This window comes from Micromonospora sp. WMMD729 (genome assembly GCF_049315225.1).
In the GTDB taxonomy this organism is placed as follows: domain Bacteria; phylum Actinomycetota; class Actinomycetes; order Mycobacteriales; family Micromonosporaceae; genus Micromonospora.
Map to the genome: position 1 here is coordinate 5,553,273 of NZ_CP186059.1, position 226,902 is coordinate 5,780,174.

Below are 226,902 nucleotides of genomic sequence, written 5' to 3' on the forward strand. Positions count from 1 at the left end.
GGCGACTGGCGGACGTGATCCTGACCGACCAGATCGACGCGTTGACCGCGCTCGCGGGCAAGCACCCGGACCTGGACCTCGGCCGGGTGGCCGTCCGCGGCTGGTCGTTCGGCGGGTGGCTGGCCGGACTGGCCGTGCTGCGCCATCCGGAACTCTTCAAGTGCGGCATCGCGGGTGCCCCGGTCACCGACTGGGCGCTGTACGACACCGCGTACACCGAGCGGTATCTCGGCCTGCCGGAGGACGGCATGGACGTGTACGCGCACCACTCGCTCATCGAGTTGGCCGCCGAGCCGGTCACCGGCCCGGACCAGGCCCGTCCGCTGCTGCTGGTACACGGCCTGGCCGACGACAACGTGGTGGCCGCGCACACGCTGCGGCTGTCGGCGGCGCTGTTGTCGACCGGCCGGCCGCACGCCGTGCTGCCGCTGACCGGCGCCACCCACATGGCCGCGAACGGCACCGCCGAGCGGCTGCTCCCGTTGGAACTGGAATTCCTACGTACGCACCTGGGCTGAAACGGAGGCGTCCCCCGTTCCAGCGGCGCTGCCGGAACGGGGGTTTTCAGGGGTGCGGACAGGTCAGTGCTTGGGGCTGGGACCGAACCGGTTCGCCCCGGGCGTGCCGTCCTGGACGAAGAACACGATCAGGACAATGGCCCCCACGATCGGCACGAGGCCGATCAGCAGCCACCACCCCGTCTTGTCGGTGTCGTGCAGGCGTCGCACCGCGACAGCCAGCGTCGGCAGCAGCAGCGCCAGGGAGACGACAAGACCGATGAAACCGTTTGACGAATCGTCGGCAAAGGTCAGTCCCAGTGCGTTGTCCAGGACGGAGGCGACGATACTGACAAGGACGGTGAACAGAAAGAACCACCAGTACTCAGAGCGGCGGGCTCGACCTGTGAAGCCGACGTACTGACTGAGGACCGATTTCACGGCGGTACCGAAGGACATGGCTGTCTCCCGCTCTTGAGGGGGGTCTCAAGCGCGAGGGTAGCCAAGCGAATCAATGTCAAACGGTCAAGCGCCTGACCATCGGCGGTGATCGGCGATTACAGGCTCCCCGACTCCGGCCAGTGGGACCAGTGTGTGTTCGGCTTCGCTTCGGGCGCGTAGAGCGCGAGATCGCCGGTCGCCAGGACATCGGCGATCTGGCGAAACGTCTCGGACTGACTTGGACGGGCGCCGCCGGCCAGGTCAGGGTGGTGCCATTCGTCCAGCCGCAGGACCTCGGGCAGGTCGACGGGGATTCGGCGGCGCAGTTCCCGTTCGTCCGCCAGGAGAAGCTCGCGATGACGCGGGACAAGCCGACGCAGCACGTCGACCAGATCCTCACCTGACTCGCCGGCAACGCCGATGTCCCGACCGCGAAGCACCACGGGGCCTCCCCGGTACGTCTCCGGCTCGTCCGGGTCCTCCATCTCGTCCCAGTTGTCGACCCGGTCGAGGAAGTCGCCGTTGTCGGTGCCAGGTTCGCCGCTGTTCAGGCAGTTGCCGAACACGTGGAGCACGTCGGTGAGGTTGCCGGCCCGTGGCGAGTAGCCGATTGTCTCGACGACGAGCGCCCATCGCCCGGCATCCCGATATCCGTGCAGTCGGGCGTCAACGGCGTAGGAGTAGCCGTTGTCGAGGTCCGGGAAGCGGAAGTCCTCGACTGCGGCGTCGAGTTGATCGAGGATGTCGGCCGGGCGCACAGCCGAGCACTGTAGTGCGTCAAGCGGCAACGGGAGCGGTCACCAGTACGCCAGCCCGCTGGAGCCCGACCCCATCCGGGGTGGACCGCCATGCTTACAGCCCCCCGAGGTGGATGGCGAGCTGGGTGATCGTGGGTGGGGCGTCCGGGTGGCGGGCGGCCTGGGCGACGACGTTCCTGCCCACGGGCGGTGGCGGATCTCGGCGGGCGCGATGCTGTCGGCCCGCACCAGAAGCCGGGCCGCATTGCCAGGGTCGTTGATATGGAGGTAGCCACGCGCCGCGTCGATGAGGTGTGCGGCGCGATGTTCCACCGGCAACCACCGCCAGCCGTCCCGCTCGATCGCCTTTCGATGCCGAGCGACCGCCTGCGGCCCGTCGCCCAACTCCACCGCTGCGATGACCCGCGCCAGCTCGACAGCCGTCGGCCCGAACGCCGTCCGGTGATGGTCGCGTCCATCACCTACCCGAGCGGCCAGCTCGGCGGCCTCGGCCAGCAGGTCAGTGCTCGCCCGGTCATCACCCGCCACGGCCGCCGTCAGGGCAGCTTGTACGAGCAGCGATCCGCACAGCGACAATTCCTGGGGCGTTTCCGGGGTGATCTGGGCGGCGGCAGCCAGCAACACCATTCTGGTGCCCGCCGATGGTCGCAGCACCTGACCAAGCTGCACCGCCGCGCAGGCCAGCAACACCTTGTCACCGGCAGCGGCGGACATCGCCCGATCAGCGGCCAACCACGCCAGATTCTCCTCGCCCAGCTTGACCAACAGCGCCGCTGTCACCCGGTAGACCTCCACCACTGCTTCCCGTCCAGCCGCCGGCTCCTGCGTGTCAACGCGATGAACCTCGGTGACCAACGCGGGCAGCAGTTCGACCAGACGCGGGTACCGGGCGTACTGGTAGGTCATCCACGCCTGCCATACCTCCCGCGCCAACCGCTCCGGCGACATCACCGGCTGGTCGGTCGGGCGACGGACGGCCATGGGGTACGCGGACAGCGCTGCCCGGATCCGCGCAACGCCCTCGCGGCACTCGGCCACCCCAGCGGGCTGCGCATCCCGCCCGAGCAGCGCGGCGGGATCGACCCGCAGCACCGCCGCGACCTCCCGGATGGTCGACACCCGCTCCAGCGAGCGAACCCCTCGCTCAACCTTGTCCACCCAGCTCTTCGACTTACCTAACCGATCGGCGAACGACTGCTGCGACAACCTCCGCCGAACCCGCAGGTACGCGACCCGCCGACCGATGGAAACCGGATCACCGCCCACGACGCCACCGCCGATCCGGCACCACCCGAGTCGTCTCTTCCACCGGTATCCGCTCCGACTCGGCCTGCTCGAGCAACCGACGCTTGGCCGCCTCTCGTTCGGCGGCGTCGATCTGCTCGCCCGTGTTGGGCATCTGGTCGTCGCGCTTGGACATCATCACCTCGCTGCTGGCGCATCGGCATACCTGCCGTCGTCAATGACCACGATGACGCCGATTAGTCGCCGGATGCGACGGCACAGGAAATGACATAAGGGATACATGAGGGGCGACATTTAGGCGACCTAGAGTTATCGTGGCGAACATGAACGCCCCGAACACCGCCTTGCGCTCGGTCCGCATCGGGATGCGCATGAGCCAGGACGACTTCGCCCGCGCGCTCCAAGCCGCTGGCCTCCGCATCGGCGAGCCCAACGACGCCAACAAGAGGCTCGTCCAACGCTGGGAGGCCGGCGTGATCGCCGCACCCCGGCCCGTGTACGCCCGCGCGTTGGAGGTCGTTACCGGCCTACCGGTCTCCCTACTGGGCTTCGCTGCGATCCCCGACGGCCATGCCGCGAGCGACCAACAGGGTGGCCACGACCTGACCTCTCCCATGTCCACCCTGGCCACCCCGACGCCCAAGCCACGCATGGTCCACAAGTCCTACGAGGGGGTGTGGCTCAGTCGCTACCAGTACCACTCCAGCGGCCGCAGCGAATCATTCGCCGGCCAGCATTTCGTTGTCGTACTCCAGCACGGCGACCGCCTGACCGTGCGCAGTCTGCCTGGCTCGGCGGCATCGTCACTGTCGCTGGACCTCACCGTGGACGGTGCCGTGGTCACCGGGACGTGGGTGGAGCAGACGGATCCCGCCGGCTACTACCGTGGAGCCCGCTACCACGGCGCGATTCAGCTTCTGGTAGAGCCGACAGGCCGGCGGATGGCCGGAAAATGGGTCGGGTTCGGCAAAGACATGGACGTCAACACCGGTCCATGGGAGCTGACATTCCGCGATGCCTCCACGTCCAAGGCGACGCTCGACCGCTACAACACGTCACCCGAATAGGGCTTGTCCCTTGGGTCGGGCTCGGTGGTCGGCAAGAGCTCTGGTGAACAGGGCGAGGTAGCTGTCGTGGGCCAGGGACAGGCCGCCAAGCTCGTCTTCGGTGAACCAGCCGATGGCATCGTGTTCGTCCGGGGCGGCGTTGACCGGGGACCCCGTCCACGCTTCGATCAGCCAGATCTGCATGTCGAACGTGTCGGTATGCACCTCGTGCACGGGCGGCCTCGAGGGCGCCGTGATGTCGACGCCCACCTCCTCCCGCAACTCCCGGGCAAGCGCCTCGCCCGGTAGTTCCCCGGCCTCCACATGTCCACCGGGCATGTCCCAGACGTCGGGGTACCACCGACGCTGCGGGGATCGGTGACACAGCAGCACCCGGTCGCCGTCGCGCAGCAGACCGGTGACGATGCGGGCCTTGGCAGAGCTTTCGACGGTGTTCGACACGGCCGCATCGTGCCACCTGTGGCGGCTCAGTGGTGGGCACGACCGCTCAAGATCGTCACAACATCAGGGTTGTTGCTGCCTCAGAGGCTCGGCACGCAGCACCATCAGGGTTGTTGCTGCCTGCGGGGCGCAGCACGCAGCACCGCGGCGATCAGGGGAGGTCGCGGCGGGTTGGCGGCCAGCGCTCGGCGCGCCAGTCGTTCCAGGTCACGAAACCGGCCGGCGGGTCGTCGACGGGTTCGGAGCCGTCGAGCTCGCCTGGCGTCGGGACGTCCATGCGGGCGGCCCACTCGGCGAGTTCCTCGTCGGACATCGGCCACGTCGTGTGGGGCGCGTCCGCCTGGCGCTGGTCGAGCCGTTCGCGCTGCTCGGCCGGGGCGAGTTCGAAGTAGCACAGTTCCACCCGCGCGCCGAGGTCGGCCGCGGCCTGCCGCAGAGCGGAACGCTCGTCCCGACTCCAGAGGCCAAAGTCGATCACCACATTGTTGCCGAGGTCGAGGGCGCGCAGCCCGATCGCGATGAGCCGCCCCTCGATCACGTCCGAGGCCGCAGGCGGATTCTCGGCACCGTAGAGGGCCTTCATCCACTCGTCCTTGGTCAGACGAAGCGCCTTCTGCTCGACCTCGATCCGCCGCGCGGCAGTGGTCTTTCCGGTACACGGGAGCCCCACCGTCAGGAACAGTGTCGGTCGCGTCATCACGGCTCCCATTCGGTCAGCGTGCCCGGGTCTCCCAGACCGGCTTCTGCGGCTCGTCATTGTGCACGACGAAGTCGACGTGATCGGTCGGGCGCACGGTGTCGAAGTAGAGTTGCTGGGCGGGGACGTAACGGTCCCGCCAGCGCCGTTCGACATCGGCCCGGGACGACACCGTCCGCTCGCGGATCACGGCACGGTCCACCGTCGTCTCGATCGCGGTGGCCACGAGAATGCGCAGCTCCCACTGATCGACCACTTCCGGGCGCATGAGGAAGACGCCGTCGAACACCAGCACGGCGTCGGCGGGTGCCGTCATGGCCGGCGGAGACAGCACGGCATCCGTGGCGCGGTCGTACACCGCGGGTTGGAAGCCCCGACCGCCGCCCGGTCCGAGAGGATCGAGCAGCACCCGGTTCAGCGCGGCCCAGTCGTGGGAGTCGAAATAGCAGCCTTCGGCCGAGTACTCGCCGCGCGGATAGCGACGCGTCCGAGGAAAGAGGAAATCGTCGACCGTCGCGCGGATGACGTAACGGCCCTGACGTCGCAGAACGACGGCGAGTTCGTCGGCGAGGGTGGTCTTGCCGCTCGCTGGTGGACCGTCAACGGCGACCCGTACCGGGTGTGCGACATCAACGGCGCCGACCGCCTCGGCGAGACGGCCGAGCAGCTCCGCGCGACGCGGCCCCGGCCTCATGTCAGTCGTCCTCGATGCGCCCGGTGGTCGGATCGACCATGGCCAGGAAGTCCCGGATGTTCTCCTTGTGCTCGTCCAGCGACAGGCCGGCAGTCGGGCCGACGCCGAATCCGTAGCCGGGGTTCGGCCCGCTGAGCCAGGTGTAGTCGGTGCCGTCGCACTCGTTCGGGCGCAGGGCGAACGTCTCTCCGTCGACGTCGACGGTGACCGACGTGGCGTCGTCCGTGGGTACCGGGCGCAGGCCGGGTACGGCGTCCGGGTCGACGCCGCCGTCATCCGGGTAGATCGGCTTCACCTGGCCATCTTCCCGCGAAACGACCCAAACCGCAGTGCCCCCGACGACGCTGTCGAAAGGGGCCCTGCCTGCGGTACGACGGCGCCACACAACCTCCGCCGCGAAGGGCTCGTCACGAACTGCGACATCGGTTACGGTCTCTGCAACAAACGCATGTGACAACGCGGGGGCCGCCCTGATCGTTGAACCGGCACCTGCCCGAGCCGGCCGTCACCGCACGGGAGGACAACGTGTCGGATTACCCGAAGATGATCGTCCCGGTCGACCACATTGAGCCGGTGCCTCGCCGGATCCGAGCCTTCCTCGGCGGCGAGCAGGTACTGGACACCACGCGGGCGTTGTACGTGTGGGAATGGCCGTTCTTCCCGCAGTACTACATCCCCGTTGACGACCTGGATCGCAACCTGTTGATCGAGGGCCAGGGCACCGAGGCTTCCCGGCGCGGGACCGCGCGGCTGCACGGGCTGCAGGTTGGCGAGACGATCCGTCCTTCGTGCGGGCGGTTGTACGGAGACGATGCGCTGGCTGGGTTGGCGAACACGATCCGGTTCGACTGGGCAGCCATGGATGCCTGGTTCGAGGAGGACGAAGAGGTCTTCGTGCACCCCCGCAACCCGTTCGCGCGGGTGGACGCGGTGCGTTCCACCCGCAGCGTCAGGGTGGAACTGGAAGGGGTCGTCCTGGCCGAGTCGACATCGCCCGTTGTGGTCTTCGAGACCGGTCTACCGCCCCGCTACTACCTCAACCGGACCGACGTGAACTTCAGACACCTCGTGGCGTCGGAGACGAGGACCGGCTGCCCGTACAAGGGGCGGACCAGCGACTACTGGTCCATCCGTCTCGATGACCAGACCCACCCGGACCTGGCCTGGTCGTACAACTTCCCGACCGCCGCACTCCTGCCGATCGCCGGCCTGATCGCCTTCTACAACGAAAAAGTCGATCTCTTCGTCGACGGCGAGCAACTGAGCCGGCCGAAAACGCCCTTCCACTGAACCAACCGCACGCCCGCGCCTTGGAGGTCGTTACCGGCCTACCGGTTCTCCTCCTCGGCTTCGCCGCGATCCCCGACGGTCCTGCCGGACACCATCCAGCTTCTGGTGGAACCCACAGGCCGGCGGATGGCCTGGACGTCAATACGGTTCGTGGGAGTCGAGCTTCCGCGATGCCTCCACCGCTACGACAGGACTCGTGGATGCTCAACTCGGGTTTCAGGAAGGTGGGCTGTCGGGGCGGCCGCGACACCCCGGTCTTCTGAGAATTGAGTCGATCAAGGCGGCGAGACGGCAGAGGGCCCCTCCCGACGACGCTGTCGAGAGGGGCCCTGCCTGCGGTACGACGACCTACGGCTTGACGTACGCGTTGACGAACGCCGGGTAGCCGAAGACGCTGGAGACGAAGACGCCGCCGGCCTTGGAGCCGTGCACGTGGTAGGCCACGTCGACGTACATCGGCACCACGGGCGCGTGCTCCTTCATGATCCGCTCGTCCAGCTTGGCCCACTCCGGGCCCTGCTCGGACGGGGCGAGCGCCAGGATCCGGTCCATCTCGGCGTTGATCGTCGGGTCGTTGAAGTAGGACTGGTTGCTGTTCCCCTCGGCCTTGATGCTGCGGCCGTCGTACAGCACCGGCAGGATCGCCGCGCCGCTCGGCCAGTCCGCCGCCCAGTTACCGATGTACAGGTCCCACGGGTTGTCCTTCTTCTTGATCTCGTCGAGCTTCGCGTCGTCCGAGATGTTCCGCAGCGTGATCTTGAAGCCGGCACGCTCCAGGTTGGCCTTGAGCTGAGCGCCCTGCTGCTGCTCGGTCGAGTTGTCGGCGACACCGAGGACCAGCTCCGGCGTCTGCCCGCCGAGCAGCTCCTTGGCCTTGGCGACGTCGCCGTTGGGGCCCGCCGGGTACGCCTCGTACGCCTTGTAGCCGATCGTGGCCGGCGGCATCAGCGTGGTCAGCGGGGCGGCGACGTTCTGGCCGCCGAGCGCCTTGACCATGCCCTCGCGGTCGATGGCGTAGTTGAGCGCCTGGCGGATCTTGAGGTCCTTGACCCGCTGGTTGTTGATGACGAGTTGGTTGGCGCTCGGCGTCGGCGAGAGGATGCTGCGCGACTTCAGCGCCGCGTCCCCGGCCACCTTGGCGACCAGCGAGGCGGGTACGGCGTTGAAGGCGAGCGCGCTCTGGTCGGCGCCGTTGTCCGCGATCACCCGGTTGTTGGCGGCGTCCGCGGTCGGGCCGAAGCTCCAGACGAACTGGTCCGGGTACTGGTGCCGGACCGGGTCGGTGTTCGGGTCCCAGTTCGGGTTGCGGTCGAGCGTGATCTGCACGCCGACCTGGTTCTTGGCGACCTTGTAGGGGCCGGACGAGAACGGCTGCTTGTCCAGGTCGATGCCGGTGTCCTTGTCCGGGGGCAGCGGCGCGGTGGTCGGCAGCGACGCGGCGAACGGCAGGTCACAGCGCGGCTTGGCGAACTCGAACCGCAGCGTCTTCGCGTCCGGCGCGGTCAGGCCGGGCGGCAGGGACGTCTTGTTCTTCTTGAAGTCCCACTTGGTGTCGAACTGCGGGGTGTCGGCCAGCCACTCCTGGATGTAGGTCGGGCCACCGGAGAGGTCGGGGTCGAAGGAGCGGGCGATGCCGTACGCGATCTCCTTGGCGGTGATCGGCCGGCCGTCCTCGAACTTCACCCCGTCCTTGATGGTGAATTCCCAGACCTTGCAGTCGTTGTTGACGTTCTTGCCGGGCGTCTCGGCGAGGTCACCGACGAGGACCAGCCCGCCCTTGCCGTCGTCCTTCCAGGTGGTCAGGTATCGGGCGAAGAGCGGGTTCGTCATGAGGCCCGCGAACGAGTACGTCCGCTGCGGGTCGAGGTGGGAGATCGGCGACTCCCGGATGATGGTGAAGGTGCCACCCTTCGTGGCGCCGCTCACCTCGGCCGCCGGCCCCTGCGAGTCCTTGGGGTCGGTCGCGATGACCCCGGTCTGCTGCCGGTTGTTGTCCACCGTGGTGCCCTCGCCGGTGTTCTTCGAGCACGCACCCAACGCCACAACCAGAGCGATCGCGCCGCCTGCGGCAACCGCCACGCGTGGTCGCATGAAGTACCTCCTTCACCCATCTGCCGAGCGGTTCCGTCGGGGCGGGAACCGCCGACGTCCCGAGGATCGTAAGGAAGAAAACCTACAAGTTGTGTAACAGTTGTCGATAAATTTCGCCAGCAGCCACGCGCGGCACGGCGGTACGGGTCAGCGCAGCCGGACCCGCGGGTCGATGGCCGCGTACAGCAGGTCCACCAGCATGTTCGCCAGCACCACGAAGACGGCGGCGATCAGCACGGTGGCCATGATGGTGGGCAGGTCTCCGGACTTCACCGCGTCCACCGCCGTACGCCCCAACCCCTGGATGCCGAACGTCGTCTCGGTGATCACCGTGCCGCCCAGCGCCCCACCCACGTCCAGCCCCGCGATGGTCACCACCGGAGTGATCGCCGCGCGCAGCGCGTGTCGCCCGTACACCTTGGGTTTGGACAGGCCCTTGGCCCGTGCGGTGCGGACGAAGTCCTCGGAGAGCGTCTCCAGCATCTGCGCCCGTGACAGCCGGGCGTAGATCGCCGAGAACAGGAAGGCCAACGCCACCCAGGCGAGCACCAGCCCACTGGCCCACTTCGCCGGATTGTCGAACAGGGACGTGTAGCTCGGCACCGGCAGCCAGCGCAGGTTGTAGACGAACACCAGCAACAGCACCGCGCCCACGAAGTAGAGCTGCAACGACGCGCCGGTCAGCGAGAAGCCGATGGCGGCCCGGTCCAGCCAGGTGCCCCGGCGCAACGCCGAGACCATGCCCAGCCCCACGCCGAGCAGCAGCCAGAGGATGGCCGCCGGGATCACGATGCTCAGCGTCACCGGCAGTACCCGGGCGATGGTGTCCGAGACCGCCTCGTTGGTGACGTACGACCAGCCCAGGCAGGGCGCGTCGCACCGGCCACCCTGGGCGCTGCCCAGGTCCCGACCGGTGACGATGCCCTTCATGTAGCCGGCGTACTGGCTGACCAACGGGTCGTTGAGGCCCAGGTCGTCACGGACCCGCTCCAGCCGCTCCGGGTTGCAGTTCTTGGAGCAGATGCTGCTCACCGGGTCGCGCGGCAGGGCGAAGAACATCAGGAACGTCAACACGCTCACCGCGAAGAGGGTCAGCACCGCCGAGAAGAGCCGCTTGATCAGAAATCGCGTCATGGGGACCCCTACCGGGACGACTTCGGGTCGAGCGCGTCCCGCAACGCGTCGCCGAAGAGGTTGAAGGCGAACACCAGCGCGAAGATCGTGATGCCCGGGAAGAACACGTACGCCGGGTCGGTCTGGAGGTAGTCCAGACTGTCGTAGATCATCCGGCCGAAGCTCGGCGTCTCGTCGCTCAGCCCGACGCCGATGAAGGACAGCGCGGCCTCGCTGGTGATGAACTGCGGCACCGCCAGGGAGAACGACACCAGGATCGGCGCCCAGATGTTCGGCAGGAGCTGCCGGAAGATGATGTGCCCCAGCCCGGCGCCGCTGGCCTTGGCGGCCTCCACGAACTCCCGTTCGCGCAGCGCGATCACCTGCCCGCGTACCAGCCGGGCCGTGCTGGTCCAGCCGAAGATCGCGAACACGGCGATCAGCACACCCACCCCGAACGCGGACGACACCTGCCCCCGCTCGCCGTAGAAGCGCAGCGTGATGGCGGGGGTGAGGGCCAACGCGATGATCAGGAACGGCATGGCCAGGGTCAGGTCGGTGATCCAGTTGATCACCGCGTCGAGCCAGCCGCCGAGGTAACCCGCCAGCGCGCCGAGCGCGATGCCGATCGCGGCGGTGATCAGGGCGGCGGCGATCGCGATGAACAGGGACGTGCGCAGCCCGTAGATCAACCGGACGAAGATGTCCCGGCCCAGCGCCGGCTCCAGCCCGAACCAGTGGTCGCCGCTGACGCCGCCGACGTAGCCGAGCGGCATGCCGTTGCCGTCGAGCAGGTTCTGGAACTGCTCGCGCGGCCCGACGCCGTAGACCATCTCGATCAGCGGGGCGGACAACCCCAGAACCATGAAGAACACCAGGAGTACGCCGCTGACAACGGCTGTACGGTCGCGGCGCAGCCGCAGCCAGGCGAGCTGCCCGGGCGAGCGGCCGACGACGCCCTTCGCGGCGGGCGTGCTCGCGTCCGGGTCGGACTCGATCTCGGCCAGCGCGACACCCTCCACCGGGGACAGGCTCACGACGACACCTCCTCGTCGACCTGCGCGACCGCCCCGGCCGCCTGCGGGCTCGGGCTGGCCGCTTCCCCTTCAGGACTCGGGCTGGCCGCTTCCCCTTCGGGACTCGGGCTGACCGCTTCCCCTTCGGGACTCGGGCTAGCCTTTTCCCCTTCGGGGCTCGGGCTGACCGCTTCCCCTTCGGGGAAGTGACACGCGGTCGCCTGCCGGCCGCCGTCGCGCGGCACCAGCGAGGGCTCCTCGGTGGCGCAGACGTCCTGCGCCTTCCAGCAGCGGGTCCGGAACCGGCAGCCCGACGGCGGGTCGAGCGGGGTGGGCACGTCGCCGGTCAGTCGGATCCGGCCCGCCGGGCCGAGCTGCGTGACGTCCGGGATCGCCGAGAGCAGCGCCCGGGTGTACGGGTGCTGCGGGCGCTCGTAGATGTCCTCCCGGTCGCCGATCTCCACGATCCGGCCCAGATACATGACCGCGACCCGCTGGCAGAAGTGCCGGACCACGGCCAGGTCGTGCGCGATGAACACGAACGCCAGCCCGAGTTCTCGTTGCAGGTCGCGCAGCAGGTTGACCACCTGCGCCTGGATCGAGACGTCCAGTGCGCTCACCGGCTCGTCGGCGACGATCAGCTTCGGCCGTAGCGCCAGCGCGCGGGCGATGCCGATGCGCTGGCGCTGCCCGCCGGAGAACTCGTGCGGGTACCGGTTGTAGTGCTCCGGGTTCAACCCGACCAGCTCCAGCAGCTCCTGCACCCGCGCCTTGATCCCGCCGGGCGGCTTGATGCCGTTGACCTGCAACGGCATCGCCACGATCCGACCGACCGTGTGCCGGGGGTTCAACGACGCGTACGGGTCCTGGAAGATGATCTGGAGTTCCTGCCGCAGTGGGCGCAGCTCCCGCCGGCTCGCGTGGGTGATGTCCCGCCCGCCGAACTCGATGCTGCCGCTCGTCGCCTCCAGCAGCCGCACCAGCATCCGGCCGGTGGTCGTCTTGCCACAGCCCGACTCCCCCACCAGGCCCAGCGTCTCGCCGGGGCGCACGTCGAAGTCGAGCCCGTCGACCGCCCGCACGACGCCGGTGGCGCGCAGTCCCTGCCGTACCGGAAAGTGTTTGGTCAGGCCGCGGACCCGCAGCAGTGGTTCGTCGCTCATCGGGCCACCCCCACGGATCGCACGCTCTCGGCGTAGATCGCCGCACGCTCCTCGGCGCTCAGATGGCAGGCGACCAGGTGGCCGTCGCCGCCCGCCGGTCGCAGCTCGGGCACCTCGGTGCGGGAGCGGTCGCCGGCCCGGTCGTCGTAGCGGCAGCGCGGGTGGAACGCGCACCCGGACGGCAGGTTGATCAGGCTGGGCGGGTTGCCGGGGATGGGAACCAGGTCCGCGTCCGCGTCGCCGTGCAGCGACGGCACGCTGGAGAGCAACCCCCAGGTGTACGGATGCTGCGGCGAGCGGAGCACCTGCTCGACGCTGCCGTGCTCCACGGCCCGCCCGCCGTACATGACCAGCACCTCGTCGGCGACCTGGCCGACGACGCCGAGATCGTGGGTGATCAGGATGATCGCGGAGTGGAACTCGGCCTGCAGGTCGGCGAGCAGGTCGAGGATCTGCGCCTGCACGGTGACGTCCAGCGCGGTGGTCGGCTCGTCGGCGATCAGCAACGCCGGGTCGTTGACCAGCGCCATGGCGATCATCGCCCGTTGGCGCATGCCGCCGGAGAACTCGTGCGGGTACTGATCGAAGCGGCGGGCGGGCTGCGGGATGCCGACCCGGTCCAACATGTCCACCGCCCGCTGCCGGGCCGCACGCCGATCGACCTCCGGATGGTGCACCCGGTACGCCTCGGCGATCTGCCGACCGACCGTGTAGTACGGGTGCAGCGCGGAGAGCGGGTCCTGGAAGATCATCGCCATGTCCCGGCCGCGCAGCCGGCGTACCTCCTCGTCGGGCAGGCCGACGAGCTGCCGGCCGCCGACCGAGATCTCCCCGGTGATCGTGGCCCGCTTGGGATCGTGCAGACCGAGGATGGCAAGCGAGGTGACGCTCTTGCCGGAGCCGGACTCGCCGACGATGCCGAGCGTGCGCCCCCGCTCGACGGCGAAGGACACCCCGTCGACCGCGCGCACCACGCCATCCGAGGTGTCGAACCGGACCCGCAGGTCACGCACCCGCAGGTAGGCATCCGAGCTGTCCACGGCCACCTCCCTCAGTGACGAAGAGAACTTACAACAATGTCGAGAGGGTGAAAATAAGCTACAAGTTCGGCACGTGTCAGCGGGCCCGAGCGTAACGAGTCCGCATCAGCCCCGCACGCCCCGCGCCCCGGCGCCGGGCGCCCAAGATCCTCACAACATCCCCGAAGTTGCTGCCTCAGCCGCACCGGAAACAGCAACATCCCCGATACTGAGCAGATCTTGGACGGCCGGAAGAACTTCTTTCCTGACGGGTGTCGGTCGGCTGCCCTAGGGTCGTCGCATGACCGAGTTCGACGCGGCCACCACCGCCGTCCAAGCCGCTCTCGACGCGGGCGCCCGGTACGCCGACGCGCGGGTGATGCACCGCCGCTACGAGTCGATGACCGCGCGCAACGGCGACGTGGAGGAGTTGACCCAGGACGAGAGCATCGGGCTCGGCGTACGGGCGCTGGTCGGCGCGAGTTGGGGCTTCCACGCCGTACCCGATCTGTCGGACGCTGCCGCCCGCGAGGCCGGCCGGCGGGCGACCCGGACCGCGATGGCCAGCGCGCGGGTGCCCGGGCCCGCGGTCGACCTGGTCGCGGTCGAGGCCGTGACGGCGAGCTGGTCCTCGGACTGCCGCGTCGACCCGCTCGGGGTTCCGTTGTCCGAGAAGGGCGACCTGCTGGTCGGCGCGACCCGCGCCATGACCGAGCACGGCGCGGACCTGGCCGAGGGGCTGTACCAGATCTGGGACACCGCGAAGTGGTTCGTCTCCAGCGAGGGGCACCGCATCGACCAGCGCATCCGCGAGTGCGGCGGCGGCATCTCGGCCACCTCGATCGGCGACGGCGAGACGCAACGGCGGTCCTGGCCCAGTTACCGGGGGCAGTACGGCACCACCGGCTGGGAACTTGTCGAATCGCTCGATCTGGCCGCGCACGCCGCGCAGATCGCCGAGGAGTCGCGGGCGCTGCTGACCGCGCCACAGTGTCCGGCCGGTGAGACGGATCTGATCCTCGGCAGCGAGCAGTTGGCCCTACAGATCCACGAGTCGGTGGGCCACGCCATCGAACTGGACCGGATCCTCGGCTGGGAGGCGGCGTTCGCCGGCACGTCCTGGCTGGACCTGGCCCAGCTCGGCTCGCTGCGCTACGGCTCCGAGCTGATGAACATCACCATCGACCCGACGATCCCGGGCGCGCTGGGCAGCTTCGGCTTCGACGACGAGGGCTCACCCGCGGTCAAGCGGGACGCGGTGCGCGAGGGCCGGTGGGTGGGCGTGCTCGCCGGCCGCGACTCGGCGGCCATGGCGGGCCTCGACTACGGCGGCAGCGTACGCGCCGACGGGTGGGCCCGGCTGCCGATGGTGCGGATGACGAACGTGGGCCTGGAGCCCGGGCCGCACACCCTGGAGGAGATCATCTCGGCCACCGACGACGGCGTGCTGATGGATCTCAACCGGTCCTGGTCGATCGACGACAAGCGGCTCAACTTCCAGTTCGGGTGCGAGATCGGCTGGGAGATCAAGAAGGGTCGGCGGGGGCGGATGCTGCGCAACCCGACGTACACCGGGATCGGGCCGCTGTTCTGGCGGTCGATGGACATGCTCTCCGGCGAGACGGTGCCCTGGGGGACACCCAACTGCGGCAAGGGCCAGCCGGGTCAGATCGGGCACACCGGCCATCCGGCCGCACCGGCCCGCTTCAAGAACGTCCGGGTGGGGGTGTCAGCGTGAGCGCGAGGAGTGAGCCGGTTTTGCGAGCCCCGCAGTCGCGAACGAAAGGAGGCCCTGCGTGAGTGAGTTGGAGCTGGCGGGGCAGGTCGTCGAGTTGGTCCGGCGGCTCGGTGGCCCGGACACGCAGGCCGAGGTGGTGGCGACCCGGGCGGACCTGGCGCTCACCCGCTTCGCCAACTCGGCCATCCACCAGAACGTCTCCGAGTCGACCGTCGGGGTCCGGCTGCGGGTGCACGCCGACGGACGGACCGCTGCCGGCAGCGGCAGCGTGGTCACCGCCGACGGGTTGCGGGCGCTCGTCGAACGCACCCTGGCCGCCTCCCGGCTCGCCCCGCCCGATCCGGGTTGGCCGGGACTGACGCCGCCCACGCCCGCGCCGGTCGCGCCGCCGGTCGACGAGGCGACCGCCCACGCCGAGCCGGACCAGCGGGCCGACCGGGTGGGCGCGTTCGTGGCCGCGGCCGGGCCCCTCAGCACGGCGGGATACTGCCGTACCGCGTACCGCTCGTCGGCGTTCGCCAACTCGGCGGGGCACAGCGCGCACGGCCGCTCGGCGGAGGCGGCGATGGACGGCATCGCCCGGCGCGACGGTGCGGACGGCGTCGCGCGGCGCAGCGCGGACCGGCTGTCCGATCTCGACGGGGCTGAGCTGGGCGCGCACGCCGCCGCGAAGGCGCAGGCGGCAGCCGATCCGGTCGAGTTGCCGCCGGGGCGCTACGAGGTGGTGTTCGAGCCGGCCGCCGTGGCGGACCTGTTGCAGAACCTGGCGTGGTACGGCTTCAACGGCAAGCGGTACGCCGAGCGGCAGTCCTTCGCCGAGCCGGGGGTCGCCCAGTTCGACCCGCTGGTGACCCTGGTGGACGATCCGCTCGGCGCGTCCGGCCTGCCGTTCGACGCCGAGGGCACCGGCCGGCGGGCGGTGACCCTGGTCGAGGCGGGCACCACGCGGGCCGTCGCGCACGACCGACGGACCGCCGTCGAAGCGGGCGCGGAGTCCACCGGGCACGCGATCGCGGGCGGCGCCACCTGGGGCCCGATGGCTCGCAACCTGCGACTCTCGCCCGCCGTGGCCGGCCCGGCCAGCGCGGTGGGCCGGAACACCACGGGCGCGGCGGCCGGCGCGGTGGTCGACGCGGACACCGCGGCGCTGGTCGCCGGGGTACGACGGGGACTGCTGGTCACCGACCTCTGGTACACCCGGGTACTCGACCCGAAGAGCCTGGTCGTCACCGGGTTGACCCGCAACGGGGTGTGGCTGATCGAGGACGGCACGGTCGTCCGGGCGGTCCGTGACCTGCGGTTCACCGAGTCGTACCCCCGGGCGCTGGGGCCGGGCGCGGTGCTCGGGCTGGGCTCGCGGACGGTGCGTCAACCGGATCGGGTGGACGGTGCCTGGTGGGCGGCGCCCTCGGTGCGGCTGGCGTCCTGGCACTTCACCGGCGGCGCGTCCGGCTGACGCTCGCCGCGACGCGCCGCGAACCGGCGGAATCGGCGGCGTTTCCGCAGGCCAGACACACGGGACGGTCCCTTGCGCGGACGGCTCGCAGAGATCGGCGTAACGTGTGTCACTTAGCTGCGTCGGTCGATCCGGCGTGGTCGTTGGTGTGCGCATGACGTGGCAGCGGGTGCGGGTTCGCCGGACCGCGTGCCGACCGGACAGAGCAGCCCGCCCGTACGGGCCCGTCGAGGAGACGACTCGAATGACTTCAACGGCAACGAGGCCGCGGGGGGCGCGGGCGCGCGCCGCCATCGCGGCGAAGACGTTGCGTACCGACCGATGGTGGTTCGCCCCGCTGATCACGGTGATCGGGCTCGGCGCCTGGGTGGCGTACGCGACGGTCCGGGTGTTCATGCACGACCACTACTGGGTCGATGCCTACCACTACCTGACGCCGTTCTACTCCCCGTGTGTGACCGACCGGTGTGTCGAGCAGGCCGCGCACTTCGGCCGGTTCCTGCCCGGCTGGTGGATCATCCCGGACGCCGCGCTGACCCTGCCGTTCCTGCTGCTGTTCCGGCTCACCTGCTACTACTACCGCAAGGCGTACTACCGGTCGTTCTGGCTGTCGCCGCCGGCCTGCGCCGTCCCGGACGGGCACAAGGAGTACGGCGGGGAGACCCGTTTCCCGCTGCTCGGGCAGAACCTGCACCGCTACTTCTTCTACGCCGCCGCGATCATCTCGCTGATCAACACCTGGGACGCGATCCTCGCCTTCCACTCGCCCAAGGGCTTCGGCTTCGGGCTGGGCAACGTCATCCTGCTGCTCAACGTGGTGATGCTCTGGGCGTACACGATCTCCTGCCACTCCTGCCGGCACATCATCGGCGGCCGCCTCAAGCACTTCTCCAAGCACCCGGTGCGCTACCGGGCGTGGACCTTCGTCTCGGCGCTGAACGTCCGGCACATGCAGCTCGCCTGGATCACCCTCGGCACCCTCGCGCTGACCGACTTCTACGTGATGGCGCTGTCGATCGGCTGGTTCAACGACCTGCGGTTCATCAACTAAAGGGCCCCTGACATGACCACTACCACTCGCATCGAACGACACCACTACGACGTCGTCGTCATCGGGGCCGGCGGCGCCGGTCTGCGCGCGGCCATCGAGGCCCGCCTCGCCGGGAAGAAGACGGCGATCATCTCGAAGTCGCTGTTCGGCAAGGCGCACACGGTGATGGCCGAGGGCGGCGCCGCCGCCGCGATGGGGAACGTGAACAGCCGGGACAACTGGCAGGTGCACTTCCGCGACACGATGCGCGGCGGCAAGTTCCTCAACAACTTCCGGATGGCCGAGCTGCACGCGAAGGAGTCGCCGCAGCGCATCTGGGAGCTGGAGACGTACGGCGCGCTGTTCGACCGGACCAAGGACGGCAAGATCTCCCAGCGCAACTTCGGTGGGCACGAGTACCCCCGACTGGCGCACGTGGGCGACCGGACCGGTCTGGAGCTGATCCGCACCCTCCAGCAGAAGATCGTCTCGCTGCAGCAGGAGGACAAGCGCGAGTTCGGCTCGTACGACGCCCGGATCCGGGTCTTCTCCGAGACGACCATCACCGAGCTGCTGCTCGACGGCGACCGGGTCGCGGGCGCGTTCGGCTACTACCGCGAGTCCGGCGAGTTCATCCTCTTCGAGGCGCCGGCCGTGGTGCTTGCCACCGGCGGTGTCGGACGCTCCTACAAGGTCACCTCGAACTCCTGGGAGTACACCGGGGACGGCCACGCGCTGGCGCTGCGCGCCGGGGCGACGCTGATCAACATGGAGTTCCTCCAGTTCCACCCGACCGGCATGGTCTGGCCGCCCTCGGTGAAGGGCATCCTGGTCACCGAGTCGGTCCGGGGCGACGGTGGTGTCCTCAAGAACTCCGAGGGCAAGCGGTTCATGTTCGACTACGTCCCCGACGTCTTCCGCAAGCAGTACGCGGAGACGGAGGAGGAGGCGGACCGCTGGTACACCGACCCGGACAACAACCGGCGTCCGCCGGAGCTGCTGCCCCGCGACGAGGTGGCCCGCGCGATCAACAGCGAGGTGAAGGCCGGTCGGGGCTCCCCCGCCGGCGGTGTCTTCCTGGACATCGCGAGCCGGCGCTCGGCCGACGAGATCCGCCGCCGGCTGCCGTCGATGTACCACCAGTTCAAGGAGTTGGCCGACGTCGACATCACCGCCGAGCCGATGGAGGTCGGGCCGACCTGCCACTACGTGATGGGCGGCGTGGAGGTGGACCCGGACTCGGGCGCCGCTTTCGGCCACGTCCGTGGCCTGTTCGCCGCCGGTGAGGTGTCCGGTGGCATGCACGGCTCCAACCGCCTCGGCGGCAACTCCCTGTCCGACCTGCTGGTGTTCGGCAAGCGGGCGGGCGGACACGCGGCTAGCTACGCCGACGGGCTGTCCGCCCGGCCGAAGGTGGCCGTGGACGCGGTCGAGGCCGCCGTGGAGACCGCCCTCGCTCCGCTGCAGCGGGACACCGGCGAGAGCCCGTACACCCTGCAGCAGGACCTCCAGGCGGTCATGGGAGATCTGGTCGGCATCATCCGCCGGGAGGGCGAGCTGGCCGACGCCCTGGTCCGGCTCGCCGAGCTGCGCGAGCGGGTGGCCAAGGTGAGCGCGGCCGGTGGCCGGCGCTACAACCCGGGCTGGCACCTCGCCCTGGACCTGCGCAACATGCTTGTCGTCTCGGAGTGCACCGCGAAGGCAGCGCTGGAGCGGCAGGAGTCGCGCGGCGGGCACACCCGCGAGGACTATCCGACGATGGACCCGGCCTGGCGGCGGGTGAACCTCGTCTGCTCCCTGGACGGCGACGCCGTACGGCTCACCCGCAAGCCGCTGCCGAAGATGCGACCGGAGCTGATCGGCCTCTTCGACCGGGCGGAGCTGGCCAAGTACCTCACCGACGAGGAGCTCGCCGACTTCGACGCTCTCGTCGCCGACGCTGGAGAGGCGGACAACCGATGAGCGCGAAGCGTCAGTTCCGGATCTGGCGGGGCGACGAGACCGGCGGCGACCTGCAGGACTACATGGTCGAGGTGAACGAGGGCGAGGTCGTCCTCGACGTCATCCACCGCCTCCAGGCGACCGACGCGCCCGACCTGGCGTGCCGGTGGAACTGCAAGGCCGGCAAGTGCGGCTCCTGCTCCATGGAGATCAACGGCAAGCCCCGGCTGGGTTGCATGACCCGGATGTCGACCTTCGGCGACGACGAGACGGTGACGGTCACGCCGCTGCGGACGTTCCCGGTCATCCGGGACCTGGTCACCGACGTCTCGTTCAACTACGAGAAGGCGCGGGAGACCCCCGCGTTCGCCCCGCCAGCGGACGTGGCGCCGGGCGACTACCGGATGCAGCAGGTCGACGTCGAGCGCTCGCAGGAGTTCCGCAAGTGCATCGAGTGCTTCCTGTGCCAGAACGTCTGCCACGTGATCCGTGACCACGAGGAGAACAAGCAGGCGTTCTCCGGGCCGCGGTACTTCATCCGGGCGGCCGAGCTGGACATGCACCCGCTGGACGCCCGGACCGACCGCAAGGAGTACGCACAGGCGGAACAGGGCCTCGGCTTCTGCAACATCACCAAGTGCTGCACCGAGGTCTGCCCCGAGCACATCAAGATCACCGACAACGGGATCATCCCCATGAAGGAACGCGTCGTCGACCGCAGGTACGATCCCCTTGTGTGGCTTGGTAGCAAGATCTTCCGTCGGGGCGAGACGCCCCAGACCAGCGTGACCACCGCCCGTCAGGGCTCGGCGGCGTCAGGCGCGACCCGCGGCGGGTTCCACTCGCACGCGGGCGGCTCGCACGACCCGCAGGCCGAGGCGCAGGCGCAGAGCGGTGTCAACTGGCACCGCGAGGTCCCCCACCCGACCGCTCCGGCGGTCGACGACCGGGGCAAGCTGCCGCTGACCGAGCTCACCTTCGACCGGCCGGCCGCGCCGTCGCCCTTCGGTGACGACGTGACCTTCCCGCTGCCTCCGGAGCACCTCAACTTCGCCCACCCGGAGCAGGACGACAAGCACTGAACCAGACCAGCAAAGACGGGGGCTGTCGGCATAGCCGACAGCCCCCGTCCCATTCCCACCCCGACCCCCGACCCCCCACCCCGCCCCCGACCCCGTTGATCATGAGGTTATTGCCACTGCGCCCGGCGTGTCGTGACAACAACTACATGATCAACCGCGTCTCGACGGACCCCGCGCGGGTTCAGGGGGTTTTCAGGTGGGGGCGCAGGGCTGCCACGATCGGGGCGTCCGCCGGCAGCCAGGTGACCGAGTCCAGTTCGTCGGCGGTCAGCCAGCGCAGGGCCCGGTGTTCCAGCGCCTGCGGCTCGTCGCCGTGGAGCAGGCGGGCGGCGTACACCTTGAGCACCGAACGGCCGTGGGCCATCCGGACGTTGCGGCCGACCCGGGCACCAATCTCGACGCGTACGGCCAACTCCTCGGCGCACTCCCGGATCAGCGCCTCGGTCTCGCCCTCACCCGGCTCGACCTTGCCGCCAGGGAACTCCCACATGCCGGCCACCTCCGGCGGGGCGGAGCGCGCACAGGCGAGCACTCGTCCGTCCCGGATGATCGCCGCTCCCACGATCACCTTCAGGTCCCGTCGCTGGGCCTGCCCGCCACCATTAGCCCGTTCGGTCTGCACGGGCGTCCAGGGTGCCAGATCAATCGGCGGTTTGGGTACCGACACCGTCCGCTAGGCCAATAGAACACGGAAGTGTGGGCGTGGACACCCCCACCGAGCGACGACAGACTAGAGGGCACCGACAAGACACGGGATGGCGACGATTTGGCCACAAGCCGGCAACGGCGCTTGGGGGGTGCGGTGATGCGCGTGCTGTTCAGCAGCCGAGCCAAACACGACTACCTTTCCGACGCGTTGACCTTGCTATCTGGTTGGACGCGCGACGGTGAACAGATCCGGCGCACGCTGGTGATCGACGATACCCAACACGCGGCGCTGACTGAACGGGTCAAGGTCGTCGCGGACGCCCTGCACCTACGTCCCGAGATCAGCCGCCGGTCCGACAGCACGCTGATCCGCGTCGGGCACGGCAACGGTGAGCCGCTGACCGAGGGCGAGGTCCTGTTGGCCGCCCGCATCGAGGACGCCTACCGGGCGGTCACCGAGTCCTGACCGCCGCTTCCGGACCTTCCTCCGCGTCCTGCGGATACCACCGCAACTCCACCACGTTGCCGTCCGGGTCCCGCACGTAGATCGAGGTCGCCGACCCACGCGCGCCGAACCGGTCGACCGGCCCGGTCAGCACGGTGAAGACTCCGGACTCGACCACCTGCGCCCAGTCCAACGGTGCCACCACCAGGCAAAAGTGGTCGACGTTCGTACCCGCCGCCTCGCCTCGGACGAGGTCGATGATGCTGTCGGGGCTGATCCGCACCGACGGGAACGGTGCGGAGCCGGCGCGCCACTCGTCGACCCGTACCGGCGCCAGGCCGAGCCGGCCGCAGTAGAAGTCCAGGGACCGTTCCACGTCGGCGACGGTCAGCACCAGGTGGTCGAAGCCGGTCACCCGCACCGCGTTCACGCCTCCTCCAGCGCGGCCGCCGCGCCCAGCCAACCCGCGAACAGGGCCGGGTCGATGTCGGCGACGTCGCGCAGCTTCACGGTCGCCATCGCCCGTGCGGCGGGCACCAGCCGGCCGGACGGGTCCGCGATCTCCTGGCCCCGCCACAGCCCGAAGGTGACGTACGACCCGTAGGCCTTGATCAGGCAGATCGGGCGCTGGCCGGGCCGGTCGCCCAGACCCCAGACCGGGTGTCCGTGCCACATCGCCCCCGTCGCCGCGGGCAGGGCGTCCGCGATGACGGGCGTCAGCTTCTCCCCGATCTCGCGCATTGGGTCGGCCAGGCCGGCCAGGTAACCGTCGATGCTCATCTCGGTGCCTCTCGGTCGAGCGGTGTTCGTGTGAACCCCACGATTCCCTGGCCGAAGAACCGGACCAAGACGTGATCTCGCTACGATCGTTGCCTGTCGGTCAACGATGGGGGCGGGGTGCTGGAGCGGTACGAGGTCGAGACGTTCCTGACCCTGGCCGAGGAGTTGCACTTCGGCCGCACCGCCGAGCGGCTGAGGGTCAGCACCGGCCGGGTCAGCCACGTGATCAAGAAGTTGGAACGCCAGGTCGGGGCGCCGCTGTTCGCGCGGACCAGTCGGGTCGTCCGGCTCACCCCGATCGGCCGGCAACTCGCCGACGACCTGGCCCCGCTGGTCGCCGGCATGAACGACGCTCTCCGGCGCGCTGTCGACGCCGGCCGGGGCGTCACCGGGACGCTACGGGTGGCGTTCCTCGGCGAGTGGACCGCGCCGGTGCTGCTCCGGGCGGTGGCCCTGTTCACCGAGCGGCACCCGGACTGCCGGGTGGAGGTGCACGAGGCACAGTTGTCCAACAGTCGCGCCGGGCTGCTCGACGGCTCCACGGACGTGCTCATCGCCTCGTACCCCTTTGACGGAATGGCCACCGGCCCGGCGCTGCTCTCCGAAGGCCGGGCACTGGCGGTGGCCGCGGGTCACCCGCTCACCCGGGAACCGTCGGTGTCGCTGGAGGTGCTCGCCGACCACCCGGTGGTGCAGTACCCGACGGTCACGTCGGCGGAGTTCAAGCGGGACCGCACGCCGGACCGCACCCCGTCCGGCCGACCGGTTCCGAAGGGGCCCACCGGGAACACCTTCTCCGAGATGTTGTCCCTGGTGGCACTGGGCCGGGGCGTACTGCCGGTGGGGGAACACACGCGGCGTTACTACCCGCGCGCCGACGTGTCCTACGTGCCCATCCACGACGCGCCACCCATCGAGCGCGGGCCGGTCTGGCTGCCCAGTAACACCACGAACCGGGTACGCGAGTTCGTCCGCGCCGCCGCCGACGCCGGCGCGGTGGCACCGGTTTCCTAGCCTGGATCGTATGGCGAACATCGCGTACGACCGCAAAGAGCAGGTCCAGCAGATCGAGAGCGGGCTACTCGACGGCGAGCAGATCATCGCCGTCTACGACGCCGTCGGCACCGGCACCGGGTTCATCGGGCTGACCGACCGGCGCGTGATCATCCAGGACCGCTCCTTCGTCGGTAAGCGGTACGCGATCACCAGCATCCCGTACTCGAAGATCACCAGCGTGAGCGTGGTCAGCAACAAGTCCTGGGGTGGGTCGTTCTTCTCCACCGGCGCGATCGCGATCCACGTCGGCACGCACACCTACGAGGTGGAGTTCCGCGGCGCGCAGAAGAGCCACCACGTCCACAACGTGATCCTGCACCACATCTCCTGACCCTCCGCGTGACCGGGAGCCCGGCGGGCGTAAATGCCTTGCCGGGCTTCCGGCGTCTCTGGTGTCCTCGGTGCACAGCCACGCGAAGGGAGCAGCGCCATGCCCGAAACGACGAAGTCCCCCCGATCGAACGTCATCAGACTCGACGAAACGAGGCTTCGTGAGCAGAAAGTCATGCGCCACTGACACCCACCCCGGAGGCCGCTGATGTCGGTCTTCGACGATCCCGGCCTCTTCGGCCGGCTCTGGGCCGCCGACTACGACGGCCCCGGCAACCCCGACCCGGCTCCCGCCGTGGACTTCCTGGCGGGCCTGGCCGACGGTGGCCCGGTCCTGGAACTGGCGATCGGCACCGGCCGGGTCGCGCTGCCCCTGGCCGAGCGCGGCCTCAGCGTGCACGGCATCGAAGGGTCCGAGGAGATGGTCGCGCAGATGCGGGCCAAGCCCGGTGGCGACCAGATTCCCACGGTCGTCGGTGACATGGCGGACGTGGCCGTGTCGGGCCCGTTCCGCCTGGCGTACCTGGTCTTCAACACGCTGTTCAACCTGGTGGACGCCGAGCGGCAGGCGGACCTGTTCCGCAACGTCGCCCGGGTGCTGTCGCCCGGCGGGGCGTTCGTCATCGAGACGTTCGTCCCCGACCCGCGCAGTTTCGACGCGGACGAGCGGGTGCAGGTCCGCGAGGTGACCGAGGACTCCGCGACGATCCGGCTGCACCGGTACGACCGGCCGGCGCAGCGCTTCATCCGGCAGACCATCACCTTCGACGGCAACGGCGTGCACCTGAAGCCGTTCGCCATGCGCTACGCCTGGCCGCACCAGATCGACGAGATGGCACAGCAGGCGGGCCTTGCCCTCACCGAGCGGTACGCCGACTGGGACCGGCAGCCGTTCACGGCGGAGAGTCCGGCACACATCTCCGTCTACCGGGCGCAGTAGCGGTTTGGTCGACTCGGGTTTCGGAAAGTTGGACAGTCATCCACGACGAAACCCGGGTCGACCTCCCTACGCCGCCGCATCGAAACGCCGCCGGAATGAGACGCCGCCATGAGCAGACGAGCCGTCCACGCAGTCCTGGCCCTGTCGGTCGTCCTGATGGTCGGCGGCATCATCCTCAAGGTGGTCGGACACGGCCACGCCGATACGGTCGGCACGGTGGCGGTGGCGCTCGCCTCGGTGGGTTCGATCGTGGCCAGCATCGGCTCGTCCTTCGGCGCTACCCGCCGGAACGACAGCCCGGACCGGTGAGCTGAGCGTCGGGGTGTCCGGCCGGCCGGACACCCCGACACCCCGAAAGCGGAGACGCAGGTCTGCCGTCAGCAGCAGCGCGAGCCGACTCCGCTGGCTGCTGGCTCCTGCGTCTCGACATCAGTCGGTTCGCCGCAGCGACACTCTTCGTCGGGCGCCTTGGTGAGCGTGTCGGCGTCGGCCTTGACGGTGTAGACCTCCCAGCGCTCGTCACCCGGGCCCCGTACCCAGACCTTGTCCTGCAGGGCGTAGCAGCACTCGGTGTCGTTCTCCTCCAGCGTGATCAGGCCGGAGTCGGTCAGGCGCTTGGTGGCGGCGGTGACGTCGTCGGTGCTGAACACCTCGACGCCCAGGTGGTCCAGCGCGGTGGGCTGGTCGGCCTCACCTTCGAGAAGGACAAGCTTCAGCGGCGGGTTCTCGACGGCGAAGTTCGCGTAACCGGGCCGGCGCTTGGCCGGGTCGACGCCGAACAGCTTCGAGTAGAACGCGACCGAGCCGTCGAGGTCGGCGACGCGCAGAGCGAGTTGGACACGGGACATGGGACACCTCCTGTTGGGGCGTACTGCTGTCTAGACAGATTTCGAAGCAACCCCACCGTTGCACCCTGATTCGACATCTGTCAAGCTAGACGGGTGTCGAAACAGAATCTGCCGATCGCCGACCTGCAAGCGGTAACCTGCTGCGCGCCGCTGGCGGTCCGCCCGATGGACGCCGAGCAGGCGGCGGTGGTCGCGCCGATGTTCAAGGCCCTCGGTGACCCGGTCCGGCTGCGGTTGATGTCGATGATCGCCTCGGTGCCGGAGATCTGCGTGTGCGATCTGACGCCGGCGTTCGACCTGTCCGGGCCGACCATCTCCCACCACCTCAAGGTGCTGCGGGAAGCCGGTCTCGTCGACTCCGAACGACGTGGCACCTGGGTGTGGTACACGGTCAGGCCCGAGGCGTTCCGCCAGCTCGGCGTACTGCTCGACCTGCCGGCCGCGACGACTCCTACCAGCGAATGAGCCGCAAGCTAGCCCGCCGCGCCTCCGCCGAGTTCGCCGGTGCGGCACTCCTGGTCGCGGCCGTCGTCGGCTCCGGGATCGCCGCGGCTCGCCTCTCCCCCGGTGACGTCGGGCTCCAGTTGCTGGAGAACGCGATCGCCACCGCGCTCGCACTCGGCGCGCTCATCCTCATGTTCGGTCCGGTGTCCGGCGCGCACCTCAACCCCGTGGTCTCCGCCGCCGACTGGTGGCTCGGCCGCCGAGCCGGCACCGGCCTGACCGCCGCCGAGCTTGCCGCCTACACCGCCGCGCAGGTCACCGGCGCGATCGCCGGCGCCGTACTGGCGAACCTGATGTACGACCTGCCGGCGATCACCTGGTCACACACCGAACGCACCGGCGGGCACCTGTGGCTCGCCGAGATCGTCGCCACCGCCGGCCTGGTCGTCCTGGTCTTCGCCCTGGCCCGAACCGGCCGCACCGCGACAGCGCCCGCCGCCGTCGGCGCCTACATCGGCGCGGCCTACTGGTTCACCTCGTCCACGTCGTTCGCGAACCCCGCCGTCACCATCGGCCGGGCCTTCACCGACACCTTCGCCGGCATCGCACCCACCTCGGTGCCCGGCTTCGTGGTCGCCCAGCTCGTCGGCGGCCTGGTCGGCATCGCCGCGCTCGCGGCCTGGTACCCCCACGCCGCAGAGGCCGCCGACGATGTCCTCGTACCCCACCTCACCCAGGAGCCCGAAGCCCGATGAGCGACAAGCCCACAGTCCTGTTCGTCTGCGTACACAACGCCGGACGCTCGCAGATGGCCGCCGGCTGGCTCCGCCACCTCGCCGGTGACACCGTCGAGGTGCGCAGCGCCGGCAGCGAACCCGCCGAGACGATCAACCCGGTCGCCGTCGACGCGATGCGCGAGGTCGGTATCGACATCACCGACCAGACCCCGGTCCGGCTCACCTGGGACGCCGCGGAGGCCAGCGACGTCATCGTCACCATGGGCTGCGGCGACGCCTGCCCCGTCTTCCCCGGCAAACGCTACGAGGACTGGAAACTCACCGACCCGGCCGGGCAGCCCATCGACGTCGTCCGCGAGGTGCGCGACGACATCAAGGATCGCGTCACCGCGCTGCTGCGGGAGCTACGCCCGTGACGCGGATGCGGTGAGCAGCCGCGCCGGTCGTATCGGAATGGCGCAGCGCCCATCACTACCCGGTCGAGGTGCTGGCCTCAGCGTGCCGGATCGCACCGTCCCCCGATGCTACGGTGACGTCATGTCTGCGGTGCCCGAGTGGATGCGGCCGCCTCGCCCTGAGGGGTGGTTCGCCGATGACCTCGACCATCTTCCCGAGGCTCCCCGGCACACCGAACTGATCGATGGAGCACTCGTCTTCATGATGTCTCCACAGCGGGCCTGGCACAGCCGAGTTGTCTCGGCCCTGTTGTTCGCTCTCGCGGAGCAGGCGCCAACGGGTGTCGAGGTCGAGCGGGAGATGACCATCCGGCTGGACCCACGCAACCGCCCTGAACCCGATCTCCTCGCCACGAATGCGCCCTACTACGACCCCGACCGCACCTTCTACACGCCTGACCAGGTGCTGTTGGTCGTCGAGGTGGTCTCGCCGGAATCGGCTCACCGTGATCGGATGATCAAGCTGCGAAAATACGCGGAGGCGGGCATCGGGAACTACTGGCGCGTCGAGGAAGAGGAATCGCCGGTGATCCACACCTACGAGCTCGACGGCCCGACCCAGTTGTATGCGCCGACGGGCATCCATCGCCATGAGCTACGCGTCACGACACCATTCGCGATCAAAATCGACCTCGATAGGCTGGTGCCCGGCCGCAAGAGCTGATCCGGGCACCGCTCGGCCAGGGCGCGAACCGCACTACACGTTGAAGCGGAACTCCACGACGTCGCCGTCCTGCATGACGTACTCCTTGCCCTCGATGCGGACCTTGCCCGCCGCCTTCGCCGCCGCCATCGATCCGGCCGCGACCAGGTCGCCGTAGGAGACCACCTCGGCCTTGATGAAGCCGCGCTGGAAGTCGCTGTGGATGACACCCGCGGCCTCCGGCGCGGTCGCGCCGATCGGGACGGTCCAGGCCCGTGCCTCCTTGGGGCCGGCCGTGAGGTACGTCTGGAGCCCGAGCGTACGGAAGCCGACGCGGACGAGCTGGTTGAGGCCGGGCTCGTTCTGGCCGATCGACTCCAGCAGCTCGCGGGCCTCCTCCTCGGGCAGGTCCACCAGCTCGGATTCGATCTTCGCGTCCATGAAGACGGCCTCGGCGGGGGCGACCAGGGCACGCAGTTCGTCGAGGAACGCCTCGTTGGCCAGCTCGGCCTCGTCGACGTTGAAGACGTACAGGAAGGGCTTGGTGGTGAGCAGGTGCAGCTCGCGCAGGTGCTCAAGCTCGATCTTCGCGGCGGCGGCACCGGAGTAGAGGGTGGTGCCACCGTCCAGCACCTCGATCGCGGCCTTCGCGGCGGCGACCGCGGCGGCCCGGTCCTTGCGGAGCTTGGCCTCCTTCTCCAACCGGGGCAGCGCCTTGTCCAGGGTCTGCAGGTCGGCGAGGATCAGCTCGGTGTTGATCGTCTCGATGTCGTCGGCCGGCGACACCTTGCCGTCGACGTGCACCACGTTCGGGTCGGAGAAGGCCCGGACCACCTGGCAGATCGCGGAGGCGTCGCGGATGTTGGCCAGGAAGGCGTTGCCCCGTCCCTGCCCCTTCGACGCGCCGCGTACCAGGCCGGCGATGTCGACGAACGACACCGGAGCGGGCAGCACCTTCTGCGAGGAGAAGATCTCGGCCAGCTTGTCCAGCCGGTCGTCGGGCAGCCCGACCACGCCGACGTTGGGCTCGATGGTGGCGAACGGGTAGTTCGCCGCCAGCACGTCGTTCTTGGTCAACGCGTTGAACAGCGTGCTCTTGCCGACGTTGGGCAGGCCGACGATGCCGATGGTGAGACTCACGACGGGCCAGCTTACGCGGTTGCCGGCCAGGCCGGTCCAGCCGGCTCCGATTCGGCCGGGCCGGACGCTGTCCCCGGTCGCGCCTCGGCGGGTCCCGACGTTGGAATCCCGTTGCTACCCTCTCGATGTCGCGTGCGACGTGAGGGGGCGTTGTGGATCAGGTGACGGAATTCGACCGACTGTTCCAGCAGACGCGGCGGGCGTTGGCGTCGATGCGGTCGACCGGTCCGGCCCCTGACGACGAGCTGGGCGTCGAGCCGGCGCGGGGCACCGGATCCGCTGCCGGCGGGCAGGTGGAGGTCGTGGCGGTCGGCCAGCGCGTCGAGTCGGTGACGGTGGACCCGCGCGCTCTGCGGATGGGCGCCGAGATGCTCGGCGAGCAGATCACCCTGGCGGTCAACGCGGCACTTGACGACCTGCGACTCCAGGCCGGCACGGCGGCCGAGGCGCCCGACGTGGATCCGGCGGCCCTGGGCCAGCAGCTCGACGAGTTGCAGAACGAGTCGGTGCGCAGCATGGCGGTGATGACCGATGCGCTCACCGACGCGGTGCGGCGCATCCAGCAGGCAGCGAGGTGACGGCATGCACGACGACCTCCAGGTGCACCCACCCGCACTACGTCAGGGTGGTGGCCACCTGAGCGAGGTGGCCGACCAGATCGCCGCGCAGTGGGAGGCGCTGCGCGCGCAGGCGGCCGCGATGGGTGACATCTTCGGCGACGACGACGTGGGTGGCCTGATCGGCATGTCGTACCAGGTGGCCGAGGAGATCGCGGCGGAGTGCCTCGGGTCGGTCATCGACGGGCTGCGCGGCTTCGGCGACGGGTTGACGCTGATGGCCGACCAGTACGACGTGGTCGAGCAGGACAACGACGCCCAGTTCACGACGATGAGCTGGTAGGCGGATCGATGGGCATCATGCTTCCCGGCGAACTCGCCGGCCTGCTCAACGAGCTGGGCTACACCTGGCCCAAGTCGGACGAGACGAAGTTGTTCGAGCTGGGCCAGATGTGGATGCAGATGGCCGACTCGTTGCACAACGCGGCGGCCGAGTGCACGGCGGCCGCGCAGCGGGTGCTGGCCGGCAACCAGGGCGACGCGTTGACCGCGTTCCAGGAACGCTGGGAGGCCGGCGGCTCGGCGATGTCGGTGCTGCGTGACGGCGGCACCGGCGCACAGATGGTGGCGGCGACGCTCTTCGTGTGCGCGCTGATCGTCCTCGCCCTGAAGATCAACGTGATCGTGCAGCTGGTCATCCTGCTGGTGCAGATCATCCAGGCGCTCGCGACGGCCGCACCGACGTTCGGCGCCTCCCTGTTGGAGATCCCCGTCTTCAAGAAGCTCACCGACATCGTGCTCAACATGCTCATCGACCAGGCGATCGGCGTGGTGCTGGGATGAGCGCTCCCCTGCCCGAGCTGTACATCGGCGTCGACGTCGAGGCGGACGGGCCGATCCCCGGGCCGTACAGCATGATCTCGCTGGGCATGGCCGTGGCCGGTCGCCCCGATCTGACGTTCTACACCGAACTGCGGCCCATCTCCGACGAGTTCGTTCCGGCGGCGCTCGCCGTGTCGGGTCTGGATCGGGAGCGCCTGCTCCGTGAGGCGCCCAGCGCGGCGGACGCGATGTCGGCGGCGGCCGCCTGGGTGAACGGGCTACGTCGGATCGGCCGGCCGGTCTTCCTCGCCGCCCCCGCGGTGTGGGACGGCATGTTCGTGCACTGGTACTTCGTCCGGTTCGTTGGCCACAGCCCGTTCGGCGCCACCGGCTCCGGCGTCGACCTGCGCAGCTACTGGATGGGACTCACCGGCAGCGAGTGGGTCCAGACCCGCAAGGGCAAGATCAAGCACGAGCTGGGTCTGCACGACGTACCGCACACCCACCACGCCGGCGAGGACGCCGCCGAGTTGGCGCAGGTCTTCGACGCCGTACTGCGCCGCCGGCAGTCGGGCGATCCGACGTGACCGGGCGGCGGCGGGACCTGCCCGACGGTGCCACCACGGCGGCCCGGGGCATCGTGGCGCAGGCCGCCCGCAGCATGATGCGGCGGGCCGACGACGTGGCGGGCGAGACTGCCGAGGCGGCGGCCACCCGGGCCGCCCGGCAGATCCCGCAGGGCTTCACCGAGCGGCAGTGGACCCGGTTCGCCCGGGGCGCCCGGCAGACCCAGCGGCAGGCGGGCCTCCCGGACGGCGACCTGGTGGCCCACGGCAGTCGGGTACGCGGCACGGCCCGCCCGGACTCCGACATCGACGTGGCGCTCATCGTCGACGACAAGACCTTCTTCGACCTGGCCGAGCGTTCCCTGTCCCGGGCACCGGACGGCACCCGACTGCGCAAGACCATGCTGCGCCGGATCAACGAGAACGGTCAGCTCGCCAGCTTCGACCTGGGCACCGACTTCACCCACCTGCGCCGGGAACTGATGGACACCCACGTACCGCACAAGGTGCAGTTCTCGGTGCTACGCCGGGGCGGCAAGTTCGACAACGGCCCGTTCCTCCCGCTCGATTGAGCGGTTCCGCATCTGGCAAGGTGGCAGACGTGCAGACGACGTTGCAGTTCCTCATCATGGTCGACGGCCCGCTGACGGCGGCGGAGCTGCTGGACCTGATCCGCACCCGGCTGCCCGACGCGGTGCCCTACCGCCGCGACTCGGTCGACGTCCGCGGCAACCTGCTGGAGATCAACGCCAACGAGGACGCCGACCCACGGTTGGCCGCCACCGACGAGGACGACTACCTCTACTTCCGGTGGCGGGTGGAGCTGACCCCGATGGACAAGACGATCGACGAGAGCCACCAGATCGCCCTCGCCCGGGAGCTGCTGCACGCCATCGAAGGACCGCAGGTCCGGGCGACCGTGTGCGCCGCGTTCGAGGACCGGGTCTGATCCGCGCTCAGCCGAGCAGGCGGGGCGCGATGACCGTCTCCCGAACGGTGCCGTCGGCGCCGCGACTCACCTCGTACGCCGAGACTCCCTCGCGGTCGGCGACCGCCTCGACCAGCCGGGTCCCCCGGTAGACCAGGCCGACGCCGTCGTCGGTGCAGTGGCTGGTCGGCAGCGTCCCGTCGCCGACCAGCTCGTGCATCAGCGGCCGGCGCTGGCCCTCGCTGTCGTAGTGCACGCCATTGCCGTACGGCAGCCAACCCAACGCCTCGGTGTAGCCCCGCAGCCGGGGTCCGAAGCTGTCGGTGGCGCCGCCCAGGTGCCAGCAGATCGATCCCGCGGAAACGCCGGCCAACACCACGCCGGCCTGCCAGCACTCGTGCAGGATCTCGTCCAGCCCGTGTACCCGCCAGACCGCGACGAGGTTGGCGACGCTGCCGCCGCCGACCCAGATCACGTCCTGTGCGAGCAGGTGGGCTCGGATGTCGTCCACGTTCGGCATCGGGAACAGCGCCAGGTGCGACAGGCGGAACCGCGTGTCGGCGAACGCACCGTAGACGGCGGTGAACGAGGTCGGCTGGTCACCGACGGCCTGCCCGAGATAGCAGATCCGTGGCTGCGGGCCGGCCTCGACCAGCTCGGCGGCCAACTCGAAGATCGGGCCGGGGCGCAGGTCGGACGGTCCTCGGTCGCCACGGAAGAAGCCCATGCTGGTGGCGAGGATGGTCGGGTCGCTGGCGGCCATGGGAGATCCTTCCGTCGGTATGTCTGGTGTCCATCCTGCCGTAGTCGATCATTGTCCAGCCGGCGCAGTGCCGCTGAACTCGCTCAGCCGGCGCGGCGTTGGCGGGGAACGAGGCCGGGCCGCGCGCCGGCCGGGTCGGTGGTGGCGCTCGACGCGCCCGAAGGAGTCGCCTGCGGATCGGGCCGGCGGCGCGCAGCCGAGCCCTCGGCGGGCGGCTCGGCGTCGGCGGGCAGGTCGTCGAACGGCCGCTCCGTCGCGGGCAGTTGCGCGGAGGCGGCACGCGGCAGGGTGAAGCGGTCCGCCGCCGCCGGGCCGGCGAAGATCGATTCGCGCAGCATCCAGCGCACCTCGTCGGCCGTCCAGCCGAGGCCGGGCCGGGCCGCGATCTCCCCGATCAGCCGCCGGCCGACGGTCGTGTCGTCGTCGTAGAAGCGCATGCACCAGTGGTGCGTCCACATGCCGAGCGCCCGCAGACCCGCGTCGTCGAGCGACCGGACCAGCCGGCCGCAGGCGGTGCCGGCGAACGGCTCCGTCTCGTCGGCGGACCGGTCCCGCTCGATGGCGCCGACAGCGGCCGGCGCCACCGCCCGCATCCGGCGGTAGAAGGCCTGCACCACGGCGCGGGGCAGCGGCGGAATCGTGCCTTGTGTCGACGCCGCCACCCAACCCGCAACGCTCGCCATCGCCGCCCCCCTTCTTGAGTTGGTGGCGAGACGTTACCCGGGACGACCGACACTTCCGGGCGGAAAACCCCCACCCCTGCGCCCTCCCCCGGTGATCAAGAGGTTCGCGTCACGAAGCACGGCGTGTCGTGACGCCAATCTCTTGATCACCGGGGAGCCCTCGGCGGGAGCGCGGGGGGGGCAGAGTCAGGTCTGATTTCCGCCAGCCGGCGGCGTGAGCAGCGGGGCATCATCGGTGGCGTGGAGATGGACTTCGAGCGGTGCTACCGGGCGGTGGACAGTCGCGACCAGCGGTTCGACGGCTGGTTCTACACCGGCGTGACGTCGACCGGGATCTACTGCCGGCCGTCCTGCCCGGCGGTCACCCCGAAGCGGCAGAACGTCAGGTTCTTCCCGTCGGCCGCCGCCGCGCAGGGCGCCGGGCTGCGCGCCTGCCGCCGCTGCCGGCCGGACGCCGCGCCCGGCTCGCCGCAGTGGGACGTACGCGCCGACGTGGTGGGCCGGGCGATGCGGCTGATCGCCGACGGGGTGGTCGACCGGGACGGCGTACCGGGGCTGGCCGCCCGGCTGGGCTACACCGAACGGCACCTGCACCGGATGCTGCGCGCCGAGATGGGGGCCGGGCCGCTCGCGCTGGCCCGGGCGCAGCGGGCGCAGACCGCCCGGATCCTGATCGAGACCACCGGCCTGGGGATGGCCGAGATCGCGTTCGCCGCCGGCTTCGGCAGCGTGCGGCAGTTCAACGACACGGTCCGCGAGGTGTACGCGAGCGCCCCCTCGGAGCTGCGGACCGCTCGCAGCCGACAGCCGGCGACGGTCGGGGCGGGGACGATCACGCTCCGGCTGGCGTACCGTCCGCCGCTGCACGCCCACGCGTTGCTGGACTTCCTCGCGGTGCGCGCGCTGCCCGGGGTGGAGGAGGTACGCGACGGGACGTACCGCCGGGGGTTGCGGTTGCCGCACGGCCCCGGCCAGGTGGCCCTGACCCCGACGGACGGGTACGTGGCGGCGGCGCTGCGCCTGACCGACCTGCGTGACCTGGCGCCGGCGGTGGCCCGCTGCCGACGCCTGCTCGACCTCGACGCGGACCCGGAGGCGGTCGACGCGACGCTGGCGGCGGACCCGGCCCTGGCCCCCGCGGTGGCCACCGAGCCCGGCATCCGCGTCCCCCGCGCGGTCGACGGTTTCGAGATGGCCGTCCGCGCGATCGTGGGCCAACAGGTCTCGGTCCGCTCCGCGAGAACCACCCTGACCCGCCTCCTGGCCACCCGCGTCGATCATGAAGTTGTTGCCACCGACGACGGCGTGTCGGGACAACAACTTCATGATCAACGGGATGACCTGCGGGGGTTCCTGACCGCGGAGGAGGTTTTGGGGATTCCGGATACCGGGTTCGGGATGCCGGTGCGGCGGCGGGAGACCATTCGCGGGCTGGCCCGTGCCGTGGTGGACGGCACCGTGGACCTCGCGCCGGGGGGTGACCGTCAGGAGACCAGGCGGCGGCTGCTCGCGCTGCCCGGGATCGGTCCGTGGACCGCCGACTACCTCGCCCTGCGCGCCCTCGGCGACCCGGACGTCCTGCTCGACACCGACCTCGCGATCCGCCGGGGAGCGGCGGCGCTCGGTCTACCCGACACGACCCTCGACGCGCACGCCGAACGGTGGCGCCCCTGGCGGTCCTACGCCACGATCAGACTCTGGAGAGCGGCATGAGCATCAACAGCACCGTCCTGAGCACCCCGACCGGTCCGCTGAGCATCCTCGCCGACCACGACGGTCAGGTCCTGGCGGCCGGCTTCACCCCCGACCCGGAGGCACTGCCGGCACTGATCCACCCCAGTCTGCGAGCCCCGGTACGGCAACGCGCCGACCTCGGGCCGACCACCGACGCCGTCCGGTCCTACCTGGACGGGGACCTCGCCGCCATCGACTCGGTGCCGGTACGGCAGCACACCGGCGGCGAGTTCATGGCGCACGCCTGGCAGGTGCTACGGGACGTGCCGCCGGGCGCGCCGGTCACCTACACCGGGTACGCGGCGCTGGCCGGTCGGCCACCCGCGGTACGGGCCGCGGCCGCCGCCTGCGCGCGGAACGCCGCGGCGCTCTTCGTGCCCTGCCACCGGGTGCTGCGTACCGACGGGAGCCTCGGCGGCTACCGCTGGGGGCTGGACGTGAAGAAGTGGCTTCTCGGTCATGAGCGGCGGTTGACGGCAAGCTGACAACTACACGGGCACCCAATGACGCTACCGTCGGGTAGTGCCTGTGGAGAGCGACGGCGACCGGGCCGCCCCGGTCGCCGCGGGCCGCCACCCCGTGCACAACCTCTGGCGGTTGCGCCGCTACCTGCGCCCGTACGCCGCCGAATTCGCCTGGCTGCTGGTCGCGGGGCTGGCCGGCACGGCCGCCGGGATCGCCGTACCCCTGGTGGTGCAGCGCGTGGTGGACGGGCCGGTGGCCCGCCACGAGCCCGCCGGCCTGCTCCAGCTCGGGGCTCTGGCGCTGCTGCTCGGCGTGGTCGAGGCGGTGCTCATCTTCATCCGCCGGTGGGTGCAGTCGTCCTCGGCGGTGGGCATGGAGGCGGCGCTGCGCGCCGACATCTACGCGCACCTGCAACGGCTGCCGGCCAGCTTCCACGACCGCTGGCAGTCCGGCCAACTGCTCTCCCGGATCACCAGCGATCTGTCGGTGATCCGCCGGTTCCTGTCCTTCGGCGTCTTCTTCCTGGTGCTCAACCTGACCACCTACGTGGTGGTGGTGCTGCTGCTGATCCACCTGCACGTGGCGCTCGGCCTGCTGGTCGCGGCCAGCGCCGTACCGCTGCTGCTGATCGCCCGCCGGTTCGGTCGGCACTACCACACCGCGTCCCGGCGGATGCAGGACCAGCAGGGCGACGTGGCGACGCTGGTCGAGGAGACCGCGCAGGGCCTGCGCACCATGAAGGCGTACGGGCGGGGGCCGGAGTTGGCCGCCCGCTTCGCCGACGGGGCCCGGACGCTGCACGACACCGGCGTGGGCAAGGGCCGCCTGCTGGCGAACACGGCGGCGCTGCTCGACCTGGTGCCCAACCTGACCCTGGGCGTGGTGCTGGTGGCCGGGGCGGCCGCCGCCGCGCGGGGCGTACTCACCCTCGGCGAGCTGGTGGCGTTCGCCAGCCTCCAACTGATGCTCATCTGGCCGGTGCAGTCGCTGGGCTGGATCATCGCCAACGGTCAGGAGGCGGCCACCGCCGCCGACCGGATCCAGGAGGTGCTGGACACTCCCCCGCAGATCGTGGACGCTCCCGACGCGCTCACCCTGAGCCGCGACGCGGTCCAGGGTCGACTCCGCTTCGAGCGGGTCGCCTTCCGCTACCCGGGCGCGGCCACCGGCGTCCTGCACGAGATCGACCTGACCATCGAGCCGGGCGAGACGCTGGCCCTGGTCGGCGCCACCGGCTGCGGCAAGAGCACCCTGCTCTCGCTGGTGCCCCGACTGCACGAGGTGACCGGCGGCCGGATCACCCTCGACGGGCACGATCTGCGTGACCTGCGGTTGGCCTCACTACGGCGGCTGGTCGGGGTGGCGTTCGAGGAGCCCACCCTCTTCTCCATGTCGGTGTGGGAGAACCTCACCCTGGGCCGCCCGGACGCCGACGACGACGAGGTCCGCGCGGCCCTCGCGCTGGCGCAGGCCGATTTCGCGTACGACCTTCCGTGGGGCCTGGCCACCCGGGTGGGTGAGCAGGGGTTGTCGCTCTCCGGCGGCCAGCGGCAGCGGTTGGCGCTGGCGCGGGCGGTGCTCGGTCGTCCGGCGCTGCTGGTCCTCGACGACCCGCTGTCCGCCCTCGACGTGCACACCGAGGCGCTGGTGGAGGCGGCGCTGCGACAGGTGCTGCGGGCCAGCACCGCGCTCCTGGTGGTGCACCGGCCGTCGACGATCGCGCTGGCCGACCGCGTCGCCCTGCTCGACGGTGGACGGATCGCCGCGGTCGGCCGGCACTCGGAACTGCTCGCCACGGTGCCCGCCTACCGGGCGTTGCTCGCCGCCGAACCATCCGCGCGACCGGACCTGGTCGGAGCCGCCGACCTGCCCACGCGACCGGGCCCGGGCGGAACCGCCGACCCGCCCACGCGACCGGGCTCCGCCGGACCACCACCGCAGCCGGTCGCCACCGAACCGCCCGCACGGCCGGCCGCCGTCCGCGCGGGCGGGACAGAGCCGGGGCGGGTCGGGCCGGCCGGTCCGGGCGCGTCCACCTCGGACGGCTGGGGGCTGGTGCGCTCGTGACGTCCCCGCAGCAGGGCGATCCGCCTCCCGACGGGGAGCCGGAGCTGGCCCGCTGGCGGGGCACGGCCACCGACCCGGAGGCCGACCGGAGCCGGGCCGAGGAGAACACCCCGGAGGCCGTCGCCCGGCTACGCCGGCACAGTCGGGCCCTGCTGGCCGATCTGCTGCGCCCGCACCGGGGGCGACTCGCCGCCGCCGTCGGGCTGCTGCTCGCGCAGAACGCCGCCGCGATGGCCGGCCCGTACCTGGTCATGATCGGCATCGACCGGGCCATCGCCCCGCTGCGCGCCGGGAACGCCACCCCGCTGGTCGCGGTGGCCGGCGCGTTCGCCGTCGCCGCCGGGACGGAGTACGCGGCCCGGCGTGGCTTCCTCACCCTCTCCGCCCGCATCGGCCAGGCCGTCCTGCTGGACCTGCGGCAGCGGGTGTTCGGGCACTTCCTGCGCCTGTCGGTGGGCTTCCACGAGCGGTACACGTCGGGCCGGATGGTGTCCCGCCTCACCAGCGACCTGGACAGCATCGCCGAACTGGTCGACGGGGGGATCGACAGCCTGGTGCTGGCCGCGCTGTCGATCCTGTCGGTGGCCGCCATCCTGCTCTGGCTGGACCTGCCGCTGGCCGCGGTGACGCTGTTCGCGTTCCCGTTGCTGTTCTGGCTCTCCCGCTGGTTCGCCCGGGCGTCGGCCACCGCCTACCGGCGGACCAGGGAGGCCGTCGCGCTGGTGATCGTGCACTTCGTCGAGTCGATGCGGGGCATCCGGGCGGTGCAGACGTTCCGTCGGGAACCCCGCAACCAACGGATCTTCGTGACGCTCGGGGACGACTACCGGCGGGCGAGCCTGCACGCGTTCCGGCTGATCGCCACGTACTCGCCGGCGATCAAGTTGATCGGCAACCTCACGGTCGCGATCGTGCTCTGCTACGGCGGGTGGCGGGTGCTCGGCGGGCGGACCGAGGTCGGTGTGCTCGCCGCGTTCCTGCTCTACCTGCGGCGCTTCTTCGAGCCGATGCAGGAGCTGAGCCAGTTCTACAACTCGTTGCAGTCGGCGACGGCGGCGCTGGAGAAGCTGGCCGGGGTGCTCGACGAGCGGCCCGGCGTCGCCGAGCCGACCCGGCCGGTGCCGCTGCCCCGCGGCCCCGGTCGCGGCGAGCTGACCTTCCGGGGCGTCTCGTTCGGCTACCGCGCGAACACCCCCATCCTCGCCCGGCTGGACCTGGAGGTGCCGGCCGGGCAGACGGTCGCGCTGATCGGACCGACCGGCGCGGGGAAGTCGACGATCGCCAAGCTGGTGGCCCGGTTCCACGACCCGGACGCCGGCACGGTGCTGCTTGACGGCATCGACCTGCGCACGGTGTCCGACGCCGACCTGCGCCGCGCCGTGGTGCTGGTGACGCAGGAGAACCACCTGTTCAGCGGCACGGTGGCGGAGAACATCCGGTTCGGCCGGCCGGGCGCCGACGACGCCGAGGTGCGGGCCGCCGCCCAGGCGATCGGCGCGCACGAGTTCATCGCCGCGCTGCCCGACGGGTACGCCACGCAGGTGCACCGGCGCGGCGGCCGACTCTCCGCCGGCCAGCGACAACTGGTCGCGTTCGCCCGGGCGTTCCTCGCCGACCCGACCGTGCTGATCCTCGACGAGGCGACGTCGTCACTGGACGTGCCGACGGAACGGCTGGTGCAGCGCGCGCTCGGCACCATCCTGCGGGACCGGACGGCACTGGTGATCGCCCACCGTCTCTCCACCGTGGAGACGGCCGACCGGGTGCTGGTCCTCGACGGCGGCCGGGTCGTCGAGGACGGCCCGCCGGACGTGCTCGCCGCGTCCGGCGGCCGGTACGCGGTCCTGCACCAGCAGTGGCGCGACTCGCTCGTCTAGGGCCGGCGATACGCAACTCCGTGGCCCGGCATCCTGCTGATGCCTACGATCGGCAGATGACCGATACGGCGAGGACGGCCCGTGCCGGCGTTCCCGAGCGCCCCAGTCTGGACGGGCTCGAGGAGCGCTGGGCGCAGCGCTGGCAGGAGGAGGGCACGTACGCGTTCGACCGCGGAAAGCAGCGGAACGACGTGTACGCCATCGACACCCCACCGCCCACCGTATCGGGCGAGCTGCACATGGGGCACGTCTTCTCGTACACGCACACCGACACCGTCGCCCGCTACCAGCGGATGCGCGGCAAGGCGGTCTTCTACCCGATGGGCTGGGACGACAACGGGCTGCCCACCGAGCGTCGGGTGCAGAACGTGTACGGGGTGCGCTGCGACCCGGCGTTGGCGTACGACCCGGTGTGGCGGCCCCCGGCCACCCCGGTCGACGACGCCGCCCGCCGCGACCCGACGCCGATCTCGCGGCGCAACTTCATCGAGCTGTGCGAGCGGCTGACGGTCGCCGACGAGCAGGTCTTCGAGGCCCTCTGGCGGCGGCTCGGGCTGTCGGTGGACTGGTCCCTGACGTACACCACCATCGGCCGGGTGGCCCGCGCCACCAGCCAGCGGGCGTTCGTGCGCAACCTGCGCCGGGGTGAGGCGTACCAGGCGGAGGCGCCGACGCTGTGGGATATCGGCTTCGCCACCGCGGTCGCCCAGGCCGAGTTGGAGGACCGGGAACGCCCCGGCGCGTACCACCGGCTGCGGTTCGCCGGGCCCGGTGGGCGCGAGGTGCTCATCGACACCACCCGGCCGGAGCTGCTGCCGGCCTGCGTCGCGTTGGTCTGCCACCCCGACGACGAGCGGTACGCCGACCTGGTCGACGCCACCGTGCGCAGCCCGCTGTTCGACGTCGAGGTGCCGGTGCGCGCGCACCCGCTGGCCGACCCCGCGAAGGGCACCGGCATCGCGATGGTCTGCACGTTCGGCGACCTCGCCGACGTGACCTGGTGGCGGGAGCTGCGGCTGGACACCCGCGTGGTGATCGGCCGGGACGGTCGTCTGCTGCCGGAGCCGCCGGCCGGGGTGCCCGCCGGGCCGTACGCGGCGCTGGCCGGGCAGACCGTCAACGGCGCGCGCCGGGAGATCGTCGGGATGCTGGCCGACGCGGGTGACCTGATCGGCGAGCCGCGTCCGGTCACCCACCCGGTGAAGTTCTACGAACGTGGCGACCGGCCACTGGAGATCGTCTCGACCCGCCAGTGGTACCTGCGCAACGGCGGACGGGACGCCGACCTGCGGGCAACGCTGCTGGCCCGGGGCGCGGAGCTGCGCTGGGTGCCGACGCACATGAAGCACCGCTACGACAACTGGGTGGGCGGCCTGACCGGGGACTGGCTGGTCAGTCGCCAGCGCTTCTTCGGGGTGCCGGTGCCGGTGTGGTACCGGCTCGACGACACTGGCGAGCCGGACTGGTCCCACCCTCTCACGCCGGACGAGTCGGCGCTGCCGGTCGACCCGTCAAGTGACCCGGCGCCCGGTTTCGACGAGTCGCAGCGCGGCCGGCCGGGCGGCTTCGTCGGCGACCCGGACGTGCTGGACACCTGGGCGACGTCGTCGTTGACCCCGCAGATCGTCGGTGGCTGGGAGACCGACCCGGAGTTGTTCGCGCGGGTCTTCCCGATGGACCTGCGCCCGCAGGGGCAGGAGATCATCCGGACCTGGCTGTTCGACACGGTGATCCGCTCGCACTTCGAGCACGGGGTGCTGCCCTGGCGGGACACCGTGCTGTCGGGCTGGATCCTCGACCCGGACCACAAGAAGATGGCCAAGTCCAAGGGGAACGTGGTCACCCCGCTCGCGCTGCTGGAACAGCACGGTTCGGACGCGGTGCGCTACTGGGCGGCCAGCGGCAAGCCCGGCATGGACCTGGCCTTCGACCCGGCGCAGATCAAGGTCGGCCGTCGGCTGGCCACCAAACTGCTCAACGCGTCGAAGTTCGCGCTCGGCCTGGGCGCGGCGGACGCGCTGCGCGCGTCGGCGACCACCCCGCTGGACCGGGCCATGCTCGCCGAACTGGGCACAGTGGTCAGCGCCGCGAGCAGGGCCTTCGACGGGTACGACCACACGGCCGCCCTACAGGTGACCGAGGCGTTCTTCTGGCGGTTCTGCGACGACTACATCGAGTTGGTGAAGGAACGGGCGTACGGCACCGGAGCGGCCGCCGACTCGGCCCGGGCCGCGTTGGCCTCGGCGCTGTCGGTGCAGTTGCGGCTCTTCGCCCCCGTGCTGCCGTACGTCACCGAGGAGATCTGGTCGTGGTGGCGGTACGGGTCGGTGCACCGCGCGCCCTGGCCCACCACGTACGAGGTGGACCGGACGATCGAGGGCACCGGTGACCCCGCGCTGCTGCGGCTGGCCGGGGACGCGTTGGGTCAGGTGCGGCGGGCCAAGTCGGAGCGGAAGCTGTCGATGAGGGCGGAGGTGCCGCTGGCCGAGGCGCTGGGTCCGGCGGCGCTGCTGGAGCAGCTCACCCTGGTCGCCGACGACCTGCGGGCGGCCGGTCGGATCGGCAAGCTCGACCTCCTGCCGGACCGCACCCCGGAGCTCGTCATCGCCTGCGCCTTCTGACCGGGGTCCGCCGCCGCCCACCCCCCGGGGGCGGCGGCGGACCGGCCGTCACCAGCCGCGCAGGAAGCGCAGGCCGAGCAGGATGGCCACCACGGACGGCCCGACCAGCAGGGTGATCGCCTGGAGCCGGTACGGCATCCGGTACCGGGCCAGCTCAGCCGCGTTGCCCAGCACGATGACCCCGGCCAGGATCATGAATCCGCCCCACCAGCCCGTCTCCAGGTGGATCACCCGGGCGTGCAGCAGTTGCAGGGTCACCCCGACCAGCGCGCCGGTCAACGCGAGCAGCGCCACCGCGCGGTGCAGACCACGGGCCAGCGGGTGGAGCGCCCGCCAGCGGTACGTACCGGCGACCGCCAGGCAGGGCAGTACCACCAGCAGGGGCCAGCCCTTGCCCATCGCCCCGAACATCAGCAGCGCGCCCACCACGAATGCCAGCGCGCCGACGCAGGCGACGACGTAGCCGGCGAAGGCGCGACCACCGCCACGGGCCAGCAGCGGCCCGCCGCTGGCCGCGATCAGCGCGGCCGGGATCAGGATGAAGCCGGCCCACCAGTGGAACCGGCCGCTGCCCTGGGCGGCCGTCGCGACCGTCGCGGACGCCAGGCCGGCAGCGGCCAGGCTGATCAGCCACGGCCGGCTGCTGCGGGAGTACGGGTCGGCCAAGGGTCTGCGCTCCGCTTCGACAGTCACGTCCACCAGCCTCGCGGGTGGCACTGGTCCGGTCCATCCGGCCAGCCCTACCCGTCGCCGGAGGGCTGGCCGGACCCGTACGCGTCAGCTCGTCTCGCCGGCCACGCTGAACGAGCGCAGGCGGTCGATCGCCAGCACGGTGAAGCCGACACTCACCAGCGCGGTCATCACGGCGGCGACCGGTACCGAGACGCTGGTCTCCAGCAGCCCGCTGGGGGCGAGCCGGTCGGCGAGGGCGATCACGTACTGCTGGATGGAGAGCACCTTCGTACCGCTGACGAAGTTGCCCAGCAGCCCCTCCCAGATCAGCACGTAGACGAGGCCGAGCAGCACCGGACGGCGGGTGAGGAGGCTGAGCGCGAGGAACAGCGCCGAGTACGCCAGCGCGCCGAGCGCGGACGCGGCGGCGAGCGCCAGTCCGAGGCGTACCGAATCGGCGAGCACGCCCGCGACGTAGAGCGGCACCGCGACGGTGGCCGCGGTGACCGCGGTGGCGACCGCGAGTTTCGGCAGCACGATCTGCCAGCGCGGCAGCGGCTTGGTCAGGATGTGCACGACCGTGCCGTCGTCGATCTCCGCACCCAGCACGCCGGTGCCGATGATCAGCGCCACCACCGGCAGCACCACCGCCAGACCGAGGCCGACCAGCACCGGCGGGCCCCACTCGCCCGGGTCGACACCGAGCGACCGGCAGAGGACGGCCAGGCCGAGCAGTACCAGCGGCAGTGGGAGCAGCAGCAGGAAACGCCGCCGGCCGAACAGCCCACGCGCGGTGATCCAGGTAATCGTGGACATGTTCTCAGCCTCTCTCGTTCGTGACTGCGGGGCTCACCCGCTGCGCTCGTTTACTCCTCGCACTCACGTCAGGCCTCCACCAGGTAGGAGAAGACGCTCTCCAGGGACTCGTCGGACGGCACGAGCTGACGCACCCGGATGCCCTGGCGCAGGGCGATCCGGGGCAGCGCCCGGGTGAACGCGCCGTAATCGCCGGCGCGCACGGTCAGGCCGGCGCGGTCCAGCTCGACGCCGCTCACCGAGGGCTCGGCGATCAGGGCGACGGCCAGCGCCCGGTCGTCGGTGGAGCGCACCGCGAAGACGTGCGGTCGGTTCGTCATCAGCCGGCGGATGGTCCGGAAGTCACCGGAGGCGGCGAGCCGGCCCGCCACCATCACCTGCACCGTGCCGGAGACCTGCTCGACCTCCTCGAGGATGTGCGAGCTGAACAGGATTGTCCGACCGGAGTCGCCCAGGGAGTGCAGCAGCTCCATCATGTGCAGCCGCTGGCGCGGGTCCATCCCGTTGAACGGCTCGTCGAGCAGCAGCACCTGCGGGTCGTGCACCAGCGCCGCGGCCACCCGCGCGCGCTGGCGCATGCCCTTGGAGTACGTGCCGATCCGGCGGTCCTGCGCCGACTCCAACTCCACCAGGTCGATGGCCCGTCGGGCCGCCGCCGCCGGATCGGCCAGCCGGTGCAGTTTGGCGCTGGCGAGCACGAACTCGTACGCGGTGAGGAAGCTCTGTACCGCCTCGCGCTCGCTGACCAGACCCAGCCGGCGGTAGACGTCGGGGTTGCGCCAGGTCGGCTCGTCGTCGAGGGTCACCGTGCCCCGCGACGGGGCGAGGAACCCGGCCATCATGTGCAGCAGCGTGGTCTTGCCGGCGCCGTTCGGGCCGAGCAGACCGGTCACCCCGGGGCCGAGGTTCATGCTGATGTCGTTGACGGCCACCACGTTGCCGTACCACCGGGACACCCCGGTCAGGCTCAGCGTGCTGCTCATCAGGAGGCGACCTTCCGGTAGCGGGCCAGCAGGAGAGTGGTCGCGCCGGCGACCAGCAGCACCGCGACCAGGGCGTAGACCGGACCGAACCCACCGATCGACGGTCCGCCGCCCTGGTTCTCGGGGACCAGCAGGTCACCGAGCGACCAGATGCCCACCCCCTGGACCAGGGTGGAGGGCGAGGCCAGCCCCGCCAGCTCGTTGGCCGCACGCGACGGCAGGATGCTCAGCACGCCCACGATCGGCGTGGTCATCAGGAAGACGGCGACCACCCCACCGGCGGCGAACGCGCGCTTGCCGGTCAGCGACGCGACGAGCAGCCCCACCGAGGCGAAGACCACCGCCCACAGCCCGGCGTAGAGCAGCCCGGGGAGCAGGTCGAGCAGCTCGTTCCAGACACCCTTGAGCCCGTCCTTGGTGGTGAACGCGGCGCCCAGGAACATGATCAGTTGCGGCCCGCCGAGCAGCAGCCAGAGGCCGGTGACCAGCGCCAGCAGCTTGGCGATCGCGTAGTCGGCGCGGGGCAGCGGGCGCGAGAAGTACAGCGGCAGCACACCGCTGCGCAGGTCACGGGAGACCAGCTCCGGCGCGGCCACCGCGACGAAGAACAGGACCAGCCAGCTCATCGCGTCGGCGAACTGGGCGTACGTGGCGACCGGTTCACCGAGTTGGCTGCGTACGGCGGCCAGAGCCACCGCGACCAGGGTGACGATGCCGATCACCAGCCACGGGAAGATCTTGGCCTTGGCGCTGCGGCCGAGCCCGAAGATGGTGCGCACCCCGTGCAGGTAGAGCGCACCGAAGACGTGCCGGCGGCCCAGGCGGGGGCCCTCGTAGCGCTGGTAGCCGATGTCGTGGATGACGCCGGCCGGCGCGGACCGCACGGCGGAAGACGGCTCAGGCATGGGTGAGCTCCCTCGTGGCGAAGAGTTCGGCCACCCGGTGCCGACGCTGGTCCAGCCGGTGCAGCGGCAGGTCCAGCTCGGCGACCGCGCCGAGGATCAGGTCGTAGGTGCTGTCGTCGGCGAGCGGTACGAGCAGCAGCCGGCCGTCGCGCGCCACCGGCAGGTCGAGCGCGGCGAGTCGGGCGGCCAACTCCTCGGTGCCCTCGCTGACCTCCACGGCGAGCACGTCGGTGGCCGAGGTCATCGCGGAGATGTGGTCCGCGCGCAGCAGCCGGCCACCGTCGATGGCGATCAGCGTGTCGCAGATCCGCTCCACCTCGCCCAGCAGGTGCGAGCACACCAGGACGGAGATGCCGAACTCGGTGCCGATGCGGTGCACGAGCGCCAGCATGGCGTCCCGTCCGGCCGGGTCCAGACCGTTCGTCGGCTCGTCCAGCAACAGCAGGTCGGGGTCGTGCACCAGCGCCTGGGCCAGCTTGACCCGCTGCTTCATGCCGGTGGAGTAGCCGCCCACCGGCCGGTAACGCTCCTCGTAGAGCCCGACGTGACGCAGCGCCTCGGAGGCGCGCTCGCGGGCCACCGTGCGCGGCAAACCGCTGATCCGACCGAGGTGGGTGACCAACTCGGCGGCGGACAGGTCGGGTGGGAGGCAGTCGTGCTCGGGCATGTAGCCGACGCGGGCGCGGACCGCCGCCGGTTCGGTGGTCGGGTCGATGCCGAGCACCGAGACCTGGCCGCTGGTCGGGGCGAGCAGGCCGAGCAGGATCTTGATCAAGGTGGATTTGCCGGCGCCGTTCGCGCCCACCAGGCCGATGATCCCGGGCTCGACGGCGACGGTGAGGTCGGTGAGCGCGGTGACCCGACCTCCGTACGTCTTGGTGAGCGACTGGGTCGCGATCAGTGTCACCAGGCCAGCGTAGGGAGTCGATGCCTGCCACCGACACCGGCGCGCCCCCGGCGCTCCCCTGATCCTCGTCGCGCCGCACCCCTAAGGTCCGGCCGACGTTTGCGCCGGTCCCGCGCTCGGTCCGACCCCGCCGCCGGAAAGTCCACTCCGGGGTGGCACGATTCACTTCCCGTTCACCGGGCAGTGTTCCGGGGGATATTCGACCGCCGACGCGGGAAGGATCGTGATGGTCGAGGTTGGCGTCCCCAAGGTGAGTGTCGTGGTGCCCGCGTACAACACCGGCCCGCACATCGAGAAGCTGGTGGCGTCGCTGCTGCGCCAGTCCTTACCGGCCGACGAGTTCGAGGCGATCTTCGTCGACGACGGCTCCACCGACGAGACGGGCGCGCGGCTGGACCGGTTGGCCGCCGAGCACCCGCACATCCAGGTGGTGCACATCGAGAACTCGGGCTGGCCGTCGCGCCCGCGCAACATCGGCATCGAGCGGGCCCGGGGCGAGTACGTCTTCTTCGCCGACGACGACGACTGGTTCGCCGACCAGGCACTGGAACGGCTCTACGACTGCGCGAAGAAGTACGACGCGGACCTGGTGATCGGGAAGATGGCCGGGCACGGGCGCGGCGTGCCCCGGGAGTTGTTCCGCAAGAACCGCTTCGACGCCACGCTGGAGAACGCGCCGCTGATCGACAGCCTGACCTGCCACAAGCTGTTCCGCCGTGCCTTCCTCAACGAGCAGAAGCTGCGGTTCCCGGAGGGCGGCAAGCGGCGGCTCGAGGACCACTCGTTCGTGGTGCGCGCCTACTTCGCGTCCCGCCGCACCTGCGTGCTGTCCGACTACACCTGCTACCACCACATCCAACGGGCCGATGCCAAGAACGTCACCGCGAGCCGGCTGGAGCCGGTGGGCTACTTCGCGAGCGTGCGCGACGCGCTGGACGTGGTCGACGCGCACACCGAACCGGGGCCGCTGCGCGACCGGTTGCACCGGCGGTGGCTCCGCAACGAGATGATCAACCGGTTGCGCGGCAAGCGGCTGTTGGACGCCCCCGAGGACTGGGTGGAGCAGGTCGCCGCCGAGGTCCAGAAGATCATCCAGGAGCGGTTCGCCCCCGGTGTCGCGGCGGGCCTGCCACCGCTGCAACGGGCCGTGGCGTACCTCGTCGAGCGGGGGCGGGTCGCCGACCTGCGGCGGCTGGCCCGGTGGGAGGCGGGCATCGCCGGGCACGGCCAGATCGACGCCCTGCGGCCGGACGAGCACGCCGTGACGGTCAGCGTGGCCGCCGAACTGCGCTCCGCGGACCAGCGGATCGGCTTCCGGGCCGACGGCGAGCGCGACGTGCTGGTGCTCCCGGTCGACGAGATCTCCCCCGAGGTGCTCGACTCCACCGCGCAGGTCCGCAAGGCCCGCCTGGACGTCGTCGCCCGCCGCCGGGAGACCGGTGACGAGATCTTCCTGCCGGTGACGTTCCAGATCGAGCGGGTCGCCGCTCCCGACGCCGACACCGTCCACCTGGTGCACCGCGCCACCACCACGATCGACTTCCGGGCCCTCAACGGTGGTCGTACGCGGGGTAGCTGGCTCCTCAAGGCGCGGATCACCAGCGCTGGGTGGACCGAGGACGCGCGGCTGCCGCTGCTCTTCATCTGCCCGGCCGACGGCGCGAAGCCGAGGATCCGTGACGAGCGGAAGGTCTGGAACCGGCTGCGGTCGGCGGTGGGGCGGCGGGTCCGCCGCTGACGTCGTGGAGTGGCGGCCTCGACCGAACGGCGGTCGGCTGCGAAACTGTGTGCCGTCAGCGAGTGGGGGGTGTGGATGAACAACGGCTGGGTGCTGCCCGACGAGGTGCTCCGGGACGCGCCGGCGTACACGCCGCGTCCCGGTGAGCTCGCGGATCTCGAACTGCTGCTGACCGGTGCGTACGCCCCCCTGACCGGCTTCATGACCCGCGCCGACCTGGTGTCGGTGAGTCGACGCGGCCGGCTGGCCGACGGCACCCCGTGGCAGGTGCCGGTGACCCTGCAGGTGCCGGCCGCGCTGGCGCAGGGCTTCGACCCGCGCGACGAGGCCCGCCGGGCCCTGGTGCTGACCGACGCCGAGGGCGCGCCGGCCGCCGCCCTGGACGTGGCGGACGTCTGGCCGGTACGCGAGGGCGTCGCGGGACTGGGCGGCCCGCTGCGGCGGCTGGGCGACGGCGCCCACGGCCCGTTCCAGCGGTTGCGGCGCAGCCCCGAGGAGGTCCGGGCGCTGCTGCCTCCGGGTCGGGTCCTCGGGGTCATCGCCGACCGGCCGCTGCACCGGCCGCAGCTCGCCCAGATCGCGCACGCCGCCCGTACCCTGGCCGCCCACCTGCTGGTGATGATCCCGGTCGGCGAGGGCGGTGTCGGTGGGCTCGCACCGGAGGCGCTGGTGCGTACGATCTTCGCGGCCCGGGACCGGATGCCCCCGGCCACCCTGGTGGCCGTACCGCTGTCGCACCGCCGGGACGAGATCAGCGACGCGCTGCTGCGGGCCCGCGTCTCCGCCTCGTACGGGGTCACCCACCTGCTCTCCACCGGGGAGATGCTCTCCGGCGCGGGCCTGCGGGTGCTGGTGCCGCGCGAGCTGGCGTACGACAACCGGGACGGGCAGTGGCGCTGGCGGGAGGACATCCCGCCGCGTAACCGCCGCCTCGCGCTCACCCAGGACGAGATCGACGACCTGCTCGACCGTGGCTTCCCCCTGCCCGAGTGGCACACCCCTCCGGCGGTGGCGAAGGAGCTGGCCCGGGCTCGGCCGCCGCGTCGGCACCGGGGGCTCGTGGTGTTCCTGACCGGCCTCTCCGGCTCCGGCAAGTCCACCATCGCCCGAGGGCTGGCCGACGCCCTGCGGGAGCACGGCGACCGGACGGTGACCCTCCTCGACGGCGACGTCGTACGACGGGAACTCTCCGCCGGGCTGGGCTTCAGCAAGACCGACCGGGATCTCAACGTCCGCCGGATCGGGTGGGTGGCGGCCGAGATCGCCCGACACCACGGGATGGGCATCTGTTGCCCGATCGCCCCGTACGCCGCGGCCCGCGCGACGGCCCGGGAGATGGCCCTGGCCGCCGGGGCGGGCTTCGTGCTGGTCCACGTCGCGACCCCGCTGGAGGTCTGCGAGCAGCGGGACCGCAAGGGCCTGTACGCGCGGGCCCGAGCCGGTCTGCTGACCGGGATGACCGGCATCGACGACCCGTACGAGGAGCCGACGGACGCGGACCTGGTGCTGGACACCAGCACCATGAGCGTCGCGGAGGCGGTGCAGGCCGTACTCGATCACCTGACCGAGACCGGCTGGGTGGAGTTGAAGATCCAGTCCGCCTGAGCCGCCGTCCACCCCTTTCCTTCCGCCGCTTCCGGGCACGCGCTAGTGTTCATCTTTGTTGGAACACGTTCGACCGCGTGAGAGTACGTGGACCCCTGGGAGGCACGGCGGATGCTCGCACGGCAGCGGCAGTCGGCCATCCTGGATCGGGTCCGTGCCACCGGCGGCGTCCGGGTGACCGACCTGGCGACCGAGTTCGGCGTCTCCGACATGACCATCCGGCGCGATCTGGAGGCGCTGCACGAGCGGGGCCTGCTGGCCAAGGTGCACGGCGGGGCGACCACAGCCGGCCCCAGCTCGACCGACGAGCCGGGCTTTCACGCCAAGTCCGTCCGGCAGCCGGCGGAGAAGGCCGCCATCGCGGACCGGGCGGCGCTGCTGGTCGGACCCGGGGCGGCGGTCGCCCTCAGCGCCGGCACCACCACCGCCGAGCTGGCCCGCAGGCTGGTTGACATTCCCGGCCTGACCGTGGTGACCAACTCGCTGCCGGTGGCCGAGATCCTGCACGCCGGGGGCCGGTCCGATCAGACCGTGGTGCTCACCGGCGGCGTCCGGACCCCGTCGGACGCGCTGGTCGGCCCACTCGCGGTCGGCGCCGTCCGCCGGCTGCACCTCGATCTGCTCTTCCTGGGCGTCCATGGCATCACCGAGCGGGCCGGTTTCACCACCCCGAACCTGATGGAGGCCGAGATCGACCGGGCGCTGGTCGCCGCGGCGGACCGGCTGGTGGTGCTCGCCGACCACACGAAGTGGGGCACGGTCGGTATCTCCTCGATCGTCGACCTGGCGGCAGCCCACGTACTGGTCAGCGACGAGGCGTTGCCTCCGACCGCGCGACGGGTACTCGGCGAACAGGTAGGCGAACTGATCATGGTTAAGGCGACGAGGGCGGGCCGCGCGACGCGCACGCCGACGAGTGAGGGGACGGCGCCGTGAAGCGCACCGCGATCAACCTGGCCGACGGCCGGGAACTGATCTACTTCGACGAGAACGACGACGCCGTCCGCGACCAGCCGGACCGCCGTGACCTGCCGCCGCCGCCACCCGCGTCGCAGCTGCGGTACGACCCGCTGACCGACGAGTGGGTGGCGGTGGCCGTGCACCGGCAGACCCGCACGTTCCTGCCGCCCGCGAACGAGTGCCCGCTCGACCCGTCCGAGGGCGACCGGCTGACCGAGATCCCCGCTGGCGACTACGACGTGGTGGTCTTCGAGAACCGGTTCCCCTCGTTGAGCGGTCGGGTCGCCGACGAGCCCGGCGAGATCACCCCGTTCACGCCGGTCCGACCGGGCGTCGGGCGGTGCGAGGTGGTCTGCTTCACCTCCGACCACAACGCCTCCTTCACCAGCCTCCCGCCGCGCCGCGTCCGTACCGTCCTGGACGCGCTCGCCGACCGGACCGAGGTGCTCGGCGAACTGCCCGGCGTGGAGCAGGTCTTCTGCTTCGAGAACCGGGGTGTGGAGATCGGTGTCACGCTGCACCACCCGCACGGGCAGATCTACGCGTACCCCTTCGTGACGCCGCGCACCCGGGCGTTGCTGGCCGCGGCCCGCCGGCACGCCGAGCGCACCGGCGGGGGCAACCTGTACGCGGACGTGCTGGCCGCCGAACGCGCGGCCGGCGACCGGGTGGTCACCGAGAACGAGCACTGGACGGCGTTCGTGCCGGCGGCGGCCCGCTGGCCGTTCGAGGTGCACGTCGCGCCGCGGCGCGTGGTGCCGGACATCCCGGCGCTCGACGACAGCGAGCGGGACGCCTTCGGGCCGCTCTACCTGGATCTCCTGCGCCGCTTCGACGGGCTGTTCGACATGCCGATGCCCTACATCGCGGCCTGGCACCAGGCACCGGTACGGATCGACCGCGAGCTGGGCCACCTGCACCTTCAGCTCTTCAGCATCCGGCGGGCCAAGGACAAGCTGAAGTACCTGGCCGGTTCCGAGTCGGGGATGGGCGTCTTCATCAACGACATCTCCCCCGAGCGGGCCGCCGAACTGCTGCGCGCCGCCTGAGCCCGGCGGACGGGGCAGGACCAGCGGCCGGGGCTTGACGGGGAACAGGGCGCGGGGGGCCCGGGACAGGGCCCCCCGCAGGGAAGGGACGGCTGGCTGTGCTCGACACAGCCGGGAAGGCTGGCTGATCGGCACGCACACCGCGGTCGACCTCGGTCAACCTTCTCGGACGCGACTGGCATCTCGTCCACCCTGGTCAACGAGGCGCGCCAGGCCGGGTGACGCCACGTACGTGTCACCCGCCGGACACAGCGGAGCCCGCCGGCAGGTGCCGACGGGCTCCGGTGGTGACGCTGTCGGATCAGGCGGCGAGTCGGCGGGCCAGGTTCTCGTCGAGCGCGTTCATGAACTCGTCGGTGGTCAGCCACGGGGCGTCGCGCGAGATGAGCAGCGCGAGGTCCTTGGTCATCTGGCCGCCCTCGACGGTGTCGACGATGACCTGCTCCAGGGTGTTGGCGAACTCGGTGACCGCCGGGGTGCCGTCCAGCTTGCCCCGGTGGGCCAGGCCCCGGGTCCAGGCGTAGATCGACGCGATCGGGTTGGTCGAGGTCTTCTCGCCCTTCTGGTACTGCCGGTAGTGCCGGGTGACCGTGCCGTGCGCCGCCTCGGCCTCGACGGTACGACCGTCCGGGGAGAGCAGCACCGAGGTCATCAGGCCCAGCGAGCCGAAGCCCTGCGCGACGGTGTCGGACTGCACGTCACCGTCGTAGTTCTTGCAGGCCCAGACGTACCCGCCCTCCCACTTGAGCGCGGCGGCGACCATGTCGTCGATGAGCCGGTGCTCGTAGGTCAGGCCGGCGGCGTCGAACTCGGCCTTGAACTCGCTCTCGAACACCTCGGCGAAGATGTCCTTGAACCGGCCGTCGTACGCCTTGAGGATGGTGTTCTTGGTCGACATGTAGACCGGGTAGTTGCGGTCCAGGCCGTACCGGAACGAGGCCCGGGCGAAGTCCCGGATCGACTCGTCGTAGTTGTACATGCCCATGGCGATGCCGCCGCCGGGGAAGTTGGCGACCTCCATCTCCATCGGCTCGCCGCCGTCGGCCGGCGTGTAGGTGATGGTCACCGTGCCCGGGCCGGGGACGACGAAGTCGGTGGCCTTGTACTGGTCACCGTGGGCGTGCCGGCCAATGATGATCGGCTTGGTCCAGCCGGGGACCAGGCGCGGCACGTTGGACATGATGATCGGCTCACGGAAGACGACGCCGCCGAGGATGTTGCGGATGGTGCCGTTGGGCGACCGCCACATCTTCTTCAGGCCGAACTCCTCGACCCGGGCCTCGTCCGGGGTGATGGTGGCGCACTTGACGCCGACGCCGTGCTCCTTGATGGCGTTGGCGGCGTCAATGGTGACCTGGTCGTCGGTCTCGTCGCGGTACTGGATCGACAGGTCGTAGTAGTGCAGGTCGACGTCGAGGTAGGGCAGGATCAGCTGCTCCCGGATCTGCTTCCAGATGATCCGGGTCATCTCGTCGCCGTCGAGCTCCACGACCGGGTTGTTTACCTTGATCTTCGCCATCGGCCGGCGCTCCTCTCGGGGGACACGTGCTCAAGCAGTACGAGCGTACTGCAATTGGGCCGGCAGCCCTCAGCCGGCCTCCGCCGGCCGGTGAAACCGGGCTGCACGGCACAGCAGTTCCCTGCCACGATCGCGCGATGCCACTGAGCCGCACCTTCGGGTCTATCACGATCACCGCGCTCACCGACGGCGAGGGCGCGTTCTTGCAGCCCCGCGACGAGGCGTTTCCGCAGGCCACGCCCGAGCACTGGGCGGAGGCCGACCGCCGCGACCCCGCGTCGGTCACCGCCGACGGGCAGTGGTGGCTGCCGTTCCGCAGCTTCGCCATCCGCTCCGGCGACGGACCGGTGGCCCTTGTCGACGCCGGAATCGGCCCGACCGACGCGCCCGCCGCGAGCTGGGCGCCGGTGCCCGGTCGGCTACCCGCCGAACTGGCCGCCGCCGGCATCGACCCCGCCGACGTCGCCACGGTCGTACTCACCCACCTGCACAGCGACCACATCGGCTGGGCGGTCACCGGCACACCCGGCCGGCCCTACTTCCCGAACGCGAGTTACCTGCTACAGCGCGCCGAGGTGGCCGCCGCCGCGGCGCTCAACCCGGGCCTGCCGGCCGGCCTGATCGCGCCGTTGCGCGCCGCCGGCCAGCTCCGGGTGATCGACGGCGACGCGGACCTCACCCCAGCGGTACGACTGCTGTCCACCCCCGGACACACCCCCGGCCATCAGTCGGTGCTCGTGACGGTGGCCGACGAGCGCCTGCTGCTCACCGGCGACCTGCTGGTCCACGCGGTGCAACTGGTCGACCCCACCCTGGCGTACGCCCACGAGGAGAACCCGGACCAAGCCCGCGCCTCCCGCGTAACCACCCTGCGCGCCCACTCCCCCACCCTGCTGGCCACCCCCCACCTAACCGCCCCCTTCACCCCCCCTTCCCCCGCCCCCGCCCTCCCCTCCCCGTCCACCCCGCCTGACCCCCGCCTGACCCCCGTCGATCATGAAGTTATTGCCCTCCGGCGCGGCGTGTCGGGGCAATAACTTCATGATCACCGCGCGGATCGGGGCGCGGCCCGGCGGCGACCCCGGTGATCAAGAGGTTGGCGTCAGGAATCGGGGTTTCGGTGACGCGAACCTCTTGATCACCGGGGTGGGTGGGCGCGGGGGTGCACGAAAGGGCGCGTCGGCGGAGCCGGCGCGCCCTTTCGCGTTCGTGGGTCTTACATGCTGGAGATGTCGCTCTGCTTGGCGCGGACGGCCTCGGCGGCCTCCAGGAGGCTGGTGCGCTCGTCGGCGTCCAGGTCGGTCTCGACGACCCGACGGACACCCTCGGCGCCGATCTCGGCCTCAACGCCCAGGTAGACGCCGGAGATGCCGTACTCGCCGTCGACCCAGGCGCAGACCGGCATGACGTCGCCGGAGTCCTCGGCCACGGCCTTCGCCATCCGGGCGGCGGCGGCGGACGGGGCGTAGTACGCCGAGCCGGTCTTGAGCAGCGCGACGACCTCGGCACCGCCGTTGCGGGTCTTGACGACCAGCTCCTCGATCTGCTCGGCCGGCATGGCGTCGCGCAGCGGCTTGCCGTTGACGGTGCTCTGCGACGGCACCGGGACCATGGTGTCGCCGTGCGAGCCGAGGGTCAGGGTGCGTACGGACGCCACGGGCACGTTCAGCGCCTCGGCGACGAAGTTGCTGAACCGCGCGGTGTCGAGCATGCCGGCCTGGCCGAGGACCCGGTTCTTGGGGAACTGGGTGGCGATCTGCGCCAGGGCGGTCATCTCGTCCAGCGGGTTGGAGACGACGATGACGACGGCGCTCGGGGCGTACTTGGCGACATTCTCGGCGACCTGGCGGACGATCTTGGCGTTGGTCTCCAGGAGGTCCATCCGGCTCATGCCCGGCTTGCGGGGCAGACCGGCGGTGATGACGACGACGTCGGAGCCCTCGATGGCCTCGTAGCCCTCACCGTTCGGGCCGGTGGTCACGCCGACGACCTTGGTCTCGAAGCCCTCGATGGCCCGCGACTGGTTGAGGTCGAGCGCGAGACCCGCGGGCTTGCCCTCCACGATGTCGGTGATCACTACGGTGTCGAAGACGTCGTACTCGGCCAGGCGCTGTGCGGTGGTGGAGCCGTAGAAGCCAGCCCCGACGACAGTGACCTTCTTACCCATGGTCGTCCCACTCCCTGATACCAGTCGGTTTTCCGGACCGTATCAGCCATCCTGGCACCGATCGGGCCAGGGGCGGCGGCCTTCGGCGGGATGGGGCGAACGTCACCCAGCGTCCCCCGGGCACGGATCAGCCGCGCTCGGCGCGCTCCACCACGTTCGTCAGCAGCATGGCGCGGGTCATCGGGCCGACGCCGCCGGGCATCGGGACGAGCGCGCCGGCCGTCTCGGCGACCTCCGGGTCGACGTCCCCGGTGTAGCGGCCCTTGCCGTCGGGACCGATCACCCGGGTGATGCCGACGTCCACGACCACCGCACCGGGGTTGATCATGTCGGCGGTCAGCAGCCCGGGTACGCCGGCCGCGACGATGACGATGTCGGCGGCCCTGGTGTGCGAGGCGAGGTCGAGGGTGCCGGTGTGGCAGAGGGTCACGGTGGCGTTCTCGCTGCGGCGCGTGAGCAGCAGGCCGAGCGGACGACCCACGGTGTTGCCCCGGCCGACGACCGCCACGGTGGCGCCCCGCAGCGCCACGTCGTGGCGGCGGAGCAGCTCGACGATGCCGCGCGGCGTGCAGGGCAGCGGACCGTCGTAGCCGAGGACGAGGCGACCCAGGTTGACCGGGTGCAGGCCGTCGGCGTCCTTGTCCGGGTCGATCAGCTCCAGCACCCGCTGGGTGTCCAGGTAGGCGGGGAGCGGCAGCTGGACGATGTAGCCGTGGCACGCCGGGTCGGCGTTCAGCTCGGCGATCACGTCGTCCACCTGCTGTTGGGTGGCGTCGGCCGGCAGTTCCCGGCGGATCGAGGCGATGCCCACCTCGGCGCAGTCACGGTGCTTGCCGTTGACGTACGCCTGGCTACCCGGGTCGGAACCGACCAGGACCGTGCCGAGCCCGGGGGTGATGCCACGCTCCGCGAGAGCCTTCACCCGTGTCCGCAGCTCGTCCTTGATCTCCGCTGCGGTCGCCTTGCCGTCCAGAAGCGTCGCCGTCACGAGCAGATCGTCTCATGTCCGGCACCTGCCGTTCCCGGGACCTCGCTCCGGCGGGCCGTCGAGGCTCCGGTCACACCCGATTTGGTAACGAAGAGTTACGTGCCCTTCATCACTCTCAGTGACGTCGTGTGGACCCCCTCACTGCGGAAACGGTCGGACTCCGCGTGGCCGGCCGATAGCGGACGACGCACCGAGCAACGCCGAATCCACCCCGACAGGGGACGGACATGTCGACGATCGCGCAGCCCAGCGCCGTACATCCGGTTTGGGCTAGCACGCGGCACGGCGCCCCGCAAGGAAGGTGTCCTCGGACCGTTACGCGCCCGCAACCGGGCCGTTGTCGACGGCCGGTAACCGACCTACCGTTACCGCTTGTTGCGCAGCGTAAACCCAGCGTCGGGCCTGACTGCGCAGCGTGAGGAGATGAGGAGGCTCAATGCGAGTTCGTAGACTCGCCGCCTGGACCGCCCTCCCGCTCGCGGTGACGCTGGGCCTCGCGGCCTGCGGCAGCGGCGGAGACGGTGGATCCGGCGGCAGCGGCAGTTCGGCCGTCAGCATCCAGATCGGCGAGCCGAAGCACCTGGTTCCCACCAACACCACCGAGACGTCCGGCGCGCAGGTCCTCACCGGCCTGTTCAGCCCGCTCGTCGACTACGACGCCCAGAACAAGCCGTACGAGGTCGCCGCGCAGTCGATCACCTCGTCCGACAACAAGGTCTGGACGATCAAGCTGAAGGACGGCTACACCTTCCACAACGGTGAGAAGGTCACGTCCGAGGACTACATCAACGCGTGGAACTACGGCGCGTACGCCCCCAACGGCCAGGACAGCAACTTCTTCTTCGAGAAGATCGCTGGTTACGCGGACCTGCAGGGCAAGACGCCGAAGGCCAAGGAGATGTCCGGCCTGAAGAAGGTCGACGACCTGACCTTCACCGTGACGCTCTCCGACCCGTACATCGACTTCCGGACGATGCTCGGTTACACCGCGTTCTACCCGATGCCGGACGCCGCGTTCTCGGCGCCGGGCGTGCTCAAGGACTCCTACGAGCAGGCGCCGATCGGGCAGGGCCCCTTCAAGATGAAGGGCACCTGGCAGCACGACAGCAAGATCGACGTCGAGCGCTACGACGCGTACCCGGGCGAGAAGCCCAAGGTCAAGGAGATCGAGTTCCGGATCTACCAGCAGCTCACCGCGGCCTACGCGGACGTCCTGGCGGACAACCTGGACGTGCTGCCGACGATCCCGACTGAGAGCCTGAGCACCGCGCCGACCGACCTGGGCGACCGGTACCAGACCAGCCCGATGTCGTCGTTCCAGTTCCTCGCGTTCCCGACGTTCGACAAGGACTACGCCAACCCGGACGTCCGCAAGGCGATCTCGATGGCGATCGACCGTGACGAGATCACCAAGTCGGTCTTCAAGGGCTCGCAGACCCCGGCGCGCTCCTTCGTCTCGCCGGTCCTGCCGGGCTACCGGGAGGACACCACCGGCAAGGTGGGCGAGTTCAACCCGACCGAGGCCAAGAAGCTCTACCAGGCCGCCGGCGGTCCGTCGAAGATCGTCATCTCGTACAACGGCGACGGCGGTCACAAGGACTGGGTCGACGCCACGGTCAACCAGCTCAAGGCCAACCTGGGTGTCGACGCCGTCGGTGTCGCCGAGCCGAAGTTCGCCGACCTGCTGACCAAGGTCGAGAAGAAGACGCCGGTGGGTGCCTTCCGGATGGGTTGGGTCATGGACTACCCCTCCATGGAGGACTACCTCGGCCCGCTGTACAGCACCAACGGCTCGTCGAACTACTACGGCTACAGCAACCCGGAGTTCGACAAGCTCGTCAAGGAGGGTTCCGCCGCCAAGACGCAGGACGAGGCGATCGCCAAGTACCAGCAGGCGGAGGACATCCTGGCCAAGGACATGCCGGTGATCCCGCTGCGCTTCGGCCAGAACGTCTTCGGCCACTCGTCCAAGGTCAAGAACGTGCAGATGGACCTGTTCCAGCGGGTCAACCTGGTCAAGATCGAAGCGGCCAGCTGAGCTGACCAAGGGATCCGGGCCACCCGGGCGACGACGCCCGGGTGGCCCGGACCGCGCTGTCCCGGCCGGGCCCGCCACGGGCCCGGAACACCGGTGGCGCCGGCCTCCCCCGGGCCGGACGGCACGTCTCGGATATTTCGGGTACGACCAGAGATGCCGTCCTGCGACCCTTTCGCACATTTCCGGAGAGACTGCTAAGCATGTTCCGCTACATCCTGCGGCGCCTACTCCAGATGGTCCTGGCGTTCTTCGGGACCACCCTGATCGTCTACGCGCTGATGTTCGCCGGCCAGGGCGACCCCATCCAGGCCCTCGCGGGCGAACGCCCGGTGACCGAGGCCCAGCGGGCCTACCTGACGGAGAAGTACCACCTCGACGCGACCGGCGTCGGTGGTTTCTTCTACCGCTACTTCGACTACGTCAAGAGCCTGCTCCAGGGTGACCTCGGCCAGTCGCTGACCGGGCGCAGTATCGGCGACATCCTCCAGGCGGCCTGGCCGGTCACCCTCAAGCTCGCGCTCATCGCGCTCGCCGTGGCGATCATCTTCGGGGTCACCGCCGGCGTGGTCGCCGGCATCCGGCGGGCCAGCATCTTCGACAACTCGACCCTGGTGCTGACCCTGCTGGTGCTGGGCATCCCGACCATCGTGCTGGCGCCGCTCGCCCAGTACCTGCTGGGCGTCAAATGGCAGCTCTTCCCGCCCACCGCCGGTTCCCAGCCGACGTTGTACGCGCTGCTGTTGCCGGGCATCGTGCTCGGCTCGCTGTCGCTGGCCACCGCGCTGCGGCTGACCCGTACCTCGGTGGCCGAGAACCTGCGCGCCGACTACGTCCGGACCGCCCGGTCCAAGGGCCTGGTCAAGCGCCGCATCGTCACCGTTCACGTGCTGCGCAACTCGCTCATCCCGGTGGTCACCTTCCTCGGTGTGGAGCTGGGCAACCTGATGAGCGGCGCGATCATCACCGAGGGCGTCTTCAACATTCCCGGCGTGGGCTTCAACCTCTTCCGCGGCATCCGCACCGAGGACGGCCCCCTGGTGGTGGGCATCGTCAGCGTGCTCGTCGTGGTCTACCTGATCTCGAACCTGGTGGTGGACGTCCTGTACGCCGTACTCGACCCGAGGATCCGCTATGAGTGATTTTGAAACTGTGGCGGCCACCGAGAACCAGGCCGCGCGGCGTGGCCCCTCGGGCGAGCCGGGCACCCCCAACCAGGTCGGTGCCCCGCAGAAGCCGCGCAGCCTGGCCGGGGACGCGTGGCGCGACCTGCGCCGCAACCCGATCTTCTGGATCTCGCTGGCGCTCGTCGTCGTCTTCACCCTGATGGCGATCGCCCCGGGGGTGTTCACCGCCAACAGCCCGAACGACTGTCTGCTCTCCCGCCAGCACGCCGGGCCGTCCGGCGGGGCGATCTTCGGGTACGACTTCCAGGGCTGCGACACGTACGCCCGGGCGGTCTACGGCACCCGGGCCTCGCTGCTGGTCGGCGCGCTCGCCGCACTCGGCACCGGCATCATCGCGCTGATCGTCGGCATGCTGGCCGGCTACTTCGGGCGCTGGGTCGACGCCGTGCTCTCGCGGGTGATCGACGTGGTGCTCGGCATTCCGCTGCTGCTGGCCGCGATCGTGCTGCTCAAGCGGGTGTCCAGCGACAGCGAGAACGCCCGGATCGCGGCGGTGATCTTCGTGCTGGCCATCCTGGGCTGGACCACCGCCGCCCGGGTGGTGCGCTCCTCGGTGATCACCGCCAAGGAGCAGGACTACGTCGCCGCGGCCCGGATGCTGGGCGCCGGCAACGGCCGGATCATGTGGCGGCACATCCTGCCGAACTCGCTGGCCCCGGCCATCGTCGTGCTGACCATCGCGCTCGGGTCGTTCATCGCCGCCGAGGCCACGCTCTCCTTCCTGGGCATCGGGCTTAAGGCGCCGACCATCTCGTGGGGGCAGGACATCGACACCGGCCGGATCCACATGCGGGAGGCGGCGACGCCGCTGATCGTTCCGTCGGCCTTCCTCGCGCTGACCGTGCTGGCGTTCATCATGCTCGGCGACGCCATCCGTGACGCCTTCGACCCGAAGCTGCGGTGACACCTCATGCGAGCGCGAGGAGTGAGCGAAGCGAGCCCCGCAGTCGCGAGCGAAAGGCAGGCACAGTCATGACCGTCGAACCCACGCCCGCCTCCCCCACGCCCGAGGGCGGCCACCTGCTGGAACTGCGGGACCTGCACGTCGAGTTCCGGACCAACGAGGGTGTGGCCCGGGTGATCAATGGCGTGTCGTACCACCTGGACGCAGGGGAGACCCTCGCCGTGCTCGGCGAGTCCGGCTCCGGCAAGTCGGTCACCGCCCAGGCGATCATGGGCATCCTGGACACCCCGCCCGCGTTCGTCCGTTCCGGCCAGATCCTCTACCAGGGTCAGGACCTGCTCAGCGCCTCCGAGGAGCAGCGCCGGCAGGTCCGCGGCAAGGAGATCGCGATGATCTTCCAGGACGCGCTGTCCGCCCTCAACCCGGTGTTCCCGGTCGGCTGGCAGATCGGCGAGACGTTGCGCCAGCGTTCCGGCATGTCCCGGGGGGACGCCCGCCGGCGCGCCATCGAACTGATGGACCTGGTGAAGATCCCCGGCGCCGCCAAGCGGATCGGTGACTACCCGCACCAGTTCTCCGGCGGTATGCGGCAGCGCGTCATGATCGCGATGGCGCTGGCGCTCGACCCGAAGGTGTTGATCGCCGACGAGCCCACCACCGCGCTCGACGTCACCGTGCAGGCCCAGATCATGGACCTGCTCGCCGACCTGCGCCGGGACCTCAACATGGCGATGATCCTGATCACCCACGACCTCGGGGTGGTCGCCGGTGTCGCGGACCGGATCGCGGTCATGTACGCGGGCCGCATCGTCGAGCACGCCGACGTCCGCTCGCTGTACAAGGCGCCGGCCCACCCGTACACCAAGGGGTTGCTGGAATCGATCCCCCGCCTGGACGTCCGCGGTCAGGAACTGTCGACGATCAAGGGGTTGCCCCCGAACCTGATGCGCATCCCCTCCGGCTGCCCCTTCCACCCCCGGTGCCCGTACGCGCAGCAGGTCTGCGTGGACGTGGTGCCGCACGACCTGGTCCTCGGCGACGGCCGGACCAGCGCTTGCCACTTCGCGCAGGAGGTCCGTGATGACAGCGCCCGCTAGCTCCGGCAAGGTCCGGGGCGAGACCATCCTCTCGGTCGACAACCTGGTGAAGCACTTCCCGATCAGTCAGGGTGTGCTGTTCCAGCGGCAGATCGGCGCGGTCAAGGCCGTCGACGGCGTGAGCTTCGAGCTGCGCCGGGGCGAGACGCTGGGCGTGGTCGGCGAGTCCGGCTGCGGCAAGTCCACCCTCGCCCGGCTGCTCATGCGGCTGGAGACGCCGACCTCCGGGAGCGCCACCCTGGAGGGCCGGGACCTGTTCAAGGCCTCCGGGTCGGAGCTGCGCCGGCTGCGCCGGAACATGCAGATGGTCATGCAGGACCCGTACACGTCGTTGAACCCGCGGATGACCGTCGGCGACATCATCGGCGAGCCGTTCGAGATCCACCCGGACGCCGCCCCGAAGGGCAGCAAGGCCAAGCGGGTCCAGGAGCTGCTGGACGTCGTCGGGCTGAACCCGGAGCACATCAACCGGTACCCGCACCAGTTCTCCGGCGGTCAGCGCCAGCGCATCGGCATCGCCCGGGCGCTCGCGCTGCGACCCGAGGTGATCGTCTGCGACGAGCCCGTCTCGGCGCTCGACGTCTCCATCCAGGCCCAGGTGATCAACCTGCTGGAGCAACTCCAGGACGAGTTCGGGCTCTCGTACATCTTCATCGCCCACGACCTGTCCGTGGTGCGGCACATCGCCGACCGGGTCGCGGTCATGTACCTCGGGCGGATCGTCGAGATCGGCACCGAGGACGAGATCTACGAGCGGGCCACCCACCCGTACACCCAGGCCCTGCTGTCGGCCGTGCCGGTGCCGGACCCGGAGGTACGCGACCAGCGCACCATGATCCGGCTGGTCGGCGACGTGCCCAGCCCGGCCGACCCGCCGAGCGGCTGCCACTTCCGGACCCGCTGCTGGAAGGCCCAGGAGATCTGCGCCGTCGAGGACCCGGCAACGGTCCCGAGAGCAGCGGACCCGCACCCCTCCGCCTGCCACTTCGCCGAACTCCGCTCCCCCACCACGGCCTGACTCCCCCCGGGTTGATCATGAAGTTGTTGCCCTGCACATCGGCGTGTCAGGGCAACAACTTCATGATCGACGGAGGCCGGGTCAGTGGAAGAAGTGGCGGGTTCCCGTTAGGTACATCGTTACGTTGGCCTTTTTCGCCGCTTCGATGACCTCTTCGTCGCGGATGGAACCGCCGGGCTGGACGATGGCGCGGACGCCCGCGTCGATGAGGATCTGCGGGCCGTCGGCGAACGGGAAGAACGCGTCCGAGGCGGCCACCGAGCCACGGGCCCGGTCGGCGCCGGCACGGCTCACCGCGAGCTGCGCCGAGTCGACCCGGTTGACCTGACCCATGCCCACCCCGACGGTCGCGCCGTCCTTGGCGAGCAGGATCGCGTTGCTCTTCACCGCGCGCACCGCCCGCCAGGCGAACGCCAGGTCGCGCAGCAACTCCTCGTCGGCGGCCTCGCCGGTCGCCAACTGCCAGTTCGCCGGGTCGTCGCCGGGGGCGTCCACCCGGTCGGCGACCTGGGTCAGCACGCCACCGGTCACCGGCCGCCACTCGATCCTCGCCGGGGTCCAGGCGGGCGCGCGCAGCAGCCGGATGTTCTTCTTGCCCTGCAACACCTCGACCGCGCCCTCGTCGAAGCCGGGGGCGACCACCACCTCGGTGAAGATCTCCGCGACCTGCCGGGCCATCTCGACCGAGACCGAACGGTTGACCGCGATCACGCCACCGAACGCCGACACCGGGTCGCAGGCGTGCGCCCGGCGGTGCGCCTCGGCCACGTCGACGCCGACCGCGATGCCGCACGGGTTGGCGTGCTTGATGATCGCCACGGCCGGCTGGTCGGCGAAGTCGTTGGCGGCCCGCCAGGCGGCGTCCGCGTCGACGTAGTTGTTGTACGACATCTCCTTGCCGTGCAACTGCTCGGCCTGGGCCAGCCCCGCCGGGGCGTCCGGGTCGGTGTAGAGCGCGGCGGGCTGGTGCGGGTTCTCGCCGTACCGCAGCACGGTCGACTTGCGCAGCGCCGAACCGGCGAACGCCGGCCAGGTGTCGTCGGCCGGGGCCAGCTCACGGGCACACCACTGGGCGACCGCCACGTCGTACTCGGCGATGTCGGCGAACGCGCGAGCCGCCAGCGCGCGACGCTGGGCCAGCGTGAAGCCACCCTCGTCGAGCGCGCCGAGCAGCGCCGGGTAGCCGGCCGGGTCGGTGAGCACGGCGACCGAGGCGTGGTTCTTGGCGGCGGCGCGCACCATGGCCGGGCCGCCGATGTCGATCTGCTCCACGCACTCCTCGACGCCGGCCCCGGAGGCGACGGTCGCCTGGAACGGGTAGAGGTTGGAGACCAGCAGGTCGAACGCGGCCACCCCCAGCTCGTCGAGTTGCGCGACGTGGGTGTCCTTGCGCAGGTCGGCGAGGAGACCCGCGTGCACCTTCGGGTGCAGCGTCTTCACCCGCCCGTCGAGCACCTCGGGAAAACCGGTCACCGTCTCCACCGGCGTCACCGGCACCCCGGCGGCGGCGATGGTGCCCGCCGTGCTGCCGGTGGACACGATCTCGACGCCGGCCGCGTGCAGGGCCTGGGCCAGCTCGACCAGACCGGTCTTGTCGTAGACGCTGACCAGCGCCCGCCGAATCGGGCGACGCCCGTCCTGAGTGGGACTCACGGAACCGTGACCTTCCTTCCGGTGATGGTCCAGCCTTCGCGGACCAGCCGACCGACCTGCTCGACGAGCTGGCGGCGCTCGGCTTCCTTGATGCGTTCGGTGAGGGTGTCCACGTCGTCGTCGTCGAGCACCGGCACCGCGACCTGCGCCACGATCGGCCCGGTGTCCATGCCGGCGTCGACGAAGAACAGGGTGGCCCCGGTGAGCTTCACGCCGTAGGCGAGGGCGTCGCGTGGGCCGTGGATGCCGGGAAACGCCGGCAGCAGGGTGTTGTGCGTGTTCAGGTAACGGTCGCCGAAGGCGGCGAGGAAGTGCGGGCCGACCAGTTTGAGGAACCCTGCGGAGATGACCAGGTCGGGCTGGTGCTTGGCGACGTGCGCGGTGAGCGCCCGGTCCCAGTCCTCCCGGCTGTCGTGATCCCGGACCCGCTCGACGAACGTCGGCACCCCGGCGGCCTCGGCCCGGTCCAGGCCGGCGATGCCGTCGCGGTCCGCGCCGACCGCCACCACCTGGGCGCCGTAGGCGGGGTCGACGGCGGCGTCCAGCAGGGCCTGGAGGTTGCTCCCGGAGCCGGAGACGAGGACGACGATGCGGGCGACGGACGCGGGCTCGGTCACCGCAACACCCTATCGGGCAGGTCACGAACGCCCTTCGACCGGGCGGCGCGCCGAATCTGGGCCGGTGCGGACGGGCATCGACCCGGTACGCTGCCGGTCGCCCGGGCTGGACACCGTGCCGGCCCGCACCCCTGTCAGTGAACCGGCACGGCGAGCGTGCCGATTGAATGAGGAGCACCCCCGATGCATCCCGGCGCACACCCCCAGCAGCAGCCGCCGATCAACAACAACATGACGATGTCGATCGTCGCCATCTTCCTGTTCTGGCCGCTGGCCATCCCGGCGATCATCAACGCGTCGAAGGTCAACCCGCTGCTCCAGCAGGGTGACTACGCCGGCGCCCAGGCCGCCGCGACGGAGTCGCGGAAGTGGTCCAAGTGGGCCCTCATCGTGGGCATCGCGTGGCTTGTCATCGTGCTGCTGTGCTGTGCATTGGGTGGCCTGGGCGCGATCATGAGTGGGGACAGCAGCACCAACTGACGGAACCAACCAAGGAGTTCTCTCGAATGCAGCCCGGTAATCCCGGTCAGGACCCGTACGGCCAGCAGCCGAACGACCCGACCGCACCCCAGCCGCCGCACGACCCGTACGCACCGCCGCCGGCCGCCCCGTACGGCCAGCAGCCCACGTCGGGTCAGCCGTACGGCCAGCCCACCTCGGGTCAGCCCTACGGCCAGCCGCCGCAGGACCCGTACGGCGCGCCGCAGGCTCCGTACGGGCAGCAGCCGCAGGCGCCGTACGGGCAGCAGCAGCCGCCCTACGGCGCTCCGACGTACCCGAACGCCGGGTACCCGCAGGCCCAGGGGCAGAACAACACCCTCGGCCTGGTGTCGATGATCCTCGGCATCGCCTCGATCCCGCTGGTCTGCTGCGTCTTCCTGGGCATCCCGGTGGGCATCGCGGCCGTGGTGACCGGCTACCTCGCCAAGCAGAAGGTCGCCCAGGGCCAGGCCAGCAACGCGGGCCAGGCCAAGGCCGGTCTGATCTGCGGCGCGGTCGGCGTCGGCCTGGGCATCCTGCTGCTCCTTCTGAACATCGTCGGGACCTTCAGCCTGCCGACCGAGCCCTGATCGGCTCGGCTCGTATCGGGGCGCTCCGGACCTCCTCCGGGGCGCCCCGCGCCCTTTTGATCCAAGAGGTCAGGCGGTGGGGCGCGGTGGTGGGGTGGGACGGGGGGCGCGGGCGAGCACCCGGGTGGCGGCGGCGCCGAGCAACGCGCCGACCGCGACGACGCCGGTCGCCACGGCACCGACCTGCCAGGCCACCGGCCCGAGCTGCGCCAGCCGCCCCGCCCCGAGCGGTCCGCCGGAGGCCGCGGCGACGACGCCGAGCAGCACGCCGGCCACCGGGCCGGCCAGCGCCGCCGGCACCAGCAACTCCGACCAGCGCCGCAGGGCACGCTCCGGCCCGGCGACGCGGGCCAGCCGGCGGGCGAGCAGCCAGCCGGCGACCATCCCGGCCAGCACCGGCACCGCCAGCAGCAGGCCGCCGAGGCCGTCCACCGGGCCGCGGGGCAGGCCGGCGAGCAGGGGTACGGCCGGCAGCGCGCCGACGGAGACCTCACTGGTACGCACGGCCGTGTCGACACCGACCGCGAAGCCCGGCCCGAGCAGATAGCTCGTCGACCAGATCGCCGCGTTCGGCGCGTACGCCGTGCTGACCAGCGTGATCCCGGCCTGCCCGGCCACCCCGGTCCGGTACGCGCCGATCATGTCCGCCGCGTCGCCACCGCCGGTGGCCACGGCCAGGCCGGCCGCGCCCGCGCCCGCGCCGAGGAGCAGGAGCGCCGCCACCAGACCGGTGCGGACGCCGTCGCGCAGCGGGCCGGGTATCCGGCTGACGAGCAGCCGGGTCACGGCGGTGACGCGGATCGCGCCGACCAACGCGCCGAGCGTGCCGACCACCGCGAAGGTGACCGCCGCCCGCACCGGCGACACCTGTGGGCCGTGCGCGCCGATCAGCACCGCGGCGAGGGCGCCGAGCAGCGCGTACGCCAGACCGACCGCTGCGGCCGCGATCAGCGCCCGGCGCGGTGATCGGCTGTCGCGGGCGCCGATCGCGCGGCTCACGTGCACCCCGGCCCGGGTGAGTCGCCAGAGCGCGAGCACGGTCAGCGCCAGCGGGGCGAGCCCGAACGGGCCCGCCTCGGTGTGCAGCGGAACGCCGTGCCCCACCAGCCAACCGGCCAACGCGGTGCGCAGCGTGCCGCCCAGGGTGGTGGAGTCCGCCCCGAGCTGGACCAGGCCGAGCACGATGGCCACCGGCAGGTACGAGGTGAGTGCGGCCCCACCGGCGGCCACCCCGGCGGCGACGGGCAGCGGCGCCCGACCGCGCGGCGACCCGCCGGCGCGGGGCGCGGGCACCCGTCGGCGCGGCGCGGCGCGGTCGACCGGCCGGTCGTCGGCGCGTACGCCGCCCGCACGGCTGGGACGGTCAGGGGTGACGGGGGACATCCGCTCTACTCTGGCACGTCGCGCGGGCTGTGGCAGTCCGATAACCCGCCCCGGAGGGCGGCGAGTTGGGCGAACCCGGGTCCGGGCGACCCGGACGGGTCTAGCGTCGGCCCTGAGGGGGTGGCCGTCGCCGCCGTCGGGGCCCACCCGCCGGTCGCGACCCGGGTCGGTCGGCCGCCCACGACCCACCGGAGGTAGTCGTGACGACCGCATACCCGCCGCCACCGCCGGCCAGGGGCCGGGACCGCACGACGCTCTGGGGCGTGCTGGGCATCGTCCTCGGCCTGATCTGTTGCGGCATCCTCGGCATCATCTTCGGCTACCTGTCGTTGCGCGACGCGCGGCGCAACGGCCAGTCACCGGTGCTCGGCTACCTCGCCATCGTCTTCGGCGTGATCAACATCATCGGTGGGTCGATCCTGCGGCTCACCGGCAACTACCCGTTCTGGAACAACGACTGACCGGGCGGTACGACGAAGGGGTCGACCGGTTCCGGTCGACCCCTTCGCTGGTGCCCTGCCGGCTCAGCTGCCGGACATGATCTCCCGCATCAGCTTCGCGGTCTCGGTCGGCGTCTTGCCGACCTTCACCCCGACGGCCTCGAGCGCCGCCTGCTTCGCCTCGGCGGTGCCGGCCGAGCCGGAGATGATCGCGCCGGCGTGGCCCATGGTCTTGCCGGGGGGAGCGGTGAAGCCGGCGATGTAGCCCACCACCGGCTTGGTGACGTTGGCCTTGATGAACTCGGCGGCCCGCTCCTCGGCGTCGCCGCCGATCTCACCGATCATCACGATGGCGTCGGTCTCCGGGTCGGCCTCGAACGCCTTGAGAGCGTCGATGTGCGTGGTGCCGATGATCGGGTCACCACCGATGCCGACGCAGGTGGAGAAGCCGATGTCGCGCAGCTCGTACATCATCTGGTAGGTCAGCGTCCCGCTCTTGCTGACCAGGCCGATCCGGCCCGAGCCGGTGATGTCGGCCGGGATGATGCCGGCGTTGGACGCGCCCGGCGAGGCGATGCCCGGGCAGTTCGGCCCGATGATCCGGGTCCGCTCGCCCTGCGCCAGGTTGTACGCCCAGAACGCGGCGGTGTCGTGCACCGGCACGCCCTCGGTGATCACGACGGCCAGGCCGATCGCGGCGTCGATCGCCTCGACCACGGCGGCCTTGGTGAACTGCGGCGGCACGAAGATGACGGTGACGTCGGCGCCGGTCTCGGCCATGGCGTCCGCCACGGACGCGAAGACCGGCAGTTCGGTGCCGTCGAAGTCGACCTTCTGGCCCGCCTTGCGCGGGTTGACGCCGCCCACCACGTTGGTGCCGGCGGCGAGCATCCGCCGGGTGTGCTTGGAACCCTCGGAACCGGTCATCCCCTGCACGATGACCTTGGAGTCCTTGGTCAGCCAGATAGCCATTGTCAGACCCCCGCAGCTGCCAGCTCGGCGGCCCGCTCGGCCGCGCCGTCCATGGTGTCGACCCGCTGGATCAGCGGGTTGTTCGCGCCGTCGAGGATCGCCCGACCGGCCTCCGCGTTGTTGCCGTCGAGCCGGACGACGAGCGGCTTGGTGACCTCCTCGCCCCGCTGCTTCAGCAGGTCGAGCGCCTGCACGATGCCGTTGGCGACGGCGTCGCAGGCGGTGATGCCACCGAAGACGTTGACGAAGACGCTCTTCACGGCCGGGTCGGAGAGCACGATCTCCAGGCCGTTCGCCATCACCGCGGCGCTCGCGCCGCCGCCGATGTCGAGGAAGTTGGCCGGCTTGACGTTGCCGTGCCGCTCGCCGGCGTACGCGACCACGTCGAGGGTCGACATGACCAGACCCGCGCCGTTGCCGATGATGCCGACCTCACCGTCGAGCTTGACGTAGTTGAGGTCCTTCTCCTTGGCCGCCTGCTCGAGCGGGTCCACGCTGGCCTGGTCGACCAGGGCCTCGTGGTCCGGGTGCCGGAACGCGGCGTTCTCGTCCAGCGTGATCTTGGCGTCGAGCAGCAGCAGCCGCCCGTCACCGTTCTTGGCGAGCGGGTTCACCTCGACCAGGGTGGCGTCCTCGGCGACGAACGCCTGCCACAGACCGACGGCCACCTCGACGACCTGGTCGGCGACCTCGGCCGGGAAGCCGGCCGCGGTGACGATCTCCCGCGCCTTGGCCTCGTCCACGCCGGTGTTGGCGTCGATCGGCGCCTTCACCACGCGGTCCGGGGTCTCGGCGGCGACCTGCTCGATGTCCATACCGCCGGCGACGCTGGCGATGCAGAGGAAGGTGCGGTTCGCCCGGTCGAGCAGGTACGAGAAGTAGTACTCCTCGGCCACGTCCGCCGTCACGGTGATCATGACCTTGTGGACGGTGTGACCCTTGATGTCCATGCCGAGGATGTCGGTGGCCCGCGCCACCGCCTCATCCGGGCCCTCGGCGAGCTTGACGCCACCGGCCTTGCCTCGGCCGCCGACCTTCACCTGCGCCTTGACGACCACTCGACCGCCGAGGCGTTCGGCGATCGCGCGGGCCTCTTCCGGGGTCGTGGCGACGCCGCCGGCCAGCACGGGCAAGCCGTGCCGCTCGAACAGGTCCCGCCCCTGGTACTCGTACAGGTCCACGATTGCGCGTCCCGTCCCGTCTCCGCGGCGCGCCGTCGCGCCGCCACCAGCGTTCAGAAAACAGTTTGACGCCTGTCATCAGTTGAAACAGGCCATTGGCGGCAGCCTAGCGAGGTGGGCACCGCCGGCAACCGAGCGGGTGCGCGGTGTGCGGTAATGCACAACTCCCTGTCGAGTGGTGCGGATTCCGGCCGCGTCGTGCGCGGCGTCAATCGTCCGGAGGATGTTGCCGAGGGTCCGTAACCCGCCCGTCGGGGCGTCGTTGAGTCAGGTGTCGGCGCGCTGAGCAGCGCAAAGACGGGATACGGCCGATGCCCTGTCGGTCGAGGGGTGGCGGCGGGGCATCGTGCATAGAGGGGCCGGACGTGTGAGGGGTGCGTCCGGCCCCTCCCCCGTGCCCGGATCCCCGTGCCGCTCAGGAGACCGGCTGCGCCACGTTCTCGCGGACCCACTCGACGATCGCCTGGGTGGTGGCGCCCGGCGTGAAGATCTTCGCGACGCCCAGCTTCTCCAGCTCCGGGATGTCGTCGTTCGGAATGATGCCGCCACCGAAGACGACGATGTCCCGGGAGTCGCGCTCGGTGAGCAACTCCAGCACCCGACGGAAGAGCGTCATGTGCGCGCCGGACAGCACGGAGAGTCCGACCGCGTCGGCGTCCTCCTGGATGGCCGTCTCCACGATCTGCTCCGGCGTCTGGTGCAGGCCGGTGTAGACGACCTCCATGCCGGCGTCCCGCAGCGCCCGGGCGACGACCTTCGCGCCGCGGTCGTGGCCGTCCAGACCTGGCTTGGCGACGACGACCCGAATTCGAGAGCTCATCAGCGCACACCTTTCACCGGCTCCACGGCCTTCACCTGAACGAACGGTAACCCGCCCGACCGGGGTCGGGAAATCCGGGCCGGAAACACGCCCGACATGCCGGCGACCCGGGACGTGCCCGGCATCACCCGCCCCCGCCCGACCCCGGCGTCAAGCCGGACTACTCCGCCGGATCGGTCACGCTCGGCGACGAACGGGTGGTTACGGGGGCACCGTTCGACGACGCGATGCATGACAATCACGGACGGAAAGGGACAGATTGACACGCCAATTCGGCGCTCTGGCTTGTGACTCGCCTGGTGGTTGGCTAACGTGTCCACGGTTGTCATCAGGTCCATGGACGGGTGACGACGCGGTCGGCAGACGTTCACCCGAGCTTCACGAACGTCCACCGGTCGCTTCGGAACCCCGACAACGGAGGGTGTGCGTGCGCCAGCGCCTGTCGTCTGAGCCCGATAGATATCGCGGCCGCCGCCGCGTACCCACCCCCCCGCGTAGCCGTTACGCGGCCGTCGTCACCACCGCGTTCGTCGGCGCGGGCATCGTCGCGCTGGGCGCGTCGGCCATGCCGGATGCCAAGGACGTCAGCCCCTCGGTCCTCGACGAGCTCAAGCAGGCGTCGATCACCAGCCAGGACGCCGCGGCCCGGGCGGACAACGCCGACCGCGCCTCCCGGGACAGCCGCGGCAAGGAAGCGGCCGAGCCCGATGTCTGGATGCTGCCGCTGCAGGGCTACGACTTCAACTCCCCGTACGGCATGCGGTGGGGCAAGCTGCACACCGGCGTCGACCTGGTTGTCCCGGAGGGCACGCCCTACGTGGCTGTCCACGACGGGCTGGTCACCAAGGCCGGCTGGTTCGGTGGCTACGGCTACACGGTGATCGTGCAGCACGCCGACGGCAGCGAGGCCATCTACGGCCACTCCTCCGCGGTGAGCGTCAAGGAGGGGCAGCAGGTCAAGGCGGGCGACCAGCTCGGCCTGGTGGGCCAGACCGGTCACGCCTACGGCACTCACCTGCACCTCGAGCTTCATGTCAAGGGCGCGCCGATCGACCCCGTTCCGTACCTGCAGGAGCGCGGAGTGGACATCAAGCTGCAAGTCGAGGCAATCTACAGCGAGGTAGCCGCGTCCTGACGCTGCGCACTGACCGTTGACCGCCCGGATCTTTCGATCCGGGCGGTTTCGCGTCCGGCCATGTTTCCTCTGTCACAACGACGACTGTGACCCAGCCCACGGACGACATGATCACTTTTACCGACACAACGCCCCAGAAATCTGCATAACGGACCGCTTCCGTACCGGCCTGCGGGTGGGGCGTCCGGTCCCGGCGGTCGCCCCGTTCCGCCCGGCACCAGTATTTCGAGGTCAAGTGCCCCTCGACTGTGAAGGTCCGCCGTGCAGGAAGACAGCCCCGTCCAGAACGAGAACACCCCCGACACCACCGGTGAGCAGCCTCGGCGTGCCCGCCGGCGGAACCGCCTCATCGTGCTCGGCGCGGCCGGCCTGGTCGCCCTCGGCCTGGGCGGGGTCGCCGTCGCCACCACCGGACCCGACCGCCCGGCGCCCACCGCCGTCTCGCTCGACGCGCAGTCCCGGGCCGACGCCGCCAGCCGGGCCGACCGTTCGGTCCGCGAGTCGAGCGCGCCCGCCTCACCGTCGACCAGCCCGACCGTGAGCCCGTCGCCGGTCACCGCCAGCCCGTCCCCGACGAGGACGGCCTCCGCCAAGCCGAAGCCGAAGCCGAAGAAGACCACCAAGCCGACGGCCGCCTGGGTCGACCCGATGCCCGGCGCCTCGGTCACCTCCTGCTACGGCCAGCGTTGGGGCACCCTGCACGCCGGGATCGACCTGGCGCTGCCCTCGGGCACCCCCATCCGCGCCGCGGCGGCCGGCACGGTCACCCAGGCCGGTGACGCCGCCGACGGGTACGGCAACTCCGTCTTCATCGACCACGGCAACGGCTACCTGACCCACTACGCCCACCAGAGCCGCATCGCCGTCACCGTCGGCCAGGCGGTCAAAGCGGGCCAGGTGATCGGCTACGAGGGCGCCACCGGCGACGCCACCGGCCCACACCTGCACTTCGAGGTGCACCAGGGCATGTGGAACCAGGTCGACCCGGCCCCCTTCATGCGCGCCCGCGGCGTCAACCTGGGCTGCTGACCCCCGTCCCCACCTGCGCCGATCTTGCACTTTCTGCGGGGACATAAAGGGCACGAGCCCTCATGTCGACAACCGAAAGTGCAAGATCGGCGCGGTGGTGGGCGGGGTTAGAGCTTGTCTACCGGGGCGTGGCGGAGGACCAGCCACATGGTCTGGTCGCCGAAGTCGATCTGCGCGCGGGCGCCTGGGCCGTGTCCCTCGACGGCGAGCACCCGCCCCAGGCCGTAGCGCTGGTGGTTGACCCGGTCGCCAGCCGCCACCTTCGGCCCCTGTGGCAGCTCGCTGGCCGTGGTCAGGCGACTGCCGTCCACGCCGAGCCGCTGGGCGAGCTGGGCCGCCTTGGGCGTACCCCCGGTGAAGGTGCCGCGCCCGCCGGGCGCGCGGTCCGCGCGGCCACCGACGCCGCCGCCCCCGCCGGCCCACGAGGTGTACGACCCCTCGGTGCGCTCCCAACGCACCAACTCCGGCGGCAGCTCCTCCAGGAACCGTGACGGCGGGTTGTAGGACGGCTGCCCCCACGCCGAGCGGGTGACCGCCCGGGAGAGGTAGAGCCGCTGCCGGGCACGGGTGATCCCGACGTACGCCAGGCGGCGCTCCTCCTCCAGCTCACGGCTGTCGCCCAGGGAACGCAGGTGCGGGAAGACGCCGTCCTCGAGACCGGTCAGGAAGACCACCGGGAATTCCAGGCCCTTGGCGGTGTGCAACGTCATCAGCGTGACAACCCCCTGGTGGTCGGGGTCGTCGGAGGGGATCTGGTCGGCGTCGGCCACCAGCGCGACCTGCTCCAGGAAACCGGCCAGGGTGGCCCGCTCCCCGTCGGCGCCCAGTGACTCGATCCGCTCGGTGTACTCCCGGGCGACGCTGACCAGCTCCTGGAGGTTGTCCACCCGACCGGCGTCCTGCGGGTCGAGGCTCTCCTCCAGCTCGGTGAGGTAGCCCGAACGGGTCAGCAGGGCCTCCAGCACCTCCTCCGGGGTGCCGGTCTCGGCCAGCTCCCGCGCGCCGTCGAGCAGCGCCACGAAGTCGGCGATGCCGTTGGCCGCCCGGGTGGAGATGCCCGGGGCGTCCTTGGCCCGCCGCAGCGCCGCGCCGAAGGAGATCCGGTCGCGGCTGGACAACGCCTCGACGCACGCCTCCGCGCGGTCGCCGATCCCCCGGCGCGGGGTGTTCAGCACCCGCCGCAGGCTCACCGTGTCGTCGTCGTTGACCACCGAACGCAGGTACGCCAGCGCGTCGCGGACCTCCTTGCGCTCGTAGAAGCGCACCCCGCCGACGACCTTGTAGGGCAGGCCGGCCCGGATGAACACCTCCTCGAAGACGCGGGACTGGGCGTTGGTGCGGTAGAAGACCGCGACGTCACCGGGGCGGGTCTCGTCGGCGTCGACCAGCCGGTCGATCTCCCGGCCCACCCAGTCGGCCTCGGCGTGCTCGGTGTCCGCCACGTACCCGACGATCCGCTCGCCGTCGCCGGCCTCGCTCCACAGCCGCTTGGGCTTGCGGGAGGTGTTCCGGTCGATCACGGCGTTGGCCGCGTTGAGGATGGTCTGCGTGGAGCGGTAGTTCTGTTCCAGCAGGATCGTCCGCGCGTCGGTGAAGTCCCGCTCGAACTCCAGGATGTTGCGGATCGTCGCACCCCGGAACGCGTAGATCGACTGGTCGGCGTCACCGACCACGCACAGCTCGGCCGGGGCCAGCCCGTCGGTGCCGGAGACCAACTCCTTGATCAGGACGTACTGGGCGTGGTTGGTGTCCTGGTACTCGTCGACGAGCACGTGCCGGAACCGCCGCCGGTAGCTCTCCGCCACATGCGGGTGGGACTGGAGCAGGTGCACCGTCGTCATGATCAGGTCGTCGAAGTCCAGCGCGTGCGCCTCGCGCAGCCGGCGCTGGTAGAGCGTGTACGCCTCGGCGAGCGCCCGCTCGTTGGGCCCGTTGGCCCGCGCGGCGAACTGCTCGGGGTCGACCAACTCGTTCTTGAGGTTGGAGACCTGGGCGGCCAGCCCACGCGCCGGGTAACGCTTCGGGTCGAGATCCAGTTCGCGGGTGACCAACTGCATGAGCCGACGGGAGTCGTCCGCGTCGTAGATCGAGAACGTCGACTTGAGGCCGGCGTGCTCGTGCTCGGCACGCAGGATGCGGACGCACGCGGAGTGGAACGTCGACACCCACATCAGCCGGGCCCGGGGACCGACAAGCGCGGCGACGCGCTCCTTCATCTCGCCCGCCGCCTTGTTGGTGAAGGTGATGGCGATGATCTCCCCGGGATGCACGTCCCGGGCGGCGAGCAGGTAGGCGATCCGGTGGGTGAGCACCCGGGTCTTGCCGGACCCCGCGCCGGCCACGATCAGCAACGGGGAGCCGGCGTGGCTGACCGCGTCGCGCTGCGGCCCGTTCAACCCGTCGAGGAGTTGCCGCGGATCGAGGTGGGCGGAGGCCGACCCGGGCCGGTACGGGCGGGCCGGCGCGGACTCCGGCGCGGGCGGGGACGCGGGGATGTCGAAGAGAGGATGCATCGCGCGACAAGTCTATGCCGCCAGCCGGACACTTCCCGACCGGTGCGGGCCGACCCGTCGACGCCGGCTGCTTGCGTACCGGGGACCGGGGTGGGCATACTCGACGGCGTGATCGCTGCGCGCTACTACTTTTACTACGGCACCGGGAGTCCGGCTGCCGTAGGTCGCGCCTGATCGATCAGACCTGCGAAAAGCCCCGGGCTCCTGGAGTCCGGGGCTTTTTCGTCCCGGGTTGCGGGCACGGGGCACCAGAGCGCGAGAGGTACCCGATGATGACAGACGTGGTGGAGCAGAACGGCACCCCGGCGCGGCCGGACCCGGCACAGGCCGTGGCGGACGGGAGCGTGCCGACGGCGGGCCCTCCGGTGGAATCCGGCGACCCGGCCGACGCGCGGACCGGCACGGTGGAGCCGACCGCTGCCGCGCGGATCGTGCAGATCAGGGAGCGGATCGACGAGATCGACCATGCCCTGATCACGCTCTGGCAGGAGCGGGCCGCACTGTCGCGGGAGGTGGGCGCGACCCGGATGGCCTCCGGCGGCACCCGGCTGGTGCTCTCCCGGGAACGGGACATCCTGGAACGCTTCCGGCTCGCGCTCGGCGCCGACGGCACGCAACTGGCGCTGTTGCTGCTGCGCGCCGGCCGCGGCCCGCTCTGACGGGGAGCCGGACAGAGCGCGCCGCCTGCGGCCGGCGCTGACAGGCGAGCCCGGACAGACCGTGCCGGCCGCAGCCGGCGCTGACGGGTGAGCCCGGACAGACGAAACCGCCTGCCGTCGTCGTGGTGACGTCGGCAGGCGGTTCCGGTGAATCACGCCTCGTGGGTGGCGACGATCTCGCGTCGCTCCGCGAAGTGGCAGGCGCTCGGGTGGTCCGAGTCGCGGCGGATCTCCAGCAGCGGGACCTGCTCGGCGCAGACATCCTGCGCCTTCCAGCAGCGGGTCCGGAACCGGCAGCCCGAGGGCGGGCTGATCGGCGAGGGCACGTCACCCGTGAGCCGGATGATCGTCTTGTTGTTCCGCTGGGTGGGGTCCGGCACCGGCACCGCCGAGAGCAGCGCCTGGGTGTACGGGTGGGTCGGCCGCTCGTAGATCTCGTCCTCGGTGCCGATCTCAACGATCTTGCCGAGGTACATCACCGCCACCCGGTCCGACAGGTGGCGGACCACCGACAGGTCGTGGGCGATGAAGATGTACGAGAGCCCCAGCTCACCCTGCAGCTTCTCCAGCAGGTTCATCACCTGGGCCTGGATGGAGACGTCAAGCGCCGAGACGGGCTCGTCGCAGACGATCACCTCGGGCCGCAGCGCGAGCGCCCGGGCGATGCCGATGCGCTGACGCTGACCGCCGGAGAACTGGTGCGGGTACCGGTTGATGTGCTCCGGGTTCAACCCGACCAGGTCGAGCAGCTCGCGGACCTTGGCCCGACGGCTGCCCTTCGGCGCCGCCTCCGGGTGGATCTCGAACGGCTCACCGATCAGGTCGCCGACCGTCATCCGTGGGTTCAGCGAGGTGTACGGGTCCTGCATGACCAGCTGGATCTGCCGACGCAGCCGACGCAGCGCGCCGCCGGAGAGCTTGGAGATGTCCTGGCCCTTGTAGATCACCCCACCGGCGGTCGGCTTCTCCAGGTTCATCAGAACCCGGGCGAGGGTCGACTTGCCGCAGCCGGACTCGCCGACGACACCGAGCGTCTCGCCGGCCCCCAGACCGAACGAGACCCCGTCGACGGCCTTGACGTGACCGACGGTCTTCTTGAACACCACACCCTGGGTGACGGGGTAGTGCTTGACCAGGTCACGGACCTCGAGGATGTTCTCAGACACGGTTCACCAGCTCCTCGGCGAAGTGGCAGGCGCTGGCCCGGGCGTGGCCCACCTGAAGCAGCGGGGGGACCTTCTCCCGGCATACCGGCTGAGCCATGGGGCAGCGCGGGTTGAACGGGCAGCCCGGCGGGATGTTCATCAGGTTCGGCGGGAGACCCTTGATCGTCCGGAGCTGCTGCCCCTTCTCGTCGAGCCGCGGAATCGAGTCGATCAGACCCATCGTGTACGGGTGCGCCGGCTTGGCGTACAGGTCGTACACGTCGGCTTCCTCGACGATGCGGCCCGCGTACATGACGGCGATCCGGTCCGCGACGTCGGCGACCACGCCGAGGTCGTGGGTGATCAGGATCATGCCCATCTGCCGCTCACGTTGGAGCTCCGCGAGCAGGTCCATGATCTGGGCCTGCACGGTCACGTCGAGCGCGGTGGTCGGCTCGTCCGCGATCAGCACCTCGGGGTCGAGCGCCAGCGACATCGCGATCATCGCGCGCTGCCGCATACCACCCGAGAACTGGTGCGGGTAGTTGTTGAACCGGCCCTTGGCGTTCGGGATCTTGACCTGGTCGAGCATCTCGATCGCGCGCTTCTTGGCCTCGGCGCGACCCATGCCCCGCCGGATCCGGAACTGCTCGGCGATCTGGAACCCGACGGTGAAGACCGGGTTCAGGGCGGAGAGCGCGTCCTGGAAGATCATCGCGATGCCCTCACCGCGGATGCGGCGGCGCTCCTCGGCCGACATGCCGAGCATGTCCTTGCCGTGGAAGCGGACCTGCCCGCCGGTGACGAACCCGGGGGGCGTGTCGAGGATGCCCATGATGGTCTGCGCCGTGACGCTCTTGCCGGAGCCGGACTCGCCGAGCACGGCGAGGGTCTCCCCCGCGTCGACGTGGTACGTGACCCCGTTGATGACCTTTGCGACGCCGTCCCGGGTACGGAACTCCACCCGCAGGTCGTCGACCTCGAGCAGCCGGCCGGAGGGACGTCCGGACCCGCCGGATCCCGGCGCGGACTGCTCGGACACGAGAATGTCGGACACTGGATCTCCCCTAGCGGAGTTTCGGATCGAGGGCCTCGCGGACCGCCTCGCCGAGCATCACGAAGCTCAGCACTGCGGCGACGAGGAAGGCTGCGGGGAAGAACACCAGCCCCGGCGCGACCCGGATGAAATCCTTGCCCTCGCTGATCATGATGCCCCAGGACACCACCGGCGACTTCAGGCCGACACCCAGGAACGACAGGGTGGCCTCGGCGCCGATGAACGAGCCGACCATGATCGTGCCGTAGACCAGCAGCGGGGCCAGACAGTTCGGCAGCAGGTGCTTGAGGATGATCCGACCGCTGCCGGCGCCCAGCGCGCGGGCCGCGACGATGTAGTCGGCCTCCCGGGTGGCGAGCACCGAGGAGCGCATCAACCGCATCACGACCGGCCAACTCAGCACGATCAGCGAGATGATCACCAGGCCCATGATCTCGGCCTTGCTGTTGGTGCTGCCCGAGCCGTTGAACGTGGTCAGGATGACGATCGCGCCGAGCACGAACGGAATCCCGAAGAACACGTCGGCGATCCGGCTGAGCAGCGTGTCGACCCAGCCGCCGAGGTAGCCGGCGATGATGCCCATGGTGCCGCCGACCAGCAGCGTGCCGACCACGGAGAGCACGGCGACCACGACGGAGGCACGGGCGCCGTAGATGACCCGGGCGTAGACGTCCCGACCCTGCAGGTCGTACCCGAACCAGGCGTTCCCGGACGCCTTCTCGAGGCTGCGCGAGAGCGAGCCGTTGACCGCGTCGCCCGGGGCGAACAGCGACGGGAAGGCCGCCATCAACAGGAAGATGACGATGAACGTCGCCGAGATCCAGAACAGCGGCTTGCGGCGCAGGTCGCGCCAGGCGTCGCCGAGCAGACCGCGCGGCTTCTCGTTGCCCTGCGGCCCGGGAGTCGTCGGGGTGTCCGTCGCCTGAGCGGGAGGGGTGCTGACGATCGATGCGGTGCTTGGGTCACTCATAACGGATCCTCGGGTCCAGGGCGGCGTAGAGCAGGTCGACCAACAGGTTCATCACCAGATAGACGACCACCAGTACGACCACGATGCCAACCACGGTAGCGCTTTCCTTGGTGACGATCGCCCGGTAGACCTCGCGGCCGATGCCGTTGATGCCGAAGATGCCCTCGGTGACGATCGCGCCGCCCATCAGGGCGCCGAGGTCGGTGCCGAGCAGGGTGACCACCGGGATGAGCGAGTTGCGCAGCAGGTGCACACCCACGACCCGGCGCATCGGCAGGCCCTTGGCGATGGCGGTACGCACGTAGTCGGCGCGGCGGTTCTCCGCGATGCTCGTGCGGGCCACCCGGGCGATGTACGCGACCGACGCGCTACCGAGCACGAAGCCCGGGACGATCAGTTCGGACAACCGCATCTCGGACGAGACGGTCGGCTTGACGATGCCCCACTGCACACCCAGCAGCCACTGCAGCACGAAGCCGACGACGAACACCGGCAGCGCGAGCAGGAACAGGGTCGAGACCAGGACCAGGTTGTCCAGGAAACCGTTGCGACGCAGACCGGTCAGGATGCCGGCGCCGAGGCCGATGACGGCCTCGATGGCGAGCGCGACCAGAGCCAGCTTCAGCGTGTTCGGGTACGCGTTCGCGATGATGTCGCCGATGTCGCGCTGCGAGAACGTCTGTCCGAAGTCGCCCTGGAGGAGGTTCTTCATGTAGTTGCCGTACTGCACGAAGACGTTCTGGTCCAGGTGGTACTTCTCGGTCATGTACGCGACGTACTGATCCGGACAGCGCCGCTCGCCGCACTTGCCGGCGAACGGGTCGCCCGGAACGGCCCAGACGAGGGCGTAGATCAGGAAGGTCGAGCCGATGAAGACCGGCACGAGTTGGAGCAGCCGTCTCAACAGATAACGGCCCATGGGGTGGTCCTCCAGACAGGGGGCGCGTCGGACGGCCGACACGGTGGTGACAACGTGGCGAGTGGCATGTTGTAGCACCCACTCGCGGAACGGCCCCGGGTCGGGCTCACCGGATGTGGCGAGCCCGACCCGGGGTCAGACCGTACGGATCAGAGCTCGACCGAGGTGATGTCGAGTTCGCCGACGTTGTTCAGCTCGAGCTTCTTGATCTTCTCCGAGTGGCCGGACTGCTGGCCGTAGAAGTAGATCGGGATGCTCGGGACGTCCTGGTCGACAACCTCGACGGCCTTGGCGAACGCCTCGTGCGAGGCCTCCAGGCTCGGCGCGGCGCTGGCCTGCTTGGCCAGGGTGTCGACCTGCGGGTTGCTGTAGAGACCGTCGTTCGAGGAGCCACCCTTGACGTAGAGCGGGTTGACCCAGTTCTCCACGTCCGGGTAGTCCTGCTGCCACGCGGCACGGTACGGGCCGGTCATCTTGTGGGCGTTGATGTTCTGCCGGAAGACCGCGAAGGTCGGGATGCCCTCGGCGCGAGCCTCGATGCCCAGGTTGGTCTTGACCTGCTGCGCAACGGCGTCCATCCAGTCCTTGTGGCTGGAGTCGGCGTTGTAGTAGAAGACCATCTCACCGGTGAAGCCGCCGGCCTCGGTCAGCAGCTGCTTGGCCGTGGTCGGGTCGAACTTGCAGGCGGTGCAGTTGCCCGGCTTGGCGCCCGGGGTAAGCGGGTTCGCCCAGCTGTCGGCCGGCTTGCGGGTACCGAAGAAGATCTTGTCGGAGATCTCCTGCCGGTTGATCGACAGCGAGACCGCGCGACGCAGCTTCGGGTTCTGGAAGCGCTTGTCGTAGATCGGGAACGCGATGAACGCGGTCGACGGGGTGACGGTGTTGATGCCCCGCTCGCCGAGGTCGGCCTTCCACTTGTCACCGGCGAGCGCCGAGGTGGGGACAACCTCCATGAAGTCGAGGTTGTTGGCCAGCAGGTCGGCGTAGGCGGCAGTCTCGTCCTGGTACAGCTTGACGTCGACGTCCTTGATCTTCATCTTGTCGCGCAGGTTGTAGTCGTCGAAGCGCGTGAGCTTGATGAGGACGTTGTCCTGCCACGAGACGAACTTCACCGGGCCGTTACCGATGGGGTTCTTACCGAACTCCTCGGGCTTCATGGTGAAGAACTTGTCCGGCAGCGGCATGAAGGCGCTGTAGCCGAGCTTGGTCGGGAAGACCGCGGTCGGGGCGGCGAGGGTGACCTCGAAGGTCTGCTCGTCGATGACCTTCAGGCCGGAGAGCGTCTTGGCCGACGGCTCCGGGGCCTTCTGCGGGCCGTCCGCGCCGTCCGGGTCCTCGGTGTAGGTCTTGTCGAAGCCCTCGATGTCCGAGAAGAAGGAGCCGTTCTGCGCGCCGTTCGGCGAGTACGCGGCCCAGTTCCAGGCGTCGACGAAGTTCTTCGCCTTCACCTCGGTACCGTCGTGGAACTTGGTACCCTTCTTGATCTTGATCGTGAAGACCTTGGAGTCCTTGGTGTCGATGGACTCGGCCAGCGCGTTGCGCGGGGCCCCACCGTCGTTCGGGTACTCGACCAGGCCGGTCCACATCCAGTCGATGATCTTGCCACCGCCGGTCTCCGTGGTGTTCGACGGAACCAGCGGGTTCTCCGGCTGGACGCCGTGGATGACGATGGCGCCATCCTTGGTGGCGGCGGCGTCGCCGTCGCTGTCACCGCTCGAGCAACCGCTCGCGACAAGCGCGGCGGCCGCGCTGAGCGCGATCGCGCTCGTCGCCCGCTTCGAGACTCTCATTCCGAGGGGCCTCCTCTTTCTAACCTGGTTCCGTCGTGGGTTTCACGCACGTTTGGGGGTGACACCGCCCGGCTACCTCGGGGCGGAGGTCGCCGGGACCACAGGGAAGTTTGGGGACACCCCTGATGTTCCGATCCGCCGGGCTCCCCACCCGACGGGACACGACCCTACGCAGGCGTTGCGACCACGAACCCGCCGGTAGCAGCGAGAACATGGTCGTGGGCCGTACGGAGTGCCACACACCGAGGGTGGGGTGCTGCCACTGTGACACCCACCGGCCTCTTCCGTGAAGGTGCCGTTATCAAGCCGTTAGTTGCCCGCCACGTTGCCGATACTTGAAAAATGATCATAAAACGGTCGCGGCGCAGGTCCTCCACCTCGACGCAGATGGCCTGCTAGGAGACCCGAGCGGCGCTCAGGTCCGGCCTCGGCGGATCGCCCGAAGGCCGCCGCCGCCGATCCGTAACCAGTCCGACACGCACCGTTCTTTACCCGTCCGGACGATGCCCTCGTCCGCTACCCGGGCACCAGCACCGGCTGGGTGGACGAGTGCGTCCCGGACGACCTTCTGCGCACCGACGACACCGCCGGGACGACATCGGCCCCGGCGCCGCTTGCGCGGTGCCGGGGCCGATGTCGCGGCGAGGTGGATCAGGCGGTGAAGCGGACCTTGCGGCGACGCACCATCAGGACGGCCACCGCGCCCGCGGCGAGCAGCAGCAGACCAGCGGTCGCCGCCGCCGCGATCGGCGAACCGGTCAGCGGCAGGCCGCCCCCGTTGCTCGCCGGCGAGGTGGACGGGGCCGGGCTGGCCGGCTGCGCCGAGTCCGACGGCGTGGCCGACGGGGTGGTCGGGGAGGCCGACGCGCTCGGGGTCGCCGACGGGGTGGCCGGCGGGGTGGTGGGTACGGCGGTGAAGGTGGCCGCCGCCCGGGCGGTGACGGTCGCGCCGGTGCTGCCACCGAGGATCAGCTTCTGCGCCTTCTTCGGGCCGGTGAAGAGGAACACCCGGCCGAAGGAGACCGAGTCCTGCGCGGTCAGGGTCACGTTGACCGCGCCGGCGGCCTCGGCGGCCAGCCAGAACTGCCCGCCGTTGGTGGTCGTGGTGACCGGCTTGCCCTCGGCGTCGACGGCGGTGCCGCCGGTGGCCGCGACGGTGATGGCGCCCGCCGGGCCCTTCACCGTGAACGGACCGGCCTTGCCGCCGACCGTCGCGGTGGCGCTGGCCGGGTCGACGGACAGCTCGGCACGCGGCTCCGGCTGGTCGGTGGCGTTGTTGACCAGGTAGTCACGGACCGCCTGGATCACCTCGTACTGCTTCTTCTCGAGCAGACCCTTCTCCCACGGGCCCAGCTCGATGCCGTCGCTGAAGTGCCAGACGGCGGTCTGGGTGCCGAAGTAGAGCAGGTTGTCGAGCTGCTTCTTGCCGATCTTGGTGTCCACGCCGGCGGCGGCGAGGAGCTTGGTGGCGTCGGCGTTCGGGTAGCCGTGGGTGAGCACCCACTGCACCTTGCCGAGGTTCTTCACCTGGGACTCGTCCCAGGTGCCCTCCTCGTACTTGCCGTCGAGCTTGACGCTGGTGTGGTAGTCGATGCAGAACGCCGGCACCAGCTTGCCGTCGATCTTCAGGGCGAGCGCAGACGTGGTGCGCGTCTTGCCGTCGAGCTTGAGGGTGACCTGGCTGCCGTCGACCGCCTTGGCCACACCGGTGGCCGGAGCGGCAGCGGCAGCGCCCGCCGCGCCGAACGCCAGGGCGCTGCCGGCGACAGCCGCCAGGGCGACCCGCGCCCAGCGTCGTCCTCGTTGTCCGAACATCAGAAGTGGTACCTCTCCCCCAGGGGTGACCCGCCGTCGCGGGCACGCTCGTGAGCCGCCGTTTCCGCGGGATGCGAGACCCACGCGCGGAAACGGGACCGGGGCAGTATGGAGCCACGATTGATCTTTTGTCAGCCCCGCCCCGTAACATCCGTGGCATCTGCCCGAAATGCCAGGGCGGAGGAATTGGTCACACGAGCCGGCGGTCCGCCGCCCAGCGGGAAAGCTCGTACCGGTTGGACATCTGGAGCTTGCGCAGCACGTTCGACACGTGCGTCTCCACCGTCTTGATGGAGATGAACAACTCCTTGGCGATCTCCTTGTACGCGTATCCCCGGGCGAGCAGGCGCAGCACCTCCCGCTCACGGTTGGTGAGCTGGTCCAGCTCCGGGTCGGCGACCGGCGCGTCCGGCCGGGCCGCGAACGCGTCCAGCACGAAGCCGGCCAGTCGAGGACTGAACACGGCGTCACCGTCGGCCACCCGACGGATCGCGGCGGCCAACTCGTCCGGCGAGATGGTCTTGGTGACGTACCCCCGGGCACCGGCCCGGATCAGCCCGATCACGTCCTCGGCCGCGTCGGAGACGCTCAGGGCCAGGAACTTGACCTGCGGGTGACTGCGCCGCATCGCCTCCAGCACCGCGCGGCCACCGCCGTCGGGCATGTGGACGTCGAGCAGCACCACGTCGGGCAGCGTGACGGCGATCCGGGCGACCGCCTCGGCCACCGTGCTCGCCTCGCCCACCACCTCGACGTGCGCGCCCAACTCGGCGCGTACCCCGGCCCGGAACATCGCGTGGTCGTCCACGAGGAAGACCCGCAGGCGTTCGGGGCGGCTCGGGCCCGGCTGTTCCGTCGGCTGCTCGGCCATGGTCATCTGTTCCTCTCCGCCGCGGACGAGTCCCGGGAGATCGGCAGGATCAACCGGACCTCGGTCCCCTCCCCCGGGCCGGACCGGATCTCGGCCCGTCCGCCGTGCCGCTTCATCCGTCCGATGATCGAACCGCGTACGCCGTGCCGGTGGTCCTCCACCGTATCCGGATCGAAGCCCTTACCCCGGTCCCGGACGAACACGCTGACCTGATCGGGCTCCACCTCGGCGTAGAGCGAGACGGTCTGCACGCCGGCGTGCCGCGCCGCGTTCACCAGCGCCTCCCGCGCGGCGGCGACCAGCGCGCCGACCTTCTCGTCGGTCTCGCGGTCCCCCACCACCACCGCCTCCACGGTGATCGCGAAAGTGTCCTCCACCTCGGCGGCGGCCTGCTCCAGCGCGGCGGCGAAGCGTTCGTTCGGCGAGGCCGTGGGCTTGTAGAGCCAGTTGCGCAGCGAGCGCTCCTGCCCCCGGGCCAACCGCTGCACCGTCTTGACGTCGCCGGCGTTGCGCTGGATCAGCGCCAGGGTGTGCAACACCTGGTCGTGCACCATCGCGGCCAACTCGGCCCGCTCCTGCTCCCGGATCCGGCCCTCGCGCTCCGCGCGGAGCTGGTTGTACGTCCGCCAGAGCACCGGTGCCGCGACCACGCCGACCCCGGCCAACCCGACCAGCGCGAAGATCACGCCGTTGATCACCGCGTCGAAGTTCTGCGCCGGCGAGTAGACCGCCGCGACACCGATGATGCCGACCGCGACCAGCACCCCACCGCCGATGAACCGGAGCACGAAGGCCCGCCGGTCGCTCTCCTCGACGACCGCGCCGAGCCACGGGACCGGCATCGTCTCGCCCCAACGACGCCGCCGCTCGGGCGCCGACTGGTGCCAGATCACGCCCGCGCCGACCGCGATGATGGCCACCAGCCAGCCGGCGGTGCCCGCCGCGCCGACCGAGTCGAAGACCATCACCTGGATCAACAGGACACCGAGCCCGATCCCGACGAACGGCAGGAGCTGGCCCACGTCCCGCCGGGGCGGCACGGCGGTGTCACCGGGGCGCAGCGGCACCACCGCCCAGAACGCCGCGTACAGCAGCAGCCCGAGCCCACTGAGCCCGAGCAGCACCATGAACGCGACGCGCACGCGCAGCACCGAGATGCCGAGGTGGTCGGCGATGCCGGCGGCGACGCCGGCGGCCATCCGATGCTCGGGGGCTCGGTAGAGGCGCGGCGGCGGGGTCACGGTGCTGATCACAGGCTCCCTGGTCAGGGTGGTGGGCTGGGCGTGGTTCGGTGAGTCCGATCGTCACACGCTGCGGCGTCCGCCGACCACGGGGACGCCCCCGACATTCCGACCCCTCGGATCTCAGGGTGGCGTCAGGGTCGGGTCCTGAGGTCGTTCGGGCGAGGTCGGCAGCAGGATCGAGGCATGACCGAGGAAGCTGCCCCGCCGCCCCGCCCCGGGCCGGCACAGCCGGGCGGTTCAGTACCGCCCGCACCGCCCACGACACCCACCGGCTGGACCGAGCCGACCACCTTCGGCCCGCCCGCCGGCCCGACGGCCCACGAGCCGTCGAGCGCCGGCTACGCGCCGGGCGCCGGCTTCGCAGCCGGCACCGGCTACGGCCCCGGGGGTACGACCGGCACGGGCTACGGGCCCGGCGGCGCCGCGGGTACGCCTGGCGGGCCCGGTGCGCCCGGACCGTCCGTGGGCCCGCTGGGCGGCACCGGCTTCACCTCGCGGTACGGGCTGGTGCGACCCCGCGACGGCCGGTACCTCGCCGGCGTCTGCGCTGCGATCGGACGGGCCACCAACACCGACCCGGTGCTGTGGCGGGTGCTCCTCGCGGTGCTCGGGTTCTTCGGCGGTATCGGCATCCTGGTGTACGTCGCCGCCTGGCTGATCATCCCCAACGAGGGCGACACGGCCTCCCCGGTGGAGTCCATGCTGGGGCGGGGCCGGTCCAGCATGTCCCCGGTGACCGTGATCATCCTGGGCATCCTGGTGGCCGCGAGCTTCGGCTACATCGTCACCGACGCCTTCCGCGCGGTGCTGCTCGGCGCGGCCATCCTGATCGGCGGCGCGTTGCTGCTCAACCGGGACAACCGTGGGCCACAGCCCTCCGGTGGGCCGGTGCCGCCCTCCCCGGCGGGCACGCCACCCGGACCGGTCCCGCCGGTCGCCTGGCCCGCTCCCGCGTACGGCACGGTACCGCCCAGCGGTCCGCCGGCGACCGCGCCACTGGCCGGCGACGCCCCGCCGTACGCCCCCGCGCCGCAGGGCGGGTACCCGACCGTCCCGGGTGGTCAGCCGCCCGCCACCGGGCAGCCGACCGTCGGCGCGCAGCCGATGTCCCCGATGGCGACGGGGTCCGTGGCCGCTCAGGTGTCCGCACAGCCGGCCACCCCGCAGGGCACCGGCTGGCCGGCCAGCGGCACGCCCACCGTCGCCATGCCCACCAGCGGCTGGCCGGCCGCGCCGGTGACCGCCGTACCCGCCGCCGGCCCGGCCACTCAGCCGGGGGCGACGACGCCGGGCGGGTACCGTCCGCCGTTCGCGCCACACGGTCCGTACGCCGCACCGGCGCCGGTCGCCTACCCCCCGCCCAAGCCACCGAAGCCGCCCAAGCGGCCCCGGGAGCGGTCACCGCTCGGTCCGGTGACCTTCTCGCTGATCTTCCTGGCGCTCGGCGTGGTCGCCCTGCTCGACCTCCTGGACGTCTTCGATGTCGGCGCCTCGGCGTACTTCGCCGCCGCGTTGGCCACCATCGGGCTGGGGCTGCTGGTCGGCACCTGGTTCGGCCGGGCGCGCTGGTTGATCGCGCTGGGCCTGGTGACGGCAGCCGCGTTGGGCACGGCGACCGTAGCCGAGTCCTACGACCGGATCCGGGGCGTGGACGGCGCGGTCACCTGGGCGCCCACCGACTACCGCGACCTCGCCGACCGGTACGAGAACAGCTTCGGTGACGCCGTCCTCGACCTGCGCGGCATCGACTTCACGAAGCGGGACACCCAGGTGACCGTGGCGATCAACTTTGGTCAGGCGACCGTGGTCGTACCGCCCAACGTGGACGTCACCACGGTGGCCGACGTCAACGCCGGCGACGCCACCGTCTTCGGCAACCGATCCGGCGGCATCGACGGCCGGCTGCGCGAGTCCACCGACCTGGGCGCGGACGGCCCGGGCGGCGGGAAGCTGCGGCTGTACATCCACGTCAACGCCGGCAACCTGGAGGTGACCCGGTGAAGGCGCACCGTACGGATCTGCTCTCGTTCGCCTTCGGGCTGGTGTTCCTGGGGCTGTCGGCCTGGTGGCTGCTGGCCCAACTGCTCGGGCTCGCGCTGCCGCCGGTCGGCTGGTTCCTGGCCGGCGCGCTGATCCTGATCGGGATCTTCGGTCTGGTCGGCGCGCTGCGCTCCGGCAGTTCCAGCCGCCCGGAGCCGAACGACTCCACCGGGCCGGGGGCGACGGCCTCCGCCACCACGGTCGCGCCCGGGGCCGTCGCCACCGAGCAGGGCCCGCCGCCGACGGTGGCGTACGAACCGCCGACGTACGAGCAGCCCACGTACGAGCCCATGCCCGACGCCGCGCCCACCGCCGAGCTGCGCACGCCGGAGCCGCCCACGGCCGAGCTGCGCACGCCCGACGCGCCGGCGGCCGGCATGGTCCATCCCGCCTGGCTGGCCCACGCCCCGGCGGAGCCGGAGTCCACGCCGGCCACCGAGGCGACCCGGGTCAACCATCCGGTCACCCCGGACGGCGAGAACCGGCTGGGCGATCCACCGCGGGAGGAGTCGGCAGCCGACAAGAATCCGGTGGTCCACGACGACCACCCGGCCGCCGACGATCCGGCGGGCACGGACGAGCGACCGGGGCGGCGGCAGGATTCCTGAGCGGCCCTCCGGTCCGGGCCGGAGGGCTCGCCGGTGCGGCGGGCGTGGACAGGCGCATATGCTGGCCGGTGGAGATCTCGCCTCCGCCGGCCGGCCCGTCCCGCCATGGCGCCCCCGCCGCGATTCCCGTCTCTACCCCGTCAGGAGCCCGCCCGTCATGACGCAGTCCCCCGCCGTGCGTACCACCGGCCGGTCCGGTCCGGTCCGCATCGGCGAGCGAGCCGCCCGTACGCTCGTCTCCGAACTGGCCCGGATGAACGACCCGAAGGTCGCCCTGCTGGTCGGCGCGAGCCCGGAGTCCGCGGTGCTGGCCGCGGCGATCGAGGCGTTGCTCCCCGGCGACCGGCTCACCGTGGTGCCCGCCGAGTCGTCCACCGCCGCCGCGCTCCGCGAGCACGTCACCGCGCAGGGCCGGTGGGTCGCCGACCGGGTACGCGTGGTCGACTCGCTCGACGACGCCGAGGCCGGGGCGGTGGTCATCGCCGGTGAGGCGTTCACCGGCACCGCCGAGGAGGCCCGTACCGGCATCCAGGGGTTGTCGAAGTACCTCGTCGACGGCGCCGTGCTGAGCATCGCCACCACCGCGACTCCGGGCCGGACCGCCGGCGCGGCCGGCGAACTGGGCCGGCAGGACGCCCTGTACGGCGTCGGCAACGACCTGGTGCTGCGCAACTCGCCGCCGCTCAGGGTCCACCGGCTGCGATTCACGCCGGCCAGCCCGGCGGCGGCCGACCGGCTGGCCCCGGCGTACCGGCCGTCCAGCGTGCCGCTGACCAGGGGCATGCACATCGACTCCAACGGAGTGGCGGCGGCGGGCATCACGCTGGGTCTGGCGGCGCTGGCCCGGGTGGCGCGTCCGTCGTCCAAGCTGTGGCTGCTGCCGGCGCTGGCGGCCGGCCCGGTCGCCGCGTTCTTCCGGGACCCTGAGCGGGACGTGCCGGAGGACCCGAATGCCGTGGTGGCCAGCGCGGACGGCAAGGTCCTGTCGGTGCAGCGGCTGCACGACGAGCGATTCGGTGACGGCGAGTGGCTGCGCGTCGCGGTCTTCCTGTCCGTGCTGGACGTGCACGTCAACCGCGCTCCGGTCGCCGGCAAGGTGGTGGACTACTTCGTCGCCGACGGCGGGTTCGTCAACGCGATGAAGCCGGACGCCGAGCACAACGTCGCCGCGTACACCGTGCTGGACACCAGCCGAGGCACGGTGGTGGTCGCGCAGCGGACCGGCCTGATCGCCCGCCGCATCGTGCAGCGCGCGCCGATCGGCGCGCTGCTGGCCAAGGGCGAGCGGTTCGGGCTCATCCGGTTCGGCTCGCGGACCGACGTCTACCTGCCGGCCGACGCCGCGGAGCCGCTGGTGGGGCCGGGCGACAAGGTGGTCGGCGGCGCGACGGTCATCGCCCGCTGGCGCTGAGACCAGGATGCGAAGAACGGGGCGCCGCTGTCCGCGGCACCCCGTTCTTTCTACGTCGGATCAGGCGGTACGACGCTGGCGCAGCCAGAGCACCGGCCCGCTGACCAGGTAGCCGACCACGATCAGGGCGAACGTGAGCCGGACGTCGACGAGCGCGCCGAGCACCGGGGCGAGCCAGAGCCACGGCGGCAGCTTCACCAGGCGTGCGAGCTTGGCGTACGGGAAGCTGGACACCATCGCGAAGGCGAGCAGCGCCACGCCGGCCACGAGCACGAGGCCCGGCACCGGCAGACCGATCGCCACGGTCACGGCGAGCACGGCGGCGGCCATGGTGGTGGGGACACCGCAGAAGAAGCGGCCGTCCTTCGGCGAGACGTTGAAGCGGGCGAGTCGGATCGCCGCACACGCCGCGACCAGCGCACAGGCGACCGCAGCCGCGGCCGTCGACACGGAGCCGGCGAGCGAGGCGTAGACCACCACGGGCGCGGCGAGGCCGAACGAGCACATGTCGGCGAGCGAGTCCATCTGCGCGCCGAACGGGCTGGCGACGCCGAGCCGACGCGCCAACGCGCCGTCCAGGCCGTCGAAGACGACGCAGGCGATCAGGCAGAGGGCGGCGATGCGCACCTCACCCTGCATGGCCAGGAAGATCGCCAGCATGCCGAGCATCAGGCTGGACAGGGTGCAGGCGTTGACCACGGCGAACTTCATCCGGCGGGCCATCGTGCGCTCGCCGGGGAGCAGGGGGATCGATCCGGCGGTGGCCTCGTCGGTGTGCGTCATCGGCAGCGCCGGGCTGACCGGCATGACCGCCTCGATGTCGGCGCGGGTGACGCCGGCCGGGCGGCTGAGCCGGTCCAGACCGTAGCGACGGCGCTGGCGGTTGGCGTACCGGTGCTCCGGGAGTGTCAGGTCGGTGGTCCGCAGGTCACCGTCGCGGCGGCCCACGCGGACCAGCAACACCTGGCGGGCGAACGTGCTGCTGCGGCGCAACCGGCCCGCCCAGCGACGCCCTGCGGGGCGCGGACTGTCAGTCGTACGACGCCGGCGCCAAAGGGCTCTCGGCACGTTTCCTCCATCACCGGATCGGCTTGCCGCCCTCGGGGGGCGGGTGTCCGGCTGTCTCGTGCCGGACCTTGCGTGGCCCGGCAGCCGTTTTGGCGGAGTACACCATCGCACAGGGGAACGGGGCTTGGCGATAGCTGCCGGCGGTACTTATCTGGTGTAAACCGCGCGAACCGCCTTCTAATTCCCATCCCGGGCTTCATCGCCCGTTTCCTCCACCATTCCCATCCCCGACTCTACCGGAGGGTAGCCAAATCGGCTCGCCGAGCCGAGTGCTATCCGCCCAGCTGTCCGATTGCCGAGGCAGCGATACCGGTCAGCGGCAGGTCAGCGGTCTCGGCGGCGGTGAACCAGCCCGCCCGCGCGGTCGAGCCGCCGGCGGACTCGGTGACCACGGCGTCGGTGGGTGCGTCCACCAGCACCCGGTAGACCACCCGGACGCCGTGCCAGTCCAGCGGCCGGCCCTCCGGGCCGAGCGCGGCCGGGTTGTGCAGGTTGTCCACGCCGAGCAACTCCACCACGCGGCCCACCTGACCGCCCTCCTCCACCAGTTCCCGGAGCAGCCCGGTGGTCGGCTGCTCACCGTGGTCGGTGCCGCCGCCGGGCAGGTGCCACTTGCCGGCCCCCGGGTAGCCGTCGGCGATCTGGGTCAGCAGGATCCGTCCGGCCGGATCGGTGACCAGCCCGTACGCCCCGAAGCGCAGCCGGCGGTCCGGATGCGACGGCGGGGGCGGGGCGGTCGGGTACGCGTCGGCCGGCAGCGGGACGGCGGGCAGACCGAGCAGTTCGGCGCTGAACGGCGTCAACGGCAGCTCGCTCGCCGCCTCGGGACCGACCCAGCGGGTTTCGATGCCACCGTCGGTGACCTCCGGCACACCGTCCCGTCCGGCCAGATCGAACAGCAACCGGTCGGTGTGCACCGAGACGCCGCCCGTGTCACCGCTCACGTCCGCGACGACCGCCCGCAACCGCTGCACGGACGCGGTCAACCCGGTCTGCGCGGCCAACGCGCGCAGCACGGCCCGCTCCGGATGCTCGGCGTGCGCCACAACCCCGCCCGGCAGCGACCAGGCCCGCTCACCGTCGCCCCGAACAACCAGAAACCGCCCCAAGTCGCCGAGAAGACCATAAGCAGCCACCCGCCGCACCAAAACCACCCCACCAACCCCCAGATCCCCCACGTCCCACTCCCCCGTCCCCCGCCACCGACCCGGTGATCATGAAGTTATCGCCGTCCATCTCGGCGTGTCCTGACAATAACTTCATGATCACCGCGACGCGGGGGGGACGCCGGGGGGGGACGCGGGGGGGGTTAGGTGAGGCGGGCGGCTTGGACTGCTTCGGCGGTTACCTCGGTCAGGCGGTCGGTGGGGAGGGCGCCCAGTTCTTCGCGGGCGAACCAGCGCGCCTCGCAGGTGGAGCCGCCGACGTCGCCGATGATCAGCGGGTTGGGCTGGTCGACCACGACCCGGTAGAAGGCGCGTACGCCGTGCCAGTCGATCGGGTAACCCTCCGGACCGAGCGAGGCGGCGTCGCGGTGGCTCGCCACACCGAGCAACTCGACGAGGCGGCCGGCCTGACCGGTCTCCTCGACCAGTTCCCGGATGAGCGCCGCGCCGGGCTGCTCGCCGTAGTCGGTGCCGCCGCCGGGCAGGTGCCAGCAGCCGGCACCCGGGTAGCCGTCGGAGATGCGGGTGAGCAGCACCCGACCGGCCGGGTCGGTGCACACCGCGTACGCCGCGAAGCGCTGCGCGCGGTGCAGCCCGTCCGGGCCGGGGACCGCGTAGAAGGAGGGGAACTCGGGGGCCTCCTCGGGCACCACGTCGGCCGAGGAGGCGGGGAGGCCGAGGGTGCGGGCGGTGAAGGAGCGCAGTGGCAACTGCCGCGCCTCGTCCAGCGTGTACCACCGGGCCAGGTCGGTGGGGCGCTCGCCGGTGCGGTCGGCCAGGGTGCCGCCGCGCACCGCCACCCGGTAGATCAGGCGATCGGTGTGGATCGTGATGCCGCGCTCGGGCAGTGCCCGCATGTCGGCCAGCACGTCGGCCAGGCCCGAGACGGCGACCGAGAGGCCCGTCTCGGCGGCGGTCTCGCGGACCACCGTGTGGTTGGGGTCCTCGCCGTGGTCGACCGCCCCGCCGGGCAGGGACCAGGTGCCGGGTGTGCCGGAGCGCTCCGATGCGCGGACCAGCAACACTCGGCCGTCTGAATCAGCACAAACTGCGTATGCCGCGATCCTGCGAAGCGGCTCCAGCATGGTGGTCACGGAACCAAATTCTCCCCGGACCGCGTTACCGGAACGGAAAAGAGTCGGATTCCTGACTCCTCGCTCGCGCTCAGGGATCGATCAGGGTAGGGATCCGGGCGGTCACCGAGGGCAGGCCGGTCGTCGGCGCGGACCGTGGAGACATGGCACCTACCGCCGCTCCCCAGGCCCCGTACAAGCAGCTCCGGCGACCCACCACCGACCGCATGGTGGCGGGGGTCGCCAGTGGCCTCGGCCGCTACTTCGACGTCGACCCCACACTGGTCCGGGTGGCCTTCGCGGTCACCGGACTGCTCACCGGCGGGCTCGCGCTGCTCGCGTACCCGATCATGTGGTTCCTGATGCCCGAGGAGCCCACCGGCGCGCCCGCCTGGCCGCACCCGGCGGGCGTCGCGCCGACCGCCGGGTCCGCGCCCGGCGGTCCACAGCCGGGGTACGCCCCGACGCCGCCCTACCCGCCGACGACCCCGCCGGCCGCGTGAGGCCGGCTCACTCCCACTCGATGGTGCCCGGCGGCTTGCTGGTCACGTCCAGCACCACCCGGTTCACCTCGGCGACCTCGTTGGTGATCCGGGTGGAGATCCGGGCGATGACCTCGTAGGGCAGCCGGGACCAGTCGGCGGTCATCGCGTCCTCGCTGGAGACCGGGCGCAGCACCACGGGATGCCCGTAGCTGCGCCCGTCACCCTGCACCCCGACGCTGCGCACATCGGCGAGCAGCACCACCGGGAACTGCCAGACGCCCCGGTCCAGGCCGGCGGCGGTCAGCTCCTCGCGGGCGATCAGGTCGGCCTGGCGCAGCAGGTCGAGGCGCTCCCGGTCGACGGCGCCGATGATCCGGATGGCCAGACCGGGGCCGGGGAACGGGTGCCGCCAGACCATCGCCTCGGGCAGGCCGAGCTGGAGGCCGAGCGCCCGGACCTCGTCCTTGAAGAGCGTGCGCAGCGGCTCGACGAGCGCGAACTTCAGGTCCTCCGGCAGGCCGCCGACGTTGTGGTGACTCTTGATGTTGGCGGTGCCGGTGCCGCCACCGGATTCGACCACGTCCGGGTAGAGGGTGCCCTGGACGAGGAACTCCACGTCACCGTGCGAGGCGATCTCACGGGCGGCGGCCTCGAAGACCCGGATGAACTCCCGGCCGATGATCTTGCGCTTCTGCTCGGGGTCGGTCACCCCGGCGAGCGCGCCGAGGAACCGGTCCGCCGCGTCGACCACCTTGAGCTTGATGCCGGTGGCCGCGACGTAGTCCTTCTCGACCTGCTCGGCCTCGCCGGCGCGCAGCAGGCCGTGGTCGACGAAGACGCAGGTGAGCTGGTCGCCGACCGCCCGGTGCACCAGCGCGGCGGCGACCGCCGAGTCCACCCCGCCGGAGAGGCCGCAGATGACCTCCTTGTCGCCGACCTGCGCCCGGATGCGGGCGACCTGCTCGTCGATGATGTTCTCGGGCGTCCAGGTCGGCTCGATGCCGGCGATGTCGTAGAGGAAGCGGGTCAGCATCTCCTGACCGTGCGCGGTGTGCCCGACCTCCGGGTGGAACTGCACGCCGGCCCGGCGACCGGCGACGTCCTCGAAGGCCGCCACGGGCGCGCCCGCCGACTCGGCGGTCACCGTGAAGCCCTCGGGGGCCTCGGTGACGCAGTCGCCGTGACTCATCCACACCGGCAGGTCCGCCGGCAGGTCGCGGAGCAGCACGCCCGGCTCGGTGAGGCGCGGACGCAGCGGGGTGCCGCCGTACTCGCGGTTGCCGGTGTGGGCCACCGTGCCGCCGAGCGCCTGGGCCATCGCCTGGAAGCCGTAGCAGATGCCGAAGACCGGCACGTCGGCCGTGAACAGGCCGGCGTCGACCTGCGGGGCACCCGGCGCGTACACGCTGGAAGGACCGCCGGAGAGGATGATCGCGGCCGGGTTCTTCGCCAGCATCTCGGCGACCGGCATGGAGTGCGGCACGATCTCGGAGTAGACCTTCGCCTCCCGGACCCGGCGCGCGATGAGCTGGGCGTACTGGGCTCCGAAGTCCACCACGAGGACGGGGCGAGGCAGGCTCATGTGCACAAAGCCTACCGAGTGTCACCCCCACCCCCAGCACCGCCTCACCCCCACCCCCACCCCCACCCTCCCCGCCCCCTCCCGTCCCTCCCCCCGCGATCTTGCACTTACTGTCCCGGCGAAAGTCACAAATCACCCCGAAACAGCAACACAAACCGCAAGATCGCGCGAGCCATGAAGTCAGCCCGGGTCGATCATGGAGCCGTGGTGGGCGGATAGAGGTGAAGTGCGCCTTTTGCGGTGCACCACAACTCCATGATCGACGAGGGAGTCGGGCGGGGGCAGCGGTCAGGGGCGGGGGGCGGGGGCGGGGGCGGTGGCGGGGGGGTCAGGGGTGTAGGGCGGCGGGGGCGTTTGCGGGGACTGCCGGGGTGTGTGGGGGGACCGGCGGCAGTCGTCGGTACGGGGCGCCCAGCGGGGGTCGGGGGTCTTCTTCGCCCTTGTTGGGCCAGAAGGACATCGCGCGTTCCGCCTGCGCGGTGATCGTCAGCGACGGGTTCACGCCCAGGTTCGCCGACACGGCCGCGCCGTCGACGACGTGCAGCCCCGGATGGCCGTACACCCGGTGCCAGGGGTCGACCACGCCGTCGGCCGGGGTCGCGCCGATGACCGCCCCGCCCAGGATGTGCGCGGTGACCGGGATGTCGAACGGTTCGGTGAGCGAGCCGCCGGGCGTACCGCCGATCTCCTCGGCGAGCAGTCGGGTGGCGGTGTTGCCGGCCGGGATCCAGGTCGGGCTCGGGGTGCCGTGACCCGGCCCGGCGACCAGGCGGCGGCCCCACGGCCCGCGCCGCCAACGGGTGGTCAACGAGTTGTCCACCGACTGCATCACCAGGGCGATGACGGTCCGCTCCGACCAGCCGCGCACGGTCAGCATCCGGGCGGCCAGGACCGGCTGCCGGATGATGCTGCCCAGCCAACGCCGGACCCGGTGCGGTCCGCCGTCGACAAGCAGCGACTGGAGCAGACCCATGGCGTTGGAGCCGCGGCCGTAGCGGACCGGCTCGATGTGGGTCTGCGGATCGGGGTGGAACGAGCTGGTGATCGCGACCCCCTCGGTGAAGTCGGTCCGCTGCTGCCGGGCCCGTTGCCGGGGGATCGACGCGCCGAGGATCGCCTCGGAGTTGGTCCGGGTCAGCGCGCCCAGCTGGTCGGAGAGGCGGGGCAGCGCCCCGGTGGCCTTCATCTCGTGCAGCAGCCGCTGGGTGCCGAGCGCGCCGGCCGCGAAGACCACCTGGTCCGCGTGGATCACCTGCCGCCGCCGGCGCAACCACGCCCCGGTTCGTTCGGTGTGCACCTCGTACCCGCCGCCGGCGGCCGGCCGGACGGCCGTCACCGTGGTCAGCGGGTGCACGGTGGCGCCCAGCCGCTCGGCGAGCCAGAGGTAGTTCTTGGCCAGGGTGTTCTTGGCACCGTGCCGGCAGCCGGTCATGCACGAGCCGCAGTGCAGGCAGCCGGTGCGCTCCGGGCCGACGCCACCGAAGTAGGGGTCGGCGACGCGTTCACCGGGTCGGCCGATGTGCACGCCGACCGGGGTGGCGTGGAAGGTGTGGCCCGCCCCCATCCGGTCGGCCACCGCCCGCATGGCGCGGTCCGCGCCCGTCTGGATGGGGTACGTGGTGACGCCGAGCATCCGTTTCGCCTGGTCGTAGTGGCGGGCCAGCTCGTCGCGCCAGTCGGTGACGTCGCGCCACTGCGGATCGGTGTAGAAGGCGTCAAGCGGTTCGTAGAGCGTGTTCGCGTAGACCAGCGACCCGCCGCCCACGCCCGCCCCGGAGAGCACCAGCACGCCGCCGCCGGACCTGCCGGTGGCCGAGCGGAGCAGGGTGAGCCGCTGGATGCCGTAGCAGCCCAGCTTCGGTGCCCAGAGGAAGCGGCGCAGACGCCACGACGTCTGCGGGAACTCGTCGTCGGCGAAGCGTCGACCGGCCTCGACGACACCGACGGAATAGCCCTTCTCGGCCAGCCGGAGCGCGGTGACGCCGCCGCCGAAGCCGGACCCGATGACGACCACGTCGTACCGCATGGACGCATCATTACTCGCCAGTAGCGCTCGCGCCAGGGCCCGTTTTCGCGCGATCATGCACCGGCCGACCGACCCGGCGCCTCCCGGCCGCAACCCGGAGCACCCGTCGGAGCGTTGTTCCGGATACGGGTGGAGGGAAGCACAGGATGATTCTGGGGTCGATGGAGCCGCGCCGACGCTGGCTGCTGCTCGGGCTGGCGGCATTCGCCGTCGTCGCGCTGATCGTGGGCGGAACAGCGGTGATCACGCGGCTGAGCGGCGACGACACGCCCGCCGGTACCCCGGTGGCCGGCTCGCCGAGCCCGTCAGCGGCCGCCACGCCGAGTCCGAGTCCGACCGGACCACCGCCGGGCGCGAACATCACCGGCCCGCTGACGCTGCTGCTGGTCGGCGTGGACACCCGGGTCAGCGTGCCGGGCTGGGAGCCGCACTCCGACGCCGTTCTGGTGCTGCACGTACCGAAGGGCCTGGGCCGGGCGTACCTCTTCTCCCTCCCCCGCGACCTGCTGGTGGACATCCCGCCGTTCCCCAAGGCCGGCTACAAGGGCGGCAAGACCAAGCTCACCCACGCGATGAGCTTCGGCAGCCGGGTGCCGGGCAAGCCCAAGCAGCCGAGCACGGCCCAGGGGTACGAGCTGCTGCGCAGCACGGTGAGCGGCTACACCGGGCTGCGGATCGACGCGGGCGCGGTGCTCACCTTCGGCGGGTTCGACAAGCTGGTGAACGCGCTCGGTGGGGTCGACATCTACGTCGACCAGCGGGTCGCGTCCCTGCACCGCAAGCCGGACGGCAAGTACCGGGACAGCGCGCCCGGTGGCTACACCGGACCGCAGAAGGTCTACGAGAAGGGCGAGCAGCACCTCAACGGCTGGCAGGCGCTGGACTATGCCCGGCAGCGCTACATCACCGGCGGTGACTACGCCCGCCAGCGTCACCAGCAGCAGCTGATCAAGGCCCTGACCCGCAAGATCCTCGACGAGGGCCTGGCCCGGCAGCCCGAGCGCGTCGACCAGGTGGTCGCCGCCCTGGGCAACACCCTGGTGTACGTCGGCGGCAACCGCATCGTCGACCTGGCGTACGCCCTCAGCGGGGTGCCGGAGAACCAGTTCACCCTGGTCGGCCTGCCCGGCTCGGGCGTCGGCAAGGGCAGCGCCTACCGGGGTGAACAGCTCACCAGCGAGGGCCGGAAGTTCATCACCGAACTCCGCGCCGGTCGCGCCGACGCGTACCTGAAAACCCACCCCAACCTGGTGGTCAAGAACTGACCCCGCCCCCTGAACCCCCGCGATCTTGCACTTTCGGTTGCCGATTGGGCCGCACTCGCCCCTTTTGCCGGCGCAGAAAGTGCAAGATCGCGGGGAGTGGGGGTCAGAGCTTCTTGGGCTGGGCGGGCTTCTTGGTGCCGTACAGCCACGCGTCGAAGAGGGCGTCGAGCTGCTTGCCGGAGATCCGCTCGGCGAGGGCCACGAACTCGGCGGTGGTGGCGGTGCCGTTGCGCTTCTCCGCCGCCCACGCCTTGACGATCTCGAAGAACGCCTTGTCGCCGACGGCCACCCGCAACGCGTGCAGGGTCATCCCGCCGCGCTGGTAGACCGACTCGCTGAACAGGTCCTTCACACCCGGCTTGCCCGGCGGGGTCTTCCACACCGTGGCAGGCACCCGCTGGTACCGGATGTCGAACGCCTGCTTGGCGGTGTACTCCTTGGTGTGCTCCGCCCAGAGCCACTCCGCGTACGTCGCGAAGCCCTCGTTCAGCCAGATGTCCTCCCACCTGGCCAGCGCCACGCTGTCGCCGAACCACTGGTGGGCCAGCTCGTGGGCGACCACCTCGGTGTTCTCGCCCCGCTTGAAGAAACCGGCCGAGTAGACCGGGCGGCTCTGCGTCTCCAGCGCGTACCCGATCCGGCTGTCCGAGACCACCACCCCGCCGTACGCGTCGAACGGGTACGGCCCGAAGACGGTCTCCAGGTAGTCGGCCACCTTGACGGTCTGCGCGATCGACGCGTCGGAGGCGCCCTTGGCCACCTTTGTGGTGACCGCGCTGTAGACCGGCTTCCCCTTGTGCTGGCCCGTGGTGATCCGGAACTTGCCGATCACCACGTTGCTCAGGTAGCTGGCCATCGGCGACTTCTCCGACCACTTCCAGGTGGTCCAGCCGTCCGCGGTGGTGCTGCCGCCCGGCACCCCGTTGCTGACGGCGGTCAGCCCCTGCGGGACGGTGATCTCGAAGTCGTACGCGGCCTTGTCCGACGGGTGGTCGTTGACCGGGAACCAGGTGCTCGCCGACTCGGGCTGGCCCAGCGCGATCGCGCCGTCGGCGGTGTGCAGGAACCCGCCCTCGCCGAGCAGCTCGTTCTTCAGCGGCTTCGGCACCCCCTCGTACGCGATCTCCACCACGAACCCGTTGCCGGTGATGAGGCCGGCCGCCGGCGTGATCACCAGCTCGTTCTTGTTCCGGGTGTGGGTGGCCGGCGCGGCGTCCACGGTGACCGTCTTGACGGTCAGGCCGGCCAGGTCGAGGTTGAAGGACGACAGGTCCGCCGTCGCGGTGGCCTGCACGGTGGTCGTACCGGTCAGCCGGTCCTTCGCCGGGTCGTACCGCACCTTGACGGTGTACTTCCCGACGTCGTACCCGCCGTTGCCGTAGCTGGGGAAGTACGTGTCGCCGACGCCGGCGGCGCCGGCCGTGAAGGCCCGCGACGGGGTCGGGGACGCGCTCGGCGACGGTGCCGCCGCCTCCGGTGTGGACGAGTCGCACCCGGACACCACAAGCGCCCCGGTCACCAGTAGACCGACGCCCGCCCGCAGTCTGTGCCGCGTACCCCGCATCACGAAACCTCCCCGTACGCCCCGTGCGGATGGCATGGCCACCTCGCGCGACCGGCGCTCCTGCCCGATCGCAGGCGGCAGCCTATCGACCGATGATCACGGCGTCGTCACGGCAGGTTCGGGGCGGCTCCGCCGACCAGCCAGGCGTCGAGCAGGGGCCGCAACGGTCGGCCGGCCACCCGTTCGGCCAGCGCCACGAAGTCGGCGGTGGTGGCGTTCGCGGTGGCACGCTCGGACGTCCAGGTGCGCAGGATGCGGAAGAAGGTGTCGTCGCCGACCGTCCGGCGCAGCGCGTGCACGGCGAGCGCGCCGCGTTTGTAGACGGCGGTGCCGAACATCTCCTCCCGGCCCGGCTCGACCGACGGCTGTGACCAGTCGGTCGACGCGTACTGCAGCTCGAAGTTGCGCTGCGCGGTCCGGCCGCCGTCGTGCTCCTCCCACAGCCACTCGGCGTAGCTGGCGAAGCCCTCGTTGAGCCAGATGTCGCTCCACCGGCGCAGGGACACGCTGTCGCCGAACCACTGGTGGGCCAGCTCGTGCGCCACCACGCCCGGGTTGGGGCGGTCCCCGGTGAAGAAGGCGGGCCCGTAGACCGGTCGGGACTGCGTCTCCAACGCGTACCCGATCCGCTCGTCGGCGACCACGATCCCGCCGTACGAGTCGAAGGGGTACGGGCCGAAACGGCTGGCCAGGAAGTCGACGATCTCGCCGGTGCGAGCCACCGAACCGGCCGCGCCACCGGTCTCCGGCAGGCTCGCGGCGACCGCGGTGACGATCGGCCGTCCGGCGTGGGTGCCGGTGACCACCCGGTAGTTCCCGATCACCAGGGTGCTCAGGTAGCTGGCCATCGGGGTGCGCTCGGACCAGCGCCAGGTCGCCCAGCCGTCGGCGCTGCTGCGCGGGCCGGGCACCCCGTTGCTCAGCGCGGACAGTCCGTCCGGGACGGTCACCGCGATGTCGTAGCCGGCCTTGTCGGACGGGTGGTCGTTGACCGGGAACCAGGTGGCCGCCGAGTCGGGTTGGCCGAGCGCGATGGCCCCGTCGGCGGTGTGCAGGAAACCGCCGCTGCCCAACGCGCCGTCGTCGACGGGGGTGGGCACGCCCGCGTAGTCGACGGTCACCGTGAACGACCGGCCGCGGGCGAGCCCGTCGTGCGGGGTGATGACCAGTTCACCGTCGTCGCGGCGGTGCCCGGCGCGCCGGTCGGCGACGGTGACCTCGTCGACGGTGAGGCCGACCAGGTCCAGGTTGAACCGGGACAGGTCCTGGGTGGCGGTCGCCGTGATGGTGGCCCGACCGGTGAGCCGGTCGGTCTTCGGGTCGTAGCGGACGTCCAGCCCGTAGTGCGTGACGTCGTAGCCGCCGTTGCCGCGCCCCGGCACGTACGGGTCACCGGCGTCCGCCGCACCGGGCCGGAAGCCGTCGTCGTCGCCCGTGCAGCCGGCCGTGGCCAGCGCTACGGCGCAGCTCAGTGCCGCCACCGCGGCGGTCAGCCGATGGCGGTACGGTCTCCGTCCGCTCCGGACCATGCACGACTCCCCCGTTGCCGACTCCCGGTCACGAGCGTAGCCAGCGACGTCGGGCCGGACGCCGGTATTGACGATCATCAGTAACTTTCGTTGATACAAGCAAAAGTTCGAGAGAATCGATGCTTTCTTTCGGCTTCGACCGACGTTAGTGTCTGACCCCAAGATGTAACGCGTTCGGAACATCACCGTCCCTGGCCTCGCCGGGAATGCCGAACAGGCGCTCGGCGGCGCCCGCGATCCGACCCCTCGTCGCACCTCTGCTGATCGTCACCGACGGCAACCGCCGTCGCGAAAGGTGGAACGATGCCAGAAAACACCGCCCCCCACGCCTCCCCCGCCGGCCGGCTCAGCCGCCGCTCCCTGCTCGCCGCCTCGGCCGGCGCCGCCGCCGCGCTCGGCGCCGCCGGCCTGCCGGTCCTCGCCACCGGAACCCCCGCGCTCGCCCACCCGAAGGACAAGGGCAGGAGCAAGCTGCGGGTCGAACCGCTGATCCCGGCGAAGAACCGCGGCATCATCCTCTACAGCGTCCGGGACCGGATCACCGCCGCGCCCGACGACAGCGGCGTGCCGTACGGCTTCGAGCGCGTCCTCGCCCGTCTCGCCGAGATCGGTTACAAGGAGATCGAGTTCGCCGGCTACACCCAGAGCACGGAGATCCTCGGCCGGCAGATCACCCCCCGCGAGATCCGCAAGATTCTCGATGACAACGGCCTCGTCGCCAACGGCACGCACGCCTCGATCCAGGCGGCCACCTTCCAGCAGCAGCTGGACATCGCCGAGGAACTTGGCATGAAGAACATCGGCACCGGAAGCGACCCGACCAACAGCGCGTACCGGGCCGACTGGGACGCCGCCGCCGACACCTGGAACGAACTCGGCCGGCAGGCGCACGCCCGCGGCATGCGGCTCTACACGCACAACCATGACGTCGCGTACAGCTTCCTGCTCGACTCCGGGCCGCTGGACGCGCAGGGCCGGCCCACCCGCTCGTCGGGCATCCGGCGGCTGGAGTACTTCTTCGGCCGGACCGATCCCCGGTACGTCTTCTTCGAGTTCGACATCTACTGGGGTTACGTGGCCCGGTACAAGCACCAGAGGTACGTCGACCCGACCGGTCGGGAGCAGACCGACCTGTTCGACCCGATCCTCAACGTGGCGGACCGGACCAACCGGTTCCCGCTCTTCCACGCCAAGGACGGCGACCGGGACACCAGCGTGCCCAACGGCCACCAGATGGTCCCGCTCGGCGAGGGCGACATCAACTTCCAGCAGTTCTTCCAGACCATCGGCGAGCGGGACTTCCACCACGCCAACTGGGAGATGGACACCGCCCCCGGCGGCACCACGAACCGGGGCCAGTCACTGGACTTCGCGGCGCTCAGCTACCGCAACATGTCCGACCTGACCATCTACCTGAAGAAGTAGCGCGAAGGCCGGCCCGCGACGTCGCGGGCCGGCCTTTCTCGCGTACGGGATGAGCGTCAGCGGTCGAGGACCAGACCGACCTTCTGGAACTCCTTGAGGTCGCGGTAGCCGCACTTGGCCATCGCCCGGCGCAGCCCGCCGAACAGGTTGAGCTGGCCGTCCGCCTCGTCCGCCGGACCGAAGAGCAACTGCTCCATCGAGCCGAGCGGCTCACCGGACACCTCGAAGGCACCCCGGGGCAGCGACGGGTGGCTGGCCGCCGAGTGCCACCACGCGCCACCGGCCGGCGCCTCGTCGCAGAGCGACAGCGGCTCGCCGAGCATCACCGCGTCCGCGCCGCAGCCGAGGGCCTTCGCGATGTCACCGGAGGTCTGGATGTCGCCGTCGGCGATCAGGTGCACGTACCGGCCACCGGTCTCGTCGAGGTAGTCCCGGCGGGCCGCGGCAGCGTCCGCGATGGCGGTGGCCATCGGCACCCGGATGCCCAGCACCGACTCGGTCGTCGACCACTCGTCGCCGCCGATGCCCACGATGACGCCGGCCGCGCCGGTCCGCATCAGGTGCAGCGCCGTCTTGTAGTCGGTGCAGCCGCCCACGATCACCGGCAGGTCGAGGTCGGCGATGAACTCCTTGAGGTTCAGCGGCTCGTCGGTCGTCGACACGTGCTCGGCCGAGACGATGGTGCCCTGGATGACCAGGATGTCCACCCCGGCGTCCAGGATCACCGGCGCCAGCGCGAGCGTGTGCTGCGGGGAGACCCGCACCGCCACCGTGCCGCCGCCGGCACGCAGCTCGCGCACCCGCTCGGCGATCAGGTCGGGACGGATCGGCTCCGCGTACACCTCCTGGAGCCGCTTGGTGGCACGGGCGTCCTCGTCGAGGCCGGCCAGCTCGTCCAGCACCTTCGTCGGGTTCTCGTAGCGGGTCCACAGCCCTTCGACGTTGAGCACGCCGAGACCGCCGAGCTGGCCGAGCCGGACCGCCGACGACGGGCTCATCGTGGCGTCCGAGGGGTGCCCGACGCAGGGGATGCCGAACGGGTACGCGTCGAGCTGCCACGCGGTCGAGACGTCGTCGACGTCCCGGGTCCGGCGGCTCGGCACGATGGCGATGTCGTCCAGGTGGTAGCCGCGCTGCGCGGTCTTGCCCAGCCCGATCTCGACCACGTCACGCATGGGGGACTCCAGATTGTTGGGGGATGGTCAGCGGGAGTGGTAGTTCGGCGCCTCGACGGTCATCTGGATGTCGTGCGGGTGGCTCTCCTTGAGCCCGGCCGCGGTGATCCGGATCAGCTGGCCACGCCGGTGCAGCTCGGGGATGCTCTCCGCGCCGACGTACCCCATGGCGGCCCGCAGTCCGCCGATGAGCTGGTGGGCGACCGCGGACAGCGGGCCCCGGTAGGGCACCTGGCCCTCGACGCCCTCGGGGACCAACTTGTCCTCGGCGAGCACGTCCTGCTGGAAGTACCGGTCCTTGGAGTACGACTTGGCCTGCCCCCGGGACTGCATCGCGCCGAGCGAGCCCATCCCGCGGTACGCCTTGTACTGCTTGCCGTTGATGAAGATCAGCTCGCCGGGGCTCTCCTCGCAGCCGGCCAGCAGGCTGCCGAGCATCACGGTGTCGGCGCCGGCGACCAGGGCCTTGGCGATGTCGCCCGAGTACTGGATGCCACCGTCGCCGATCACCGGCACGCCGGCCGGGCGGGCGGCCCGGGCCGCTTCCATGATCGCGGTGATCTGCGGGACGCCGACACCGGCGACGATCCGGGTCGTGCAGATCGCGCCCGGGCCGACACCCACCTTGATGCCGTCGGCACCGGCGTCGACCAGCGCCTTCGCACCGGCGTACGTGGCCACGTTGCCGCCCACGATGTCGATCGTGACGTCCTTCTTGAGCCGGCGGACCATGTCCAGCACGGCCCGCTGGTGCCCGTGCGCCGTGTCCACGATCAGCACGTCGACGCCCGCGTCGACGAGCGTGCGGGCCCGCTTGTACGCGTCCTCGCCGACCCCGACGGCGGCGGCCACCCGCAGCCGGCCCGCGTCGTCCTTGGTGGCGTTCGGGTACTGCTCGCTCTTGGTGAAGTCCTTCACGGTGATCAGCCCGCGCAGCCGGCCGGAGTCGTCCACGATCGGCAGCTTCTCGACCTTGTGCCGGCGCAGCAGCGTGAGCGCCTCGTCCTTGCTCACCCCGACCTGGGCGGTGACCAGCGGGGTCCGGGTCATGATCTCGCGGACCGGGGTGTCCGGCTCGGAGACGAAGCGCATGTCGCGGTTGGTGACGATGCCGACCAGCTGGCCGTTGCCGTCCACCACCGGGACGCCCGAGATGCGGTACCGCCCGCACAGCTCGTCCACCTCGCGCAGCGTGTCGTCCGGGCTGGCGGTCACCGGGTTGGTGATCATGCCGGACTCGGAGCGCTTCACCAGGTCGACCTGGAGCGCCTGGTCCTCGAGGGAGAGGTTGCGGTGCAGCACGCCGATGCCACCCTGGCGGGCCATGGCGATCGCCATCCGCGCCTCGGTGACCGTGTCCATGGCGCTGGACAGCAGCGGAACGGTCAGTTCGACGTTGCGGGTGAGCTTCGTCCGGGTGTTGACCCGGCTGGGCACGACGTCCGACTCGCCCGGCTGGAGCAGCACGTCATCGAAGGTGAGGCCGAGCGGAACGACCCGGGCCGAGCCCGCGGGCAGCTCGGGCAGGTGGCCGCCCAGGTCGGCGTGCTCGCCGCCGGCCGGAAGATCAGTGCTGGGCGAATTTTCCACGATTGCTCCCCTGAGCTGCTCGAATGGGCTTCAGCGAGGTGGCGCGGGCGGGCACCGGAACACGCCACGGTGCCGGCACGTCGTCCCATCGTACCCAGTGACCTGCGCGAGCTGGATCGGCGGCGGCTGCCTCGGCGCGGTGCCCGGGGGCGGACGGCCGCGCCGCGTTGGGTCTACGGTGAGGGGGTGCACGACGAGCCCATCGACCCGTTCAACGGCGACCCGGCCGACCCGACCGCCGGGCTGGACGATCCGGGCGACGACGCGACGTCGGATCCGCTGACCGACGTCGAGCGGCAGGACGTGCTGGAGGACCTCGCCGACCTGGAGATCTACCAGGCCCTGCTGGCCCCCATCGGGGTGCGCGGGCTGGTCATCGAGTGCGAGGACTGCCGGGAACCGCACTACTTCGACTGGGACCTGCTACGGGGCAACCTGCGGCACCTGCTCAACTCGGGGCGGCCCCGGGTGCACGAGCCGGCGTACGACCCGGATCCGGACCACTATGTGACCTGGGACTACGCCCGTGGCTACGCCGACGGGGTGCACGACACCCTGACCGAGGGCACCGAGGACGAACCGGGCACCGCCACCGCCGACTGACGTCGCGCCGTCCGGGGCGCCTCCGGACCGCTCGCTCAAGATCGTGCAGGAACAGGGAAGTAGTGGCCTCGCCGCGCGGGGAGACCACTACTTCCGGGTTCGAGCACGATCAAGGGCGGGGTGCGGCTCGGGCGTTCAGGAGACCAGGCCGGCTCGGAAGCCGGCGGCGACCGCGTGGGCGCGGTCCCGGGCACCGAGCTTGCGGAACAGCCGGCGCGCGTGTGTCTTGACGGTGTCCTCCGAGACGAACAGTTCCCGGCCGATCTCCGCGTTGCTCTTGCCCTCGGCCATGCCCAGCAGCACCTGGAGTTCCCGTTCGGTGAGCCCGATCGAGGACCGGCCGGCACGGGTACCCGAACCGGGCCGGACGGTGTCGGACTGCCCGGTGGCGGTCCCGTCGGTCGCCGACTCGACCTCGTCGTCGCCCCGCTGCACCGGTACCGATGCCACGCCCGCCGGGCCGTCGCCGGTCGCGGCGGTCCAGCCGGGCTCGGTGGCGCCGCGTACCGACGGCGCGGAGCGGCCCGAGCCGCCGACCGCCGCCGCGTCCCGCGCCGGGTCGGTGACCCGCTGCCGGGAGGCCCGGCCGGGCGCGGTCAGCAGGAGCAGCGCCTTGGCGACCGCGCTGGTGAGGTCGTGGTCGGCGTTCTGGATCAACCCACGCGCGCCGGCGCTGATGGTGGCGGCCGCCGCCTCGGACTCCTCGGCGCCGAGCAGCACGACCGCGGCCTGCGGCGCGCGGGCCAGCACCCGGCGGACGAAGCCCGCGCTGTCCGGCCGTGTCAGGGCCGTGTCGGCCAGAACCACGTCGGCCGGTCGTTCGGCGAGTCGCAGCATCACCTCGGGGTCGGAGACGGCGGTACGAACGATCGCGGACAAACCCAGCCGTGCGGCAGCAGAAGTGAGGTGCTGAGCCGCGAGCGGTGTCCGAACGCACACAAGAACGGTACGCACTGTGATGGTCTCCTCTCCGCACACGAGCAGACCATGACGGCGTCGGCTGGGGAGGAGGTTCCCGGCAATCATCTGAACTTTTCCGACAGATGGGGCAAAAGCCGCAAGTTGCCAGGCGTTTTGGATCACAGACGTGTGAGCCGGCAACGACCCGGGTACCGGGGGGTCCAGGCCGGGAACGGTGCGCCTGCGCGGCCCGCCGCCCGGAAGCCGGCCACAAGCATTCTCGCGGTGCCGCGCGGGAGGAGGGGTGCTGATGTCGAACGTACGTAGACTGCCCGGACCCATCGTCGACCTCTGGGACTGGCAGCGGCTCGGTGCCTGCCGAGGCCGGGACAGCGCGCAGTTCTTCCACCCGGACGGAGAGCGCGGGTCGTCGCGGCTGCGGCGGGAGTCCCAGGCCAAGTCGGTCTGCCGCGCCTGCCCGGTCCGCGCCGAGTGCGCCGCGCACGCGCTGTCGGTCCGCGAGCCGTACGGCGTGTGGGGCGGCTTCAGCGAGTCGGAGCGGCTGCGCCTGCTCGCCGTCGGCTGGGAGGACCTGGCGGACCGCCGGCAGATCCGGGTCGACGTGGCCCGTCTGGAGGCCCGCCTGGGCCGCCCGCACAAGTCGACGGTCCCGGCCCAGCGCAACGTGGCCTGACCCGACACACCACCCCGACATCACGAACCGCGCTCCCGCCCAGCGGGAGCGCGGTTCAGCCGTACCCACCCACCCCCGGTCCGACCCCACCCCACCTCGGTGATCATGAAGTTATTGCCACGCGCACGGCGTGTCGCGGGCAATAACTTCATGATCACCGGGGCTGAGCCGGGGGGTGGGCGGGGTGGGTGGGGTGGTTAGCGGACGTTCACCGGGACCGTGTGGTAGCCGGTGGCGCCGTCCGGGGCGACGCTCTGGGTGCGCTCGGTCTGGGTCTCGCCGGTCGCGTCCGTCGCCCGGACCTGGAGCCGGTGCTCGCCCGGCGTGGCGTCCCAGCGCCAGGACCACTGGACCCAGGTGTCCACCGACACCGTCGGGGCCACCTCCGCCTCCTGCCAGGGGCCGTCGTCGACGCGTACCTCGACCCGGCTGATCCCCCGGTGCTGCGCCCAGGCCACGCCGGCCACCGTCACCGGACCCACGGTCAGCCGGTTGCGCCGCCGTGGCGCGTCGATCCGCGACTGGGTCTTGATCGGCCCCTGGGCGGACCACCCGCGCGGCACCCAGTACGCGTCGAAGTCGGCGAAGCGGGTCAGTTCCAGCTCGGTCAGCCACTTGCAGGCCGACACGTAGCCGTAGAGACCGGGCACCACCATCCGGACCGGGAAGCCGTGCTGGACCGGCAGCGGCTCACCGTTCATGCCGATCGCCAGCAGCGCGTCCCGCCCGTCGCGTAGCGCGGCGGTGGGGGTGCCACAGGTCCAGCCGTCGACCGACCGGCCGACGACCTGGTCGGCGTCCTCGTCCGGCTGGACCTCGTCCAGCAGTTCCCGCAGCGGTACGCCGAGCCAGCGCGCGTTGCCGATCAGGTCCCCGCCGACCTCGTTGGAGACACAGGCCAGCGTGACGTACCGCTCGACCAACGGTCGGGCCAGGAGATCCGCGTAGCTGTAGGTGCGCTCGGTGCCCACCCGGCCGTGGATGCGCAGCCGCCAGGTGTCCGGGTTCACCTGCGGCACCACCAGGGCGGTGTCGATCCGGTAGAACCCGGAGTTCGGGGTGACGTACGGCGCGAGCTGGGCCAGGGACAGGTCCGCGCCCGCCGGCACGGCCGGTGCGGGTACGGCCGGCGCGGGCAGCCGGATCGCGTCCCGGGCGGCCGAGACGCCCCGCCGGCCGGCCAGCCAACGCCCGCCGAGACCGGCCACGGCCGCCGTACCGAGCAGCACTCCGGTGCCGGTGAGGAACCGCCGGCGCGACTCCGGGTCGACCCCCTCGACCGGCGCGGCCGGTGTCACCGGGACCGGCGGCCCGGCCGGCGACACCGGCGACCCGACCGGTCCGGCCGAGGAGCGATCAGCACCGGCCGGCGAGCCACCAGGCCCGGCCGGCGAGCCAGGAGCGGCCGGCGACAGCGGCGCGGGTGAGTCCCAGGGCCAGGGGTCCAGCTCGAACGGGCCGGCGATGAACAGCCAGAGCACCAGGGCGCCGAGCGCGCCGCCGACCAGCGACGGCAGCGCGTCGAAGACGTCCGCGCCAGGGCGGGTCAGAGCGGCGGCCACACCGACCACGCCGAACGCCGCGATACCGGCCTGGCCCACGGCCAGCCAGCGGACCGCCAGCATGCCGAGCAGGGCGGCGAACCCGGCCAGCAGCAGGGCCGTTCCGGTCAACAGGGCAATCTTGTCGGCGGTCCCGAAAACGTCGATGGCGAACTGCTTGAGCGGCTCGGGAACGGCGTCCACGACCACCCCACCGACCGCGACCAACGGTGCCGACCGGGGTCCGGTCAGCACCGCCACCGGCTCCGCGCTGCCGATCGCGACGGCGGCGGCGGTGACTCCGGCCAACGCGGCGTACCGCCGTGACGTGGTGCTCATCGGCCCAGTGTGCGCGATCATCTCGGCCGGTCGCCAACGACGTCAGCGGTTGGTAATGATCGCCCAGACGAAACCGGGGCACACCGCCGTACGGCGGTGTGCCCCTTGAACGGTGTCGCTACCGGGTCAGAAACCCGGGCCGTGCTGGTGGCCGTGGCCGTGGCCGTGCCCACCACCGGCGGCGGCCGGCTCGGGCTGCTCCGGCTTGTCCACCACGAGGCTCTCCGTGGTGAGCAGCAGGCCGGCGATCGACGCGGCGTTGGTGACGGCGTTGCGGGTCACCTTCACCGGGTCGATGATGCCGGACTTGACCAGGTCGCCGTACTCGCCGGTGGCCGCGTCGAGACCGCTGCCCCACGACATGCCGGCGACCTTCTGGGTCACCACGTAGCCGTCGTGGCCGGCGTTCTGCGCGATCCAGCGCAGCGGCTCGACCAGCGCCTTGCGCACGATCGAGACGCCGACCTTCTCGTCGCCGGTGAAGCCCAGGTCGTCGTCGAGCACCGGGAGGATCTGCACCAGGGCGGCGCCGCCGCCGGGCACGGTGCCCTCCTCGACCGCGGCCTTGGTCGCCGCGATGGCGTCCTCGATGCGGTGCTTGCGCTCCTTCATCTCGACCTCGGTCGCCGCACCCGCCTTGATCACGGCGATGCCGCCGGAGAGCTTCGCCAGCCGCTCGGCCAGCTTCTCCCGGTCCCAGTCGGAGTCGGAGGCCTCGATCTCCTTGCGGATCTGGGCAACCCGGTCGTCGACCTCGGCCTTCTGGCCGCCGCCGTCGACGATCGTGGTGTTCTCCTTGTCGACCACGACGCGCCGGGCGGTGCCGAGCACCTCCAGGCCGACCTGGTCGAGCTTGTAGCCCAGCTCCGGCGCGACCAGCTCGGCGCCGGTGGAGATCGCGATGTCCTGGAGCATGGCCTTGCGCCGGTCACCGAAGCCCGGGGCCTTGACCGCGCAGACCTTGAGGGTCTTGCGCAGCGAGTTGACCACCAGGGTGGAGAGCGCCTGACCGTCCACGTCCTCGGCGATGATCAGCAGGGGCTTGCTGTTCTGCAGGACCTTCTCCAGCAGCGGCAGCAGCTCCTCGATCGCCGAGATCTTCTGGGTGGTGACCAGGATGTACGCGTCCTCCAGGACGGACTCCTGGCTCTCCAGGTCGGTGACGAAGTTCGGCGAGATGAAGCCCTTGTCGAACTGGAGACCCTCGGTCACCTCCAGCTCGGTGGTGAGCATCGAGCCCTCCTCGACGGTGATGACACCGTCGCGGCCGACCCGCTCCATCGCCTCGGCGATCAGCTCGCCGATGGTGGCGTCCTGCGCGGAGATCGTCGCCACGTTCGCGATCGACTCCTTGCCGGCGACCTCGACGGCCCGGCCGAGCAGCGCCTCGGAGACCTTGGCGGCCGCCGCGTCGATGCCCCGCTTGAGGCCGGCCGGGTTGGTTCCGGCGGTCACGTTGCGCAGGCCCTCGCGGACCATCGCCTGCGCCAGCACGGTCGCGGTGGTGGTCCCGTCGCCGGCGACGTCGTTGGTCTTGGTCGCCACCTCCTTGACCAGCTGCGCGCCGAGGTTCTCGTAGGGGTTGGTGAGCTCGATCTCCTTCGCGATGGTCACGCCATCGTTGGTGATCGTCGGCGCACCGAACTTCTTGTCCAGGACGACGTTGCGCCCGCGCGGCCCGAGGGTGACCTTGACCGCGTCAGCGAGGGCGTTGACACCGTGCTCCAGCAGGTGTCGGGCGTCGTCCGAGAAGCTGAGGATCTTCGCCATGAATGTCCCTTCGAAGCGCCGCTGCCCCGGCCCGGCGAGCCGGACCGGGGCAGCGACACTGATCGGTTGCTTACTTCTCGATGACCGCGAGGACGTCGCGGGCGGAGAGCACCAGGTACTCCTCGCCGGCGTACTTGACCTCGGTGCCGCCGTACTTCGAGTAGAGGACGGTGTCGCCGACCTGCACGTCAACCGGGACCCGGTTGCCGTTGTCGTCGACGCGCCCCGGACCGACAGCGAGGACGGTGCCCTCCTGCGGCTTCTCCTTGGCGGTGTCGGGGATCACGATGCCCGACGCCGTGGTGGTCTCAGCCTCGTTCGCCTGGACCACGATGCGGTCCTCGAGCGGCTTGATCGCAACCTTGGTCGCGGTAGTCACGGGCATACCCTCCTGGGGTACTGGTTTCGTTGCCGGCCAGCGGGGCTGACCAGCGTCAATCTGCCTCATGCCACCGGGCGGGGCCGTCGTCGCGGGTGCCGGTCCGCCTGGCGTGCGCACCCGGGTCGCGAGACCCGGAAGCTGGCACCCTCAGGGTGAGAGTGCTAATCGCAGGTTATTCCGTGGCTAGCACTCCGTCAAGGAGAGTGCCAGCGCGTCGCGCCCCGCCAGCGGGATTTTCCCCTCGGCCGGGAGAATGGGCCGGTGGATCTCGATCAGTTGGCGGCACTGCGTACCCCCGAGGGGTCGGCCGCCCTCACCGCGGCCGCCGAGCTGGCCGGCGGCGATCCACTGGCCGCGGCGTCGGCGCTACGCGCGGCCGGGGTGCCCCCGACGCTGGCGGCGGCGGCCCTCACCCAGGCCGAGCTGCGGCACCGGGCGGTGGGCAAGTTCGGCCCGGCCGCCGCCGGGATGTTCCTCACCCGACCCGGCCTGGAACAGGCGACCCGCCGGGTGGTCGCCGACCGGCGGGCCGCCCGGCTGCGCGCGGCCGGCGTGCGCACCCTGGCCGATCTCGGGTGCGGCCTCGGCGCGGACGCGCTGGCCGCCGCCCGTGCCGGCATCCGGGTGTACGGGGTGGAGGCCGACCCGGTGACCGCGGCGATGGCCGCCGCCAACGCGGCCGCCGCCGGGCTGGCCGACCTGTTCACGGTCGAGTGCGGCGACGCGACCGCGTTCGACGTCTCCCGGGTGGACGCCGTCTTCTGCGACCCGGCCCGGCGGGCCACCGGCACCGGCCGACGGATCTTCGACCCGCGTGCCTACTCGCCGCCCTGGGACTTCGTGACCGGCCTGGCCGAGCGGGTGCCGCGCACGGTGGTGAAGGTGGCCCCGGGCCTGGACCACGCGCTCATCCCGGCCGGCGCGGAGGCGGAGTGGGTCTCCGTGGACGGCGACCTGGTCGAGGCCGCGCTCTGGTGCGGCGAGCTGGCCGAGGTGCCCCGCCGCGCCAGCGTGTACCGGCCGGAGATCCACCAGCTCACCGGCTCGGGGGACACCGAGGCGCCGGTCGGGCCCCCGCGCCGCTACCTGTACGACCCGGACCCGGCGGTGGTCCGCGCGCACCTCGTCGCCGAGCTGGCCACGGAGCTGGATGCCACCCTGGCCGACCCGAGCATCGCGTACCTCTACGCCGACCACCCGACCCGCACCCCGTACGCGCGCTGCCTGGAGATCACCGACGTGCTGCCGTTCTCGCTCAAGCGCCTGCGGGCGTTGCTGCGCGAGCGTCGGGTGGGCCGGGTGGAGATCCTCAAGCGGGGTTCGGCGTTGACGCCGGAGCAGTTGCGGCGGGACCTACGCCTGGCCGGGGACCAGGCGGCGAGCCTGGTGCTGACCCGGGTGGCCGGAGCGCCGACCGTGCTGATCGGCCGGCCCGTGGTCTAGGTTCGGGGGCGTGGCGGGACAGGGCACTCCGGCAACGGCACTACTGGTCAAGCGCGGGATCGCGCACCGTACCCACCCGTACCGGGTCGCACCGGACGCGCCGAACTACGGCGCCCTGGTGGCGGCGGCGCTCGGCGTGGCGCCGGAGCGGGTCTTCAAATCGCTGGTGACCGAGGTGGATGGCGTCCTCACCGTGGCGGTCGTACCGGTGACCGGCGAGCTGGACCTGAAGGCGCTCGCGGCGGCGGTCGGCGGCAAGCGGGCGGCGCTCGCCGAGCGGACGGTCGCCGAGCGGGCCACCGGCTACGTGCGGGGTGGGATCAGCCCGCTCGGGCAGCGTCGACGGCTGCCCACCGTGCTCGACGACTCCGCGCTGGACCTGCCCACGATCTACGTCTCCGCCGGTCGGCGCGGGCTGCAACTCGAACTGACGGCAGCGGACCTGGTGGCGCTCACCGAGGCCCGTACCGCGCCGTTGCAGGCCCGCTGACCTGTCGTTACATCGCCCTTTTCGTGGGATGTTCGGCTAGTAACAGTTGCGTTGCTGAATTGTTATCGCTTCCAACAAACTTGGGACCTGCGCGGTCTTGTGGTGCTGGTGTGACGCGGAATACGTTGCCGGACACAACAAAACAACACCTCCCCCACCTCCGAAAGGACCCTGCACATGCGTAAGGGGATCCTCACCATCGCCGCCGTGGGCCTGCTCGCGACCGGCGGTTTGACCGCGTGCGGCGACGACGACTCCGGCTCCGGCAGCTCCGCCAAGACCCCGAAGATCGGCGTGATCCTCCCGGACAGCAAGTCGTCCGTCCGCTGGGAGACCGCGGACCGTCGCTTCCTGGATGAGGCGTTCAAGGCCGCCGGCGTCCAGTCCGTCATCCAGAACGCCCAGAACGACAAGACCGCCTTCCAGACCATCGCGGACCAGATGATCACCAGCGGCGTCACCGTTCTGATGATCGTCAACCTGGACTCCGGCACTGGCAAGGCCGTGCTCGACAAGGCCAAGTCGCAGGGCGTCGCGACCATCGACTACGACCGGCTCACCCTGGGCGGCTCCGCCCAGTACTACGTCAGCTTCGACAACGAGGTCGTCGGCAAGCTCCAGGGTGAGGGCCTGTCGAAGTGCCTGACCGAGAAGGGCGCCAAGAACCCGGTCGTGTCGTACCTGAACGGCTCCCCCACCGACAACAACGCCACCTTGTTCAAGGCCGGCTACGACTCGGTGCTCAAGCCGAAGTTCGACTCCAAGGAGTACGTCAAGGGCCCCGAGGACGCCGTACCGGCGTGGGACAACGCCCAGGCCGCGACGATCTTCGAGCAGCAGCTCACCAAGGCCAACGGCAAGATCGACGGTGTGCTCGCCGCGAACGACGGCCTCGGCAACGCCGCCATCTCGATCCTCAAGAAGAACAAGCTCAACGGCAAGGTGCCGGTGACCGGCCAGGACGCCAGCACCGAGGGCCTGCAGAACATCCTCGCCGGTGACCAGTGCATGACCGTCTACAAGGCCGTCCGCGAAGAGGCGAAGGCCGCGTCCGACCTGGCCATCGCGCTCGCCAAGGGCGAGCGGAAGGACACCGGCCAGACGGTCAAGGACCCGGAGGGCAACCGCGACGTCCCGTCGGTGCTGCTCACCCCGAAGGCCATCTACAAGGACAACGTCAAGGACGTCATCGCCGACGGCTACGTGACCAAGGAAGAGGTCTGCACCGCGGCGTACGCGAAGGCCTGCGCCGACGCCGGCATCAGCTGACCGACGCCGCAGTACCCGCCGGGACGACCACCGCCGCCCGGCACGGGAGCACCCCTCCCGTGCCGGGCGGCGCCCGCCGGACGGGCCCCGACCCTCCCTTAAGAAGGAGACCCCCGTGTCCGCGACCCCCCTGCTGGAGCTCCGCGGGATCGACAAGAGCTTCGGTCCCGTCCAGGTGCTCCGCGACGTCGCCCTGACCGTCCACCCGGGTGAAGTGACCGCGCTGGTCGGCGACAACGGCGCCGGCAAGTCGACCCTGGTGAAGTGCATCAGCGGCATCCACCCCACCGACGCCGGCGAATTCCTGTTCAACGGCGAGCCGGTGCACATCGGCAGCCCCCGCGACGCCGCCGCCCTCGGCATCGAGGTCGTCTACCAGGACCTGGCGCTCTGCGACAACCTGGACATCGTGCAGAACATGTTCCTCGGCCGGGAGAAGCGCAGCGGGATCGTGCTGGACGAGCCGACCATGGAACAGCTCGCCGCCGAGACGCTGGCCGGGCTCTCCGTCCGTACCGTCACCTCGCTGCGCCAACACGTGTCCAGCCTCTCCGGTGGTCAACGCCAGACGGTGGCCATCGCCAAGGCCGTGCTGTGGAACAGCAAGCTGGTCATCCTGGACGAGCCGACCGCCGCGCTCGGTGTGGCGCAGACCGCCCAGGTGCTCGAACTCGTCCGCCGCCTCGCCGACAACGGCCTGGCCGTGGTGCTCATCTCGCACAACATGAACGACGTCTTCGCCGTCGCCGACCGGATCGCCGCGCTGTACCTCGGCCAGATGGTCGCCCAGGTGAAGACCACCGACATCACCCACGCCCAGATCGTCGAGCTGATCACCGCCGGGCGTTCGGGTGCACTCGGTCTCGCCACCGAGCCGGGCAGCAACGGCGACGGCCCGCAGCCGGCCGAATCGATTCCAGGAGGCGACCGATGACCACCACCGCCGTGCGCAAGGACGGCCCGGCGGCCGTCACACCGCCGCCGACCGTCGGCGGGCACGCCCGCAACTACCTGAGTCGGGTACGCGGTGGCGACGTCGGCGCGTTGCCGGCCGTACTCGGCCTCATCGTGCTCTGCACCGTATTCGCGGTCATGCGGCCCTCGTCGTTCCTGTCGGCGGGCAACTTCGCCAACCTCTTCACCCAGGGCGCGGCGGTCACGTTGATCGCCATGGGCCTGGTCTTCGTGCTGCTGCTCGGCGAGATCGACCTCTCCGCCGGCTTCGCAAGCGGCGTCTGCGCGGCGGTGCTGGCCAACGTGGTCACCGTGCTCGGCTACCCCTGGTGGGTCGCCGTGCTCGCCGCGATCGCCACCGGCCTGGTCATCGGCACCAGCCTCGGCATGCTCGTCGCGAAGGTCGGCATTCCGTCCTTCGTGGTCACCCTCGCCGGCTTCCTCGCCTTCCAGGGCATCGTGCTGCTGCTGGTGAAGGAGGGCACCAACATCTCCGTCCGCGACAACACACTTGTCGCCATCGCCAACCGCAACCTCAGCCCGGCCCTGGGCTGGGCGCTGACCATCCTCGCGGTCGTCGGCTACGCGGCGGTGCAACTACTGCGGCACCGCAACCGGGTGGCCCGCGGCCTGATCAGCGACCCGATCGCCGTGGTGGCGCTGCGGATCGCCGGGCTCGCCGTCATCCTCGGCACGGCGGTGTACGTGCTCAACCTGGAGCGCAGCCGCAACGTCCTGATCAGCTCGCTCAAGGGCGTGCCGATCGTGGTGCCGATCATCGCGGTGCTGCTGGTCATCTGGACGTTCGTCCTGCAACGCACCAGCTACGGCCGGCACATCTACGCCGTGGGCGGCAACCGGGAAGCGGCCCGCCGGGCCGGCATCGGCGTAGACCGGATCCGGATCTCGGTGTTCATGATCTGCTCGTCGATGGCCGCCGTCGGGGGCATCGTGGCCGCCAGCCGGGCCAACTCGGTCGACCCGAACACGGGGGGCAGTAACGTACTGCTCTACGCCGTGGGCGCGGCCGTCATCGGTGGCACCAGCCTCTTCGGCGGCAAGGGCCGAGTCCTGGACGCCGTACTCGGCGGCGCGGTGGTCGCGGTCATCGAGAACGGAATGGGCCTGATGGGGTACAGCGCGGGAGTCAAGTACGTGGTCACCGGCGTCGTGCTCCTGCTCGCCGCGAGCGTCGACGCGCTCTCCCGCCGTCGCGCGGCAGCCACCGGCACCCGCTGACCGCGCGGGAGGTAGCACCAGCATGCGCCCGGCACCCAGCCAGGAGGAGGTCCGCCGGCAGAACCTCGGGGCCCTGCTGCGGTACGTGCACGTCCACGGGGCGACCACCCGCGCCGAACTCACCACGGCCCTGGGGTTGAACCGGAGCACGATCGGCGCGCTCACCGCCGACCTGGCCGGCGTCGGGCTGGTCAGCGAGGGAACGCCGAAGGAGACCGGCCGGGCCGGACGACCGTCAATCGTCGTCCGGCCCGAGTCGGCCCGGGTGTACGCGTACGCGTACTCCGTCGAGGTGGACCGGCTGCGGGCCGCGCGGGTCGGTCTGGGCGGCGCGGTGCTGGACCGCCGGGAGCTGGACCGCCCACGCGGCCTGCTCGCCGCGGAGGCCGCGCCGTTGCTGGCCGGTGCGGTCAAGGAGATGCAGCAGGCGGTCCCGGGCGGCGCGATCTGCGTCGGCACCGGCGTCGCGGTCTGCGGCATGGTCCGCCGGGAGGACGGCCTGGTGCGGCTCGGCCCCACCACCGGCTGGGTGGACGAGCCGATCGGCGCGGCGCTCGGAGCCGAGCTGGGCCTGGACGTGCCGGTCACGGTCGGCAACGTGGCCGACGTGGCGGCCTTCGCCGAACACACCAGGGGCGTCGCGGCCGGCTGCGACAACGTCATCTACCTGTACGGCGACGTCGGCGTCGGCGCGGGCATCATCGCGGGCGGGCGTCGACTCACCGGACACGGCGGGTACAGCGGCGAGGTCGGACACATGAAGGTGGTCCGCGACGGCATGCCCTGCGAGTGCGGCGCCCGGGGCTGCTGGGAGACCGAGATCGGCGAACACGGCCTGCTGCGCGCGGCCGGACGCTCCGACGCACGGGGACGCGACGCCCTGCTGGCCGTCTTCGACGCCGCCGACCGAGGGGACGCCCGCGCCCAGACGGCGGTACGGCAGGCGGGTGACTGGCTCGGCTTCGGGGTCGCCAACCTGGTGAACGTCTTCAACCCCGAGATGGTCATCTTCGGCGGCACCATGCGCGACCTCTACCTCGCGGCGGCGGCCCAGATCCGCAGCCGGCTCAACTCCAACGCCCTCGGCGCGTGTCTGGAGCACGTCCGGCTGCGCACCCCGCAACTCGGTGCGGACGCGCCCCTGATCGGGGCCGCCGAGCTGGCCTTCGAACGACTGCTCGCCGACCCCCTCGACGTGGGCTGATCCGCGTACGCTGTCCGGCGTGGACGTCGAGCTGCGCGCCTCCGACGACGACCGTCACCGGGTGGTCGCCGAGCTGCACCGGCACACCACCGCGGGCCGCCTCACCCTGGACGAGTTCTCCGAGCGGGTCGGCGCGGTGTGGACCTCCCGCACCCTCGGCGATCTCGCCGCACTGACCCGGGACCTGCCGGCCCTGCCCGATCCCACGGCCGCGGCCAGGGCTGACGACGGGATCGGGCACGGTCGCCGGGAGTTGCTGGTCCTCTTCGCCGTCGCCGCGCTCACCCTGCTGCTGCTCGGCGGCTTTCTCGCCGTCACGCGCTGACCCGCGTCCGCTATTGGGCGCGGCGCCGGTGAACTGATCGGACGATCAGTCCGTACCAGTGGGCGGACGGGCGGCCGGCAGAAGTGCGGCTGCCCGGTCCAGACGCGTTTCGGTCCGGACCGAGGAGGCACCGCAGACATGGCACCGCTCAGAACCGTCCGTCGCCGGCCGGGACGCCGGATGCACCGCGCGGCGATGTTGCTCATCGCGATCATCGCGGGGGTCGGTGTCCTGCCGGGCGTGGCCATCGCCGCCCCCGCCGGCGGGCGACAGCTCAACGCCGCCGACATGACACTGCTCAACGGCGTGCGGTTGGCCGGGCTGTGGGAGATGCCGGCCGGCCAGATGGCCGCCGAGAAGGGACAGTCGGCAAAGGTACGGGAGATCGGCGCCGGCATCGCCGGCGAGCACCAGCGGCTCGACGAACTCGTCGTGGAAGCGGCCAACAAGCTGGGCGCGACCATTCCTTCCGAGCCGACGGCCCAACAGAAGGGCTGGCTGCAGGAGATGAAGGACGCCTCCGGCGCCCGGTTCGACCAGATTTTCGTAACCCGTCTCCGGGTCGCCCACGGCAGCATTCTCCCGGTGATCAGCGCGGTACGGGCCAGCACCCGGGACGCCACCGTCCGCAAGCTCTGCGAGGACGCCACCGACTTCGTGACGCATCACATGCAGATGCTGGAGTCCACCGGACTGGTCCGGTGGCCCGAGCTGCCGCCGGCCGCGCTGCCCGCCCCCGGCAAGGACGGCCTGCTCGCCGCCGCCGGGGCGAACGCGGGACCGCAGGTCGGGGTGAGCAGCACCGTCGTCTGGTTGGTCTTCCTCGCCGCCCTCGGTACCGGCGGGATCGCCACCTACCGGATGCTGCGCCGTAGCTGACCGACCGGCGAGGTGGCCCGGAGTCAGCGGTCGACCTGGGTGAAGTCCCAGGAGTGCGGGGCGCGGGCCACCAGCAGGGCGGGCGGGTCGGGCAGCGGTCGGGGGTTGCTGCGCCACTTGGAGATGACCACGACCCGATGGTCGGTGGACGAGAAGACCTCGCTGGACACGTGCAGCGGGTCGTGCTCCAACTCGGGCAGGGCGGTGTCGCACACCCAGGTGATCAGGTCGGCGACACCGTACGCCTCCGCACGCGCCTCCCACATCCGCACGATCATCTCCGGCGTCCCCGTCACACGCTGACCGTGGTCAGCGGCAGCGCCGAGTCGGCCGGCAGGTCCAGCCGGCTCGGCGCGACCCCGGCGGCGACCAGGTGCGATCCGAGCGCGGCCACCATCGCCCCGTTGTCGGTGCAGAGCTTCGGCCTCGGCACCCGGACCCGGATGCCGTACTTCTCGGCCCGCTCCTCGGCCAACGCCCGCAGCCGGGAGTTGGCTGCCACTCCCCCACCGATCACCAGCGTCTCGATCCCCTGCGCCCGGCAGGCGGCGATCGCCTTGTTGGTCAGCACGTCACAGACCGCCTCCTGGAAGGACGCGGCCACGTCGGCGACCGGCACCGCCTCGCCGGCGCGCTGCCGTGCCTCCACCCAACGGGCCACCGCCGTCTTCAGCCCGGAGAACGAGAAGTCGTACCGGTGGGCGGCCAGGTCCTTCGCGGCGGTGAGGCCGCGCGGGAAGGCGATCGAGGCCGCGTCACCCGAGCGGGCCTCCCGGTCGATCGGCGGACCGCCCGGGAACGGCAACCCGAGCAGCCGGGCGACCTTGTCGAACGCCTCACCGGCCGCGTCGTCGATGGTGGCGCCGAGCGGGGTGACGCCCCGGGCCAGGTCGTCGACCAGCAGCAGGGACGAGTGCCCGCCGGAGACCAGCAAGGCGATGGCCGGCTCGGGGAGCGGACCGTGTTCCAGGGTGTCCACCGCCACGTGCGCGGCGAGGTGGTTGACGCCGTACACCGGCTTCTCCGCGGCGAGGGCGTACCCCTTGGCGGCGGCGACGCCGACGAGCAGCGCGCCGGCCAGACCGGGCCCGGAGGTGACCGCGATGGCGTCGATGTCGGCGAGGGTGACGCCGGCGTCGGTCAGCGCTCGCTGCATGGTCGGCACGATGGCCTCCAGGTGGGCCCGGCTGGCCACCTCCGGCACCACGCCCCCGAAACGGGCGTGCTCCTCGACGCTGGACGCGAGCGCGTCGGCCAGCAGGGTGTGCCCGCGTACGATGCCGACGCCGGTCTCGTCGCACGAGGTCTCGATGCCCAGGATCAGCGGTTCATCAGCCATGGTCGTGTGGTCCGTCCCCGGTCGGCTCGGCGTCGCGCCGCATGACCAGCGCGTCGGTGTTGCTCGGTTGGTAGTAGCCGCGACGCACCCCGATCGGCTCGAACCCGTACGTCGCGTAGAGACGCTGGGCGGCAGCGTTGTCCACGGCCACCTCCAGCAGGGTGCTGCGGGCGCCCCGACGGTTCGCCTCGGCGAGCAGTTCCTCCAGCAGGACGCGGCCGATGCCACGCCGCTGGACGTCCCGCCGGACGGCGATGACCTGCACCCACACCTCGTCGGGTGGGGCGCCGGCGAGCCCGGCGTAGCCCAGCACCGCCCCGTCGGTGTCGACGGCGACCCGGTAGTGGTGCCCGTTGGCCAACTCGTTCCAGAACATGGCCGGCGACCACTGCCCGGCGCCGAACAGGTCCGCCTCGAGCGGCATCGCCTCTTCGACGTGCCACCAGCGGAACCGTTCCAGCCGGACCGATGTCACGGGAGGACCGGTTTGCGACCGGTGGCCGCCACGGCGTCGGGACGGCGCAAATAGAGTGGAGTGAGTCGCTCGCCGGGCGCGCCGGCCCGGATCCGCTCGGCGGCCAGCAGCGCCAGCACGCTCGCCTCCGGGTAGCGCGGCTCGACCCGCACCGGCAGGTCCAGAGCTTCGGCGTACCGGTGCGCGCCGTCGCCGACCGCGACCATCGCACCCAGCTCCCGGGCGCGGGCGGCGGCCACCGCCGGCGCGGACACCTCGGGGCCGACGATCCGCTGGCCGGCGCCGTCGTAGACGGCCCAGTACAGCTCCTTGCGGCGGGCGTCGCTGGCCGCCAGCACCGGCTCGCCGGCGGCCGCCGGGTAGCCGATGGCGTCCAGGGAACAGACACCGTACGTGGGTACGCCGAGCACCTGCCCCATGGTGGCGGCGGTGACCAGGCCGACCCGCAGGCCGGTGAACGGCCCTGGGCCGAGCCCGGCGACGATCGCGCCCAGGTCACGCGGGCGCGCGTCGGCGTCGGCGAGGACCGCGTCGACCTGCGGCGCGAGCAGTTCACCGTGCGCGCGGGCATCGACGGTGCACCGGTGCGCCCGGGACGTCACGCCGTCCGCCGAGATCTCCACCAACGCCGCGGTCACCGCGGGGGTCGAGCTGTCCACCACGAGTACGAGCACGGTTAGCCAGCCTAGCGGCCCCGCCGCCGCCCCCGGTCACGCCCCGCCCCGTGACGGCATGCTGTGCCGGCGGACCGCCGCTGAGCACACCCTCGACCGGCACCGCACGCCGCCCGACGGCACCGCACGCCGCCCGACGGCGGCGGGCGACGGGCCACGGGCCACGGGCCACGGGCCACGGGCGGGACCCTTCGTGCCACCCGGCCCGGCACGCTGGCGACCAGCGGCGAGGCGACCAGCGGCGAGGCGACGGGGTGACGAGGCGACGGCGACAACTCCGGTGAGCGTGATGCCGGTGAGTCATCTAGATGACGGAGAGGCATCACGCTCACCGGGGTGACCGCCGCCATTTTCAGCCAGCGGCCTGAACCCACGCCGATCCCGGTGGGCAACCGCGCTGAGTCGTCAATCCGCCGCAGGGCTGTCGGGAACGCCTCGATCCGGGCCAGCATGCCGGGATGTCATCGACTCGCCTCGGCAACCTCCTCGGCGCCGCGCTACGGCAACAACGTCAACGACGCGAGCTGAGCCAGCGTCAGCTCGCCGGGCTCGCCGAGGTCAGCCAGGCGGCGGTGGCCCGGATCGAACGCGGCGAGCGCTCGCCGAGCATCCCGGCGCTGGAGCGGCTGTTCGCCGCGATGGACGTGCAGTTGGCGGTCGCGGTCGAGCCGCTGGACGCGCACCTCGACGCCCGCATCGACGAACTGGCAGCCAAGCCGATCGCCGAACGCATCGACGAGCTGGGCCTGGACGAGATGCTCGACCGGCTCCCCGACCTTCCGCAGGTGCTCACCGGCGGCACGGCGGCGCTGTTGCAGGGCGCGCCGGTGCCGGTCGACGCCGTGGAGATCGCCCTGCGATGGGAGGACTCGAAGCGGTTCACCGCCTGGCTGGAGGCGAACTACGGGCAGCGCTGGAACGCCCGCTGGGAGGAGTTCGGCGGGGTGTGGCTGGAGCCGGAGGAGCCGGGCGAGCACCGCTGGTCGACCCGGTACGGCGAGATCAGGGCGACCATGTGCGACGAACTGCCGGAGACGATCGAGGTGCGTCACGATGGCCGCGACTACCGGGTGGTGCCGCTGGTCGAGTTGGAGCTGACCGAGCCGCGGGCCGCCGACCTGCTGCGCCGCTACCGCGCCCGGCACCTTGCTGCCGAGGGCTGACCCGAGCCGCGCGGCGAGAGCCGTGGCGTCTCGCCGCGCGGGGCACGGCCCGGCGAACCGGCGCCGCAGTCTGCGCCGCCGGATCAGCCGAGGCGCGGTCTGCGCCGCCGGGTCAGCCGGCGGTGCGCTCCCAGTCGATGGTCGGACGGCCGGCGTCGGCGAGGGCCTTGTTGGCGGCGCTGAACGGGCGGCTGCCCAGGAAGCCGCGCGGGTTCATCGGGCTCGGGTGACCGGCCTCCAGCACGACGTGCCGGGAGTTGGTGACCAGGCCCGCCTTCTTGCGGGCGTAGCCGCCCCAGAGCAGGAAGACCACCCGGTCCGGCAGCGCGTCCAGCGCCCGGATGGTGGCGTCGGTGAACTCCTCCCAGCCGGCGTTCGCGTGCGAGCCGGGAGTGGCCTGGCGGACGGTCAGCACCGCGTTGAGCAGCAGTACGCCCTGCGCCGCCCAGCCGTCGAGGTTGCCGCTGCGCGGCTTGGGCACGCCCACGTCCTCGCCCAACTCCTTGAAGACGTTGCGCAGTGACGGCGGCACCGACACGCCCTCGCGGACGCTGAAGCTCAGCCCGTGCGCCTGCCCGGCCCGGTGGTACGGGTCCTGCCCGAGGATCAGCACCCGGGTGCCCTCCGGCGGGCAGAGCCGGTACGCCGAGAAGAGGTCCTCCAGCGGCGGGAAGACGGTCTGCGTCGCGTACTCCCGGGCGACGAACTCGCCCAGCGCGGCCGTGCGGGCCGGATCGAGGTGCGGGGTGAGCACGGCACGCCACTGCTCCGGCAGCAGCGCCAGCAGATCCAGGGCGGGGGCATCGTCGGGCATCAGGAACCTCTTCCAGCGCGGGTCGGTCCCCCGCACTCTAGGCACCAGGTCCGACAACGCCGGCCCTAGCCCAGCTCGGCCAACCGTCGGGCCCAGTCACCACCGACCGGGTCCAGCTCGACGACCCGGGTGTCGTCGTCACGGCGGTCGATGCGGACCCGCAGGTGCGCGTCGACCAACTGTTCCACCAGGCCCTCGCCCCACTCCACGACGGTCACCGAGTCGTCCACCGAGGCGTCCAGGTCCAGGTCGTCGATCTCGGCGCGCGGATCTGTGGCGGCGCCCAGCCGGTACGCGTCGGCGTGCACCAGGGCCACCCGACCGCCCCGGGCCGGATCGGGCTGGTGCACGCGGGCGATCACGAACGTCGGCGAGGTGACGTCCCCGAGGACGTTGAGCCCGACACCGACGCCCTGGGTGAGCGCGGTCTTGCCGGCGCCCAGCGGGCCGGTCAACAGCACCAGGTCACCGGCGCGCAGCAGCCCGGCGAGCCGGCGGCCGAACTCCCGAGTGTCCTCGACGGTCGGCAGTTTGACGACGAAACTCACCGGTCCTCCATGCTCTCCAGTGATTCGAGGAACCGCGCCAGCGCGGCGTTGACCTCGTCGGCGTGCTCCAGCATGACCACGTGGCCACTGTCTTTGATCTTGATGAACTCGGCGTGCGGCAGCCGCCGGACGATCTCCTCGGAGTGCGTCACCGGCGTGATCATGTCCTTGTCGCCGACGACCACCAGCACCGGCGCGTTCGCCAACGCCGCGAGCGCCGGAAAACGCGAGTGCGTGGCGAGGGTACGCAGGTAGCGGGTCACCGTGTCGGCCGAGGTCCGGGAGTTCATGGTCTCCACGTAGGACACCAGCCGAGGGCTGGGCTTGCGGGTGCCGAAGCCGTACTTGCGGGTCAGCAACCAGGCCACGTTCGACGTCGACTTGCGGGCCCTGTCGATCACCGGACCGCCGTACCGGGTGGCGTTGCTGACCATGTAGAGCACCGGACCACCGACCCGACCCAGCAGCGCCGGGGCGACCAGCTTGGTCTCCGCGACGAGACCGCCCGACGTGGCCATCAGCACCGTGCCGACCACCCGGTCACCGAACAGCTCCGGAAACAGCTCGGCGAACGCCATGATGGTCATGCCGCCCATCGAGTGGCCGACCAGCACCAGGGGCCCGTCCGGGGCGACCCGGTCGATCACCCGGCGCAGGGTCCGACCGAGCACGGCCAGGTCGTACTCGCCGGTCTCCAACCGGCCGGAGCGACCGTGACCGGGCTGGTCGTACGCCACGATCCGGTAGTCGCCGCGCGCGGCGAGCATCTTGCGCTGGAAGTGGAAGGTCCCCATGTCCAGGCAGAACCCGTGCACCAGCACCACCGTCGGGTGCCCCGGCACCGGCCGGGTCGGCTCGACCACCTCGACGTGGATGTCGGTGCCGTCCGGCAGTTCCAGCCGGAACGCCTCGTCGTACCTCTGCTCGCCGAACGTCTCGTCGGCGTAGCGGTCGGTCGGGTCGGTCTTGAGCCGGCGGACCAGGGTGCGTTCGGTCGCGACGCCGGCGGCCAGACCGGCCGCCGCCACCCCGACGGCCGCGCCGACCAGGCCGGCGACGCGGCCGGCCGCGGTCCGCGGACGCGGGATGCGGTACGCCATCAGGGGCGCTCGCCGTCGTAGACGCGCGGTACCCGGGTGCTGCCGAACCGGGTGACGATCTCATAGTTGATGGTGCCGGCCGCCTCGGCCCAGTCGTCGGCCGTCGGCTCGCCGTCGGCGCCACTGCCGAACAGGGTCGCCACGTCGCCGTCGGCCACCGGGTCGTCGCCGCAGTCGATCACGAACTGGTCCATGCAGACCCGTCCGGAGATCGTCCGCCGCGCGCCGGCGAGCTGCACCGGCCCGGTGTTGGACGCGTGCCGGGGAACCCCGTCGGCGTACCCGAGCGGCACCACGGCGAGGTTCGCGTCCGACTCCGTCGTGTAGGTGTGGCCGTAGGAGACACCGGTGCCGGCCGGCACCCGCTTGGTCAACATCACCCGGGCCCGGGCGGTCATCGCCGGACGCAACCCGTACGTCTCGCCGGCCACCGGGGACAGACCGTAGACGGCCAGCCCGGGACGGACCAGGTCGAAGTGCGTGTCGGGGCGGGTCAGGGTGGCCGCCGAGTTGGCCAGGTGCCGCCAGCGGGGACGCAGTCCGGCCCGCTCGACCATGGCCAGGCCCTCGTGGAAGACGGCGAGCTGCCGGTCGGTGGTCGGGTGGCCGGGCATGTCGGCGTACACGAAGTGGCTCCACACCCCGACCACCTCGACCAGGCCGTCGGCCTGGGCCTTCGCGGCGGCGTCGAGCAGGGCCGGCCAGTCGGCGACGGTGGCGCCACCCCGCGACAATCCGGTGTCGATCTTCAGGTGCAGCCGGGCGGGACGCCCGGCACGCCGGCTCGCCTCGATCATCTCGTCGAGCTGCGGCAGGCTGGCGGCACCGAGGTCCACCCCGGCGCTGACGCCCTCGTGCAGCGGCAACCCGGGCGCGAGCAGCCACGCCAGCACGGGTGCGGTGATCCCGTTCCGGCGCAGCGTGAGCGCCTCGTCGAGGGTGCAGACGCCGAGCCAGTCGGCCCCGGCGTCCAGCGCCGCCCGGGCGGCCGGGAGCATGCCGTGGCCGTACCCGTCGCCCTTCACCACCGCCATCAGCTCGGCGGTGGTGCCGGAGCGGAGCCGGCTCACGTTCTCGCGGATCGCGTCAAGATCGACACGTACCTCGGCCTGCCACATGCGCCCAGCCTACTTTCCAGCCTGATCACCGTGGGCGGCGACGCTCGGCCCGGCGTACTCCTCGGGTCGATACGGGACGATCACGACAGCCGGGCGATGACCGGGCGCAGCGCGGCCACCACGTCGGGCGCGGTCACCGGGCCGCCCCGGGCCGCCTCCCGACCGGCCAGCCCGTGCAGGTACGCGGCCCCGGCGGCCGCCCGGTCCGCCGGCACCCCGGACGCCAGCAGCGAGCCGAGCAACCCGGCCAGCACGTCGCCGGTGCCGCCGGTGGCCAGCGCCGGGGTGCCGGTCGGATTGACGTACGCCCGGCCGTCCGGCGTGCCGATCACCGTGCGGTCCCCCTTGAGCAGCACCACGGCGTTCATCCAGGCGGCCAGCCGCAGCGCGGACCCGACCCGGTCGCCGCCCGGCTCCTCCCCGCACAGCCGGGTGAACTCCCGGTCGTGCGGGGTGACCACGATCGGGGCGTCCCGGCCGCGCAACCGGTCGGCGAGTGAGCCGTCGACCAGCAGGGTCAACGCGTCCGCGTCGAGCACCACCGGCACCGACGTCGCCAGGACGGCCCGCAGCTCGGCCGCCGCGTCGTCCCCGGTGCCCAACCCCGAGCCGCACACCCACGCCTGCACCCGGCCGGCGTCGGCCACGCGGGGCGTGGCGATCACCGAGGGGTGCTGGTGCAGCACCTCGGCGCGGGCCCCACCGGCGTACCGGACCAGGCCGGTCGGCCCGGCGAGCGCACCGCCGACGGAGAGCACCGCCGCGCCCGGGTACGTCGCCGAGCCGGTCGCCACCCCCACCACACCCCGGGTGTACTTCTCCGAGGCGGCACCCAGCTCCGGCCACCACCGCACCAGGTCGGACCACTCGGTGACGTGCAGCGCGGGGCTGCCCCGCAGCCACGGTTCCAACCCGATGTCGACCAGTTCCACCTGCCCGGCCAGCGCGGCGGCCGGCCCGACCACCAGGGCGGGCTTGAGCGCCCCGAAGGCGACGGTCACGTCGGCGCGGACGGCGGTGGGCCGGCCGGACGCGGACAGCGGCATGTGCCCGGTGTCCACCGCCACCCCACTCGGCACGTCCACGGCGAGGACGGTGGCCCGCTGGCCGTCGCGCCCACGCAGGTCGCCCAGCCGCTGGACGACCTCGTCCGCGTTCGCCCGCAGCCCGCCCGTGCCGCCGATCCCGACGATGCCGTCGAGGACCAGGTCGACCGGACCGGCGGGGTGGTCCACCAGCCGGCCACCAGCGGCGCGCAGCGCGGCCAGCCCCGCGACGTGCGCCCGGCCCGGAGTGAGCAGCAGGGCGGAGACCTCGACGCCGCGACGGGCCAGGCGCTCGCCGGCGTAGAGCGCGTCGCCACCGTTGTCGCCGGAGCCGACGAGCAGCAGCACCCGGCCGCCGTACACGCCGCCGCGCTCGGCGAGCAGCAGGGCGGCCCGGCGGGCCAGCCCGGCGGCGGCCCGCTGCATCAGCGTGCCCTCCGGCAGCGTGCCCATCAGCCCCGCCTCGGCGGCCCGTACGTCGGCCACCCGCCACACCGGTCTCATGTCACCGTGTCCCATCCGTTTCGCGGGCTGGCCGGCACGGCCCACCCGGCCGACGTCACCGTTCCGCGACCACCATCGCCGACGCGATTCCACCGTCGTGCGAGAGCGAGAGGTGCCAGTGGTTGATGCCGCGCTCGACGGCCACCGCCGCGACGGTGCCCGACACGCTCAGCCACGGCCGCCCGTCCGCGTCGGGCACGATCTCGCAGTCGTGCCAGCGCAGGCCGGCCGGGGCGCCGAGCGCCTTGGCGACGGCCTCCTTCGCGGCGAAGCGGGCGGCCAACGACTCGGGCGAGCGCGGACCGCCGGAACGGGTGACCCGCTCCGGCCCGGTGAAGAGCCGGTCGGCGAGCAGCGGCGTCCGCGCCAGGGACCGGGTGAACCGGTCCACCAGGACGACGTCGAGGCCGACAGCGACGATCACCAGACCACCCTACCGGCGGTGGCGGCGGCAGATTAGCCGTCGGGCCCGCCGGGGGCAACGCCTGTGGACACCCGGGGGTACGACCACGGCCCGCTGTCCACAGGGCACTCCGCCACGGTCCGACGCTGCCTAGCGTTCACCGCGTCGATGCCGATCCAGCACGGGGGTGGGATCTATGACCGAGGAGCCGTTCGCCGTCCGGCCGCAGGAGCTGCGCGCCGAGGCCGGCGCGCTCGACGACGAGGCGTACCGGTTGGCGTGGGGTCTGGCGCGGGTGCCCGGGCTGCTGGTGCCGGCGCCGGGCTGGCGTACGGCCGCCGCGTTGGCCGGGTTGGAGGCGGCCGGGCACGCCTGGTTCTGCCGGCTGGGCACGGCGGTGGCGGCGACCGCCGGTGGGGTCCGTGCCGCGGCCGAGGCGTACGAGACGGTGGACGACCGGGCCGCCGGTCGGTTCGCCACCGTGCCCCGGTGAGCGGGGTCGGCTACCGGCAGCTCTGGGCCGCCGATCCGGCCGGTTGGCGGGCGGCCGGATCGGCCTGGGCGGGGCTGACGGGGGCGGTCGACCGGTACGCCGACGAGCTGGCCGGCACGGCTGGACGGCTGCGCAGTGGCTGGTCCGGTGCGGCGGCCACGGCGGCCGACGCCCGGCTCACCGGACTCCGTGCCGAGCTGACGTCGGTGACGCCGGCGCTGATCGAGGCCGACCAGACGCTTGCCGAGCTGGCCGGGCAGCTCGCCGTGGCGAAGGCGCGACTCGCCGAGGCGGTCGCCCGGGCCGAGGCGGCCGACCTGCTGGTGGACCGGACCGGCGGTGTACGGGCCGGCCCGTCGCACTCCACGCGGGCGGCCGCGATCGCGGTGGCGGGCGTGGCGGTGGCGGTGCGAGCGGCGATCGAGGGGGCCGATGCGGCAGACCGGGCGGCTGCCGACCGGTTGACCGAGTTGGCCCGTGCCGCCGGTGCCGGCTGGGCCTCCCCGGCACCGCCCGGCCGGCCGGCGGTCGGGGCGTCGCCACCGGTGGTACGCGCCTGGTGGTCCGGGCTGACCCCGGCCCAGCGGCGCTGGCTGGTCGGGCACGAGCCGGCCCTGGTCGGTGCTCTGGACGGGGTGCCGGTGGCGGCCCGCGACCAGGCCAACCGCCTGCTGCTCGGCGCGCGGCGCGAGGAGTTGCTGGCCGAGCGGCGGCGGTTGCTGGCCCGGGTGCCGCCGGGGCCGCTGGCGTCGGTGCGACTGCGCGCGCTGGCGGCGCGGTTGGCCGGCCTGGACACGCTCACCGAGCGGCTGGCCGGTGGGCAGCCGCGGGCGTACCTGTTGGGGCTGGATCCGACCGGTGAGGGGCGGGTGGTGGTGGCGCTCGACGACCCGGATCATGCCGACCGGGTGCTGACCTACGTGCCGGGGATGACCGCCGGGCTGGACGACGCCCCCGGCGAGCTGGGGCGGGCCGCCCGGGTGCTGGAGCGCTGCGGGGCGCTCGCGCCGGGTGAGCGCAGCGCGGCGGTGCTGTGGCTGGATTACGACGCCCCGGATTTCCTCACCGAGGCGGCGTCCGCCGGCCAGGCCCGGGACGCCGGCCCCGCGCTGCACCGTTTTCAGGAGGGCTTGCGCGCCACCCACGAGGGTCCGCCGGCCCGGCAGACGGTGCTCGGGCACAGCTACGGGTCGCTGGTGGTGGGCGTGGCCGCCCGGGAGCACGGGCTGGCGGCCGACGCGTTGATGTTCGTGGGCTCGCCCGGCGTGGGCGTGGCGCACGCCGACGAGCTGGGCGTCCCGGCCGGGCAGGTGTGGGCCGCCAGAGCGCCCGACGACGTGATCCGCCTGGCCCGGCCGGTCAGCGAACTGGGCCGCCCGGCCCTGATGGGCGCGGCTCCGCTCGCGGCGGCGCTGGCCTGGCCGGAGCGGACCGGCCACGAGCTGTGGTTCGGTCACGACCCGGCGGACGCCGGGTTCGGCGGCCGGGTGGTCCGCAGCGGTCGCGGCGGGCACGCCGGCTACTGGGCGCCGGACAACCCGGCGCTGGACGGGATGGCCCGCGTCGTGCTGGGCCGGTGATGGGAACGGGCCGCCTGGGCCATTGCCGGCAGCGCCGCCTGGGCGGCGACGGACCGGACTGCGGGCGACGGGATCCGGGCCACCCGACGGGGCGTCGACGACGAAGCCCCGGCCACCGCGGGTGCGGCGTGGCCGGGGCTCCGGGGTGTGGTCGGCGACTACTCGACGGTGACCGACTTGGCCAGGTTGCGGGGCTGGTCCACGTCGTGTCCCCGGGCCGCGGCGATCTCGGCGGCGAACACCTGGAGCGGCACCGTGGTGACGAGCGGGGCCAGCAGGGTGGGCGTACGCGGCACGTAGATCAGGTGGTCGGCGTACCGGACGACGGCCTCGTCGCCCTCCTCGGCGATCACGATGGTCCGCGCACCGCGTGCCCGGACCTCCTGGATGTTGGAGACGACCTTGTCGTGCAGCATGCCCCGGCCCACCGGAGAGGGCACCACGCAGATCACCGGGGTGCCCTTGTCGATCAGGGCGATCGGGCCGTGCTTCAGCTCACCGGCGGCGAAGCCCTCGGCGTGCATGTACGCCAACTCCTTGAGCTTGAGCGCGCCTTCCAGCGCCACCGGGTAGCCGACGTGCCGGCCGATGAACAGCACGGTCGGCTCGGACTTCAGCTCACGGGCCAGCTCGCGGACCGGCTCGATGCGGTCCAGCAGCTCGCGCAGCTTGCCCGGCATCTCCTGGAGCTGGGCCACCACCGCGCCGACCTCGTCGGCGAACTTGATGCCGCGTACCTGGGCCAGGTGCAGGCCGATCAGGTAGCAGGCGACAACCTGGGTGAGGAACGCCTTGGTGGAGGCGACGGCGATCTCCGGGCCGCCGTGGGTGTAGAGCACGGCGTCGGACTCGCGGGGGATGGTCGAGCCGTTGGTGTTGCAGATGGCCAGCACCCGGGCCTTCTGCTCCTTGGCGTGGCGTAGGGCCATCAGGGTGTCCATCGTCTCGCCGGACTGCGAGATCACCACGATCAGCGTGGACCGGTCGAGCACCGGGTCGCGGTAGCGGAACTCGCTGGCCAGCTCCACCTCGCACGGGATGCGGGTCCAGTGCTCGATGGCGTACTTGGCGACCAGACCGGCGTGGTACGCGGTGCCGCAGGCCACGATGAAGATCTTGTCGACGTCGCGCAGATCCTGGTCGCTGAGGCGGACCTCGTCCAGGGCGATCTCGCCGCTCTCGGTCAGCCGGCCGAGCAGGGTGTCGGCGATGGCCTGCGGCTGCTCCTCGATCTCCTTGAGCATGAACCAGTCGTAACCGCCCTTCTCGGCGGCCGACGAGTCCCAGTCGATGTGGAAGTCCTTGCCGCTGGCCGGCTGGCCGTCGAAGTCGGTGATCTCGATGCTGTCGGCGGTGATCAGGACGATCTGGTCCTGACCCAGCTCCACCGCCTCGCGGGTGTGCTCGATGAACGCGGCCACGTCGCTGGCCAGGTAGTTCTCGCCGTCGCCCCGACCGACGACAAGCGGCGAGTTGCGCCGGGCGCCGACCACCGCGCCGGGCACTGCGGCGTCGACCGCGAGCAGGGTGAACGCGCCCTCCAGCCGCTGGCAGACGACGCGCATGCCGGCGGCGAGCAGTTGCGGGCCGTCCGGCTGGCCGGCGGCGCGCAGGTCCGCCAGCGCGGCGGAGAGCAGGTGCGCGGCGCACTCGGTGTCGGTGTCGCTGCTGAACTGGACGCCGTCGGCCTCCAACTCGGCGCGGAGCTTGGCGAAGTTCTCGATGATGCCGTTGTGGATCACCGCGACGCGGCCGTCGGGGGCGAGGTGCGGGTGGGCGTTACGGTCGGTCGGTCCGCCGTGGGTGGCCCACCGGGTGTGCCCGATGCCGGTGGTGCCGTCACCGATGCCGATCGGGCTGGCCGCGCAGGAGGTCGGGTCGTCGGCGGCCCGCTCGGAGAGCACCTTCTCGAGGTTGGCGAGCTTGCCGGCCTTCTTCTCGGTCAGCAACTGGCCGTCGCAGACGATCGCGACGCCCGCCGAGTCGTAGCCCCGGTATTCCAGCCGCCGCAGCCCGTCGAGCACGATGCTCAGCGCCGGGCGCGAGCCGGCGTATCCCACGATTCCACACATGGCCCGCAGCCTAACCCAGTTTCGCTCACCATGGGTGCTCGAAAGACGGCTAAACAAGCACCGAATTTGAGCGATCGACGGTTGGCGGGCCGCAATGGGACGAGCGTCACGAGCCGGGCCGCCGTTTCACGGAACCGGACGGGGTTGCGGGACGACCGGCGGGTACGACAGTCTTCCGGCGGGCTCGGCGTGCGCTCCGCTGGCTCCTTGACCCCTTACCCACTCCCGCCCGGAGCAGCCATGTCCGACGCGCCGCCGCCCGAGTCGTCTTCGACGCAGCCGCCCGATCCCACCCCGCCGCCACCGGAACCGACCGCCGGGCACGCCTCGCCGGCCCCGCCGCCCGGGCAGACGCCGGCGGGGCCGACACCCGGCTGGGACGCGCCGGACGCCTTCCCGACGTCGGGTCCGCTGGCGCCGGGCCAGCCCTGGGCACCCCCGGCACCCTGGGCGCCCCCGCCGGCGTCCGGGTGGACACCCGACGCCACCGGCACCCCGTGGACGCCCGATCCCACCGCCGTCCCGGGTACGCCCGAGCCCGCCGGACCGGGTGCCTGGACACCACCACCCCCGCCGCCGGAACACCCGCCGGCCGGCTATCCGCCGGGCTACCCACCACCGGGCTACCCACCACCGGGCTACCCACCGCCCGGCTACCCGCCGCCGTACCTCTATCCCGGCTATCCGCCGGCCGGCCGCCCCGGCGGCGGTGCCGGTCGGGTGGTCGGGATCGTCGCCGCGGTCGTCGCGGTACTCGCCGTGCTCGGGTGCGGATGCTTCTGCGTGTCCGGGTCACTGCTCGGCCAACTGGTCCCGGACACGGTCTCGGAGGACCCGTACGACAGCGACCCCTTCGGCGACGACACCTGGCCGCCGAGCGCAGCGCCCGAACCGCCCGCCGTGCCCGACACCCCCACGGCGGTGCCCACCAAGAAGCCGATCACCCGCCCGACATCCGGACCCGCGCCGGTGACGGTGGTCTACGAGGTCACCGGCACCGGCAGGGCGGACATCGCGTACTTCGACGCCGAGAGCGATCTCATCCACGTCGACGGCGCGAAGTTGCCCTGGCGCACGACCATCCGTACCAACGGCCAGAGTCGGGTCATGGTGGAGGCCAGGTGGTCCGACTACGAGGAAAGGCCGATCGGCTGCACCGTCACGGTCACCGGCGCCGGAGAGCCCGTGACGAACAAGACCCAGGGGACCTGGGCCACCAGTTGTGAGCCCGAGTGAGGGTGGAGCCGGGTCGGAGGGTGACCGTAGGCTGGCGCAGGTGACGACGAGCACCGATGTCGACCCGCTGGTGGCCCGGATGCGGCCGTTCGGTACGACGATCTTCGCCGAGATGTCCGCCCTCGCCGTACGGACCGGGGCGGTCAACCTCGGTCAGGGCTTCCCGGACACGGACGGTCCGCCGGAGATGCTGGCCGCCGCCGCCGAGGCGCTGCGCGGCGGGCAGAACCAGTACCCGCCCGGTCCGGGGATCCCCGCTCTGCGCGCGGCCGTCGCGGCGCACCAGCGCCGGTTCTACGACCTGGCGTACGACCCGGACGGCGAGATCGTGGTCACGGCGGGCGCGACCGAGGCGGTGGCGGCCACCATCCTGGCGCTCTGCGAACCGGGCGACGAGGTGGTGTGCTTCGAGCCGTACTACGACTCGTACGCCGCTTCGATCGCCCTGGCCGGCGCGGTCCGGCGGCCGGTCACGCTGCGTCCCGGCGCGGACGGCCGGTACGCCTTCGACCCGGAGGCGCTGCGGGCGGCGTTCGGCCCGCGCACCCGGCTGGTGCTGCTCAACTCGCCGCACAACCCGACCGGCAAGGTGTTCACGCCGGCCGAACTGACGCTGGTGGCCGAGCTGTGCCAGGAGTTCGACGCGTACGCGGTCACCGACGAGGTGTACGAGCACCTGGTGTTCACGGACGCGTCCAGTGCGCACATTCCGCTGGCCACGCTGCCCGGGATGCGGGAGCGGACACTGCGCATCTCGTCGGCCGGCAAGACGTTCTCCTGCACCGGCTGGAAGATCGGTTGGGTGAGCGGCCCCGGGGCGCTGGTCTCGGCGGTGGTGCGGGTGAAGCAGTTCCTCACCTACGTCAACGCCGCGCCGCTGCAACCGGCGGTCGCGGTGGCGCTGGCCCTGCCGGACGACTACTACACGGGCTTCCGGGACGCGTTGCAGCGGCAACGCGACCAGCTCATCGGCGGTCTCACCGACGCCGGGTTCGACGTGCTGACGCCGGAGGGCACGTACTTCGTCACCGCCGACATCACCGCCCTCGGTGGCACCGACGGGATGGAGTTCTGCCGGTCGCTGCCGGAGCGCTGCGGCGTGGTGGCGGTGCCCAGCCAGGTCTTCTACGACGACGTCGAGGCCGGCCGGCGACTGGTCCGTTTCGCGTTCTGCAAGCGCCCGGAGGTGCTGACCGAGGCGGTCACCCGGCTGCGCGCCCTGTCCCGCTGACCGGGCCGGGACGCCGGTTCCAAGCCCGGCGGCCCGGCGTGCGGACGGCTACGACGCGGCGGGGCTGGCGGTACGCACGAGGGCGGCGATCCGCTCGGCGACCTCGCGGGCGATCGCCTCGGTGGCGGCCTCGACCATCACCCGGACCAGCGGCTCGGTGCCCGACGGGCGCAGCAGCACCCGACCGGTCTCCCCCAGCTCCGCCTCGGCCCGCTCGACCTCGGCGCGGACGGCCGGCGCGTTGGCCCCGACGGTCCGGTCGCCGACCGGCACGTTGATCAGCACCTGCGGCAGCTTGGTGACCACCGAGGCCAGCTCGGCGAGCGACTTTCCGGTGGCGGCCATCCGGGCCATCAGGTGCAGCCCGGTGAGCACCCCGTCGCCGGTGGTGGCGTGGGCGGGCATGACGATGTGGCCGCTCTGCTCGCCGCCGAGCGCGAGCCCGGACGCGCGCAACTCCTCCAGCACGTACCGGTCGCCGACCTTGGTCTCGACCAGCCGGATGCCCTGCGCGGACATCGCCAGCCGCAGACCGAGGTTGCTCATCACGGTCGCCACCAGGGTGTCCTGGGTGAGCGTGCCGGCCTCCCGCATGGCCAGCGCGAGGATCGCCATCACCTGGTCGCCGTCGACCTCGTCGCCGTCGGCGCTGACCGCCACGATCCGGTCGGCGTCGCCGTCGTGCGCGATGCCCAGGTGGGCACCGTGCTGCACCACCGCCTCGCGCAGCGCCTCGATGTGGTTGGAGCCGCAGTCGTCGTTGATGTTCAGCCCGTCGGGCTCGGCGTGGATCGCGACGACCTCCGCGCCGGCCTCGCGGTAGGCGACCGGGGCGACCTCGCTGGCCGCGCCGTTGGCGCAGTCGACCACCACCTTGATCCCGTCCAGCCGGTGCGGCACCGCGCCGACGAGGTGCTGGACGTAGTGGTCCGCGCCGTCGAGCAGGTCGTGCACCCGGCCGACGCCGGCACCGATCGGGCGGTCCCAGGCGGTGGTGGCGTTCGCCTCCACCGCGGCCTCGATCTTCATCTCGATCTCGTCGGGCAGCTTGTGCCCGCCGGCGGCGAAGAGCTTGATGCCGTTGTCCGGCATCGGGTTGTGCGACGCGGAGAGCACCACCCCGAGGTCGGCCTTGGCCTCGGCGGTGAGGAACGCAACGGCCGGGGTGGGCAGCACGCCGACGCGTACGACGTTGGCGCCGGCGCTGGTCAGCCCGGCGACCACGGCGGCCTCCAGCATCTCGCCGCTGGCCCGGGTGTCCCGGCCGACCACGGCCAGCGGCGGGTGACTGCGGTCCGTCTCGGCGAGTGTGTGCGCGGCGGCCACGGCGAGCGCGAGCGCCAATTCGGGGGTGAGATCCGCGTTCGCCCGCCCGCGTACGCCGTCCGTGCCGAACAACCGACCCATACCCGCCAACCTCCGATGAGCAACTACCGATGAGGAGAAAGCGGAACGGCCGGCCCACCTCCCCGGTCGGGGGAGGCGGACCGGCCGTCCGTCAGAAGTACAACGCGCTGGGAAAGATCAGCGCTTCGAGTACTGGGGAGCCTTACGAGCCTTCTTGAGGCCGTACTTCTTGCTCTCCTTGACCCGGGCGTCCCGGGTGAGGAAGCCGGCCTTCTTGAGGGCCGGGCGGTCGTCCGGCTCGCTGACGATCAGCGCGCGGGCGATGGCCAGCCGCAGCGCACCGGCCTGGCCGGTGGTGCCGCCGCCACGCAGGTTGGCGATGACGTCGAACGCCTCGGGCTTCTCGGCGGTGACCAGCGGGTCCTTGATGAGCTGCTGGTGCACCTTGCTCGGGAAGTACGCCTCGAGGTCGCGGCCGTTGCAGGTGATCTTGCCGGTGCCCGGGACGATACGGACCCGGACGATGGCCTCCTTGCGCCGACCCACGGTCTGGATCGGGCGGTCACCACGCGGCGCGCGGGCGACGGGCGCCGGCGCCTCGGTGGCCTCGGGGGCAACCTCGGTCTCGGTGATGTCGGTCATGCTGCTTCCTTCGCCCGCGCTCACTGCGCGATCTGCTTGATCTCGAACGGCACCGGCTGCTGGGCCAGGTGCGGGTGCTCGGCACCGGCGTAGACCTTCAGCTTCTTGATCAGCTGACGGCCGAGCTTGTTGTGCGGGAGCATCCCCTTCACAGCCAGCTCGATGGCCCGCTCGGGGCGCTTGGTCAGCAGCTCGTCGTAGCCAACCTGCTTCAGACCACCCGGGTAACCCGAGTGGCGGTAAGCGACCTTGGTCTGGCGCTTGTTGCCGGTCAGCGCGACCTTGCCCGCGTTCACGATGACGACGAAGTCGCCCGTGTCGACGTGCGGCGCGAAAGTCGGCTTGTGCTTACCACGCAGCAACGTGGCGGCGTGGGTGGCCAGGCGGCCCAGCACGACATCAGAGGCGTCGATGACGTGCCACTGACGCTCGATCTCACCCGGCTTCGGGCTGTACGTACGCACAGGTCTACCTTGTCTCGTCGTCGGTCTGGGGTCGCGCGCCGAGGTGACCAGAGCTAACGGGCCGGACCAGCGCGCACGAACGACCAAGCGTACCTGATAGGGCACGCCTCTGGATGTCGTACAACAGCAGGCAACGATACCCGGCGTCCCATCGGCAGGTCAAAACGGGGGTGGGCCGCCGCGCTCAAGCGCGGCGGCCGTGACCCGGCTCACACGCCGGCGAGCCGCTGGGGCGACCCGGGACGGCGGTAGGCGACCCAGGTCACCGCGAAGCACAGCGCGTACCAACCGATGAACGCCAGGTAGGCGGCATCCGCGTTGCCGGAACTGAGGAACGACTGGCGGAAGGCGATGTTGACCAGCACCCCGCCGGAGGCGCCGATCGCGCCCGCGATCCCGATCAACGCGCCGGTCATCCGTCGCGCCCACCGCGCGGCGGCCTCCGGGTCGCGCGTTCCGTTGGCCACCGCCTCCGCGGCCCGGGCCCGGAAGATCGCCGGGATCATCTTGTAGGTGGAGCCGTTGCCGATCCCGGAGAAGACGAAGAGCGCCAGGAACCCGGTCAGGTAGAGCCCGAACGAGCGCTCGCGGGCCGCGTACAGCACCGTGCCGGCGCCCAGGGCCATCGCCACGAAGTTCCAGAAGGTCACCCGGGCCCCGCCGAGCCGGTCGGCGAAGTGCCCGCCCACCGGCCGGATCAGCGAGCCGATCAGCGGCCCGAGGAAGGTCAGCCAGGCGGCGTCGACCGGGGTGGGGAACCGGTCGGCGAACTGGAGTTGCAGCACCTGACCGAAGGCGAAGCCGAACCCGATGAACGACCCGAAGGTGCCGATGTAGAGCAGCGACATGATCCAGGTGTGCGGGTCCCGGGCCGCCTCGCGCAGCGCTCCCGGTTCGTTGCGCGCCCCGGGCACGGTGTCCAGCCAGCGGGCCGCCGCCAGCGCGGCGAGCACGATCAGCGGCAGGTAGACCGCGGGGACGAGCCGGGGGTACGCGGCGCCGGCGGTGGCCAGCACCGCCAGCCCGACCAGTTGCACGGCCGGTACGCCCAGGTTGCCGCCACCCGCGTTCAGCCCGAGGGCGCGGCCCTTGAGGTGCTGCGGGTAGAACAGGTTGATGTTCGCCATCGAGGAGGCGAAGTTGCCGCCGCCGACGCCGGTGAGGCAGGCGAGCACCATGAGGGTGGAGTAGGACACCCCCGGTTCCAGCAGGATCGTCATCGGCACCGTCGGGAGCAGCAGCAGAAGCGCGCTGATCATCGTCCAGCGCCGCCCGCCGAAGCGGGCCACCGCCAGGGTGTACGGCAGCCGCAGCACCGCGCCCAGCGCGGCCGGTACGGCGGTGAGCAGGAACTTCCCGGCCGGGTCGATGCCGTACGCGGGGCCGAGGAAGAGCACGGTGACCGACCAGAGGCTCCACACGGAGAAGCCCACGTGCTCGGCGAAGATCGACACCCAGAGGTTGCGGCGGGCGATCGGCGCGCCCGTGGTACGCCAGAAGTCCGGGTCCTCGGGCCGCCAGTCGTCCAGCGGACGTCGACGCCCGACGACAGCAGGCGGATCGGCGGTGACTGCGGTGCTGGTGAGCGTGCTCACGGCGGCTCCTCCTCGTCGGTGTGACGAGCAGAGACGCTAGAGAGGCGGGGTTACCTGGCAGTGCCTTTCGTGGGTCGGCCCGGAAACGCCCGCCGCACCACGGACCGGGGGCGTTGGTGAGGCGGGGTTCAGAGCTGTTGCAGGATGCGCAGCGCGCGACCGACCCGGAGCATGGTGTCGGTGTCGGCGACGTCCACGCACTCGGTGAACCACTTCTTCATGGGCGAGGAGATCCGGTCGGGCATCACCACGTACCCGCCCATCTGCACGGCCAGGGGCGAGTCGCGCAGCAGCGACTCCTCGACCACCTCGACGACGATCACGATGGGCACGTCGGTGGAGTTGTAGACGTCCGAGCTGATCACCAGGCCGAGGCGTTCCCGGGCGCCCTCGATGCGCCAGACCTCACCCCTACGCAGCACGCGGCGGGCCGGCGAAGAGGTCGTTGACCATGCCCACCTCGCGGGCGTCGGCGAGGGCGGCGGCCTCCAGGTCGAGGCCGGCGCGCCCCACCGCGGCGGCGTGCGCGGTGAAGACCTCGCGCAGCGCCTTCTCCCGGGCCGCCTGGTCCATCCACGCCGAGAGGGACAGCCCTTCGCGCTTGGCGAAGCGCCGGGCCTCCTCGATCGTCTCGTCCGCGAACGACAGCGTCACCTTGGCAGTCATGCCGGTGAGACTACCCACCGGTATGACCGTCAGTCATCCACGCTCTGGTCGGCTCGCTCCCGGGCGCCGAAACGTGCATATCGTCAGCGGACGCGAGCGCTTCTCAGCAGGCGCGTCCGCCGAACACCGCGAAGCGCCACTCCTTGAAGTAGCAGTCGACGTCGACCAGACCGGCCTCGTCGAGCCACCGGCACTGGTCGGCGACGGTGGCCGGGCGGTCGTAGCGCATCCGCCCCCGGGACGCGGCGATCTCCTGCGGCGACGACCCCAGCTCGGTGATCCGCGCCATCCACACCTCGTCGTAGCGCCGGTCCAGCGCGGGGGTCGGCCCCGCGACCTGCTCGGCGTTGACGAACACCCCACCGGGCGTCAGCGCGGCGGCGGCCCGCCGGTAGAGCGCCCGCTTGCCGTCGTCATCCAGGTGGTGGATCGCGAGCGCGCTGACCACCGCGTCGTACCGGCCGGGGGGCAGTTCGTCGGACAGGTCCGCCCGGACGGTCCGGTGCGACACCGACCGCGCCGACAGTTCGTCGGCGGCGCGGGCCAGCATCGCCGGCGCGGCGTCCACAAGGGTCAGCCGGACCCCGGGCACCGCCGCGGCCAGCAGGAGCGAGAGCAGCCCGGTGCCCGCGCCCAGGTCCAACACCTCGGGGGTACGACCAGCGGCCAGCGCGGCGCGCAGCGGCGGCGTGGCCACCTCGACGGCCGTGCCGTAGAAGGCGTCGAAGCAGGGCACCAGCCGCCGTCGCGCCTCGTCGTAGGTGCCGGCCACCGCGTCGAAAACGTCCACCACACTCATCGCATGCTCCCATTTAGTGAGACAGATTTCCCACATTATAAGCGCCGCGCCTGGCGACCAGTTGATCCACTCGTGTTCCTTGAAGTCGGCACATCCGGGCGTGATCGATGGCCCGGCTTCAAGGAACACGAGTCGATCACGGACCCGGACACTGCTTCCTGGGCTGGCTGACGCTGACCCGCCAACGCGCCCGCTGCCCCTGTGCGGTGTGAGGTCCACTTGACAGGACCGAAACAGAAGGGACCCGGACTGGAAACTGCCCGGCGGCACGCTTTGCCGACATGACAGACGGTGCACGGCCGGCAACTCGACCGGGGCGGACGCCCCGGCAGGTGGCGACGCACTGCCCGTACTGCGCCCTTCAGTGCGGCATGACGCTGCGCGCGGACGACGCCGGGGTGAGCGTGCTCCCCCGCGAGTTCCCCACCAACCGGGGCGGGCTGTGCCAGAAGGGCTGGACCTCCGCCGAACTGCTCGACCACCCGGATCGGCTGACCACCCCGCTGGTACGTGACCCGGCCAGCGGCGAGCTACGCCCGGCGACCTGGGACGCCGCGCTGGACCGGGTCGCCAGCGGCGTACGCGCCATCCAGGACAGCTCCGGCCGGGACGCGGTGGCGGTCTTCGGCGGCGGCGGGCTGACCAACGAGAAGGCGTACGCGCTGGGGAAGTTCGCCCGGATCGCGCTGCGCACCCGCAACATCGACTACAACGGACGGTTCTGCATGTCCTCGGCGGCCGCCGCCGGGATGCGCGCCTTCGGAATCGACCGTGGGCTGCCGTTCCCCCTGGCCGACCTGGGCTCCGCCGACACGCTGCTGCTGGTCGGCGCCAACCCGGCGGAGACCATGCCGCCCCTGGTGCGCTGGCTCACCGAGCAACGCCGGGGCGGCGGGCAGCTCATCGTCGTCGACCCCCGGGTCACCGCCACCGCCCGCCAGGCCGACCTGCACCTGCAACCGCTGCCCGGCACCGACCTCGCGGTGGCCAACGCGCTGCTGCACATCGCGCTCACCGAGGGCTGGGTCGACCAGGCGTACGTGGCCGAGCGCACCACCGGCTTCGACGCGGTCCGCCGCAGCGTCGCCGCCTGGTGGCCGGCCCGCGCCGAACAGCTCTCCGGCGTGCCGGTGGCCGACCTGGAGGCGACCGCCCGCGCGCTGGGCACCGGCGGCCGGGTGATCATCCTGACCGCGCGCGGGGCCGAGCAGCACGCCAAGGGCGTCGACACGGTCACCGCGTACGTCAACCTGGCCCTCGCCCTGGGCCTGCCCGGCCGCCCCGGGTCGGGGTACGGCTGCCTCACCGGCCAGGGCAACGGTCAGGGCGGGCGGGAGCACGGACAGAAGGCCGACCAGCTCCCCGGCTATCGCAAGATCGACGATCCGGTGGCCCGGCAGCACGTCGCGGGCGTCTGGGGCGTACCGGCCGACGAGTTGCCCGGTCCCGGCGTGCCGGCGTACCAGCTGCTCGACTCGCTCGGCACCGCCGACGGTCCCCGGGCGTTGCTGGTGTTCGGCTCGAACCCGGTGGTGTCCGCTCCCCGGGCCGCCCGGATCGAGGGCCGGCTGCGCGACCTCGACCTGCTGGTCGTCGCGGACCTGCTGCTCTCCGAGACGGCGGCGCTGGCCGACGTGGTGCTGCCCACCGCGCAGTGGGCCGAGGAGGACGGCACGATGACCAATCTGGAGGGCCGGGTGCTGCGTCGGCGGGCGCTGCGTCCACCGCCGCCGGGCGTCCGCACCGACCTGGCGATTCTCGCCGACCTGGCCGCGAGGCTGGCAGCCGCCGAAGCACCCGGCGCAGAACTGGCCGACGCCGCACCGACAAGCGCCGCATCGGCCGGCACCACACCGGCCGCCGTGCGACCGGAAGCCGTTGCGGCGGCCCGGTTTCCGGCCGACCCGGGCACCGTCTTCGCCGAGCTGCGCCGCGCCTCCGCCGGTGGGGCCGCCGACTACGCCGGCATCACCTGGGACCGCATCGACGCCCACGACGGCGTCTACTGGCCCTGCCCGACGGAGGAAGGTCCGGACACACCACGGCTCTTCGCCGACCGGTTCGCCACGCCGGACGGCCGGGCCCGGTTTCACCCGGTCGACCACCGGCCGGCCGCCGAGGAGGTGTGCGCCACGTACCCGCTGCACTTCACCACCGGCCGGGTGCTGGCCCAGTACCAGTCCGGCACGCAGACCCGCCGGGTGCCGGCGCTGCGTCGCGCCGCGGCCGAGGCGTTCGTCGAGCTGCACCCCGACCTGGCCGCCCGGTTGGGCATCGACGACGGCGACCCGGTGCGGGTCACCTCCCGCCGGGGTGAGCTGCGCGCTCCGGCCCGGCTCAGCCCGGGTATCCGGCCGGACACGGTCTTCGCGCCGTTCCACTGGCCGGGCGTCGGGCGGGCCAACTCGGTGACCAACGACGCGGTGGACCCGATCTCCGGGATGCCCGAGTTCAAGATCTGCGCGGTCCGGGTGGAGAAGGCATGACCGCCCGGGTGGTGATCGTGGGCAACGGCATGGCCGGTGCCCGGCTCGCGGCCGAGCTGCACGCTCGCGGGGACGAGCGCAAGGTCACCGTGCTCGGGGCGGAACCGCACCGCGCGTACAACCGGATCATGCTCTCCACCCTGCTGGCGGGCCGCATCGGCGAACCGGACGTGGAGTTGACCGAGGCCGCCGGGCACGGGATCGACAGGCGCTCCGGCGTCACGGTCGCCGCGGTGGACCGGACGGCCCGCGAGGTCCGTACCGCCGACGGTGAACGGATCGGGTACGACCACCTGGTGCTGGCCACCGGCGCGCGGGCGGTGGTGCCGCCCCTACCCGGCCTCGACCCGGCGGACCTGCCCCGGCGGGTCGTCCCCTTCCGGACCCTGGACGACTGCCGCCGCATCCTGGCCGTGGCACGGGACGCGGGCAGCGCGATCGTGCTCGGCGGCGGGCTGCTCGGGCTGGAGGCCGCCCGGGGCCTCGCCACGCGCGGGCTGACCACCACCGTGGTGCACCCGACCAACCACCTGATGGAACGCCAACTCGATCCGGCGGCCGGCGCGGTGCTGGCCGGCACACTCACCGGGCTCGGCGTCACCATCGCGCTCGGGGTGCCCGCCACCGGGGTGGCGGCGGACGACGCCGGGGTCCGGCTCGACCTGGCCGACGGCCGGTCGCTCCACGCCGACCTGCTGGTGCTCTCCTGCGGGGTACGCCCGGAGACCGCCCTCGCGCAGGCCGCCGGGCTGACCGTGCGGCGCGGCGTGGTGGTGGACGACCGGCTGCGCACCAGCGACCGGTCCATCTCGGCGCTCGGCGACTGCGCCGAACACGACGGGACGCTCACCGGGCTGGTCGCGCCCGCCTGGGCCCAGGCCCGGGTGCTCGCCGACGTGTTGACCGGTACGGACCCGCTGGCCCGGTACCGGCCCCGCCCGGTGGTGACCCGACTCAAGGCCGCCGGGATCGACCTGGCCGCGATGGGTGACGCGGTCGGCGGAACGCCGGGCGAGGAGCTGACGTTCACCGACCCGACCCGGGGCACGTACGCCCGACTGCGTATCCATGACGAGCGGTTGATCGGCGCGATCCTGCTCGGCGACAACCCGGCGATCGGCACGGTGATCCAACTGTTCGACCGGGGTCACCCGGTACCGGCCGACCGGCGGGCCCTGCTGCTCGGCCGGGCGCTCGGCGGGGCCGTCGCGGCGCCGAGCGCGTCACCGGCGCTGATGCCGGACGCGGCCGTCGTCTGCCAGTGCAACACCGTGACCAAGGGCGCGCTGGTGCGCTGCTGGCGCTCCGGCGCGCGGACGGTCGACGCGGTGGTGGCGGGCACCCGGGCCGGCACGGGATGCGGCGGATGCCGGGACGCGGTCGGCGGCATCGTCGACTGGCTGTCCGAAGCGGAATCGGTGGAGGTGACGCGATGAGCGGCGCAGACCTGGTCGTCGTCGGTAACGGCATGGTGGGGCAGCGCTTCGTGGACGCGCTGCGCGCCCGTGACCCGCAGGGCCACTGGCGGGTGACGGTACTGGCCGAGGAGCGGCGTCCGGCGTACGACCGGGTGCGGCTCTCGGCGTACTTCGACGGGGTGAGCGAGGACGAGCTGAACGTGCACACCCCGCACGACGGGGTGCGGTTGCGCCTCGGTGAGCCGGCCACCGGCATCGACCGGGACCGGCGGGTGGTGACCACCGCCGAGGGTGAGTACCGCTACGACGCGCTGGTGCTGGCCACCGGGTCGTACCCGTTCGTACCGCCGGTGCCCGGGGCCGACCTGCCCGGTGTCTTCGTCTACCGGACGCTCGACGATCTGGCGGCGATCCGGGCGTACGCCGCCGGCCGGCGGGTCGGCGCGGTGATCGGCGGCGGGCTGCTCGGGCTGGAGGCGGCGAACGCCCTGCGCCTGCTCGGCCTGAGCACCGACGTGATCGAGTTCGCGCCTCGGCTGATGCCGGTGCAGGTGGACCAGGCCGGTGGCGCGATGCTCCGCCGCTACGTCCAGGACCTGGGCGTGCGTACCCATCTCGGGGTCGCCACCACGGCGATCCGCGCCGGGGCCGACGGCGCGGTGGCCGCGTTGGACCTGTCCGACGGCCGGGTGGTCGACGCCGAACTGGTCGTGGTGGCCGCCGGCATCCGACCCCGGGACGAGCTGGCGCGGGCCGCCGGCCTGCCGTTGGGTCCGCGCGGCGGGGTCCTGGTCGACGAGACCTGCCGCACCGCCGACGAGCGGGTGTGGGCGGTCGGCGAGTGCGCGGCGGTCGGCGGCACCTGCCACGGCCTGGTGGCCCCGGGCTACGCGACGGCCGAGGTGGTCGCCGACCGGTTGGTCGGCGGCGCGGCGACGTTCCCAGGCGCGGACACCGCCACGAAACTGAAGCTGCTCGGCGTCGACGTGGCGTCGTTCGGCGACGCGCACGGCACCACCGAGGGCTGCCTGGACGTCACGTTCACCGACCCGGCCACCCGGGTGTACGCCAAGCTCGTCCTCTCCGACGACGCGCACACCCTGCTCGGTGGGGTGCTCGTCGGTGACGCCAGCGCGTACCCGACGCTGCGGGCCAGCGTGGGCGGTCCACTGCCGGCCGCGCCGCTGGCCCTGCTCGCCCCGGACGGCGGCGGCGCGGACGCCGGTACGCTGCCCGCCACCGCGCAGGTCTGCTCCTGCAACGCGGTGACCCGGGGCGACGTGGACGCCGCCATCGCCGGTGGCTGTGCGGACGTGCCGTCGTTGAAGGCGTGCACCCGGGCGGGCACGAGCTGCGGCTCGTGCGTGCCGATGCTCAAGCAGCTCCTGGACGCGGCCGGGGTGGCCCAGTCCACCGCTCTCTGCGAGCACTTCGACGTGAGCCGCCGGGAGCTGTTCGAGATCGTGCGCGTGCGCGGCATCCGCACCTTCTCCCGGCTGGTCGCCGAGCACGGCCGGGGACGCGGCTGCGACATCTGCAAACCCGTGGTGGCCTCGATCCTCGCGTCGTTGGGCAGCGGGCACGTGCTCGACGGGGAGCAGGCGTCGTTGCAGGACACCAACGACCACTTCCTGGCCAACCTGCAACGCGACGGCAGCTACTCGGTGGTGCCCCGGATCCCCGGCGGCGAGATCACCCCGGAGAAGCTGATCGTGATCGGCGAGGTGGCCCGGGACTTCCAGCTGTACACGAAGATCACCGGCGGGCAGCGGATCGACCTGTTCGGGGCGCGGGTGGAGCAGCTGCCGCAGATCTGGCGGCGGCTGGTGGACGCCGGTTTCGAGTCCGGGCACGCGTACGGCAAGGCGCTGCGCACGGTGAAGTCCTGCGTCGGCGAGACCTGGTGCCGGTACGGCGTACAGGACTCGGTGGGGTTGGCCGTGGCGCTGGAGCTGCGCTACCGGGGGCTGCGCGCCCCGCACAAGCTTAAGTCGGCGGTCTCCGGCTGTGCCCGCGAGTGCGCCGAGGCCCGCAGCAAGGACTTCGGCATCATCGCCACCGAGACGGGCTGGAACCTCTACGTCGGTGGCAACGGCGGCTTCCGGCCCCGGCACGCCGACCTGTTCGCCACTGATCTGTCGACCGAAGCCCTGATTCGACTCATCGATAGATTCTTGATGTATTACATCCGCACCGCCGACCGACTGCAACGCACGGCCGGCTGGATCGAGGCCATGGACGGCGGCCTGGACCACCTGCGGGCCGTCATCGTCGACGACTCGCTGGGCATCTGCGCCGACCTCGACGCGGCCATGGCTCGGCATGTGGCGTCGTACTCCGACGAGTGGCGTGACGTGCTGGACGACCCGGAGCGGCTGCGCCGGTACACCTCCTTCGTCAACGCCCCCGACGTGCCCGACCCGTCGATCACCTTCGCCGTGGAGCGCGGCCAGCCGGTGCCGGCGCGCGGCGACAGCCCATCCGACGGCCACGGCCGTCGTCCCGTCACGCTCGGCCTTCCGGAGGTACGGCGATGAGCATCACGATGACCACAATGACCACCCTCGGCTGGACGGCGGTCTGCCCCCTCGACCGGCTGGAACCGGAGCGGGGTGTCGCCGCCCTGGTCGACGGCGTGCAGGTGGCCCTCTTCCACACCATGGACGGGCTGTTCGCGATCGACAACCGTGACCCGGTCACCGGCGCGTACGTGCTGTCCCGGGGCATCGTGGGCAGCCGTGGCGGCGTGCCGACGGTCGCGTCGCCACTGCACAAGCAGGTGTACGACCTGCGTACCGGCGAATGCCTCGACCTGCCCGGGGTGGCCGTGGCCCGGCACGACACGCGCTGCCACGACGGGATCGTCGAAGTGCGGTTGCGACGGGAGGGCTGATGCGGGAAGAACTGGCCGGCTTCACCATCGGGGTGACCGCCGACCGGCGGCGCGACGAGTTGGCCGCGCTGCTCGAACGCCGGGGTGCCCGCGTGGTGCTCGCCCCGGCGCTGCGGATCGTGCCGCTGTCCGACGACAGCGAACTGCGCGAAGCGACCCGCGCCTGCCTCGACCAGCCACCCGACATCCTGATGGCCAACACCGGCATCGGGATGCGCGGGTGGCTGGAGGCGGCCGAGGGCTGGGGGCTGGCGGAGCCGCTGCGCTCGGTGCTCGCCAGCTCGTACGTCGTCGCCCGGGGCCCGAAGGCGCGCGGCGCGATCCGGGCTGCCGGCCTGCACGACCAGTGGTCACCGGCGTCGGAGAGCTGCGACGAGGTGGTCGACCACCTGCGCCGGCGGGGCGTGGCCGGGCAGGTGATCGCCATGCAGCTGCACGGTGAGCGGCAGCCCGAGTGCACGCTCGCGCTGGAGGCGGCCGGCGCCACGGTGATCGAGGTGCCGGTCTACCGCTGGGCGCCACCGACGGACCCGGCGCCGCTGCACCGGCTGATCGACCTGATCGCCGGCCGGCTGGTGGACGCGGTGACGTTCACCTCCGCGCCGGCGGTCGAGGCGCTGCTGCGCACCGCCGGCGACCGTACCGACGCGGTGTTGTCCGCCTTCCGCACCGACGTGCTGGCCAGTTGCGTCGGGGCGGTGACCGCCGAGCCGTTGCTCCGGCACGGGGTGCCGGTGAGCGCGCCCGGCCGCGCCCGGCTGGGCGCCCTGGTCCGCACCATCGTCGACGAGCTGCCGCGCCGGACCGTGACGTTCAAGGCCGCCGGCCACCTGCTCACACTGCGCGGACACGCCGCGGTGATCGACGGCGAGTTACGACCCCTGGCTCCCGCGCCGATGGCGGTGCTGCGGGCGCTGGCGCAGTCCCCGGGCCGGGTGCTGTCGCGTACCGCCCTGCTGCGGACCCTGCCCCGGGGCGCGGACGAGCACGCGGTGGAGATGGCGGTGGCAAGGCTGCGGGCCGGTCTCAACGCGCCCCGGGTCGTACAGACCGTGGTGAAGCGCGGCTACCGACTCCGGGTCGACTGAAACGCGCCACGGCCGGCTGTCACCAGCCGGCCGTGATCGTACGGCTCAGCCGACCGGCGTGGGGAAGCCCCGGCCGTGCTCGGCCTGGAGGCGGAGCATGGCGTGCTCGACCACCGTCACCAGCACCTGCTTGACCGAATCCCGCTGCCGGGCGTCGGTCATCACCAGCGGCACCTGCGGCGAGATGGCCAGCGCCTCGCGGATCTCCTCCAGCTCGTACTGCGGAGCGCCGTCGAAGTTGTTCAGCGCCACCACGTACGGCAGGTTGCGGTTCTCGAAGTAGTCCAGCGGGGCGAACGCGTCGGTGATCCGGCGGGTGTCCACCAGGACGGCGGCACCCACCGCACCTCGGATGATCTCGTCCCACATGAACCAGAAGCGAGTCTGACCCGGCGTACCGAACAGGTACAGGATCAGGTCCTGGGCCATGGTGATCCGGCCGAAGTCCATGGCGACCGTGGTGGTCTCCTTGCCGGGCACCTTGGACGGGTCGTCGATGCCGACGCCGGCCGCGGTCATCACCGCCTCGGTCGTCAGCGGCGTGATCTCGGAGATCGAGCCGACCAGGGTCGTCTTGCCGACGCCGAAACCACCCGCGACGACGATCTTCGCGGAGACGATTCCCCGGCTCGGCTGCCGCCCCCCAGCGGGGTCATAGCCTGCGAAGTCCACTTAGCACCCTTCCAAGCAGTTCCATCCGCTCCTCGAACCCCTCGGCGGGAGCAGCAGTGTGTAACGTCAGCAGGCTCTCGGCCACCATGTCGGCGACCAGCACCCGGGCGACGCCCAGCGGCATCCGGGTGTACGCGGCGATCTCCGCCAGCGACTGTGCACGGCCCTCGCAGACCGTGGCGATGCGGTGCTTGTCGTGCCCCGCGAACCGGGACTCGGCAACCTGGGTGGGAGAGGAGGTGAGGACCGCCTCGAGAGCGATGTCCTGCCGGGGCTCGGTACGACCACGGGTGACCGCGTACGGGCGTACCAACGCGCCACGCGGGTCAACGCGTCGCTGGTCCATCCCCGATCACCTCCTCGTCTCCCGCGGAGCCGGCGCACGCCGCCTCCCCTCCCTGCTCCGGCGCGCGGTCCGCGCGCCGGACTGCGGCGCTACGAACGCACCGCGTCCCGGGGCAGCGGCACCAGCGCGGCACCCACCCGTTCCACCAGCAGCGCCATCTCGTAGCCCACCTGGCCCACGTCGCAGCTCCGCGCCGCCAGCACGGCCATGGACGAGCCGTCACTGATCGACATGAGGAACAGGTAACCGCTGTCCATCTCGATGACGGTCTGCAACACCCCGCCCGCGCTGAACATCCGGGCCGCGCCCTCGGTCAGGCTCACCACGCCGGAGGTGATCGCGGCCAGCTGGTCCGCCCGGTCCGCCGGCAGGTCCCGGGAGGACGCGAGCAGCAGCCCGTCGGCGGACACCGCCACGACGTGGGCGATACCGGCCACGCTGTCGGCGAAGTTGGTGAGCAGCCAACCCATGTCCTGCATGGCAGCTGGCCTGTTCATCGGCTCTCCTTGGTCGAGGTGCTGTTCAGGTCCGTACCGGCCGACCTGCCGCGCTGCACGCCACGGTGGTAGGCCGACAACAGGCCACGTACTTCGTCGGGGGTCCGCCGGCTGCGGTCCCGACCACCCTTCGGTTCGATGCCGCCCGGCACGAGCTGCGCCTGCGGCACCCGCTTCGGCAGGCCGGAGCGGGTGGTTCCGGCGGCGGCCGGCTCGGCGGCCCGGCTGGCCAACGTCCAACCCTCGTCGGCCGCCGTCCGCCAGGCGTCCGGGTCCGGGGCCGGCGGTGCGGCAGCCGGTGCGGGCGCCGCCGCGGGCGCGGCCGGCGCAGCGGGGGCGGCCGGCGGCGGGGTGTACGACGGTGGCGGTGTCGGCGTCGAGGCGCCCCGACCGCCGGTCTTCGCGTTGCCGAATCCGTCCATGCTTCCCACGCTCTGCGCTCCGGTGCCCTCGGAACTGCCCGGGGTCCGGGTGGGCAGCGGCGGTCGGGCCGGTGCGGCGGCGGTCGACGGACCACCGTTGGTCATGCGCGCGCCGGCGTCGGCGGGTGGGGGCGGCGTGTCGAACTGCGGCCGGGTGAAGATCGCGGTGGCGTCGTCGCCGTGCGACCGGAACCAGACCGCCTCCATCTCCCGGAAGATCGGAGCCTCGGCGGGGAACTCCGGCCGGGTGCTGACCGGCGCGGCCGGCGTCGGCGGTGCGACCGGCGCGGCGGGCTGCACGGGCGGCAGCGGCGTCGCGGCCGGCGCCGGTGGGGCTACCGCGCCCGGCCCGGCGACCGGCCCGACCGGCAGCACCGGCGCGTTCCGGCCGTCAGTGGTGTCGGCCGTCGCGGACCGCCGGGGCAGCGCGTCGATGGTCGGGTACGCCACGGTGGGGCTGCCCGCCGAGATGCCGTTGCCGTTGCTGTACGCCGGTCGCGCGGGCGGCGCCGGTACGGCTGGTGCGGCGGCGGGCGGCGCCGTCGGAGCTGCCCCTGGGTAGCCGCCGGCCTGCACGGCCGGGGTGGTGTCCCGGGTGTCGAGCGGCGACTGCCACTGCGCGGGGGCCGGGGCGGCGTTGGTCCGCCACTGGTCCGGCAGCGTCGCCGCCGAGGCGGTCGCGCCGGCGTACGACTCGGCGTGACCGACCGGGGTGAGCGGCGTCTGCTCCACGGCCATCGGCTGACGCGGACGGGTGAGCGCCTGCTCGCGTCCCCGGCTGCTGGGCAGGATCACGGTGGCGGCGGGCAGCGTCACCTGGGCGACCGTGCCGCCCTCGACGTTGCGGCGCAACTCCACCCGGATGCCGTAGCGGGAGGCGAGCCGGCTCACCACGGCCAGACCCATCAGCCGGAACGCGGCGACGTCCACGCTCGGCGGGGCGGCCAGCCGACGGTTGAGCGAGTCGAGCTGCTCGTCGGTGAGGCCGAGGCCGCGGTCCTCGATCTGGATCAGCACGTAGTCGCGGATGCGGCGACCGTCGGCCACGACGGTGGTGTTCGGCGGCGAGAACCGGGTGGCGTTGTCGAGCAGTTCGGCGACGAGGCGTACGACGTCGTTGACGGCGTGCGCGGCCACCGAGATGTCGGTGTCCACGGTGCCGAACTCGATGCGGTTGTACAGCTCGACCTCGGACTGGGCGGCGCGCAGCACGTCCACGACGAGCGCGTCGTCGCGGCGCGGCACGGCCGAGTCGGCACCCGCCAGGACCAGCAGGTTCTCGTCGTTGCGGCGCATTCGGGTGGCCAGGTGGTCCAGTTCGAAGAGCTGGGCCAGCCGCTTCGGGTCCTCCTCGCCGCGCTCGATCGCGTCCAGCTCGCCGATCATCCGGTCGACCAGGGTCTGACTGCGGCGGGCCAGGTTGAGGAACATCGCCGAGACGCTGGTGCGCAGCGCGGCCTGTTCGGCGGCGACCCGCACCGCCTCCCGGTGGACGACGTTGAAGGCCGACGCCACCTGACCGACCTCGTCGCGGTTGGTGAGCTGGATCGGGTCCCGCACCTGGCGGACGATCTCGTCCACGCCACCGTCGCCGACGCTGCCCATGTTCTGCAGCCGTTGCACGGCGTCGGGCAGGTCGTGGTTGGCCACCGCGAGGGCGCCCTCGCGCAGCCGGCGCAGCGAGTCGTTGAGCGACCGGGCCAGCACCACGGCCAGCGACACGGCGATGATCAGGGTGAGCAGCACCAGGATCGACTCGACCACGGCCTGCCGGATGACGTCCGAGCGCGCCTCGTCGGCCTGGTCGAGCAGCCGGTCCTGCAGCTGGATCTCGGCCCAACGCATCAGGTCGTTGACCGCGCCGATGGCTGCGGTGGCGTCCTGCGCGCTGACCAGCGGGCGCTGCCCGACGGAGCGGCTGATGTCGGTGGCGACCCGGTCGGAGAGGCCGACGGCGTCACCGGAGACGGTGCTGTCGACGAGGGCCCGCTGCACCGGGTCGGCGGCGAGCGAGAAGGCGACCAGCGCCTCCTGCTGACTGGTCAGCGTGGCCACGAAGGAGGAGAACTGCTCCGGGTCGAGCTGGCCGGCGGTCAGCGCGGTGAAGGCGACCGCCTGCTCCTCGGCGACCGACGCCTTGGCGCGGGCGAACGCGGCGACGGCACGGCGGCTGTCGGCCAGGCCCTCGTCGCCGGGGAGCTGGGCCAGCCCGTCGCCGTAGCTGATCAGGTCGGTGAGGATGACGCCGTAGCGGAGCACCGCCTCGGCGACCGCCATCTGCCGGCGGTCCAGCACCTCCTGGCGGGTACCGTCCAGGGTGGCCAGGTGGTCGTCGATCGCCGCCAGCCGGTCCCGCAGTGCCGTCGGCACCTCGCCGATCCGGTCGCGCTCGGCGCGGTACTCGTCCACCCGCTGCTGCGTCTGGCGTACCCGCAGGTTGTACGCGTCGGCCGGCTGCTGCGGGGTGGCCAGGTAGGCCGCCGCCGCCATCCGCTCGGACTGCAGATCCTGGGTCAGCGCGCTGACGTCGATGGCGAGCGCGGTGAGCGACCGGGCCCGGGTGGCGTCGTAGGCGCCCTCGCCGATGGAGATGAGCCGGACGGTGGCCAGCGCGATCACCGCAGCCACCGGAACAACCAGGATCAGCGCCAGTTTGGACCGGATCCGGGCGTCCCGCAGCCTCGGCAGGCGCCGGCGCTTACGCCCGGTTTCGCCGCCGATCGCGGGCAAGGTCGTCGGTCCGGTGCTCACGACATCGCCTCCGTCGTTTCTTCCCCGCCTGACCCGCCGAGCCATGCCGGGAGCGGAGGGGACCACGCGCGGCACGGCCGCGATTTCATCAGAGAAGATCGTGTTTGGGAAGCCGCAGTGAGGCAGGAAACGGTCGCACGGCGCGGAACCCTTGATCCGGTCAACTGATACCTTCATTTCCGCAAGCCCCTGAACAGGGCATGTAACTCCAGAGTGGTCACGCGTGTATGCAAAGTGAGGTTTTGCAAACATTGCGTTACCCCAGCATGTGGGATGGCCGTCCCGAAAATGCAAGCGGGGTCCGCGCTTGACCACAGCGCCGGCCATTGGCAAGGTTTTGCAGGCTTCGCGCACACACCGTACGGCAGAGGAGATCCCGTCCTCCACTGAGGACGGATTAGCGGCGGTGACCGGGCAGCGCCCGCGCCCGCACCTGGAGGACTGAGTTGAGCCCCATCCGCTCCGCGACCATCGCGGCGCTCGCATCGGCCCTCGTGGCCACCACGCTCACCGGCTGCCAGTTCGGCGAAGCGGAGCAGGACACGAGTCCGATCGTGATCGCCGCCGACCTCGAGCTCTCCGGTGCCGCCGCACCAATGGGCCGGGCCTACCAGCGCGCGCTGGAACTCAAGCGGGACCAGTTGAACTCCTCCGGAGCACTGAACGGCCGGAAGATCGACCTCAGGGTGAAGGACAACCGTTCCGACGCCGCCGAGTCACTGCGCAACATCGCCGACTTCAGCAGCGATTCCCGGGTCAGCGCGATCGTCATGGGCGGTTGTAGCGAATGCGCGGTCGGGGCGGTCGGCGTCATCAACGAGAAGCGGATTCCCACCATTGCGCTCGCCGCTTCCGGGGCGATCTCGAGCCCGGTCGCCGACCGGCGGTACGTGTTCAAGCTCGGCCCGAACGCGGCCGACAGCGCCTCCGCGCTCACCACCGAGCTGCGCCGCAAGAACGTCCGCAAGGTCGCCCTGCTCGCCAGCAACGACGACTACGGCCGCGAGGGCGTGCTCGCGCTGCGCCGTGAACTGGGCAAGACCACCATCAAGGTGGCCGGCGAGGAGTCGGTGAAGACCACCGACACCGAGGTCGGCCAGCAGGTCGGCAAGCTCGTCAAGCTCAAGCCCGACGCGCTGGTGGTCTGGACCCCGCCGGAGCAGGCCACGCTCGCCGCGACCAGTGCCCAGCAGGCCGCGTTCCGTGGGTCGCTCTTCTTCGACGCGGGAGCGGCCGGCGACCTCTTCCTCGGCGCGGCGGCCCGGGCCACCGAGAAGGCCACCATGGTCTTCACCCAGACCATGGTGATCGACGACGTGATCGCCACCACGCCGGCGAAGGCCGCCCGGCGGCAGTGGTTCCAGGACTACACGGCCCGCTACGGCGGCTACAACGGCTCCTCCTCCTTCGCCGCCGACGCGATCCAACTGATCGTCGATGCCGAACTGCGGGCCGGCGGCCCGGCGGGGAAGGTCGACCGGGACGGCATCCGTGACGTGTTGGAGACGTCCCAGATCGACGGCCTCTCCGGCCCGATCCGGATGACGCCCGACAACCACTCGGGCCTCATGCCCCAGGCGCTCACCACGCTTGTCGCTCGCAACGGACGCTGGCGGCTCGCGGGCTGACCGACTCTCCGGGCGGTCAGGCTTGATTCCTGCGCCCAAGATCCGCGCAACATCCCCGATGTTGTTGCTTCAGCGGTGCCGGAGGCAGCAACATCGGGGAAGTTGCGCGGATCTTGAGGACCGATCGTCGAGGAGCCGCGCTGAACGCCTCCCGGCGTGGTGGGAGGCGCCGCCATCGCTCGCAATCTTGGACAGTTCCGTCGGCTGCCGACGGAACTGTCCAAGATCTAGCCTGCCAACTGCTCCCGCGCTCGGACGACGTCGCCGGTACGTTCTGCCGTCCACGCCGCCAGGCGCCCCCGGTCAGCGGCTGCTGGTGGTTTCCCGTACCCAGGGCAGCGCGATGCGCTCGACGAGCACGAGCGCGGAATAGAGCAGGATGCTGACCAGCGCCACCAGCATGATCGCCGCCCAGGCGGTGGCGGTGTCGCCGACGCCCGCGTACTGCGTGATCACGTAGCCCAGGCCCTCTTCCCCGGCCTGGAACTCGCCGATCACCGCGCCGATGGCCGCCAGCGGCATGGCCACCTTGAGCCCGACGAAGATCTGCGGCAGCGCCGCCGGGAACCGCACCTTGCGGAACGCCTGCCAACGGGAGGCGTTCCACGACCGGACCAGCTCGGCCAGGTCGGCCGGCGTGGTGGTCAACCCGGTCGCGGTGGACAGCACGATGGGGAAGAAACAGAGCAGGAACACCATGGTCAGGATCGGCTTCTGGCCCCAGCCCAACGCCACCACCAGCAGCGGCCCCAGGGTGATCTTCGGCACCGCGTTCACCGCGACCAGCAGCGGGGTGAACATCCGCTCGACCGTCTGGGAGCTGGCCAACGAGAGTCCGATCAGGACACCGGCGGCCGCCGACAGAACGAAGCCGATCAGGATCTCCAGCAGGGTGGCCCAGGTGTGCTCCAGCATCTGAGCGGGCTTGTCGACGAACGCGGTGAGCACGCCCCCCGGCGGCGGCAGGGCGGCCGGGTGGACCAGCTCCAGCCGGGCGATCAACCACCACGCGGCCAGGGCGACCACGAGGCCGGCCGCGGGCAGCAGCGCCGCACCGGTCCCCGCGCGCAGGCCGGCGCCCCGACCCGCTCGACGCGCCTGGCGGCCGGCGCCCGGGGGTGGGGGTGCCGTCACCGCCGGCTCGGCTGAGCGGACGTCGGTCATCTTGTCCTCCTCGTTGTCCGCCGGCCCTCGCGGGCCGACAAGATTCACCGGCCCGCAGGGCCGACAAGCGACGGGGGTACGCCCCACCGGAGACCGGTGGAACGTACCCCCTGGTGACGACCGGACGATCAGGCCTTCGGCGCGAGGCTGAAGTCGATGATCTGCTCGGGGGTGATGTTCTGCTTGAGCGCGCCCGCGCCCTGCAGGATCGCGATGCTCTTCGCCACCCGGCCGCTGTCCAGCGTGCCGATCGCGGTGCCGGAGTTGCCGGAGCGCACGTACGCGGCCATCAGGTCCAGCTCGGCGGCGGCGGCCACCGGGTTGGCGGCGTCGACGTTCTTCTTCAGGATCTCGCCGGCCTCCTTGGAGTTCGCCAGGCTGTACTCGAGGCCCTTGAGCAGCGCCGCAGTGAACCGCTTCACCATCTCCGGCTTCTCCTTGGCGATCTTGCTGGAGGTGATCAGCACGTTGCCGTAGAGGTCCTGCATCACGTTGCTGTACGGCAGCATGACGGCCTTCTTCTTGGACACCGCCTCGATCGTCGGCTGGCCGACGACGAACTGGCCGATGCCGTCCACCGAGCCGGAGGCGAGGGTGCCGATCAGCGCCTGCGCCTCACCGTTGACCCAGGTCACCTTGCTGGCGTCGACACCGGCGAGCCGGGCGTACGTCGGGAAGAGGTTGCGCACCACGGAGCCGGGGGTGTCGGCGAGCTTCTTGCCCTCGAGGTCCTTGGGCGAGTTGATGTTCTTGCCCTCGACGGTGGCGATACCCGCCATCGTGCGCTGCTGGATCGCGGCCACGGCGGTGAAGTCCTTCGCCTGGCCGTTGCCGAGCTGGAGCAGACCACCGGTGAGGTCGATCGGGCCGAAGTCCGCCTGACCGCCGACGACGGTCTGGATCACGCCGCCGGTGCCCTGGCCGGCCTTGATCTCGACGTCGAAGCCGGCCTCCTTGAAGAAGCCCTTGTCCTTCGCCACCCAGGCGTAGGAGTCACGGCCGAAGTTGCCGAAGGAGGTGAGGTAGGTCACCTTCTCCAGCGCCCCGTCTTTGCCGCCCTTGGCGTCGTCGGACGAGTCCGACCCGCTGCTGCAGGCGGAGACGAGGGCGAGGGCGGTGGCCAGCGCGGCCGTAGCGACCGTACGGGTCAGCCTTCTCATCAGTAGCACCATGTCCTTTCCGACCGGGACCGCAGGCCACCGGAGGGGTTGTCGCGACGGTGCCGGCGGGAGGGGCAAGCCGGGCACCGCCATCGTGAGGGGACTCTTCGCGGGCACAGCGTACGAGAAACCCACAGTTGCGACGCCAGGCGTATCGGGTTGCGGATCGGAAACAACATGACGACCACCCCGGACGGTGCGACATGTCAACAGGGCGGCTAGCCTTTGTCGGATTCCTGACCGTCCACTCAGCGGAGGTCCGCCGCAGATGATCCGACTGTCCGGGGTGTCGCGTACCTTCGAAGGCCGGTCCGGCCAGGTCGAGGCCCTTCGCGGCATCGACCTCGACGTCGCCGAGGGCGAGTTCGTCGCCATCCTCGGGCGCTCCGGCTGCGGCAAGTCCACCCTGCTGCGGCTGATCGCCGGGCTGCTCCCGTTGACCTCCGGTGACATCACCGTGGCCGGTACGCCGATCACCCGCCCGCGCCGCGACATCGCCATGCTGTTCCAGAAGCCGGCGCTGCTGCCGTGGCGCAGCGTGCTGGACAACGTCCTGCTGCCGGTGGAGATCTTCGGCTGGAGCCGCGCGAAGCACCGTGAGCGGGCCCGGCAACTGCTCGACGTGGCCGGGCTGGCCGGGTTCGAGAAGCGGCTGCCGCACGAGCTGTCCGGTGGCATGCAGCAGCGGGTGTCGCTGTGCCGGTCGCTGATCGGCGAGCCCCGGGTGATGCTGATGGACGAGCCGTTCTCCGCGCTCGACGCGCTCACCCGTGAGGAACTCTCCGGCGAACTCCAGCGCGTGCACATGGAGAACAAGCCCAGCATCGTCTTCGTCACCCACTCGATCGACGAGGCGGTGCTGCTCGCCGACCGGGTGATCGTGCTGAGCCCGCGCCCCGGCCGGATCCGCAAGGTGGTCGAGGTGTCCATCCCCCGCCCACGCACCCTGGGCCGCAACGCCCACCTCGCCGACGTCGCCCGGGTCAGCGCCGACCTGCACGAACTGTTGATGGAACGCGACCAGCCGGCCACGGCCGGCGCGGAGGGACGATGACCATGCGGGTGTCGGTGTTCACCGAGCCGCACCGGGGTGCCGACTACGACACCCAGCTCCGGTTCGCCCGACTGGCCGAGGCCGGGGGCTTCGAGGGATTCCTGCGGGCCGACCACTACCAGTCGATGGGCGACGACCCCGGTCTGCCCGGCCCGACCGACGCGTGGCTGACCCTGGCCGCGCTGGCCCGGGAGACCGAACGGATCCGGCTGGGCACCCTGGTGACGTCGGCGACCTTCCGGCTGCCCGGTCCGCTGGCCGTGCTCGTCGCGCAGGTCGACCAGATGAGCGGCGGCCGGGTCGACCTGGGCATCGGCGCCGGCTGGTACCAGCGCGAACACACCTCGTACGGCATCCCGTTCCCGGCCGTCGGCGAGCGGTTCGACCGGCTGGCCGAGCAGCTCGAGGTGATCACCGGGCTGTGGTCCACCCCGGTGGGCGAGACGTACAGCTTCACCGGCGACCACTACCGGCTGGTGGACGCGCCCGCGCTGCCCAAGCCGAAGCAGGTGCCCGGCCCGCCGATCATCGTGGGCGGACGCGGCCCCAAGCGCACCCCCGAGTTGGCCGCCCGGTACGCCCACGAGTTCAACATGCCGTTCAAGTCCGTGGCCGAGACCGCCGAGGCGTACGACCGCGTACGGGAGGCGTGCGATCGGACCGGCCGGGCCGGCACCGGGCGCGCGCCGCTGGTGCTCTCCGCCGGCATCGTGGTGGCGATCGGGCGCACCGACGCGGAGGCCGCCCGCCGGGCCGCGCCGCTGCACGAGAAGAGCGCGCTGCCGCCGGAGGACCCGGTGGTCGGCTCGCCGGCACAGCTGGTGCAGCGGATCGGCGAGTTCGCCGAGATCGGCGCGAGCCGGGTGCACCTGCGCCTCACCGACCTCGACGACCTCGACCACCTCGAGCTGATCGCCGCCGAGGTGCTTCCCCAACTGGACGGTGGACGATGACCGACGTGATCGACGGCACCGAACTCGGGCCCGTGGGCCAGGAGATCGTGTACGAGAACGACCGGGTCCGGGTCTGGCACATCCGGCTCGAACCGGGTGAGCGCCAGCCCCTGCACCGGCACGACCACCCCTACCTGGTGGTGGCGATCCAGGGCGCCAAGAACGTCGTGCAGACGATCGACGGGACCCGGATCGACGCCGACGAGCCCACCGGCGGTGTCGTCTACCGCGACCCCGGGGCGGTACACATGCTCACCAATGTCGGGGACACGACATACCTGGCCCGGCTGGTCGAACTCAAGTAGACCCGCCGGGCGTGCACCGGCGCGCCGCGCGGCGCGCCGGTGGCGATCGGGTGTACCAGGTGCGTAACGTGCCGGACATGGCCTATCGGACCTGGGGCAGACTGCTGCTCACGGCGCTCGGGGTGAGCGTGCTGGCTGGAGCCGGCCAGCTCGGCGTCGCGTACGGCTTCGGCATCGTCCGGCTCACCGGCGCCTTCACCGGCTCGACGGTCAACCAGTGGCCGGCCCAGCTCGTCTGGGTGGGCTGGTTCGCCGCGAACGCCGCCGTGGCCGGCGCGGTCCTGACCGGACGGCTGGCCCGCCGGGACGTCCCGCCGGCCAGCACCGGCCGGCACCTGGCCATCGGGGGTGCCGCCGCGCTCGGCGCGACCGCCGTCGCCCCGCTCTGCATGCAGCCCGCCCGAGCCGCCGAGTTGATCTCGGTTGACCCGGTCTGGGCGGTCGGCATCTGCGCCATCCTCGGCGCGGTCATCGGCGCGGGCGCGGCCATCGCCGTACTGCTCCGGCCGGAACTGGGCTGGAACATGGCGGCCGTGGCCGGGACGATCTGGCTGCTGGCGCTGGTCTCCGTCCTGCCGTCGCTCGGCACGACCGGTCCGCTGCCCACGGTCCGGCTCGGCGTCCTCGAACCGAACTGGCTGGACGACGCCGCCGCGCAGCGCCTGGCGTTGCTCGTGCTGCCTCTGGTGGCGCTGCTCGCGGGCACGGCGACCGCCGGGCTGGCCCGCTGGCGCGGCCAGCTCCCGCTGATCAGCGCGGCGACCGGGGTGGCCGGTCCGGTGCTGGTGGCTTTCGCGTACCTGACCGCCGGCCCCGGCGACGCCGTCGACCGCTACCAGACGACCCCTTACTACGGCGCGCTGATCGCCGTGCTCGCCGGTGCTCTCGGGGCCGCGGCCGCCGCCCTGCTGCGCTGGCCGCTCGGCGTCCGCGCCGCCGGTTCCGAAGCGATCGCACCCACCGACATCCTGCGCCCGCTGCCCACCGGCCCGACGCTGCCCGGCGACGAGCCGGTGACGTCGGCCGACGGCCACCCCGACACCGAGCCCGTCGACGGGCAACTGGCCGGGACCGGTCCGGGTCCGCGCGCCGGTGCCGACACCGCCGGGGTACGCACCGTCCCCGCCCACTGGGACTGGCCGTCGATCACGGCGAGCGGCCAGCACGGCCCTGCCCCCGCCGACGCGGTGCGCGGGGGTACGGCCGCTCCGTCCGCCGGCACCGGCCAGCGGGCCGACGCCGGCCTGTCGGCAGGCGACGCCGCGACCACGGAGGCGTTGGCCGACGGCGAGCGGTACGACCGCACACCGGACCGCCGCGCCTCCTGGCTGACCGATCCGACCGGCGAGTTCACCGCCGGGCGGCAGCCGTCGCGCCGCGACGCGGAGCCGACCGCCGGTGCCGTCGAGCCGATGCCCACCGTCCCGGCGTCCGCTGCGCCAGTGTCCGGCCCGGGCGCGACGGCCGGCGTCAGCCCGAGGCCCGACGCGGACGACGACAAGCCGACCGGCGGCGACGCGACCCGCCGGGACGAGTCGGACAGCGACCGTACGGCGGCCAGCACCCCCGCAGGCCCGCTCACCACGGGCAGCGTCGACACCGCGGTTCCCGACGACAGTGGTACCCCGGACTCCGGCGGCGCGGACTCGCCGACCACGGACCCGGCCGTCACCCCGGGCACGGGCGCGACCGTCACCCCGGACGCGAAGAGCGCGGGCACGTCGGGCACGGACCGCGCCGCCGGCGACGGCACGGTCGAGGTGTCCACGCCCAAGCCGCGCCGTCCGCGCAAGGCGAAGTCCGTGCCGACCGCCACCCCGGCGGACACGGCCACCGACGACGCGGCCGCAACCGACGGGACGACCACCGACGACGCGGCCGCAGCCGACGGGACGACGGCCACCGACGAAACGGCCGCTCCGACCGGTGTACGCGCCCGGCGGGCGACCCGCGCCGGCAAGGGCACCACCAGCGCCGACGCCGCCCGACCGCTGGACCGGGACGCTTCGACGCCGGACCAGACGGCTCCGAGCCCCGAGCCAGCCGCCCGGACGGGCGGGGACCCGCGGGCCGAGGCAGCGGGCGCGGGGAGCTCATCCGCCACGTCGCCGGACACCCCCGTCCGGGCCGACGATGCCGTGCCGACCCCGACCGCCGGTGCAGGCCGCACCGACCCGGCCGAGGACGGCCCGGGTGGTTCGCTGTTCGGTGCGGTCGCGGGGGCCGACCGGTGGACGCCTGCGGCACCCACCTGGGCGGCCACCTCCTCGGGGCCCACGGCGGCGGCCGATCCCGAGCCCTCCGCCGCGAACGCCTCCGACGACGCACCGGAGTCGACCGACCGGATGCCCCGCTTCCGGCACCGGCCACCGCTGCCCGACCTGAGCCGGGTGCCCAGCTGGGACGCCTTCGACACCACCCGTCGTACCCGGACAACGGACCCGGGCACCGGAACGTCGGACCCGAGCGGATCGTCCGCCAGGGCCACCGGTAAGCCCGACCCGGCTACCGGTACGACCGGGCCGGCCAGCAGCACGATCGGCCCGGACGAGGCGGCCAGCGCGCTGGCTGCCCTGGCGAGGTCCATCGTGCCGCCGTCGATCCCTCCGGTCCTGCCGGAGCAGGGCGGCGCGTCCACCACCGCCGGCACGCCGGAGGGGGACACGGGAGGGACGTCCACGGACGACGCCCGGCAGTCCTCGCGGCGGGGACGGCTCGGTGGCCTGTTCCGGCGTAACCGGGCGCGAACCGACGAGGAGAGCCGGACCGCGCCCGACGCGGCCGAGCCCCTGCCCGCGCAGGACGAGGAGTTCGTGGACTGGGTCGCCGGCCTCGGCAAGCCGGTCACCGACAACGAGCCCGAGCAGGAGAGCGGCCGCCGCTCGCTGCGCTCCACCGGCCGGCATCACCGCGACTGAACTGATCGACTCGGGTTCCGTGCAGCCGGGCCAATCCAGTCGCGTGGATGCCCCGACGTCACCGAACCCGAGTCGATCGTCTCCCGCCGGTCCCGGCGAGCCCGGTCAGGCCAGCGGCAGGTAGACCTTGCCGCCGCCGGAGACGAACTCCGCCGACTTGTCCTTCATGCCGCGGGCGGCGTACTCCTTCAGCTCCTGGGTGATCTTCATGGAGCAGAACTTCGGGCCGCACATCGAGCAGAAGTGGGCGGTCTTCGCGGGCTCGGCGGGCAGGGTCGCGTCGTGGTACGAGCGCGCGGTCTCCGGGTCGAGGGACAGGTTGAACTGGTCCTCCCAGCGGAACTCGAACCGCGCCTTCGACAGCGCGTCGTCCCACGCCTGCGCCCCCGGGTGCCCCTTGGCCAGGTCCGCCGCGTGGGCGGCGATCTTGTACGCGATCACGCCGGCCTTCACGTCGTCCCGGTCCGGCAGGCCGAGGTGTTCCTTCGGGGTGACGTAGCAGAGCATGGCGGTGCCGAACATGCCGATCATCGCGGCGCCGATCGCCGAGGTGATGTGGTCGTACGCCGGCGCGATGTCGGTGGTCAGCGGCCCGAGCGTGTAGAACGGGGCCTCGTGGCACCACTCCTGCTGAAGGTCCACGTTCTCCTTGATCTTGTGCATCGGCACGTGGCCCGGGCCCTCGATCATCACCTGCACGTCGTGCTCCCAGGCGACCTTCGTCAGCTCGCCGAGGGTACGCAGCTCGGCGAACTGCGCCTCGTCGTTGGCGTCCGCGATCGAGCCGGGCCGCAGCCCGTCCCCGAGCGAGAACGTCACGTCGTAGCGCGCGAGGATCGCGCACAGCTCGGCGAAGTTGGTGTAGAGGAAGTTCTCCTCGTGGTGCGCCAGGCACCAGGCCGCCATGATCGAGCCACCCCGGGAGACGATCCCGGTCACCCGGTCCACGGCCAGCGGCACGTACGGCAGCAGCACGCCCGCGTGCACGGTCATGTAGTCCACGCCCTGCTCGGCCTGCTCGATGACCGTCTCCCGGAACACCTCCCAGCTCAACTTCACCGGGTCGCCGCCGACCTTCTCGAGGGCCTGGTAGATCGGCACCGTCCCGATCGGCACCGGCGAGTTCCGCACGATCGCCTCGCGGGTCTCGTGGATGCGCTTACCGGTGGACAGGTCCATCACGGTGTCCGCGCCCCAGCGGGTCGCCCAGGTCAGCTTCTCCACCTCCTCGGCGACCGACGAGCTGACCGCCGACGTGCCGATGTTGGCGTTCACCTTGACCAGGAACGCCTTGCCGATGATCGCCGGCTCGCACTCCGGGTGGTTGACGTTGAGCGGCAGCACCGCCCGGCCGGCGGCGATCTCGGACCGCACCAGCTCGGGGTCGACGTTCTCCCGGATCGCCACGAACTCCATCTCCGGCGTCACCACACCGGCCCGCGCGTACGCGAGTTGCGTGGGTCGACGACCGTCCACCCCGGCCAGCGGCGTACCCGCGCCCCGCACCGGGGCCACGTCACCACGCTCGGCGATCCACGGGCCGCGCAGCGCCGGCAACCCCACCTCCGGGTCCGACCCCGGGCCGGACGTGTCGTAGAGCCGTACCGGCGGAAGGTCACCGGTCAGCGTCACCTCCGCGAACGGCACCCGCAGATCCGGCCGCGACCCCTCGACGTACACCTTGCCTCGTGCCTGCATGACAACCTCCCTGGTGATCAGGCGGACCAGCCGAAGTGATCCAGCGGTCCGCGCCCCGCGCCCAGCTCCCAGCCCCGCCCGCCGGTCAGCGCGCGGAACACGTACTCCTTGGCGGCCTGCACCGCCGCCGGCACCGGATCGCCCAGCGCGAGTCGCACGGCGATGGCCGCCGAGAACGAGCAGCCGGTGCCGTGGGTGTGCCGGGTGTCCACCTGGGGACCGCGCAGCAGGGTGGTGACGCCGCCGCCGCACAGCACGTCGACCGCCTCGTCCCCTTCGACGTCGCCGCCGGTGACCACCACGTACTCCGGGCCGCCGGCGGCCAGTGCCTCGGCGGCCAGGACCATCCCCGCCACGTCGTCCACGCCGCGTCCGGTGATGGCCGCGGCCTCCGCGCAGTTCGGCGTCGCCACCCGGGCGTACGGGAGCAGCCGCTCCACCGCACCCACCACGCCCAGCCGGTGCCCACTCGTGGCGACCAGCACCGGATCGACGACGAGCTGGGGCAACCGGCCGTCCCGTGCGGCCTGGGCCACCACGTCGGCGACGGCGGGCGTGCCGAGCATCCCCGTCTTGACCGCGCCCACGGTGAAGTCGGCGAGCACGCTGTCCAACTGCTCCTCGACCGTGCGCGGCGGCAACGGCAGGACGGCGTCCACACCCCGCGTGTTCTGTGCGGTGACCGCCGTGAGGACACTCGTGCCGTACGCGCCGAGCGCCGCGAAAACCTTGAGGTCGGCCTGGATTCCCGCGCCTCCGCCGGAGTCTGAGCCGGCGATGGTCAGGGTGGTTTTCGGGGTCATCTCTCCTCTTTGGTTGCGCTTTGGGGCTGCGGCCGACCGTGCCCACTCCGGGCGGTCAGGCTTGATCCCTGCGTGGGCACGGTCGGCCGCAGCCCTGACGTGGAGACCTGCGCGGGGCAGTTGCAGCTCTCGCGGGTGACCGCCTTGGCGAAGGCGCTTGTTAGTTGGTGGGCTGTTTCTGTGGGGTCTTCTGCTCGCATGAGGGCGCCGAGCACTGCTACTCCGGCGGCTCCTGCTTGCACGCAGGCGGTTACCTGCTCCGGTGTCTCCACTCCGCCGAGGGCGAGGACGGGCAGCGGACTGCTTTCGATCAGCTTCCGCAGTCCCGCGGCTTCCAGGGGTGGGCCGTAGCCGGGTTTGGTTCTGGTGGGCCAGATTGGGGAGATCGTGGCGTAGTGCTCGGTGGTGAGGCGGTGCAGTTCGGTCTCGTTGTGGCAGGAGCGGCCGACCAGGCGGTGGGGTGGCGGCGGGTACGGGCCGGCGGCGGGCAGGTGCACGGCGTCACCGCCGAGCGGGTCGGGGCCGGCCACGACGAGGGTCCCGCCGACGTCGGCGAGGATCGCGCGCAGGTCGGCGGCGAGGGCGGCGCGTTCGGTGCGCGGCAGATCCTTCTCCCGCAGCACCACCCAGCGCACTCCCCCGGCGACCGCCGCCGCCACGACCCGGTCGAGCCCAGCGGACGCGACCAGACGATCCGTGAGCAGCACGACCCCCGACGGTGCCGATCCCGTCACAGGTCCGGTCTTCCCTCGTCCGGAGTGGACGCGAGGGCGTGGAAGCGCCGGGCGATCCGACCCGCGCCGGCGGCGAGGCGACCGGCCTCGACGGCGTACCGCATCGCCGTGGCCATCGCCACCGGATCGGCGGCCCGGGTGACCGCGCTGGCCAGCAGGACGGCATCGCAGCCCAACTCCATGGCCAGCGCCGCGTCGGACGCGGTGCCGATGCCGGCATCGAGGATCACAGGCACGTCCACGCTCTGCCGGATCAGCCGGATGTGGTGCGGGTTGCCGATACCGAGCCCCGAGCCGATCGGCGCACCGGCAGGCATCACCGCGGCGCAGCCCACGTCGGCAAGGCGGCGGGCGAGCACCGGGTCGTCACTGGTGTACGGCAGCACGGTGAAACCGTCGGCAACGAGTTCCTCGGCGGCGCGCAGCAACTCCACCCCGTCCGGCAGCAACGTCCGCTCGTCGCCGATGACTTCCAGCTTCACCCAGTCGGTGTCGAACGCGTCGCGTGCCAGCCGGGCCACCTTCACCGCCTCGGTGGCGGTGTGGCAGCCGGCGGTGTTCGGCAGCAGCCGTACGCCGCACCGGTCCAGCAGGTCCAGCAGCCCACCGCCGGTGCCCGGCGCGGTGTCCACCCGGCGCAGCGCCAGCGTGACCAGTTCCGTGCCGGACGCCCGGATCGCCTGTTCCAGCACGGTGAGGTTCGCGGCCCCACCGGTGCCCAGGATCAACCGCGAGCCGAACGTTTCCCCGCCCAGGTCGAACGGCATGCCGCTCACCCGCCCTGCGCGGCCGTGAGCACCTCGACCCGGTCGCCGTCGCGCAGCACCGTGGCCGGCCAGCCGGCCCGGGGCACCACCTCGCCGTTGACCGCGACCGCGACGCCCCGCTGGTGCGGTACGACGTCGCGGACCAGGTCGGCGACCGACGCCCCGCCGGGCACGCTACGCCCGGCTCCGTTCACCGTGAGCTCCATCATTCCTCCTCGAAACTGCGCATCGGGTCGGCGAACCGGTCGGCGCCGAAGCCGGTGAGCAGCGGGTCGGGCACTCCGGTGCACACCAGGTCGGCGATCGCCTCGGCGGTGACCGGGGTGAGGACGATGCCGTGCCGGTGGTGTCCGGTGGCGGCCAGCACGCCCGGTCGGCCGGGCAGCGGCCCGAGGATCGGCGCGTTGTCCGGGGTGCCGGGCCGCAGCCCGGCGACGGCCTCCACCAGGTCGTACTCGGCCAGTTCGGGCAGCAGGTCGATCCCGGCGCGCAGCAGCCGCTGCACCGCACCGGCGGTGACGGTGGTGTCCGCCCGCTCCTCGACCGTCGCGCCGAGGACGACCTCGCCGTCGGCGCGGGGCACCAGGTAGACGTGCTCGCCGTCGGCGTACCCCCGGATCACGTGCCGGAAGCCCGGCGCGACGCCGCCGGGCGCGCGCAGCCGGAGGATCTGGCCCTTCACCGGCCGCACCGGCAGGCCGGTGAGGGCGGCCGCGCCGCAGCCGGCCGCGACCACGGTGACCTCGGCATCCACATCGGACAGCCGCCGGACCGGCCGGGGCACGAACGTCACGCCGGCCCGCCGCGCGGCGGTGCCCAGCGCCGGCACCAGCAACCGGGGGTCGACCTGGTGGTCGGTGGGCGCGAGCGCGCCGCCGCGCACCCGGGGGGCGAGCGCCGGTTCGCGGTCGCGCAGCTCGCTGGGGCGCAGCGGCGTCACCGGCAAACCAAGACCCTGTTGGTACGCCCACAGCCGGCGCGCCTCGGCCAGATCGTCGCCGGTCAACCCGACCATCAGGGTGCCCTCGGTCCGGTAGCCGATCGGCGTGCCGCTGGCCTCGGTCAGCTCGGCGGCGAACCCGGGCCACCGGGCGGCGGACGCCACCAGCAGCTCGGTCAGCCGCCGTTCCCCGAAGTACGCCTCGGCGACCGGGGAGAGCATCCCGGCGGCGACGGCCGACGCCCCCGATCCGGGTGACGGGTCGTACACCTCGACGCGCAGCCCACGGGTGGCACAGCGCCACGCGACGGCCAGTCCGATCGGACCCGCACCGACCACCGCCACGTCGGTACGCGTCACGCCAGCGCCCGCAGCAGCTCGGTGGTCGCCCGCGCGGGGTCGGCGGCCGAGGAGATCGCCCCGACCACGGCCACCCCGTACGCCCCGGCGGCGCGGAGCGCCGGCACCCGGTCGGCGGTCACTCCCCCGATCGCGATGACCGGCACGTCGACCGCGTCGGCGACGTCGCGTACCCCGACGGAACCGATGGGATCGGGCAGACCGGCCTTGGTGCTGGTGGCGTGGCACGGGCCGACGCCCAGGTAGTTGGCCCCGGCGACGACCGCCTCGAGCGCGGTCCGGGGTTCGCGGGCGGTGGCGCCCAACACGCCGGTGGGGCCGAGCACGTGCCGGGCCGCGGCGACCGGCAGGTCGTCGGCGCCGACGTGTCCACCGGCGGCGCCGACCGCGAGCGCCACGTCCAGCCGGTCGTTGACCAGGCACGTCGCCCCGTACGGCGCGGCCAACGCCAACACCCGCAGGGCCAGGTCGTACGCCTCGCGGTCGGTGGCCGAGTCCTCGACCCGGACCTGCACGACGAGGTCGGCGCGGGCTGCCGCGAGGGCGGCGCGGACCACGGTGAGTGGGTCGCGCCCGGGTCGGGTGTCGGTGATCAGATGCAGTCGCCCGAGGGACGGCACGGCAACGCTCCTCCCTGCGCCGGCATTACCCGGATCAGGTTCGACGGTCGGGGGCTGTCAGCCCCCCTCTCAGCCCGGTACACCGGGCTCCCGTGGGTTACTTGCGTGTCACCGTACGACAGTTCCGGCGCGCTGCCAAGGGACGGGTCGGCGGCCTCGGCGCGGGAGATCGATCGGGGTGCTTTCTCCGGTCCTGTTCGGAATGTCGCCCGCCGTTGCAGAACCGTTACCCGCCGGCATCTTGCCGGACATCGATGCAGCAGAACTAATTTGTTCAGCGATTCGACAAAATGCCGGCGTGGACGCCCTGGCACGGCGTCCCCACCGGCTCCATCTGGGACGGTCTTCGGCGAGCCGGCCCCGCGAGTCCTGTCCACCGCGACATTGGAGGCGGCGTGTCCCGTTCTCGTCGTGCCCGTGTACCACTCACCGCTACCCTGTTGTCCCTGGCCCTGACGTCGACGGCCCTTCTCGGGTCCCCGGCGCAGGCAGCTCCGACCGGAGCGCAGATCCCCGCGCGAGACGTGCCTGTCGCGGCTCCGCTCTCCCAGGCGGTGCCGAAGGCACCGAAGGCCGCAGCGGCCGACCCCTACTCCGTCCTGGTCTTCTCGAAGACCGCCGCGTTCCGCCACGACTCCATCCCCACCGGCATCGCCGCCATCCAGCAACTCGGCGCGGCGAACGGCTTCACGGTGGACACCACCGAGGACGGTGCCGCGTTCAGCGACGCCAACCTCGCCAAGTACAAGGCCGTGATCTGGCTCTCCACCACCGGCGACGTGCTCAACGCCGACCAGCAGGCGGCCTTCGAGCGGTACGTGAAGGCCGGCGGCGGCTACGTCGGCATCCACGCCGCCTCGGACACCGAGTACAGCTGGGCCTGGTACGGCGACCTGGTCGGCGCGTACTTCAACAACCACCCGCAGAACCAGCAGGCCACCGTCAAGGTGGAGGACCCGGCCCACCCGTCCACCGCCGGGCTGCCGGAGCGCTGGTCCCGGTTCGACGAGTGGTACAACTTCCAGACCAACCCGCGGCCGGACGTGCACGTGCTGGCCAGCCTGGACGAGAAGAGCTACACCCCGGGCGCCGGCGCGATGGGCGCCGACCACCCGACGGCGTGGTGCCAGGACTTCGACGGTGGCCGCTCCTGGTACACCGGCGGCGGTCACACCCGTGAGTCGTACGCCGAGCCCGAGTTCCTCAAGCACCTGCTCGGCGGCATCCAGACGGCGGCCGGCGTGGTCGACGCCGACTGCGGCGCGTCGAAGACCGCCAGCTTCGAGAAGGTGACGCTGGACAGCAACACCAGCAACCCGATGGAGCTGGACATCGCCCCCGACGGGCGGGTCTTCTACATCGAGCGCGACGGTCGGGTGCAGATCATCAAGCCGGACACCGGCAACACCGTCACCGCCGTCGACCTGGACGTCTTCACCGGTAACGAGGACGGCCTGATCGGCATCCGGCTCGACCCGGACTTCGCCACCAACAAGTGGGTGTACCTGTACTACGCCCCGAACGACAACGTGTCGCGGAACCTGCTGTCCCGGTTCACCGTGACCGGGGACACCATCGACCTGGCGAGCGAGAAGCAGGTGCTGCGGGTCGACACCCAGCGCAACACCTGCTGCCACGCGGGCGGCAGCATGACCTTCGACAGCGCCGGCAACCTCTACCTGGCCACCGGCGACAACACCAACCCGTTCGAGTCGAACGCGTACGCGCCGCTGGACGAGCGCCCGGGTCGCCAGGACTACGACTCGCAGCGCACCTCGGCCAACACGAACGACCTGCGCGGCAAGGTGCTCCGGATCCACCCGGAGGACGACGGTACGTACACCGTGCCGTCGGGCAACCTCTTCGCGCCGGGCACCGAGAAGACCCGTCCCGAGATCTACGCGATGGGCTTCCGCAACCCGTTCCGGATCGGCACCGACCCGAAGACCGACACGCTGTACGTCGGTGACTACGGGCCGGACGCCAACTCGAACAACCCGGACCGGGGCCCGCGCGGTCTCGTCGAGTGGAACGTCGTGACCCCCGGCAACTACGGCTGGCCGTACTGCACGGGCACGAACGAGGCGTACAACGACTACACGTTCCCGTCCGGCCCGAGCGGTCCGAAGTTCGACTGCGCCGCGCCGGTGAACAACTCGCCCAACAACACCGGTCTGACCAACCTCCCGCCGGTCATCCCGGCCACCGTCGACTACGGCTACGCCGGTGACGCGCGGTACCCGGAGATCGGTGGCGGTGGGGCTCCGATGGGCGGCCCGGCCTACCGGTACGACGCCAACCTCAACTCGACCCGCAAGTGGCCGGCCTACTACGACGGCAAGGCGCTGCTGGGCGAGTGGAACCAGAACAAGATGTACACGATGCAGATGACCCCCGACGGCAAGTCGTTGGTGGACATCAACCAGTTGCTCCCGGGCATGTCGATGATCCGGCCGATGGACTTCGAGTTCGGTCCGGACGGCGCGCTGTACCTGATCGAGTGGGGCAGCGGCTTCGGCGGCAACAACGACAACTCCGGGGTCTACCGGATCGACTACATCGCCGGTGACCGTGCGCCGATCGCCGCGGCGGCCGCCAACCCGACCTCGGGTCCGGCCCCGTTGACGGTGGAGTTCTCCAGCGCCGGTTCCCGGGACCCGGACGGTGGCACGCTCACCTACGCCTGGGCGTTCGGCGACGGGCAGACCTCCACCGAGGCCAACCCGACGCACACGTACGCGACGGCGGGCAACTACACCGCCCAGCTCACCGTGACCAACCCGAAGGGCCGTACCGCGGTGGCCAACGTGCCGGTCACCGTGGGCAACACCGCGCCGACGGTGACCATCGAGTTCCCGCCGGACGGTGGCTTCTTCAACTGGGGTGACCAGGTCAACTACACGGTCAAGGTGACCGACCCCGAGGACGGGCAGATCGACTGCTCCAAGGTCAACCTCCAGGTGCTGCTCGGTCACGACGAGCACGCCCACCCGCTGGAGCAGCACACCGGCTGCACCGGCACGGTCCAGACGTCGCTCGCCTCCGGGCACGGCGCCGAGGCCAACGTGTTCGCGGTCTTCGAGGCCACCTACACCGACAAGGGTGGCGCGGGCGGTTCCGGCGCGCTCACCGGCCGGCAGATCGAGATCCTGCAGCCCAAGCAGAAGCAGGCCGAGTACTTCTCGGCCACCGGGCGGGTAGCCGGCAGCACCGGCGGCGGCGACGCCGGCGTGCAGCGGGAGACCGGGTCGGACACCGCGGGTGGCGGCCAGAACATCGGGTTCATCGAGGACGGCGACTGGTGGTCGGTCGTCCCGGCGAACCTGACCAACATCACCGAGATCCGGTTCCGGGCCGCCTCGGCCGCCGCCGGCGGTGTGATCGAGGTCCACGCCGGTGCGGTCGACGGACCGATCGTGGCCACGGCCACCGTTCCGGCGACCGGCGCGTGGCAGACGTACACCGACGTGAGCGCGCCGGTGACCGGTGCCGCGAGCGGCGGGCTGTACTTCGTGGCCCGCGACCCGAACGGCGGAACCGGTTCGCTGTTCAACGTCAACTGGATGGACTTCGTCGGTCGCGGCGTCACCGAGAACGGGCCGCCGGTGGTCACCGCCACCGCGACCCCGGGCAGCGGCACCGCGCCGCTCACCGTCGCGTTCGACGGCACCGCCACCGACGCCGAGGGCGACACCCCGCTGACGTACGCCTGGGACTTCGGTGACGGCGGCACGGCGTCCACCCTGGACGCCAGCCACACGTACACCAGCGTCGGCTCCTTCACGGCCACCCTCACGGTGACCGACAGCAAGGGCGCCAAGTCGTACGCCACGGTGCCGGTGCGGGTGAACGCTCCGGACACGTCCTGCCTCGGGGCGCGTTCGGACGACTTCAACGGCAACACGCTGGACAAGAGCCGGTGGACCACGGTGGTCCGGGAGAACCAGCTCTACTCGCTCAGCGGTGGCGCGCTGAAGCTGCCCACCGCGGTGGGTGACCTCTACGGCTCCCGTAACGACGCCACCAACCTGGTGCTCCAGCCGGCGCCGACCGGCGCCTGGGAGATGACCACCAAGGTCACGCTTCCGGTGACGGCCAACTACCAGCAGGCCGGTCTGCTGGTGTACGGCGACGACGACAACTACGCCAAGGTGGACCTGCTCTACAACGGCAGTCGTCGGGTGGAGTTCATCCGGGAGACCGCCGGGACGCCGCGCAACGAGTCCGCGGACGCCGCCAACGCACCGGCGGGTGACACCGTGTACCTGCGGGTCACCAGCGACGGGACGAACCTGACCGCCTCCTTCTCGGGCGACGGTCAGACCTTCACCCCGGTCGGCCGTTCGGCCGCGCTCGCCGGCATCACCAACCCGCGGATCGGGGTCTTCGCGCTCAACGGAGGCACCGAGGCGCCCGTGGTGGACGCCGCGTTCGACTCGTTCGTGGTCACGCCGGACGCTCCGGCCGGCCCGGTCGAGCCGTCGGACGAGTTCACCGGCACCACGCTGGACAAGTGCCGGTGGGACGCCATCCTCCGGGAGGACCCGAACGGCTACCGGGTGACCGACGGCGCGCTGCGGATCGACGTGCCGAACGGTGACATCTACGGCACCGACAACACCGGGCCGAAGAACTTCATCCTCCAGACCGCGCCCTCGGGCGACTGGACCCTGGAGACGAAGGTCGACGGCAGCCTGCTGAACGAGCAGTACCAGCAGGCCGGTCTGATCGTCATGGCCGACGACGACAACTACCTGAAGTTCGACTTCATCGCGGACAACCAGGCAGGCCAGGCGGTCACGCGGCGGATCGAGTTCCGCAGCGAGATCGGCGGGACGGTGCAGAGCCCGCAGCCGGAGGCGACCAGCCTCACCTCGGCGGTGTGGTACCTGCGCCTGGCCCGGGTGGGCGACACCTTCACCGCGTCGTACTCGGCTGACGGGACGACCTGGACCGCGTTGGAGGCGCTGACCAACAGCGCGGTGGGAGCCACCCCGAAGGTGGGTCTGTTCACCCTCGGCGCCAACCAGACGGCGTCGAAGACGGCCGCGTTCGACTACTTCCGGGTCAGCACGAAGGTGGCCGACGACAAGGCGCCGGTCACCACCGCGACGGTGTCCGGCACCCCCACCGACGGGTGGTACACCGGCCCGGTGACGGTCACCCTGACCGCCGCCGACGAGGCCGGCGGCAGCGGGCTCGCCGGCACCGAGTACCAGCTGGACGGGGCCACCGCCTGGACGGCGTACAACGCCCCGGTGGCGATCAGCGGTGACGGCGAGCACGAGCTGCGCTTCCGCTCGACCGACAAGGCCGGCAACGTGGAGTCGACGAAGACCGTCACGGTCAAGATCGATGCCACCGCCCCGGTCACCACGGCGACGTTCGCTCCGGCGAACGACGAGGGCTGGCACAACGGGACGATCCCGGTGGTGCTCGCCTCGACCGACGCCGGTTCCGGGGTCAAGACGGTCGAGTGGTCGCTGGACGGTGGCGCCTGGACGCCGTACACGGAGCCGGTCGAGGTGACCGGTGACGGGCAGCACGAGCTGCTGTACCGGGCCACCGACAAGGCGGGCAACGTCGAGACGCTCAAGTCGGCGATCCTGAAGATCGACGGCAGCAAGCCGACGCTGCTGGTCTCCGGCATCGCCGACGGCCAGCTCTACGGCGACAGCCAGGACGTTCGGGTGTCCTGGCAGGCCGTGGACCCGACCTCGGGCATCGCGTCCGTGGTCGGCCAGCTCGACGGCAAGACGTACGCCAGCGGCACCCTGCAGGCCATGTACGAGCTGTCGCTCGGCCTGCACGAGCTGACCGTCACCGCGACCGACAAGGCCGGCAACAAGACGACCTCGAACGTCCGGTTCTTCGTCACCACCTCGTTCCGGGACATGCAGTTCCTGCTGGACCGGTTCAAGGCGACGGGGCGGTTGTCGGCCAAGGCGCACAAGCAGTTGACCGCCAAGCTCGACGCGGCCCGCCAGGCCGAGGCGGCCGGCAACGACAACAAGGCGATCAAGCAGCTGACCCAGTTCCGGGACCTCGCCACCGACGCCACCCTGGTGGCCGAGGCCGAGATCCGGGACACCCTCACCCGGGACGCCGACGCGATGATCGTGCGGCTCGGCGGGACGGCCAGCAAGGCCGGCGTCAAGGCCAATGACGGCGAGCCGGTCAAGGGCACGGGACGGCTCGGTGGCGACGCCACCCGGCTGGCACCCGGTCGCCAGCTCTGATCCGACCGAGGCCCCTTCCCGACGCTCCGGCGTCGGGGAGGGGCCTCCCTCATCAGGCCGTGTGTCAAAGCCCTCGGTCGGGCCGAGGACTTTGACACACGGCCTAGGAAGGAGACGTCCGTGACGCGTATCCGCACGGCGGTCGCCGCCGTCCTCGCCGGGCTGGCCCTGGCGCTGGTCGCGGCGGCTCCGGCCGCCGCACGGGCCGACAAGTTGAAGCTGGTGGTGGCCGGTGACGGCGCCGTCGGGGTGACCATCCAGGCCACCTACGCCGACGGCCGCCGGCTCGACCAGGTGGTGCGGTTGACCCTCACCGCCGTCGGCCCGGACAAGCAGCAGGTGGGTCCGGTGCAACTGGAGCCGGCACCCGAGGGTCAGGGCTTCTACAGCAGCGGTCCGGTGCTCACCCCCGGCACCTGGCAGGTGACGGTGAACGCCCCGGCGCCGTACGGCACCAAGACCACCGCGACCGTGCAGGCGCAGGTGGCCCAGAGCCAGCCGCCGCCCACCCCGGTGGCGCTGAACAAGCCGACCGGCGATCAGGGCGTTGCCCGATGGTGGCCGCTGGCGGCGGCCGGGCTGGTGCTCGTCGCCGCCGCGATGGCGGTGGCCATGCTCTTCGGCCGCCGCCGCGCCGCCGACTGACCGACACCGACACCGACGACGAAACGGGCCGGGCCGCAACCAGCGACCCGGCCCGCCGTCATCCGCCCCCGCCCGACCGGCGGCCGTCCGACCGGGCTTGATCGACTCGACGTCAAGGAAATCGCGCTTTCCGGGCCAGCGGACACCCCGCCATCCAGAAACCGGAGTGGATCAAGGCACGCCCCGCCCCGACGCGCCTGCCCGGTCCGCCCGGCTCAGAGGATCTCGCGCAGGGCGGTCAGGTCCTCGTCGGTGGGCTCCCAGGTACCGGCGGCGGCGTTGGCGTGCACCTGCTCGGCGCTGGTGGCGCCGGCGATCACCGAGGTCACCGCGGGCTGGGCGGCCAGCCCACCGATCGCCACCTGGAGCATGGTCAGACCCCGCTCGTTCGCGTACGCCTCGATGGCCTCGATGGTGTCCCAGTCGGCCGCCGCGAACCGCTCGGCGTACCGGCCGCCACCGGAGAGCCGGCTGCCGGCCGGGGGCTGCTCGGTGCGCTTGTACTTGCCGGTGAGCAGGCCGTTGGCGAGCGGGAAGAACGGCAGCATGCCGAGGCCGAACCGCTCACAGGCCGGGATGACCTCGGTCTCGACCGAGCGCTCCAGCAGGCTGTAGTGGTTCTGCGCGCTGATGAAGCGGGCCCGGCCGTTCGACGACGCGACCCAGTCCGCGTCGGCGATCTGCCAGCCGGCGAAGTTGGAGTTGCCCAGGTAGCGCACCTTGCCGTCGCGGACCAGGTCGTCCAGGGCGGCGAGGGTCTCGTCGATCGGCGTACCCGGGTCGGGCTCGTGCATCTGGTACAGGTCGATGTGGTCGGTGCCGAGCCGGCGCAGCGACGCCTCGACCGCGCGGGCGATGTAGCGGCGCGCGCCACGGGCTCCGAAGTCCGGCCCGTTGAGGCCGTGCATGTCCATGCCGAACTTGGTGGCCACCACCACGTCGTCGCGGCGTCCCTTGAGCGCCTGCCCGAGCAGCTCCTCCGAGCCGCCCTGCGGCTCGCCGTAGATGTCGGCGGTGTCGAACAGGTTGATCCCGGCGTCCAGGGCGGCGTCCACCACCGCCCGGGTGCCGTCGAGGTCCAGCTTGCGGCCGAAGTTGTTGCAGCCGATTCCGACGACGGACACCACGAGCCCGGAGTCGCCCAGCCGGCGATAGGTCATCTCAGTCACGAGATCCACCCTATGCCGGCCGGACGCACCCACGCCCGGCGACCGATCAGCCGACGTCCCAGACCGGCTCCGGGGTCTCCACCACCTCGTTGTCGCCCCGGAACAGCACGAACCGGTCGAAGGACCGGGTGAACCACCGGTCGTGCGTGACGGCCACCACCGTCCCCTCGAACGCGTTCAGACCCGCTTCCAGGGCCTCCGCGCTGGCCAGGTCGAGGTTGTCGGTGGGCTCGTCGAGCAGCAGCAGGGTCGCCCCGGACAGCTCCAGCAGCAGCACCAGGAACCGGGCCTGCTGCCCGCCGGAGAGGGTGCCGAAGCGTTGGTCGCCCTGCCCGGCCAGCTCGTACCGGCTGAGCACCCCCATCGCCGCGTGCCGGTCCATCCCGGTGCGGTGTTCGTCACCCCGCCACAGGATCTCGACGAGCGTCTTCTCCAGCAACTCCGGTCGGTCGTGTGTCTGGGAGAAGTGCCCGGGTCGGACCCGGGCACCGAGCCGGGCCGTACCGTCGTGCGCCACCGGCGCGAGCGCCCACGCGCCGTCGACCGGCCCGTTGGCCGGGTCGGGGTCGGTGCCGCCGCGCGCCAGCAGCCGCAGGAAGTGCGACTTGCCGGTGCCGTTGGCACCGAGGACCGCCACCCGGTCGCCGTACCAGATCTCCAGGTCGAAGGGGAAGGTCAGGCCGTCCAGCTCGAGCTGGTCGCAGACGACCGCGCGCTTGCCGGTCCGCCCGCCGGTCAGCCGCATCCGGATGTCCTGGTCCTTCGGGGGTACGGGCGGAGGACCGGCCTCCTCGAACTTGCGCAGCCGGGTCTGCGCGGCCTGGTACCGCGAGGCCAACCCGTCGTTGTACGCGGCCTTCTGCTTGTACATCAGCATCAGCTCGCGCAGCTTCTGGTGCTCCTCGTCCCAGCGGCGACGCAGCTCGTCGAGGCGGGCGTGCCGGGCCACCCGGGCCTCGTGCCAGCTCGCGAACCCGCCCGGGTGCACCCAGGCGCTGCCACCCTCGACGGCGACCACCCGGTCGGCGCTCTGCGCCAGCAGCTCACGGTCGTGCGAGACGTAGAGCACCGACTTCGTCGACTCGCGCAGCCGCGCCTCCAGCCAGCGTTTGCCGGGCACGTCGAGGAAGTTGTCCGGCTCGTCGAGCAGCAGCACCTCGTCCGGGCCGCGCAGCAGCAACTCCAGGGCGAACCGCTTCTGCTGCCCGCCGGAGAGCGTCCGCACCGGTCGGTCCCGGACGCCGTCCCACGGCTGGTCGAGCACGATGGTGGCGACGGTGTCGAAGAGCACCTCGGCGTCGTACCCACCGGCCTCGCCCCAGGCGCCGAGCGCGTCCGCGTACGCCAGCTGCGCCTTGCCCGCGGCGGTGCTGTACTTGCCGCGGGCCTCGGCCGCCCGCATGGCCGCCTCGGTCTCGCCGAGCCGGTGGCCGGCGTCGCGCAGGGCGGGCGGGGCCAGCGACAGAGCCAGGTCGTACAGCGTCGTCTCGTCGCCGATCATGCCGATGAACTGCCGCATCACGCCCAGCCCGCCGGCCCGCGCGATACTGCCCGCGCGTACCGGGAGATCGCCGGCGACCATCCTCAGCAGCGTCGTCTTGCCCGCGCCGTTCGGCCCGACCAGGGCTACCTTGGCGCCCTCACCGACCCGGAACGACACGTCGGCGAAGAGTTCCCGACCATCGGGCAGGGTGTGCCCGACCGCTGCCACGTCCACGTATCCCACGCCGGGATCCTGCCCCAGACGGGCTTGGTAGGGACATCCAATTACCGGGTGACCCGCAGCACCCGGAAGCCCTTCTGGCTGGCCTGCCGCTCGACCTGCCAGCCCTGCTCGACGAGCCAGCGGTGCAGCGAGTCGCCGCCGAGGTGCCGGGCGACGACCAACCAGCCGACGCCGTCCGGGGCGAGCCGGGGCAGCCAGCGCCGCAGCAGTTCGTGCAGTTCGTCCTTGCCGATCCGGATGGGCGGGTTGGACCAGAGCTGGGCGAACGTCACCTCCGCCGGCACGTCGTCCGGCGCGCTCACCCGGACCCGGTCACCGGCGCCGATCCGCGCCGCGTTGGTGGCGGTGAGGTCGCGGGCGCGGGCGTTGACGTCGACGGCCCAGACCGTGCTGGCGGGCGCATGGTCGGCCAGGACGCAGGCGATGGGCCCGAACCCGCAGCCGAGGTCGAGCAGGTCACCCGTCGTGTCGGCGGCGGGCAGGTCGGCCTTGCGCAGGAGGACGGCGGTGCCGGGGTCGAGCCGGCTGGCGGAGAAGACGCCGCCGGCCGAGGCGAGTCGGTAGTCGCGGTCGGCGACGGAGAATTCGACCTCGCGCGCCGGTGCGTCGCTGGCGGGCTGCGCGGTGAAGTAGTGGTCGCCGGTCACGCCGGCAATTCTCGCACCGGCTCGGGCGGGCAACGACACTACCCACACCCACATTTCCCCAATATTACCCCCTAAAGGGACAATGGCTCCTACTCTGGGCGACATGGTGTATCGGTACGAGTCCGAAGAGGACGCATTCGAGGACCCCGGGCCGGGGTCCGACCTGGACGTGCTCGGCGCCGGTCCCCCTCCAGCGGCCGGCCCCTCACCGTCGCGGTTTCCCGCGCCGTCGCTGCCCCGCCCCAACCAGTTGGTGCTGCCGTCCAACCAGCCACCGTCGGCCGCTCGCGCCACCGCACCGCCGGCGGCCCCCCGCAGCCAGGTCTACACCTCGGCCCGGCCGACGGAGCCGCCCACCCGGCGCGGCGGCGGGCGGCTCTGGCAGGTGGTGATCGGCGGCGCGGCCGTCCTCGTGCTGCTCGCGCTCTGCGGTCTGGGCGCCGCCGCGCTGCTGGGGGATCGCGATCCGACGCCGGGGTCCACCCCGACGTACCAACCGAACGCCGCGCCGTCCGCCACCGCCGCGCCGCAGGATCTCGACTCGCGCGACACCGACCAGGCGCCGCTCACCGCGAAGGAACTCTTCCCCGGCAAGGAACTGAAGCTCGCCGACGGCCAGCCCGCCTACCAGGTGCTCAAGACCCAGTCCAGCGGCAGTTGTGCCGTCGCCGCCACGGACGAGGTCGCGGATCTGCTGGTCCGGCTCGGCTGCAACCAGGTCGTCCGGGCGACCCTGCGGACCCCCGACGGCGAGCACCTGGTCACCGCCGGCCTGTTCAACCTGACCGACCGGGCCAACGCCGAGCGGGCCCGGGATCGGATCCGGCAGCTCCTCGACGAGCGACAGGGCCGCTTCCGGGGGCTGACCGCCGGTGACGAGACCGATGCGCTGACCAGCGCCCCGGCCCGGGTCGGCTGGCAGGTCAAGGGCCACTACCTGGCGTACGCCCTCGTCGTCCGCGCCGACGGCAGCGCGGTCAAGTCCGGCGACACCAAGATCAGGGAAGTCCTGTTCGACATGATCGAGGCGCACCTCAGCCGGGGGGTCCTGCAACGGCGGGCCGACCTCGGCACGGCGGGACAGCCGACGGCCGTGCCCACCGAGGGCAGCGGCAGTCAGAGCGGCAGCGGAGACGACGAGTTGCCCGGCGACTGAGCCACCGGACGCGCCGACGGGTGTGCCGCCAACCCGGTGGCACACCCGTCGTCGTTCCGCGTGTGCTCGTCCACCGGTACGCCGGCGGCCTTCGCGTCGGCGGCCAGGGCGTCGAAGCCGGGCCGGTCAGCCCTCCACTGGCACGCGCAGCCGGCGCGTCAGGTCGGCACGGCGGGCGTAGTCCGCCGGATCGTCCGGGTAGCCGACCGCGACCAGGGTCAGCCCGTGCGCCGGCGCCACCGTCACCTCGCTGGACCGCTCCTTGTGGGTCAGCAGGCTGCCCGGCCACCGCACCGGCCGGCGGCCGTCGCCGGCCGCGAGCATCGCCCCCACCAGACTGCGCACCATCGCCTGGCAGAACGCGTCCGCCTGCACGGTGGCGACCAGGATGCCGTCCGGGTCACGCCGCCAGTCCAGCCGGGTCACCTCGCGCAACGTCGTCGCGTTCTCCTTGCGCCGGCAGTACGCGGCGAAGTCGTGCTCCCCCACCAGACCCTCGGCCGCGGCGTTCAGGGCCGCCAGGTCCAGCGCGCGCGGCCAGGCCAGCAGCTCGTGCCGGCGCAGCGGCTCCGCGCCGTACGGGGCGTCGGTCACCCGGTACTCGTAGCGGCGGAAGGTGGCCGAGAAGCGGGCGTCGAAGTCGGCGGGTACCTCGGTCAGCGCCCGTACCCGCACGTCGGTGGGGAGCAACCGCGCCAGCCGGCGCAGCAGCCGTCCCTCGTGCTCCCGCCACACCTCGACCGGTAGGTCCAGATGGCAGACCTGCCCGGAGGCGTGCACCCCCGCGTCGGTCCGACCCGCGACGGTCAGACCGGTCGCCGTACCCGCGCCCAGGACCAGGTCCAGGGTCTCGACGAGCACCCCGGCGACGGTCCGCCGCGTCGGCTGGGGCGCCCAGCCGGAGAAGTCCGCCCCGTCGTACGAGACGTCCAGCCGCAGCCGGATCCGCTCGTCCACCTCGTACCTCCTGTTACGGGTCGGGCCCGACACCCCGAAAGGGGTGCCGGGCCCGACACTGATGCCCGAAGGTCAGGCCTTGTTCTCCTCGGTGGCGAGGTCGCTGTCCTCGCGCGCCTCGGCGGTGTCGCCGGAGGCCGACACCGGCGCCTCGGAGTCCTGGTCGGCGTCGGCCGACTTCGGAGCGTCCTCGGCCGGGGCGAGCGCCTCGACCTTGTCCTGCTGCGCGGCCTTGCGGGCGGCGGTCTTCTTGTTCGCCTTCGGCTCGGCGACCTGAAGCTCCTCCACCAGCTCGATGATCGCCATCGGAGCGGCGTCACCCTTGCGCGGACCGGTCTTCACGATCCGGGTGTAACCGCCGGGGCGGTTCGCGTACCGGGGCGCGATCTGGTCGAACAGGGCGTAGACCACGTCCTTGTCCTTGACGACGCCCAGCACCCGGCGGCGCGAGGCGAGGTCGCCACGCTTGGCCTTGGTGATGAGCTGCTCGGCCAGCGGACGCAGCCGCCGGGCCTTCGTCTCGGTGGTCTGGATCTTGCCGTGCTGGAACAGCGCGGTGGCCAGGTTGGCCAGCATCAGCCGCTCGTGCGAGGGGCTGCCGCCGAGGCGGGGGCCCTTGGTGGGCGTGGGCATTTTTGGTGCTCCTCAGTTGTGGCGGCAGCGCGGACTAGAGCTGCTCGGTCTCGCGGTAGTCGTCGGTGTCGTAGTCGGCCTCGCCGAAGGTGTCCACGACGTGCGCCGGGTCGAAGTTCGGAGCCGAGTCCTTCAGCCCGAGACCCATCCCGGCGAGCTTCATCTTGACCTCGTCGATCGACTTCTGACCGAAGTTGCGGATGTCGAGGAGGTCGGCCTCGGTACGCCCGATGAGCTCACCAACGGAGTTGATGCCCTCGCGCTTGAGGCAGTTGTAGGAGCGGACGGTGAGGTCCAGCTCCTCGATCGGCAGAGCGAGGTCCGCCGCCAGCTGGGCGTCCTGCGGGGACGGCCCGATGTCGATGCCCTCAGCCGTCTCGTCCAGCTCACGAGCCAGACCGAACAGCTCCACCAGCGTCGAGCCGGCGGAGGCCAGCGCGGTGCGCGGGCCCATCGACGGCTTGGTCTCGACGTCGATGATCAGCCGGTCGAAGTCGGTGCGCTGCTCGACACGGGTCGCCTCGACGCGGTAGGTCACCTTCAGCACCGGCGAGTAGATCGAGTCGACCGGGATGCGGCCGATCTCGGCACCGGACTGCTTGTTCTGGGCGGCCGTCACGTAGCCCCGGCCCCGCTCGACGGTCAGCTCCATGTCGAGCCGGCCCTTGCCGTTCAGGGTCGCGAGCTTGAGGTCCGGGTTGTGCACCGAGACGCCGGCCGGGGGCTGGATGTCGCCCGCCGTCACGTCGCCCGGGCCCTGCTTGCGCAGGTACATGCTGACCGGCTCGTCGTGCTCGGAGCTGACGCACAGCTCCTTGATGTTCATGACGAGCTCGACCACGTCCTCCTTGACGCCGGGGATCGTGGTGAACTCGTGCAGCACGCCGTCGATCTTGATCGAGGTGACCGCCGCACCCGGGATCGACGACAGCAGCGTGCGCCGCAGCGAGTTGCCCAGGGTGTAGCCGAAGCCCGGCTCGAGCGGCTCGATGGCGAACCGCGACCGGGTCTCGTTGATCGACTCCTCGGAGAGGGAGGGTCGCTGGCTGATGAGCATCTTTTCTCTTCTCTTCCGGGACGCCCGCTATTTGACGTCCACGACACAAACTGTTCCGGTGGCCCGCCCGAGCGGGCGGGCCACCGCAACGAGCCCGACTACTTGGAGTAGAGCTCGACGATCAGCTGCTCCTGGACCTGCGTGTCGATGACCTGCCGGGCCGGGAGGGAGTGCACGAGCACCTTCATCTGGCTGGGGATGGCCTCCAGCCAGGCCGGCACCGTCTTCGAACCGGCCTGAGCCTGCGCCACCACGAACGGGGTGAGCTCCTTGCTCTTGCCCCGGACCTCGATGATGTCGTGCTCCTTGACGCGGTACGACGGGATGTCGACCTTCTTGCCGTTCACCGTGAAGTGACCGTGCTTGACCAGCTGGCGGGCCATGTCCCGCGAGTGGGCGAAGCCGGCCCGGTAAACGACGTTGTCCAGCCGCGACTCGAGGATCTGCAGGAGGACCTCACCGGTCTTGGCCTGCTTGCCGACGGCTTCCTCGTAGTAGCCACGGAACTGCTTCTCCAGCACGCCGTAGACGCGGCGGGCCTTCTGCTTCTCGCGGAGCTGGAGCAGGTACTCCGTCTCCTTGGTACGACCGCGGCCGTGCTGCCCGGGCGGGAACGGCCGGGACTCGAACGGGCACTTCGGGCCATCGCACTTGCTGCCCTTGAGGAACAGCTTCATCTTCTCCCGCCGGCAACGGCGGCAGTCAGCACCGGTGTAACGAGCCATCTCTCTCTACCTCTCAGACCCGACGACGCTTCGGCGGACGGCAACCGTTGTGCGGCTGCGGGGTGACGTCGGAGATCTGCCCGACCTCGAGGCCCACGGCCTGCAGCGAACGGATGGCGGTCTCCCGGCCGGAGCCGGGGCCCTTGACGAACACGTCGACCTTGCGCATGCCGTGCTCCATGGCCCGACGCGCGGCGGCCTCGGCGGCCAGCTGCGCGGCGAACGGAGTCGACTTGCGGGAGCCCTTGAAGCCCACCTGGCCCGCGGAGGCCCAGGAGATGACCGCACCGGTCGGGTCCGTGATGGACACGATGGTGTTGTTGAAGGTGCTCTTGATGTGCGCCTGCCCGTGGGCGACGTTCTTGCGTTCCTTGCGCCGGACCTTCTTGACAGCGGCTCCGGCACGAGCCTTCGGTGGCATAAGTCTGTGCGCTCCTAGTTGACATTCCGGAACCGGTTGCGGCCTGGCCTACCTCGACGGCGGCCGGCTGGAGTTCCGGTTCAGGAATTACTTCTTGCCGGGCTTCTTCTTGCCGGCGACGGTCCGCTTCGGGCCCTTGCGGGTCCGGGCGTTGGTCTTGGTCCGCTGGCCACGCACGGGCAGGCCCCGGCGGTGCCGGATGCCGGCGTAGCAGCCGATCTCGACCTTGCGGCGGATGTCAGCGGCGACCTCGCGGCGCAGGTCACCTTCAACCTTGTAGTTGCCCTCGATGTGGTCGCGGAGCTGCACGAGCTCCTCGTCCGTGAGGTCCCGAGCGCGCTTGTCCGGCGAGATGCCGGTGGCGGCGAGCGTCTCCAGGGCGCGGGTACGACCGACCCCGAAGATGTAGGTGAGCGCGATTTCCATCCGCTTCTCGCGGGGGAGATCCACGCCGACTAGACGTGCCATGTGCGGGCGTACTCCTTGTGATGTGTGGCGGAGGTGTGGACCCGTCCCACCCCGCTACCGGCCGTCCCGTCTTTCCGACGCGATGAGCGCCGGCGACCGGGATCGGTCGCTGCCCGAGCGGGCCCCGGCCTCCGACCGGGGGTCAGCCACGAAGGGAGTACGTCTTCACGTACCACTCGCGGCTGGGACGAGCATGTGTGATGTGTGTGTCGCTGAGGAACCGCGCGGACCGACGCCACCCGACCGTGTTCCGGCCGGACGGACTGAGTCAGCCCTGGCGCTGCTTGTGGCGCGGGTCGGTGCAGATGACCATGACCCGGCCGTGCCGGCGGATAACCCGGCACTTGTTGCAGATCCTCTTGACGCTCGGCTTGACCTTCACGGTTGCCTTACTTCCCATCTGGCCCGGCAACGCGCCATGCGCGAGACCGGACGTCGAAGACGGACACGGGACTTCCCGGCCGTCGTCAGGACTACTTGTAGCGGTAGACGATGCGCCCGCGGGTCAGGTCGTACGGCGAGAGTTCGACGACGACCCGGTCCTCCGGCAGGATACGGATGTAGTGCTGCCGCATCTTGCCGCTGATGTGAGCCAACACCTTGTGACCGTTCGCGAGCTCCACCCGGAACATGGCGTTCGGCAGGGGCTCGATGACCCGACCCTCGATCTCAATGGCTCCGTCTTTTTTCGGCATGTCCTCCGCTGTCCTGACGTCGATTGCACCGGGCGACCCACAACGTCTTACACGGAAATCTGACTGGAATCAGAAGACCGCGCCAGCCGCGGCTCCAGCTCCCACCGAAGCGCAGGGTGGGCATGCGGGAGTGGACGCTGTGCGCCGATCTGAAAGTGTACGCCCGCCAGCCGCCCGCCGCCAAACCACCCACCCACCCCGACCGCAGGCGCTGGTTGATCATGAAGTTATTGCCCTCGATCACGGCGTGTCGTGACAACAACTTCATGATCGCCGCGAGGGGGGTCGGGGATCAGGCGGGTGGGGTGGGGTTGTTTGGGTCGGTGGGTCCGAGCTCTCGGCGGCGCTCGCGCTCGGCCCGCTTGCGTTGGCGGCGGCGCTCGCGCTCACGTGCCTGGCGTCGGGGCTCTCCCCCGGTCAGACCCGCGACGGTACGCACCACCAGCACCGCACCCCACGGCCCAGCCACCCAGATCGGCCAGAAGTAGAGCAGTTCCGTGCTGAGCAGTGACGTCACCGCCCAGATGGTCACCACGATGGCGACCACCCGCAGGTACGGCAGCCAGACCCCGGCCAGCCACCGGGCGGTCGACCCGCGCATACCGACGGCGTCCGGCCCGCCCCCGGAGGCGACCGGCACCTCGGCGGCCGGCGCCAGGGCCGAGCGCTGCGCGGGCGTCACCGGAGGCAGATCGGTCAGCAGCATGTCCAACTCGCCGTACGTGCGCGCGGCATAGGCCCGCTGCAGCCGCTCGTCGTACTCGTGCAGGTCCAGACGGCCCTCGTTGAGCGCCACCCGCAGCCGCTCGGCAACGGCCTCCCGGTCCGCGTCCGCCGCCCGCATCTCGTCGCGCCCGTCCATGCCGGCAAGCATGCCACCGCCCCGCCAGTCCGTCCCGCCCCGGACGCCGTGCCCTTGATCGACTCGACCTCGGGACGATCGGGGTGTCCCCGGCCGTGGGACAGGGCGACCTACCGGAACCCGAGTCGATCAACCGACCGGTCCGCCCGGTCGGGAGGTGGTGGAGGCGGCCGGGAGGTGGTGGAGGCGGCCGGCTCGGCGGGACCGTCAGGGGGTGGTGGAGGCGGCCGGCTGGCGAGCCGTCACCAGGTCGCCGAGTCGAGCCCGGCCCCCGTCGAAGGCGGTGAGCACCCAGACGCCGTCCGGCAGGAGCGCCATCGAGTGCTCGACGTGCGCCGCGATCGAACCGTCCCGGGTGACGACCGTCCAGCCGTCGGCCAGCTCGACGGTACGCGGCGAGGCCATCGTGATCATCGGCTCGATCGCCAGCGCCATGCCCGGGACCAGGCGCGGCCCCTTGCCCGGCCGGCCGTGGTTGAGCACGTGCGGGTCCTGGTGCATCTCGGTGCCGATACCGTGCCCGCCGTACCCGTCGACGATGCCGTACCGGCCGCCCTTGCGGACCGCGCTCTCCACGGCGTGCGAGATGTCGGTGAGCCGGCCCTTGCCGCTGGCCGCGCCACGGGCAGCGGCGGCGATGCCGGCCCACATGGCGTCCTCGGCGACCTCGGCCATCTTCAGCAGCGCCGGGTCGACCTCGCCGACCCCGACGGTGATCGCCGAGTCGCCGTGCCACCCGTTCAACACCGCGCCACAGTCGATCGAGATGAGATCGCCCTCGACGAGCACCTGGTTCGGCGAGGGGATGGCGTGCACGATCTGCTCGTTCACCGAGGAGCAGATCGACGCGGGGAAGCCGTGGTACCCCTTGAACGACGGGACGGCACCCGCCTCGCGGATCGTCGACTCGGCGATGGCGTCCAGATCGGCGGTGCTCACGCCGGGTGCCACGGCCTCGCGCATCCGGCGCAGAGCCTCGGCGACCACGAGCCCGGCCGCGCGCATCTTCTCGATCTGGTCAGGGGTCTTCAGCTGGATGTCCAGCTGGGGACGACGCATGGAGCGATTACCTTTCGTGGCCGTTCAGCGGGGCACGTCGCGCGTACCCCGCTGTTCGCACTCTATCCGCCGCAGCGCGGCCGGACCTCAGCCGCCGTACGACCGCAGCGCGTCGATGGCCCGGGTCGTGACGTCCTCCACCGGGCCGGTGGCGTCGATCCCGACGAGCTTGCCCTGGGCACCGTAGTAGTCGACCAGGGGGGCGGTCTTCTCGCCGTACTCCCGCAGGCGGGTGGCGATGGTCTCCGGCTTGTCGTCGTCGCGCTGGAACAGCTCGGCGCCGCACCGGTCGCAGATGCCCGGACGGGTGGTGGCGTCGAACTCGACGTGCCAGATCTTGCCGCAGCCCCGGCAGGTGCGCCGGCCGGAGAGCCGCCGGATCACCTCGTCGTCGTCGACCACCAGCTCGAGGACCAGGTCCAGAGCGGTGCCCAGGTCAGCGAGGAGCTTGTCCAGCGCGGCCGCCTGCGGAGTGGTCCGCGGGAAGCCGTCGAGGAGGAAGCCCTCGCTGGCGTCTGGCTCGGCGAGCCGATCCCGGACCATGTTGATGGTGACCTCGTCCGGAACCAGCTCGCCCGCGTCCATGTAGCGCTTCGCCTCGACACCGAGCGGCGTGCCCTGGGTGACGTTCGACCGGAAGATGTCCCCGGTCGAGATCTTGGGCACCGAGAGGTGCGCGGCGATGAACTCGGCCTGTGTGCCCTTGCCCGCGCCCGGCGGGCCAACCAGAACGAGTCTCATCTACCGCAGGAACCCTTCGTAGTTCCGCTGCATGAGTTGGCTCTCGATCTGCTTCACGGTCTCCAGACCGACGCCGACCATGATGAGCACAGCGGTGCCACCGAACGGGAAGTTCTGGTACTGCTGGTTGTCCAGCCAGATGAAGAAGAAGTTCGGCAGGATCGAGATGACGCCCAGGTAGAGCGCGCCCGGCAGGGTGATCCGGCTGAGGATGAAGTCCAGGTAGTCGGCGGTCGGCTTGCCCGGACGGATGCCCGGCACGAACCCGCCGTACTTCTTCATGTTGTCCGCGACCTCGGTCGGGTTGAACGTGATCGACACGTAGAAGTACGTGAAGAAGATGATCAACAGGAAGTAGACCGTGATGTAGATCGGGCTGCTCGGGTTGACCAGGTTGTTCTGGATCCAGGCCTGGACCTTGCCCGGGTCGTTCTGGTCGAAGAACTGAAGGGCCAACTGCGGCAGGTAGAGCAGCGACGAGCCGAAGATGACCGGGATCACACCCGCCTGGTTGACCTTGAGCGGGATGTAGGTCGAGGTGCCGCCGTACATCCGCCGGCCGATCATCCGCTTGGCGTACTGCACCGGAATGCGGCGCTGCGCCTGCTCGATGAAGGTGACCGCGGTGATGACCACCAGGACCAGCGCGATGACCAGGGCGAACATGTCCCAGCCCTTGCTGGTCTTGATCTGCCAGCCCTCGCTGGGCAGGCGGGCCGCGATCGAGGTGAAGATCAGAACGGACATGCCGTTGCCGACGCCGCGGTCGGTGATCAGCTCGCCCAGCCACATGACCATGCCGGTGCCGGCGGTCATCGTGATCACCAGGACGGACAGGGTCAGCCAGTCCGGGATGCCGGTGCCCTCGGGGATGATCGGGAACTGGTCGCAGCGGTTCTGGAACAGCTGGCCGGAACGGGCCAGGGCCACGAACGCCGACGCCTGCAGCACACCGAGACCCAGGGTCAGGTAGCGCGTGTACTGGGTGATCTTCGCCTGGCCGGCCTGGCCCTCCTTGCGGAGCTGCTCGAGGCGCGGGATCACGACGGTCAGCAGCTGCAGGATGATCGACGCGGTGATGTAGGGCATGATGCCCAACGCGAAGACCGAGAGCTGGAGCAGCGCTCCGCCGGAGAAGAGGTTGAGCAGATTCAGCGGGCCCGTCGTGTCGCCCGAGATGGAGTCGAGGCACTTCTGCACGTTGCCGTACGAGACGCCGGGGCTGGGCAGCGTGGCACCCAGCCGGTAGACCGCGATGATGCCTACTGTGAACAGCAGCTTCTTGCGCAGGTCAGGCGTACGGAACGCACTGAGAAAGGCGGACAGCAACTTCTTCCTCCTGCGCGAGGCGGGCCGCCGGTGATCCCTGGCGGGTCGGGGTGCATCCCGGGCGAGTGCCCGGAATCCATGGCTGGGATGGGACTCTAACAGCCCCGTCCCGCTCCGGGCAGGTGTGCCCGGCTACATAAACCGATTCCGATATTACCGGGCGCTCAGGCCCCAGGCAGACCTAGGCGCCCGCCAGTTGCTCACAACTGGACGGGCGCCGAGGTCGTACGCCTTACAGCTCGGTGACAGAGCCACCGGCGGCGGCGATCTTCTCCTTGGCCGACGCGCTGAACGCGTGCGCCGACACCTGGAGCGCCACCCCACCGAGATCCCCGGTGCCGAGGACCTTGACCGGCTGGCCCTTGCGGACCGCGCCGGCCTCGACCAGCTCGAGCGGGCCGACCTGGCCGCCGTTCGGGAACAGCTCGGCGAGCCGGTCCAGGTTGACCACCTGGAAGACCACCTTGAACCTGTTCTTGAAGCCCTTCATCTTCGGCAGGCGCATGTGGATGGGCATCTGCCCACCCTCGAACGCCGCCGAGATGTTCTTGCGGGCCTTGGAGCCCTTGGTACCGCGACCGGCGGTCTTGCCCTTGGAGCCCTCACCGCGACCCACACGGGTCTTCGCGGTCTTGGCACCGGGCGCCGGACGCAGGTGGTGCACCTTGATCGTCATTACTCGACCTCCTCGACCTTCACGAGGTGGTTGACCGTGAAGATCATGCCGCGGATCTCGGGCCGGTCCTCCTTGACCACCACGTCGTTGATCCGCTTGAGACCGAGCGAACGCAGCGAGTCACGCTGGTTCTGCTTGGTCCCGATACCGGACCGGAGCTGGGTGACCTTCAGGCGTGCCATCAGGACGCCACCCCCGCCCGCGACGCCAGCATGGCGGCCGGCGCGACGTCCTCCACCGGCAGACCACGACGCGCCGCGACCTGCTCGGGGGACTCAAGCCCCTTCAGGGCCGCCACGGTGGCGTGCACGATGTTGATCGGGTTGGACGAGCCGAGGCTCTTGGAGAGCACGTCGTGAATACCGGCGCACTCCAGCACGGCACGCACCGGACCACCGGCGATGACACCCGTACCGGCCGAGGCCGGCTTGAGCAGCACGACGCCGGCGGCGTCCTCACCCGTCACCGGGTGCGGGATCGACTGACCGATCCGCGGGACCTTGAAGAAGTGCTTCTTGGCCTCCTCGACACCCTTGGCGATCGCCGCGGGCACCTCCTTGGCCTTTCCGTAGCCCACGCCGACCGTGCCGTCGCCGTCGCCCACGATCACCAGGGCGGTGAAGCTGAAGCGACGACCACCCTTCACGACCTTGGCGACGCGGTTGATCGCGACGACCCGCTCAAGGTGCGGGGTCTTCTCGACGGGCGCGTTTCCGCGGCCGCCCTCACGGCGGTTGTCGCGGCGACCACCCTCGTTGCCACCGGACCCGCCGCCACGGCGCTGTTGACCTGGCATCAGCAGCCTTCCTTATCTCTCGTGACGGGGTTGTTAGAACTCGAGCCCGGCTTCGCGGGCGGCGTCGGCAAGCGCGGCGACCCGCCCCGCGTACCGGTTGCCACCGCGGTCGAAGACGACCTTGGAGACGCCGGCGGCCTTGGCCCGCTCGGCGAGCAGGGCGCCCACCTTGCCGGCGAGGGCGCTCTTGTCGCCCTCCGTACCGCGCAGCGAGGCGTCCAGGGTCGACGCCGACGCCAGGGTGTGACCCTTGGTGTCGTCGACGATCTGGGCGACGATGTGCCGCAGCGAACGGGTGACGACCAGGCGCGGACGCTCGGCCGTACCGCTGACGTTCTTGCGGACGCGGAAGTGCCGACGCGCACGCCCAACGGCGCGCTTGGCGGCGACGCCGCGGCGGCGCTTGAGCAGCGTGGCGCTCACTTCTTACCTGCCTTTCCAGCCTTGGCGTAGCTGGGGCGGATGACCTCGCCCATTACTTCTTACCTGCCTTACCGGCCTTGCGGCGGATGACCTCGCCCTGGTACTTCACGCCCTTGCCCTTGTAGGGCTCCGGCGGACGGATCTTCCGGATGTTGGCGGCGACCTCACCGACCTGCTGCTTGTCGATGCCGGCCACGTGGAACAGGGTCGGCCGCTCCACCGTGAAGGTGATGCCCGCCGGGGCGGGAACGACCACCGGGTGCGAGAACCCGAGCGCGAACTCGAGGTCCGAACCCTTGGCGGTGACCCGGTAACCGGTACCGGCGATCTCCAGGCTCTTACGGTAGCCCTCGGTCACGCCGACGATCATGTTGGCGACCAGGGTACGGCTCAGGCCGTGCAGCTCCTTGGCCTTGCGCTCGTCGTTCGGGCGGTTGACGTTCAGCTGCCCGTCCTCGCCACGCTCGATCGTGATCGGCTCGGCGATGGTGTGCTGGAGCTCGCCCTTCGGGCCCTTGACCTTGACGGTCTGCCCGTCGATCGTGATGTCGACGCCGGATGGCACCGGGATCGACTTACGTCCAATTCGCGACATTTCTACCAGTCTCCCGTTACCAGACGAAGGCGAGGACTTCCCCGCCAACACTCCGCTTGCGGGCCTGCCGGTCGGTCAGCAGCCCCTGGGACGTCGAAATGATCGCCACGCCCAGCCCACCGAGCACCCGCGGGAGCCCGTCCGACTTGGCGTACACCCGGAGACCGGGCTTGGACACGCGCTTGATGCCGGCCAGGCTCCGCTCCCGGTTCTGGCCGTACTTGAGCTCGACGACCAGTCGCTTGCCGACGGCACCCTCCTCGGGCTCCTCGACCGACCAGGTGGAGATGTAACCCTCGGCCTTCAGGACCTCGGCGATGTTCGCCTTGATCTTGGAGTAGGGCATCTTCACCTGATCGTGGTACGCCTGGTTGGCGTTACGCAGACGCGTGAGCATGTCTGCGATCGGGTCGGTCATCGTCATGGATTTCGTCAGCCTTTCTCGCCGGGGTTCCCGGGGCATCAGCCCCGGGCCTACGGCGAAGAGCAATACCTAATCGGTGCAGGAGTTCCCGGCCGGAGCCGGGACGCGGTCGCCCTTACCAGGAAGCCTTGGACACACCCGGCAGCTCACCGCGGTGGGCCATCTCCCGGATGCAGACCCGGCAGAGCCCGAACTTGCGGTAGACCGCCTTCGGACGCCCGCACCGCTGGCAGCGGGTGTACGCGCGAACCGAGAACTTCGGCTTCGCGGCCGCCTTGAGGATCAGCGCCTTCTTGGCCATCTCAGTTCTCCTTGAACGGGAAGCCCAGGAGCTTGAGCAGCGCCCGGCCCTCGTCGTCGGTCGTAGCGGTGGTGACCACCGTGATGTCCATGCCCCGCTGGCGATCGATCTTGTCCTGATCGATCTCGTGGAACACCGACTGCTCGGTCAGACCGAACGTGTAGTTGCCGTGCCCGTCCAGCTTGCGTCCGTCCAGACCGCGGAAGTCGCGGATTCGCGGCAGCGCGATGGACAGCAGCCGGTCCAGGAACTCCCACATGCGGTCGCCGCGGAGGGTCACCTTCGCGCCGATCGGCATGCCCTCGCGGAGCTTGAACTGCGCGATGGACTTGGTCGCCCGCCGCACCTGCGGCTTCTGGCCGGTGATCGTGGCGAGGTCGCGGACCGCGCCATCGATCAGCTTGGCGTCGCGAGCGGCCTCGCCGACACCCATGTTGACGACGATCTTGACCAGCCGCGGCACCTGCATGGGGTTGCCGTAGCTGTGCTGCTCACGCAGCTGGGCCACGATCTCGTTGCGGTACCGCTCCTTGAGGCGCGGCATGGTCTTTTCGGTAGCCGTGGTCATCACAGGTCCTTACCGGTGCTACGCGCGATGCGGACCTTCTGGCCGTTGTCGTCGATCCGGTAACCGACGCGGGTCGGCTTGCCGTCGGAGTCCAGGACCTGCACGTTCGAGACGTGGATCGGGGCCTCCTGGGTGACGATGCCGCCGGTCTTGGCGCCACGCTGGGTGGTGCTGATGCGGGTGTGCTTCTTGACCCGGTTCACGCCCTCGACAAGGACCTTGTCCTGCCGCGGGTAGGCCGCGATGACCTTGCCCTTGGCGCCCTTGTCCTTGCCGGCGATGACGACGACCGTGTCGCCCTTCTTGACCTTCACGGTCACAACACCTCCGGCGCGAGGGAAATGATCTTCATGAACCGCTTGTCCCGCAGCTCCCGGCCCACCGGGCCGAAGATACGGGTACCGCGCGGGTCCCCACCGTCCTTGATGATGACGGCGGCGTTCTCGTCGAAGCGGATGTACGAGCCGTCCGGCCGCCGCTTCTCCTTGGCCGTGCGAACGACGACCGCCTTGACGACGTCGCCCTTCTTCACACCGGCACCCGGGATCGCGTCCTTGACCGTGGCCACGATGACGTCGCCGATGCTCGCGTAGCGCCGACCGGAGCCACCGAGAACCCGGATGCACAGGATTTCCCGAGCACCCGTGTTGTCGGCGACGCGCAGTCGCGACTCCTGCTGAATCACGTCTATCTCCTATGTCTGCCGGTTCTCCGGCCGCCGTGGCGGCCGGAGCCTGGCGGAACCTACGCCCGACGCAACGCCGGGCGAGCTCGAGCCTTCGCTACTTGGCCTTTTCCAGGATCTCCACGATCCGCCAACGCTTGGTGGCGCTCAGCGGCCGGGTCTCCATGATGAGGACCCGGTCGCCGGTGCCAGCGGCGTTCTGCTCGTCGTGCACCTTCAGCTTGCTGGTACGACGCATGATCTTGCCGTACAGCGCGTGCCGAACCCGGTCCTCGACCTCGACCACGACGGTCTTGTCCATCTTGTCGCTGACCACCAGGCCCTCGCGAACCTTACGGCGCGCGCGGGTGGCGTCGGCGGTGGTGTTCTCGGTCATGATGCAGTCACCTCAGTCGGCGCGGCCGAGAGCCCCAGCTCGCGCTCGCGCATGATCGTGTAGATCCGGGCGATCTCCCGACGGATGACCTGCAGCCGCCGGTTGTTGTCCAGCTGCCCGGTTGCGGCCTGCACGCGGAGGTTGAACAGCTCCGCCTTGGCCTCCCGCAGCTTCGTGACCAGCTCCTCCTCGGAGAGCTCACGCAGCTCGGTCGCCTTAACGCCCGCTGCCATCAGGATTCACCCACTTCGCGCGTAACAATGCGGCACTTCATCGGGAGCTTGTGGATCGCGCGACGCATGGCCTCACGCGCGATCTGCTCGTTGGGGAACGACATCTCGAAGAGAACCCGTCCCGGCTTGACGTTGGCGACCCACCACTCGGGCGAACCCTTACCGGAACCCATCCGGGTCTCGGCAGGCTTCTTGGTGAGGGCCTGGTCCGGGAAGATCGTGATCCAGACCTTGCCGCCACGCTTGATGTGACGGGTCATCGCGATACGCGCCGACTCGATCTGGCGGTTGGTCACGTACGCCGGCTCGAGAGCCTGGATCCCGAACTCGCCGAACACCACCCGGTTACCACCCTTGGACGCGCCGTGGCGGTCCGGGTGGTGCGGCTTGCGGAAGCCCTTCGGGGGCTTGCGCGGCATCAGCATCTGTCAGCCCTCCTGCTGCGTTTCTGCCGGAGCAGCAGTGGCCGCGACAGCAGCGCTGTCGACCGGCTCGCCGCTCGGCGTCTCGGCCTGCTGCGCGATGGTGGTCGCAGCAGCCCGACCGGCCTCGGTGCCACCAGCCGTGGTGCCGGACGAACCCGACCGGCCACGGCGCGGACGCTCGGGACGGTCGCCGCGCTCACCACGACGCGGGCGGGACGGACCGGCCTCGGCCGGAGCCTCCCGGCCCGGGACGGCGTCGCCCTTGTAGATCCAGACCTTCACGCCGATCCGGCCGAACGTGGTACGGGCCTCGAAGAAGCCGTACTCGATGTTGGCCCGCAGCGTGTGCAGCGGAACCCGGCCCTCACGGTAGAACTCGGTCCGGCTCATCTCGGCGCCGCCGAGGCGACCCGAAACCTGAACCCGGATGCCCTTGCAGACCGGGTTCTTCATGGCCGACTGCATGGCCTTGCGCATCGCCCGACGGAAGCTGACCCGGCTGGACAGCTGCTCGGCCACGCCCTGCGCGACGAGCTGAGCGTCCGACTCGGGGTTCTTCACCTCGATGATGTTCAGCTGGACCTGCTTGCCGGTGAGCTTCTCCAGCTCGCCGCGGATCCGGTCGGCCTCCGCACCCTTACGGCCGATGACGATGCCCGGCCGGGCGGTGTGGATGTCGACGCGGACGCGGTCGCGGGTGCGCTCGATGTCGACCTTGGAGATCCCGGCACGCTCGAGGCCCTTGGACATCATGCGGCGGATCTTGACATCCTCGCCGATGTAGTCCTTGTAGAGCTTGTCCGCGAACCAGCGGGACTTCCAGTCGGTCGAGATGCCGAGCCGGAACCCAGTGGGGTGAACCTTCTGACCCATTACTCGGCGTCCTCCGTCTTGCTCTGCGCTTCGGCCGGTGCGGCCTGCGTGGCCGGGGCGGCCTTCTTCGCCGCGGCCTTCCTCGGCGCTGCCGGCGCGACCGCCTCGACCGCCACGGTGATGTGGCAGGTGCGCTTGCGGATCCGGTACGCCCGACCCTGCGCCCGCGGCTGGAACCGCTTCATCGTCGGGCCCTCGTCCACGAACGCCTCGCTGACGAGCAGCGCGTCGGGGTCCAGCCGCTCGTTGTTCTCCGCGTTGGCGATCGCGCTAGCGAGCACCTTGTACACCTGCTCGCTCGCAGCCTGCGGCGCGAACTGCAGCACCGTGAGAGCCTCCTTCGCGGGCAGGCCGCGGACGAGGTTGACCACCCGGCGCGCCTTCATCGGCGAGATGCGCACGTGCCGCGCAACCGCCCGCGCGCCCGGAAGCACCGGAGCGTCGCCCTTTCCTGGCATCGCTGTAACCCCTTGTTCCCTCTATCCGTATGCCCGCGGCGTCAGCGCCGACGGCTCTTCCGGTCGTCCTTCTCGTGACCCTTGAACGTGCGGGTCAGCGCGAACTCGCCGAGCTTGTGCCCGACCATCGCCTCGGTCACGAAAACCGGGACGTGCTTGCGTCCGTCGTGCACGGCGATCGTGTGACCCAGCATCTCCGGGATGATCGTCGAGCGCCGCGACCAGGTCTTGATCACGTTCTTGGAGCCCTTGTCGTTCTGGACCTCCACCTTCTTGAGCAGGTGGTCGTCGACGAACGGGCCCTTCTTCAGGCTGCGAGGCATGTCTTATCTCCCTCAGCCGCGCTTACGCGTGGCGTAGCGACGGCGGACGATCAGCCGGTCACTCGGCTGGCCCTTACGGCGGGTGCGGCCCTCGGGCTTACCCTGCGGGTTGACCGGGTGGCGACCACCGGAGGTCTTACCCTCACCACCACCGTGCGGGTGGTCGACCGGGTTCATGGCGACACCACGGACGGTCGGGCGCTTGCCCTTCCACCGCATACGGCCGGCCTTACCCCAGTTGATGTTCGACTGGTCGGCGTTGCCGATCTCGCCGATGCTGGCGCGGCAGCGCACGTCCACACGCCGGATCTCGCCGGACGGCATACGCAGGGTCGCGTACGCGCCCTCGCGGCCGAGCAGCTGGATGCCGACGCCGGCGGAGCGGGCGAGCTTGGCGCCGCCGCCCGGACGCAGCTCCACGTTGTGGATCGTGGTACCGACCGGGATGTTGCGCAGCGGCAGGTTGTTACCCGGCTTGATGTCGGCGCCCGGACCGGACTCGACGCGGTCGCCCTGCTTCAGGTCCTTCGGCGCGATGATGTACCGCTTCTCGCCGTCGGCGTAGTGCAGCAGCGCGATGCGCGCGGTGCGGTTCGGGTCGTACTCGATGTGAGCGACCTTCGCCGGCACGCCGTCCTTGTCGACCCGCTTGAAGTCGATCAGACGGTACTGGCGCTTGTGACCGCCACCGTGGTGCCGCGTGGTGATCCGGCCGTGGGCGTTACGCCCGCCCTTCTTCGGCAGCGGAGCCAGCAGCGACTTCTCCGGCGTGGACCGGGTGATCTCGGCGAAGTCGGCGACGCTGGAGCCACGACGGCCCGGCGTCGTCGGCTTGTACTTACGGATAGCCATTGTCTACACCCCTCAGCTGACCGGGCCGCCGAAGGCCTCGATACGGTCACCGTCAGCCAGCTTCACGATCGCCCGCTTGGTCGCCTTGCGCTGACCGAAGCCGGTCTTGGTGCGCTTGCGCTTGCCCTGGCGGTTGAGCGTGTTGACCGTCAGGACGCGGACGTCGAAGATCTGCTGGATAGCGATCTTGATCTCGGTCTTGTTCGCGTCCGGGTGCACCAGGAAGGTGTACCAGTTCCGGTTCAGCTCGCTGTAGCTCTTCTCCGAGACGACCGGCGCCACGATGATGTCGCGCGGGTCGGCGATCGTGCTCACTTGCCACCCTCCTCGGTGGTCTCGGCGGGCACGCCCAGGAACTCGTCCAGGGCGTCCTTGGTGAAGACCACGTCGTCGGCCACCAGCACGTCGTACGTGTTCAGCTGGCCGGACTCGATCAGGTGCACCCGCGGCTCGTTGCGCAGCGACACCCAGTTCAGCTCGTCGGTGCTGCTCAGCACGACGAGGACCCGACGGGCCTCGGTGAGCTTCGCCAGCGTGGCCAGAGCGGCCTTGGTCGACGGCTTCTCGCCCGAGACGAACGCCTCGACGACGTGCACCTGCCCGGCGCGGGCCCGGTCGGAGAGGGCACCCCGCAGCGCGGCGGCCTTCATCTTCTTCGGGGTCCGCTGGCTGTAGTCGCGCGGCACGGGACCGTGCACCACGCCACCGCCGGCGAACTGCGGCGCGCGGATCGAGCCCTGCCGGGCGCGACCGGTGCCCTTCTGCTTGTACGGCTTCTTGCCGCCACCGGCGACCTCGCCGCGGGTCTTGGCCTTGTGCGTGCCCTGTCGGGCCGCCGCGAGCTGGGCCACCACGACCTGGTGCATCAGCGCGACGTTGGCCTGCACGTCGAAGATGTCCGCCGGCAGCTCTACCGAGCCGCTGGTGGTGCCTTCGACGGTGCGCACGTCAACGGTGGTCACTTGGCCGCACCGCCCTTCTTCACCTTGCTCTTGGCCGCGGTACGGACCAGAACGAGCGCGCCCTTGGGACCAGGAATGGCACCCCGGACGAGCAGCAGGTTGTTCTCGGTGTCGACCGCCTGGACGGTGAGGTTCTGCACGGTGTAGCGCACGCCACCCATGCGGCCGGCCATCCGGGTGCCCTTGAAGACACGACCCGGGGTGGCGCAGGCGCCGATGGAGCCGGGCGAGCGGTGCTTGCGCTCGACACCGTGGCTGGCGCGCAGACCGTGGAAGCCGTGCCGCTTCATCGGGCCGGCGTAGCCCTTGCCCTTGGTCTTGCCGGTGACGTCGATGGTGACGCCGACCGGGAACTCCTCGACCGTGACCTCCTGGCCGAGCGAGTACTCCGACGCGTCCGTGGTGCGCAGCTCGACGATGTGCCGGCGCGGCGCCACGTCCGCCTTCGCGTAGTGCCCGCTGACCGGCTTCTTGACCTTGCGCGGGTCGATCGTGCCGTACGCCAGCTGGACCGCGGAGTAACCGTCCTTCTCGGCGCTACGAACCTGGCTGATGACGCACGGGCCGGCCTCGACCACGGTCACGGGAACAACCTTGTTGTTGTCCCAGACCTGGGTCATGCCGAGCTTGGCGCCCAGGATCCCCTTGACTTGCCTGTCCATTTGTCCGGTCCCTACAGCTTGATCTCGATGTCGACGCCAGCCGGCAGGTCGAGGCGCATGAGCGAGTCGACCGTCTTCGGGGTCGGGTCGATGATGTCGATCAGCCGCTTGTGCGTGCGCATCTCGAAGTGCTCGCGCGAGTCCTTGTACTTGTGCGGCGAGCGGATAACGCAGAAACGGTTGATCTCCGTGGGCAGCGGCACCGGGCCCGCGACCTGCGCCCCGGTACGCGTCACCGTCTCGACGATCTTCCGAGCCGAGGAGTCGACGACCTCGTGGTCATAGGCCTTGAGCCGGATGCGGATCTTCTGTCCCGCCATGGTGGCTTCTGTTCCTTCTCTCGATGCCGCTGTGTTGCGGGCGCCTGTACCGGCTGGCACAGGCCCACTTCGCCGACCCCCGCGGTCGGGCGTGTCGCGCCCTCGGGCCAGGCTCCGCCCCGTCGTTCCGGAGCGGTGCTGAACCACGCGGTGGGTCAAGGCGCCGATCGCATTACCGCGACCTGGACGCCGCGCGAGGGTGGTTGGCGGCTAGCCGCCAACCACCCTACGCTCGACTGTCTCGCCACCCGGAGGTTCAGCGAAAGCCGAACACAGGCGACGAACTGTCGTTACGCAACCTGACTAGTATGCCGCACGACCGGCGGCGGGTCTAATCGGGGTTACCTAGCTCACTTGATGATCTTGGTGACGAACCCGGCGCCGACGGTGCGGCCACCCTCGCGGATCGCGAACTTGAGGTTCTCCTCCATGGCGATGGGCTGGATCAGCTTCACCGACATGGTGGTGTTGTCACCCGGCATGACCATCTCGGTGCCCTCGGGGAGGGTGACGACACCGGTGACGTCCGTGGTCCGGAAGTAGAACTGCGGACGGTAGTTCTGGAAGAACGGGGTGTGCCGGCCGCCCTCCTCCTTGGAGAGGATGTAGACCGTCGCCTCGAACTCCGTGTGCGGGGTCGTGGTGCCCGGCTTGACGACCACCATGCCGCGCTCGACGTCCTCGCGCTTGATGCCACGCAGCAGCAGACCGACGTTCTCACCCGCGCGGGCCTCGTCGAGCAGCTTGCGGAACATCTCGATACCGGTGCAGACCGTCTTCTGCGACTTCTCGCGGATACCGACGATCTCCACCTCCTCGTTCGGCTTGAGGATGCCGCGCTCGGCGCGACCGGTGACGACGGTGCCACGGCCGGTGATCGTGAAGACGTCCTCGATCGGCATGAGGAACGGCTTCTCGGTCTCGCGCTCCGGCTGCGGGATCGCGGTGTCGACCGCGGTCATGAGGTCCAGCAGCTTGCCGGTCCACTCGGGGTCACCCTCGAGGGCCTTCAGCGCCGAAACCCGGACGACCGGCAGGTCGTCACCCGGGTACTCCTGCGAGGAGAGCAGCTCGCGGACCTCGAGCTCGACGAGCTCCAGGAGCTCCTCGTCGTCGACCATGTCGCTCTTGTTGAGCGCCACGACGATGTACGGCACGCCAACCTGACGCGCAAGCAGCACGTGCTCACGGGTCTGCGGCATCGGGCCGTCGGTCGCCGCGACCACCAGGATCGCGCCGTCCATCTGCGCGGCACCGGTGATCATGTTCTTGATGTAGTCCGCGTGGCCGGGGCAGTCCACGTGCGCGTAGTGCCGCGCCTCGGTCTGGTACTCGACGTGCGCGATCGAGATCGTGATGCCGCGGGCCTTCTCCTCCGGCGCCTTGTCGATCTCGTCGAACGGCGTGTACGGGTTCAGGTCCGGGTACTGGTCGTGCAGGACCTTGGTGATGGCCGCCGTCAGCGTCGTCTTACCGTGGTCGATGTGACCAATGGTGCCGATGTTGACGTGCGGCTTAGTCCGCTCGAACTTCGCCTTCGCCACTGGTGTCCTCCTGTGGACTTCTTGGTTCGTACGCCCGGCGCGCCGGTCGGCGCTTAGGACTCTGTCGACAGCCTTTCCGGCCTGGCGGCCGGAGAGCTTTTGTGGGTTCTGCGGCGATGAAGCCTACAGGCCCGGTCTCACGCGATCCGATCGTGGTGGCCGCGGGCGGGTGTTGACCACCCGCGACCGACCACGAATCACCTGCTCGGGGAAGTTACTCGCCCGTCGCCTTCGCGATGATCTCCTTCGCGACGCTCTGCGGAACCTCGGCGTAGGAGTCGAACTGCATGCTGTAGCTAGCCCGGCCCTGGGTCTTCGACCGCAGGTCGCCGACGTAGCCGAACATCTCCGACAACGGCACCAGAGCCCTCACGATGCGGGCGCCGCTGCGCTCCTCCATCGCCTGGATGATGCCGCGGCGGGAGTTGAGGTCGCCGATGACGTCACCCATGTTCTCCTCAGGAGTGGTGACCTCAACGGCCATCATCGGCTCGAGCAGTGCGGGGTCGGCCTTGCGGGCCGCCTCCTTCATCACCATCGAGCCGGCGATCTTGAATGCCATTTCCGAGGAGTCGACCTCGTGGTACTGGCCGTCCAGCAGCGTCAGCTTCACACCGACGAGCGGGAAGCCCGCCAGGATGCCGTACTGCATGGCGTCCTGGGCACCGGCGTCGACCGACGGGATGAACTCCCGCGGGATACGACCACCGGTGACGGCGTTGGCGAACTCGTAGGTCGGCGAGTCGTTGTCCAGCGGCAGCGGCTCGACGCTCACGATGACGCGGGCGTACTGGCCGGAACCACCGGTCTGCTTCTTGTGGGTGTACTCGATCTTCTCCACCTTGCGGCGGATCGTCTCGCGGTACGCCACCTGCGGCTTACCGATGTTCGCCTCGACGTTGAACTCGCGGCGCATCCGGTCGACCAGGATGTCCAGGTGCAGCTCGCCCATGCCGGCGATGACCGTCTGACCGGTCTCCTCGTCCAGCTTGACGCGGAAGGTCGGGTCCTCCTCGGCCAGCCGCTGGATGGCGGTGCTGAGCTTCTCCTGGTCGGCCTTGGTCTTCGGCTCGATGGCGACCTCGATGACCGGCTCCGGGAAGGTCATCGACTCCAGGATGACCGGGTTCGCCGGGTCGCACAGCGTGTCACCGGTGGTGGTCTGCTTGAGACCCTGCACCGCGATGATGTCGCCAGCCTGGGCCGAGCTGCGCTCTTCCCGCTTGTTGGCGTGCATCTGGTAGATCTTGCCGATCCGCTCCTTGCGGTCCTTGGTGGAGTTGACCACCTGGGTACCGGTCTCGACCACGCCGGAGTAGACCCGGACGTAGGTCAGCTTGCCAAGGTGCTTGTCGGTCTGGATCTTGAACGCCAGGCCGGAGAAGGGCTCGGACTTCGACGGCTTGCGCAGCATCGGCGTCTCGCCGTCGGTGGCCGTGCCCTCGATCGCCGGAACGTCCAGCGGCGACGGCAGGTAGTCGACCACGGCGTCGAGCATGGGCTGGACGCCCTTGTTCTTGAACGCCGAGCCGCACAGCACCGGGTTGGCCTTGCCGGCGATGGTGGCACGCCGGATGGCGGCCTTGATCTCCTCGACGGAGACCTCCTCGCCCTCCAGGTACTTCTCCATCACCGAGTCGTCGACGTCGGCGAGGGTCTCCATCAGCTTCTCGCGCCACTCGGCCGCGGAGTCGGCCAGCTCGGCCGGGATCTCCTCGATCGCGTAGTCCTCACCCTTCTGGGTCTCCCCGCGCCAGGTGAGGGCGCGCATGCCGATCAGGTCGACGACACCGATGTGGTCGCCCTCGAGGCCGATCGGGATCTGGAGCACCAGCGGGGTGGCGTTCAGCCGGTCGATCATCATCTGCACGCAGCGGAAGAAGTCGGCGCCGGTCCGGTCGAGCTTGTTGACGAAGCACATGCGCGGGACGTTGTACTTGTCGGCCTGCCGCCAGACGTTCTCCGTCTGCGGCTCCACGCCGGCGACACCGTCGTAAACCGCGACCGCACCATCCAGCACACGCAGCGACCGCTCGACCTCGACCGTGAAGTCGACGTGGCCAGGCGTGTCGATGATCTGGATCGTGTGGCCCTTCCACTCACACTTGGTGGCAGCGGAGGTGATGGTGATACCACGCTCCTGCTCCTGCTCCATCCAGTCCATGACGGCGGCGCCCTCGTGGACCTCACCGATCTTGTACGTGATGCCGGTGTAGAACAGGATTCGCTCGGTGGTCGTGGTCTTACCGGCATCGATGTGCGCCATGATGCCGATGTTGCGTACGTTGGCGAGCGCGTCTGCGGCGGCCACTTCAATCCCTACTTATCGTCGTCTCGACTCAACTGGTGGCGGTTCCGGCGCCCGGTGGGCGCCGGAACCTCAGGTGTTACCAGCGGTAGTGCGCGAAGGCCTTGTTGGACTCGGCCATCTTGTGCGTGTCCTCGCGCCGCTTGACGGCGGCACCGAGGCCGTTGCTCGCGTCCAGCAGCTCGTTCATCAGCCGCTCGACCATGGTCTTCTCGCGGCGGGCGCGGGAGTAGGTGACCAGCCAGCGCAGGCCCAGGGTGGTCGCCCGGGTCGGACGGACCTCGACCGGCACCTGGTAGGTGGCGCCACCGACACGGCGGCTACGCACCTCGAGGGTCGGCTTGACGTTGTCCATCGCCCGCTTGAGGGTGACGACCGGGTCGGTGCCGGACTTCTCGCGGCAGCCCTCGAGGGCCGCGTACACGATCGACTCGGCGAGCTGGCGCTTGCCGCGCAGCAGGATCTTGTTCACCAGCTGGGTGACCAGCGGCGAGTTGTACACCGGGTCAGCGACCAGCGGCCGCCGCGGAGCGGGTCCCTTACGCGGCATGTCAGCTCTTCTCCTTCTTCGCGCCGTAACGGCTGCGCGCCTGCTTGCGGTTGCGGACACCCTGGGTGTCCAGCGAGCCGCGGACGATCTTGTAACGCACGCCGGGGAGGTCCTTCACACGACCGCCACGCACGAGCACGATCGAGTGCTCCTGCAGGTTGTGGCCGACACCCGGGATGTAGGCGGTTACCTCGATCTGGCTGCTGAGCTTGACACGAGCGACCTTGCGCAGCGCCGAGTTCGGCTTCTTCGGGGTGGTGGTGTACACGCGGGTGCACACGCCGCGCCGCTGGGGAGACCCCTTGAGCGCAGGGGTCTTGGTCTTGGTCGTCTTGGCCTGACGGCCCTTTCGGACCAGCTGCTGAATGGTGGGCACCGGGTTTCTCCGCTCCCTTCGGCCGCTGCGAGGCGACCGCGCCGTCTGCTCTAGCCGGCCTGATGGACGGCTCTCCTACATTCCGACCAGGGTCACCTTGCGGAGGCCCCGGCACCCGCGGTCGGGCGTGTCGCCCAACTCACGGTTCCGGTACGGACGCTGTCGCGGGCGTACCGGGTTTCTGTCCCCGGCACGCGGATTGCCCCGCTCCGGATCTTTGGCTTGTCGTGCCGCCGCCCGGACTCCGGAACCAGCGCACGCACGAGTTGCCCGGGCATGCCCGGGCACAAGGGGAAAGAGTACCTACCACAGCCGCCCAGGTCAAAACGGAATGGGTCGGCGAACGTCTCACCTTCGCCAGCCGGATCTCGTCCCGCCTCGGCACCCGCGATGGGCACCTACGGATACAAGTGTACCGGCTTCCCCGCCGAAGCACCCGTCGCCCCCGGGCAGCCCCCGGGAACCCCTCGCCCCACCTGCGCCGGCCGTCCGCCGCGACGGCCCTGTCACGTCAGACTGATCAGCAACCCCAGTCCCAGACCCAACAGGCTCAGCAGGACACCCGCCGCACCGCAGCTGACACCGGCCACCGCGAGCCCGCGACCGGTGAAGCGCACCGCCGGCGGCGGGGACGGCCGGCGGATCTGCCGCTGAGCCAGCAGGCCGGTGACGACCGCCGCGGACCCCGCCAACACCCCGAGCACCGTGAAGGCACCGGAGACCCACACTCCCCCACGCGTCCCGAAGGCCACCCCGACGCAGATCACCAGCAGCGAGACCAGGATCGACGCGATGCCGGCCACCAGCGACCCGGTCGCCAGCCCGGCGGTCACCGGCGGCACGTCCAGGTGCACCACGCCGAACGGGGTGCCGGGCACGGCCTCCACCCGCTTCGGCGGCCTTCGCTGATCGTCGGTGGGCGGCGGCACCGGCCGGGCGGCGCCCGTACCCCAGGCGGGGAAGTGCTGCGGCGCCGGCTGCCCCCAGCCGCCAGGCCCGGGCGGTGGTGGACCCCAGCCGGATGACCCCGACGATGGATCGCCCCAACCGGCCGGCGTGCCCGGCCCGGACGGCGGCTGGCCCCACCCGTGCGGCGCGGCAGGCCCCGGCGGTGGTTGGGCCCAGCCGTACGGCGCCGCAGGCCCCGGCGGTGGTTGGGCCCAGCCGTACGGCACCGGCGTCCCCGAGACGGGCTGGGGCTGTCCGTAGCCGGGCGGATAGACCCCGCCCCACTCGGCAGTGGGCGGACCCCACGCCGGCGAGGGCGGCGGACCCCAGCCCGACGGCGTACCAGCGGGGGGACCGCCGGCGGTCGGGGCAGGGTGCTGCGCCCGCCCGCTCGGGGCGGCGGAGAGATCGGCAGCCGGGCCCGGCCCGGAGGACGGCACGGACGAAACCGGCGAACCGGGAGCCGCTACCGGGGAGCCAGCGCCCGAATCCGACGCCGCGGCGGCCGTCTCCGACGTCGGACCCGAGGGAGCCGCGTCCGGAGCCGGCGTGGCGGGCGCCGGCGACCCGGGGGTCACGTCCGGACCCGGCGTGGGAGCGGTCGCGCCCGGACCCGGCGCGTCAGGATGCCCGGCTGGTTCGTCCGCCGGGGGCCGCGCCGGTTCCGTCACGAGGTCCTCCTGTCGACAGGGCCGCCAGCGCGTGCGGCGGACACCGGCCAGGCTACCGCCGGAGGCGGCGCCGTCCGCGCCCGGCGCGGTCGCCGGTCGGTCAGTCCATGTTCGCCGGGTAGTCGTGACCGAACGGCGTGCCGGCCAGCCGGACCACGCCGACCACCACGAAGACGACCACACTGACGACGACCAGCACCAGGCCGGTCCAGGCCAACCGCTCCCCCCGCCGCAGCCAGACGCTGCCGGTCAGGAAACCCCCCGAGGCGTACGCCTCCCGGCGGGCCTGCCGGGCCAGTTGGAGCGCCACCGTCGCCGGCACCACCCCGCCGATGAACAGGCCGGTCAGCATGCCGAGCAACCCCAGCGCGAAGACCGCCCGTGCCTTCGTGGCGCGGGCCGGATCCGGGTCGAGCGGGTGGCGCAGGCCCTGAGACGCGACGGACACCTGCCCGGGTGCGGTCGTCATACCTCCATCATGCCGAACCCGGTCCGTGGGCGGGTCGGTCCGGGCACGACGAAGCCCCCGGCAGCTGCCGGGGGCTTCGTCGTTGTCAGTGCTTAGCGGTACGACCCGAAGTCGAAGTCGTCCAGCGGCACGGCCTGCCCGCTGGCCGGCCCGAACCCGTAGTCGGTCTCCGGGTAACCGGTCATCGAGTAGACCTTGGCCTTGGCCTCCTCGGTCGGCTCGACCCGGACGTTGCGGTACTTGCTGATGCCCGTACCGGCCGGGATGAGCTTACCGATGATCACGTTCTCCTTGAGGCCGACCAGCGAGTCGCTGCGCGAGTTGATCGCAGCGTCGGTCAGCACCCGGGTGGTCTCCTGGAAGGAGGCCGCGGAGAGCCAGGAGTCGGTGGCCAGCGAGGCCTTGGTGATACCCATCAGCACCGGACGGCCGGCGGCGGGCTCGCCACCCTCCGACACGAGCCGGCGGTTCTCCGACTCGAACAGCGCCCGGTCGACGAGCACGCCCGGCAGGAACTCGGTCGAGCCGGAGTCGATGACCGTCACCCGCTTGAGCATCTGGCGGATGATGATCTCGATGTGCTTGTCGTGGATGAGCACGCCCTGCGAGCGGTAGACCTCCTGGACCTCCTGGGTCAGGTGGACCTGGACCGCGCGCGGACCGAGGATGCGCAGCAGCTCGTGCGGGTCGATGGTGCCCTCGGTGAGCTTCTCGCCGACCTCGACGTGACCGCCGTCGTGGGTACGGAGCTTGACCCGCTTCGAGATCTTGTCGTAGACGATCTCGTCGCTGCCGTCGTCCGGCACCACGATGATCTTCCGCGAGCGCTCGCCGTCCTCGATCCGGATCCGGCCGGGGGTGTCGGCAATGGGCGCCTTACCCTTCGGGACCCGGGCCTCGAAGATCTCCTGCACACGCGGCAGACCCTGGGTGATGTCCTCACCCGCGACACCACCGGTGTGGAAGGTACGCATCGTCAGCTGCGTACCCGGCTCACCGATGGACTGGGCGGCGATGATGCCGACGGCCTCACCGATGTCGACCGACTTGCCGGTCGGCAGCGAACGGCCGTAGCAGGCCGCGCAGACGCCCAGCTTCGACTCGCAGGTGAGCACGCTGCGCACCCGGACCGTCTCCACGCCGGCGGCGACGATCTTGTCGACCCCGATGGAGTTGATGTCCTGGCCGCGCTCGGCCACCACGGTGCCGTCCGGCCCCTTGATGTCGTCGGCCAGGGTCCGGGCGTGCACGCTGGTCTCGGCGTGGGTGTGGACGACGAGCTTGCCGTCCAGCCGCTCACCGATCTGCATCGGGATCGCCCGGTCGGTGCCGCAGTCCTCCTCGCGGATGATGACGTCCTGCGAGACGTCCACCAGACGACGGGTCAGGTAACCCGAGTCGGCGGTCCGCAGCGCGGTGTCGGCGAGACCCTTACGGGCACCGTGCGTGGAGATGAAGTACTCCAGCACGGACAGACCCTCCCGGTAGCTGGCCTTGATCGGCCGCGGGATGATCTCGCCCTTCGGGTTGGCCACCAGACCACGGATCGCCGCGATCTGCCGGAGCTGGAGCAGGTTACCGCGAGCACCCGAGTTGATCATCTTCCACAGTGGGTTCTCCTGCGGCAGCGCGGTGTCCATCTCCTTGGCGACCTCGTTGGTCGCCTTGGTCCAGATCTCGATGAGTTCGCCGCGACGCTCCTCGGCGGTCATCAGACCCCGCTGGTACTGCTTGTCGATCCGGTCGGCTTCCTTCTCGTACTTCGCCAGGATCTCCGCCTTACGCGGCGGGGCGATGACGTCCTCCATGCCGATCGTCACGCCGGACCAGGTGGCCCAGTGGAAACCGGCCTCCTTGAGCCCGTCCAGGGTGGCCGCGAGAGCCACCTTGGGGAAGCGCTCGGCGAGGTCGTTGACGATCGCGGAGAGCTGACCCTTGCGGATCTCGTAGTTCACGAAGCGGTAGCCCTGCGGCAGCGTCTCGTTGAACAGCACCCGACCGAGGGTGGTCTCCACGGTCAGCGGCTCACCCTCGACCCAGCCCTCCGGGGCGGTCCACGGCTCGGCGCCGGCGCCGTTGTCGACACCGATCACGTCGCGCAGGCGGATCTTCACCGGCGCCTGCAGGTGCAGCTCGCCGTTGTCGAACGCCATCCGCGCCTCGGCGTCCGAGCTGAACGCCCGGCCCTCACCCTTCTCACCGGCGGTGAGGTGGGTGAGGTGGTACAGGCCGATGACCATGTCCTGGGTGGGCATGGTGACCGGCTTGCCGTCGGCCGGCTTGAGGATGTTGTTCGAGGACAGCATCAGGATCCGCGCCTCGGCCTGGGCCTCGGCGGACAGCGGCACGTGCACCGCCATCTGGTCACCGTCGAAGTCGGCGTTGAACGCGGTGCAGACCAGCGGGTGGATCTGGATGGCCTTGCCCTCGACCAGCTGCGGCTCGAACGCCTGGATGCCCAGACGGTGCAGGGTGGGCGCCCGGTTGAGCAGCACCGGGTGCTCGCCGATGACCTCTTCCAGCACGTCCCACACGACCGGGCGCTGACGCTCGACCATCCGCTTGGCGGACTTGATGTTCTGCGCGTGGTTGAGGTCGACCAGCCGCTTCATGACGAACGGCTTGAACAGCTCCAGCGCCATCTGCTTGGGCAGACCGCACTGGTGCAGCTTGAGCTTCGGGCCGACCACGATGACCGAACGGCCGGAGTAGTCGACGCGCTTGCCCAGCAGGTTCTGGCGGAACCGGCCCTGCTTGCCCTTGAGCATGTCGGACAGCGACTTGAGCGGACGGTTACCCGGACCGGTGACCGGCCGGCCACGACGGCCGTTGTCGAACAGCGCGTCGACGGCCTCCTGGAGCATCCGCTTCTCGTTGTTGACGATGATCTCGGGAGCGCCGAGGTCGATCAGCCGCTTGAGGCGGTTGTTCCGGTTGATCACGCGGCGGTACAGGTCGTTGAGGTCCGAGGTCGCGAACCGGCCACCGTCGAGCTGCACCATCGGGCGCAGGTCCGGCGGGATGACCGGGACGCAGTCCAGCACCATGCCGAGCGGCGAGTTGCGGGTGTTCAGGAACGCCGCGACGACCTTGAGCCGCTTGAGCGCCCGGATCTTCCGCTGGCCCTTGCCGGACCGGATGGTCTCGCGCAGGCTCTCGGCCTCGGCGTCGAGGTCCATGTTCTGGACCAGCGCCTTGATGGCCTCGGCGCCCATCGAGCCGGTGAAGTACTCACCGAACCGGTCGCGCAGCTCGCGGTAGAGCAGCTCGTCGGTGACCAGCTGCTTCGGCTCCAGCTTGCGGAAGGTGTCCAGCACCTCGTCCAGGCGGTCGATCTCGCGCTGGGCCCGGTCGCGGATCTGGCGCATCTCGCGCTCTCCGCCCTCCTTGACCTTGCGCCGGACGTCCGCCTTGGCACCCTCGGCCTCCAGCTCGGCCAGGTCGGCCTCGAGCTTGGCGGCCCGCTTCTCGATCTCCGAGTCGCGGCTGTTCTCGGACTGCCGCTTCTCGGCCAGGATCTCGTTCTCGATCGTCGAGAGGTCACGGTGACGCGACTCCGCGTCCACGCTCGTCACGACGTACGAGGCGAAGTAGATGATCTTTTCGAGGTCCTTGGGAGCGAGGTCCAGCAGGTAGCCCAGCCGGCTCGGCACGCCCTTGAAGTACCAGATGTGGGTCACCGGAGCGGCGAGCTCGATGTGCCCCATCCGCTCACGACGAACCTTGGAGCGGGTCACCTCGACGCCGCAGCGCTCGCAGATGATGCCCTTGAACCGGACGCGCTTGTACTTACCGCAGTAGCACTCCCAGTCCCGCTGCGGACCGAAGATCTTCTCGCAGAAGAGCCCGTCCTTCTCCGGCTTCAGGGTGCGGTAGTTGATGGTCTCAGGCTTCTTGACCTCGCCGTGCGACCACTGACGGATGTCGTCGGCCGTGGCGAGACCAATGCGCAGCTCGTCGAAGAAGTTGACGTCGAGCACTATGTCCCCTATGTCGTCGTCTTTACAGCTAGATCACGGGCGGGGGTCGGGGGCCCGAAGGCCCCCGACCCGCACCACTTACACCTCTTCGACCGAGCTCGGCTCGCGCCGGGACAGGTCGATGCCCAGCTCCTCCGCGGCCCGGAACACCTCGTCGTCGGTCTCGCGCATCTCCAGGGCCACACCGTCGCTGGACAGCACCTCAACGTTGAGGCACAGCGACTGCAGCTCCTTGAGCAGCACCTTGAACGACTCCGGGATGCCCGGCTCCGGGATGTTCTCGCCCTTGACGATGGCCTCGTAGACCTTCACCCGGCCGAGCACGTCGTCGGACTTGATCGTGAGCAGCTCCTGCAGGGCGTACGCGGCGCCGTACGCCTGCATCGCCCAGCACTCCATCTCACCGAAGCGCTGACCACCGAACTGCGCCTTACCACCCAGCGGCTGCTGCGTGATCATCGAGTACGGACCGGTCGACCGAGCGTGGATCTTGTCGTCGACCAGGTGGTTGAGCTTCAGGATGTAGACGTAGCCGACCGCGATCGGGTCCGGCAGAGGCTCGCCGGACCGACCGTCGAACAGCTGCGCCTTACCGGTGCGGCCGATCAACTGCTTGCCGTCCCGGTTGGGCAGGGTCGACTCGAGCAGACCCGAAATCTCCTCCTCCCGGGCACCGTCGAAGACCGGCGTGGCCACGTTGGTGTCCGGCTCGGACTCGTGCGCGTCGATCGAGCGGAGCTGGCGCTTCCACTCGGCGTCGTCGCCGTCCACACTCCAGCCGGTCTTGGCCACCCACCCGAGGTGGGTCTCCAGAACCTGGCCGATGTTCATCCGGGACGGCACACCGAGCGGGTTCAGCACGATGTCGACCGGGGTGCCGTCCTCCAGGAACGGCATGTCCTCGATCGGCAGGATCTTGGAGATGACGCCCTTGTTGCCGTGGCGGCCCGCGAGCTTGTCACCGTCCTGGATCTTGCGCTTCTGGGCCACGTAGACCCGGACCAGCTCGTTGACGCCCGGCGGCAGCTCGTCGCCGTCCTCGCGGGAGAACGTGCGCACACCGATGACCGTGCCGGTCTCGCCGTGCGGCACCTTCAGCGAGGTGTCCCGAACCTCACGCGCCTTCTCACCGAAGATCGCGCGGAGCAGCCGCTCCTCCGGGGTCAGCTCGGTCTCACCCTTGGGCGTGACCTTGCCGACCAGGATGTCGCCGGGGACGACCTCGGCGCCGATCCGGATGATGCCGCGCTCGTCGAGGTCGGCGAGCATTTCCTCGCTGACGTTCGGGATGTCGCGGGTGATCTCCTCCGGGCCGAGCTTGGTGTCCCGGGCGTCGACCTCGTGCTCCTCGATGTGGATCGAGGTGAGCACGTCCTGCTGCACGAGGCGCTGCGACAGGATGATCGCGTCCTCGTAGTTGTGCCCCTCCCAGGTCATGAAGGCCACGAGCAGGTTGCGCCCGAGTGCCATCTCGCCCTCGTCGGTGCACGGACCGTCGGCGATGACCTGACCGGCCTCGACGCGGTCGCCCTCGAAGACCACCGGCTTCTGGTTGACGCAGGAGCCGGCGTTCGAGCGGCGGAACTTGTGCAGCAGGTACGTCCGGCGGTGACCGTCGTCCTGGTGGATGGTGACGTAGTCGGCGCAGAGATCCTCGATCACACCGCCGACCTCGGCGACCACCACGTCGCCCGCGTCGACCGCGGCCCGGTACTCCATGCCCGTGCCCACGAGCGGCGCCTCGGCCTTGACCAGCGGCACCGCCTGGCGCTGCATGTTCGCGCCCATCAGTGCCCGGTTGGCGTCGTCGTGCTCGAGGAACGGGATCATGGCGGTCGCGACCGAGGTCATCTGCCGCGGCGAGACGTCCATGTAGTCGACGGCGCCCGGCGCCACGTCCTCGGTCTCGCCGCCCTTACGACGGACGAGAACGCGGTCCTCGGCGAACGTCCCGTCGGCCCGCAGCGGCGCGTTTGCCTGCGCCTTGACGAACCGGTCCTCCTCGTCCGCGGTTAGGTAGTCGATCTGGTCGGTGACCCGACCCTCGACGACCTTCCGGTACGGCGTCTCGATGAAGCCGAACGGGTTGACCCGGGCGAAGGTGGACAGAGCGCCGATCAGGCCGATGTTCGGGCCTTCCGGCGTCTCGATCGGGCACATCCGGCCGTAGTGGGACGGGTGCACGTCGCGGACCTCGAAGCCGGCCCGCTCCCGGGACAGACCACCCGGGCCGAGCGCGCTCAGCCGGCGCCGGTGGGTCAGGCCCGCCAGCGGGTTGGTCTGGTCCATGAACTGGGACAGCTGTGACGTACCGAAGAACTCCTTGATCGCCGCCACCACCGGGCGGATGTTGATCAGGGTCTGCGGCGTGATCGCCTCGACGTCCTGCGTGGTCATCCGCTCGCGGACGACCCGCTCCATGCGGGAGAGACCGACCCGAACCTGGTTCTGGATCAGCTCGCCCACGGTGCGCAGGCGCCGGTTGCCGAAGTGGTCGATGTCGTCGGCCTCGTAGCCCTCCTCACCGGCGTGCAGCCGGCACAGGTATTCCACGGTGGCGACGATGTCGTCCTCGGTGAGCGTGCCGGTGGTGATCGGCACGTCCACTTCGAGCTTCTTGTTGAACTTGTAGCGCCCGACCTTGGCGACGTCGTACCTCTTCGGGTTGAAGAAGAGGTTGTCGAGCAGGGTCTGGGCGTTCTCGCGCGTCGGCGGCTCGCCAGGGCGCAGCTTGCGGTAGATGTCTAGCAGGGCCTCATCCTGGCCGGCGATGTGGTCCTTCTCGAGCGTGGTCATCATCAGCTCGGACCAGCCGAACCGCTCACGGATCCGCTCGGCCGACCATCCGATGGCCTTGAGCAGGACCGTGACGGCCTGCCGGCGCTTGCGGTCGATGCGTACGCCGACCGTGTCGCGCTTGTCGATGTCGAACTCCAGCCAGGCACCCCGGCTGGGGATGACCTTGACGCTGGAGAGGTCGCGGTCGGAGGTCTTGTCCGGCTGCTTGTCGAAGTACACGCCCGGAGACCGGACGAGCTGGCTGACCACGACGCGCTCGGTGCCGTTGATGACGAAGGTGCCCTTGGGCGTCATCATCGGGAAGTCACCCATGAACACCGTCTGGCTCTTGATCTCGCCAGTGGTGTTGTTGGTGAACTCCGCGGTCACGAAGAGCGGAGCGCAGTAGGTCAGGTCCTTCTCCTTGCACTCCTCGATCGAGGCCTTGACCTCGTCGAAGCGCGGCGCCGAGAAGGAGAGCGACATGGTGCCGGAGAAGTCCTCAATGGGACTGATCTCTTCAAGGATCTCCGCGAGACCCGAGCGTGCGTGCGGGTCGTCCGCCGACCGGCCCTGCCAAGCCTCGTTGCCGACGAGCCAGTCGAAGGACTCGTTCTGGATGGCAAGGAGGTTGGGGACCTCGAGGTGTTCGGTGATCCTGCCGAATGAAACTCGGCGGGGAGCGAATGCGCTCGACGTACGACTGGTCTTCGCAGGGCGGGAAGCTGCCAAGATGCGTCCTTCCGAGGACCGGTGCTGCAGAACGGCTGGTACGCGTGCACTCCAACGACCCCACCAGAATTATCCGTAAACGGACATTTCCGAGCAGGGGTCAAGTCGGAAGGCAGCGCAAACTAGCAGTGTAGCCGAGAGGCTAACCGCTGTCCAGCCCACCCCGCAGGTCGTTTGCGGAACGCGCCACGACCCCCGTTCACCGGGGTCCGCCGGGCCGCTCAGAACGCAACTCCCCACTGGGCCGCTCGGGTAACCGCGACCGGTGGTGCCGTCGCTGTCATTACCCACATCGTGGCCGTCGCAAGCGCGGTGTCTTGCTGGTGTCAGCGTGCCTGGCAGGCCGGGGCCGCGTCAAGGGCCGGTATCCGGGTCGTCGGTTCTTTCCCACCTGAGGGCGATCCGGTCACCCGGGCGGGTGGTCCGGCGTCGGGGCATCGCCGCCCAGCTCAGGACGGTTATCGCCCGGTCCACGAAACACGGCGGGCAGTGATCCGTGTCGGATCACCGCCCGCCGCGACGCGATCGTGTCCCAGCTCACGAGCCGGGCACGCGCAGGTGGAGCTCAGGTCACTTGAGGGTGACCTTGGCGCCCTCACCCTCGAGCTTGGCCTTCGCCTTCTCGGCGGTCTCCTTGTTGACCTTCTCCAGGATGGCCTTCGGCGCGGACTCGACCGCGTCCTTGGCCTCCTTGAGGCCCAGGCCGGTCAGCTCACGCACGACCTTGATGACCTGGATCTTCTTGCCGCCGTCAGCCTCGAGGATGACGTCGAACTCGTCCTTCTCCTCCTCGGCCGGAGCCGCAGCGGCACCGCCGCCGCCGCCACCCTGGGCGATCGCGACCGGAGCCGCGGCGGTGACCTCGAAGGTCTCCTCGAACTGCTTCACGAACTCGGAGAGCTCGATCAGCGTCATCTCCTTGAACGCGTCGAGCAGCTCGTCGGTGCTGAGCTTCGCCATGTCTGGCGTCCTTTCCTGAATCTGTTAAGTAAGAACTGGTGCGCCGTGGGGGCCTCAGGCCGCCTCGGCGCCCTCCTTCTCGCGCTTGTCCTGCAGGGCGGCCGCCAGCCGGGCGGTCTTCGACAGCGGGGCCTGGAACAGGGCCGCGGCCTTGCTCAGGTTGCCCTTCATCGCGCCGGCCAGCTTGGCCAGCAGCACCTCGCGGGACTCCAGGTCGGCGAGCTTCGTGACCTCGGCCGCGGAAATGGCCTTGCCCTCGAAGACACCGCCCTTGATGACGAGCTTCGGGTTGGCCTTCGCGAAGTCGCGAAGCCCCTTCGCCGCCTCGACGACGTCGCCCGAAACGAAAGTCAGCGCGGTAGGACCGGTGAACAGCTCGTCGAGGCCGGTGATGCCCGCGTCCGTCGCGGCACGCTTCGCCAGCGTGTTCTTCGCGACCGTGTAGCTGGTCTCGGCACCGAGCGAGCGCCGCAGCTGGGTGAGCTGGGAAACCGTCAGACCGCGGTACTCGGTCAGCACGGTGGCGCCCGCGCTGCGGAAGCTCTCGGTCAGCTCAGCGACGGCCGTGGCCTTGTCGGCTCGGATCGGCTTGTCCGCCATGTCCCTCCTCTCTCGTTACTCGAGGCTGGTCCCCGATACGGCCGAAGCCGGAGCGGGGGCGGAGGCAGCACGACAACGAAAAGCCCCGGCGCAGGGCGCACGGGGCGAGGGCCGGCGGGAAGTCACGGTCGGCGGACCATGCTCACTGCCGAGTTACGCTTGCCGCCCTACGCGGGTCGCCCGTCGTCGCGGGACCTTCGACCGTGCCGAAGCACGGTGACCAGCGGTCTCTGGGTGGTTCCTCATCCATGACAACACGGATGACTGTTGAAGAGTACGCGCCCGCACGACCAGCGCCAAATCGCCCCCGGTGACCCGGGTCACGCCTCCGGGCGGCTCAGCCCTCGGCCCGGCGCCGCCAGAGGTAACCGACGGTGACCACCACGCTCCACGCCAGGGCCCAGGCCGTGAGCCCGAGCAGGGTCAGCGCGGCGGCGTCCCCCGCGGTCGCGCGGGCGGTGGCCATGATCGGAGGTACCAGCCAGGGCGCGATCGACCCACGCAGGCCGAGCGCCACCGCGCCGACCACGCCGAGGGCCAGCACCGCGACGCCGTACGCGGCACCGCCCACCGACGCCCGGCTGGCCAGCGCGCCGAGCGCGACCGCAGCGGGTACGGCCAGCAGGTGCGCCCACAGCCCCAGCGCGATGCCGACCGATACCGACCGGTCCCCCGGCTCGACCGGACCGGTGACGCCACCCACCAGCCAGGGGAAGAGCAACGCTACGGCGACCGCGACCAGGGCCGCCGCGCCGGCCGCCAGAAGACCGGCCAGACGTTCCCGGGCCACCCCGACGGTCACCTGGGCCAGCCGGCGCTGCACGTCCGGTTCGACGTCCAGCAGGATCTTGGTCTGCCAGGCGAGCACCGGGAAGAGCACGACGGCCGAGACGCCGTACGCCTCCGCCGGCTGGGACCGGCCGCCGCCGTAGAGCGTGCCGAGCACGACGAGGCCGGCGAGCAGGGGCGCCAACGCCCGTCCGGTACGCAGGAAGCCGGCCAGCCGCATCCGGACCAGGGCGGTCATCGGCCCTCCCCCGTGGTCGGCTCGACCACCGCGTCGGCCGCCTCCGGACGCGCCGGGACGGTCGACGGGGCGGACGGGTGCGCCTGAGGTGGAGCGGTGGAGGCGTCGGCGCGTACCCGAAGAATCTGATGGCCCTCGGCCCGCAGGCGGGCGACGGTGCCGGCGACCCGCGCGGCCGGCACCGCGACCTCGACCACCGCGATGGCCTCCTCGTCGGTGGGCGCGGTCTCCTCGGTCAGCACGCCGGCGGCCACCGACCAGCGGCGCGCGGCCGGCAACCGGACCGTCTCCCCACGATGGTCACTGACCAGGACGGTGCCACCGTCGGCCAGCACCTCGTCGATCAGCTCCGGGACCAGCTCGCGGGTGGCGGCGTCCAGGCCCTCCCACGGCTCGTCGAGCACGAGCAGGCCCGGCGTCCGCAGCATGGCCTGGGCGAGGCCGACCTTCTGCGCGGTGCCCTTGGACAGCTCCGGGAGCCGCACCGAGCGGTACGCGTCCAGCCCGAGGCGGTGCGTCCAGGTAGCCACCGCCTCGTCGGCGGTTGCGCGTCCCAGCCCAGCCGCGTGGGCCATGCCGGTCAGATAGCGGGACACGGTGAAGGGCTGGTCGGCCGGGAAGCGCTCCGGCACCCAGCCCACCCGGGCCGGCCGGTCGACCACCCGACCCCGGCCCGGCCGCAATACCCCGGCGGCCACCTGGAGCAGGGTGGACTTGCCCACCCCGTTGCGGCCCAGGACGACCGCCACCTCACCCGGACCGATCCGCGCGTCCACGTCCCGCAGCACCCACGGACCCCGCCGGTGGTACCGCAACCAGACGTTCTCCAGCCGCATGGGGTCGAGCTTGCCACACCTGGAACGCGCCGGGGCGCCGCCACGATCGTGGCGGCGCCCCGGTGGAGCGAACTGTCGACTCAGGCGTCGGCCGAGTCCCCGGTCAGGTTCTTCACCAGGTTCGGGTCGACCGGAACGCCCGGGCCCATCGTGGTGGTGAGGATGACCTTGCGGAGGTACTTGCCCTTGGCCGCGGACGGCTTGGCCCGCAGCACCTCGTCGAGCACCGCGGCGTAGTTGTCCACCAGCTGGTTCTCCGAGAAGGATGCCTTGCCGATGATCAGGTGCAGGTTGGAGTGCTTGTCCACCCGGAAGGTGATCTTGCCGCCCTTGATGTCCTGCACCGCCTTGGTGACGTCCATGGTCACCGTGCCGGTCTTCGGGTTCGGCATGAGACCGCGCGGGCCCAGGATCCGCGCGATCCGGCCGATCTTGGCCATCTGGTCCGGCGTGGCGATCGCCGCGTCGAAGTCGAGCCAACCACCCTGGATCCGGGCGACCAGCTCGTCGGTGCCCACCTCGTCCGCACCCGCCGCGGCGGCCTCTTCGGCCTTCGCGCCGCTGGCGAAGACGATCACGCGGGCGGTCTTACCGGTGCCGTGCGGCAGGTTGACCGTGCCGCGAACCATCTGGTCCGCCTTGCGGGGGTCGACGCCGAGGCGCATGGCGACCTCGACCGTGGCGTCGAACTTGACGTTGGTGGTCTCCTTGGCCAGCTTCACGGCCTCGGCGGGGGTGTAGAGCTTCGACCGGTCGATGACGTCGGCGGCCTTGCGGTAGCTCTTGCTGCGCTGCATTGCTGATTACTCCTGTGGTCTCTGGCGGGCCGCTCGGCGCGAGCCCTCCCACGATCGGGTCGTCGGCGGGAGCCGACGTCAGTCGTTGACGGTGATGCCCATCGACCGGGCGGTGCCGGCGATGATCTTCTCGGCCTGGTCCAGGTCGTTGGCGTTGAGGTCGGCCATCTTCTTCTCGGCGATCTCGCGCACCTGGGTGCGGCTGACCGAGCCGACCTTGGTCGCCTGCGGAACGCCCGAACCCTTCTGGATACCGGCGGCCTTGAGCAGCAGCCGGGCGGCGGGCGGGGTCTTCAGCACGAAGGTGAAGGACCGGTCCTCGTACACGCTGATCTCGGCGGGGACGATGTCGCCCCGCTGGGACTCGGTCTGCGCGTTGTAGGACTTGCAGAACTCCATGATGTTCACGCCGTGCTGACCGAGCGCGGGGCCGACCGGCGGCGCCGGCGTGGCCTGGCCCGCCGGCAGCTGAAGCGTGAACGTCTTGACGAGCTTCTTCTTCGGAGGCATGTCACTTCCTGGGGCTTGGAGCTGGGAAAATGCGGCCGTCGCCGCTCTCGGGGCGCGCACGGTCAGCGCGGTGCGACAGCGGCGACGTTCAAGAGTAGCGCAGGCCGCAGCCCGCTCGTCCGCCGAGGTCGAGCGGGAGGGCGTACGCCGACGTCGGCGGCGGACCGGGCCCGCCGCCGACGACCGGTCAGATCTTGGCGACCTGGTTGAAGTTGAGCTCCACCGGGGTCTCCCGGCCGAAGATCGACACCAGCACCTTGAGCTTCTGCTGGTCGGCGTTGATCTCACTGATCGTGGCCGGCAGCGAGGCGAACGCGCCGTCGGTGACGGTGACCGAGTCACCGACCTCGAAGTCGAGGACCTTGATCTCCGGCTTCGCCTTCTTCTGCTCGGTCTCGACGGCCGGCGCCAGCCACTTCAGCACCTCGTCGAGCGACAGCGGCGCGGGCCGGTCGGCCCGGTCGGTCGCACCGACGAAGCCGGTCACCCCGGGGGTGTTACGGACACACGAGTAGGACTCGGCGGTCAACTCCATCCGGACCAGGATGTAACCGGGGAAGACCTTGGCCTGGACCTGCGAACGCTTACCGTTCTTGACCTCGACCTCTTCCCGGGTCGGCACCTCGACCTGGTAGATGAAGTCCTCCATGTCGAGGCTCGTGATCCGGGTCTCGAGGTTGGTCTTCACCTTGTTCTCGTAGCCGGCGTACGAGTGCACCACGTACCAGTCACCCGGCGCGTAACGCAGCTTCTGCCGCAACTCGGCGACCGGGTCGTAATCCTCGTCCGGCGCAGGCTCGGTGGTGGGGAACTCCGGCTCGCTGGCGGCCTCAACCGACTCGTCACCAGCCGCCGTCGCGACCGTGGACTGCTCGTCCACTTCTCCGGCGGTCTCGTCGTACTCAGGCACGCTCGCTCACTTCCGTCACTATCGGCTGGAGACAGCCGGTCAGTCCGAGTTGCCGAAGACGAACAACACGGCCTTGGCGAAGCCGTAGTCCAGCAGACCCACGATCGTCAGCATCACCGCGACGAACGTGACCACCACGGCGGTGTACGTCAGCAACTCCTTGCGGGTCGGCCAGATGACCTTACGCAGTTCGGCAACGACCTCGCGGAAAAACCGGGCGATGCGGCCGAACACGCCCACCCGACCGGTTTCCGACCTCGTGGTCGGCCGGCTGTCCGCCGACTCCGCCCGAGCGCGGGCCCGCGTCGCGGTGCCGCCCCGGGAGACCGGCTCGTCCGCGCCGGTGGCGTCGTCGTCGGCTACGTCGTCGACGATCTCGTCGTCGAGACGATCGTCGCCGGCGTCCTCGCCGCGCCGCTTGTTGTCGGCCACTTCGCCCTCCGTCGCGGAATCTCGGGTCGCACGCCGGGCGGCGTACGCGGCGCTGGTCACGCCGGCCGGACCCAACCGTCCCGCGACGGGCCGCGGCCGGTGGTCCGACCGGGGGCCCGATTGCCTCGGAACCACCCCGCCGGCGCCACCACCACGGGCCGGACGCCGCCTTGTCGGCGGCGCGACCCACGGGAACGGTCAGGCCTGAGGCGCAGGGGTGACAGGACTTGAACCTGCAGCCTGCGGTTTTGGAGACCGCTGCTCTGCCAATTGAGCTACACCCCTGTGCGGCAACACTCGCCCCACGCGGTCACAGACGACCGAGCAGGGGTCACTTGCCCCACGGCGGACCAGTGTACGGGTAGGCGCCCGACTTTCCCAACCGGTCTCCCCGCCACGCGTGGCGAAGCCGATCCGGCGCGCCCGCCGGCCGGGTCTCCACGTGCCGCGCGGCCTCGGTCCTGGGCACCGCGCGGCCTCGGTTTCAGCGGGTCGTGCGGATGACCGCGCGCGCCTGCGACAGCACCTTGTCGCCCAGGCAGGTCGCGGTCACGTCGAGCCGGGTGAGGCCGTCCTCGGTCACCTCGCGGACCCGCGCGGTCACCTCGATCTCGGTCCCCTGGTCGTCGTCGGGAACCACCACGGGCCGGGTGAACCGGACGCCGTACTCGACCACCGCGTCGGGCGCGCCGGCCCACTCGGTGACCGCCCGGCCGACCAGCGCCATCGTGAACATGCCGTGCGCGATGACCCCCGGCAGCCCCACCTTCGTGGCGACCCGGTCGCTCCAGTGGATCGGGTTGAAGTCACCCGAGGCGCCGGCGTAGCGGATCAGGTCCGCCCGGGTGACCCGGAACGTCTTGGTTGGCAGTTCCATCTCAGGCCTCTCCACGGATGACGTACCGGGCCCAGACGGCGACCACCGGCTCCCCGGCGACGGTGCTCACGTCCGTACGGGTGGTCAGCAGGCCGTGCCCACCCCGGTTGGTGACCTCTTCGATGGTGTTGGTGCAGACCAGCTCGTCGCCCGCGACCACCGGCCGGGTGTACGCGAACCGCTGGTCGCCGTGGACGAGACGGCTGTAGTCGACGCCCAGGTCCGGGTCCTCGATGATCTGGGCGGTCGCGGCCATGGTGACGATCACCGGGAAGGTCGGCGGGGCGACCACGTCCGGGTGGCCCAGGGCCTGCGCCGCGACCGGGTCGTGGTGAGCCGGGTCGGTGGCGCCGATGGCCGTGGCGAACTCACGGATCTTTTCTCGGCCCACCTGGTAGGGGGCGGTCGGCGGATACGTCCTGCCGACGAAGGAAGGGTCCAGGGACATGCCGCGAACCTACACGGAAAGCACAACCGCCGATCTGGTCGGCAGGCTGCGGCGGTGCCGCGCCCGACCGGTCAGATCGGCGGTTGGAAAGGCTTCGACGACGGCCGGCGTGTGCCGGCCGGCGATCAGCGGGTCTCGCGGTGAACCGTGTGCCGGCCGTCGCGCGGGCAGAACTTCTTCAGCTCGATGCGGTCGGGGTCGTTCCGGCGGTTCTTGCGCGTGATGTAGTTGCGCTCCTTGCACTCCACACACGCCAAAGTGATCTTCGGCCGGACATCGGTAGCCTTCGCCACGGCGGAGTGCCTTCCTCGCTAACGGAAACAACTACGACGCGTCAGCCTAGACGCTGACTGCGCGGACATGCAAAGTGGGCGCCAGTGGCGCCCATCTCAACGACCACCGGGAACCAGCCCGGAAGACGAGAGTAGCGGTGGCCGGACTTGAACCGGCGACACAGCGATTATGAGCCGCTTGCTCTGCCATCTGAGCTACACCGCCGCGGTGGGTCCAGCTGAACCCTCGAGCCCCCTTACGGAATCGAACCGTAGACCTTCTCCTTACCATGGAGACGCTCTGCCGACTGAGCTAAGGGGGCCTGCGCGATCTCCCCGTGGGGCGCGCAGAAGTAGAATACACGGCAGGGGTCGGCAGGTGAAATCGGATCCCCGGTGGCCGGATCTGCCCAGGTCAGGGCACCACACGCAGGCGTGGAAGCTCTCCTCCGGAGATCGTCTCCGGGTCCACCTGAGCGCCGAACCAGGCGGCCAGTCGCTCGTACGGCAGCGGCCGGCTGAACAGGAAGCCCTGACCGATCTCGCACCCGATGTCCTGAAGAAGCTCCAGGGTCAGTTCGCTCTCCACCCCCTCGGCGACCACGGCCAGGCCGAACTGCTGGGAGAGCGTCACCACCGCGTTCACGATCGCCAGGTCTCCCGGGTCGGTGGCCATGCCCTGCACGAAGGAGCGGTCCACCTTCACCTCGTGCACCGGCAACCGGCGCAGGTGGGCCAGCGAGGAGTCACCGGTGCCGAAGTCGTCCACCGACAGCCGGACGCCGAGGTCGCGCAGCCGGCGCAGGGTCGGGATGGGCCGGTCCGTACCGTCCAGCACGCCCGACTCGGTGATCTCCAGGGTGAGCCGCTGCGCCGGCACCCCGTACTCGGTGAGCAGCTCCTGTACGCGGTCCGGGAAGTGCTGGTCGGTGAGCGTGCGGGCGGCGAGGTTCACGGCGATCGGCAGCGGCTGGTCGGCCTCCGCCCAGTCCCGGCTGCGCCGCAGCCCCTCGCGGAGCACCACCTCGGTGAGCCGGCTCAACTGGCCGGTGTGCGCGGCCACCGCCACGAAGTCCTCGGGAGCCACGGTGCCGTGCGTCGGATGCTCCCAGCGGGCCAGACACTCGACACCGACCAGACGCCGGTCCCGCAAGGTCACCTTGGGCTGGAAGTAGACCTCCAGCTCACCCTGGTCCAACGCCTGGCGCAGGTCACCGGCGAGACCCAACCGGCGCAACGACCGGGACTCCAGGCCCGGGTTGAACAACTGCACGCTGCCCGGCACCGACTTGGCGGCGTTCGCCGCCAGGTCGACCCGGAGCAGCAGGGTCGCGGCATCGCTGCCATGATCCGGGTGTACGGCCACCCCGACGGCGGTGTTCACGTCGAGGGTGAGCGCGTCGAAGACCATCTCGTCCCGGATCTGGTCGCGCAACTGTTCGGCCAGTTCGAGTGCCGCATCGGCGCTCTCCAACCGGAGGGTCACCAGGAACTCGTCCCCACCGACGCGACCCACCAGCGCCGACGACGGCGCGCTCGCCCGCAGCCGGTTGGCGACCTCGACCAGCACCTTGTCCCCGGCGGCGTGGCCGAGGGACTCGTTGACCTGCTGCAACCCGTCGACGTCGAACAGCAGCAGGGCCACCACCTCGTCCGGCGCGCCGATCTTGACCGACTCGTCCAGGGCCGCGGTGATGCGCCGCCGGTTGGGCAGCCGGGTCAACGTGTCGTGGTACGCGTCGTGCCGCAGGCGGTCGACAAGTCGGGAATTCTCCAGCGCCACCGCGGCGTGCGCGGCCACCGTCTCGAAGATGGGGATGTCGCCGGGGGCGAAGTGCCCGATGTCGCTGAGCCGGTTCGCCACCTCCAGCGTGCCGATCACAGCCTGACCGGAGCGGAGCGGCACCACGATCACATCTTTGATCTCGCTGGCGCTGATCTCGCGGCGAAGCTCCCCCTCGTCACCCAGCAGACGGCCCATCGACAGGGTCTTCGCCAGATCCCGCGCCCGTTCCCGGAGAATCGGCGGCGTCGGGGCGACGTCGAGCAGCCCCGGCGTGTCGACCCGGGCCGTCAACAGCACCTCCGGGTGCCGCCCCTGGGCGGGCAGCCACAGGGTCGCCGACTCCGCCTGCATGAGAGCGCGGACCCGGTCGAGCAGGACGTCGGCGAGCGCCGCGTCCGCGCCGCTCGTGGTGATCAGCCGGGCCAGGTCGTACATCCCGGTCAGAGTGCGGTGCTGCCGGAAGAACTGGGCGTACGACCGGTAGACCAGGGCGAGCGCGGCGAACAGGGCCGCCAACAGCAGCGCCGACCACCACGTCTCGCGCAACGCGATCAGCACCAGGAGACCGACGGACGCGTTGATCGAGGTGGTGAGGAACACCGACGGGGTCGTCCGCAGCGCCTCCCGACCGGCCTGCCAGCCCTGCAACAGGACGTGCACGCCGACGACCGAGACGAGACTGACCAGGGTGATCGCGTTGACCGCGAGGAACAGACTGATCCACGTCCCGGGACCCACATCCTGCAGCGGCGGCAGCCGCAGAAGGAGCAGACCGGCCAGCGACGTGGCCGCCGCGGCCCGCGCGACGTTGAACCAGAACTTGGCCGGGGGGAAGCGCTGCCGGGCGCTCCAGACCAACGAGGCGAGCGTGTAGATCAGGACGACCGTCAACGGCGGCAGGAAGAACAGCGCCACCACGAGCGGGATCTCCGTGAGCGTCACACCCACGGACTGCCGTCGGACGACGAAGTTCAGCACCGGAATGCTGATCCCGGCCATCGCCAGGAAGATCAGGAATGCCAGCCCCCAGTCCCCATAGGGGCGCTCGGAGATGACGGCGATCGCGGTACACGAGAGGATGGCGAACAGCGCCAAGGGGCCGGTGATGAGCCAAGCGTGGTCCGTGGACTTACGCCGTTGGTCACGCTCGGCCATACCGCTCCCTCTGTAAGACGCCGCCCGACGGGGCTGCCCTCACGGGCGACGCCCCGAGAGTCACCGGGAGGCGGCCACGCCCCACACAACGTCGCCCAGGCCTGCACCCCAGACGACATCGGCCATCTGGGCGTAGCCCCCGCTCGCGAGGGCGTCGGCACCGACCAGTCCACCGAGGACAGCGGCGAGCACGAGGAGCGAGCCGAGTGACCGGCCCAGCTTTCGACCAGACATGTTTGCTCCTGTCGGGGAAGTGTCACAGGGATGGTGGAGGTTCCACGATCGTGCCACACGCAAGGTACGCAGGAAAGCGGTGATGTCCGTACCCGTCCGAGCGTTGGCGAGGTCGCGACCTTCGGCCCCCCGCGCCTCCACGAGCCGGGCCAGATCAGGGCCCCTTCCTGCGACATCAGCGCTTCACCCAGCGCTTGATGCGACCTACAGCACAATTCACCCAGGCACTCCGGAGGGAGCCGCCGTCCAATCCCGTCCAGTCACTCTCCGTGACGAATGTGATGGCCTGGAAGCGCACCGACGCGGCCCAGACATCGACCACCATACCTCCTTGTCGCAAAGACACAAGAAGACGGGCCCGACCGATTCGCCCTCCTTCTACCGCCACTGCTCGCGGCCGCTGGTCGAGCGGGCGGTGGAACGTACCCACCACCCGGACGACCTTTGCCGTGGTAACCGCACCTGGCGCCGGGTGAGTGCATATGGAGGCGACAACGCCGGCGTGGTGACCGACCATGTGCCGATGCTCAGCAGGGACCCGCTAGACGAGTAAGTCCGAAGTTGGGTCAGTGGTCGTAGGCGATCAGGGACCTGGTCACGGGTTGGTTGGTGGCCCGGTTGTGCCAGATCGCGGTGGTCATCGCCAGGAGGCGTTGCGCGATGCGTGCCGCGACGCCTTCGATGCTGCGTCCGCCGTGCAGTTCGAGGTCGAGTTGCCCCTTCAGCGTGTCGTTGACGGACTCGATGAGCTGGCGGATCGGCTTGAGTAGGTGCTCGTCCGGGCGTGGGGTGCGGTTGCGGTACGACGGTCTGAGCAATCGCACGCCACGCTCTGCCAGCCACCGGTCCAGCTCCGCGGACACGTATCCCTTGTCCGCGACGATCAGCAGGCCCGGGCGTTCGGCGATGAGGTCGGGGTCGTGGTCAAGGACAGCCATCAGGACCTGACGTTCGTCGACCTTCGGTGTCGCCAGGGCCCAGGTGATCGGCAAGCCGGCCGGGGTGCAGATCAGATGCAGCCGCAGTCCCCAGAAGAACCGCGAGTGCGAGGCGCAGTAGCCGTAGCCGGCCCACCCGGCCAGGTCAGAGCGTTTCACCGTCGGCCTGGACCGCCCGCATTCCACCGGTGTGGAGTCGATGACCCAGGTGGCGTCGGACCACAGGTCAGTGTCCTCGGCGACGGCCCGGATGGCACGCTTGAGCAGCGGCAACGCTGCCCGTAGCCGCTTGTTGTAACCAGACTGTCCGGGCAGGTACGGGAACGCCCCGGGTAGATGCCCGGGCACGAACCGCAGCCAACGGGCCTCGGAACGCACCCCGAGCAGCGCCTGCGCGACGGCCAGGGTCAGCAACTCCGCGTCAGAGAGCTTCGGTGGCCTACCGGTCCGGCGAGGACGCCCGAGCCAGTCGTCGATCTTCACGTACAGTGCGGTCAGAAGGGTGTTGAGGTCTGTCGTCACAAACGGATCTTCAACACCCTTCGTCTATGCCCACAGCCCGGGGTCGTTAGGACTTACTCGTCTAGCCCAACTCCAGGACGTCGCCACCCTCTGGAGCGTCGGATCGAGCACGGCGGACGAGGTTGTCGCCACTGCCTGCGACGCCCTCGTGGCAGGTGTGGACACCCCGACTCTCCGGATCCTCGCCGGAATCTCCACGCCGAAGGGTCGTGAAAACGACGAGGTGCGGCTCTGGCTCGAAGGAGCCCTGGCCGAACTTTCGCTCACCTACTACCCGGAGGGCAGTGGGGAGGGCGAAGAGGAAGCCCTGCGCGTCATGGCCCGCCGGCTACTCGCGGGGGCCATCACACCTCCCGACCTCACGTCCTGGGCCTACCGGTTCGTCACCTGGGACGGCACACCCCTGGGAGCCGAGCTGATCGCTCTCGACAACGCCTACGTCTACGTGGACGCGGTCCACGACGGGCACGAGTACACGAGCACCGAGTCCACAGACCTCGACGCGGACGTCATCGCCGAGGCACGCCGACTGGTCGGCGACTCATGATCTTGGGCCGCCTCAGGTGCGTCGACCT

At 71.0% G+C, this 226,902-nt stretch carries 223 protein-coding genes, 3 tRNA genes, 1 pseudogene and 1 riboswitch (1 of these 228 cut by a window edge); of the genes and pseudogenes, 79 read left to right on the forward strand and 148 right to left on the reverse strand.

What is annotated here, in order from left to right; genetic code table 11:
- Positions 1-518, forward strand: partial view of a prolyl oligopeptidase family serine peptidase gene (locus tag ACN263_RS25400; protein ID WP_422736811.1) — the final stretch only. 1,627 nt of this gene lie to the left of the window's left edge; the window shows 518 of its 2,145 coding nt (coding positions 1,628-2,145); the start codon falls outside the window, past its left edge; its stop codon occupies positions 516-518.
- A 63-nt stretch (positions 519-581) separates the two neighbouring features.
- Here ACN263_RS25400 and ACN263_RS25405 read toward each other — a convergent pair whose 3' ends face one another.
- From ACN263_RS25405 to ACN263_RS25420, 4 genes are all read right to left on the reverse strand, one after another.
- On the reverse strand, positions 582-956 hold the full coding sequence (locus ACN263_RS25405; protein WP_422736812.1) for a DUF805 domain-containing protein: 375 nt from the start codon (positions 954-956) through the stop codon (positions 582-584).
- 98 nt (positions 957-1,054) lie between these two features.
- On the reverse strand, positions 1,055-1,696 hold the full coding sequence (locus ACN263_RS25410; RefSeq protein WP_422736813.1) for a DUF7003 family protein: 642 nt from the start codon (positions 1,694-1,696) through the stop codon (positions 1,055-1,057).
- A 39-nt stretch (positions 1,697-1,735) separates the two neighbouring features.
- Positions 1,736-2,962 (reverse strand): helix-turn-helix domain-containing protein, encoded by a 1,227-nt coding sequence (locus tag ACN263_RS25415; RefSeq protein ID WP_422736814.1) that lies wholly within the window; start codon positions 2,960-2,962, stop codon positions 1,736-1,738.
- Positions 2,952-3,116 (reverse strand): hypothetical protein, encoded by a 165-nt coding sequence (locus tag ACN263_RS25420; RefSeq protein ID WP_422736815.1) that lies wholly within the window; start codon positions 3,114-3,116, stop codon positions 2,952-2,954. Before ACN263_RS25420 ends, ACN263_RS25415 begins: the two co-directional genes overlap by 11 nt.
- A gap of 148 nt (positions 3,117-3,264) precedes the next feature.
- Here ACN263_RS25420 and ACN263_RS25425 point away from each other — a divergent pair, with 148 nt between their 5' ends.
- A complete protein-coding gene (locus tag ACN263_RS25425; RefSeq protein WP_422736816.1) occupies positions 3,265-4,008 on the forward strand; it encodes an XRE family transcriptional regulator in 744 nt (247 codons plus the stop codon).
- Here ACN263_RS25425 and ACN263_RS25430 read toward each other — a convergent pair.
- The 4 genes from ACN263_RS25430 to ACN263_RS25445 form a co-directional block, all read right to left on the reverse strand.
- Positions 3,997-4,449, reverse strand: coding sequence for an NUDIX domain-containing protein (locus ACN263_RS25430; RefSeq protein ID WP_422736817.1), 453 nt, complete (start codon positions 4,447-4,449; stop codon positions 3,997-3,999). The genes ACN263_RS25425 and ACN263_RS25430 overlap by 12 nt on opposite strands.
- 151 nt (positions 4,450-4,600) lie before the next feature.
- A complete protein-coding gene (locus tag ACN263_RS25435) occupies positions 4,601-5,158 on the reverse strand; it encodes an AAA family ATPase (RefSeq protein WP_422736818.1) in 558 nt (185 codons plus the stop codon).
- 4 nt (positions 5,159-5,162) lie between these two features.
- The gene (locus tag ACN263_RS25440; protein WP_422736819.1) at positions 5,163-5,840 is read right to left on the reverse strand and encodes a uridylate kinase; all 678 of its coding nucleotides are present in this window, start codon (positions 5,838-5,840) and stop codon (positions 5,163-5,165) included.
- A gap of 1 nt (position 5,841) precedes the next feature.
- Positions 5,842-6,135, reverse strand: a complete 294-nt coding sequence (locus ACN263_RS25445; RefSeq protein ID WP_422736820.1) for a hypothetical protein — start codon at positions 6,133-6,135, stop codon at positions 5,842-5,844.
- Between the two features lie 230 nt (positions 6,136-6,365).
- On the opposite strand from ACN263_RS25445, the gene ACN263_RS25450 reads away from it, so the two are divergent.
- Entirely contained in the window at positions 6,366-7,130 is a 765-nt protein-coding gene (locus ACN263_RS25450; protein ID WP_422736821.1) for a DUF427 domain-containing protein, read from the forward strand.
- Between the two features lie 348 nt (positions 7,131-7,478).
- Here the strand turns inward: ACN263_RS25450 and ACN263_RS25455 are convergent, their stop codons facing one another.
- From ACN263_RS25455 to ACN263_RS25475, 5 genes are all read right to left on the reverse strand, one after another.
- On the reverse strand, positions 7,479-9,221 hold the full coding sequence (locus tag ACN263_RS25455) for an ABC transporter substrate-binding protein (protein ID WP_422736822.1): 1,743 nt from the start codon (positions 9,219-9,221) through the stop codon (positions 7,479-7,481).
- Positions 9,222-9,368: 147 nt separating this feature from the next.
- Positions 9,369-10,355 (reverse strand): ABC transporter permease, encoded by a 987-nt coding sequence (locus ACN263_RS25460; protein ID WP_422736823.1) that lies wholly within the window; start codon positions 10,353-10,355, stop codon positions 9,369-9,371.
- Positions 10,356-10,363: 8 nt separating this feature from the next.
- Positions 10,364-11,371, reverse strand: coding sequence for an ABC transporter permease (locus tag ACN263_RS25465; protein ID WP_422736824.1), 1,008 nt, complete (start codon positions 11,369-11,371; stop codon positions 10,364-10,366).
- A complete protein-coding gene (locus ACN263_RS25470) occupies positions 11,368-12,513 on the reverse strand; it encodes an ABC transporter ATP-binding protein (RefSeq protein ID WP_422736825.1) in 1,146 nt (381 codons plus the stop codon). The genes ACN263_RS25465 and ACN263_RS25470 overlap by 4 nt, the downstream gene beginning before the upstream one ends.
- Positions 12,510-13,553, reverse strand: a complete 1,044-nt coding sequence (locus ACN263_RS25475; protein ID WP_422736826.1) for an ABC transporter ATP-binding protein — start codon at positions 13,551-13,553, stop codon at positions 12,510-12,512. The genes ACN263_RS25470 and ACN263_RS25475 overlap by 4 nt, the downstream gene beginning before the upstream one ends.
- A 280-nt stretch (positions 13,554-13,833) precedes the next feature.
- On the opposite strand from ACN263_RS25475, the gene ACN263_RS25480 reads away from it, so the two are divergent.
- The 5 genes from ACN263_RS25480 (at position 13,834) to ACN263_RS25500 (ending at position 20,779) form a co-directional block, all read left to right on the forward strand.
- Complete coding sequence (locus ACN263_RS25480; RefSeq protein WP_422736827.1) at positions 13,834-15,270, forward strand: TldD/PmbA family protein; 1,437 nt, start codon at positions 13,834-13,836, stop codon at positions 15,268-15,270.
- A 58-nt stretch (positions 15,271-15,328) separates the two neighbouring features.
- A complete protein-coding gene (locus ACN263_RS25485; RefSeq protein WP_422736828.1) occupies positions 15,329-16,726 on the forward strand; it encodes a TldD/PmbA family protein in 1,398 nt (465 codons plus the stop codon).
- Positions 16,727-16,970: 244 nt separating this feature from the next.
- On the forward strand, positions 16,971-17,777 hold the full coding sequence (locus ACN263_RS25490) for a hypothetical protein (protein ID WP_422736829.1): 807 nt from the start codon (positions 16,971-16,973) through the stop codon (positions 17,775-17,777).
- A 12-nt stretch (positions 17,778-17,789) separates the two neighbouring features.
- Positions 17,790-19,718: a fumarate reductase/succinate dehydrogenase flavoprotein subunit gene (locus ACN263_RS25495; RefSeq protein ID WP_422736830.1), complete on the forward strand. Its 1,929-nt coding sequence runs from the start codon at positions 17,790-17,792 to the stop codon at positions 19,716-19,718.
- Positions 19,715-20,779 (forward strand): succinate dehydrogenase/fumarate reductase iron-sulfur subunit, encoded by a 1,065-nt coding sequence (locus ACN263_RS25500; RefSeq protein ID WP_422736831.1) that lies wholly within the window; start codon positions 19,715-19,717, stop codon positions 20,777-20,779. The genes ACN263_RS25495 and ACN263_RS25500 overlap by 4 nt, the downstream gene beginning before the upstream one ends.
- Positions 20,780-20,960: 181 nt before the next feature.
- Here the strand turns inward: ACN263_RS25500 and ACN263_RS25505 are convergent, their stop codons facing one another.
- On the reverse strand, positions 20,961-21,401 hold the full coding sequence (locus ACN263_RS25505; RefSeq protein ID WP_422736832.1) for a (deoxy)nucleoside triphosphate pyrophosphohydrolase: 441 nt from the start codon (positions 21,399-21,401) through the stop codon (positions 20,961-20,963).
- A gap of 183 nt (positions 21,402-21,584) precedes the next feature.
- Here ACN263_RS25505 and ACN263_RS25510 point away from each other — a divergent pair, with 183 nt between their 5' ends.
- Positions 21,585-21,893, forward strand: coding sequence for a 4a-hydroxytetrahydrobiopterin dehydratase (locus ACN263_RS25510; RefSeq protein WP_355050624.1), 309 nt, complete (start codon positions 21,585-21,587; stop codon positions 21,891-21,893).
- Here ACN263_RS25510 and ACN263_RS25515 read toward each other — a convergent pair.
- Positions 21,880-22,302 (reverse strand): VOC family protein, encoded by a 423-nt coding sequence (locus ACN263_RS25515; RefSeq protein WP_422736833.1) that lies wholly within the window; start codon positions 22,300-22,302, stop codon positions 21,880-21,882. The two genes, ACN263_RS25510 and ACN263_RS25515, sit on opposite strands and share 14 nt — an antisense overlap.
- A complete protein-coding gene (locus ACN263_RS25520) occupies positions 22,299-22,652 on the reverse strand; it encodes a DUF1801 domain-containing protein (RefSeq protein ID WP_422736834.1) in 354 nt (117 codons plus the stop codon). The genes ACN263_RS25515 and ACN263_RS25520 overlap by 4 nt, the downstream gene beginning before the upstream one ends.
- Positions 22,653-22,769: 117 nt before the next feature.
- On the opposite strand from ACN263_RS25520, the gene ACN263_RS25525 reads away from it, so the two are divergent.
- The 4 genes from ACN263_RS25525 to ACN263_RS25540 all read left to right on the forward strand — a co-directional run bounded on the left by ACN263_RS25525 (position 22,770) and on the right by ACN263_RS25540 (position 25,287).
- The gene (locus ACN263_RS25525) at positions 22,770-23,666 is read left to right on the forward strand and encodes a LysR family transcriptional regulator (RefSeq protein ID WP_422736835.1); all 897 of its coding nucleotides are present in this window, start codon (positions 22,770-22,772) and stop codon (positions 23,664-23,666) included.
- A 10-nt stretch (positions 23,667-23,676) separates the two neighbouring features.
- Entirely contained in the window at positions 23,677-24,039 is a 363-nt protein-coding gene (locus tag ACN263_RS25530) for a PH domain-containing protein (protein WP_355050625.1), read from the forward strand.
- A 207-nt stretch (positions 24,040-24,246) separates the two neighbouring features.
- Positions 24,247-24,978, forward strand: coding sequence for a class I SAM-dependent methyltransferase (locus ACN263_RS25535; RefSeq protein ID WP_422736836.1), 732 nt, complete (start codon positions 24,247-24,249; stop codon positions 24,976-24,978).
- Between the two features lie 108 nt (positions 24,979-25,086).
- Positions 25,087-25,287, forward strand: coding sequence for a hypothetical protein (locus tag ACN263_RS25540; RefSeq protein WP_422736837.1), 201 nt, complete (start codon positions 25,087-25,089; stop codon positions 25,285-25,287).
- A gap of 68 nt (positions 25,288-25,355) precedes the next feature.
- Here the strand turns inward: ACN263_RS25540 and ACN263_RS25545 are convergent, their stop codons facing one another.
- Entirely contained in the window at positions 25,356-25,826 is a 471-nt protein-coding gene (locus ACN263_RS25545) for an ArsI/CadI family heavy metal resistance metalloenzyme (protein ID WP_422736838.1), read from the reverse strand.
- 93 nt (positions 25,827-25,919) lie between these two features.
- On the opposite strand from ACN263_RS25545, the gene ACN263_RS25550 reads away from it, so the two are divergent.
- The 4 genes from ACN263_RS25550 to ACN263_RS25565 all read left to right on the forward strand — a co-directional run bounded on the left by ACN263_RS25550 (position 25,920) and on the right by ACN263_RS25565 (position 28,126).
- Positions 25,920-26,291: an ArsR/SmtB family transcription factor gene (locus ACN263_RS25550; RefSeq protein ID WP_422736839.1), complete on the forward strand. Its 372-nt coding sequence runs from the start codon at positions 25,920-25,922 to the stop codon at positions 26,289-26,291.
- Positions 26,288-27,025 carry an aquaporin gene (locus ACN263_RS25555; RefSeq protein ID WP_422736840.1) on the forward strand — a complete coding sequence of 246 codons (738 nt, stop codon included), beginning with the start codon at positions 26,288-26,290 and terminating at the stop codon, positions 27,023-27,025. The genes ACN263_RS25550 and ACN263_RS25555 overlap by 4 nt, the downstream gene beginning before the upstream one ends.
- Positions 27,022-27,423 carry an arsenate reductase ArsC gene (locus ACN263_RS25560; RefSeq protein ID WP_422736841.1) on the forward strand — a complete coding sequence of 134 codons (402 nt, stop codon included), beginning with the start codon at positions 27,022-27,024 and terminating at the stop codon, positions 27,421-27,423. The genes ACN263_RS25555 and ACN263_RS25560 overlap by 4 nt, the downstream gene beginning before the upstream one ends.
- 121 nt (positions 27,424-27,544) lie before the next feature.
- A complete protein-coding gene (locus tag ACN263_RS25565) occupies positions 27,545-28,126 on the forward strand; it encodes a Uma2 family endonuclease (protein WP_422736842.1) in 582 nt (193 codons plus the stop codon).
- Positions 28,127-28,159: 33 nt separating this feature from the next.
- On the opposite strand, the gene ychF is transcribed toward ACN263_RS25565, so the two are convergent.
- On the reverse strand, positions 28,160-29,245 hold the full coding sequence (gene ychF, locus ACN263_RS25570) for a redox-regulated ATPase YchF (protein WP_422736843.1): 1,086 nt from the start codon (positions 29,243-29,245) through the stop codon (positions 28,160-28,162).
- Positions 29,246-29,397: 152 nt separating this feature from the next.
- Here ychF and ACN263_RS25575 point away from each other — a divergent pair, with 152 nt between their 5' ends.
- From ACN263_RS25575 to ACN263_RS25600, 6 genes are read left to right on the forward strand one after another with little or no spacing between them, the layout of a single operon-like run.
- Positions 29,398-29,823, forward strand: coding sequence for a YbaB/EbfC family nucleoid-associated protein (locus ACN263_RS25575; RefSeq protein WP_422736844.1), 426 nt, complete (start codon positions 29,398-29,400; stop codon positions 29,821-29,823).
- A 4-nt stretch (positions 29,824-29,827) separates the two neighbouring features.
- A complete protein-coding gene (locus tag ACN263_RS25580) occupies positions 29,828-30,145 on the forward strand; it encodes a hypothetical protein (RefSeq protein ID WP_422736845.1) in 318 nt (105 codons plus the stop codon).
- 8 nt (positions 30,146-30,153) lie between these two features.
- Positions 30,154-30,645 (forward strand): hypothetical protein, encoded by a 492-nt coding sequence (locus ACN263_RS25585; protein WP_422736846.1) that lies wholly within the window; start codon positions 30,154-30,156, stop codon positions 30,643-30,645.
- Entirely contained in the window at positions 30,642-31,211 is a 570-nt protein-coding gene (locus ACN263_RS25590; RefSeq protein ID WP_422736847.1) for an exonuclease, read from the forward strand. Before ACN263_RS25585 ends, ACN263_RS25590 begins: the two co-directional genes overlap by 4 nt.
- The gene (locus tag ACN263_RS25595; protein WP_422736848.1) at positions 31,208-31,762 is read left to right on the forward strand and encodes a nucleotidyltransferase domain-containing protein; all 555 of its coding nucleotides are present in this window, start codon (positions 31,208-31,210) and stop codon (positions 31,760-31,762) included. Before ACN263_RS25590 ends, ACN263_RS25595 begins: the two co-directional genes overlap by 4 nt.
- Positions 31,763-31,791: 29 nt before the next feature.
- On the forward strand, positions 31,792-32,139 hold the full coding sequence (locus ACN263_RS25600; RefSeq protein ID WP_422736849.1) for a hypothetical protein: 348 nt from the start codon (positions 31,792-31,794) through the stop codon (positions 32,137-32,139).
- Between the two features lie 7 nt (positions 32,140-32,146).
- Here the strand turns inward: ACN263_RS25600 and ACN263_RS25605 are convergent, their stop codons facing one another.
- A complete protein-coding gene (locus ACN263_RS25605) occupies positions 32,147-32,881 on the reverse strand; it encodes a Type 1 glutamine amidotransferase-like domain-containing protein (protein ID WP_422736850.1) in 735 nt (244 codons plus the stop codon).
- Between the two features lie 212 nt (positions 32,882-33,093).
- Positions 33,094-33,564: pseudogene (locus ACN263_RS25610) on the reverse strand (hypothetical protein); the annotation flags it as partial.
- Between the two features lie 240 nt (positions 33,565-33,804).
- Between ACN263_RS25610 and ACN263_RS25615 the strand changes: the two are divergent.
- From ACN263_RS25615 to valS, 5 genes are read left to right on the forward strand one after another with little or no spacing between them, the layout of a single operon-like run.
- Entirely contained in the window at positions 33,805-35,277 is a 1,473-nt protein-coding gene (locus tag ACN263_RS25615) for a DNA-3-methyladenine glycosylase 2 family protein (protein WP_422736851.1), read from the forward strand.
- The gene (locus tag ACN263_RS25620) at positions 35,274-35,783 is read left to right on the forward strand and encodes a methylated-DNA--[protein]-cysteine S-methyltransferase (protein ID WP_422736852.1); all 510 of its coding nucleotides are present in this window, start codon (positions 35,274-35,276) and stop codon (positions 35,781-35,783) included. Before ACN263_RS25615 ends, ACN263_RS25620 begins: the two co-directional genes overlap by 4 nt.
- A gap of 37 nt (positions 35,784-35,820) precedes the next feature.
- The gene (locus tag ACN263_RS25625; RefSeq protein ID WP_422736853.1) at positions 35,821-37,830 is read left to right on the forward strand and encodes an ABC transporter transmembrane domain-containing protein; all 2,010 of its coding nucleotides are present in this window, start codon (positions 35,821-35,823) and stop codon (positions 37,828-37,830) included.
- Positions 37,827-39,707 (forward strand): ABC transporter ATP-binding protein, encoded by a 1,881-nt coding sequence (locus ACN263_RS25630; RefSeq protein ID WP_422736854.1) that lies wholly within the window; start codon positions 37,827-37,829, stop codon positions 39,705-39,707. The genes ACN263_RS25625 and ACN263_RS25630 overlap by 4 nt, the downstream gene beginning before the upstream one ends.
- Positions 39,708-39,763: 56 nt before the next feature.
- Positions 39,764-42,328, forward strand: a complete 2,565-nt coding sequence (gene valS, locus ACN263_RS25635) for a valine--tRNA ligase (protein WP_422736855.1) — start codon at positions 39,764-39,766, stop codon at positions 42,326-42,328.
- A 48-nt stretch (positions 42,329-42,376) separates the two neighbouring features.
- On the opposite strand, the gene ACN263_RS25640 is transcribed toward valS, so the two are convergent.
- The 5 genes from ACN263_RS25640 to ACN263_RS25660 all read right to left on the reverse strand — a co-directional run bounded on the left by ACN263_RS25640 (position 42,377) and on the right by ACN263_RS25660 (position 46,611).
- Positions 42,377-43,021, reverse strand: a complete 645-nt coding sequence (locus ACN263_RS25640) for a hypothetical protein (protein WP_422736856.1) — start codon at positions 43,019-43,021, stop codon at positions 42,377-42,379.
- Positions 43,022-43,105: 84 nt separating this feature from the next.
- Entirely contained in the window at positions 43,106-43,816 is a 711-nt protein-coding gene (locus ACN263_RS25645; RefSeq protein ID WP_422736857.1) for an ABC transporter permease subunit, read from the reverse strand.
- A gap of 68 nt (positions 43,817-43,884) precedes the next feature.
- Positions 43,885-44,799, reverse strand: a complete 915-nt coding sequence (locus ACN263_RS25650) for an ABC transporter ATP-binding protein (protein WP_422736858.1) — start codon at positions 44,797-44,799, stop codon at positions 43,885-43,887.
- The gene (locus ACN263_RS25655) at positions 44,799-45,704 is read right to left on the reverse strand and encodes an ABC transporter permease (protein WP_422736859.1); all 906 of its coding nucleotides are present in this window, start codon (positions 45,702-45,704) and stop codon (positions 44,799-44,801) included. Before ACN263_RS25655 ends, ACN263_RS25650 begins: the two co-directional genes overlap by 1 nt.
- Positions 45,697-46,611, reverse strand: a complete 915-nt coding sequence (locus tag ACN263_RS25660) for an ABC transporter ATP-binding protein (protein WP_422736860.1) — start codon at positions 46,609-46,611, stop codon at positions 45,697-45,699. The genes ACN263_RS25655 and ACN263_RS25660 overlap by 8 nt, the downstream gene beginning before the upstream one ends.
- 226 nt (positions 46,612-46,837) lie before the next feature.
- Here ACN263_RS25660 and ACN263_RS25665 point away from each other — a divergent pair, with 226 nt between their 5' ends.
- From ACN263_RS25665 to galT, 4 genes are all read left to right on the forward strand, one after another.
- Positions 46,838-48,349 (forward strand): glycosyltransferase family 2 protein, encoded by a 1,512-nt coding sequence (locus tag ACN263_RS25665; RefSeq protein ID WP_422736861.1) that lies wholly within the window; start codon positions 46,838-46,840, stop codon positions 48,347-48,349.
- A gap of 75 nt (positions 48,350-48,424) precedes the next feature.
- Entirely contained in the window at positions 48,425-49,954 is a 1,530-nt protein-coding gene (cysC, locus tag ACN263_RS25670) for an adenylyl-sulfate kinase (RefSeq protein WP_422736862.1), read from the forward strand.
- 111 nt (positions 49,955-50,065) lie between these two features.
- A complete protein-coding gene (locus tag ACN263_RS25675) occupies positions 50,066-50,890 on the forward strand; it encodes a DeoR/GlpR family DNA-binding transcription regulator (protein WP_422736863.1) in 825 nt (274 codons plus the stop codon).
- Entirely contained in the window at positions 50,887-51,963 is a 1,077-nt protein-coding gene (galT, locus tag ACN263_RS25680) for a galactose-1-phosphate uridylyltransferase (RefSeq protein ID WP_422736864.1), read from the forward strand. The genes ACN263_RS25675 and galT overlap by 4 nt, the downstream gene beginning before the upstream one ends.
- A gap of 301 nt (positions 51,964-52,264) precedes the next feature.
- On the opposite strand, the gene ACN263_RS25685 is transcribed toward galT, so the two are convergent.
- The gene (locus tag ACN263_RS25685) at positions 52,265-53,482 is read right to left on the reverse strand and encodes an NADP-dependent isocitrate dehydrogenase (RefSeq protein ID WP_422736865.1); all 1,218 of its coding nucleotides are present in this window, start codon (positions 53,480-53,482) and stop codon (positions 52,265-52,267) included.
- Positions 53,483-53,619: 137 nt separating this feature from the next.
- On the opposite strand from ACN263_RS25685, the gene ACN263_RS25690 reads away from it, so the two are divergent.
- On the forward strand, positions 53,620-54,519 hold the full coding sequence (locus ACN263_RS25690) for an MBL fold metallo-hydrolase (RefSeq protein WP_422736866.1): 900 nt from the start codon (positions 53,620-53,622) through the stop codon (positions 54,517-54,519).
- A 179-nt stretch (positions 54,520-54,698) separates the two neighbouring features.
- On the opposite strand, the gene ACN263_RS25695 is transcribed toward ACN263_RS25690, so the two are convergent.
- The gene (locus ACN263_RS25695) at positions 54,699-55,649 is read right to left on the reverse strand and encodes a malate dehydrogenase (protein ID WP_422736867.1); all 951 of its coding nucleotides are present in this window, start codon (positions 55,647-55,649) and stop codon (positions 54,699-54,701) included.
- Between the two features lie 127 nt (positions 55,650-55,776).
- Complete coding sequence (locus ACN263_RS25700) at positions 55,777-56,637, reverse strand: bifunctional methylenetetrahydrofolate dehydrogenase/methenyltetrahydrofolate cyclohydrolase (protein WP_422736868.1); 861 nt, start codon at positions 56,635-56,637, stop codon at positions 55,777-55,779.
- A gap of 436 nt (positions 56,638-57,073) precedes the next feature.
- Here ACN263_RS25700 and ACN263_RS25705 point away from each other — a divergent pair, with 436 nt between their 5' ends.
- The 5 genes from ACN263_RS25705 to ACN263_RS25725 all read left to right on the forward strand — a co-directional run bounded on the left by ACN263_RS25705 (position 57,074) and on the right by ACN263_RS25725 (position 62,878).
- Complete coding sequence (locus ACN263_RS25705) at positions 57,074-58,675, forward strand: peptide ABC transporter substrate-binding protein (RefSeq protein WP_422736869.1); 1,602 nt, start codon at positions 57,074-57,076, stop codon at positions 58,673-58,675.
- Positions 58,676-58,875: 200 nt separating this feature from the next.
- Positions 58,876-59,814, forward strand: a complete 939-nt coding sequence (locus ACN263_RS25710; RefSeq protein ID WP_422736870.1) for an ABC transporter permease — start codon at positions 58,876-58,878, stop codon at positions 59,812-59,814.
- A complete protein-coding gene (locus tag ACN263_RS25715; protein ID WP_422736871.1) occupies positions 59,807-60,763 on the forward strand; it encodes an ABC transporter permease in 957 nt (318 codons plus the stop codon). The genes ACN263_RS25710 and ACN263_RS25715 overlap by 8 nt, the downstream gene beginning before the upstream one ends.
- 68 nt (positions 60,764-60,831) lie before the next feature.
- On the forward strand, positions 60,832-61,860 hold the full coding sequence (locus ACN263_RS25720; RefSeq protein WP_422736872.1) for an ABC transporter ATP-binding protein: 1,029 nt from the start codon (positions 60,832-60,834) through the stop codon (positions 61,858-61,860).
- Positions 61,844-62,878, forward strand: coding sequence for an ABC transporter ATP-binding protein (locus tag ACN263_RS25725; RefSeq protein ID WP_422736873.1), 1,035 nt, complete (start codon positions 61,844-61,846; stop codon positions 62,876-62,878). Before ACN263_RS25720 ends, ACN263_RS25725 begins: the two co-directional genes overlap by 17 nt.
- An 81-nt stretch (positions 62,879-62,959) precedes the next feature.
- Here the strand turns inward: ACN263_RS25725 and purH are convergent, their stop codons facing one another.
- Together purH and purN are read right to left on the reverse strand one after the other, a co-directional pair.
- Positions 62,960-64,531 (reverse strand): bifunctional phosphoribosylaminoimidazolecarboxamide formyltransferase/IMP cyclohydrolase, encoded by a 1,572-nt coding sequence (gene purH / locus ACN263_RS25730; protein WP_422736874.1) that lies wholly within the window; start codon positions 64,529-64,531, stop codon positions 62,960-62,962.
- A complete protein-coding gene (purN, locus tag ACN263_RS25735; protein ID WP_421473123.1) occupies positions 64,528-65,148 on the reverse strand; it encodes a phosphoribosylglycinamide formyltransferase in 621 nt (206 codons plus the stop codon). Before purN ends, purH begins: the two co-directional genes overlap by 4 nt.
- A gap of 183 nt (positions 65,149-65,331) precedes the next feature.
- On the opposite strand from purN, the gene ACN263_RS25740 reads away from it, so the two are divergent.
- On the forward strand, positions 65,332-65,628 hold the full coding sequence (locus ACN263_RS25740; protein ID WP_422736875.1) for a CD225/dispanin family protein: 297 nt from the start codon (positions 65,332-65,334) through the stop codon (positions 65,626-65,628).
- Positions 65,629-65,654: 26 nt separating this feature from the next.
- Positions 65,655-66,218 (forward strand): DUF4190 domain-containing protein, encoded by a 564-nt coding sequence (locus tag ACN263_RS25745; protein ID WP_422736876.1) that lies wholly within the window; start codon positions 65,655-65,657, stop codon positions 66,216-66,218.
- A 69-nt stretch (positions 66,219-66,287) separates the two neighbouring features.
- Here the strand turns inward: ACN263_RS25745 and ACN263_RS25750 are convergent, their stop codons facing one another.
- Positions 66,288-67,601, reverse strand: coding sequence for a DUF6350 family protein (locus ACN263_RS25750; protein WP_422736877.1), 1,314 nt, complete (start codon positions 67,599-67,601; stop codon positions 66,288-66,290).
- Between the two features lie 200 nt (positions 67,602-67,801).
- Between ACN263_RS25750 and ACN263_RS25755 the strand changes: the two genes are divergently transcribed.
- Positions 67,802-68,062 carry a DUF4190 domain-containing protein gene (locus ACN263_RS25755; protein ID WP_422736878.1) on the forward strand — a complete coding sequence of 87 codons (261 nt, stop codon included), beginning with the start codon at positions 67,802-67,804 and terminating at the stop codon, positions 68,060-68,062.
- Positions 68,063-68,125: 63 nt separating this feature from the next.
- Here ACN263_RS25755 and sucD read toward each other — a convergent pair whose 3' ends face one another.
- From sucD to ACN263_RS25770, 3 genes are all read right to left on the reverse strand, one after another.
- Positions 68,126-69,013, reverse strand: a complete 888-nt coding sequence (gene sucD, locus ACN263_RS25760; protein WP_422736879.1) for a succinate--CoA ligase subunit alpha — start codon at positions 69,011-69,013, stop codon at positions 68,126-68,128.
- A 2-nt stretch (positions 69,014-69,015) separates the two neighbouring features.
- A complete protein-coding gene (sucC, locus tag ACN263_RS25765; RefSeq protein WP_422736880.1) occupies positions 69,016-70,194 on the reverse strand; it encodes an ADP-forming succinate--CoA ligase subunit beta in 1,179 nt (392 codons plus the stop codon).
- Between the two features lie 415 nt (positions 70,195-70,609).
- Positions 70,610-71,014: a cobalamin B12-binding domain-containing protein gene (locus ACN263_RS25770; RefSeq protein WP_422736881.1), complete on the reverse strand. Its 405-nt coding sequence runs from the start codon at positions 71,012-71,014 to the stop codon at positions 70,610-70,612.
- Between the two features lie 427 nt (positions 71,015-71,441).
- Here ACN263_RS25770 and ACN263_RS25775 point away from each other — a divergent pair, with 427 nt between their 5' ends.
- On the forward strand, positions 71,442-72,149 hold the full coding sequence (locus ACN263_RS25775; protein WP_422736882.1) for a M23 family metallopeptidase: 708 nt from the start codon (positions 71,442-71,444) through the stop codon (positions 72,147-72,149).
- A 261-nt stretch (positions 72,150-72,410) separates the two neighbouring features.
- Positions 72,411-73,178 carry a M23 family metallopeptidase gene (locus ACN263_RS25780; RefSeq protein ID WP_422736883.1) on the forward strand — a complete coding sequence of 256 codons (768 nt, stop codon included), beginning with the start codon at positions 72,411-72,413 and terminating at the stop codon, positions 73,176-73,178.
- Between the two features lie 107 nt (positions 73,179-73,285).
- Here ACN263_RS25780 and pcrA read toward each other — a convergent pair whose 3' ends face one another.
- Positions 73,286-75,691 carry a DNA helicase PcrA gene (gene pcrA, locus ACN263_RS25785; RefSeq protein ID WP_422736884.1) on the reverse strand — a complete coding sequence of 802 codons (2,406 nt, stop codon included), beginning with the start codon at positions 75,689-75,691 and terminating at the stop codon, positions 73,286-73,288.
- Between the two features lie 269 nt (positions 75,692-75,960).
- On the opposite strand from pcrA, the gene ACN263_RS25790 reads away from it, so the two are divergent.
- A complete protein-coding gene (locus ACN263_RS25790) occupies positions 75,961-76,350 on the forward strand; it encodes a chorismate mutase (RefSeq protein ID WP_422736885.1) in 390 nt (129 codons plus the stop codon).
- Positions 76,351-76,502: 152 nt separating this feature from the next.
- Here ACN263_RS25790 and ACN263_RS25795 read toward each other — a convergent pair whose 3' ends face one another.
- The 8 genes from ACN263_RS25795 to ACN263_RS25830 form a co-directional block, all read right to left on the reverse strand.
- A complete protein-coding gene (locus ACN263_RS25795) occupies positions 76,503-77,516 on the reverse strand; it encodes an ABC transporter ATP-binding protein (protein WP_422736886.1) in 1,014 nt (337 codons plus the stop codon).
- Complete coding sequence (locus tag ACN263_RS25800) at positions 77,509-78,537, reverse strand: ABC transporter ATP-binding protein (RefSeq protein WP_422740825.1); 1,029 nt, start codon at positions 78,535-78,537, stop codon at positions 77,509-77,511. The genes ACN263_RS25795 and ACN263_RS25800 overlap by 8 nt, the downstream gene beginning before the upstream one ends.
- A 25-nt stretch (positions 78,538-78,562) precedes the next feature.
- Positions 78,563-79,522 carry an ABC transporter permease gene (locus ACN263_RS25805; RefSeq protein WP_422736887.1) on the reverse strand — a complete coding sequence of 320 codons (960 nt, stop codon included), beginning with the start codon at positions 79,520-79,522 and terminating at the stop codon, positions 78,563-78,565.
- Entirely contained in the window at positions 79,515-80,441 is a 927-nt protein-coding gene (locus ACN263_RS25810; protein ID WP_422736888.1) for an ABC transporter permease, read from the reverse strand. The genes ACN263_RS25805 and ACN263_RS25810 overlap by 8 nt, the downstream gene beginning before the upstream one ends.
- Before the next feature lie 149 nt (positions 80,442-80,590).
- Entirely contained in the window at positions 80,591-82,231 is a 1,641-nt protein-coding gene (locus ACN263_RS25815; protein WP_422736889.1) for a peptide ABC transporter substrate-binding protein, read from the reverse strand.
- A gap of 651 nt (positions 82,232-82,882) precedes the next feature.
- Positions 82,883-84,046, reverse strand: coding sequence for a Cys-Gln thioester bond-forming surface protein (locus ACN263_RS25820; RefSeq protein WP_422736890.1), 1,164 nt, complete (start codon positions 84,044-84,046; stop codon positions 82,883-82,885).
- Positions 84,047-84,236: 190 nt separating this feature from the next.
- On the reverse strand, positions 84,237-84,917 hold the full coding sequence (locus ACN263_RS25825; protein WP_422740826.1) for a response regulator: 681 nt from the start codon (positions 84,915-84,917) through the stop codon (positions 84,237-84,239).
- Between the two features lie 2 nt (positions 84,918-84,919).
- On the reverse strand, positions 84,920-86,185 hold the full coding sequence (locus ACN263_RS25830; protein ID WP_422740827.1) for a PspC domain-containing protein: 1,266 nt from the start codon (positions 86,183-86,185) through the stop codon (positions 84,920-84,922).
- 159 nt (positions 86,186-86,344) lie between these two features.
- Between ACN263_RS25830 and ACN263_RS25835 the strand changes: the two genes are divergently transcribed.
- The 3 genes from ACN263_RS25835 to ACN263_RS25845 all read left to right on the forward strand — a co-directional run bounded on the left by ACN263_RS25835 (position 86,345) and on the right by ACN263_RS25845 (position 90,220).
- Positions 86,345-88,162 (forward strand): PspC domain-containing protein, encoded by a 1,818-nt coding sequence (locus tag ACN263_RS25835; protein ID WP_422736891.1) that lies wholly within the window; start codon positions 86,345-86,347, stop codon positions 88,160-88,162.
- Positions 88,159-88,809 (forward strand): hypothetical protein, encoded by a 651-nt coding sequence (locus ACN263_RS25840; RefSeq protein WP_422740906.1) that lies wholly within the window; start codon positions 88,159-88,161, stop codon positions 88,807-88,809. The genes ACN263_RS25835 and ACN263_RS25840 overlap by 4 nt, the downstream gene beginning before the upstream one ends.
- Positions 88,810-88,966: 157 nt before the next feature.
- Positions 88,967-90,220, forward strand: a complete 1,254-nt coding sequence (locus ACN263_RS25845) for a phosphatidylserine decarboxylase (protein ID WP_422736892.1) — start codon at positions 88,967-88,969, stop codon at positions 90,218-90,220.
- A 60-nt stretch (positions 90,221-90,280) separates the two neighbouring features.
- On the opposite strand, the gene ACN263_RS25850 is transcribed toward ACN263_RS25845, so the two are convergent.
- The 3 genes from ACN263_RS25850 to ACN263_RS25860 form a co-directional block, all read right to left on the reverse strand.
- On the reverse strand, positions 90,281-91,213 hold the full coding sequence (locus tag ACN263_RS25850; RefSeq protein ID WP_422740828.1) for a CDP-alcohol phosphatidyltransferase family protein: 933 nt from the start codon (positions 91,211-91,213) through the stop codon (positions 90,281-90,283).
- A 347-nt stretch (positions 91,214-91,560) separates the two neighbouring features.
- Positions 91,561-92,442 (reverse strand): NUDIX hydrolase, encoded by an 882-nt coding sequence (locus tag ACN263_RS25855; RefSeq protein ID WP_422736893.1) that lies wholly within the window; start codon positions 92,440-92,442, stop codon positions 91,561-91,563.
- Positions 92,443-92,597: 155 nt separating this feature from the next.
- The gene (locus ACN263_RS25860) at positions 92,598-93,548 is read right to left on the reverse strand and encodes an NUDIX hydrolase (protein WP_422736894.1); all 951 of its coding nucleotides are present in this window, start codon (positions 93,546-93,548) and stop codon (positions 92,598-92,600) included.
- A 143-nt stretch (positions 93,549-93,691) separates the two neighbouring features.
- On the opposite strand from ACN263_RS25860, the gene ACN263_RS25865 reads away from it, so the two are divergent.
- Entirely contained in the window at positions 93,692-94,030 is a 339-nt protein-coding gene (locus ACN263_RS25865; RefSeq protein ID WP_422736895.1) for a PspC domain-containing protein, read from the forward strand.
- 7 nt (positions 94,031-94,037) lie between these two features.
- Here ACN263_RS25865 and guaA read toward each other — a convergent pair whose 3' ends face one another.
- Positions 94,038-95,594 carry a glutamine-hydrolyzing GMP synthase gene (gene guaA, locus ACN263_RS25870; protein WP_422736896.1) on the reverse strand — a complete coding sequence of 519 codons (1,557 nt, stop codon included), beginning with the start codon at positions 95,592-95,594 and terminating at the stop codon, positions 94,038-94,040.
- A gap of 328 nt (positions 95,595-95,922) precedes the next feature.
- Positions 95,923-97,620 carry an FAD-dependent oxidoreductase gene (locus ACN263_RS25875; protein ID WP_422736897.1) on the reverse strand — a complete coding sequence of 566 codons (1,698 nt, stop codon included), beginning with the start codon at positions 97,618-97,620 and terminating at the stop codon, positions 95,923-95,925.
- 161 nt (positions 97,621-97,781) lie between these two features.
- Between ACN263_RS25875 and ACN263_RS25880 the strand changes: the two genes are divergently transcribed.
- The gene (locus ACN263_RS25880; protein WP_422736898.1) at positions 97,782-98,885 is read left to right on the forward strand and encodes an LCP family protein; all 1,104 of its coding nucleotides are present in this window, start codon (positions 97,782-97,784) and stop codon (positions 98,883-98,885) included.
- Between the two features lie 103 nt (positions 98,886-98,988).
- Here the strand turns inward: ACN263_RS25880 and ACN263_RS25885 are convergent, their stop codons facing one another.
- Together ACN263_RS25885 and ACN263_RS25890 are read right to left on the reverse strand one after the other, a co-directional pair.
- The gene (locus tag ACN263_RS25885; RefSeq protein ID WP_422740829.1) at positions 98,989-100,449 is read right to left on the reverse strand and encodes a M1 family metallopeptidase; all 1,461 of its coding nucleotides are present in this window, start codon (positions 100,447-100,449) and stop codon (positions 98,989-98,991) included.
- A 107-nt stretch (positions 100,450-100,556) separates the two neighbouring features.
- Entirely contained in the window at positions 100,557-101,978 is a 1,422-nt protein-coding gene (locus ACN263_RS25890; protein WP_422736899.1) for a M1 family metallopeptidase, read from the reverse strand.
- A gap of 303 nt (positions 101,979-102,281) precedes the next feature.
- On the opposite strand from ACN263_RS25890, the gene ACN263_RS25895 reads away from it, so the two are divergent.
- On the forward strand, positions 102,282-103,403 hold the full coding sequence (locus tag ACN263_RS25895; protein ID WP_422736900.1) for a sugar phosphate isomerase/epimerase family protein: 1,122 nt from the start codon (positions 102,282-102,284) through the stop codon (positions 103,401-103,403).
- Positions 103,404-103,459: 56 nt separating this feature from the next.
- Here the strand turns inward: ACN263_RS25895 and ACN263_RS25900 are convergent, their stop codons facing one another.
- Complete coding sequence (locus ACN263_RS25900) at positions 103,460-104,578, reverse strand: GuaB3 family IMP dehydrogenase-related protein (RefSeq protein ID WP_421473148.1); 1,119 nt, start codon at positions 104,576-104,578, stop codon at positions 103,460-103,462.
- Positions 104,579-104,605: 27 nt separating this feature from the next.
- Positions 104,606-106,168 carry an IMP dehydrogenase gene (gene guaB / locus ACN263_RS25905; protein ID WP_422736901.1) on the reverse strand — a complete coding sequence of 521 codons (1,563 nt, stop codon included), beginning with the start codon at positions 106,166-106,168 and terminating at the stop codon, positions 104,606-104,608.
- A gap of 186 nt (positions 106,169-106,354) precedes the next feature.
- Between guaB and ACN263_RS25910 the strand changes: the two genes are divergently transcribed.
- Positions 106,355-106,771, forward strand: coding sequence for a DUF5319 domain-containing protein (locus tag ACN263_RS25910; RefSeq protein ID WP_422736902.1), 417 nt, complete (start codon positions 106,355-106,357; stop codon positions 106,769-106,771).
- A gap of 135 nt (positions 106,772-106,906) precedes the next feature.
- Here ACN263_RS25910 and ACN263_RS25915 read toward each other — a convergent pair whose 3' ends face one another.
- Positions 106,907-107,725 (reverse strand): response regulator transcription factor, encoded by an 819-nt coding sequence (locus tag ACN263_RS25915; protein WP_422736903.1) that lies wholly within the window; start codon positions 107,723-107,725, stop codon positions 106,907-106,909.
- A gap of 256 nt (positions 107,726-107,981) precedes the next feature.
- On the opposite strand from ACN263_RS25915, the gene ACN263_RS25920 reads away from it, so the two are divergent.
- Complete coding sequence (locus tag ACN263_RS25920; RefSeq protein ID WP_355050692.1) at positions 107,982-108,365, forward strand: WhiB family transcriptional regulator; 384 nt, start codon at positions 107,982-107,984, stop codon at positions 108,363-108,365.
- Between the two features lie 197 nt (positions 108,366-108,562).
- Here the strand turns inward: ACN263_RS25920 and ACN263_RS25925 are convergent, their stop codons facing one another.
- The 3 genes from ACN263_RS25925 to groES all read right to left on the reverse strand — a co-directional run bounded on the left by ACN263_RS25925 (position 108,563) and on the right by groES (position 112,400).
- Positions 108,563-110,245, reverse strand: coding sequence for a molybdopterin-dependent oxidoreductase (locus ACN263_RS25925; protein ID WP_422736904.1), 1,683 nt, complete (start codon positions 110,243-110,245; stop codon positions 108,563-108,565).
- Positions 110,246-110,371: 126 nt separating this feature from the next.
- Positions 110,372-112,015, reverse strand: a complete 1,644-nt coding sequence (groL, locus tag ACN263_RS25930; protein ID WP_422736905.1) for a chaperonin GroEL — start codon at positions 112,013-112,015, stop codon at positions 110,372-110,374.
- A 70-nt stretch (positions 112,016-112,085) separates the two neighbouring features.
- Positions 112,086-112,400: a co-chaperone GroES gene (gene groES, locus ACN263_RS25935; protein ID WP_030330046.1), complete on the reverse strand. Its 315-nt coding sequence runs from the start codon at positions 112,398-112,400 to the stop codon at positions 112,086-112,088.
- 258 nt (positions 112,401-112,658) lie between these two features.
- Here groES and ACN263_RS25940 point away from each other — a divergent pair, with 258 nt between their 5' ends.
- The 8 genes from ACN263_RS25940 to ACN263_RS25975 all read left to right on the forward strand — a co-directional run bounded on the left by ACN263_RS25940 (position 112,659) and on the right by ACN263_RS25975 (position 120,200).
- Entirely contained in the window at positions 112,659-113,840 is a 1,182-nt protein-coding gene (locus ACN263_RS25940; RefSeq protein WP_422736906.1) for a THUMP-like domain-containing protein, read from the forward strand.
- A gap of 10 nt (positions 113,841-113,850) precedes the next feature.
- Positions 113,851-114,330, forward strand: a complete 480-nt coding sequence (gene ybaK, locus ACN263_RS25945) for a Cys-tRNA(Pro) deacylase (protein ID WP_422736907.1) — start codon at positions 113,851-113,853, stop codon at positions 114,328-114,330.
- A gap of 177 nt (positions 114,331-114,507) precedes the next feature.
- The gene (locus ACN263_RS25950) at positions 114,508-115,599 is read left to right on the forward strand and encodes a sugar ABC transporter substrate-binding protein (RefSeq protein WP_422736908.1); all 1,092 of its coding nucleotides are present in this window, start codon (positions 114,508-114,510) and stop codon (positions 115,597-115,599) included.
- A 115-nt stretch (positions 115,600-115,714) separates the two neighbouring features.
- Positions 115,715-116,533, forward strand: a complete 819-nt coding sequence (locus tag ACN263_RS25955; RefSeq protein ID WP_422736909.1) for an ATP-binding cassette domain-containing protein — start codon at positions 115,715-115,717, stop codon at positions 116,531-116,533.
- Positions 116,530-117,792: a sugar ABC transporter permease gene (locus tag ACN263_RS25960; RefSeq protein WP_422736910.1), complete on the forward strand. Its 1,263-nt coding sequence runs from the start codon at positions 116,530-116,532 to the stop codon at positions 117,790-117,792. Before ACN263_RS25955 ends, ACN263_RS25960 begins: the two co-directional genes overlap by 4 nt.
- Before the next feature lie 22 nt (positions 117,793-117,814).
- Entirely contained in the window at positions 117,815-118,996 is a 1,182-nt protein-coding gene (locus ACN263_RS25965; protein WP_422736911.1) for an ROK family protein, read from the forward strand.
- A 19-nt stretch (positions 118,997-119,015) separates the two neighbouring features.
- Positions 119,016-119,321 carry a DUF1707 SHOCT-like domain-containing protein gene (locus ACN263_RS25970; RefSeq protein ID WP_422736912.1) on the forward strand — a complete coding sequence of 102 codons (306 nt, stop codon included), beginning with the start codon at positions 119,016-119,018 and terminating at the stop codon, positions 119,319-119,321.
- A gap of 138 nt (positions 119,322-119,459) precedes the next feature.
- The gene (locus tag ACN263_RS25975; protein WP_422736913.1) at positions 119,460-120,200 is read left to right on the forward strand and encodes a DUF4142 domain-containing protein; all 741 of its coding nucleotides are present in this window, start codon (positions 119,460-119,462) and stop codon (positions 120,198-120,200) included.
- A 23-nt stretch (positions 120,201-120,223) separates the two neighbouring features.
- Here the strand turns inward: ACN263_RS25975 and ACN263_RS25980 are convergent, their stop codons facing one another.
- The 4 genes from ACN263_RS25980 to tsaB are packed head-to-tail and all read right to left on the reverse strand — an operon-like array spanning position 120,224 to position 122,688.
- Complete coding sequence (locus ACN263_RS25980; protein ID WP_053660576.1) at positions 120,224-120,478, reverse strand: hypothetical protein; 255 nt, start codon at positions 120,476-120,478, stop codon at positions 120,224-120,226.
- A gap of 14 nt (positions 120,479-120,492) precedes the next feature.
- Positions 120,493-121,539, reverse strand: coding sequence for a tRNA (adenosine(37)-N6)-threonylcarbamoyltransferase complex transferase subunit TsaD (tsaD, locus tag ACN263_RS25985; RefSeq protein ID WP_422736914.1), 1,047 nt, complete (start codon positions 121,537-121,539; stop codon positions 120,493-120,495).
- Positions 121,532-122,014 carry a ribosomal protein S18-alanine N-acetyltransferase gene (gene rimI / locus ACN263_RS25990; protein ID WP_422736915.1) on the reverse strand — a complete coding sequence of 161 codons (483 nt, stop codon included), beginning with the start codon at positions 122,012-122,014 and terminating at the stop codon, positions 121,532-121,534. Before rimI ends, tsaD begins: the two co-directional genes overlap by 8 nt.
- The gene (tsaB, locus tag ACN263_RS25995; protein ID WP_422736916.1) at positions 122,011-122,688 is read right to left on the reverse strand and encodes a tRNA (adenosine(37)-N6)-threonylcarbamoyltransferase complex dimerization subunit type 1 TsaB; all 678 of its coding nucleotides are present in this window, start codon (positions 122,686-122,688) and stop codon (positions 122,011-122,013) included. Before tsaB ends, rimI begins: the two co-directional genes overlap by 4 nt.
- A 458-nt stretch (positions 122,689-123,146) precedes the next feature.
- Between tsaB and ACN263_RS26000 the strand changes: the two genes are divergently transcribed.
- Complete coding sequence (locus tag ACN263_RS26000) at positions 123,147-123,851, forward strand: helix-turn-helix domain-containing protein (protein ID WP_422736917.1); 705 nt, start codon at positions 123,147-123,149, stop codon at positions 123,849-123,851.
- A 112-nt stretch (positions 123,852-123,963) separates the two neighbouring features.
- Here the strand turns inward: ACN263_RS26000 and ung are convergent, their stop codons facing one another.
- From ung to ACN263_RS26030, 6 genes are all read right to left on the reverse strand, one after another.
- Positions 123,964-124,665, reverse strand: coding sequence for a uracil-DNA glycosylase (gene ung / locus ACN263_RS26005; RefSeq protein WP_422736918.1), 702 nt, complete (start codon positions 124,663-124,665; stop codon positions 123,964-123,966).
- 65 nt (positions 124,666-124,730) lie between these two features.
- The gene (gene tsaE, locus ACN263_RS26010) at positions 124,731-125,213 is read right to left on the reverse strand and encodes a tRNA (adenosine(37)-N6)-threonylcarbamoyltransferase complex ATPase subunit type 1 TsaE (protein ID WP_422736919.1); all 483 of its coding nucleotides are present in this window, start codon (positions 125,211-125,213) and stop codon (positions 124,731-124,733) included.
- On the reverse strand, positions 125,210-126,313 hold the full coding sequence (locus ACN263_RS26015; RefSeq protein ID WP_422736920.1) for an alpha/beta fold hydrolase: 1,104 nt from the start codon (positions 126,311-126,313) through the stop codon (positions 125,210-125,212). Before ACN263_RS26015 ends, tsaE begins: the two co-directional genes overlap by 4 nt.
- On the reverse strand, positions 126,313-127,431 hold the full coding sequence (gene alr / locus ACN263_RS26020; protein ID WP_422736921.1) for an alanine racemase: 1,119 nt from the start codon (positions 127,429-127,431) through the stop codon (positions 126,313-126,315). Before alr ends, ACN263_RS26015 begins: the two co-directional genes overlap by 1 nt.
- Positions 127,432-127,511: 80 nt before the next feature.
- A complete protein-coding gene (locus ACN263_RS26025) occupies positions 127,512-128,981 on the reverse strand; it encodes an NAD(P)H-hydrate dehydratase (protein WP_422736922.1) in 1,470 nt (489 codons plus the stop codon).
- Positions 128,982-129,036: 55 nt separating this feature from the next.
- Complete coding sequence (locus tag ACN263_RS26030; RefSeq protein ID WP_422736923.1) at positions 129,037-129,405, reverse strand: holo-ACP synthase; 369 nt, start codon at positions 129,403-129,405, stop codon at positions 129,037-129,039.
- A gap of 175 nt (positions 129,406-129,580) precedes the next feature.
- On the opposite strand from ACN263_RS26030, the gene ACN263_RS26035 reads away from it, so the two are divergent.
- Together ACN263_RS26035 and ACN263_RS26040 are read left to right on the forward strand one after the other, a co-directional pair.
- The gene (locus ACN263_RS26035) at positions 129,581-129,877 is read left to right on the forward strand and encodes a hypothetical protein (protein ID WP_422736924.1); all 297 of its coding nucleotides are present in this window, start codon (positions 129,581-129,583) and stop codon (positions 129,875-129,877) included.
- Positions 129,874-131,457 carry an alpha/beta hydrolase gene (locus ACN263_RS26040; protein WP_422736925.1) on the forward strand — a complete coding sequence of 528 codons (1,584 nt, stop codon included), beginning with the start codon at positions 129,874-129,876 and terminating at the stop codon, positions 131,455-131,457. Before ACN263_RS26035 ends, ACN263_RS26040 begins: the two co-directional genes overlap by 4 nt.
- Positions 131,458-131,615: 158 nt before the next feature.
- On the opposite strand, the gene glmS is transcribed toward ACN263_RS26040, so the two are convergent.
- A complete protein-coding gene (gene glmS, locus ACN263_RS26045; protein ID WP_422736926.1) occupies positions 131,616-133,529 on the reverse strand; it encodes a glutamine--fructose-6-phosphate transaminase (isomerizing) in 1,914 nt (637 codons plus the stop codon).
- 240 nt (positions 133,530-133,769) lie between these two features.
- Here glmS and ACN263_RS26050 point away from each other — a divergent pair, with 240 nt between their 5' ends.
- Together ACN263_RS26050 and ACN263_RS26055 are read left to right on the forward strand one after the other, a co-directional pair.
- A complete protein-coding gene (locus tag ACN263_RS26050; protein WP_422736927.1) occupies positions 133,770-134,765 on the forward strand; it encodes an MmpS family transport accessory protein in 996 nt (331 codons plus the stop codon).
- Positions 134,766-134,805: 40 nt separating this feature from the next.
- Positions 134,806-135,996, forward strand: coding sequence for a pyridoxal phosphate-dependent aminotransferase (locus tag ACN263_RS26055; RefSeq protein WP_422736928.1), 1,191 nt, complete (start codon positions 134,806-134,808; stop codon positions 135,994-135,996).
- A gap of 48 nt (positions 135,997-136,044) precedes the next feature.
- Here the strand turns inward: ACN263_RS26055 and glmM are convergent, their stop codons facing one another.
- The 7 genes from glmM to ACN263_RS26090 form a co-directional block, all read right to left on the reverse strand.
- Positions 136,045-137,403: a phosphoglucosamine mutase gene (gene glmM, locus ACN263_RS26060; RefSeq protein WP_422736929.1), complete on the reverse strand. Its 1,359-nt coding sequence runs from the start codon at positions 137,401-137,403 to the stop codon at positions 136,045-136,047.
- A gap of 117 nt (positions 137,404-137,520) precedes the next feature.
- Positions 137,521-137,985: a 30S ribosomal protein S9 gene (rpsI, locus tag ACN263_RS26065; protein ID WP_139582597.1), complete on the reverse strand. Its 465-nt coding sequence runs from the start codon at positions 137,983-137,985 to the stop codon at positions 137,521-137,523.
- A 20-nt stretch (positions 137,986-138,005) separates the two neighbouring features.
- The gene (gene rplM / locus ACN263_RS26070; protein WP_007465158.1) at positions 138,006-138,449 is read right to left on the reverse strand and encodes a 50S ribosomal protein L13; all 444 of its coding nucleotides are present in this window, start codon (positions 138,447-138,449) and stop codon (positions 138,006-138,008) included.
- Between the two features lie 209 nt (positions 138,450-138,658).
- Positions 138,659-140,044, reverse strand: coding sequence for an MFS transporter (locus tag ACN263_RS26075; RefSeq protein ID WP_422736930.1), 1,386 nt, complete (start codon positions 140,042-140,044; stop codon positions 138,659-138,661).
- 128 nt (positions 140,045-140,172) lie between these two features.
- Complete coding sequence (locus ACN263_RS26080) at positions 140,173-140,466, reverse strand: hypothetical protein (protein WP_422736931.1); 294 nt, start codon at positions 140,464-140,466, stop codon at positions 140,173-140,175.
- Positions 140,456-140,710, reverse strand: coding sequence for a DUF6364 family protein (locus ACN263_RS26085; protein WP_422736932.1), 255 nt, complete (start codon positions 140,708-140,710; stop codon positions 140,456-140,458). The genes ACN263_RS26080 and ACN263_RS26085 overlap by 11 nt, the downstream gene beginning before the upstream one ends.
- 103 nt (positions 140,711-140,813) lie before the next feature.
- The gene (locus ACN263_RS26090; protein WP_422736933.1) at positions 140,814-141,509 is read right to left on the reverse strand and encodes a methyltransferase domain-containing protein; all 696 of its coding nucleotides are present in this window, start codon (positions 141,507-141,509) and stop codon (positions 140,814-140,816) included.
- Between the two features lie 281 nt (positions 141,510-141,790).
- On the opposite strand from ACN263_RS26090, the gene ACN263_RS26095 reads away from it, so the two are divergent.
- From ACN263_RS26095 to ACN263_RS26115, 5 genes are read left to right on the forward strand one after another with little or no spacing between them, the layout of a single operon-like run.
- Positions 141,791-143,995 (forward strand): molybdopterin oxidoreductase family protein, encoded by a 2,205-nt coding sequence (locus tag ACN263_RS26095; RefSeq protein ID WP_422736934.1) that lies wholly within the window; start codon positions 141,791-141,793, stop codon positions 143,993-143,995.
- The gene (locus ACN263_RS26100; RefSeq protein WP_422736935.1) at positions 143,992-145,431 is read left to right on the forward strand and encodes an FAD-dependent oxidoreductase; all 1,440 of its coding nucleotides are present in this window, start codon (positions 143,992-143,994) and stop codon (positions 145,429-145,431) included. The genes ACN263_RS26095 and ACN263_RS26100 overlap by 4 nt, the downstream gene beginning before the upstream one ends.
- Positions 145,428-147,950 (forward strand): nitrite reductase large subunit NirB, encoded by a 2,523-nt coding sequence (nirB, locus tag ACN263_RS26105; RefSeq protein WP_422736936.1) that lies wholly within the window; start codon positions 145,428-145,430, stop codon positions 147,948-147,950. Before ACN263_RS26100 ends, nirB begins: the two co-directional genes overlap by 4 nt.
- Positions 147,951-147,958: 8 nt before the next feature.
- Complete coding sequence (gene nirD, locus ACN263_RS26110; protein ID WP_422740830.1) at positions 147,959-148,306, forward strand: nitrite reductase small subunit NirD; 348 nt, start codon at positions 147,959-147,961, stop codon at positions 148,304-148,306.
- Positions 148,306-149,394, forward strand: coding sequence for a uroporphyrinogen-III synthase (locus ACN263_RS26115; protein WP_422736937.1), 1,089 nt, complete (start codon positions 148,306-148,308; stop codon positions 149,392-149,394). The genes nirD and ACN263_RS26115 overlap by 1 nt, the downstream gene beginning before the upstream one ends.
- A 45-nt stretch (positions 149,395-149,439) precedes the next feature.
- Here ACN263_RS26115 and ACN263_RS26120 read toward each other — a convergent pair whose 3' ends face one another.
- The 4 genes from ACN263_RS26120 to ACN263_RS26135 form a co-directional block, all read right to left on the reverse strand.
- Complete coding sequence (locus ACN263_RS26120) at positions 149,440-150,066, reverse strand: GTP-binding protein (RefSeq protein WP_355050731.1); 627 nt, start codon at positions 150,064-150,066, stop codon at positions 149,440-149,442.
- Positions 150,047-150,412 carry a DUF742 domain-containing protein gene (locus ACN263_RS26125; RefSeq protein ID WP_282305307.1) on the reverse strand — a complete coding sequence of 122 codons (366 nt, stop codon included), beginning with the start codon at positions 150,410-150,412 and terminating at the stop codon, positions 150,047-150,049. The genes ACN263_RS26120 and ACN263_RS26125 overlap by 20 nt, the downstream gene beginning before the upstream one ends.
- A gap of 89 nt (positions 150,413-150,501) precedes the next feature.
- A complete protein-coding gene (locus tag ACN263_RS26130) occupies positions 150,502-150,909 on the reverse strand; it encodes a roadblock/LC7 domain-containing protein (RefSeq protein ID WP_030329975.1) in 408 nt (135 codons plus the stop codon).
- Complete coding sequence (locus tag ACN263_RS26135; RefSeq protein WP_422736938.1) at positions 150,906-154,082, reverse strand: nitrate- and nitrite sensing domain-containing protein; 3,177 nt, start codon at positions 154,080-154,082, stop codon at positions 150,906-150,908. Before ACN263_RS26135 ends, ACN263_RS26130 begins: the two co-directional genes overlap by 4 nt.
- A 446-nt stretch (positions 154,083-154,528) precedes the next feature.
- Between ACN263_RS26135 and ACN263_RS26140 the strand changes: the two genes are divergently transcribed.
- Positions 154,529-155,710, forward strand: a complete 1,182-nt coding sequence (locus tag ACN263_RS26140) for an ABC transporter substrate-binding protein (RefSeq protein WP_422736939.1) — start codon at positions 154,529-154,531, stop codon at positions 155,708-155,710.
- Positions 155,711-156,013: 303 nt separating this feature from the next.
- On the opposite strand, the gene ACN263_RS26145 is transcribed toward ACN263_RS26140, so the two are convergent.
- Entirely contained in the window at positions 156,014-156,874 is an 861-nt protein-coding gene (locus tag ACN263_RS26145; protein ID WP_422736940.1) for an ABC transporter permease, read from the reverse strand.
- Positions 156,875-157,002: 128 nt separating this feature from the next.
- Positions 157,003-158,034: an ABC transporter substrate-binding protein gene (locus tag ACN263_RS26150; RefSeq protein ID WP_355050735.1), complete on the reverse strand. Its 1,032-nt coding sequence runs from the start codon at positions 158,032-158,034 to the stop codon at positions 157,003-157,005.
- 268 nt (positions 158,035-158,302) lie between these two features.
- Between ACN263_RS26150 and ACN263_RS26155 the strand changes: the two genes are divergently transcribed.
- The 4 genes from ACN263_RS26155 (at position 158,303) to ACN263_RS26170 (ending at position 163,264) form a co-directional block, all read left to right on the forward strand.
- Positions 158,303-159,088: an ABC transporter ATP-binding protein gene (locus ACN263_RS26155; protein WP_422736941.1), complete on the forward strand. Its 786-nt coding sequence runs from the start codon at positions 158,303-158,305 to the stop codon at positions 159,086-159,088.
- A gap of 2 nt (positions 159,089-159,090) precedes the next feature.
- The gene (locus tag ACN263_RS26160) at positions 159,091-160,041 is read left to right on the forward strand and encodes an LLM class F420-dependent oxidoreductase (RefSeq protein WP_422740831.1); all 951 of its coding nucleotides are present in this window, start codon (positions 159,091-159,093) and stop codon (positions 160,039-160,041) included.
- Entirely contained in the window at positions 160,038-160,346 is a 309-nt protein-coding gene (locus ACN263_RS26165; RefSeq protein WP_266246239.1) for a cupin, read from the forward strand. Before ACN263_RS26160 ends, ACN263_RS26165 begins: the two co-directional genes overlap by 4 nt.
- 77 nt (positions 160,347-160,423) lie before the next feature.
- Entirely contained in the window at positions 160,424-163,264 is a 2,841-nt protein-coding gene (locus ACN263_RS26170) for a hypothetical protein (protein ID WP_422736942.1), read from the forward strand.
- Between the two features lie 105 nt (positions 163,265-163,369).
- Here ACN263_RS26170 and thiC read toward each other — a convergent pair whose 3' ends face one another.
- The 7 genes from thiC to thiE form a co-directional block, all read right to left on the reverse strand.
- Complete coding sequence (gene thiC / locus ACN263_RS26175; protein ID WP_422736943.1) at positions 163,370-164,962, reverse strand: phosphomethylpyrimidine synthase ThiC; 1,593 nt, start codon at positions 164,960-164,962, stop codon at positions 163,370-163,372.
- Between the two features lie 17 nt (positions 164,963-164,979).
- On the reverse strand, positions 164,980-165,765 hold the full coding sequence (gene thiD / locus ACN263_RS26180) for a bifunctional hydroxymethylpyrimidine kinase/phosphomethylpyrimidine kinase (protein WP_422736944.1): 786 nt from the start codon (positions 165,763-165,765) through the stop codon (positions 164,980-164,982).
- Entirely contained in the window at positions 165,762-166,499 is a 738-nt protein-coding gene (locus tag ACN263_RS26185; RefSeq protein WP_422736945.1) for a thiamine phosphate synthase, read from the reverse strand. The genes thiD and ACN263_RS26185 overlap by 4 nt, the downstream gene beginning before the upstream one ends.
- A complete protein-coding gene (locus ACN263_RS26190) occupies positions 166,496-167,275 on the reverse strand; it encodes a thiazole synthase (protein ID WP_422736946.1) in 780 nt (259 codons plus the stop codon). The genes ACN263_RS26185 and ACN263_RS26190 overlap by 4 nt, the downstream gene beginning before the upstream one ends.
- Positions 167,272-167,472, reverse strand: coding sequence for a sulfur carrier protein ThiS (thiS, locus tag ACN263_RS26195; RefSeq protein ID WP_422736947.1), 201 nt, complete (start codon positions 167,470-167,472; stop codon positions 167,272-167,274). The genes ACN263_RS26190 and thiS overlap by 4 nt, the downstream gene beginning before the upstream one ends.
- Positions 167,472-168,566: a glycine oxidase ThiO gene (gene thiO, locus ACN263_RS26200; protein WP_422736949.1), complete on the reverse strand. Its 1,095-nt coding sequence runs from the start codon at positions 168,564-168,566 to the stop codon at positions 167,472-167,474. Before thiO ends, thiS begins: the two co-directional genes overlap by 1 nt.
- Positions 168,563-169,186, reverse strand: a complete 624-nt coding sequence (gene thiE / locus ACN263_RS26205) for a thiamine phosphate synthase (protein WP_422736950.1) — start codon at positions 169,184-169,186, stop codon at positions 168,563-168,565. The genes thiO and thiE overlap by 4 nt, the downstream gene beginning before the upstream one ends.
- Positions 169,181-169,290, reverse strand: a riboswitch (TPP riboswitch). (Overlaps the previous gene by 6 nt.)
- A 291-nt stretch (positions 169,291-169,581) precedes the next feature.
- On the opposite strand from thiE, the gene ACN263_RS26210 reads away from it, so the two are divergent.
- On the forward strand, positions 169,582-175,425 hold the full coding sequence (locus ACN263_RS26210; RefSeq protein WP_422736951.1) for a ThuA domain-containing protein: 5,844 nt from the start codon (positions 169,582-169,584) through the stop codon (positions 175,423-175,425).
- A gap of 120 nt (positions 175,426-175,545) precedes the next feature.
- Positions 175,546-176,070 (forward strand): hypothetical protein, encoded by a 525-nt coding sequence (locus ACN263_RS26215; RefSeq protein WP_422736952.1) that lies wholly within the window; start codon positions 175,546-175,548, stop codon positions 176,068-176,070.
- A gap of 215 nt (positions 176,071-176,285) precedes the next feature.
- Here the strand turns inward: ACN263_RS26215 and ACN263_RS26220 are convergent, their stop codons facing one another.
- The 3 genes from ACN263_RS26220 to ACN263_RS26230 are packed head-to-tail and all read right to left on the reverse strand — an operon-like array spanning position 176,286 to position 179,612.
- A complete protein-coding gene (locus tag ACN263_RS26220) occupies positions 176,286-177,248 on the reverse strand; it encodes an aldo/keto reductase (RefSeq protein WP_422736953.1) in 963 nt (320 codons plus the stop codon).
- Positions 177,249-177,285: 37 nt separating this feature from the next.
- Positions 177,286-178,965, reverse strand: coding sequence for an ABC-F family ATP-binding cassette domain-containing protein (locus ACN263_RS26225; protein WP_422736954.1), 1,680 nt, complete (start codon positions 178,963-178,965; stop codon positions 177,286-177,288).
- A gap of 41 nt (positions 178,966-179,006) precedes the next feature.
- A complete protein-coding gene (locus ACN263_RS26230) occupies positions 179,007-179,612 on the reverse strand; it encodes a class I SAM-dependent methyltransferase (RefSeq protein ID WP_422736955.1) in 606 nt (201 codons plus the stop codon).
- 103 nt (positions 179,613-179,715) lie between these two features.
- Between ACN263_RS26230 and ACN263_RS26235 the strand changes: the two genes are divergently transcribed.
- The gene (locus ACN263_RS26235) at positions 179,716-180,768 is read left to right on the forward strand and encodes a hypothetical protein (protein WP_422736956.1); all 1,053 of its coding nucleotides are present in this window, start codon (positions 179,716-179,718) and stop codon (positions 180,766-180,768) included.
- 126 nt (positions 180,769-180,894) lie between these two features.
- On the opposite strand, the gene truA is transcribed toward ACN263_RS26235, so the two are convergent.
- From truA to ACN263_RS26525, 58 genes are all read right to left on the reverse strand, one after another.
- Entirely contained in the window at positions 180,895-181,725 is an 831-nt protein-coding gene (gene truA / locus ACN263_RS26240) for a tRNA pseudouridine(38-40) synthase TruA (protein ID WP_422736957.1), read from the reverse strand.
- Between the two features lie 72 nt (positions 181,726-181,797).
- Positions 181,798-182,358, reverse strand: coding sequence for a 50S ribosomal protein L17 (gene rplQ / locus ACN263_RS26245; protein WP_422736958.1), 561 nt, complete (start codon positions 182,356-182,358; stop codon positions 181,798-181,800).
- Between the two features lie 34 nt (positions 182,359-182,392).
- A complete protein-coding gene (locus tag ACN263_RS26250) occupies positions 182,393-183,415 on the reverse strand; it encodes a DNA-directed RNA polymerase subunit alpha (RefSeq protein WP_007465227.1) in 1,023 nt (340 codons plus the stop codon).
- A gap of 98 nt (positions 183,416-183,513) precedes the next feature.
- A complete protein-coding gene (gene rpsD / locus ACN263_RS26255; protein WP_088987589.1) occupies positions 183,514-184,140 on the reverse strand; it encodes a 30S ribosomal protein S4 in 627 nt (208 codons plus the stop codon).
- A 13-nt stretch (positions 184,141-184,153) separates the two neighbouring features.
- On the reverse strand, positions 184,154-184,561 hold the full coding sequence (gene rpsK, locus ACN263_RS26260) for a 30S ribosomal protein S11 (protein WP_007073011.1): 408 nt from the start codon (positions 184,559-184,561) through the stop codon (positions 184,154-184,156).
- 87 nt (positions 184,562-184,648) lie between these two features.
- Complete coding sequence (gene rpsM, locus ACN263_RS26265; RefSeq protein ID WP_007465236.1) at positions 184,649-185,029, reverse strand: 30S ribosomal protein S13; 381 nt, start codon at positions 185,027-185,029, stop codon at positions 184,649-184,651.
- A gap of 268 nt (positions 185,030-185,297) precedes the next feature.
- The gene (gene rpmJ / locus ACN263_RS26270; RefSeq protein WP_012184307.1) at positions 185,298-185,411 is read right to left on the reverse strand and encodes a 50S ribosomal protein L36; all 114 of its coding nucleotides are present in this window, start codon (positions 185,409-185,411) and stop codon (positions 185,298-185,300) included.
- 91 nt (positions 185,412-185,502) lie between these two features.
- A complete protein-coding gene (infA, locus tag ACN263_RS26275; RefSeq protein ID WP_007073013.1) occupies positions 185,503-185,724 on the reverse strand; it encodes a translation initiation factor IF-1 in 222 nt (73 codons plus the stop codon).
- Between the two features lie 292 nt (positions 185,725-186,016).
- The gene (locus ACN263_RS26280) at positions 186,017-186,568 is read right to left on the reverse strand and encodes a DUF1707 SHOCT-like domain-containing protein (protein WP_422740832.1); all 552 of its coding nucleotides are present in this window, start codon (positions 186,566-186,568) and stop codon (positions 186,017-186,019) included.
- 225 nt (positions 186,569-186,793) lie between these two features.
- Complete coding sequence (gene map, locus ACN263_RS26285; protein WP_422736959.1) at positions 186,794-187,645, reverse strand: type I methionyl aminopeptidase; 852 nt, start codon at positions 187,643-187,645, stop codon at positions 186,794-186,796.
- A gap of 87 nt (positions 187,646-187,732) precedes the next feature.
- On the reverse strand, positions 187,733-188,386 hold the full coding sequence (locus tag ACN263_RS26290; protein WP_282264468.1) for an adenylate kinase: 654 nt from the start codon (positions 188,384-188,386) through the stop codon (positions 187,733-187,735).
- Complete coding sequence (gene secY, locus ACN263_RS26295; RefSeq protein WP_422736960.1) at positions 188,387-189,715, reverse strand: preprotein translocase subunit SecY; 1,329 nt, start codon at positions 189,713-189,715, stop codon at positions 188,387-188,389.
- A gap of 232 nt (positions 189,716-189,947) precedes the next feature.
- A complete protein-coding gene (gene rplO, locus ACN263_RS26300; RefSeq protein ID WP_422736961.1) occupies positions 189,948-190,391 on the reverse strand; it encodes a 50S ribosomal protein L15 in 444 nt (147 codons plus the stop codon).
- A complete protein-coding gene (gene rpmD / locus ACN263_RS26305; protein ID WP_030329904.1) occupies positions 190,391-190,573 on the reverse strand; it encodes a 50S ribosomal protein L30 in 183 nt (60 codons plus the stop codon). Before rpmD ends, rplO begins: the two co-directional genes overlap by 1 nt.
- Positions 190,573-191,187, reverse strand: a complete 615-nt coding sequence (rpsE, locus tag ACN263_RS26310) for a 30S ribosomal protein S5 (protein WP_013288621.1) — start codon at positions 191,185-191,187, stop codon at positions 190,573-190,575. The genes rpmD and rpsE overlap by 1 nt, the downstream gene beginning before the upstream one ends.
- A gap of 33 nt (positions 191,188-191,220) precedes the next feature.
- Entirely contained in the window at positions 191,221-191,598 is a 378-nt protein-coding gene (gene rplR, locus ACN263_RS26315; RefSeq protein ID WP_172896629.1) for a 50S ribosomal protein L18, read from the reverse strand.
- Positions 191,599-191,662: 64 nt separating this feature from the next.
- A complete protein-coding gene (gene rplF / locus ACN263_RS26320) occupies positions 191,663-192,205 on the reverse strand; it encodes a 50S ribosomal protein L6 (RefSeq protein WP_422736962.1) in 543 nt (180 codons plus the stop codon).
- A 16-nt stretch (positions 192,206-192,221) separates the two neighbouring features.
- Positions 192,222-192,629: a 30S ribosomal protein S8 gene (gene rpsH / locus ACN263_RS26325; RefSeq protein ID WP_422736963.1), complete on the reverse strand. Its 408-nt coding sequence runs from the start codon at positions 192,627-192,629 to the stop codon at positions 192,222-192,224.
- A gap of 115 nt (positions 192,630-192,744) precedes the next feature.
- Complete coding sequence (locus ACN263_RS26330; RefSeq protein WP_007073023.1) at positions 192,745-192,930, reverse strand: type Z 30S ribosomal protein S14; 186 nt, start codon at positions 192,928-192,930, stop codon at positions 192,745-192,747.
- Position 192,931: 1 nt separating this feature from the next.
- On the reverse strand, positions 192,932-193,498 hold the full coding sequence (gene rplE, locus ACN263_RS26335) for a 50S ribosomal protein L5 (protein ID WP_088987580.1): 567 nt from the start codon (positions 193,496-193,498) through the stop codon (positions 192,932-192,934).
- A complete protein-coding gene (gene rplX / locus ACN263_RS26340) occupies positions 193,498-193,818 on the reverse strand; it encodes a 50S ribosomal protein L24 (protein WP_007465276.1) in 321 nt (106 codons plus the stop codon). Before rplX ends, rplE begins: the two co-directional genes overlap by 1 nt.
- Positions 193,815-194,183, reverse strand: a complete 369-nt coding sequence (rplN, locus tag ACN263_RS26345; RefSeq protein WP_007073026.1) for a 50S ribosomal protein L14 — start codon at positions 194,181-194,183, stop codon at positions 193,815-193,817. Before rplN ends, rplX begins: the two co-directional genes overlap by 4 nt.
- Before the next feature lie 97 nt (positions 194,184-194,280).
- Complete coding sequence (gene rpsQ, locus ACN263_RS26350; protein ID WP_355050759.1) at positions 194,281-194,559, reverse strand: 30S ribosomal protein S17; 279 nt, start codon at positions 194,557-194,559, stop codon at positions 194,281-194,283.
- Positions 194,556-194,792 (reverse strand): 50S ribosomal protein L29, encoded by a 237-nt coding sequence (gene rpmC / locus ACN263_RS26355; protein ID WP_007465283.1) that lies wholly within the window; start codon positions 194,790-194,792, stop codon positions 194,556-194,558. The genes rpsQ and rpmC overlap by 4 nt, the downstream gene beginning before the upstream one ends.
- Positions 194,792-195,217 carry a 50S ribosomal protein L16 gene (gene rplP, locus ACN263_RS26360; RefSeq protein ID WP_073834927.1) on the reverse strand — a complete coding sequence of 142 codons (426 nt, stop codon included), beginning with the start codon at positions 195,215-195,217 and terminating at the stop codon, positions 194,792-194,794. The genes rpmC and rplP overlap by 1 nt, the downstream gene beginning before the upstream one ends.
- A gap of 3 nt (positions 195,218-195,220) precedes the next feature.
- Positions 195,221-196,090, reverse strand: a complete 870-nt coding sequence (gene rpsC / locus ACN263_RS26365) for a 30S ribosomal protein S3 (protein ID WP_091402401.1) — start codon at positions 196,088-196,090, stop codon at positions 195,221-195,223.
- Entirely contained in the window at positions 196,090-196,548 is a 459-nt protein-coding gene (gene rplV, locus ACN263_RS26370; RefSeq protein ID WP_089018943.1) for a 50S ribosomal protein L22, read from the reverse strand. The genes rpsC and rplV overlap by 1 nt, the downstream gene beginning before the upstream one ends.
- Positions 196,549-196,589: 41 nt before the next feature.
- Entirely contained in the window at positions 196,590-196,871 is a 282-nt protein-coding gene (gene rpsS / locus ACN263_RS26375; protein ID WP_007465299.1) for a 30S ribosomal protein S19, read from the reverse strand.
- 12 nt (positions 196,872-196,883) lie between these two features.
- On the reverse strand, positions 196,884-197,723 hold the full coding sequence (rplB, locus tag ACN263_RS26380; protein WP_013288631.1) for a 50S ribosomal protein L2: 840 nt from the start codon (positions 197,721-197,723) through the stop codon (positions 196,884-196,886).
- 12 nt (positions 197,724-197,735) lie between these two features.
- Positions 197,736-198,038, reverse strand: coding sequence for a 50S ribosomal protein L23 (rplW, locus tag ACN263_RS26385; RefSeq protein WP_088998352.1), 303 nt, complete (start codon positions 198,036-198,038; stop codon positions 197,736-197,738).
- Positions 198,035-198,685, reverse strand: coding sequence for a 50S ribosomal protein L4 (gene rplD / locus ACN263_RS26390; RefSeq protein WP_357126515.1), 651 nt, complete (start codon positions 198,683-198,685; stop codon positions 198,035-198,037). The genes rplW and rplD overlap by 4 nt, the downstream gene beginning before the upstream one ends.
- Positions 198,682-199,347 carry a 50S ribosomal protein L3 gene (gene rplC, locus ACN263_RS26395; RefSeq protein ID WP_422736964.1) on the reverse strand — a complete coding sequence of 222 codons (666 nt, stop codon included), beginning with the start codon at positions 199,345-199,347 and terminating at the stop codon, positions 198,682-198,684. Before rplC ends, rplD begins: the two co-directional genes overlap by 4 nt.
- A gap of 11 nt (positions 199,348-199,358) precedes the next feature.
- Positions 199,359-199,667: a 30S ribosomal protein S10 gene (gene rpsJ / locus ACN263_RS26400; RefSeq protein ID WP_007073037.1), complete on the reverse strand. Its 309-nt coding sequence runs from the start codon at positions 199,665-199,667 to the stop codon at positions 199,359-199,361.
- Positions 199,668-200,017: 350 nt separating this feature from the next.
- The gene (gene tuf, locus ACN263_RS26405) at positions 200,018-201,211 is read right to left on the reverse strand and encodes an elongation factor Tu (RefSeq protein ID WP_421473218.1); all 1,194 of its coding nucleotides are present in this window, start codon (positions 201,209-201,211) and stop codon (positions 200,018-200,020) included.
- 214 nt (positions 201,212-201,425) lie between these two features.
- Complete coding sequence (gene fusA / locus ACN263_RS26410; RefSeq protein ID WP_422736965.1) at positions 201,426-203,522, reverse strand: elongation factor G; 2,097 nt, start codon at positions 203,520-203,522, stop codon at positions 201,426-201,428.
- A 76-nt stretch (positions 203,523-203,598) separates the two neighbouring features.
- The gene (rpsG, locus tag ACN263_RS26415; protein ID WP_007465317.1) at positions 203,599-204,069 is read right to left on the reverse strand and encodes a 30S ribosomal protein S7; all 471 of its coding nucleotides are present in this window, start codon (positions 204,067-204,069) and stop codon (positions 203,599-203,601) included.
- Between the two features lies 1 nt (position 204,070).
- Positions 204,071-204,445 carry a 30S ribosomal protein S12 gene (rpsL, locus tag ACN263_RS26420; RefSeq protein WP_007465318.1) on the reverse strand — a complete coding sequence of 125 codons (375 nt, stop codon included), beginning with the start codon at positions 204,443-204,445 and terminating at the stop codon, positions 204,071-204,073.
- 506 nt (positions 204,446-204,951) lie between these two features.
- The gene (locus tag ACN263_RS26425) at positions 204,952-205,332 is read right to left on the reverse strand and encodes a hypothetical protein (RefSeq protein ID WP_422736966.1); all 381 of its coding nucleotides are present in this window, start codon (positions 205,330-205,332) and stop codon (positions 204,952-204,954) included.
- Between the two features lie 832 nt (positions 205,333-206,164).
- Positions 206,165-206,533 (reverse strand): hypothetical protein, encoded by a 369-nt coding sequence (locus ACN263_RS26430; protein ID WP_422736967.1) that lies wholly within the window; start codon positions 206,531-206,533, stop codon positions 206,165-206,167.
- Positions 206,534-206,625: 92 nt separating this feature from the next.
- Positions 206,626-210,513 (reverse strand): DNA-directed RNA polymerase subunit beta', encoded by a 3,888-nt coding sequence (locus tag ACN263_RS26435; protein ID WP_422736968.1) that lies wholly within the window; start codon positions 210,511-210,513, stop codon positions 206,626-206,628.
- A 78-nt stretch (positions 210,514-210,591) separates the two neighbouring features.
- Positions 210,592-214,023 (reverse strand): DNA-directed RNA polymerase subunit beta, encoded by a 3,432-nt coding sequence (locus ACN263_RS26440; RefSeq protein ID WP_421473223.1) that lies wholly within the window; start codon positions 214,021-214,023, stop codon positions 210,592-210,594.
- A gap of 570 nt (positions 214,024-214,593) precedes the next feature.
- Entirely contained in the window at positions 214,594-214,983 is a 390-nt protein-coding gene (gene rplL, locus ACN263_RS26445) for a 50S ribosomal protein L7/L12 (protein WP_422736969.1), read from the reverse strand.
- Between the two features lie 54 nt (positions 214,984-215,037).
- Positions 215,038-215,583 (reverse strand): 50S ribosomal protein L10, encoded by a 546-nt coding sequence (gene rplJ, locus ACN263_RS26450; protein ID WP_422736970.1) that lies wholly within the window; start codon positions 215,581-215,583, stop codon positions 215,038-215,040.
- Between the two features lie 337 nt (positions 215,584-215,920).
- Entirely contained in the window at positions 215,921-216,610 is a 690-nt protein-coding gene (locus ACN263_RS26455; RefSeq protein WP_422736971.1) for a hypothetical protein, read from the reverse strand.
- The gene (locus tag ACN263_RS26460) at positions 216,607-217,446 is read right to left on the reverse strand and encodes an ABC transporter ATP-binding protein (protein WP_422736972.1); all 840 of its coding nucleotides are present in this window, start codon (positions 217,444-217,446) and stop codon (positions 216,607-216,609) included. The genes ACN263_RS26455 and ACN263_RS26460 overlap by 4 nt, the downstream gene beginning before the upstream one ends.
- An 80-nt stretch (positions 217,447-217,526) precedes the next feature.
- Positions 217,527-218,243 carry a 50S ribosomal protein L1 gene (gene rplA / locus ACN263_RS26465; protein ID WP_422736973.1) on the reverse strand — a complete coding sequence of 239 codons (717 nt, stop codon included), beginning with the start codon at positions 218,241-218,243 and terminating at the stop codon, positions 217,527-217,529.
- A gap of 78 nt (positions 218,244-218,321) precedes the next feature.
- A complete protein-coding gene (rplK, locus tag ACN263_RS26470; RefSeq protein ID WP_422736974.1) occupies positions 218,322-218,753 on the reverse strand; it encodes a 50S ribosomal protein L11 in 432 nt (143 codons plus the stop codon).
- A 187-nt stretch (positions 218,754-218,940) separates the two neighbouring features.
- On the reverse strand, positions 218,941-219,663 hold the full coding sequence (gene nusG, locus ACN263_RS26475; RefSeq protein ID WP_355053308.1) for a transcription termination/antitermination protein NusG: 723 nt from the start codon (positions 219,661-219,663) through the stop codon (positions 218,941-218,943).
- Between the two features lie 39 nt (positions 219,664-219,702).
- Positions 219,703-220,095, reverse strand: a complete 393-nt coding sequence (secE, locus tag ACN263_RS26480; protein WP_421473228.1) for a preprotein translocase subunit SecE — start codon at positions 220,093-220,095, stop codon at positions 219,703-219,705.
- Between the two features lie 212 nt (positions 220,096-220,307).
- Positions 220,308-220,380: transfer RNA gene (locus tag ACN263_RS26485), tRNA-Trp, on the reverse strand.
- A gap of 199 nt (positions 220,381-220,579) precedes the next feature.
- Complete coding sequence (locus ACN263_RS26490) at positions 220,580-220,972, reverse strand: MaoC family dehydratase (protein WP_422736975.1); 393 nt, start codon at positions 220,970-220,972, stop codon at positions 220,580-220,582.
- A gap of 1 nt (position 220,973) precedes the next feature.
- Complete coding sequence (locus tag ACN263_RS26495; RefSeq protein ID WP_422736976.1) at positions 220,974-221,420, reverse strand: FAS1-like dehydratase domain-containing protein; 447 nt, start codon at positions 221,418-221,420, stop codon at positions 220,974-220,976.
- Between the two features lie 125 nt (positions 221,421-221,545).
- Complete coding sequence (gene rpmG / locus ACN263_RS26500) at positions 221,546-221,713, reverse strand: 50S ribosomal protein L33 (protein WP_007073056.1); 168 nt, start codon at positions 221,711-221,713, stop codon at positions 221,546-221,548.
- Positions 221,714-221,845: 132 nt separating this feature from the next.
- Positions 221,846-221,918: transfer RNA gene (locus ACN263_RS26505), tRNA-Met, on the reverse strand.
- Between the two features lie 24 nt (positions 221,919-221,942).
- A tRNA-Thr gene (locus ACN263_RS26510) sits at positions 221,943-222,015 on the reverse strand.
- 92 nt (positions 222,016-222,107) lie between these two features.
- Positions 222,108-224,633, reverse strand: a complete 2,526-nt coding sequence (locus tag ACN263_RS26515; RefSeq protein WP_422736977.1) for a putative bifunctional diguanylate cyclase/phosphodiesterase — start codon at positions 224,631-224,633, stop codon at positions 222,108-222,110.
- 60 nt (positions 224,634-224,693) lie between these two features.
- A complete protein-coding gene (locus tag ACN263_RS26520; RefSeq protein WP_422736978.1) occupies positions 224,694-224,867 on the reverse strand; it encodes a hypothetical protein in 174 nt (57 codons plus the stop codon).
- Positions 224,868-225,433: 566 nt separating this feature from the next.
- Complete coding sequence (locus ACN263_RS26525; RefSeq protein ID WP_422736979.1) at positions 225,434-226,327, reverse strand: IS982 family transposase; 894 nt, start codon at positions 226,325-226,327, stop codon at positions 225,434-225,436.
- A 157-nt stretch (positions 226,328-226,484) separates the two neighbouring features.
- Between ACN263_RS26525 and ACN263_RS26530 the strand changes: the two genes are divergently transcribed.
- Positions 226,485-226,874, forward strand: coding sequence for a hypothetical protein (locus tag ACN263_RS26530; RefSeq protein WP_422736980.1), 390 nt, complete (start codon positions 226,485-226,487; stop codon positions 226,872-226,874).
- Positions 226,875-226,902 lie beyond the last annotated feature (28 nt).

Excerpts from the sequence above, each read along its gene's own strand:
- ACN263_RS25510 (WP_355050624.1), top strand. The coding sequence starts at position 21,585 with ATGCGCGTGCTGTTCAGCAGCCGAGCCAAACACGACTACCTTTCCGAC.
- ACN263_RS25645 (WP_422736857.1), bottom strand. The coding sequence starts at position 43,816 with ATGTCCACGATTACCTGGATCACCGCGCGTGGGCTGTTCGGCCGGCGG.
- glmS (WP_422736926.1), bottom strand. The coding sequence starts at position 133,529 with ATGTGTGGAATCGTGGGATACGCCGGCTCGCGCCCGGCGCTGAGCATC.
- ACN263_RS26280 (WP_422740832.1), bottom strand. The coding sequence starts at position 186,568 with ATGCGGGCGGCGGACGCGGACCGGGAGGCCGTTGCCGAGCGGCTGCGG.
- ACN263_RS25540 (WP_422736837.1), top strand. The coding sequence starts at position 25,087 with ATGAGCAGACGAGCCGTCCACGCAGTCCTGGCCCTGTCGGTCGTCCTG.
- cysC (WP_422736862.1), top strand. The coding sequence starts at position 48,425 with ATGAACAACGGCTGGGTGCTGCCCGACGAGGTGCTCCGGGACGCGCCG.
- ACN263_RS25545 (WP_422736838.1), bottom strand. The coding sequence starts at position 25,826 with ATGTCCCGTGTCCAACTCGCTCTGCGCGTCGCCGACCTCGACGGCTCG.
- ACN263_RS25495 (WP_422736830.1), top strand. The coding sequence starts at position 17,790 with ATGACCACTACCACTCGCATCGAACGACACCACTACGACGTCGTCGTC.
- nirB (WP_422736936.1), top strand. The coding sequence starts at position 145,428 with ATGAGCGGCGCAGACCTGGTCGTCGTCGGTAACGGCATGGTGGGGCAG.
- ACN263_RS26290 (WP_282264468.1), bottom strand. The coding sequence starts at position 188,386 with ATGAGACTCGTTCTGGTTGGCCCGCCGGGCGCGGGCAAGGGCACACAG.
- groES (WP_030330046.1), bottom strand. The coding sequence starts at position 112,400 with ATGCCCGTGACTACCGCGACCAAGGTTGCGATCAAGCCGCTCGAGGAC.
- ACN263_RS26155 (WP_422736941.1), top strand. The coding sequence starts at position 158,303 with ATGATCCGACTGTCCGGGGTGTCGCGTACCTTCGAAGGCCGGTCCGGC.
- ACN263_RS25745 (WP_422736876.1), top strand. The coding sequence starts at position 65,655 with ATGCAGCCCGGTAATCCCGGTCAGGACCCGTACGGCCAGCAGCCGAAC.
- ACN263_RS25650 (WP_422736858.1), bottom strand. The coding sequence starts at position 44,799 with ATGAGCAGCACGCTGAGCCTGACCGGGGTGTCCCGGTGGTACGGCAAC.
- ACN263_RS25950 (WP_422736908.1), top strand. The coding sequence starts at position 114,508 with ATGCGTAAGGGGATCCTCACCATCGCCGCCGTGGGCCTGCTCGCGACC.
- ACN263_RS25420 (WP_422736815.1), bottom strand. The coding sequence starts at position 3,116 with ATGTCCAAGCGCGACGACCAGATGCCCAACACGGGCGAGCAGATCGAC.
- ACN263_RS25845 (WP_422736892.1), top strand. The coding sequence starts at position 88,967 with ATGACGCAGTCCCCCGCCGTGCGTACCACCGGCCGGTCCGGTCCGGTC.
- rplC (WP_422736964.1), bottom strand. The coding sequence starts at position 199,347 with ATGGACAGGCAAGTCAAGGGGATCCTGGGCGCCAAGCTCGGCATGACC.
- rplA (WP_422736973.1), bottom strand. The coding sequence starts at position 218,243 with ATGCAGCGCAGCAAGAGCTACCGCAAGGCCGCCGACGTCATCGACCGG.
- infA (WP_007073013.1), bottom strand. The coding sequence starts at position 185,724 with ATGCCGAAAAAAGACGGAGCCATTGAGATCGAGGGTCGGGTCATCGAG.
- ACN263_RS26125 (WP_282305307.1), bottom strand. The coding sequence starts at position 150,412 with ATGGACCAGCGACGCGTTGACCCGCGTGGCGCGTTGGTACGCCCGTAC.
- ACN263_RS25965 (WP_422736911.1), top strand. The coding sequence starts at position 117,815 with ATGCGCCCGGCACCCAGCCAGGAGGAGGTCCGCCGGCAGAACCTCGGG.
- ACN263_RS26460 (WP_422736972.1), bottom strand. The coding sequence starts at position 217,446 with ATGCGGCTGGAGAACGTCTGGTTGCGGTACCACCGGCGGGGTCCGTGG.
- ACN263_RS25820 (WP_422736890.1), bottom strand. The coding sequence starts at position 84,046 with ATGTTCGGACAACGAGGACGACGCTGGGCGCGGGTCGCCCTGGCGGCT.
- ACN263_RS26235 (WP_422736956.1), top strand. The coding sequence starts at position 179,716 with ATGGTGTATCGGTACGAGTCCGAAGAGGACGCATTCGAGGACCCCGGG.
- rplE (WP_088987580.1), bottom strand. The coding sequence starts at position 193,498 with ATGACCACGGCTACCGAAAAGACCATGCCGCGCCTCAAGGAGCGGTAC.
- ACN263_RS25405 (WP_422736812.1), bottom strand. The coding sequence starts at position 956 with ATGTCCTTCGGTACCGCCGTGAAATCGGTCCTCAGTCAGTACGTCGGC.
- ACN263_RS26130 (WP_030329975.1), bottom strand. The coding sequence starts at position 150,909 with ATGAACAGGCCAGCTGCCATGCAGGACATGGGTTGGCTGCTCACCAAC.
- ACN263_RS25920 (WP_355050692.1), top strand. The coding sequence starts at position 107,982 with ATGTCGAACGTACGTAGACTGCCCGGACCCATCGTCGACCTCTGGGAC.
- ACN263_RS26015 (WP_422736920.1), bottom strand. The coding sequence starts at position 126,313 with ATGGCGTACCGCATCCCGCGTCCGCGGACCGCGGCCGGCCGCGTCGCC.
- rpsS (WP_007465299.1), bottom strand. The coding sequence starts at position 196,871 with ATGCCTCGCAGCCTGAAGAAGGGCCCGTTCGTCGACGACCACCTGCTC.
- ACN263_RS26250 (WP_007465227.1), bottom strand. The coding sequence starts at position 183,415 with ATGCTCATCAGCCAGCGACCCTCCCTCTCCGAGGAGTCGATCAACGAG.
- ACN263_RS25685 (WP_422736865.1), bottom strand. The coding sequence starts at position 53,482 with ATGGCGAAGATCAAGGTAAACAACCCGGTCGTGGAGCTCGACGGCGAC.
- ACN263_RS26000 (WP_422736917.1), top strand. The coding sequence starts at position 123,147 with ATGTCATCGACTCGCCTCGGCAACCTCCTCGGCGCCGCGCTACGGCAA.
- ACN263_RS25960 (WP_422736910.1), top strand. The coding sequence starts at position 116,530 with ATGACCACCACCGCCGTGCGCAAGGACGGCCCGGCGGCCGTCACACCG.
- ACN263_RS26455 (WP_422736971.1), bottom strand. The coding sequence starts at position 216,610 with ATGACCGCCCTGGTCCGGATGCGGCTGGCCGGCTTCCTGCGTACCGGA.
- ACN263_RS25435 (WP_422736818.1), bottom strand. The coding sequence starts at position 5,158 with ATGGGAGCCGTGATGACGCGACCGACACTGTTCCTGACGGTGGGGCTC.
- glmM (WP_422736929.1), bottom strand. The coding sequence starts at position 137,403 with ATGGGTCGGTTGTTCGGCACGGACGGCGTACGCGGGCGGGCGAACGCG.
- rplL (WP_422736969.1), bottom strand. The coding sequence starts at position 214,983 with ATGGCGAAGCTCAGCACCGACGAGCTGCTCGACGCGTTCAAGGAGATG.
- rpsE (WP_013288621.1), bottom strand. The coding sequence starts at position 191,187 with ATGCCAGGTCAACAGCGCCGTGGCGGCGGGTCCGGTGGCAACGAGGGT.
- ACN263_RS26330 (WP_007073023.1), bottom strand. The coding sequence starts at position 192,930 with ATGGCCAAGAAGGCGCTGATCCTCAAGGCGGCCGCGAAGCCGAAGTTC.
- ACN263_RS25885 (WP_422740829.1), bottom strand. The coding sequence starts at position 100,449 with ATGCGGGGTACGCGGCACAGACTGCGGGCGGGCGTCGGTCTACTGGTG.
- pcrA (WP_422736884.1), bottom strand. The coding sequence starts at position 75,691 with ATGCATCCTCTCTTCGACATCCCCGCGTCCCCGCCCGCGCCGGAGTCC.
- rpmC (WP_007465283.1), bottom strand. The coding sequence starts at position 194,792 with ATGGCAGCGGGCGTTAAGGCGACCGAGCTGCGTGAGCTCTCCGAGGAG.
- ACN263_RS26490 (WP_422736975.1), bottom strand. The coding sequence starts at position 220,972 with ATGGAACTGCCAACCAAGACGTTCCGGGTCACCCGGGCGGACCTGATC.
- rpsJ (WP_007073037.1), bottom strand. The coding sequence starts at position 199,667 with ATGGCGGGACAGAAGATCCGCATCCGGCTCAAGGCCTATGACCACGAG.
- rplP (WP_073834927.1), bottom strand. The coding sequence starts at position 195,217 with ATGCTGATGCCGCGCAAGCCCCCGAAGGGCTTCCGCAAGCCGCACCAC.
- alr (WP_422736921.1), bottom strand. The coding sequence starts at position 127,431 with ATGTGGCAGGCCGAGGTACGTGTCGATCTTGACGCGATCCGCGAGAAC.
- ACN263_RS25560 (WP_422736841.1), top strand. The coding sequence starts at position 27,022 with ATGAGCGACAAGCCCACAGTCCTGTTCGTCTGCGTACACAACGCCGGA.
- ACN263_RS25460 (WP_422736823.1), bottom strand. The coding sequence starts at position 10,355 with ATGACGCGATTTCTGATCAAGCGGCTCTTCTCGGCGGTGCTGACCCTC.
- tsaD (WP_422736914.1), bottom strand. The coding sequence starts at position 121,539 with ATGGCTGATGAACCGCTGATCCTGGGCATCGAGACCTCGTGCGACGAG.
- rplO (WP_422736961.1), bottom strand. The coding sequence starts at position 190,391 with ATGACGATCAAGGTGCACCACCTGCGTCCGGCGCCCGGTGCCAAGACC.
- rplV (WP_089018943.1), bottom strand. The coding sequence starts at position 196,548 with ATGCCAGGAAAGGGCGACGCTCCGGTGCTTCCGGGCGCGCGGGCGGTT.
- ACN263_RS26520 (WP_422736978.1), bottom strand. The coding sequence starts at position 224,867 with ATGTCTGGTCGAAAGCTGGGCCGGTCACTCGGCTCGCTCCTCGTGCTC.
- ACN263_RS25590 (WP_422736847.1), top strand. The coding sequence starts at position 30,642 with ATGAGCGCTCCCCTGCCCGAGCTGTACATCGGCGTCGACGTCGAGGCG.
- ACN263_RS25530 (WP_355050625.1), top strand. The coding sequence starts at position 23,677 with ATGGCGAACATCGCGTACGACCGCAAAGAGCAGGTCCAGCAGATCGAG.
- ACN263_RS25880 (WP_422736898.1), top strand. The coding sequence starts at position 97,782 with ATGGAGCCGCGCCGACGCTGGCTGCTGCTCGGGCTGGCGGCATTCGCC.
- ACN263_RS25825 (WP_422740826.1), bottom strand. The coding sequence starts at position 84,917 with ATGGCCGAGCAGCCGACGGAACAGCCGGGCCCGAGCCGCCCCGAACGC.
- ACN263_RS25750 (WP_422736877.1), bottom strand. The coding sequence starts at position 67,601 with ATGTCCCCCGTCACCCCTGACCGTCCCAGCCGTGCGGGCGGCGTACGC.
- ACN263_RS25580 (WP_422736845.1), top strand. The coding sequence starts at position 29,828 with ATGCACGACGACCTCCAGGTGCACCCACCCGCACTACGTCAGGGTGGT.
- ACN263_RS25805 (WP_422736887.1), bottom strand. The coding sequence starts at position 79,522 with ATGAGTGACCCAAGCACCGCATCGATCGTCAGCACCCCTCCCGCTCAG.
- ACN263_RS25705 (WP_422736869.1), top strand. The coding sequence starts at position 57,074 with ATGCGAGTTCGTAGACTCGCCGCCTGGACCGCCCTCCCGCTCGCGGTG.
- ACN263_RS25895 (WP_422736900.1), top strand. The coding sequence starts at position 102,282 with ATGCCAGAAAACACCGCCCCCCACGCCTCCCCCGCCGGCCGGCTCAGC.
- ACN263_RS25925 (WP_422736904.1), bottom strand. The coding sequence starts at position 110,245 with ATGAGCACCACGTCACGGCGGTACGCCGCGTTGGCCGGAGTCACCGCC.
- thiD (WP_422736944.1), bottom strand. The coding sequence starts at position 165,765 with ATGACCCCGAAAACCACCCTGACCATCGCCGGCTCAGACTCCGGCGGA.
- ACN263_RS25440 (WP_422736819.1), bottom strand. The coding sequence starts at position 5,840 with ATGAGGCCGGGGCCGCGTCGCGCGGAGCTGCTCGGCCGTCTCGCCGAG.
- rpsK (WP_007073011.1), bottom strand. The coding sequence starts at position 184,561 with ATGCCACCGAAGGCTCGTGCCGGAGCCGCTGTCAAGAAGGTCCGGCGC.
- ACN263_RS25470 (WP_422736825.1), bottom strand. The coding sequence starts at position 12,513 with ATGAGCGACGAACCACTGCTGCGGGTCCGCGGCCTGACCAAACACTTT.
- ACN263_RS26495 (WP_422736976.1), bottom strand. The coding sequence starts at position 221,420 with ATGTCCCTGGACCCTTCCTTCGTCGGCAGGACGTATCCGCCGACCGCC.
- ACN263_RS25655 (WP_422736859.1), bottom strand. The coding sequence starts at position 45,704 with ATGCCTGAGCCGTCTTCCGCCGTGCGGTCCGCGCCGGCCGGCGTCATC.
- ACN263_RS26025 (WP_422736922.1), bottom strand. The coding sequence starts at position 128,981 with ATGAGACCGGTGTGGCGGGTGGCCGACGTACGGGCCGCCGAGGCGGGG.
- ACN263_RS26115 (WP_422736937.1), top strand. The coding sequence starts at position 148,306 with ATGCGGGAAGAACTGGCCGGCTTCACCATCGGGGTGACCGCCGACCGG.
- ACN263_RS25865 (WP_422736895.1), top strand. The coding sequence starts at position 93,692 with ATGGCACCTACCGCCGCTCCCCAGGCCCCGTACAAGCAGCTCCGGCGA.
- rplK (WP_422736974.1), bottom strand. The coding sequence starts at position 218,753 with ATGCCTCCGAAGAAGAAGCTCGTCAAGACGTTCACGCTTCAGCTGCCG.
- ACN263_RS25710 (WP_422736870.1), top strand. The coding sequence starts at position 58,876 with ATGTTCCGCTACATCCTGCGGCGCCTACTCCAGATGGTCCTGGCGTTC.
- rplJ (WP_422736970.1), bottom strand. The coding sequence starts at position 215,583 with ATGGCGGACAAGCCGATCCGAGCCGACAAGGCCACGGCCGTCGCTGAG.
- ACN263_RS25810 (WP_422736888.1), bottom strand. The coding sequence starts at position 80,441 with ATGGGCCGTTATCTGTTGAGACGGCTGCTCCAACTCGTGCCGGTCTTC.
- ACN263_RS25565 (WP_422736842.1), top strand. The coding sequence starts at position 27,545 with ATGTCTGCGGTGCCCGAGTGGATGCGGCCGCCTCGCCCTGAGGGGTGG.
- ACN263_RS25425 (WP_422736816.1), top strand. The coding sequence starts at position 3,265 with ATGAACGCCCCGAACACCGCCTTGCGCTCGGTCCGCATCGGGATGCGC.
- ACN263_RS26090 (WP_422736933.1), bottom strand. The coding sequence starts at position 141,509 with ATGAGTGTGGTGGACGTTTTCGACGCGGTGGCCGGCACCTACGACGAG.
- ACN263_RS26170 (WP_422736942.1), top strand. The coding sequence starts at position 160,424 with ATGGCCTATCGGACCTGGGGCAGACTGCTGCTCACGGCGCTCGGGGTG.
- ACN263_RS26430 (WP_422736967.1), bottom strand. The coding sequence starts at position 206,533 with ATGACGACCGCACCCGGGCAGGTGTCCGTCGCGTCTCAGGGCCTGCGC.
- ACN263_RS25790 (WP_422736885.1), top strand. The coding sequence starts at position 75,961 with ATGATGACAGACGTGGTGGAGCAGAACGGCACCCCGGCGCGGCCGGAC.
- ACN263_RS26150 (WP_355050735.1), bottom strand. The coding sequence starts at position 158,034 with ATGAGAAGGCTGACCCGTACGGTCGCTACGGCCGCGCTGGCCACCGCC.
- ACN263_RS25555 (WP_422736840.1), top strand. The coding sequence starts at position 26,288 with ATGAGCCGCAAGCTAGCCCGCCGCGCCTCCGCCGAGTTCGCCGGTGCG.
- ACN263_RS25520 (WP_422736834.1), bottom strand. The coding sequence starts at position 22,652 with ATGAGCATCGACGGTTACCTGGCCGGCCTGGCCGACCCAATGCGCGAG.
- guaA (WP_422736896.1), bottom strand. The coding sequence starts at position 95,594 with ATGAGCCTGCCTCGCCCCGTCCTCGTGGTGGACTTCGGAGCCCAGTAC.
- ACN263_RS25875 (WP_422736897.1), bottom strand. The coding sequence starts at position 97,620 with ATGCGGTACGACGTGGTCGTCATCGGGTCCGGCTTCGGCGGCGGCGTC.
- ACN263_RS25980 (WP_053660576.1), bottom strand. The coding sequence starts at position 120,478 with ATGATCGTGCGGATGTGGGAGGCGCGTGCGGAGGCGTACGGTGTCGCC.
- ACN263_RS25480 (WP_422736827.1), top strand. The coding sequence starts at position 13,834 with ATGACCGAGTTCGACGCGGCCACCACCGCCGTCCAAGCCGCTCTCGAC.
- rpsC (WP_091402401.1), bottom strand. The coding sequence starts at position 196,090 with ATGGGTCAGAAGGTTCACCCCACTGGGTTCCGGCTCGGCATCTCGACC.
- ACN263_RS25715 (WP_422736871.1), top strand. The coding sequence starts at position 59,807 with ATGAGTGATTTTGAAACTGTGGCGGCCACCGAGAACCAGGCCGCGCGG.
- thiC (WP_422736943.1), bottom strand. The coding sequence starts at position 164,962 with ATGCAGGCACGAGGCAAGGTGTACGTCGAGGGGTCGCGGCCGGATCTG.
- rplF (WP_422736962.1), bottom strand. The coding sequence starts at position 192,205 with ATGTCGCGAATTGGACGTAAGTCGATCCCGGTGCCATCCGGCGTCGAC.
- ACN263_RS26085 (WP_422736932.1), bottom strand. The coding sequence starts at position 140,710 with ATGACTGCCAAGGTGACGCTGTCGTTCGCGGACGAGACGATCGAGGAG.
- rpsI (WP_139582597.1), bottom strand. The coding sequence starts at position 137,985 with ATGACCGACATCACCGAGACCGAGGTTGCCCCCGAGGCCACCGAGGCG.
- ung (WP_422736918.1), bottom strand. The coding sequence starts at position 124,665 with ATGCCCGACGATGCCCCCGCCCTGGATCTGCTGGCGCTGCTGCCGGAG.
- rpsG (WP_007465317.1), bottom strand. The coding sequence starts at position 204,069 with ATGCCGCGTAAGGGACCCGCTCCGCGGCGGCCGCTGGTCGCTGACCCG.
- ACN263_RS25740 (WP_422736875.1), top strand. The coding sequence starts at position 65,332 with ATGCATCCCGGCGCACACCCCCAGCAGCAGCCGCCGATCAACAACAAC.
- ACN263_RS26035 (WP_422736924.1), top strand. The coding sequence starts at position 129,581 with ATGACCGAGGAGCCGTTCGCCGTCCGGCCGCAGGAGCTGCGCGCCGAG.
- ACN263_RS26165 (WP_266246239.1), top strand. The coding sequence starts at position 160,038 with ATGACCGACGTGATCGACGGCACCGAACTCGGGCCCGTGGGCCAGGAG.
- ACN263_RS25720 (WP_422736872.1), top strand. The coding sequence starts at position 60,832 with ATGACCGTCGAACCCACGCCCGCCTCCCCCACGCCCGAGGGCGGCCAC.
- ACN263_RS25665 (WP_422736861.1), top strand. The coding sequence starts at position 46,838 with ATGGTCGAGGTTGGCGTCCCCAAGGTGAGTGTCGTGGTGCCCGCGTAC.
- ACN263_RS25835 (WP_422736891.1), top strand. The coding sequence starts at position 86,345 with ATGACCGAGGAAGCTGCCCCGCCGCCCCGCCCCGGGCCGGCACAGCCG.
- ACN263_RS25605 (WP_422736850.1), bottom strand. The coding sequence starts at position 32,881 with ATGGCCGCCAGCGACCCGACCATCCTCGCCACCAGCATGGGCTTCTTC.
- rpsD (WP_088987589.1), bottom strand. The coding sequence starts at position 184,140 with ATGGCTCGTTACACCGGTGCTGACTGCCGCCGTTGCCGGCGGGAGAAG.
- rpmD (WP_030329904.1), bottom strand. The coding sequence starts at position 190,573 with ATGGCACGCCTGAAGGTCACCCAGCTCCGGTCCGGTATCGGGACCAAG.
- ACN263_RS26145 (WP_422736940.1), bottom strand. The coding sequence starts at position 156,874 with ATGACCGACGTCCGCTCAGCCGAGCCGGCGGTGACGGCACCCCCACCC.
- nirD (WP_422740830.1), top strand. The coding sequence starts at position 147,959 with ATGACCACAATGACCACCCTCGGCTGGACGGCGGTCTGCCCCCTCGAC.
- thiS (WP_422736947.1), bottom strand. The coding sequence starts at position 167,472 with ATGGAGCTCACGGTGAACGGAGCCGGGCGTAGCGTGCCCGGCGGGGCG.
- ACN263_RS25890 (WP_422736899.1), bottom strand. The coding sequence starts at position 101,978 with ATGGTCCGGAGCGGACGGAGACCGTACCGCCATCGGCTGACCGCCGCG.
- ACN263_RS25900 (WP_421473148.1), bottom strand. The coding sequence starts at position 104,578 with ATGCGTGACGTGGTCGAGATCGGGCTGGGCAAGACCGCGCAGCGCGGC.
- rplQ (WP_422736958.1), bottom strand. The coding sequence starts at position 182,358 with ATGCCCACGCCCACCAAGGGCCCCCGCCTCGGCGGCAGCCCCTCGCAC.
- rpsH (WP_422736963.1), bottom strand. The coding sequence starts at position 192,629 with ATGACGATGACCGACCCGATCGCAGACATGCTCACGCGTCTGCGTAAC.
- ACN263_RS26095 (WP_422736934.1), top strand. The coding sequence starts at position 141,791 with ATGACAGACGGTGCACGGCCGGCAACTCGACCGGGGCGGACGCCCCGG.
- ACN263_RS26050 (WP_422736927.1), top strand. The coding sequence starts at position 133,770 with ATGTCCGACGCGCCGCCGCCCGAGTCGTCTTCGACGCAGCCGCCCGAT.
- ACN263_RS25725 (WP_422736873.1), top strand. The coding sequence starts at position 61,844 with ATGACAGCGCCCGCTAGCTCCGGCAAGGTCCGGGGCGAGACCATCCTC.
- ACN263_RS25455 (WP_422736822.1), bottom strand. The coding sequence starts at position 9,221 with ATGCGACCACGCGTGGCGGTTGCCGCAGGCGGCGCGATCGCTCTGGTT.
- groL (WP_422736905.1), bottom strand. The coding sequence starts at position 112,015 with ATGGCGAAGATCCTCAGCTTCTCGGACGACGCCCGACACCTGCTGGAG.
- rpsQ (WP_355050759.1), bottom strand. The coding sequence starts at position 194,559 with ATGACCGAGAACACCACCGCCGACGCCACCCGCGCGCGCCGTAAGGTT.
- ACN263_RS26515 (WP_422736977.1), bottom strand. The coding sequence starts at position 224,633 with ATGGCCGAGCGTGACCAACGGCGTAAGTCCACGGACCACGCTTGGCTC.
- rplB (WP_013288631.1), bottom strand. The coding sequence starts at position 197,723 with ATGGCTATCCGTAAGTACAAGCCGACGACGCCGGGCCGTCGTGGCTCC.
- ACN263_RS25815 (WP_422736889.1), bottom strand. The coding sequence starts at position 82,231 with ATGAGAGTCTCGAAGCGGGCGACGAGCGCGATCGCGCTCAGCGCGGCC.
- ACN263_RS25695 (WP_422736867.1), bottom strand. The coding sequence starts at position 55,649 with ATGGGTAAGAAGGTCACTGTCGTCGGGGCTGGCTTCTACGGCTCCACC.
- ACN263_RS25690 (WP_422736866.1), top strand. The coding sequence starts at position 53,620 with ATGCCACTGAGCCGCACCTTCGGGTCTATCACGATCACCGCGCTCACC.
- rpsM (WP_007465236.1), bottom strand. The coding sequence starts at position 185,029 with ATGGCACGTCTAGTCGGCGTGGATCTCCCCCGCGAGAAGCGGATGGAA.
- ACN263_RS25535 (WP_422736836.1), top strand. The coding sequence starts at position 24,247 with ATGTCGGTCTTCGACGATCCCGGCCTCTTCGGCCGGCTCTGGGCCGCC.
- sucD (WP_422736879.1), bottom strand. The coding sequence starts at position 69,013 with ATGGCTATCTGGCTGACCAAGGACTCCAAGGTCATCGTGCAGGGGATG.
- ACN263_RS25975 (WP_422736913.1), top strand. The coding sequence starts at position 119,460 with ATGGCACCGCTCAGAACCGTCCGTCGCCGGCCGGGACGCCGGATGCAC.
- map (WP_422736959.1), bottom strand. The coding sequence starts at position 187,645 with ATGCGTCGTCCCCAGCTGGACATCCAGCTGAAGACCCCTGACCAGATC.
- ACN263_RS26100 (WP_422736935.1), top strand. The coding sequence starts at position 143,992 with ATGACCGCCCGGGTGGTGATCGTGGGCAACGGCATGGCCGGTGCCCGG.
- ACN263_RS26160 (WP_422740831.1), top strand. The coding sequence starts at position 159,091 with ATGCGGGTGTCGGTGTTCACCGAGCCGCACCGGGGTGCCGACTACGAC.
- valS (WP_422736855.1), top strand. The coding sequence starts at position 39,764 with ATGACCGATACGGCGAGGACGGCCCGTGCCGGCGTTCCCGAGCGCCCC.
- ACN263_RS25675 (WP_422736863.1), top strand. The coding sequence starts at position 50,066 with ATGCTCGCACGGCAGCGGCAGTCGGCCATCCTGGATCGGGTCCGTGCC.
- ACN263_RS25770 (WP_422736881.1), bottom strand. The coding sequence starts at position 71,014 with ATGAGCTCTCGAATTCGGGTCGTCGTCGCCAAGCCAGGTCTGGACGGC.
- ACN263_RS25585 (WP_422736846.1), top strand. The coding sequence starts at position 30,154 with ATGGGCATCATGCTTCCCGGCGAACTCGCCGGCCTGCTCAACGAGCTG.
- ACN263_RS25620 (WP_422736852.1), top strand. The coding sequence starts at position 35,274 with ATGAGCATCAACAGCACCGTCCTGAGCACCCCGACCGGTCCGCTGAGC.
- ACN263_RS25500 (WP_422736831.1), top strand. The coding sequence starts at position 19,715 with ATGAGCGCGAAGCGTCAGTTCCGGATCTGGCGGGGCGACGAGACCGGC.
- ACN263_RS25490 (WP_422736829.1), top strand. The coding sequence starts at position 16,971 with ATGACTTCAACGGCAACGAGGCCGCGGGGGGCGCGGGCGCGCGCCGCC.